Here is a 188,450-nt window from a genome sequence, read left to right as displayed (position 1 = left end):
TTCACTATGTGCGTATCAACTTTGCCAAAAGAATAAGCCTAAAATTCATGTGATTAAATCTTTGGCTTATCCGTAACTGGGGTTAACTTAAATCCAATAAGATTAGTTGCATGAAGCAGAAAAGGAACTCTATTTGAGTTCCTTTTCTATTTTACAACGGAGAAAATTGCGTTTAGATCGTCAAATTTTCTTGAATGTATTGCAAATTAGGCACATGAAAGACCTGCTCACCCATACGGACATATTGGAATACCGCAGGATCAGTCGTGGTTTGCTGGTCATCATCTACCACTTCAGAAATACGCAAGCGCAGGGTTTTAGGCATTTCATTGCACATCAAAGCAAAACGCTGCTCCATTTCATCGCCTTCAATAACCAGTGCCACGCCCATTTTTTTCTCTGGGTCATTGACCGCATAAACAGGCAATTGCGATTCGTGCCATTCCACAGTTTTAACTTGAGTGGCGTTATCCAGCGCTGACAACACAATATTTTGAGGTATCAGCATTGGTTGTTTACCATGACATTCAACAATATAAGCATCAATAAAACCGGTAGATACGGTAATTAAATGTTGCAGCTCTTGCTGACTGATTTGCCCGAGTAAATTTGGACTATTCGTCTGACTCATCGTTTACCCCTGACTAACTGCTAATAATTGTTCAATATTGGCAAGCAATTCTGCCTCTTGGAACGGTTTACCCATGTAGTGCGTCACACCCAAGCTAAACGCTCGTTCGCGGTGTTTTTCACCTGTACGTGACGTAATCATGATGATCGGCAGATTGCTATGCATGTCGTGGTGGCGTACAAGGTTAGTCACCTCAAAACCATCCATACGTGGCATTTCAATATCCAGTAACATCAAGTCAGGTTTGACGTTTTCAAGCTGCTCCATGGCATCGACACCATCTTTGGCAGTCACGATGTCATAACCTTGACGCTCAAGCAGACGTGAAGTTACTTTACGTACGGTGACTGAGTCATCCACAATCATAATTAAGCGGCGTGTATCACGACGTTGGCTATCACGTTGATCGCTGGCTTGTTTAGTACGTTGCGTTGCAAGAATTTGACGGGCAATGTTCTGACCATCCAAAATCAAACAAACTTGACCATCACCCAAAATAGTTGCGCCAGCAATTGCACCAATGCTTGAGAACTGTTGTCCAATTGGTTTCACAACAATTTGACCACGCGAACCAATCAACTGATCGACTAGTAAAGCAATGGTTTGACCTGTGCTGCCTTTAATTAACAGAACAGGTAGTGAATGACCCACATGGCTTAAACGCGGTAATGGCTGATTGCCAACGAACTCAGATAAGTAACGTAACTTGTAGTTCTGGTTGTCAATTTGGAAGAAATCTTCATTGCTGTTGAAGTAAGATTCTAAAGTGGTTGGTGCAATACGTACAATACGGTCAATTTGCGCCAACGGTACAGCAAATTGTTGATCACCAACTTTAACCATTAAGGCATCGGATACAGCAACTGTCGTTGGTACACGAATACTAAAGGTTGTGCCTTGACCTAAAGTTGAATCTACAGAAACGTGACCACCAAGTGCCTTAATTTCACTTTGCACCACATCTAAACCAACACCACGACCTGAAATTTGTGTAACCGATTGTGCTGTTGTAAAGCCTGGGTGGAAAATGTATTGCAGAATTTCGTTTTTATCTAAATTCTGATCGGCTTTGATTAAACCTAAGCTCAATGCTTTTTCTTTAATCTTGGCATCATCAATACCCTTACCATCATCCACAAAAGTCACCACAACATCTGTGCCTTGACGGGTAATGTTCAGTTCAATTTTACCAACTTCAGGTTTATTGGCTGCAGCACGTTGTGCAGGGTCTTCAATCCCATGGTCGACCGCGTTGCGCAGCATGTGTTCAAACGGTGTCACCAAACGCTCTAGAATGGTACGGTCTAATTCACCTTCAGTGTTATAAACCACCAGTTCTGTCGGACGGTTTAAGGTCGATGAAGTCTGACGCACAATACGTTGTAAACGTGGCAATAAACGTGAGAATGGTACAAGGCGTGTGCGCATCAAGCTTTCTTGAATTTCGGCCTGAATACGTGATTGTTGTAATAACAAACCTTCAGCATCACGAATTTTTTCAGCCAAGGTGCTCTTAAAGTCCACCAAGTCCGATGCAGATTCCGCCAGAGATTTAGACAACTGATTCAACGATGAATATTGATCCATCTCTAATGGGTCAAAGTCTGCATAACGTGAGTTTTCAGAACCGTGCTTGGCAATAATTTGCGATTCCAGCTCGCCTTCCATTCGACGTAACTGATCGGCAAGACGTTTAATCGCCAATTCCATCTCATTCAACGTACCGCCTAGTTGCCCAAGCTCCATTTCAATACGTGAACGGTTAATCGAGTTCTCGCCTGACAAGTCAATCATCTTCTCGACTAAATCGGCAGAGATACGAATCATCTCATTGCTATTATCCAGCTGTGTGGTTTCGCCCCACTCACCCGACATTGCAGGTGGCTCTGTACCATCACCCTGAACAAACTCATAACTACGGCTTGGCGATAACAAGTCGGTATGCGTTAAACGCTCGGGCAATTGCGCAGATACATCTACAAACTGCATCGCCGACAAGCTAGATTTTAAGCTGTCATAATTGCTGTAATCTGCTTTGAAAATTGCATCACGCAACCATGCCAACGTGGTTTGCAACAAGGCATCATAAACATTTGAGTTAAATTGATGCACAGCAAACTGTTCAAAGGCACTTTCAAGTTGATAGGCAATTTGCGCAACAGGCTCAATTTCAGCCATACGTGCACCGCCTTTTAAGCTGTGTGCCGCACGTTGTAATTGAAGCAAGATACTACGGTCACTACGCTGTTCAAACCATTGTTTCAAACGCTGATCTGCAGCATCCAAAATTTCTTCCGCTTCTTCTCTGAAAGTCTCAACCACAATTGAATGTAATTGCTCATCTTCAGATTCAGCACTTGCTTCAAGACTTACAGTTTCTGTGATCGGCTCAAATGCCGCAGCAGCGGTGTCTTCAAAATGTGCATCATCAGCAATAACTGCGTCATCTTCAGCTAAATCTGCAGTTGTATCTTGCAACGCTTCTACCGCCAACTCAGGCTGTGCATCAACCTCTTCTACTGCCTCAATAGTCTGTTCAGGCTGCGCTGCGGTTGTCGCACCTGCGACTGACGCATCTGCATCGCCTTGTGCCAAGCTAACAATGTTGCCTAAAATCGCAATTGACTCTGGTGCTGCATAGTCCACACGCTCATCACGAATGGTCTGAATACGGTCTGCAATATCATCTTGCACCAAACGAATAATTTGAATTAACGCAGGTGAAACAACAATTTGGTTGTTAATGATACGCTCGTAAATCGACTCAAGGTTGTGTGCAATTAAACCAATATGCGTCGCAGAAATCATATTTGCGCCACCTTTCAAAGTGTGCAAATAACGCATTAAGTTATTTAATGCCGAAGTGTCACTGGCGTCTTTTGACCAAGTATTGACATCTTCATCCATACCCACCAAAAGCTCTTCTGCTTCTTCCAAGAAGATATCCAGCAAGTCAGGATCGAAGTCTTTATTGGCATCATCGGCATGTATGTTTTGTTGATCTGATGCAATACGTTGTGACAATTGTGCCAAATTCACAGTGCCCGAACTTTCGCCAGTAACTACAACTGGTGTCGCTTCAGGTTCTGCAACAACCGCTGTTTCTACAGCGTTGTCGCTCTCTAATGTTTCAACATCTTCAAGTGCAATTGCCTCAATGTCTTGCTGCACGAATGCAGTTAAGTCATTTAAGGTTTTCTGAATATCTTCAGTAACCGTAACACGCTGTCCCGCAGCCAAGGTATCGAATAAATGAATAAACTCTTGGTGCGCCTGTGCAAATAACTCATAACCATATTCAGAGTTAAGCAAGATTGGCTTGGCTAAAACACTGTCGTAAGCGGCTTTAAGTTCTTCAGTAAATTGATGGATACCCACAGACGCACGGTTATCGGTATGCTCTACCAATAATTGTGCTTGTGCGCTGAGTTCTTCTAAATAGCTTGGGAATTGCGCTTGCGCCAATTTATCAAATTCAAATTCGGCATCAAGTAAACGATCAATATTCAGTTCGATTAGCTTCGATACTAAACCTTGAGGATTAGAGTCTTCCGTATCGCTGGTGCTAAAGCCGTAGCTATCCCAAGCTTTATTAAAAGTTGCATAGATAACATCTAAACTATCACAGTGACCTTGACGAAGTACATGCAGATAATCACGGACAAATTCCGCATATTGCACCAACAGCGCAGTTTCTTTAGATGTAGATTCAATTTCATCTTGTACAAACGTTTTAAACAAATTTTCAACTTTAGAACTAGCTTCAAAAACTTGATCAATTTGCGCCATAGATGAACTGCCGCGCAGTGTATGTAAAGCGCGGATTAAGCCATTATAGTCTTGTGATCGAATCTGATCTTGTGCCAAGAACTGATCAATGGTTGCTAAATGCTCTTCAGCTTCTTCCACAAAAATAGCCAGAGTTTCAGCCAATAAACTCGCATCAGTAGCCGCTTCTTGTGCAACTTCTGTCTGTGGCATTTCTTCAGCAGTCATTACATCTTCTGATGATTCAACTGCAGCATCCGCCAATTCTAGTCCTGTCGGCATATCAGTTGCAGTCAGTTGATCCGCAAGAACTAGCAACTCTTCCAATGCAGGTTCAGGACTTTGGTTTTGCTGTAATTGTTGTCCTAAAAGCACCAATGGGCGTAAATCAAGATCAATTAAACCGACTTGCTTAAAAATTGGATAAAGCTTGTATTGATAAATATTTAAAACAGTTTTTACGTATTTTTGAATATCAGTATTGAGTGTTACCGTACCCGAAAGCACACGGTTTAAAGTATCTTCAACCGTCCATGCCAACTCGCCCGCAGACTTCGCACCCACCATGCGACCCGAGCCTTTTAAAGTGTGAAAGTGACGACGAATAGTTACTAAAGTTTCTTGATCTGTTGGGTTCGCAAACCAAGTTGTAAATAATGGATTTAATTCTTCGAAGATTTCTTCAATTTCTTCGACAAAAATTTCAAGAATTTCCGCATCTTGCTCAAGATAACTATCTTCAGGAAGCGTCATTGTTTCGACTAAATTTTTTAATATTTCTTTCATAGCTAAGGCTTCTTACGTTTTCAGCACCAAAAGGCACTTCAACTTAATTGTAACCATCCTGAATGCCCCTAACCCAAAAGTTAAGTTCATCTTTGCGATGCTTTATCTCTGAATGATGGTGTACCCATAACAGTGTATAGGTACACCTATCCCCAAGCTGGAATCCCGCTTATTCAGGTAGTTTAAAGTCAGTTACAGATTCACGTAATGATTCTGCCATGTTGGCCAACTCAGATACCGAACGTGCAGTATCGAAAGTTGCACTGGTCGTTTGCGAGGTAATTTCCTGTACAACGTTCATCGTGGTTGCAATGTGACCTGCAGAAGCAGACTGAAGTTTTGCAGCGTCCGAAATGTTAGAAATCAATTTCGCAAGGTTGGTTGATACCGTTTGAATTTCATCCAGTGCAACACCCGCATCCTTAGATAAGTTCGCACCACGTACAACTTCCGATGTGGTTTGTTCCATCGAAATTACGGCTTCGTTGGTATCAGTCTGAATGGTTTTAACCAGTGTTTCAATCTGTTTAGTTGCAGATGCTGAACGTTCCGCTAGACGCTGTACCTCGTCGGCTACGACTGCGAAACCACGACCTGCTTCACCCGCCATAGACGCCTGAATTGCTGCGTTTAATGCCAAAATGTTAGTTTGGTCGGCAATATCGTTAATCAAGGCAACGATGTTACCAATCTCTTGTGAAGATTCACCCAAACGCTTAATACGCTTAGAGGTTTCTTGAATCTGCTCACGAATGATATCCATACCTTCAATTGAACGGTTTACAACGTCTGCACCATTCGATGCAATATGTACTGAACGTTCTGCTACCGCTGCTGATTCTTCAGCGTTGGCAGATACTTGGTCAATTGACATTGCCATTTCGTTAATTGCGGCAGATGCACCTGCAATTTCTTGCGCCTGATGCTCAGATGCTTCAGCAAGCTGGTTGGTAATGTTCTGTGTGGTTGCCGTATATTGTGCAACTTCGTGCGATGTTTCGTGAATACGCGATACAAGGTCACGTAATTGGTCAATTGCGAAGTTAATCGAGTCGGCAATGGCACCCGTGAAGTCTTCCGATACTGTTGCGTATGAACGTAAGTCACCATCCGCAAGGTCGGCAATCTCATCAAGTAAACGTAAAATCGCGTTCTGGTTACGGTCATATTCATCTTGTAGACGAACCACGCGAGTTTTATCGGCTTCACCACGTAAGTTCAAGAGTTTGAATACACAGAATAAGAACGCAAGTAATGCTGCAATTAAGCCAATTGCAGGAATTGCAATAGACCAACCTGAACCGCTAGACAATTTATTTAAATTGGTTAAAAGCTTATCTGACTGATCAAAAATAGAAGATGATGCCTGACGTACTTTTACAATTTGTGTTGAGTTATTTAAAACTGTTGCAGCAGCAGATTTCAATACATCTTCATATTCTGCTTGAATACCTTCTAATGAACTACGTAAATCTTCTTGAGTAATACGTTGTACACCAAGTTCCACACTACCATTTAACTGTGCTGCCAAGTAAGCACCAAACGTTTCGGTATCGGCACTAAAGTCATCTGCAGATTCACGTGAACTGTCTGTACCTGTTAATACAGAACTGATTGAACGTAAAATACGTTCTGCAATGAATACTTGGTTCTTTGCAATAACCACCTGGCTACTTGGCATGTCTTGACGTGCCATTTGGTCAACCATCAAGTTATATTCAGCCTGAATACCCGGAATGGTTTCACCAATTGCAATGTTGGTGTCATAGAGTTGGTTAATGATTTTTTGTTGCGAAGCAATCAAATCAATATTTTCAGAAACCGATTTCCACTGTGTTTCCACTTCACGCAGTGTATCTGTGCTGGCATGAATATCCTTCACTGTTTCTAAGTGAGCAGCAAAGGCTTTTTGTGAATCTGTTAAGTTTTTAATAGATTCAGGCGTACCTGATGCAGTCGCTTCGGTTGCTTGACGTGAAATGGTTTGTGACAACAGACGTAAATCACCCAAACTACGGGTAAAATCGTTATTACGCGGCACGCTATAAAAAAGGTATAACAACAGGAAAAGCGATAAGATGATACAAAAAGCTGCGCCTAAAATAAGTGGCTTAGATTTTTCTGTTTCGCCAAATACACTCGCAAACTCTTCTGTTCGCGCCTGTAATTTTGCAAAAAAACCTGGACCACTTGCTTTACGGACGGTTTCTTCGCCTGAATTTTTCTTTTTAAGTTTAAAGCCCATGCAGCTTCTCCCCGATTGACGCCTTCATTTTTTAGGTGCGCGACAGTTAATTTATAAATTTTATAGATGCGTTCATGTATTTTGGGTTTTGCAATAAACGACTAAATAAGAAAACATGCCATTGTTGGTTATGTTGGTGAAAATACCCCTGACAATATTCTTGTAAATTACTATCTAAATCATTGTGTTTAGAAAAGAAACTTTTCTTATTAAAGTGCTGTATACCCAAAACTTGATCTACAACTAAACCGACATAATGGTCATTATGACTAATACACATTACTTTTTGAGTAGGTGAATATTGGCTGCTTTGCCCAGAAACATAATGTGCCAAATCTGAAACTGAAAGTAATCTTCCGCGAATATTCGCTAAACCTACTACCCAAGGTTGGGTATTTGGCACTGGCGTATATTTCGGTGGATAAATAACCTCAGAAACTTCTCCTAATGGAGCAACGAAATATTGCCCCATCATCTCAAAAGCAATGCCTGACCAGCGGTTTACCTCATTTTCGGTACTAACGTAGTTTTTGTTTCCACGTTTAGATAACCGAAGCAATTCAATAAAACCATTTGCAGCCATAGCTTATCCTGCATTAAGGTGTTGATTAATCACATCAATTAATTGTTTTTCGTCAACAGGCTTAGTTAAGTAATCGCTTGCACCTTGGCGTTTTCCCCAAACACGATCAGTTGCCTGATCTTTGGTACTCACAATTACAATTGGAATGTGTTTGGTGGTGTCACCACGCGAAATTTGACGTGTTGCCTGAAAGCCATTTACGCCTGGCATAACCACATCCATTAATACTAAATCTGGTAATTCAGCTTGCGCCATGGTCACGCCATCTGCACCATTCGCTGCTTCAATGACTTCAAAACCATGCTTGGTCAAGATTTCTCTGAAACGGAATGTTTCTGTAGGTGAATCATCTACAATAAGAATACGAGCCATTATTTTCCCCAATAAATCTAACTAACTAATAATTATGCTGTCACGTGGTTACGAATGGCGTTTAATAATTCATCTTTACTAAATGGTTTAGTCAGATACTCATCAGAACCTACTACACGTCCTTTGGCTTGGTCAAATAAACCATCTTTACTTGATAGCATAATGACAGGAATGTTTTGGTAGTTTTGCGAGTTTTTAATTAAGGCACACGTTTGGTAACCATCTAGGCGTGGCATCATAATATCTACGAATACGATATCTGGATTTGATTCGGCAATTTTGGATAAAGCTTCAAATCCATCAACTGCGGTAACCACTTCACAACCTTCACGCTGTAGAAGTGTTTCAGCTGTACGGCGAATGGTTTTTGAATCATCAATCACCATGACTTTTAGATTTTGGAATTTATCGTCCATTCAATGACCCTTCCCATTTTTGTTTGTACAAGCAACTGAGTAGAAAAATTTTACACATTGATCGTATTTTTAACATATCTTTACTTGTAGTTTCAATGAACATATTTAGTGTAAAGCTACACTTTTACACCATTATCACCAAACCGCTCACACTTTCGTGTGACCATTGATATTTTTTTATCGGTTGTATTTTTTTAATTCCTAATTTTGATCTAATATAACACTATTATTACGTGTAATTTAAGTAATTTAGTCAACTTTATTGTGGGGGACAACGTGAGCACTTTTTTTGCAAAATCACTCGCTGTAAAATTAAAACAAAATAAGCAGTCACTCAAATTGGGCATGCTTGCGTTACTGCTATTGCCCTCTGCCCCACTCATGGCTGACAGCCAGAACAAAGCGGTGTGGTATCGCTATTATGATCAACATGGTGTTGCAAATATTAGTAGTAATGTGACACCTAATCATATTCGTCATGGCTATGAAGCATTAGACCGTAACATGCAAGTGATTCAGCGTGCACGTCCATACAACACCGAAACGGATATTAAAAAAGCCCCACAACGTGCTGCTCAAGCGTATCAAATGGAATCTGATCAGCGTTTAAAAAAAGCCTATACCAATAGTCAAACCGCAATCACTAAACGTAATAACGCTTTAGCGCATATTAAAAAGCAAATTATTTTCCAACAAGAACAACTCAAACAGCTGCAAAACGACCGTATTACTTTTAAACGTCAAGAAATGGAATATTTACGCAAGGTCAAACCTGTGCCTGCACAACTAAAAACCAATTTGGACAATAACTTAAAAAACATCGAGCTTAAAAAAGATATGATTCAATCTTTACAAACAAGCTATCGAAATACACAAGCAGAATACGACAGAATTATTACTCGCTTAAAAGCACTTGAATAGTTGATTTGAATTACCTTGTCATTTTGGCAATCAATAAGGACAAATATGCATGCACATTGCACAGCGTATCGCAGTTAGGTTTAATCGGCAGCATTTACCCATTTTTCGTATCGGTGCAATCGGTTTATGTATTTTGCTGAGTGCCTGCCAAAAAACAGAAACTGAAAATAAAACAACAGTATCAGAAAAAATTGAACTCATTCAGCAAGATTTAGTGACACCACAACAAGGCAGCGCAATCAGTAAAACTGCCTTTACAGGCACAGTGCGTGCTGTGAATCAAAGCAGTATTCAAGCACAGGTGACTGCCACAGCAACCTCAGTCTATGTCAAAGTGGGCGATAGCGTACAACGTGGTCAAACCTTGCTACGCTTAAATAATCAGGATAATGCTGCACGTTTAGCACAAGCTCGCGCCAATTTAGCTGCAACGCAAGCGCAAGCCAACCAAGCCCGCAACATGATGCAACGAAAAAAACGTTTGCTCGATCAGGGTTTTATTTCACAAGTGGAATATGAGCAAAGTCAGTTAGATTATCGTGCGCAAATGGAAAATGTACGCGCCCAACAAGCCAATGTCGATATTGCACTAAAAGCCGATCAAGATGGCACGATTACCAGTCCAATTCATGGTGTCATTACCCAACGTCAAGTTGAGCCTGGGCAAACTGTGGCTGCAGGACAAACCTTATTTGAAGTCGTCGATCCGAACCAATTAGAAATTCAAGCGAAATTACCAAGCGACTTACAAGCCGCACTCAAAATTGGTCAAAAAATTGAATATCAACTCCAAGGACAAGCAAACACATTTAATGCACAAATTAGCCGTGTTTCTCCTGTTGCGGATTTAGCCAGTCGTCAAATTGAATTTTTTGCGACCCCGCTTGAGCGTCTTCCCTCTTTAAGTATTGGGGCATTTGTGGATGGTTATATTTTAGCGAACACGACAATTTCAGGGCAAATCATCCCACTCAATACCATTCACGATATCCAAAACAAACCTTATGTTTGGGTGATTCGAGATCAAAAAATTGCCCGCGTGGATATCACAGTTTTAGAACAGCGCTATAGTGACAATACTGCTGTGATTCAAGGCTTACAGAGCAGTGATCTAGTCAGTCGAGTGGTGTTCAACCCCGATCAAATTCAGCAGCAGGTGATCATTCAAAATAACCCTCAATAAATTGAATTTCATCTCAATGCAGTAGTGCAGATGTCCAATAAATAAAAAATCAGGATCGTTGTTATGTGGTTTACCCGAGTTAGCGTCAAGTATCCCGTTTTTACCATCATGATGATGTTTTGTCTAATGGTGCTTGGCTTGGCTTCATGGCAACGTATGGGCGTGGAAGAATTTCCTGACGTCGATTTTCCGTTTGTAGTGGTTTATACCAGTTATCCGGGTGCATCACCTGAAACAGTTGAATCTGAAATCACCAAGAAAATGGAAGATCAGATCAACACCATTTCTGGACTCAAACAACTGGTTTCACAATCCAGTGAAGGGCTATCTACTATTATTGCCGAGTTTAATTTAGATGTTCCTTCGGCAGTGGCGGCACAAGATGTACGCGATAAAATTTCGTCTGTCAGTGCAGGGTTTCGAGATGAAATTCAAGACCCAGTGGTGGAGCGCTACGATCCAACTGCCAATGCAGTGATGTCGATAGTTTTTGAATCCTCACAAATGTCCTTGCGCGATTTAAGTTCCTATTTAGATCAACAAGTTGTACCGCAACTACGCACTGTGTCTGGTGTCGGAACTGTTAATTTATTGGGTGATGCACAGCGACAAATTCGGATTGAGGTAGATCCACAAAAGTTAATGAGTTTTGGACTGGGTGTGGATCAGGTCATCAACACGCTCAAAGCTGAAAATATTGAAGTACCTGGCGGCACACTCAAACAAGCCAATAGTGAATTGGTGGTCGAAATCCAATCCAAAGTCATTCACCCTCTGGCTTTTGGCGATTTAATTATTGCCAATAAAAATGGTGCGCCCATCTTTTTAAAACAAGTTGCCACAATTCAAGACAGTCAGGCAGAGCTGGAAACCAGTGCATTTTTAAATGGGCAAACTGCGGTTGCTGTCGATATCTTGCGTAGTTCAGACTCTAATGTTATTGAAGTGGTTGATAACACCTACAAAACCTTAGAACGTATTCAGACCCAACTACCTGTAGGCATGACTGCAAAGGTCGTGGTGGATTCTTCTAAAGGGATTCGTGGCAGTATCCGTGATGTAGCGCGCACCATTATTGAGGGTGCGATTCTGGCAGTCCTGATTGTACTGTTGTTTCTTGGTTCATTCCGTTCTACCGCCATTACAGGATTGACCCTGCCAATCGCCCTACTCGGCACACTCACCTTTATTTGGGCATTTGGCTTTACCATCAACATGATGACCTTACTGGCGCTCTCGCTCAGTATTGGCTTATTGATTGATGATGCAATTGTGGTACGTGAAAATATCGTGCGTCATGCAGATATGGGTAAAGACCATGTCACGGCTGCTTTGGATGGTACTAAAGAAATTGGCTTAGCAGTTTTAGCAACCACCCTAACCATTGTGGCGGTATTTTTACCTGTGGCATTTATGGGCGGCATTATCGGACGCTTTTTTTATCAATTTGGTGTCACCGTCAGTACTGCCGTGCTGATTTCCATGTTTGTCAGTTTTACGCTGGATCCAATGCTTTCTGCACACTGGGCAGAAAAACCAAATCCCAATAAAAAACCTGGACGAGTAAAACGCTTCTTAAACTGGATTTCCAACAAACTCGACAATTTAAGTCATCATTATGAAAAACTTTTAAAATTAGCACTACGATTTCGCGTTATCACCTTATTGATTGCCGTGGGTTCATTATTTGCAGCACTCGGATTATCCAAACTGATTGGCACAGAGTTTGTACCTGTACCCGACAAAGGTGAAATTCGGATTAAATTTGAAACACCTGTAGATGCCTCGCTTGAATATTCACAAGCAAAATTAAAACAAGTAGATCAAATCATCCGTCAACACCCTGAAGTACGTGCGACTTACGGAGCCATTAACAGCGTGACAGATCGCGGGAAAAATCATGTTAACTTGCGTGTAACTGTCAGCCCGCGTAATGAACGTCAACAAACGCTGACCGAACTCAATAACGAATTTCGCCAGCGTCTACAAAGTATTGCAGGCATCACCATTACCTCTGTCGCATCTGCCGATGAAACGGTTTCTGGTGGGCAAAAACCTGTGATGGTGTCTATTAAAGGCCCTGATTTAGCAGAATTACAAAAAATCTCTGACCGCTTTATGACCGAAATTGCTCAGGTGAATGGTATTGTCGATTTAGAAAGCTCGCTAAAAGCTCCTAAACCTACATTAGGTGTTCATATTAACCGTATCCTTGCCAGCGATTTAGGGCTATCGGTAAATCAAATTGCCAATATTATCCGCCCACTGATTGCGGGGGATGATGTCACCACTTGGCAAGATGAACGTGGCGAAACCTACGATGTCAATGTTCGCCTTACAGAAAACCATCGTAGCTTGCCGAGCGATGTGCAAAATATGTATTTAACTTCACAAAAAACCGATGCCAATGGACAAAATATTTTAGTGCCTCTAGCAAGTGTGGCGAAGTTTGAAGAAAGTTTAGGTGCAGCGCAAATCAACCGTCGTGATTTAGCCCGTGAAGTTTTGGTCGAAGCCAATACTGCTGGACGTCCTGCAGGTGACATTGGTGTCGACATTCAAAAAATTCAGGATAACTTTAAATTACCCGCAGGTTATAGCTTCGACACTCAAGGCGCCAATGCTGACATGGCTGAATCTGCAGGTTATGCGCTGACTGCAATTACCCTATCTATTGTGTTTATTTATATCGTTTTAGGTTCACAATTCAACAGTTTCATTCACCCTGCAGCGATTATGGCTTCTCTGCCTTTATCGCTGATTGGGGTATTCTTGGCACTGTTTATTTTTAACTCGACCATGAACCTGTTTTCTATTATCGGTATTATTATGCTGATGGGGTTGGTCACCAAAAATGCGATTTTACTGATTGATTTTATTAAAAAAGCCATGGATCAGGGCGATTCACGTTATGATGCAATTATAGCTGCAGGGAAAACCCGTTTACGCCCTATTTTAATGACCACCAGTGCAATGGTGATGGGGATGGTGCCACTCGCACTTGGCTTGGGTGAAGGCGGCGAACAAAGTGCGCCTATGGCACATGCAGTCATTGGCGGTGTAATTACATCTACCCTACTCACCTTGGTGGTCGTACCTGTCATTTTCACTTATTTAGACGATTTTAAGAATTTTATGTTACGCCAAACACGTAAACTCATTTCTTAAAATCTCACGTAAAATCACACAATCGCTCGGGCTAAATTTTAACACAAGTTTAGCCCGATTTTTATTGTATAATCTGGCTTTGAAAAAACTCCATTTAACGCTTCACTTTTTAGGACAGTTTCCATGCGCGCGAGTCGCTTTTTATTTGCTACGTTAAGAGAAACCCCAAACGATGCCGAGGTGATTTCTCACCAGCTGATGTTACGTGCGGGTATGATTCGTAAATTGGCTTCAGGTTTATATACTTGGCTGCCAATGGGTGTACGTGTGCTAAATAAAGTTGAAGCCATTGTTCGTGAAGAAATGAATCGCGCAGGTGCTTTAGAAACATTTATGCCTGTCACTCAGCCTGCCTCACTTTGGGAAGAATCAGGTCGTTATGTGCAATACGGTCCTGAATTACTGCGCTTTAAAGACCGCCACGACAATCCTTTTGTACTTGGCCCAACACATGAAGAAGTCATTACCGATTTGGCGCGTAATGAATTAAAAAGCTATAAGCAATTACCAATCAACTTCTATCAAATTCAAACCAAATTCCGTGACGAAATTCGCCCACGTTTTGGGGTAATGCGTTCACGCGAATTTATTATGAAAGATGCTTATTCTTTCCATACCGATCAAGCCTCCCTACAAGAAACCTATGATGTCATGTACGACACCTACTGCCGTATTTTCTCGCGCTTAGGTTTAGACTTCCGCCCAGTACAAGCAGATACAGGTTCTATTGGTGGTTCTGGTTCACATGAATTCCACGTTCTGGCTTCAAGCGGTGAAGATGATATCGCCTTCTCTACCGAATCTGATTATGCAGCCAATATTGAAATGGCTGAAGCTATTTTGGTGGGTGAACGTGCTGCTGCAACGCAAGAACTCAACATTGTAGATACACCAAATCAAAAAACCATTGCGGAAGTTTCTGCATTTTTAGGTACAAATAGCAACCAATCAGTCAAAGCGCTCTTGGTTCAAGGTATTGCAGATGAATCGGGTCAAGTACCTGCGATTGCATTATTCCTACGTGGCGACCATGAACTAAATGTAATTAAAGCAGAAAAGCATCCACAGATTGCAGCACCACTTACTTTTGCAACCGATGCACAAATTGCAGCGTTAGGTTTAACTGCTGGCTTTGTTGGTCCACAAGGTTTGGTTGAAAAAGGCATAACTGTGATTGTAGACCGTGCTGCATCAGTACTGTCTGACTTCGTTGCAGGTGCAAACCAAGTTGATCAACACGCAACAGGTGTGAACTGGGAACGCGATGCACAATATACTGAAGTTTACGATTTACGAAACGTCGTTGAGGGCGATCCATCTCCAGATGGTCAAGGAACTCTACAAATTAAACGCGGTATTGAAGTCGGTCATATCTTCCAACTTGGTACTAAATACTCTGAAGCGCTGGGCTGCAAAGTATTAGGTGAAGATGGCAAACCGTTTACTGTTACCATGGGATGCTATGGAATTGGAGTCACACGTGTCGTTGCCTCTGCCATTGAACAAAATTTTGATGATAAAGGGATTATTTGGCCTGCAGCCATCGCACCATTTGAAATTGCGATTGTACCAATGAACGCACATAAATCACCTCGCACATTAGAAGCAGCAGAAGCACTTTATGCTGAACTTCAAGCTGCGGGTTATGATGTATTACTGGATGATCGTAATGAACGTCCTGGGGTGAAATTCTCTGACCTTGAGCTTACAGGTATTCCGCACCGTATTGTGATTGGTGAGAAAGGTTTAGATGCAGGTACTTTTGAATATAAAGGTCGTCGTGATGCTGAATCTAGCAACCTAACGAAAGAAGAATTACTCATCAAAATTGCCAAATAAGATTGAACACTGAGTATAAAAAATCCCGCACAAGTTGCGGGATTTTTTTCATTTGGGATTAGCAGAATTTCATACCACCATAACAGTTAGGGGTAACATTTTGGTTTTGTAAAACCTGATTATTAAGTGTTAATCTGGCTGGTTGACCCGTGTAATATCCTGTGTAACTACCAACATCGATATTCATTTTACGCTCGATTGGTGTACCAGCCAATGAACCTAATGCTTCTAACAAACTTACATCTACATTATGCTTATCTTGCATTAACTCAGAAGTTAATGCTTTTGCGACCTGTGGTAGTACTGCAGAAACATCTACCAAATCCGCAGTTGCCAAATAACCTAATTGCACTGGTTCCTTAAACGACATCCACCAACCTTGTTGTGCAATATCTTTTTCATCTGCACCCATCCACTGCACTGGCTTGCTTTGTAAAGATAAATATCCACCTGTTCCTGTCAGAGGAATATTGTGAATCATATTTAGGGCTTGGACAAAAGTAATATCCATATTCAAATTTTCTAGTGTAGAACCCTTACTCATTTTAAAGAATGAGTGATCACCAACAGAACCAAACAATAAAGGAGGAAATGTGACATATAACTGGTCTTTTGAAAAGTCAGGTGTTCCATTTACATCACCAGCATATGTCCCAGACTCTGTTGCCGCTAATGGAATAGAAGCTAATGTTGAACGGATACCTGTAACTACAGCGGATTCCATACGCTGACCAGTCACTACTGTTTCAGGCATTGTAAAATTAGCTCGCATCGATGGAACAGTAATCCCAGTATGTCCTGCTGCGCCAGGTTTACTTGTATAGACACGATCCTGCCCCAACGCAGTCAGTATCCCACTAATTTTTTGGTCAGAGGCATTACCAAATTTAGCTTCTTTAGTAAATGAATGCCCTTGCGTTTGTGCCATTTTCATATAACCACTGAAACTTTTAATCCCGTCATTTGGGTTTTGCACGTTATCTGTACCCAAAGTCAGTAGACCTAAAATTTCTTCAGCACCTAAGCGAAAACCAACCACTTCACGTGTTGACGCACTATTTCCACTAATCGCAAATTCAATAAATGGATTGGTAATTTGTGCACTGGTACCCGCACGTTCACCATTAAACTTTGGGTTACCTGTTGAATCATAGGATTCATTCAAACCACTTAACGAAATATTAGAAATATCAATATCACATCCCGCTTTACCACCAATCGCGTTATTTACACCGCCACAACCTAATTGTAGCGTTTTAATGTTGGCATTAAGCTCCATGAGTGCATCAACACTTAGTTTATAAAAATTTAACCCTTGCGATTGATCTGTCGCAGTCATCAGGTTCAAAAGTGCCTGACCTTGTACATGAGATAACTGATCATCATTTAAAGCCTGCATCGCTTGAGCAGAATTGAATGAAAAAGCTGTACTTAAAATAGATGCAACTAAAATTGTTTTTTTCATTTTATTTCTATCCTTTAGCGTGGCGTAATGCCCAATGTGCTGCGCATGGTTCCACCTGTAAGCACGACAGATGCGATTTTCTGCATATTGCCATTGGTAGACATTGCAAAGTCTGTTTTAAAGGGTTGAGCAATATCATTTTTATAATTAAATTTAACTTGATTGTCTAAAGTGACCGTATCTGCACTGACGACGACTTTTCCTTTGACACCTAAATGACCTTCCATACGATTCAAGTTAATAGAAGACGTTTGAACAGTTTCATTATTCACTTGATCTTCATTAATCAAACTAAAATAACTACCTAAATTCTTCGGATCAGCCTGTTCTGTGCTATCTAGACTTCTAAACTTAAAGTTCGCATCAAAAGACAAAAAGTTTGAGTTCGGATTAGTATCGGTTGGATCCACTCCAGGAATTACCAACAATTCACCATTGCCATCTAATTTAAAAGCAATTGTGGTCAACACATCATCTTTCTTAGAGAAATTATCGTAAGGTACAAAGCCACCGCATTTAGTTGATCCTGTGACGCAGTTGTATTTCGAACCTGGTAATTGTCCAATCGCTAACTCTGCTTTTGCTGCAACTAATAAATGATCTGCACGAATATAAATCCCTTCATCTTCATAACCAATCACACCGTCGGACTGAATTAATGCATCAATATTTCTTAAACCAGCATAATAGTTGACAGCTTCACCAGCATGCAGGCTGTCTTGCCCGTCAATTAAGATAATAGAAGTGGTACTTGGTAAGCCTGTTTTTGAATCAATGCCATAACCTTCGGTAGAAACAATAGCGTTATAACCAATTCCAGTTTTGTTCGTTCCATCATAAGGTGACAGATATTGTTTACCCGACAAGGCCACATTGGCATTTAAATTATAAATTGGAATCCCAATACCCCAAGAACCACCATCTCCTGTCAATTCATTTAAAGAGTTGTCAGAAATAATTCTAGCTTTGGCTGCAATAGACTGAAAGTCCATACCACGAACAGCGATCAGTGAGAACTGGTCACCTTCAAGCTTACTCGATAGCAACTGGTTTAAAATAGGACTGGTTGCACCAATGGTATTTTTAATATTTTCATTGACTAAAAAATTGAGGTTTTTCGCTTGTACGGTATTAATATAAATATCGCCAAAATCAATATAAGCATTTTTATTGTGCAAAGTACCTTGTGCATCACGTGTGGTTAGCGGTCTTAAATTCGAAAACTCAACCGCATAACTGCCTTTTCCTGTGTGCCCAATTTCTAAGGTTGTTGGTAATTGCCCTGCAGCCAAGCCTGCCGTATTTTGATTGGTAAAATCAGCAGATAAGCCCAAATGCAAACCACCTTGCCCCACCACAGTATCGTAGCCTGTAACTGCGGTATTTTTAGTTTCAATTACACCATTGACCTTATTCGAAACGTCAAAATTGGCAACATTTTTTTGATGCCCATTAAAAAACAATTTCGCATTGCTTACCGCACCTGATGCACCAAAGCGAATTAAATTTTTATCATCATAACGCAAGTCAATATTGACCCCAGGGTTAGTTGCATTTTGTCGGCTACTAGCAACATCACTCAGGTCTTTCACTCGTCCAAGATTCACAAAATGGTCGGTGGTGCCATTTTTAGTGGTAAAGACCAATCCCTCATCGGCATCAATGTACATATAGCCGTCAGTCGCAAAATTAAAGTTAAAATCATGCATAGATAATTCATGCTTACCTAAACCATGACTAATTTTGGCATTCTGTAACTGGAAGTTTAAATGTGCCGTTTCATTTTGATTGAATAAACCTGCTTTGGTTTCTAATAAAACTTTTAAAGGTGATTTAGTTTCTAAGCCGAACTGACCCAAGCTTTGTGTTTCTTTAGTACAACTATTTCCGACACAGTTTTTTTTGACCAAGTTTAAATCTGCAGTCGATTGAAAAGCATCAATACTCGCATCGATACGCACACCTGCGCCAACATCAGTTTTCCCCACATCTAAAGCAAGCTTACTGATAATAGGCTGGTTATTCTGTCCTTTAATTTCTACATTATGTAAGCCTAAACCCTGTTGAGTTCCAGCCACTAAATCAGGATCATACCAATTGACTTGATTAATCGTGGCTTTAGACATTTCATGGGTGATTACAATACCATCTTGCCCACTTACATCAGACAAATGCTGGTCTGCAATCAGCTCTAAAGCATACACTTGTTGCGCACAAAGTACGCTCAATGTTAATAAATTCAACTGCATTATTTTTTTCATTGTTATTTCCCTATACTGTACTTAATCCTATATTCAACAACGACTTGCTGCTGAACCTGTACAGTTGTAGCTAAATATTTTCACATTGCCAGACATGTGCATATTGCCGTGAATATTTAAGCCCATAAATCCTTTTTCAGCGCCCTGATCAAACAAAGGTACATCTTGCTGAACTAAGTTATAACTACCATCTTGTTGATAATTTCTTCCTTGAAATTTGGTATATACCTCTGAATTTGCATAACCTTCATTTGCTCCCTGCCCTGTACCTGTTTCGATCGCCATGGTTGCAAAACCCAAATTTCTTATTTTTAATGGCTTATCATCATAAAACTTAAGCTGCATTGCCGTTTGTGGGTCATTTTTATGATTAATAATAGTCGTGCCATCTAAAGAAAATTTATCTATTTGTATGGTGCCCTGAATTTGTTTAAATACCAGCCATTTTTTATTGCCGTTATTATCTTCATGGTTATTGGGTGCAATGGCTAAACGACAAAGCACATTATTGTCAGCACAATTTTTACTATAGCGATAATAAACTTCTGTAGGTTTAGTCCCACCATTAAATTTAGAAATATTGCTGAGTTCTAAATTTTCCGCATATTCATGGTTTAATGATAACGTCCAACTGAGGTCTGCTCCACCTTGACCAGTAGCCTGCGTTAATTCATGATTTTCCAGTGCAATTAAATTGGCATGGGTCAAAGGACTACACATCAATGCAATACAAGACAGTTTTTTCAACATGATGATTCTCCTTTTATAGACCTGTTGTTTTAAATTTAAGGTGCTGAATCAGCACACCATCTATTGCAACTGAACCTAGATTCTTAGCAGTACCATCTACACCCTTAAATACAACACCTGTGGCATCCGTATGATCTTTGGCACGCAACATATTATTTGGCAAGCGTTCTACAGTACCAATTGCAATACTACTATGCGTCGCATTACGTCCTTGATACATCGCAGCACTGTCATTGACATTGGCTTTTAGCGGTGTGCCACAACTCACCACATTACAGGTAGAACCTGTAAATGCTGTAGAACCTAAATACCCACCCTTTCCATCTTCATAATTTTGATAAATTTTATTGTAAATTTCAGGAACATTCGGAATACGTGTTACTTCTAGCACAATATTATTGCCCTCAGAACCAACCACAAAAGGCTGATACATATTCCCTAAAACTAAATTGATATTCGGACTGTATAAATACAAACCCTCTGTATCATGAAAAACTGGTGCCAATGAACCATCTATTGCTGGTGTGACCGCCGTTCCATCCAAAGTATCTGATTTCGCTGCTGTACTAATGCGGATCCCTTTACTGTCTAAGTTTGAATCTGTGAAACTTAAATTCGCAGGATTATCATTGGTATTTAAACGCAATACACTTGCCATACCCAAGGTTTGATGATGATTTGGGTTATCCGAGTCTAAAGTCTGAAATATTCGGGTCTGTGAACCATTTAGACTTAAACCATTGGCAACAAACTGAGTGCGTAAACGGTGCTCTTTATCTAAACCCGATTTTGGCGCCCCAGTGCTTGGATCTACCTCTGCGCTTGAGTTCAACTGACGCGAAAAAATATCAGTCCAAAAGCCCAATTTAATATTATTATCACTTTCAGTTGCTGTAGTAGTTGCGAGCGGTGCCTCAAGTGCCAAATAACCGACATCTTTTTCTACATTTTTAAATTGTTTGACTTTTTCTGTACCTGCACGGAATAACCATGGATTGTCTGCAGAACCCCAGTTAAAACCCTGATTGCTATAACGACTGCTTAAAGAGTTATCACTTTTAGATAATGCCAGACCATAAATAAAGACATCTGCTTTGGTTCTTAAAGATTGCACAGGAGAACCTAATGCAGCAATTTCCGCTGCCTGTTCAGCCGATTGTATAATTTGAGCATAAACTTCTGCCACAGCAGACTTGGCTGTATCTTCTGCAAGTTGACTCGCATTATATTTAGCCCGAATATCAGCCGATGCTGTTTCTTTGATTATTTCAGCCTGTATTAATGTGGCTACTTGTGAACCAACTTGGTCTGCTCGAGTGAAGTTGCTAAGCCCTTTATAAAAATCAGAATTCAATAAATCATTATTAGCTTCTGCCGACCGACTCCCATATAAAAGATCAAGCATTTCATAAGTGTTTGTAATAGCATATTCTTTTGCTTTCTTTTCATACTCTAAAACGCCAGTTGGATCCTCGCTAACTGATCGTGTGGTATATGCAGTAGTTCCATCTTTTTTTAAACTCTTTCCAATCCCCGAAGTCCCATCCCTATAGTCTGCAAGACGTTGATTGTAATAATACTTGAGTGTCTCATTATTAAAAAAACCTTCACGAACATCAAATGTAAATGTTTCTGTTTTCGCTTCAACATCTTTTTCAATATTTTTAGTATATTCTTGATACAGAGTTGAATATTGACTTGTATAGGTTTGTTCATAAGTTGAACGGTAAGTTTCGTTATATTTATGTGCTGCCTTACCTTCTAAAACACTTTGATTATAAGTATTGTTATAAACCGTATGGTATGCACTTTCTGCCAACTGCGCATAATTCTCCCCCGTCGGGATAATACGAATAAAGCCCGTATCATATTGACTTGGGTTTTCTAGCCCACGTGTATAGCTCGACCCTGTTGATAGGTCATTCGGTTGCTGAAACACCATTTTGAAATCATCAAGGACTAAAGCAACCCCTTCGCCTGTGGTATTTGACAAAGAGTCATCGGAGAGTGCTTGTAAAGCATAACTCGGGTTCGTCAAAAATAAGCCTATAGCAGTGGCTAAGCAACGCTTACGAAAAGGGAAAGTAATTGCGTGTTCAGTCATCTCGACCTTCCTTTTATCTGATGCTCCGCATCTTTCTTTTATTTATCTATAGCTTGGCTATTTATTTGAGTGTTTTTATCCTTAAAAACGTGATTATGCCAAACCATTCTCATATTTAATTATGCTGAATATTTATGCAAATGCAAAACAAACTGGCTAAACAGCACAGCTTTCCGATGAATGAAAAAAAGCGAGCACATTGGCTCGCTTGTTCAACAGAAAAATTGTGATGGGTTAATCACTTATGCTTTAGGCAAGGTCACGCCTGTCTGCCCTTGATATTTACCACCACGGTCTTTGTACGAGGTTTCACAAACTTCATCTGATTCAAAGAACAACATTTGTGCCACACCTTCGCCTGCATAAATACGTGCAGGTAAGTTCGTGGTATTGGAAAACTCTAAAGTTACATGACCTTCCCACTCTGGTTCCAGTGGCGTCACATTCACAATAATACCGCAACGTGCATAGGTCGATTTACCTAAACACACTGTCAATACATTGCGCGGAATACGGAAATATTCAACGGTACGCGCCAATGCAAACGAGTTTGGCGGAATGATGCACACATCTGATTCAATATCGATAAAACTTTTTTCATCAAAGTTTTTTGGATCGACAATTGCTGAGTGAACATTGGTAAAGACTTTAAATTCACGTGCACAACGTACGTCATAACCATAGCTAGAAACACCATAAGAAATGAGTTTTTCGCCATTTTCGTCAAAGCGAACTTGGTTTTCTGCATACGGTTCAATCATGCCGTGTTTTTCGCTCATTTCGCGAATCCAACGATCAGACTTAATTGCCATTTATTTTCTATCCAAAATATGAATGTTTAACTGTGCTGTACTTTAACTGAAATCTAAGTTAATGAAAACCAGCCGTTTCCCTCGCACCGCTTTTTTAAGTGCAATGATTATTTGTGGTGGACACAACTTTGGCTTTATAGACTCAACAAAGCCGAATAACTTAAAGGAATTGAAAAGCTCAGCAACACAATAGAAGCTGTTTTTTGTAGATTGCACTGATTGAGCCAGCTAATTTTATTTTTAGCGAGCACCGAACCAATAAATGTCCAAAAAAAAGCAATCGGCACGATTAAACATAAAAATGCCAGCATGTGTGCCACATAATAGTCTGCTTTTACCCATGCAATCGTTGGGAAAATTGCAGAGGCAAACAACAAAGCTTTAGGATTCAATAAAGTCGCTAAAAATAGCTCACTCGCACGGATCGTAGGTTGATTAAAGCTTTGCTCGACTTTAGCCGTGCGCCATAATTTAATCGCCAAGAAAATAATATAGCCTGCACTGAATAATTTTAGAATGGTGGGCAATAATGGGAGATGGGTAGACACCGTACCAATTAAGGCACCCCAAAGTGTAATAGAGATCAAATAACCCAATGCTTCTGCTGGAATTAATCGGAAAGATTTGCGGATACCAACCTGAATACCCGATGATGCAAGCAAGGTATTGGTTGGCCCTGGTGTCAATAAAATTGTGATCACCAAACCGATAAAAAACCATGAAATCATGCATTGACCTCACTACTGAATGAGCGCAGATTAAAATAGTTCATTGCAATTGGCAAAAAGTATTTTGTAAGACAAATTCTTAATCAGTCTTACATTTTAGATTTATTATTTTTATTCAACCACTTATTTAAGAAATATTTTTTAATCGAATGGTAACTTATAAGTCATTTTTTCTTAACATTTTTAAGGTATTTGAAAATTAAACACCTTTAAATCATATACTTGTGTGTTTTTTAATCAAAAAAATAGCTCACCGAAGTGAGCCAAATTTTCAAAATATTGTGACTTAGCTTTTAAAGATGAATCACTCAAAATTTGAAGAACAACAACTGAATGACGAAAACCGCGATCATTCCAAGCTGAGATCCCTCACTAGAAAATACGATTCTGATCTTTTTCAGCTTTAGGCAGTTTTTTTGCAATTTGCTTGGCAATCGCAATGTAACTATCGGCAGCATCATCGCCTGCAATCACTGACGGCGTGCCTGCATCCACATTTTCACGAATACTGACATTCAATGGTAAACGTCCAAGCAACGGAATGTCATATTGTTCTGCCAGTTTATCGCCACCACCTTGACCAAAAATTTGTTCTTCGTAGCCGCAGTTTGAGCAGATATGGGTCGACATATTCTCAATTACGCCCATCACAGGAATTTGCACACGATTAAACAGCTCGATGCCTTTCACAGCATCCATTAAGGCAACATTTTGTGGTGTAGTCACAATCACCGCTCCCGTTACAGGAATACGCTGTGCAAGGGTCAGTTGAATATCCCCCGTTCCTGGTGGCATATCAATCATCAACACATCTAAATCTGGCCATAAGGTTTGATTAAAGAGCTGCATTAATGCACCTGTGGCTTTTGGTCCACGCCACGCTACAGGTGTATTGTGGTCACCTGTTAAATGTCCGATGGATAACACAGGCATCCCAAAAGCATCCAACGGTACAAACTGCTCGGCTTCAATCATTGGGGTTCTGCCTGCATTGCCGAGCATGGTCGGAATACTTGGACCATAAATATCGGCATCCAATACGCCAACTTTTAAGCCGAGCTTTTGCAAAGCTAAAGCCAAATTTACTGTAGTGGTAGATTTTCCAACCCCGCCTTTGCCTGAAGATACCAAAATTACGTTTTGAATACGCGGATGTTTCGGCACATCACGTTGGTGTGGCGCAGCTTTTTGAATCGGTGGATTATTCGGATCGGCTTCTTGCATTGAACTTTGGCCCGCAGCATCGACCACCGGTGGTAAATGAGATGTTGCAGTCTGTGTGGTCGATGTTGCGCAGCTTTCATCTTCAGCATGTTGATGCCCACAACTTTCTTTTTTCTGTCCAGATTTCTGCTGAATCACATGCATATTCAGTTCTTTAATGCCGCATTTTTCTAAAGCATCTGCCAGTTCATCATGAATTTGTTGTAAATGTTGTTTTTCTTCAGGATAAGTATTGATGGTGATTTGCAGAATATCACCTTGCACATTCACTTGAGAAATACGATCTTTTAAAGCATGTTCAGATTCAGGCAATATATAACTTTGTAGCACGTGCTGAATAGCTTCCTCATTCACCGTATGCGAAGGTGAAAAAACTGATTTAAGTGAAGAAAGCCAAGACATAGATTTACTCCAAAGTTTGGAAATACCGCGATTTTGATAGTGTAACGATAATTCAGTATAAGGTTAAGTCGTGCTATCACTGAAATACTTAATTCTGAGTATATTGCTTGGTTTTTGACATGATTTATCTTCAAATGCAGACCAAGAGCTTGTTTCGATATTGTATTTAGCCTTCTAAGCGGATTTGAAAAGAATTCCTGGAATCCCTTGTGCATCTATGTGCTATCTAAGGTAAAATTGCCCGAATTGCATCGTCCCTATTTGAGAGAGTTATATCCGTGCGTCAAATTTTAGTCACTAACGCCCTACCATACGCCAATGGTCCGATCCATATGGGTCACTTACTCGGTTATATCCAGGCAGATATCTGGGTTCGCGCCATGCGTGCAATGGGACATGACGTGACTTATGTCTGTGCGGATGATGCGCATGGTACAGCAATCATGCTGCGTGCCGAAGCCAACGGGATTAGCCCTGAACAGCAAATTGCCAATGTGCAACAAGAACACATTCGCGATTTTGACGGTTTTGGCGTGCATTTTGATCATTATGATTCAACGCATAGCGACACCAACCGCGCACGTGCCAGCGAAATTTATGTCAAAAACCGTGATGCAGGCAATATTGCTGTTCGTCCCGTCACGCAATTATTTGACCCTGAAAAAGGCATGTTCTTATCAGATCGTTTTATTAAAGGCACTTGCCCAAAATGTAAAGCGGAAGATCAATATGGCGATTCTTGCGAAGTTTGCGGTACAACCTATAACGCGACTGAGCTGATTAATCCAAAATCGACTTTGAGCGGTGCGACGCCTGTAGAAAAATCATCAGATCATTACTTCTTTAAATTGCCTAATTTTGGTGAATACTTACAAAAATGGACACGCGATGAAGGTCGTTTGCCAGTTTCAATTGCCAACAAATTAGATGAATGGTTTGAAAATGGCTTGAATGACTGGGATATTTCACGTGATGCACCATATTTTGGTTTTGAAATTCCAGATGCACCAAATAAATATTTTTATGTCTGGGTTGATGCGCCAATTGGTTATATGTCGAGTTTTGAAAACTACGTAAAAACCAAACGCCCCGACCTGAATTTTGACGATTATTGGAAAAAAGATTCAGACAAAGAAGTCTATCACTTCATTGGTAAAGACATCGTCTATTTCCACGCTTTATTCTGGCCTGCGATGTTAGATGGTGCGGGTTATCGCACACCTACAGGTTTATTTGTAAATGGCTTCTTGACTGTAAATGGTCAAAAAATGTCGAAATCTCGCGGCACATTTATTAAAGCAGAAACATATTTGCAGCATTTAAACCCTGAATATTTACGCTATTACTTTGCCTCAAAACTGTCTGACAAAGTTGAAGACTCTGACTTAAATCTGGATGATTTTGTGCAGAAAGTAAACTCTGATCTTGTGGGTAAAGTGGTGAATATTGCCAGTCGTTGTGCCAAATTCATCAACACTAAATTTGATAACAAATTAAGTGCAAACTGCGCTGAACCTGAGTTAGTACAAAGCTTTATTGCTGCAGGTGACTCGATTGCCAAAGCATACGAAGAGCGTGAATTCTCTGCGGCAATTCGTGAAATTATGGCGCTTGCTGACCGCGCCAACCAATATATTGATGAGAAAAAGCCTTGGGCTTTAGCCAAAATTGAAGGCGAAGAACAGCAAGTTCATGACGTATGTTCTGTAGGGATTAACCTATTCCGTCAATTGGCGATTTATCTTGCGCCTGTACTGCCAACCTTGGCTGAACAAGTTCAAGCCTTCTTACAGTTAGATAGCTTTAACTTTGAATCACGTAAAACTGTTTTAGTCGGTCATGAAATTGCGTTGTTCCAACCACTCATGCAACGTGTTGATCCGAAAGCGGTAGCTGCAATGGTAGATGCATCTAAAGATTCTTTAGCCGCACCTGCTGAAGCACCAAAAACGGAAAAGAAAAAAGAAAAAGCCAAAGAGAAAAAAGCAGAACCTAAAGTCGGTGAAGCGGAAATTATCACCATTGATGACTTTGTCAAAATTGATTTACGTGTTGCAGAAGTTTTAGAGGCTGCAACCGTTGAAGGTTCAGACAAACTGCTTCAATTAACTTTAAATGTAGGTGAAGCTGAGCCACGTAATGTGTTTAGTGGTATTCGTGAATTTTATCAACCAGAAGATTTAAAAGGCAAATTGGTGGTGATGGTGGCTAACCTTGCACCTCGTAAAATGCGTTTTGGTATTTCTAACGGTATGGTACTTGCTGCGGGTAATGGCGAAGGTGTTTGGGTGATTTCACCTGAATCTGGCGCAAAACCGGGTGATAAAGTGTCTTAATACTTTAGGATATGAAAAGCCTCTAAAAAGTAGAGGCTTTTTTTATTTTATAAGGATATCATTCCTTTCACATTTAGAATAGGCATTAAAACGCCATCGAGCTCATTAGTCATGTCACCTACAAAACAAATTACACTATTGCGAGGTACTTTTTTTAAAGACTTCTTTACTTTAATTTTTAAAGGAGTTTTTCCTAGTTTAACTTCTTGAAATATAATTACATCTTTGCTTGATGATGTAATATTACATAATGCCAATAAAGCCGCCTCACCTACAGGTGTTAAATGAGGCTGTCCATCTATGAACCTACCACCCGACATACAACAGAAAATTGGTTTATCATCTATAAAAGTTTTAAAAACCATATATCTCAATTTCAGTCCCATTGGTAAATCATTTTCTTTTTTAATATTTAAATCGCATTTTAATGACGATTCTATATTATCTATTAGATATGATTTAATCAGCGCCATTACTCATCACCATTACTCAAACTTAGACTATTAACAATAATTTTATAAAAATCTTCTTCTCTAGACTTGATAAAATCGTAGAATTCTTCGAGATCTTTTTCAAACTGAGATGTCACAGCAGGTACTAAAGATTCATCTTCCACCTCAACCATCCCTAATGCAACAAATAAATTTAAAATCGCTAATATTCCACCTTGGTAAAAATCCTCACTGATCTTTTGTTCTTCTAATTTTTTATCGAGCTCGTCTATTAAAGGAATACATATTTCTGGGAATATTTTTTTAAATGCAATTCCATCCTTTATGGATTTATGTAATACAAGTAAAACTAAATGTACTAGAGTACTACCCTCGGAAACTAAACGTGGAAATTTATCGGTTTCACTGTTGCTCGAATAATGAGTAATATTGTTTTCTAAGAAATTATCTAATGTTTCTGATATTTCAGCTACTTTTGAATGTGAACTTAACTGAATACTAATACTTGATTCAATTTTTTCACGAATATTTTCTAAGTTTTTCAACTCATCTGAAAAATCATTTTTCGATTCTTTTACTTTATCAACAATTGAAATTAATTTTTCTATTTGTGTATTTAACGATGCACTTGTATTAACTTGAGAGGCAGATTGGAAATAAGAATAAATAATCGCCAAGAGTGCTAAAACAATCGAAACGATAGTCCCTGAAATTGAAATATAATTCAGAGCTGATCCGCTACCAGCATAAAGAAAAGCAATACATTGCACAATAAATTGTACGATCATAATAAGAAGTATTACTAGAAGCCATTCTCTTTTAGAAAAGTTATTTGAATCCATTTATGAAATGCTGATATTTTACAATGATAGATAAGCTAGCATATTTTCAAAATATTTGTAATTCCCTTAATAAAACCAGATACTTAAGCAAAGGATCACTAATGAAGCATTTATATTCCATCTTAATAGCTCTCACCCTTAACTCAGCAACCATCACCACCCATGCCGCCGAATCAACCATTCCCCAGCAAAAACAAGTTTCAGGCTATTACCAATATCAAGCTGGTGATGTACAAATTACAGCCCTGTTCGATGGTACAAACTTTATGTCACCAAGCTTGTTTAAAGACATTCCACAACAACAAGTTCACGAGATTTTAAAGAAATACTATGCAGATCAAGAGAAAGGCGTACAAACCTCAGTCAATGCCTTCCTCGTTAATACAGGAAAATCTCTAGTATTAGTGGATAGCGGTGCAGCGAGTTGTTTTGGTGCTCATTTAGGTTCAGTTTTAACGAACCTAAAAGCATCAGGCTATCAACCTGAACAAGTCGATACCATTCTACTCACACATCTACATCCCGATCATGTCTGTGGAATCAGTAAAGATGGCGTTGCCAATTTCCCTAATGCGATAGTCTATGTATCTGATGATGAAGCAAAATATTGGCTAGATCCCAAACAAGCGGCAAAATTACCAAAAGATAAACAAGCCAATTACTCAGGCACGGTTGAGAAAATTAAACAAGCGATTGCGCCTTACCAAACCAAGCAAGGTTTTAAAACGTATAAACTCGGAGATGACATTCAGGGCTTTAAAGTCATTAACACGGCGGGACATACACCGGGACATTTTAGTTATGCACTAAAAACCAAAGGTGAAAACGTGGTGTTTATTGGAGATATCGTACATTCACATACTGTGCAATTTGATAAACCTGAAACGGCAATTGAATACGACATAGACCCGAAAAAAGCGGTTCAAACACGTTTAAAGCAATTTGCTAATTTCGCTAAAAATGGACAAACCATTGCCGCTCCACATTTACCGTTCCCAGGGATCGGTCATATTTATTCTCAGGATGGAAAGAGCTATCAATGGATGCCTATTCATTTTAAAGATTAATGATTCCATAAAACCTTCTCCCTTTAGGAGAAGGTTTGAATGAAGGCACTCTACATATATTAGTCACTTCATCCCAAAAATCAGCTTTAACCCAAGCACTGTCATCACTGCCCCTGCTGCACGGTCAAAAATAGCCTTAAACTTAATATAAGCCTGACGCGGTTTTTCTGCAGACAAAGCCACTGCAACCAATGAACACCAACCTGCATCAATAAAAAAACACAGAATTGGCAGTACCACATAAAAATAGTTCGGTATTTCTTTAGGCAACAAAGCCGTAAAAATACTCGCCAAGACAATTGCAATTTTAGGGTTAGATAACTGCGTAATTAAACCTGTGGTAAACGCACGACGAAGCGACATTTGCTGCCCATCAGCAAGATTGGTTTGAATAGGCGCTTTGGCATGCTTCACAATTTTATAAGCCAAAAACAACAAATATAAACCACCACAAATTTTAAGCAGAAAATATGCTGAAGGCACTGCCAATAAAATAGCCTGCAACCCGATTACCGCCAATAAACCAAAAATTGCGGCACCCGTACCCGTGCCTAAAGCCGTAAATAAACCATGCTTACGTGAAATGGCTATGGAATTTTTTGCCACATAAATAAAGGTAGGCCCAGGACTCATTGCACCTAGCATTAATGCTGCCGCAATTGAACCTAATATAAGCAAGGATTCCAAAACCAACACCCGACACAACAAAATCGATTCTATTATTTTACAATTTTTACTGCATGGTTGTACTATTTGATCAAATTATTTATTGCCCTTTTTCCTACTAGATGCTCTAAGAAATTGATAATCAAGTTCATATTATAGGCATGCTCACCATAATGATGCCGCGGGATTCCATTTTTTTAATTTTGCTTTTTTGCACACTTACGGCATCACATCCAGAAAGATCCAAAATCACACCAAACATTACAGAACACCATTGATGAGAAAAGAATGAGATGTTTTTTCTCCTATTCTTAAATATATCGTTCGAGCATAGCATTCATTCAGAATGTAACTTCATTGTGTTTGGTACCGTGCCATTTATAATTATGTGTTTAATCTTATTGCTGATCTGTATGTTCAATAACATCGCCCAAGAAGTTCCTTTACAACGTATTGATTTTTATGGTCGTGAGCTATGGATAAAGCGCCTCGATTTAGTTCATCCCTATATTTCGGGCAATAAGTTTTACAAACTAAAATATAATTTTTTAGCTGCGCAAGCACAGGGTTATCAACACGTTCTGACTTTTGGTGGCGCATATTCAAATCATATTGCTGCAACCGCTTTTGCCGCTCAGCTGTTTGGTTGGAAAAGCACAGCAATCATCCGTGGTGAAGAGTTGGCAGAACGCCCTTATAACTCAACTTTGGCTTTAGCCCATAAAATGGGGATGCAATTTCGATTCGTTTCACGTGAAATGTATCGACAGAAAAACCATCCCGAATTCTTACAGTTTTTACAGCATGAATATCCCGATGCCTATATTTTACCTGAGGGCGGCACTAACGCATTTGCAATTCAGGGGTGTCAGGAAATTTTAAATGCCGATGATTTACATCAGTTTAATCTGATTTGTTGTGCCGTTGGTACAGGTGGCACAATTACAGGCTTGATTGAAGCAAGTCATCCAAATCAACAAATTTTGGGTTTTTCTGCATTAAAGGGAGATTTTTTAACGCAGGAAGTGCAACAACTTACCAGCAAAAAAAATTGGCAAATTACAGAAGAATTTTGCTGTGGTGGCTATGCCAAAACCACGCCTGAATTATTAGCCTTTATTCGAGCGTTTGAAAAAGAACATGCAATTCCACTCGAGCAAATTTATACAGGCAAAATGTTGTTTGGATTAAGTCACATGATACAACGTGGCGAATTTAATACAGGCGAACATATTTTGCTCATTCATAGTGGTGGTTTACAAGGCAGGCATATTGCACCTGCCTAATTCAACAGGCTTTTTTGCACAAAGATTTGAAAGGCAAAGCGCCCCGAATTCAGCCAAATTTAAGACGTAACTTGGGTAAGTGTTCGACCTAATAGCGTAAATCTGTTGAGGACTGCTACAGGTACGAACATTTCATTGACTTGACAATTAAAGCGACTTGCGCTGAGTTTATCTCCTGATCATTTGATGCAATGCATCTTAGTTTCAACCCAACTTCAAGGATTTAATTAGAAAGTATTTGATGGCTGCGTCGAAGTTTGTTTGTTTTCGTCGCTTTTGCCTTTTGATTGTGCAGACTAATGCCTAGTTCTGGATCCAACCAAATGGCAATATTTCCTCGATTGATGCGCTCAGTTATATGAAGACAAATGGGTGGTACGATAAAGTTTAATTGTAGGCTTATTCATTTTAAAATTATATTGTAGGACAAGTCTTAACAGATAGGTTAATGCAACACACACGAACTGAGTGCAACACAACGATGGTCTATTTGATGTTAAATTCCTCATGTTTTATTAAAAAAGATAAACATCTCAACCACAATTCAATTGCAAAAAAGCGGCAACGACAAACGATAGAGTCTATAATAATGCGCTTTCTCATTTCTCTCGGTGCAACATGGCAACTGCAAATCAATATGATGTTTTGGTATTAGGTGCGGGTGCATCGGGGCTGATGACTGCTTACATGGCAGCACAACGTGGTCGTAAAGTATTGGTGCTAGAAAAAGCCAATAAAGTGGGCAAAAAAATTCTGATGTCTGGTGGTGGTAAATGTAATTTCACCAACTTAGAAGTCGAACCAAACCATTATATTTCACATAATCCGCATTTTGTCATATCTGCACTCACCCGTTATACCAACTGGGATTTTATTGGTTTAGTCTGCGAATACGGCATTGAATATGAAGAACGTAAACACGGACAATTATTCACTTTAAACGGCGCTAAAGAAATTTTAGCCATGCTCTTGGCCGAATGTGAAAAAACCAATCTGGTCGATATTCAAACCAATTGTGAAGTCAAAGCTGTGAATGCCCTAGATGATCAAGGTTTCCAAATTGCAACGACTTTGGGTTATTACCTCGCAAGCGCAGTGGTCGTAGCAACAGGTGGTTTATCTATTCCAACTTTAGGTGGCTCTGGAATTGGCTATGAAATTGCCAAACAATTTGGTCATCGTGTTTACCCGACCCGTGCAGGTTTAGTGCCTTTTACCTTCTCAGACAGCTTTAAAGAAGTCACTACACGTTTAAGCGGTAATGCGGTGGATGCGACTTTATCAAATTCATTGACTAGTTTTACCGAAGCATTGCTATTCACCCATCGCGGTTTGAGTGGGCCGAGTGCCTTACAGCTTTCTAATTATTGGGATGTCGGACAAAGTTTTAAAATTAACTTTTTACCTTACTTAGAACTCTATGACTTTTTTAAAAATAAAAAGCAAAGCAGTCCTAAAGTTTTACTGCGCACCTTACTCAGCGAGCATCTGCCAAAAAGTGTAGTGGCTGAATTACAGCAACTGATTTGGCCTGCACTCTCTGAAACGGCAATTGGCAATATCAGTGATGAAAAGCTAGAACAGATTGCAGCACGTTTAAATGCCTTTGAAGTCAAACCATCAGGCACAGAAGGTTATCGTACTGCCGAAGTCACTTTAGGCGGAGTCGATACCCAAGAAGTTTCCTCTAAAACTATGGAAAGTAAAAAACAAAAAGGCTTGTATTTTGTTGGGGAAGTTTTAGATGTAACGGGACATTTGGGCGGCTATAATTTCCAATGGGCGTGGTCATCTGCACATGCAGCATCGGAGTATGTTTAAGTTTGCTTTTAGATGAAACATGCAAACAAATGAATGTGATAAAAATGATTCTAGTCTAAACAGAATAATATTGATCTTGCCGATCAAATTGCAAAATGACAAAAGCCAGTTTTTTCTAAACTGGCTTTTTCTTTAACACCGTCACGTACTATAAAGACTTAGCAATACGTGAATCCTATTATTTTATTCTAAATAATCGGTACGAAATAATACCAATTTTGGCGTATTTGCCAAACGTGACTCAGTTTGCTGCATTTTAAGCACAGCATTTTGTTGATGCATAGGTAACGAATTTGCCACTTGAACTTTTAAACTGATACGTAATTTGTTTAGCATATTGATTTCTCTCATTATTGTCATCCTTGCGCGAATTTTAAGACTCAAATATTTCAGCTTGGTTAAAACCCAAGTTTTTTATTTTTCCCTTAAACCCTCATCAAGCTTTCCAAGCGATTAATCTGATTTATCCAAATCAGTCTTTGGCTCATTCCTGCCAAAGTTGATTAATTTTTAACATAATTTAAGAGCTTGGTCTATCCTCTTTTGGATGATTTTTCTCAACATTTTCAGTTGGTTTTGCGGTGGCTTCTGGCTTGGCAAAAACAAATTTATAGGCTGCAACAAAAAAGCCGATGGTGATGCCAGCAATCACGATTGGGGCAAAAAACTTATCGGGTGCTGATTTGGACATTATCGTTTCCTCTTTTTTAATGAATACCGAAAAGAAATCGACCAATACGGTGATTGGTCGATCATCTTAGCGATTCAAATCAAAATTTGAACAGGTTATTTCGGGTCATTTTTTGGATGTTCATCAACATCTGGTTCAGCCTCACCTGTCGAACCAAATGGGTTGTTGACTGGTGGATGTTCAGGATCAACCTTTAAGGTATCTGGCACTGCATGATCAGTTGCCGCTTCAGGTGTTGTAGTCACATCACTTACAGACGCTTGCGGCTGCTCAGATACAATAGGTGTCATCACACTTGATGCTGACGTTGCCGTTTCTGTCTTGTGCAAAGGATTCGGTTGATTTGCCTCACGTTTAGCTTTATCAATCAAATCAGTTAACACACGCTCTGCAGGTTGACGACCACCTAAACCAAAGGCAAGTGCGAAAGCCACTGCAACAGAACCGAGAGTTAAACCAAAGGCCAAGTTCACAATCGAGTCTGCAATACCCATCGCGCGTAAGCCCATGGCAACCACCAAACCCATAATTAAAATACGGACTAAGTTTGCCAACCAACGTGAGCTGTTATATTCACCGCGCTGTACCACTTTGGCGACCAAATTCGCGAGCCAGAAACCCACCACCAAAATGACAGCACCCAACAGGATATCTGCACCAAACTGGATAAACATGGCAATCAAGCCGCTGACTTGATCAAAGCCCAAACGGTTCGCCGCTTCAGATACCGCAAATAGCATGGTAAAGAATACAATCAGATAACCGACTACACATGAAATTTTAGTCGTACCTAAAAAGCGCTGTAAGTCGAGTTTGGCAGGAATATCATCGACTCCTGTACCTGCAACCACTTCCACCACAATATTGGCTACAAAACGCGACACCACATAAGCCAAAATAAGAATCAGACCTGCCGCAATAATATGCGGGATCGCATTCATAATTTCATACAGCATGGCTGTCGCAGGCTGCGAAATGGCTTCAATTCCAAGTGCCTCAAAACCAATAATCAAGGCGGTGATGATCACCAAGGCGAAAACAAACGAACCGAGTAATTTAGGTAAATTTGAATTTTTAAAAATGCCAACTTTTTCAGCATGCTGTTGAATATTCAGGCTGCCTAATAAACCTTCGACAATGCCACGAACAATTTTTGCCAGAATGTATCCGACAAAAACAATCACGCCTGCAATGAAGATGTTCGGTAAATACAGCACAACTTCATTCACCATGTTTTGCACAGGGAACAACAGACCGTTTAAGCCTAAAATTGACAGCACAATTGGCAAGAACAGCAATAAAATCAGCCAATAAACAATTTCACTGATATTTTGACTTAAGCCACTCACACCCACATCGGCGCTGAGTTTTTCATCCAACTGAGTACGTGCCAACAGTTTTTGCATCCCCACTTTGACCAGATTTGCCAAAATCCACCCAATAAAAGCAACGGCTACAGCAGCCAGTAAAGAAGGAATAAACAGTAAGAACTGCTGAATCATATTACTGAATGGCCCACTGACACTGGTCAGATTCAACACATTCAGCGCACCAATGACCGCAATAATTAAAATCACCCAAAACACGACCCGCGACACAATCACTTCAATATTTGAACGATGCCCCGTTGCATTTGATAATTTTTGATCGGTACCTAATTTTTGTAGAACCTTTTTAATTCCACCCGCAACCAATAATGCAATCACCCACCCGACAAGTAAAATTGCGACTGCAGCTAAAATGGGTTGAAATTGCTCCCAATAATACATGGCATCAAAACCTCTGCCATGTAGGTTCCCATTAAAATAATCATTCATCTTGTTTAATCCTCATGGTGATTAGCTTCATTTTTAGGTTTGCACTACAGCGCAAAACTGCTTTTTATCGATTCAAATTATTGAGTAAAGCTCTACCCACCATAGAATTTGCATATTTTTTATTCAACCTTGGGATGCAGAATCGCAACAATTCTACAAAGGAGGGACAATAAACCTTGTGAAAATCCACAAAAAAGCCCTGCATCTAGGCAAGGCTGAATTTGTAAATACGATTTTTTGACGCTTAGGCTAAACTACCGATCTGTTGCTGTTGCAGTATTGCTGTCCTCTGCACGTGCTTCATCTCCAGCTGTGCCCGTTGTCGTGCTATTTGGCGTTGCTTGTTGTACGGTTGGATTAGGATGTCCAGGAGGTGCTTCGCTCGGACTCGGATTGCGATCCGCCATCATGTAAATCAGCAATGCCAATAAAAAGATTCCCACCAGTAGAAGCATATAGACTGGAATACGTTTTTTTCGCTTAATGTCTTCAGCTGAGTTTACATGAGGTGGTTTATTGAAATCATGCGGCATGTTCCCCTCACTTATGTATTTATCTGATGAATTTTCATACTAACAAGCTCCTCACGCTTATTGTGTGACAATACATAGCAAGATGGTGAAAAGATGTAATATACCTCAAGTACCACCTATGTTGCCCAATATCGACAAAGCTGCCTCTCACGGGGAAATGCGCTATAATCACGTACCGTTTTTTTGTGTACTTTGAACTTTATGGCGTATCGTCAACAAAGTGTATCGCTTGATCTTGACACTGACGTCACTCATCAATGTGCCTTGCACTATACCCGTGATGGGCATCTCATTGGTATTATTGAATTTAGCAAGCCCAGCTATCTGCTCAAATGGGGCGATTTGGAATATTTCCGTCGTCGTACCGAAGAATTTTCGGTCATGCCATTTCCAGATTGTGTAAATGCTATGATCATTGATATTCGCAACATTGCTGCATTTCTGGATAATGAAGTGCCAATTTTACCGTGGCGCTTACTTGAAGAAGAATGTCCTGTGCGTTTGGTGGTTCCACAAGAACGCTTAGAGCATTATGCAGGCTTTTTTGAACCGACTTGGCTAAGTAGCGACGTCGATAGCGCGATTCAGGAAATCCGCGAATATATGGATATGTTTGTGCATTAATCTCTTTAAAAAATCACTTTCAAGCTTTGCTCTCAAAAGCTGTTTTCAAACAGAAATCGTACAAAGTAAAAAGCCTCATCTGCAACGTTTTAGATGAGGTTTTTAAATGCATGATGAAAGTTACATTAAAAAATAAATTTTAGTGAATTGTGAAAATAGATTTATTTTATAACTTGATTTAGGCAGCCAAAAACAGCGTAAAACGCACCTAATATTTACAAAAAATTGTATTTTATTAGACGTATAGCACCCAACGACCTAGCGTTATATTTTTCATATTCAAGCGCCTGCCTTGCAATGGTTGAGCTTTGCTGAACTTTGATTTTCTAAAAAAGAGGTATCTTCCGCACGGATTGAGCCAATTTTTTCTTAATACATCTGCTCCATTCAGCACTTTCAAATTGCATTTTTTTTGCAAACTGCCGCCATGCAAACCAAGCTGACTACGCAAGTTTAAATATTTGACTTTGCCCGCAGCAAACATAATTGACACAAGACAAACACCAACACTTTCCAACTTCTACATTAAGTTGATGATCATAAACTAACAATATGAAACATGAAGCCTATACTGTCCATAAATTTAAACAGTGGTTATTTAAATAGCTGCATCACATCCTCACCAATAATTTTCAACAGCAATATTACCTTCCCCGCGGCGATTCATGCTTAAACCCCGTGCTTTTAAGGCTTCTTTGGTATCATCAACCATGGCAGGGTTACCGCATAACATCACATGGCTGGTTTCAGGGTTGAGTACACTGCCTGCAGCCTGTTCCAATTCGCCATTTGCAATTAATACAGGTAAACGATCATGCAAAGCAGCCTGAGGGTCACGGGTGATAATTGGGATAAATTTAAAGCCCGAATGCCCTTCGCCAAAAGTTTCGGCAATCTCGTGAATTTTATCGACATAAGCCAATTCGGCTTCAGTACGCACGCTATAAACCAAATAAATACGTTGATATTTTGTCCACGTTTCAAAATCTTGCAGCATGGATAAAAATGGTGCAAGACCTGTACCTGTAGCCAATAACCATAAATCATGTGGTGCAGGCAATTGATAACGCGCCAAGGTCAAAAAACCATACGGGATTTTTTCCAAGTACAGCTCATCGCCCACTTGAAGGTGCTGCAAGTTAGAAGTAAACGCACCATCTGGCACGACAATTGAAAAAAACTCTAAAGTTTCATCAAAGGGTGATGACACCACCGAATAAGCACGTACCACCAATTCATCGCCCACTTTTAACCCGATACGTGCAAACTGTCCTGCGGTAAATTTAAAATGCGCAGGTCGGGTCATGGTGAAGCTAAACAAGGTGTTGGTCCAACGATGAACCGAAAGCACTTTTTCTAAAGTAAATTTTTCAATTGACATGATTTGAGCGTGGCATGAAAGACTGTGCTCATGTTAGCATGTTGGGGTAATTTATGAATATTTTTAAATGTTAAGGCTTGATTCATGCGCATGACTTTACGCCAGTTGGCGGTTTTTGTAGCAGTTGCCCAAGAAGGGACAGTAACCAAAGCCAGTGATGCCGTTAAGCTCACCCAAAGTGCTGCAAGCATGGCCTTAGCAGATTTGGAAGATGGCTTGGGTGCTCCACTGTTTGACCGTTTGGGTAAGCGTCTACAACTAAATGATTTGGGTCGTTTTTTATTGCCACAAGCCTTAGAAATTTTGGGTCGTTGTGAAGCATTTGAGCAAGCCGCTAAAGGTGAGCTACAAAGTATTGATTTGCGTTTAGGCGCAACTCTCACCATTAGTGACTATTTGATGCCTGATTTAATGGCAGACTTTTTGCAAATTCAACCACAGGCGCATTTACAATTACAAGTGGGCAATACCCGCCAAATGATTGAAGCTGTGAATCAGTTTCAGCTAGATTTAGCCTTGATAGAAGGCTCTTGTCACTTACCCCAACTCCAATGTATTCATTGGCGTGATGATGAACTTGCAGTGTGCTGTGCGCCAAGTCATCCTCTAGCGCAGTTAAACCGTGCTTTAAGCATTGCAGATTTTGAAGATGCCGAGTGGATTTTACGTGAAGAAGGTTCAGGTACCCGTGAAGTGTTTGACAATGCAATTTTAAAAGACCTGCCTGATGCCAATATTCGTTTAACTTTGGGTCATAACGAAGCGATTTTAAAAATTGTCGCAGGTGGGATTGGTATGTCGTGTATTTCACGATTGGCGATTGAACCTTTACTAGAAAAAGGTCAATTGGTGATTTTAGATACACCTTTCTGGCAACTGACGCGCCCGTTATTCATGTTGGTGCATCGTCAGAAATACCAAGGGCCTGGCTTAAAGGCATTTATGAAGTTTTGCGACGCGAAATAGTTTATAAAAGAGTACCGATGATGGTACTCTTTTTTTAGCGATTAAACTGACTCTCACACGGTATGCCGTCACCATCACCGTCCATTTTAGTATTTGGACAATTTCGTATAAAGAATAATGCTTCTTCGTAAGACGTCATTTGACTACAGTGCTCACGCCCATCACAAGTAAAGTTCTGTTCAACAACAGGAACTTCTACTACTTTTTGTACTGATAAAGCTTCAGGCTGACTATTTTGCCAAGCTTGGTACTTATTAAATACTGCATAAGCCAAGCCGAATATAATCAATATACCAATATAAGTAACAAAATTGGATGGAGTTATTTTCAGACTTCTGCTGTCTTTTATGATTCTGCTTTGTCGTATGAATTGCCCTTGATTGAGGTGTATGCCTTTCGACTGCAACCTTAATATCTAGACGGACAATATTATCTGCTTTGAACTTGCCATTTTCTTCTACTTTACGAAATTTTAGATTTTCTCCCACTTTTAGTGGCAGATTTTTATTGGGAAAATCTTTAATATGAAAAAATAAATCTTTAGGCTCTCCTTCTATTTGAATAAAACCAAAGCCTCGTTCTTCGTTATAAGTTTTTATTTTCCCTTCTAAAAACATAAATTACTCTTTTCACGTTAATTTTTGATTATTGTACAAAAAAAGAGGCGAGAATGCCTCTTTTCTGTGCATGAAAACATTTAAAACTAACGCTTTAAGTTTGATAACAATGCAGACGTAATCGACGTATTCGCAGCAACCGCTTTGGCTTTTTTTGCTTTTTTGGATTTATCTTCTACAGGTTCAATATTAATGGCTTTATAACGATCACCATTTTGAACCACATTAAATTTAACGCGATCATTGCGCTTTGGCTCGCCTTCAGCCGCAGGAAAATCCGAGATATGGAAAAACACTTCACCTTCAGGTGCGGCAATAAATCCATAGCCTTTTTCGGCATTATATTGTTTGATTTTCCCTTGATATTGTTCAGATTTCATGGCTTAACCTTTTACGAGCTGCACTTTATATGAGTATATAAAAAAGAGGCAGTTAATGCCTCTTTTTCACCGACATTCGGCTTAATCTTTTTGCACTGAACCAAAAATTTTATCGCCTGCATCACCCAAGCCAGGCACAATATAACCATCTTGGTTTAAACCTTCATCTACCGATGCAGTAAAGATCACCACATCTGGATGCGCGGCTTCTACACGTTGAATGCCTTCTGGCGCTGCAACCAAAACCATCACACGAATGTCTTTACAACCACTGGCTTTGAGCAAATCAATCGCTGCCACTAAAGATGAACCTGTGGCAAGCATAGGGTCAATAATCATCGCAATACGGTTTTGTACATCTGGTACTAATTTTTTGTAGTACGTACGCGCTTCTAAAGTTTCTTCATCACGTTCCAAGCCAAGTACAGACACTTTGGCACTTGGAATCAAGTTTAAGAAACCATCTAACATGCCAATACCTGCACGTAAAATAGGCACAACCGTAATTTTTTTACCCGCAATACGGTCTACAGTGACTGCACCATTCCAACCCGCAATTTCGTGCTCGACCATAGGCAAATCTTTGGTCGCTTCATAAGTCAGCAACATGGTGACTTCTTGTGCCAATTCACGGAAGTTTTTGGTGCTGATATCAGCACGACGTAATAGCCCTAATTTATGACGAATAAGCGGATGTCGGATTTCATGAATAGCCACGGGAGAACACCTAAAAGGAAAGAAAAGCAAATATCCTTTTATTATATGCTGTTTTTATTGTGTATATAAACCAAAAAGCCCTCAATTTATGAAGGCTTTTTGACTGAAAGTTAAACTTCTTTCAAATTATTGCTGTGACAGCATGAAATGGATTGGTGACAAAATTTCAGCTTCAAGTGCAATTTTGATAATTGGGTCTGGATAAACACCAATCACCAATACCGCTAAAGCTGCAGCCAATACCATAATACCGCCCACTTTTTGACCCCAATGATCGACAGCATCCATTTTTGGTTCGTCTGGCGGTGTCATATACATCACCACCATAACGCGCAAGTAGTAGTACAAACCAATACCTGAACCCACGATGATCATCGCAGCTAAGAACCAGTGCTGAGTCGTTACCGCAGCCATCACCACCAAGAACTTACCAATGAAGCCTGCAGTTAATGGAATACCTGCAAGAGAAAGCATCATCACGGTTAATACAGCAGTCAATACTGGACGACGCCAGAACAAACCACGGTAGTCAGCCAAACTTTCAGCTTCTGCTACGTTGTTGTATGGGCTAGACATTAATGCCACTGCACCAAACGCGCCAATAGTCGTCAAGACATAGGTAATCACATAAACGCTGACATTACCCAAGCTTGCATAAGTCATGCTGATCAAACCAATCAACAAATAACCAAAGTGTGCAATTGATGAGTAAGCCAAAATACGTTTCAAGTTCACTTGACGTACAGCAAGGAAGTTACCCACCAAAATTGAAAGCACGGCAATAATGGTCATGATAGTTACAATCGAGTCGATCAGGATTGCCCCTGAACCCAAAATGTAACGCACGAACAAACCAATGGTTGCTACTTTCGCTGCAGTCGCAAGGAAGGTTGCGATTGGTGCAGGCGCACCGTCATAAACGTCTGGTGTCCATTTGTGGAATGGTGCCAAAGATAGTTTAAATGCCACCGCAAAGATAATTAAGCCTAAACCTAAAATCACCAATGGCTGTTGGATATTTTGCATTAATGCTTGCACAGAGTCATAGAACGACAATGAACCTGTGTATGCATAAATGTACGCCATACCCATAAGCAACATTGCTGAAGCAGTTGCAGACAATACCAAGTACTTCACGCCCGCTTCTAAAGATTTAGAACGCTGGTGGGTATATGCCAATAAGCCATACAAAGGAATTGACATTAATTCAAGGCTAATGAAGAACGATGCATAGTGCGAACTTGACACCATCAACATAGCGCCCGCCACTGAACACAACATTAAGATGTAGAGTTCTTCGCGGTTGTCTTTATACGTTTCAATATACGCATGTGACAAAGTAGAACATGCCAATGCAGCGATCAGAATCACCAGTTGATATAACAAGGTGAACGGATCAATCATAAACATGCCCATCACGCTGGCAGGAGCAAAATTCCCGCCAAACATCATGAGTAAAAGGTAAGCCGCAGCGAGGTTCAAGCCCACCACTGATGCTGTAGCAATTAAGTTATGGTTACGCTTAATTGCAGTAAGGATCATCACGATAATCGCAGTTAAAGCCACGATCATCACAGGAGCTAAAGGCATAAGCTCAGAAAATGACATTGTGAAGTTCATGGCTTATTGGATCTCCACATTTTCGAGTTGAGCTGTTACTTCTTGTGTAACTTCAACTACTTCTTGAACTGGGATGTAGCTATTTGCTAACCACGCCATACTTGAATTTGAAATATCAAGGAAGGTTTGTGGATACAGACCAAGCCATACTAGACCCAGCGCACAAATTGAAAGAATCACAACTTCACGTGCATTTAAATCTTTTAACGGATTTGCATAGTGTTGTTTTTGCTCTTCATTTGGTACACCAAATAAGGCTTTGTGAATCAGGATTAAACCGTAAACACCTGCAAAAACTAAACTGATTGCCGCAATAATTGTGAAGGCTGGGAACTGTTCAAATGAACCCATTAAAATCAGGAATTCACCAATAAAGTTACCTAAACCAGGAATACCAACTAACGCTGCCACAAAGAACATCAGGAAGAATGAAAGGTATTGGAATTGACCACGAATACCGCCCATTAAACGCATGTCACGTGTATGTACGCGCTCGTAAATTTGACCACACATAATGAACAATGCAGCAGATGACAAGCCATGTGCCAACATCATGATCATTAAGCCTTGGTAAGTCAGGATATTACCTGCATAAATTGCAAGTAATACGAAGCCCATGTGCGAAATTGAGGTATAGGCAAGTAAACGCTTCATATCGGTTTGCTGGAAAGCACACCACGCGCCGTAGAACACACCAATTAAACCCAAAATAATGGCGATGTCTGCAAACTGAGCAGAAGCCGCTGGGAAGAATGGAATCACGAAACGTAATAAACCGTATGCCGCAGTTTTAATCAAAATACCTGCAAGGTCGACAGAACCCGCTGTAGGCGCTTGTGCGTGTGCATCTGGTAACCAACCGTGTAATGGGAAAACTGGAAGTTTTACCGCAAAACCGATGAATAAACAGATCATGAAGGCATAAGCGACTGCTGGTAATTGTGCGTCAAGTGTATTCGCTACAGCCAATAAATAGTTGTAGTTGAATGAAATAGTACCTGACATCATGTATCCATAGATCACTAGACCTAAGATACCAATCAACATGATTAAACCAGCAACTTGCGTGTAGATAAAGAATTTGGTTGCAGCGTAAACACGTGAACGACCATTTGAACCTTTATGACCCCATAACGCAATCAGGAAGTAGATTGGTACAAGCATCATCTCCCAGAAGAAGAAGAACAGGAACAAGTCAATCGCAAGGAATACGCCAATTACCCCACCCAAAGACCATAAAAGGTTAAGGTGGAAGAAACCGACGTTCTTTTGAATCTCACCAAATGAACAGCCTACCGCTAAAATACCCAGTAATGCAGTTAAACCCACCATGAGTAAAGATAAGCCATCCACCGCTAAGTGAATGTTGATGCCTAGGGTTTGAATCCAAGGCAGCATAAATTCAGCCGACCAAGTTGGAACTTGAGCGCCTAATTCATAGTTATAGCTAGCACCTTGCCACAATGCGACAGTTAAGCCCAAAGTAACGAGCATGCCCACTAAAGCAATGTAACGCGGTAATTTATCGTCGAGTTTATCGACCAACCAGCAAATAAAACCTGCAATGAACGGAACAAGGATCAGCGCGGGTAGAATTAAATTGTTTGGAGTATCCATCTTATTTCCCCACGACCTGAATCACGATCAAGATCATTAGTAAGACCACCACACCAAGTGCCATACTCGATGCGTACTCACGTAATGAACCAGTTTGACGTGAACTTGTGAAGCTATGACCACCTTTCACCAGTGCAGGCAGTACTAACCACATACCATCCACTGGATCACGACCTAATAGTTTGGCAATCAGCAAGTATGGTTTTACAAATACGATGTCATACAACGCATCGAAACCAAGTGCATTACGGCAAATATTGGCAAGACCCGCACCCAATGAAGTTTGCGCGAAACCTTTTACAGCGTTGTAAGCAAAGGCAAATAACACCACGCCTACAGCTAAACCAGCCAAAGCCACGCCAATTGCAACATACTCTGCACCATGTGCACCTGCTTCTAATGCTTCAGGAATCACAAATGCTGGGATTTTTGCAGCATCAAGAATGCTCATCACTGGCGCTTTTAATACAATCGCTAAACCAGTTGAAAGTGCTGCAAGCACTGCCAATGGGAACCAGTAAGTTGCGCCTTTGATCTCGTGATACGGTGTGTTTTCTTTACCAAAGAATACAACCCAAATTAAGCGGAATGTATAAATTGACGTTAAGAATGCACCTGCTACACCCACCCAATATAAGGTGTTATATAGCGAAATACCTGCGATATGACTTTGCGTCCAAACTGCTGCCAAAATAGCGTCTTTTGAGAAGAAACCAATGGTCAAGAATGGAATCGCTGCCAATGCACCGCCACCAATCGCGAAACATGCAAACAGGAATTTGTTCTTGTAGAACAAGCCACCCATTTTGAAAATGTTTTGTTCGTGATGGTAAGCCAAAATCACCGCACCAGAAGACAAGAATAATAATGCCTTGAAGAATGCGTGAGTTAACATGTGGAATAGACCCGCTTGGTATGCTTCTGCACCAACTGCCATAAACATATAACCCAGCTGACTCATAGTTGAGTAAGCCAAAATACGTTTGATGTCGGTTTGAACCAATGCTGCAAAACCAGCAACTAGCAAGGTCACAGCACCTGTAATTGAAATGAATAACATCACTTCAGGTGCAAGTTCAAATACGCTGAACATACGGCAGCATAAGTAAACACCCGCAGTTACCATGGTTGCAGCGTGGATTAATGCAGATACAGGTGTAGGACCTGCCATAGCATCGGCTAACCAAGTTTGCAACGGAATTTGTGCAGATTTACCCGCAGCACCCAAGAACAACATTAACGCTGTCCAAATGGTGATCGACGAGCTTTGAGTCATTACATTGGCTGCATTTTCTACGATGTATTGTGTGTTCAACGTACCAAATTGTTGATACAACAAGAACAACGCGATCAGTAGGAAAACGTCACCCACACGTGTTACGGTAAATGCTTTGATTGCTGCAAAACCGTTTGCAGGGTTTTGGTAGTAATAACCAATCAGCAAGTAAGAGCACAAACCTACACCTTCCCAACCTAGGAACAATAACGCCAAGTTATCGCCAAGTACCAACAACAACATGCTCGCAACGAACAAGTTGAAGTAAGAGAAGAAACGTGCAAAGTCTTCTTCACCACGCATATACCATGATGCAAAGATGTGAATTAAGAAACCCACGCCTGTAATCATGCCCAGCATGAGCAAAGATAAACCGTCTAAGTGCAAGCTAAACGCAGGTGCAAAACCACCCACATTGAACCAAGTCCATAAATGTTGAGTCGTTGCAACCGAACCGTTGTTCACAAAGTCCATGCCTGCAATTAGCGCAAATAATGCAGACAGACCCACTGAACCTACGCCAATAATCGCAGCAACTTTTTCAGGTAAGTTGTTACGCCCTGCCGCTAAAAGGATAAAACCAATGAGCGGAAACAATACTGTTAGATATAAATAACTCATCCGCGCATCTCACTAGCAGCATCCACATCCAAATGATGGAAGCGATGATAGAACTGAAGGACGATCGCAAGACCGATACACGCCTCTGCCGCAGCAAGTGTCAAGATCAGGATAAACATGATCTGACCATCTGGTTGTACCCATGCACTACCAGCCAAGACAAACGCCAATGCCGCAGCGTTCATCATGATTTCAAGGCCCATTAAAATAAATAGTAGGTTGCGTCGCACCATCACACCGTAAAAACCGAGTGCAAAAAGAATGGTCGCGACAATCAAACCATGTTCTAAAGGGATGTTGCCCATTATTCTTTTTCCTCTTCTGCACTTGGTTCACGTTTACCGATGTGGAAGCCTGCAACCAAAGCTGCAAGTAATAACATTGCGGCAACTTCAACCAACAATAAGTACTGAGTAAAGAGTGCTTGACCCACTGCTTTTGGACCCACCATTTCGGTGCCCATAAGCGCGCTTGGTGCAGTGTAGTCTGAGCTTAATGACCACACTAAAACCAAACCAATTAGGAAGCTCATCAAAGCTGGGTATGCCCAAGTTGATGAAGTCAACCATTTACGCTCTTGCTCAACAGTTTGCTGACCAAGGTTGAGCATCATCACCACGAATACGAACAAGACCATGATCGCACCCGCATAAACAATGATTTCCAAGGCACCAGCAAATGGTGCACCCACGATCATGAACATGCCTGCAACCGCAAGTAATGACACGATCAAGCTTAATAAAGCATGTACTGGGTTCGCGTTAGTCACTACACGAACCGTAGAAACAATGGCCACGAGTGCCATCAAGTAAAACGGCCACATCATGGTAATAGACTCCGTACATCAATAGGTGCGCTTTCACGTTGCGCTTGACCTTTGTCTTTACCTGTAACAGCCATACCCGTTACACGGTAGAAGTTGTAGTCAGGATATTTACCAGGACCTGAAATGAGTAAGTGTTCTTTCTCATACACCAAGTCTTGACGCACATATTCACCTAACTCGAAGTCAGGTGTTAACTGAATTGCAGTCGTTGGGCATGCTTCTTCACACATACCGCAGAAAATACAGCGTGAGAAGTTGATACGGAAAAACTCTGGGTACCAACGACCATCTTCCTGTTCTGCTTTTTGCAGTGAAATACAACCAACTGGACAGGCAACTGCACAGAGGTTACATGCTACACAACGCTCTTCGCCATCTGGATCGCGTGTTAACACAATACGACCACGGAAGCGTGGAGGTACAATTTCTTCGGCTGGCACTTCCGGATACAAAATGGTGTCACGTTTACGTGTCACGTGTGAGAAAACCATCCACAGTGAACGTACAATTGACCCAAACCCAGCTAGAAACTTAAACATATTGTTCTCCCTGCTGTCTTAGGCCGAATGATTCATAAGAATCACAGCACCAGTTACCAAAAGGTTAACAAGCGCCAATGGCAAGCAAATTTTCCAACCAAAGTTCATCACTTGGTCATAACGCGGACGCATTAAAGAACCACGAGCCAAGACAAACATCATCACAAAGAATGCTGTTTTGATAATGAACCAGAAAGCTGCTGGAATGAATGGAATTTCAAGGTTAAACGGCGCTAGCCATCCACCGAAGAATAGAGTCACGATAAGCGCAGAGATCAGTACCACGTTGACATATTCTGCAACGAAGAACATCCCCCACTTCATACCGCCATATTCGACGTGATAACCTTCAGCCAATTCTTGTTCTGCTTCTGGTTGGTCAAATGGGTGACGGTGAGTTACCGCAACACCTGCAACCACGAAAATCAAGAAACCTAAGAATTGTGGAATCACAAACCAAACATCACGTTGCGCTTCAACAATTTCACGCATGTTGAATGAGCCTGCAATTGCAACCACACCCATGAGTGAAATACCCAAGAACACTTCATAAGAAATGGTTTGCGCGGCTGAACGTAAACCACCAAGCAAGGCGTATTTGTTATTTGATGACCAACCACCGAATAACACCGCATACACTGCGATACCTGCCATTGCCATAAAGAACAACAGGCCAATGCTCATGTCTGCCACACCTAAATAAGGTGATACAGGAATAACCATGAACGACAGTACCGCAGTTGCCATTGCAACTGCTGGTGCCATACGGAACGTAAGTTTGTCGGCAAATTTTGGTGTCCAGTCTTCTTTGAACATGATTTTCAGCATGTCGGCAACAATCTGGAACATACCGCCTGGACCTACACGGTTCGGACCATAACGGTCTTGCCATAAGCCCAGTAAACGACGCTCAATAAAAGACATGAGTGCAGCAATCAATACCACAACCAGTAAGATGACAATCGCTTGAATGACTGAATAGGCAATTGGCCAGTTCTCAGCCCACAGCGGCGTCTGACGGATTAATTCTTGTTGCATGAATTACACTCCTACCGCGACTGAAACAGGCTCTGCAAGAGATACCGTTGGTGCAAGACCAATTGGGTAGCCAATATAACCTGTAGGTAAATATTCAATCACTTGTACTGGCAACACGATAGATGTTTCGCCTGCTTGTACAGTAATTGTTTGACCATCTTGTAGATTCAAACGCTGCGCATCCTGCGTACCTACAGCAAATACTGCTTCAGGAATACGTGATTCCATTGCAGGTGTTTTCACCGTAAATTCACCCGATGCAAAAATGTGATGCATTGGAATTAAACGGAAGCTGTCTGGATTAGCAAGTACTGGTGCAGGTGCAACATAGCTACGTGCAGGACGTTTCGCCAAACGGTCGAATAAACGAATACCTGCGTCACCACCTTTTAAGTGACCACCCACGTTGTCTTGGAATTTGTTCCAAGCTTGTGGCGAGTTCCAACCTGCAGACCAAGCAAATGGTACAAGTGCCGCTGGCGTTTGATTACCCACATAACCTTCCATAGAGAATGTTAATGCTGAATCTACATCGACAGGTTGTTTTGGTTCGTGAATGGATAACGGTGCACGCATAGCGGTACGACCTGAGTAACGACGTGGTTCACGCGCAACTTTTAAGCCATGTACACGGAAACCTGCATCTGGTGCAACATCTTGAATTGCTTCAAGTGCTGGAACATTCTTCACTACAGATTCAATCACGTCATCTAAAACAGTCCAAGCAATTGCTTTGCCTTTTAAGCCTGTTTCAAGTGCGTGTAACCAGCGCCAAGATTCTTTAATCGCCAATTCAGGTTTGTAGTAGCTTGGGTCATAAACTTGGAAGAAGCGTTGTGCACGACCTTCCTGACTCACCACCGTACCATCACCTTCCGCGAAGCTTGCTGCAGAAAGTACGATGTTGGCTTTTTGCACAGTTGCAGTTTCAGCATGATCTAACACAATGACATCTTGTGCTTTCGCTAAAGCTGCATCAACTTGTGCTGCAGGTAAACGACGGTATAAGTCATTTTCAACCACAATCACAGCATCGTAATCTTGCGCAAATGCTTGCTCTAAGCTTTGACCACCAAAAATAGCCAAGCCCATTGAGTTCACTTCTGGCACAGTTAAGCTTAAACCTGCGTTTTCACCCAAGTTTTGTGCCACTTGTGCAGCCGCTTCCATAATGGCAGCGTCTAGTAAGCTTGTACCTGAAATCACCAATGGTTTTTTCGCAGCTTTTAACGTGTCAGCAATGGTTTGTGCAAATGCTTTCGCATCGTCATCTAAACCTGTGATCACGTCACCTGCAACCGCAGCAGCAATGGCAAAACCTAAACGTGCGATATCATTTGGAGAAGCAACCACTTCACCTGTTGCGACATCAGCTAAACGAGTTTGCGTTGCAGCCAAAATGTAAATTGGTGATTTTGCATCTTGCGCAATACGTTGCACAGGTTCAGCCAACCAATCTGGCGTACGACGCTCTGCCGCCATTTCTTTGGCTTTGTTTTTCGCCGCTTGACGAACAGACAACGCCATACGTGGTGCAGTTTGGGTTAAATCTTCACCCAAAATTAACACAGCATCGTAGTCTTCAATTTCACGCATACCCGGGTTGTAAATCCCTTCGGTTTGCATGATTGAAGCTGCAAGTTCAACCAAGTTTTGCTCTTTTTGCGATAAACCTGTTGAGTAGTTGTCTTGGCCAACCAACTCACGCAAAGCAAAGTTTGATTCAAGCGATGCACGCGGTGAACCAATACCCAAAACTTTTTTGCCTTGAACTTTGGCAATAATCGTATCAAGTGCAGCATCTACAGAAACGGTTTCTACGCTCGCACCGTTACGGAACTGAGGCTGACGTGGACGATCTTCACGGTTCACATAACCTGTACCGAATCGACCTTTATCGCATAGGAAGTATTGGTTGACTTCACCGTTAAAGCGGTTTTCTACACGACGCAATTCGCCATAACGCTCACCCGGAGAGATGTTACAACCTGAAGAACAGCCTTGGCATACGCTAGGCGCATACTGCATGTCCCACTTACGGTTATAACGCGCAGAGTGAGTTTTGTCGGTGAATACACCTGTTGGACAGACTTCAGTCAAGTTACCCGAGAATTCAGATTCCAAAGTACCTGATTCAGGACGACCAAAGTAAACACGTGATGCGTTGGCATAGACACCAAAGTCTGTACCGCCTGCATAGTCTTTGTAGTAACGCACACAACGATAACACGCGATACAACGGTTCATTTCATGCGCAATGAACGAACCAAGCTCTTGGTTATAGTGAGTACGTTTGGTAAAGCGGTAACGACGACGATCGTGCTGCGTCATTACAGTCATATCTTGTAAATGGCAGTGACCACCTTCTTCACAGACTGGACAGTCGTGTGGGTGGTTGGTCATCAAGAACTCTACAATTGAAGCACGGAACTCAGTTGCTTCCTTGTCTTCAATCGAGATATAGGTATTGTCAGCAGCAGGTGTCATACATGACATCACCAAGCGACCACGAGTATCTTCAGGGTTCGCATATTGGGTCACGGCACATTGACGGCAAGAACCGACAGAACCTAAGGATGGATGCCAACAAAAGTACGGAATGTCGATCCCAAGGCTCAAACATGCTTGCAGCAAGTTTTCCGAGCCATTGACTTCGTACGATTTTCCATCGACATGAATTGTAGCCATAGTCGAATTCCTTAAGCTTGTTCTACGTTGCTAGCTTGAGCAGCAGGACGGCTATTTGCCACTTTTGCTTCAAATTCGCCACGGAAATATTTGAGTGCGCCCATTAATGGCTCCATCGCACCTGGTGCGTGAGCACAGAAGGTCTTACCAATCCACAATTTTTTGGTGAGTTCTTGAAGATGTTGAATGTCTTCTTCTTTCCCTTCGCCATTTTCAATTGCTTTAAGTGCTTTTACAGCCCACGGTAAACCATCACGACATGGGGTACAGAAACCACATGATTCGCGCGCAAAGAATTCTTCTAAGTTACGGGTTGCAGAAACCATACATTGGGTTTCATCGACCACCATAAGCAAACACGTGCCTAAACGTGAACCTGCCTTCATGATGCTTTCTGCATCCATAGGCAAGTCAATGTGTTCTGCTGCCAAGAAGTCGGTAGATGCACCACCCGGTAACCATGCTTTTAGCTTCAAGCCATCACGCATGCCACCCGCATAGTCTTCAATTACTTCACGTGCAGTCGTACCAAATGGAAGCTCCCATAGACCTGGGAATTTCACCTTACCAGAAGCACCGTAAATTTTTGTGCCAGGGTCTTTCGATTTACCTGCAGATAAACCGATATACCACTCTGCACCACGCAACATGATTGCAGGTAAGTTGTTATAGGTTTCTACGTTGTTGACAATCGTTGGACGACCCCATGCCCCTGCAACTTGCGGGAATGGTGGTTTAGTACGTGGGTTAGCACGACGACCTTCAAGCGAGTTAATCAATGCGGTTTCTTCACCACAGATATAACGACCTGCGCCCGTGTGCACGTATAGTTCAAAGCCCCAGTTAGTACCTAAAATGTTTTCGCCCAAATAACCTTTGGCACGAATTTGCTCAATCGCTTCATTTAAGTACTGTGCAGCTTCGATGTATTCGCCACGAATAAAGATATAGCCGTGGGTTGCTTCAAGCGTGTACGCAGCAATCAGCATACCTTCAATCAGTTGGTGTGGAAGTTTTTCCATCAACAAACGGTCTTTGAAAGTACCCGGTTCCATCTCATCGGCATTACAAATCAGGTAACGTGGACCTGAATTGTCGTTTGGTGCCATCAGTGACCATTTGATCCCTGCTGGGAAGCCTGCACCACCACGACCTTTCACTGTCGCAGCTTTAATGACTTCAAGCACATCTTTAGGCGGCATAGAAATCGCTTTCTTAAAGCCTGCATAGCCTTCTAGTGCTTCGTAATCATCTGCATTACGCACGTGCTCTTGCTTGCTTAAACGCCAAGTTAATGGATGCGTTTCTGGGTTACCGTCACCATAAATTGGTCTTGGTTCGGTATTCATACATACTTCTCCAATAACTGTTGCACCGATGTCACCTCAACTAAACCGTGAGTATCTTCATCAATCATCAAGGTTGGACCCTTATCGCAATTTCCTAAACAGCAAATTGGCAATAACGTGAAACGACCATCTGCAGTCGTTTGACCAAACTGAATGCCTAATTCACGCTGGAATGCTTCTGCAAGTGTTTCTGCACCCATCAAAAAGCATGCAATCGAGTCACACAATAAAATCACGTGACGACCTACAGGCTGGCGATAAATACGGTTATAGAATGTTGCGACACCTTCTAAATCAGCAACGCTGATGGTTAGAAGCTGTGCAATCGCATTTAACTGCGCATCATCTACCCAGCCATTACGGCGCTGTACACACTTCAAGGCATCTAAAGATGCTGCACGTGGGTACGGATAATGACCAATGTGATGTTCAATTTCATGGATTTCTTCCGCAGTCAAAATCCCTTCAACATTCACACGTGGCTTTTTATCAGTCAAAATCATCATAATGCGTTTACCCCTTAGCGATCCACGTCTGCCATTACGACGTCAATGGTCGCTAAATAAATGATTAAGTCAGATACCAGACTGCCGTTAATCACAGAAGGCATTTGCTGTAAATGCGTGAAAGTTGGTGTACGAATACGGGTACGGTAACTCATCGTTGACTTATCTGAAGTCAAGTAGTAATTCGATGCACCTTTCACCACTTCTGCCATTACAGATGCTTCACCAGCAGGCATTACAGGACCCCAAGACACGCTTAAGAAGTGCGTAATCAGGGTTTCAATATCTTGTAATGTCTTGTCTTTTGGTGGTGGAACAGCCAATGGATGGTCTGCTTTATATGGACCAGATGGCATGTTATCTAGACATTGTTTGATGATTTTCAATGACTCTTCGATTTCACGGAAGTGAACCAGTACACGTGCGTAAGCATCGCCTTCGTACTCTACAGGTACTTCGAAGTCATAGTTCTCATAACCACTGTATGGACGGTATTTACGCACGTCAAAGTCGATACCTGTTGCACGTAAACCAGTACCTGTCACACCCCAAGCCAAGGCAGATTTCGCATCATACTGCGCTACACCTTGCGTACGACCCATGAATACCGAGTTGCGTAATGCCGCTGTGTAGTATTCATTCATACGTTTTGGCATCCACTCCAAGATTTCACGAATCAGGTGCTGCCAGTTGTTTGGTAAGTCGTGTGCGGTACCACCGATACGGAACCATGCTGGGTGCATACGGTAACCCGTAATGGCTTCAATCGCATCGTAGATTTTTTGACGGTCTGCGAACATATAAAATACAGGGGTCATACCGCCCGCATCCTGAATTGCAGTACCAATGAACAATAAGTGGTTATTGATACGGAATAATTCCGACATCATGACACGAATACATTGTGCGCGGTCTGGCACAGTAATGCCCGCCAGTTGTTCCACACCCATCACATACGGCATGTTTTGGGCACAACCACCCAAGTAGTCCACACGGTCAGTATAAGGAATGAATGAATGCCAAGTTTGACGTTCAGCCATCTTTTCCACACCACGGTGGTGATAGCCGATATCTGGCACACAGTCTTTCACTTCTTCACCATCCAACTGCAAAATTACACGGAACGCACCGTGCGCAGATGGGTGATTAGGACCCAAGTTCAGGAACATGAAGTCTTCGTCTTTATTACCGCGCTTTAAGCCCCAATCTTCAGGCACAAAGCGAAGGTGTTCTTGCTCGAAGTCTTGTTTGGCTTGGTTCTGCATATACGGTGTATATTCCGTTGCACGTGCAGAATACTCTTTGCGTAACGGGTGACCTTCCCAGTATGTTGGCAACAAGATACGACGAAGCATTGGATGCCCTTCGAAGTTGATACCAAACATATCGTAAGCTTCACGCTCGTACCAGTTGGCATTTGGCCAAATGTTGGTTGCTGTTGGAATGTTGAGATCGCTCTCATTCAACGCAACTTTAATACGAATGTCCGTGTTACGCTCAAGCGATAACAAGTGATAGAACACAGTAAAGTCAGACGCAGGTAGACCATCGCGGTGAGTACGCAAACGCTCATCTACCGCAGACAAGTCGAACAACATCACGTATGGACGTGACACTGTACGCAAGAACATTAAAACTTCTTGTACACGTGCGCGCTCAACCCAGACTGTTGGAAAATCTTCAAAAGTCGTTTGCACGTAGAAGTTCTCACCAAATTTGGTTTTGAGCTCTTCTACAATTGCAAATGCTGGGCGTGAATCAACTGCTGTTGATTCTGGCATAGCAATGTCAGTTTCAGCCATTGGCTTGGCTTCCTATTTAATACAAATTCAGTCAACCTAAACGACAACTACACCCGTCGGGTGCATCAATATTTGTACGTTTAAATTATTTAATTTCATCCATAGAGCGTAAGTTTTTCACCGCAATACGCTGCGCATTCTTACGGTCACGTTCTGGCATCATCTTCGGCTTATATACTGGCTTAAGATCATCACCAATCACCGCAGACAACGGACGACGCTCTAATTGAATTTGGTCTTGTAATAACATCAATGCTTGGATTAATGCTTCAGGACGTGGTGGGCAACCCGGAATGTACACATCCACAGGAATGATTTTATCCACACCTTGCACAACTGAATAAATGTCGTACATACCACCTGAGTTTGCACATGCGCCCATTGAGATTACCCACTTAGGCTCAAGCATTTGCTCGTACAAACGTTGAATTACAGGTGCCATTTTCACAAAACACGTACCTGCAACAATCATCAAGTCTGCCTGACGCGGTGAAGCACGAATAACTTCTGCACCAAAACGTGACAAGTCATGCACACCTGTTAAGGTAGTTGCATACTCTACGTAGCAGCACGATGTACCAAAGTTAAACGGCCAAACTGAGTTCTTACGTCCCCAGTTTACTGCTGTATGTGCCAAGTCCTCTAAACGAGTCATGAACACATTTTTATTCACTTCTTCTTCAAGCGGATCGGTTACGATCTGACGCTCTTGAAGTGGATATTGATCAGCATCGGGATTCGCACGGGTTAAGGTATATTTCATCCCGAGTTACTCCTTGTCAGATGAGGTAGTCGCAGATTTTTTTACACGACCAGAGGATTGAGCTGGAATTTGACCGGTAGGGTCCGTTACCAATTCTTCAATTGAGTTAAAGCGTGTGATTTCTGCAAGATCCATATTTGGCGAACCAATTTTAGGTTTAATCCCTGCTGCTTTACGCTTATCAGATGGAGCCCAGTTCAGCGCACCAGTTGATAATTCATAAATTAAGCCAACGAGTAAAACTAAAATAAATACAGCAGCTGTTGCAAAGCCCACCCAACCTACTTCACGAACAGAAGCTGCCCATGCGTATAGATAAAGTGCTTCTAAGTCGAAAACAACGAAGAAAATTGCAACCAAATAGAACTTTGCAGATAAGCGGATACGTGCTCCACCAGCACCTACAACACCCGACTCAAACTGCTCTTGCTTCGCACGCCCCCATGATTTACCCCCAAGGAGTAAAGGAACGGTAAGCATAAAGACGCATAAAAATGTAACGCCGATCACGAAGGCAATAATTGCCCATTCGTATGGAGTAATGGCACTCATGCGGGGATAACTCCTGGCAGGCCTATTTATTAACAAAGAATGTATGTATTGGCCTTCAAATACACCAAACACAAAATTAATCACGCCAATTGTACCTGATTTATGATTTCACTTGCTAGTTCATAAGTCTTAGTCTTTCGGATGATTTTTTATTCAAATACTTGATATTTTAGAATTCCACTACTCCGTAGGGCTCTTAATCGCTTTAACAAATAGATAAGTCAGTTGTGATTATTTTTTCCAAAACACCAATTGAGCGGTTCGTTGCAAAGTTTTTAAATTTATAGAGAGATCATCGCAACTTCAGGTTTCAGCTTAGTTTAAGCCGCACAAAATTTTGTGTAGTTTTTGCAACTTAGACCCTGAGTTTCTTTAATTTTTCACCCAGAGTGTGCTATTCCTAGTAAGCATTAAAAATTTGAATAATAAGGAGTAAACACATGAGCTTAGACTATACCCACAAACCAAATTACTTTATGTTTGCGCAATTATTTATTCGTCATTTGCAAAATTATTTTGAAAAACATCCTGACGCACAAAATGCAATTTTTGACCTGCGTGATATTTACGAGTTATTTCGCCAAGACAAAGCATCTGCCACCATTAATTTAGACGGCATTATGAATATTGCAGATGAATACCGCCTTGAAACCTTACAAGGCGATCAAAAATTAATTAGCCGTTATGCGATTGATCCACAAAACAATTCTTTATTGGTAGATTTTAACCGTGAGGCTTTAGACAGCTTAAAACAAGGCAAAGTAATTTTGCCACCTGATGCAACGCTGCAAGAATAAAGCCGTATAGAATCTGCATTAAAGTGTGTCGCTTAAAACAGCTAACACTTTCATAAAGCACAAAAAAGCGAGCATCTGCTCGCTTTTGAGTATTTATTATCACAAGAACCACATCTAAAATAATTTAGCTTTTACGTGACAATAAAAACTCTGAAATCTGCTGTAACTCTAAGACGGTATCAGTTTTAAAATATGCCAATGCAGCAAAGGCTTGATCGTGCAATTCTTGTGCATAAGCCTGTGCTTTTTCCAAGCCCATGAGTGCAGGATAGGTCGACTTTTCAACTTGTTCATCTTTCCCCGCAGTTTTACCTAACACTTCAGTATCCGAAATAATATCTAAAATATCGTCTTGTACCTGAAAGGCTAAACCAATTGCCTGCGCATATTCACGCAATTGTGGAATCGCTTTATCTCGCCCATCAAACACGGTCACAGCTGCCATCATCACCGCTGCAGAAATTAACGCCCCTGTTTTATTACGGTGGATATTTTCCAAAGTCGCCTGATCCACCTGTTTACCTTCAGACTGCAAGTCTAAAACCTGACCACAGACCATTTTTGAAGAAGCGGTGGCTAAAATTTGCATCTGTTTGAGCACAATGCCTTGATCTACTGCAACAGCCTGATCAAACAAACGACTGCCTAAAATTTCAAATGCCATCGACTGTAAAATGTCGCCTGCCAACAATGCAGTATCTTCACCATACGCCGCATGGCAAGTTGGTTGCCCACGACGCAACAAGTCATTGTCCATACATGGCAAATCATCATGTGCCAATGAGTAGCAGTGAATTAGTTCAATCGCAACCGCAGCGCGGCGTACCGCAGCAAAGTTCTGATTCGGTCTTAACGCTGCGGTGGCATAACACAAGGCAGGACGAACACGCTTACCACCCAACATGACGGCATGATGCACGGCAGACTTTAACGGTTCTGGCAATGCAAAAGCCTCTAAAGCGGTAAGCAAGTCTTGCTGAATACGTTGTTGGGCTGCGGTTAATGCATGCGCCTGTAAATCGTGAAGTGATGACACATTCGCCTCGAGTTGTTGGTTCATGTCTAATAAGCAGTAAGCTGCCTGTGTTGCAGCATTGTACCTGTAATTCAAAGTTTTTTAAGCCTTAACTGAACTGATATAACATTTCAGCCATAAATAAGCCCCTATCGAAATAGAGGCTGCATTTAGTTAATTAGGGTCTGTTCGAAGCAAAACTTATTCTAATGTTTCCGCAGGTACACGCACCCAACCTTCCATTAATACACGTGCACTACGGCTCATCACAGCTTTTTTGACTTGCCATTGTCCATTTTCCTGCACGGCTTGCGCACCCACACGAAGCGTACCTGATGGATGTCCAAAACGTACAGCTTCACGCTCACCCCCGCCCGCAGCCAAGTTGACCAATGTTCCCGGAATAGCTGCGGCTGTACCAATCGCGACTGCTGCTGTGCCCATCATGGCATGGTGTAATTTACCCATCGACAATGCACGTACCAATAAATCGGTGTCCTCAGCCTGAATTTGTTTACCACTTGAAGATACATAACTTTTTGGCGCAGAAACAAAGGCAATTTTTGGCGTATGCTGACGTTTTTCAACTTCAGCAATTTCCTGAATCAGCCCCATTTGTTTAGCACCATAAGCGCGAATGGTTTCAAAACGTGCCAAAGCTTGTGCATCACCATTGATTGCATCTTGCAGTTCTGTGCCTGTATAACCAATTTCTTCTGCATTTAGGAAAATTGTTGGAATACCCGCATTAATAAAGGTCGCTTGGAATGTTCCAATATCTGGCACATGCAAAGTGTCCACCACATTTCCAGTTGGGAACATTGCCCCACCTTCTTCGCCATCATCGGCAGGGTCTAAGAATTCAATTTGTACTTCTGCGGCAGGAAAAGTCACGCCATCCAACTCAAAATCACCCGTTTCCTGCACCTGACCATGCGTCATTGGAACATGCGCAATAATGGTTTTTTCAATATTTTTCTGCCAAATACGTACGGTACAAATGCCATTTTCTGGAATTTTACTGGCATCAACCAAGCCATTGCTGATCGCAAATGCACCGACTGCAGCCGTTAAGTTACCGCAGTTGCCACTCCAATCTACAAATGGCTGATCAATCGAAACTTGCCCAAACAAATAATCGACATCGTGATCGGGTTGAGTGCTTTTGGCTAAAATTACGGTTTTACTGGTACTCGAGCTTGCACCACCCATTCCATCAATTTGTTTGGCATAAGGGTCTGGACTGCCAATCACACGTAATAAAATTTGATCTCTAATTTTGCCTGGCTGCTGTGCCGCTGCAGGTAAATCATCAAGTTTAAAAAATACGCCTTTACTGGTACCGCCGCGCATATAAGTCGCTGGAATTTTAACTTGTGGTGCAAAACGCATGAATTTTATTCCCTTGTTTTTTGATTGTTATGGCCATATAAAAAGACCCTTTTGCATCATAACGGTTTTTATTCAAAAGGTATCGCGGTCTTGACTTAAGTATAAAAAAACAACATTTGGTAAATTTTACCCTAACCAGTCATCTTGATTTATAAGGCAAAAATAAAATTAATATATTGATTCACTTATCTTTTATACAAATAAAAACCATAAAATATTTTAATATTTATCATAAATTTATTTCATTATTGTCTAGCTACTAGGCTAATGAAATTTGATCTATTACAATCTTGTCACTTTTTCCTTGTCGGGCTGAATACTTTGAACAACGAGTCTTCACAACTTCAGCGTGGCTTAAAGAACCGCCATATTCAATTGATTGCCATGGGTGGAGCAATTGGTACAGGCTTATTCTTAGGTTCCGCGCAGGTCATCCAATCTGCTGGCCCTTCTATTATTTTGGGTTACGCCATTGGTGGTCTTATTGCATTTTTAATTATGCGCCAATTGGGGGAAATGATTGTTCATGAGCCCGTTGCAGGATCATTCAGTCACTTTGCCTATAAATATGCAGGTAAATTCCCTGGCTTTTTAGCAGGTTGGAACTACTGGATTTTGTATATTTTGGTGGCAATGGCAGAACTCACCGCAGTTGCCAAATATATTAACTACTGGTGGCCGCATATTCCTGCTTGGACTTCGGCACTGTTCTTTTTCATCGTGATTACCATTATTAACTTGGGCAATGTAAAGTTCTATGGTGAGTCAGAATTCTGGCTAGCAATCATTAAAGTCGCTGCTGTGGTTTCGATGATTGTGTTTGGTTTATATCTCTTACTTTCTGCAGATGCCAATTCAACCGCATCATTCAGCAACCTTTGGGCGCATGGGGGGTTCTTCCCGAATGGCTTTGAAGGTCTGTTCTTCATGCTTGCATTCCTCATGTTTGCCTTTGGCGGCATTGAGTTGATTGGTATGGCTGCCGCAGAAGCGCAAGATCCTGAAAAAACCATTCCTAAAGCCATTAACCAAGTGGTGTTCCGTATTCTAATTTTCTATATCGGTTCACTCACCATTCTATTGTCTTTAGTGCCTTGGAATCAGTTAGATTTAGGTGGTTTAGATAAAAGTCCATTCGTAATGATTTTTAGTCAAATGGGCATTGAATGGGCAGCGCACTTACTGAATTTCGTGATTTTGACTGCGGCACTTTCTGTGTATAACAGTGGGATGTATGCCAACAGCCGTATGCTGTTTGGTTTGGCCAAACAAGGCAACGCACCAAAGATTTTCCTGAAAGTGAATAAACAAGGTGTGCCAATTCCAGCAGTATTATTCTCTGCAGTATTAATTTTCGGCTGTGTATTATTGAACTACTTTATACCTGAAGAAGCTTTAAGCCACCTCATGTATATTGTTGTGGGTGCATTGGTTTTAAACTGGGCGATGATCAGTTTAACTCACCTCAAATTTACCAGCACACTGAAAAAATTAGCGATTCCAACCAAGTTCCCTGCGCTATGGTCACCATTGAGCAACTATTTGGTTTTAGCTTTTATTGCAGTGGTACTTTATATTATGTGGACTCAAGGCTTTAAAGAATCAGTCATTATGATTCCGGTATGGGTGGTCTTGATGTACATTTTATATAAAGTGCTTAATGCGAAAAAATCTTAATTTGTACAGGATATATTTTTAAAAACTAAAAAGTTATTGCTTAGGCAGTAACTTTTTTGCTTTTAAGTGCAACATCCTCTTTCGCCCCCTAAACAAAGCATTGCACTTAAAATAATTCAAATTCAAACCTATTCTGTTCAGTTGATATTTCAACTTTTTTGTAGCAAAAGCTACATCACTTACATTCTAAATGATGAAAAGACTCTACATGAGAAGAATTCTTAGTTATCATTTGAGCACAAAATTTGTCGTGTGAATGAACTATGAATGCGTACGCTGCTCAACCTGCCAATGTCTTAACGATCCAACAGCTCAGTAAAAAGTTTGGCTCGCGTTTTGCAGTGCAACAAGCAACATGGTCAGCGATGAGTGGACAAATTGTGTGTTTATTAGGTCATTCAGGCTGTGGCAAAACCACGATGCTACGTCTGATTGCAGGCTTGGAAACACCAAGCAGTGGTTCAATCCAACTTGAACAGAATACCTTGTGGAGTGAACAAGCACAGATTCCTGCAGAAGCGCGCAATATTGGTTTAGTGTTTCAGGATTACGCACTTTTCCCACATTTAAGTGTGTTAGACAATGTCATGTTTGGCTTAAAGAAATTTCCAAAAGCGCAGCGGGAAACTATTGCCAAACAAGCTTTAGCGCATGTTTCCATGTTGCATCATCAAGACAGCTATCCATATACACTTTCGGGCGGCGAACAACAACGCGTTGCCTTAGCACGTGCCTTAGCACCAGAACCGCAAGTTTTGTTGATGGATGAACCTTTTTCAAATTTGGATCATCGTCTGCGTGATCAAATTCGTCAAAATACCATTCAACTACTCAAGCAAACTGAAACGACTACGGTTATCGTGACACATGACCCAGAAGAAGCGTTGGAAATTGCCGATCAAATTATTTTGATGCATCAAGGTCAAATTATTCAAATTGGTTCACCGAAACAACTTTATTTACAGCCTAAAACCTTGTTTGCTGCACGTTATTTTTCAGCATTGAATGAAATCCCAGTGCAAATCAATCACCAAGAAATTCATACAGTATTTGGCAAAATTGATTTACCAGAACATACCACCGCTCAAGATTCACTGGTTTGCTGCTTCCGTCCGCATCAATTGCGTGTCAGCCAAACACCAAGTGAAAATGCATTGCCAGCAAGCATTGTGTCATCAAGTTTTATGGGTCATGCGCAACAACTGCGTCTAAAACTACGCGATCACGATCTCACTCTTTTGGCACAAGTCAGCCATCTTCAAGATATTCAGCCCGCTGAACAAATCTATGTTTCTGTCGATTTAAACAGCTGTTATTTCTTGGCGTCTGATGAACAATCATCCACTACCTTATCTTCTACTCAAGCTGCTGTTCAGGTTTAAATTTTTAATTAGGAATACTGCATGAAACCACTGTCTAAATTATCATTGCTTGTTACAGGTTTACTTGCATTTGGTGCAAGTGTCGCACAAGCAGCGGAAGTCAATTTATACACCACACGTGAACCTGTGCTGATTCAAACCCTATTAACCGAATTTACCCAAAAAACTGGGGTAAAAGTGAATACGGTTTTTATTAAAGATGGTTTATTAGAACGTGTGAAAGCAGAAGGCCGTCGCTCGCCTGCCGATGTGATGCTGACTGTAGATTTTGGGAACTTGGTTGATTTGGTTGAAAGTGGTCTAACTCAGCGCGTGAGTTCTAAAACCTTAAATAGTGCAATTCCTGCCAATTTACGTGCTGCCAATGGTCATTGGTATGCCTTGTCGATGCGTGCACGTGCCGTCTATGCCTCTAAAGACCGTACACCGCTTAATGCGATTACTTATGAAGATTTAGCCAATCCAAAATGGAAAAATAAAATCTGTATTCGCTCAGGCAACCATCCATATAACACTGCTTTAATTGCGGCTTATATTGCCCATCATGGTGAAAAACAAGCCGAAACTTGGTTGCGTGGTGTGAAAGCCAATTTAGCTCGCCCAGCCAGCGGTGGTGACCGTGATGTGGCACGTGATATTTTAGGTAAAATTTGTGATATTGGCGTTGCCAACACCTATTATGTCGGCACGATGCGTACAGGTGATGCGGAACAAAAGCGCTGGGGCAATGCGATTAATGTTGTGTTACCACGTTTTAAAAATGGTGGAACGCATGTAAACGTATCGGGTGCAGTGGTTTCTAAACATGCACCAAACCGTAAAGAAGCGGTACAGCTGCTCGAGTTTTTAGCCTCGGATCATGCGCAAGCCATCTATGCACAAAACGGCTTTGAATACCCTGTCAAACCTGGGGTAAAAATTGACCCGATTATTGCTAGTTTTGGCAAACTGAATATTGATTCAATTCGTTTAAGCGATATTGCACGTCACCGTAAAGCCGCCAACTTATTGGTCGATAAAGTCCAGTTTAACCGCTAAATTTTTTGCTTTTGTCTTATAGTGCAGCGCTTTGCACTGTAAGATGCTCAGCTGTTCCCTCCCCCTTATTTAGTACCTCTATTGCAATGCTTAAAAATAAATTTAATTTTTTATTTTCGCTCAGTGGGTTATTGACGCTACTCGCCTGTTTACCTGTGCTCGCTTTAATTTGGACAGCATTACAAGGTGATAGCGAAATTTGGGGGCATCTGCTGCGTTATGTAATTCCACACACGTTGGCAGAAACAGGGATTTTATTGTTGGGTGTGGGGATTCTCACCATCCTGATTGGTACAGGCAGCGCATGGATTGTAACAGCGTATCAATTCCGAGGTCGTGCATTTTTAGATTGGGCCTTACTGCTGCCTTTAGCCGTACCAACTTATATTATTGCGTATAGTTATATCGACATTTTGCACCCCATTGGCCCTGTGCAAAGTATCCTGCGGGATGGGTTTAATTTAGAATTACAACAGTTTTGGTTTCCTAATATTCGTACCGTGTGGGGCGGCATCTTCTTGCTTAGCTTTGTGCTGTATCCGTATGTGTATTTAAGCACCCGTGCAATGTTTCTGATGCAATCGGCCAGTTTAATTGAGGTTGCACGTACATTAGGATTAAAACCCGATCAAGTGTTTTTACGTGTTGCAATTCCACTGGCACGTCCTGCGATTGCTGTGGGTACTAGTCTAGTTTTAATGGAAACCATTAATGATATTGGTGCAACAGAATTTTTAGGCATTAAAACCTTAACTTTGTCGATTTATTCAACCTGGACTAATCAATCTGACTTGGCTGGCGCAGCGCAAATTGCCATTTTCATGTTGATGATCATTACCTTATTGGTTTTGGTGGAACGTTTAGGTCGACGTAAACAGCGCTATATGAACTCTGCACAACGCAGCCGTTTAATGCCTGCACAATCGGTCAAAGGTACTAAAGCACTTTTATTATTGGGTTTAGGTTTAATTCCTGTCTGTATTGGCTTTTTAATTCCAACCAGTCATTTATTGGTCGAATCCTATAAACGTATTCAATATGCAGGGTTCTCAGATTATCTGATCCAAGCATCCATCAACACACTGACGCTTGCCAGTATTGCCACCATCGTCACCATTTTGATTGGCTTCTTTATTGTTAGTGCTGCACGTTTTAGCAAACATAACTGGTTTAGCCGCATTTCTAGCTTAGGTTATGCCATTCCAGGAACCGTTTTAGCGATTGGTCTCATGCTGGCTTTGGGTAAAATTGATCATACCATTGCCGACTTTTTAGAATTTAAATTAGGGATACACACAGGTTTATTATTCCTCGGCACCAGTTTTACCCTTATTTATGCTTATGCTGTGCGTTTTTTAGCTATTTCAGTAGGTGGCATTGAGTCAGGCTATAACCGTATTCATGGTGTTTTTGATGATGCTGCACGTAATTTAGGACAAAACAGCTTTGCGATTTTATGGCGTGTGCACTTGCCATTATTGCGTCCTGCCATTATTTCTGCAGCTTTATTAATTTTTGTAGACTGCATGAAAGAGCTGCCAGCAACTTTATTGCTCCGTCCTCTAAATATGGAAACACTCGCTACCCAATTGTATGCAGAAGCTTCTAGAGGAACCTATGAAGATGGTGCTGTGGCTGCCTTGCTAATTGTATTGGTCGGTCTTATTCCTGTTATTTTATTGGCAAAGCTTGGAAAAACCACACGTTGATCTGTCCCATTGTTGCTAAATATGCAGAGCAACAATGGGTTTTAGAATAAAAATAGTATTTTTTTTAACCAATCAAAAACACCCTACCAAATGCGAATTTATTAATTTTATTTCTTATTTATCAAATACTAATAGATAAAAAACACCTCTTTATTAGAACAAATACTCTATTTGGTTTAATTTTTATACTGAATAGTTTTTTCTAGAGCATTTACTCTTATTTTAATTGTGATATTTTTGTCACATGGAGTAACAAATGGTCTCGGTGAATACAAGCCGAAATCATCCTAGATGAAAGCTTAAAGCATCAACAAAAACTGTCATAAAAGACTTTATAGCCCAAGGGAAATGTATAATGAAATTAAAAGCACTAAGCACAGCAATGATTTTAGCAACTGTACCAATGACAGGTGCTTTTGCTGCAGCTCTAGATCGTTCTGGTCAATCTATTGCTGCGTTCTTACAACCGGGTAACTATTTTGAAGCAGGTATTTCTGTATTAGATCCAAATGTTTCTGGTAAAGAAGCAGGCACAAGTGATACTCGTCGTAGTATTGGAGATATGGCAGGCGATTATTATTTCCCTAGCGCAGCCCTAAAACTTCAACCAACAAAAAACTTCTCATTTGGTATTTTATACGATCAACCATATGGTGCTGATGCTGCTTATACTGGTAACAATGTTTTCGTTTCAGATGCGACCAATACAATTCTAGCACCTGAAGCTTTGGCTGGGATTCGTCAAACCACCATTGATACACAAGTTGCAGCAAATCTTCCTGGAGCATTAGCTCAAAATCTACAAGCAGGCATAGATAGTACTGTTTCAGCCCAAGCTGCTGGACTTGTTGCAAGTGGTGCAGCCCCTACCCAAGCAATTGCAGAGTCAGTAATTCGTAGTAATACTGCTGCGATGACAACGATTGAAAATGGCGTTACAGCTGCAATCACTCAAAATGTTCAAAATGCGGTGACTCAAGCAGTTGATGCTGGTTTGGCTAACGTAAATGACCTATTAGGAACAGGAAATACTAGCGTAGAAGTTGATACACAAAACCTTTCTTTTATTGCTGGTTTCCAACCTACTGAAAATTGGAATATTTATGGTGGTGCCGTTTACCAAACCATTAAAGGTAATGTAGCACTTCGTGGTCAAGCATATAGCCTATTCAATGGTTATGATGCATCAATCCCTGAAGATAGTGCAATGGGCTGGTTAGCTGGGGTTTCATACCAAATTCCTGAAATTGCCTTAAAAGCATCTTTGACATATCGTTCAGAAATTGATCACGACGTTAATGTGCGCGAAACATTACCAACTCTTGAAGCATTAGCATTACTGCCGAATGGTGCGGCAGCAGCAGGTGCTATCGCAACTTCAGAAGGTAAAACTACAATTACCACACCACAGTCTGTAAATTTAGATTTCCAAACTGGAATCATGGCAAATACTGTGGCATTTGCAAACTTACGTTGGGTAGAGTGGTCTAAGTTCTCTATCCGTCCACATAAATTTGGTCTTGTAAGTGAGGCTGTAGGTCCTCTAGTTCAACGTCCTAATGGCTTTAATCTAGTTGAATATGAAGATGACCAAATTTCTGCAACTGTAGGTGTTGGTCGCAAATTAAATGACCAATGGGCTGGCAACGTATCTGTAGGTTGGGATTCTGGCGCAGGTAACCCTGTATCAACTCTTGGTCCTACTGAAGGTTATTGGAACGTGGGTCTAGGGGTTCAATACTCACCTGCACCAAACTACTTTATTGCAGGTGGTGTAAAATACTTCATGTTGGGTGATGCTAAAGCCCAAACAGGTGCTCAAGCAGGCGGTTCTGATTATGTTGCAGAGTTTGAAGACAACGATGCATGGGCATACGGCTTAAAAATTGGTTACCGCTTCTAATTAATTATTTCCAAATCTAAAAAAACCCATCCTTCGGGATGGTTTTTTTGCACTTAAAACTACTCGTTTTTATACAAGTGTTAACTAATGTTTAAATTTAAAGCAATTAAACTCATATTTACCCAAACATCACCCTAATAAATTATTTAATAAAATTCATTTACTTAAGACTTTAAAATAGTACTTTTACTCTAATCAACTGCTATTTATAACTTATTCAGTTCATTTATTCTGCGAAATTGAGCATTTACTCTTTTTTCAAATGTGTTACTTTTCCTGCACTTTTTGTTACATAAAGCATCAGGGAACGACCATGAAGCTCAATAGAATTTATTCGGCTATTTTACTTAGCACTCTCCCACTTACACCTGCGCTTGCTGCTGGTTTAGACCGTTCCGGTCAATCTATTGCTGCATTTTTACAACCGGGTAATTATGCAGAAGCAGGTATTTCTATTTTAGATCCAAATGTATCTGGTCAAGACAAAGATAAACACCAAGCAGATGACATGGCAGGTGATTATTACTTCCCACACGCTGCATTAAAAGTTCAAGCAACTAACAAAGTGTCGATTGGTTTAATTTACGATCAACCTTTTGGCGCCGATGCTGAATATTTTGGGAACAATAATTTTGTTGAAAGTAGACCTGTACCATTTCAAGGCAGTACTTCTGTTGTGGTTGATACCCAAAATTTAAACCTGTTAGTGGGTTATCAACCTAATGAAAATTGGAATCTATATGCTGGTGCTGTATATCAGACAGTAGATGGTACTGTTATTTTACGTGGTACTGCATATTCAGCCTTTAATGGTTATGATTTTAAAACAGGTGAAGATGAGTCTGTGGGTTGGTTAGCGGGTGTTGCTTATCAAATCCCTGAAATCGCACTTAAAGCTTCTGTTACTTACCGCTCTGAAATTGAGCATGAAATGACTGCTTATGAAAACTTTGGTGCAATAGGATTTACCCAAATCCCTACACTAGATGCAACTATGACGCAAATTAGTTCTACTACAGGTAAAACACAACTAACAACACCACAATCTGTCAATCTAGATTTCCAAACGGGAATTATGGCGAACACCGTTGCATTTGCAAACCTTCGCTGGGTGGACTGGTCAAATTTTAAAGTACAACCATACAAATTTGGCAAGCTTACTCAAATATTAGGCCAAGCTGGTTATGTACCCACCAAACCCAATGGATTTAACCTTATTGACTATAAAGATGACCAAATTTCTGCAACTGTTGGTGTAGGACGTAAGTTCAATGATCGTTGGGGTGGTAATGTATCTGTAGGCTGGGATTCTGGTGCCGGCAACCCTGTTACGACCTTAGGTCCAACTGAAGGCTACTGGAGTGTGGGTACAGGTGTTCGCTACTCACCTACCGAAAATTATTTCATTGGTGCAGGATTTAAATACTTCTGGTTAGGTGATGCTGATGCCGTCACAGGTGCACACACGGAAGCAGGCAAGTTTGAAAATAATTACGCTGTTGCATATGGATTAAATATTGGCTACCGCTTCTAAATCAATGCACTGTTAATATTGCATAAAAACAAAGGGCATCAAATGATGCCCTTTGTTGTACTCAGCTTCAGATTAAGCTGGAATATCACGTACCGAAGCACCACGAATTGCTTCTTTTAATGCTTCATAACCATGAATTGCAGGGAATTGTGGGAATTCTGCAATCACATTTTCAGGTGCATCAAATAAGAAACCATGATCCGCTTCACCTAGCATCGTGGTGTCGTTATATGAATCACCTGCAGCAATTACACGGAAATTTAAACCGTGTAAGGCTTTAACAGCCTGACGTTTTTGATCAGGTTGACGCAATTTATAAGCGGTAATCATGCCATTTTCATCTGATTCTAACTTGTGGCAGAAAATTGTTGGCCAACCCAATTGCTTCATCAACGGATGTGCAAATTCATAGAACGTATCTGAAAGAATAATCAATTGGAAGTGTGTGCTCACCCACTCGACAAACTCTTTCGCGCCAGGAAATGGCCCCATATCCGCAATCACGGCCTGAATATCATTTAAGCCTAAGCCATGCTGCTTTAAAATATTTAAACGCTGAGTCATCAACACATCGTAGTCTGGAATATCACGTGTAGTTGCTTCTAGTTCTTTAATTCCAGTTTTTTTAGCAAAGTTGATCCAAATTTCTGGAACTAACACACCTTCAAGATCAAGACATACGATTTCCATGGGTTCTCCCAAAATACCTGTAAAAATTTTTCCCTATCATAGCCGAAGATTTGTTATTTGCCTTGTTCTTTTTTAAATCTATTTCATTCATAAGCATTTATTTTTTAGTGATAAGACCTTTTTAGGAATTCCATTAAAATAATCCGCTCAAGAACAAAGATTAGCCCTCAAGCCGACTGCAGGAAGACTTATGCACACCATTCCCACCATAGACATTGTTGATGCACTCGCGACTGAATATGCCGATAAATCACCGAGTGACATTTTAAAACTTGCCTTAAGTCAGCAAGGCGAAGTCGCGATTTCATTTTCAGGTGCGGAGGATGTAGTGCTGATTGATATGGCATCCAATTTAGGTGTGCCATTTCGTGTATTTAGTTTAGATACAGGACGTTTGCATCCTGAAACCTATCAATTTTTAGAAACTGTACGCAAATATTATAATATTGAGATCGAAATTTGCTTTCCTGAAACTGAAGCAGTGCAACAATTGGTTCAAGAAAAAGGTTTATTTAGTTTTTTTGAAGATGGACATCAGGAATGTTGCGGAATTCGTAAAGTTCAGCCTTTACGCAAAAAGCTGGCAACACTAGATGGCTGGATTACAGGACAACGTAAAGACCAAAGTCCGGGTACACGCCAAGATATTCCTGTCGTACAAGCAGATGCAGGATTTTCAGGTCCAGATAAACAATTAATCAAATACAATCCACTGGCAAACTGGTCAAGTAGTGACGTGTGGAATTACATTCGCATGATGGAAATTCCATACAATCGTTTGCATGAAAAAGGTTTTATTTCAATTGGCTGTGAACCTTGCACCCGCCCTGTTCTTCCGAACCAACATGAACGCGAAGGGCGTTGGTGGTGGGAAGAAGCAACGCACAAAGAATGCGGTCTACATGCTGGAAATTTAAAATAACACATCTATTACTACAATAAAAATCACAGTTTTACTGTGATTTTTATTGACTTGCGATGGCGCAAAAATCACTATATTTGTTTGATAAAAAAGATATACTGAATTAAATCTTATATAACTCTAAAAACCTTGTTCAGATAAGAACAAGCGTAGAAATTGCAGTGAGGCAATCCACAATATGCGTCCATTACACCCTATTGATTTTATTTTCCTATCACTCGAAAAACGTCAACAGCCCATGCATGTGGGTGGATTATTCTTATTCCAAATTCCAGAACATGCGCCAGACACTTTTATTCAAGACTTGGTTGCCGATATTCGCAATTCAAAGTCGATGCCTATTGCACCATTTAACAATAAGCTCAATGGTCTATTTTGGGATGAAGATGAAGAGTTCGATCTCGATCATCACTTCCGTCATATTGCCTTGCCAAAACCAGGTCGCATTCGTGAATTATTAACGTATATTTCACAAGAACACAGTTCACTGATTGATCGCGCCAAACCTTTATGGACTTGCCATATTATTGAAGGTATTGAAGATAATCGTTTTGCGATGTTCTTTAAAATTCATCATGCTATGGTAGATGGCATTGCAGGCATGCGTTTGGTGGAAAAATCCCTATCGCATGACGAAAATGCAAAAAGAATTGTACCGCCTTGGTGTGTGGAAGGCCCACGTGCTAAACGTCTGAAAGAACCGAAAGTCAGCCGTTTAAAGAAAATTTTTGGTGGGGTTAAAGGTCATGTTGAAGCAACCCCTCGCGCAGTTTATGAAGTATCACAAACCGTTGCTAAAGATATGGGACGTAACCCCGATTATGTTTCTAGCTTCCAAGCACCAAGCACCATCTTAAACCAACGTGTGAGCGCCTCACGTCGTTTTGCCGCGCAATCTTTTGAGTTTGCACGTTTGCATCGCATTGCTAAAGCTTTGGGCGTAACCATTAATGATGTGGTACTGGCAATTTGCTCAGGCGCATTGCGTGAGTACTTACTCAGCCAATATGCTTTACCGAAAAAACCTTTAATTGCGATGGTGCCTGCCTCTATTCGTGATGACGATTCTGAAGTATCTAATCGAATCACCATGATTTTAGCCAACTTGGGTACGCACAAAGAAGATCCGCTTGAGCGTTTAAAAATTGTGCGCCGCAGTGTACAAAATGCCAAGCAGCGTTTTAAGCGCATGAATGCCAATCAAATTATGAACTATAGTGCTTTTGTTTACGGCGCTGCTGGTTTAAATATTTTGTCAGGCATTATGCCAAAGCGTCAGGCCTTTAACTTGGTGATTTCCAATGTACCTGGCCCACGTGAACCTTTGTATTGGAATGGTGCAAAGCTAGATGCACTATACCCTGCTTCAATCGTGTTAGATGGACAAGCTTTAAACATTACCATGACCAGCTATTTAGACAAATTAGAAGTTGGTTTAACTGCTTGTCGTCATGCCTTACCGAAAATGCAAAACTTATTGCAACACTTGGAAGATGAAATTCAGCGTTTTGAACAGATTATTGATGCGCCTGAAGGGGTCAATAAAATCGTGGATTGATACGTCAATCCATCAGAAAAATAATTCAATAGAATCAATTAAGGGGCAATTGCTGCCCCTTATTTTTGAATAGTACGACACTGTTTTAATAATTGCTGACAAACCGCGCTAACCATTGCGGTGGTAATTTGAGTTTCTTTACCTTGCTCATCCACAATATAACCATTATGTGTCACTTTACGATCTAATACTTTTAAACTCTTTTGAATCACAACTTTACTCATACCCATGGCATACCTCATTTGCTAAACCGAGGGAGATGTTCGGCTTTGGCTACTCTGTATGCTTAGTATTGAGAATTCGCTCAAAAAAGTAAAATTTCAGATGTAACAACTGTTTAGCGATATCCTGTTACAATTTCAACTCAGAATGATATCGTATTGCTCTTGCGTATATAAATTTTCCACCTGAAATTTAATCACACGGCTAACAAAGTGCTCTAAATCCGCCACTGCTGGCGCTTCGGCAGTTAACAATCGGTCAATCACCGATGGGTGCGCAACGACAGTAAAGCCACGTTGTGATTCGAATGCGCGTGCATATCTTAAAATTTCTCGAAAAATTTCGTAACATACTGACTCTGCTGTTTTGACATATCCCCGCCCCTGACAAGTTGGACAGGCTTCACAAAGTAAATGTTCTAATGATTCACGGGTGCGTTTACGGGTCATCTCGACCAAGCCCAATTCAGACACTTGGGTAATTTTGGTCTTGGCATGATCTCGTTCAAGCATTCGCTCAAACTGACTCAAGACTTCATCACGATGCTGTACTTCTTGCATATCAATGAAGTCAATAATGATGATGCCACCCAAATTACGCAAACGTAACTGGCGGGCAATGACCTGTGTCGCTTCCATATTGGTTTTAAATACGGTGTCTTCTAAAGTCCGACCACCGACATAAGAACCCGTATTCACATCAATGGTGGTCATGGCTTCGGTCTGATCAATCATCAGATAACCGCCTGACTTTAATGCCACACGGGTTTGCAACGCTTTTTGAATATCTTCTTCGACATTGTATAAATCGAACAGTGGACGCTCACCTGGGTAATGAATCAGGCGATTGTGCATATTGGGCACAAACTCATCCACAAATTCTTTTAACTTGGCGTGAATTTCACGTGAATCGACATAAATTTTAGCAGTGTTATCATTTGCCAAATCACGAATTACACGTTGCGGTAACGGCAACTCTTCAAAAATCAAAGAAGGCACAGCAATACTTTTTTGTTTACGCTGAATGTATTCCCACAGTTTAGCCAAGTAACACATATCTTGCATTAAGGCCGCTTCATCGACGCCCTCCGCTGCTGTGCGTACAATCACTGAACCTGGCAGTTTATGCTCGGCCTGAATGGTTTCAATGATGCCACGCAGGCGCTCACGCTCTTCACTCGATTCAATACGTTGTGATACGCCAATATGACTACCGTACGGCATTAACACTAAATAACGCGAAGGAATGGAAAGATCAGTACTCAGTCGTGCACCTTTAGTACCGAGCATATCTTTCATAACTTGCACGGTCAGAATTTGCCCAGGCTGCAATAATTCAAAGACATTCGGTGTAGGTTGGCTGCGCGGCCAAATCATGTCATTGATATGTAAAAAAGCAGTACGCGATAAGCCAATATCGACAAAAGCGGCTTGCATGCCTGGCAGCACGCGCACCACTTTGCCTTTATAAATATTGCCCACCAAACCACGCTTGGCTGTACGCTCAACGAATAGTTCATTGACCGTGCCGTTTTGAATTAACGCCACCCGACACTCCATCGGTGTGACGTTAATCAACAACTCGTCAGACATAATAAAACTCAAAACATTATAAAAATTTTTGTGCAGCAGTTAATTTAGTGCCTTAACTGTCTGTAATAACTGTACGGTTTCATAGAGTGGCAGGCCGACAACATTGCTATAACTGCCCTCAATACGCGGAATATAACGTGCTGCGATGCCCTGAATCGCATAAGCACCCGCTTTTCCAATCGGCTCACCTGTTGCCCAGTAGCTTTCCATATCATCTAGGCTAAGCGATTGAAATTCAACCTGTGTACGTACCACTATACTGGATTTTTTCTGTTTTGTACGCACACAAACCCCTGAAAAAACATCGTGTTTTCGACCAGAAAGTTGCGACCAAATGGCAAAGGCATGTGCTTTGGATTCTGGCTTGCCCAAAATCTGCCCATCTACGCCTAGACTGGTATCGGCAGCAATCACAATAGCATCAGGAAATAGCCGTAAAACCGCATCGGCTTTGGCACATGCCAACCGCTCAACATACGCGGCAACATCTTCGCCCGCTAAAATAGATTCATCGATGTCTGGACTGTAAATTTCAAATTCCAGCCCAAGCTGTTGCAGGAGTTCCCGACGGCGCGGTGAACTTGAGGCAAGAATTAAATGCGCCATTTTCGCAAGAAATAATACAGCACAGGCCAGAGCAAAATACTACTCAGCAAAGGTTGCCAATGACGGGCAAATGGGAACTGAATCCCACCCATGACTTGCATCACCCAAATCAGGGCGAGGTGAGCCAAAATTGCGATTACACTAATGACCCATAAATTCGCAAACGTCATAATACGGCGCTCACGAGTCAGGAAACGCGCCACAAAAGTAATCACCACAAAACTCAAGGCATTCATGCCCAAAGGTGCATCGAGGAGCAAGTCTGCAAACAAGCCTGTACCAAAGGCAAACCAAATACCACACCAAGTTGGTTGCCCAAGCACCCAAAACAAGGTCACCATCAACATAAACAATGGTCGCCAACCCGAGCCTGTATAAGACAGCGGATACACCATGACTACAGATGCAGCAATTACAGAAAAAATAATCGGAAATAGTGGATCTTTATTCTTGTTTTGTCCGAGTCGGGTTTGTCCAATTTTAGCGATTGGCATTTGGCTGCTCCTTCGCTAAAGATTCTGAGAACAGCACCACCACATGATGACCACCCGCCAATTGTGCTGCAGGCATCACATCAATTTGTGCAAACTCACCAGAATTATGTCGGCTGATTTTGGCAATGCTTCCAACCAAATATCCTGCAGGGAAATGCTCGCCCAAGCCTGAGCTATAGACTTTCTCTCCAACCTGAATATTGGCACTGGTCGGTACATATTCCATTTTCAAACGCCCTAAATCGCCCGTACCCGACACAATGGCTCGCATGCCTGTATGTTCCAAACGCACTGAAAGTGAGTGTTCTTTGTCAGAAAGCAACATGACACGGCTACTGTGTGGATACACAGCAATGATCTGCCCCATAATGCCTTTATCATCCAAAACGGTTTGCCCGACTTTGAGCTGCTTTTGTGAACCACGGTTAATCACAATAATGTGGCGCAAAGGATCGGCATCGGTACCAATTACTTCAGCAATTTCCATGCGTCCATCAATGATTAGAGGCGTATCGAGTAGACCACGCAGGCGGGTATTTTCTGCAGAGAGTTCAGACAATTTTTGCAAACGGACTTGAGCCTGTAATAGCTCTGCCTGCATCGCGGTATTTTCACGACGCAATTGAGCCTCAGACTTACTTTGTTGACTTAGCCATTCTCGCGACAATACAGGATAGCTTGCAAGGGCATAAATTGGATTATATGCCGCATACAAAACATCACGTGCAGGTTGAATTACATGCGGGACACGCCAGTTAAAGAACAGGATGACCAAGCAAGTAATGACCGCAATTATAAAAGAGCGAAAAGATGGCGGTTGTCTGGAAAACAGATTTGTTTGCACCGCCGAATCCTATGTATTAGCCAACAAATAACATATCGTGGTTTGGATTATCAAAGAATTCCAAGACCTTGCCACCACCACGGGTAACGCAAGTTAATGGTTCTTCTGCGACTACCACAGGCAAGCCAGTTTCTTGTGCCAAAAGCTTGTCTAGGTTACGCAATAACGCACCGCCACCGGTGAGCACAATTCCACGCTCTGCAATATCGGAAGAAAGTTCTGGTGGAGTTTGTTCCAGTGCAGATTTTACTGCCGATACAATGCTTTGTAACGGATCAGAAATGGCTTGGGTAATTTCATCAGAAGTTACAGTAATGGCACGTGGCACACCTTCTGCCAAGTTACGACCACGCACTTCAATTTCCAGTGGTTTAGCACCTTCATCTGGCAATGCCATGCCAACTTCTTTCTTAATGGTTTCTGCTGTGGTTTCACCAATCACACAACCATGTGCCTTACGCACGTAGTTAATGATTTGCTCATCAAATACATCACCACCAATACGCAATGAATCTGAATAAACACAACCTTGTAATGAAATGATCGCGATTTCTGTCGTGCCACCGCCAACATCTACCACCATTGAACCACAGGCTTGCTCGACTGGCATACCTGCGCCAATTGCTGCTGCCATTGGCTCTTCAATTAAACGTACATCACGTGCGCCTGCGTTAAACACGGCTTCACGAATGGCACGGCGCTCTACCAAAGTAGATTTGCATGGTACACACACCACTACACGCGGTGCAGGTGGGAATAAACGTTTTTCATGCACTTTGCCAATAAATTGGTTCAGCATGGTTTCAGTCACTTCAAAATCAGCGATGACACCATCTTTCATTGGGCGAATTGCAGAAATGTTTGCAGGGGTACGACCCAACATTTGTTTGGCATCAAGACCGACTGCGGCAACAATTTTCTGTGAACCGCTGTGACGAATTGCCACAACTGTCGGTTCATTTAATATAATGCCTCGTCCTGGCGCATAAATAAGTGTATTTGCTGTACCTAAATCAATGGCTAGGTCTGGCGAAAACAAGCCAATTAGTCGTTTTAGAATCACGGAGTCGTTCTCGATTAAACTTTATGTGGACGCAAGTTGGCAACTTTAACTAAATGTGGTGCGTTGAACAAGTCAATCGCTTATTATAACGCACGATATTTTGAAATTTTTTATTAATACTGATTTTAGGTGATGTTATGTCTACCTCGGATGCTCAGCATTCTGCAGATTTAAATGCACAAACAGTTTCAGCAATTGCCCATCTTGCTCGTCTTAAACTCAATGATACGCAATCTGCTGAGTATGCTCAAAGTCTAAATAAAATTTTAGGCATGATGGAAAGCTTAAAAGGCATAAATACCGATGACGTTGAGCCTTTAAAAAGCCCATTTGACCACCCTCAACCATTACGTGAAGACGTCGTAACCGAACAGAATCATCGTGAGCAATATCAAGCTGTTGCCCCTGCAGTTCAGGATGGCTTGTACCTTGTTCCACGTGTGATTGAATAATTTATTCGGCTGTTACATTTTTGACTTCATAAAAAGGTAAAAGAATTTTTCTCATGACAGATTTACATCGCTTATCGATTCGTGAAATCTCTGAGGGTTTAGCGGCAGCCAAATTCTCCTCTCGCGAACTAACAGAACATTATTTAAAACGTATTGCCAAAATTGATCCGCAAGTGCGCTCTTATGTCACCGTGACCAATGAAGTAGCACTGGCACAGGCGGATGCAGCCGATGCATTACGTCAGGCGGGTCAAGCGACAGCACTGACAGGTATTCCTGTTGCACATAAGGATATTTTTTGTACCCAAGGCATTAAAACCTCTGCGGGTTCAAAAATGCTGGACAATTTTATCTCGCCTTATGACGCAACTGTGGTGGCACAAGGTAAAAATGCAGGTTTGGTCACTTTAGGTAAAGTGAACATGGACGAATTCGCAATGGGTTCAACCTCTGAAAGTTCGTTCTATGGCGCGACTAAAAACCCATGGGCACTTGACCATGTACCAGGTGGTTCATCAGGTGGTTCGGCTGCGGTCGTAGCGGCTGATCTTGCACCATTTGCTACAGGTACAGATACAGGCGGTTCAATCCGTCAGCCTGCATCTTTCTGTGGTTTGACTGGTCTAAAACCAACTTACGGACGTGTTTCACGTTACGGCATCATTGCTTATGCATCATCTTTAGATCAGGCAGGTCCAATGGCACGCTCTGCAGAAGACTGCGCATATTTAATGAATGTGATGGCAGGTCATGACGCCAAAGACTCAACCTCTATGGATAAAGCGGTTGAAGATTATGTCGCGAACCTGAATGCAACAACGCTCAAAGGCTTACGCATTGGTATTCCGAAACAATATTTCAATGTGGCAGGTTTAGATGCTGCGGTGAAAGCACGTGTTGAAGAATCACTGAAAAAATTAGAAGAATTGGGCGCAGTATTGGTTGAGATTGATCTCAACATGACTGAAAGCTACGTGCCAACTTACTATCTAATTGCCCCTGCAGAAGCATCGTCTAACCTTTCTCGTTACGATGGTGTGCGTTATGGCTACCGCGCAGAAAATCCTCAAGATATTTTAGACCTCTACAAACGCTCGCGTTCTGAAGGTTTTGGTGCAGAAGTGCAACGTCGTATCTTGATTGGTACGTATGCTCTTTCTGCGGGTTATTACGATGCTTACTACGTGAAAGCACAAAAAGTCCGTCGTTTAATTCAGCAAGACTTCTTAAAAGCCTTTGAACAGGTCGATGTGATTGCAGCACCAACTGCACCAACAACTGCCTACAAAATTGGCGCGTCTTTAGACCCTGTTGAAATGTATTTGGGTGATATTTACACCATCGCAGTGAACTTAGCGGGCTTACCAGCAATTAGTGCGCCTGTTGGTTTTGACCAAGATCACTTGCCTGTGGGTTTACAATTGATTGGCAATTACTGGTCTGAATCACAATTGTTATCTGTGGTACATCAGTATCAACAAGCGACAGATTGGCATACTCAACGCGCTGCAATTGCTGAGGAGAACGCATAATGGCGAAGAATACTGCTAAACCCAAATCAAACCTGATTGATGGCTGGGAAGTCGTAATTGGTATTGAGATTCACACTCAGCTTGCAACCAATTCTAAAATTTTCTCGGGCTCATCAACCGAATTTGGTCAAGACCCAAATACGCAAGCCAGCCTTGTTGATTTAGCTATGCCGGGCGTACTGCCTGTTTTAAATAAAGAAGTGGTGGATTTGGCAATCCGTTTTGGTTTAGGTATTGATGCCTACATCGACCAAGCCTCTGTATTTGCACGTAAAAACTACTTCTACCCGGATTCTCCAAAAGGCTACCAGATCAGCCAGATGGATAACCCGATTGTAGGCTTGGGTCATATCGACATCCAACTTGAAGATGGCACAACCAAACGCATTGGCGTAACCCGTGCACACCTTGAGGAAGATGCAGGTAAATCGATTCACGACCAATTTGAAGGCATGTCAGGTATTGACTTAAACCGTGCAGGCACACCTTTATTGGAAATAGTATCTGAGCCAGATATGCGTTCGGTTGAAGAAGCGGTTGCTTACATTAAAGCGATTCACACACTGGTTCGTTGGTTAGGTATTTCTGACGGCAACATGGCTGAAGGTTCGTTCCGTGCGGACTGTAACGTGTCGTTACGTCGTCCGGGTCAACCCTTCGGTACACGTTGTGAACTTAAAAACCTGAACTCATTCCGTTTCATTGAACAAGCGATCAATGTTGAAATTGAACGTCAAATGGAAATCTTGGAATGGGATGGCACCATTGACCAAGAAACACGTTTGTTCGACCCTGTGAAGATGGAAACGCGTTCAATGCGTTCGAAGGAAGAAGCCAACGACTACCGTTACTTCCCTGATCCAGATTTGTTGCCTGTGATCATTGCTGACGAACAAATTGAAACCATTAAAGCAACCATGCCTGAGCTTCCTGCTGCACGTCGTGCGCGTTTCGTGGCGGACTTTGGTGTGACTGAGTACGATGCTCACGTGCTTACACTAACTCGTGAAATGTCAGAATTTTACGAAGCTGTAGTTGCTGCGGCTGGTGGTGCGGCACAAGGTAAGATTGCTGCAAACTGGGTAATGGGTGAATTCTCAGGTGCACTCAATAAAGCAGGTTTAGATTTGGCAGACTCACCTGTATCTGCCGAGAAACTTGGCGGTATGATCGCACGTATTGTAGACAACACCATTAGCGGTAAGATTGCAAAACAAGTGTTCGGCTTTATGTGGGATGAAGGCAAAACTGCAGACGAAATTATTGCGGAAAAAGGCTTGAAACAGGAAACTGATACAGGTGCGATTGAAGCAATTATTAAGGAAGTGCTTGCTGCCAACGAAAAAATGGTTGAAGAATATAAGTCTGGTAAAGACAAAGCCTTCAACGGTTTAGTCGGTCAAGTGATGAAAGCATCTAAGGGTAAAGCCAACCCTGCTCAAGTGAATGAATTAATGAAGAAATTGATTGGATAATTTATTCGATAATTAATTGATTTTATGTTATAAAAACCTCGCTTAATGCGGGGTTTTTATTCCATAAATAGGCTAATTAAATCTCTATATTTATTCTGAAGTCATATAAGATGAGCAAACAATCTAATAATTTAGAAGTTGAAGAATTCAAAGCCATAGAAAGGAAAATTAAAATTTCACTCTTTATAGGTTTCGCTCTTATTTGTATTGTATTAATAACATATTTTTCAAATTTTCATGGCTCCTGGTCAAAAACTGATTCGACTTGGGGAACCTTTGGAGATTTCATTGGGGGGACATTAAACCCAATTCTTGCCGCATTAGGTTTTTACTGGCTTACTGCTTCTATAAGACTACAATTGAAAGAGCTAAGAGATACTAGAGAAGTACTTAAAGAAACTGCTATTCATCAAGAAAAATTAGCAGAATTAGAAAATATTAATGTAGAAACTCAAAAGAAATTATTTGAAATACAGCAATCAACATTAGAAAAACAAATCATAACCTCTAAATCACAACAAGAACAAATTTCTTTGCAAAACTTTGAAAACATTTTTTTTCAGTTGCTGAAAACTAAAAAAGAAAGTATCGATAGCATATATTATGAATCTCCAAGCTTTAAAGAAAAAAAGATTTTTACAGGCCAAAATGCAATCAAACAATTAACACAAAAGTTACAATGTCAATCAGACTCAATATCCACATACTATAACCATGAACTTACTGAATATTTTTCCTCATATTTTAGAATTATTTATGAAACAATAAAAACATGTGATGATTTCATTAATCGAACTGAAAATATAAACAACTTTAAATACATTAATATTTTAGGTGCAACTTTAACTATAAATGAACTTAAAATTTTATTTTTTTATTGCTTGATAGACAACGAAATTAAAAAAATTGCTGAAAAATATAGTTTATTCAAAAGTCTTTCTATCGACAATTTAAACATGAATGAAAATTGGGAATTGAATCATATGTTGACTTCTCATGCGTATGAGTTTTCGCCACAAACTTTTGCTAATAATAAACAATGGCTTAAATATTTCACAGATCTAGAAAAAATTTCTTTAAATTCAGATCCTGAAAATATAACTAAGCGCTTACAGCTAATATATCAATTTAATTTTCATAAACACAAAGAACTTGGACACACAGCTCTATACAAATTCCAGACCTTAAATGAAATGAATAGCGATATTCAAGAAAAAATTAAAGCCATTAAAGCTAAAATTGCAGATTTTTCCCATAGCATCCAAAATAAAAACATTAATGAAGATGATGCTGAAAAAATGACAGACTATTTAGATGACATGCAATTGTTGCAACAATTAAATAGTATAGAATTGGATGAATCTCTATATTACCTATTAATATATCGTATTGATTACAAAAGTTTTATAAATCATCAACATAAAACCAACCTATGACTTTCAAAAAAGTATCCTCCATCGCCAAACTCGAAGACTTAGGACGCATCAAACTCTCCAAGTCCTTTTTTATGCGTGACTTTATGTATAGCGAAATCGCCAATTGGTACGGTGTACCCAACTTCCCCGATCATCCTAAAAAAGCCATCTACACAGGTACACTACTGTGCGAGCAACTGCTCGAACCACTCCAAGAAAAATTTGGACGAATTGCGATTCGCTCGGCGTATCGCTCACCAAGCGTAAACCAACTTGGTAATGAAAAAGGACATAACTGCGCCAGTAACGAGAAAAACTTTGCCAGTCACATTTGGGACTATCCCGATGCAAAAGGTTATGGGGCAACGGCGTGTATTGTCATTCCATCATTTTTAGCACTGTATGAAAAAGATCAAGTCAATTGGCAACAACTCGCCTATTGGATTCATAATAATTTGAATTACAACCATCTACAATTTTTCCCAAAACTTTGTGCATTTAATATTGGCTGGCATGAACAGCCTGCACGAGAAATTTATAGTTATATTCAGCCCAAAGGCTATTTATTACGTGGTGAGGCGATAAATAAAGAATTTGAGCAGTTTTATCCTGATCTTATTTAGTTTTACCTTTTAAATTACCCCTCCCCCTTGCGCAGCAGTACTGCTCATCCAAGTGGGAGAAGGAGCTTCCATTACAAATTAAATGCCATCAAAACTTTAATATTGGAAAGGTCTTTAAAACAAGCACTAGTGATAAACTGCACTGTGGTGCAAGGGAGAGATAAATATTTAAATTTTAAAATGAAGAGCAGATCAGAAATTATGCGCTCCTCATTTCATGCCTCTCAACATATTCTTAGCCCCCGCATGATTATAATTTTTGGCTAAATTCTGCAAAATGCGCTTGGCTTGCACTTCTGCGTTTGGAAAACGACTGCGATAACTCGACACACTGGTTAAACAACGTGCCACCAACATGCCAGATTCTGTATAAATACGTGTACCCTCTGCGCCCTGTAACTTGCCATAGTTATAAGCACGTTGCGCATTATTACAGGCATTAATTTGATTACGCCCACTGTTTAAATCACGACGTGCAGCCACATATAAACGTGTCTGTTGCTGTTGTGGTGTCTCAACCACGCGTGGTGGAGCTGTTTTTACTGGCGCAACTACAGGCTCTTTTTTCTCTTCAGGTTTTTCTTTCATTTCAGCAACTTTGGTTGCATTTGTTGTTTTTGGATTACTTGGAACTGCTTTAGGTACGGCCTTTGTAGGTGCAGAAGCCGCGCGGTAAAAGCGTCGCGCTTCATCTTCAGACATTATTTTAGTAACCAAACTCACCACTCGCGCTTCACCACGCTGTTCCAACTGTCGCTCCGCCACTGGCTCAATCGATACAATCCAACTTTCGCCCTGATTACCTACACAACGGTATGCCCCAATCCCCTGTTTTACATCTCGATAAGTATTGAGTAATTTTTTAGACCATGCATTTTTAACTAAACTCATTGAGCTTTTATAGGCAAGCGTTAAGCGTCCATTTTGTGACTGACAATAGCTGCCCATATATTTACGTGGAATCATAGATTCAGCAGGCTGATCTTTGCGCTGTGGCCCCCAATAATAGACATATTCTTTAGCAGCACCACTGGGCTGATTTAAGTTTTTTTGAACAATCAGTTCTTGTGCAGATGCAAAATGCTTCACCGAATTTGGGCTATATTGATCGACTGTTGCACAACCAAATAATAGGCTGCCCACCCCCCCCATCAAAAGTATTTTTTTGCAGGTCACGTTTCAATTCTCAATTGTTTTTATAGGAATGAAAATATATGAATTAGCGGAAAATAACAAATCTAACACCTTGATTTTATAGTTAAATAATCATCGCTTTATTTGAATCGCGTTTGATATTTTTATAAAACAATACAATTCATCACAGTTTTTTATGATTTTGAATACTAACACTCATATTATTTTTTATACAACTGTTCAGATCTATTTATATTTAGCAATCATGGCTCTGAACATGTGAACGCGACATCCACAACAAATCATGGATGTCGCCACCACAACTAGTGATCCAATGTCGATTCAAATGCTTTTAAACGCTTATAGATAGACAAGAGCTCAATAATGGTTGGCCAAGATGCAATCAGATACTGAAAAGATTCACGGACTTTGCCAAATACGTTGGCAATTTGCATCATCAAACCCAATGTAATAGCCCCTGCGGCAATACTTGGGAACAACACAAATAAACCATAAATATTGTCCAATTGCATGTACCAAATGCGTACCAAGTTAAAATAGGCATAGTGGAAATATAAACGGAAATAGTTCAAACGCACTTTGCTAAACAGTTCTTTTAAACTCAGCGGATCAGCACGTTCAGCGTGATCTTCACCATAAACCAATTCTTTACGATAAGCCGCCTCAACTTTTTGGTTATTAAATTCCAGACCTGGTAACTTCGCACCCACCACAATTAACACCACTGTACCAAATACTGCCCAACCCACTGCAGCCCAAACTAAGGCATACGAAATTTCCCCCACTATAGGCAGGGCTTTGACATGCACAGACAAACTAAACAGCACAGGTAAAAATGCCAACAAAGTCATTAGGGCTTCGACTAAATTTACCCCTAAAGTTTCCATGGTTCTGGCAAAGCGCATGGTATCTTCTTGAATACGCTGTGAAGCCCCTTCAATATGTCTGAGTTTTTCCCAATGTGCGGTGTAATAATTATTCATTGCCGTACGCCAACGAAAAACATAGTGACTAACAAAAAATAAATTCAAAACCATTAAGGTCACTGCCACCATGGCGATGTATAAAAAGGTCAGCACACCTGCATAGAGTTCATTGACATCTCCACCGCCACTACTGAGCATTTTTTGAATCAGGTCATAAAATGGGTTGTACCAGGCATTCACCACAACATTGACTTGTACCCCAAACCAAATATTAAACAGGATGAATGCCGATCCCCATACCGACCAGCGCTGCCATGGGTGATTTGCTTTAAGTTTCCAGAAAATGGCAAACAGCGTCGTTGCCACAAAAAACCACAGATAAAACCATAAAAATGCAGGTGACCAAAAACGGCTGACATCGATGGGTAATGTTGCTTCGGCATAGCCTTGCGGGAAGCCAATCCAACTACCCCATGCGCTACCGCCCGAGTACCATAAAGCCAGATTGATCGCGAACCAAACAAGCAATGAAATAAAAAACCACTTTGGATTTGGAAAAAATGACTTAAACATGCAGACAAAAAGCCTTTATTTTTTAAATTTGAATGTAAAACCCAGTGCCTTCACCACTTAAAAAAGCGTGAATGGATACTTTAACTTTTATACTTTATACGCTGTTTTTTCAGCAATAATTTTATTTTTATACTGAAAACTGTAAATTTCATCAATCGGCTATATTTTACTGCGCTGTTCATTTGCCATTCATCTAAGAAATTACATCAAATTTCAATTTCTTATATTTTTAAAATGTCAAATTATGAAGTATTGGGCAAATTTATTGCGATTTTTTGACCAACAATTCAAGTACAAAATATTTAAACCCGACACAAATTTACGATTTTGTGTAGATTATTCATCAATTTACTATATAATACAGTTGATTAAAAATAACTCATTTAGGGTGCGGTATGGAATCTCCAACAGAAAACATTGCTATTGAGCTACTTGAACCTATTGTTCTACGTAAAGAAAACTGCGCACCAATTGAATTCGAGCAAGGTACAATTTTAAAAGTTTTATTGGTTAATCCTAACTCCTACTTGGTTACCGTAGACGACGAATTTAACTTTACTGTCTCTTTAGAAGATGAAAATAAGGTGTGGCGTAAACTTTAATTACTGAGTCGCCACAAACTTTAATGATTGAATGTACGCAAAGCACATTCAATCATTAGATAAAGCTTGATAAATACGCTACTGCTTTCATGGCTTATAAAAACTAAACTTTCATTACACCTATCAATCACAGCATCCTTTTAATTTTTCAGAAGTCCACTTCGGGTATGGCTCTCTGAAAATGTTGCCTAAGATTCAGTTTTCAATCCTCTGTATATCATTGTAGATTTTGCAACAATCTCATCAAAATCACCTTTATATTGGGCAAAATGAGATAAAAATTAGCTTTAAATTTTCATCTTATTTTCTCTATAAAAATCAATAAAATATACCAATTGATCAAACCAAAACAACAACAGCAATGACTTTAAATTCACTTTTACAACTAAGCAAAACCAAAATTAATCAAAAATTATGATAAGATCATGCTTCTTGTAAAACACATTTTTTTATAAAGATGAGTTGCTTAAGCAATTTTTACTGTCTTTAGTGTGTTTTATTTTTTCTATTTTTTTAATTCACATCCTATTTTGACAAGATCTACTTGATCTCTAAATTTAGGATTGTATTTGCTTATTTTTATAATGCGGATATTTAAAATCCTGAATTGTGTCACTCAAAATTGGAGAAGTAATTAAGAACTCAAAAACTAATGGAGATAGCAATGGATCGAATTGCAATTATTGGCGCTGGCCCAAGCGGCATGGCCCAATTAAGAGCGTTTCAGTCAGCAAAGGCCAAAGGTCTACAAGTTCCTGAAATTGTATGTTTCGAAAAACAAAATGATTGGGGTGGACTCTGGAACTATACTTGGCGCACAGGTATAGATGAACATGGCGAACCTGTCCACGGCAGTATGTACCGTTATTTATGGTCAAATGGCCCTAAAGAAGCGCTAGAATTTGCCGATTATACTTTTGATGAACACTTCAAAAAACCAATCGCGTCTTATCCGCCACGCGCAGTGTTGTGGGATTATATTCAAGGTCGTGCAGAAAAAGCACAGGTGAAAGACTTAGTCCGCTTTAATACCGCCGTTCAGCATATTCATTATGATGATGCGACGCAAAAATTTACGGTTGATGTCGAAGATTACGCACAGCAACGTCATTATTCAGAACAGTTTGATTATGTTGTGGTGGCCTCTGGGCACTTTTCTACCCCGCGTGTCCCTGTTTATGAAGGCTTTGATCAATTCCATGGTCGTATTTTACACGCGCATGATTTCCGTGATGCACTGGAATTTAAAGGTAAATCAGTGCTGTTGGTGGGCAGCAGCTACTCTGCCGAAGACATTGGTTCGCAATGTTATAAATACGGCGCCAAACAAATTTACAGTTGCTATCGCAGTAAAGCCATGGGCTTTAAGTGGCCCAAAAACTGGTCTGAAAAACCACAATTACTGCGTGTAGATGAAAATACTGCTTATTTTGGTGATGGAACATCGGCCAAAATTGATGCCATTATTTTATGTACGGGCTATTTACACCACTTCCCGTTTATTGAAGATGGCTTGCGCCTCAGAACGCATAACTGCCTTTATCCACTAGGTTTATATCAAGGTGTGGTTTGGGAAAAGAATCCACGTTTGTTCTATTTGGGTATGCAAGATCAATGGTACACCTTCAATATGTTCGATGCGCAGGCATGGTTTGTCCGTGATGTGATTTTAGGCAAAATTGCATTGCCAAGTACAGATGAAATGCAAAGCCATACCCAAACCTTGCATGAAAAAGAACAACGCTTAATCAGCGATGAACAATCTGCACGTTTCCAAGGGGATTACATCAAACGCCTGATTGCGCAGACCGACTATCCATCTTTCAATATTGATGCAGTACACGATATTTTCATGCAATGGAAAAAGCATAAAAAAGAAAATATTATGGGCTTTAGAGATAAAGTTTATCGCTCAGTGATGACAGGAAAAATGGCTAAACCGCATCACACACCATGGCTTTATGCACTAGATGATTCTCTGGAAAGTTATCTAGAAGATGAAGCTCAACGTGAGGCGATGTAAGGCGTGATCTCAAAGATTAAAGCAGGCCTGCCGTAACGGAAAAACAACTACAAGCCTCATAAACATTGCTGATGAGGCTTGTGGTTTAAAGATTCATTTCAACTTATCATTGTTTAGAAATAGCGCTAATTATAAATCTGACTTGGCGCGTTTTAAGGCTTGTTGCCAACGCGATAAATGTTCAGCCCGCTCTGCCTCATTCATTTGAGGTTCAAATACCCGATCTAACTGCCAAGATGCTGAAATTTCAGATAAGTCAGAAAATACACCCGCCTTTAAACCTGCCATAGCTGCTGCTCCCCAAGCGGTTGATTCCAACATTTTAGGACGTAACACAGGCACATTTAAAATATCGGCTTGGAATTGCATCAACATATCATTTTGACTAGCACCACCATCGACTCGAAGCTCTTTCAGTGGATGATCTAAATCGGATTGCATCGCAGTGAGTACATCCGACACCTGAAATGCAATGGATTCCAAGGCAGCACGGGCAATATGTGCCTTGTTGGTGCCACGTGACATTCCACATAAAAGGGCTCGCGCTTCACTGTCCCAATGTGGCGCACCAAGCCCTGTAAATGCAGGAACTAGCACTACACCATCGCTAGAAGTTACACTATTGGCAAGTTGTTCCACATCGCTGCTTTTTTGGATAATACCCAAACCATCGCGCAGCCATTGCACCACCGCGCCTGCCATAAAAACACTGCCTTCAAGGGCAAAATGGGTTTGATTTTGACATTGCCACGCCAAAGTGGTAAGTAACTTATTTTGGCTAAATTGCACCTGATTGCCTGTATTAAACAACATAAAACAGCCTGTACCATAGGTGTTTTTTGCTGTTCCAACTTCAAAGCACGATTGCCCAAACAACGCCGCCTGCTGATCGCCTAAAATACCTGTAATTGGGATATTCGCGCCCAATAAACCCGTTGCGGTATCTGCAATATAGCTGTCGGATGCAATAATTTTAGGTAAAACTGATGCGGGAATTTGAAATAATTCCAGCAATTCTTCATCCCAAGTTTGGTGATGTAAATTCATCAACATCGTTCTTGAAGCATTACTCGCTTCAATGACATGCTCTGCGCCTTGGGTCAAATTCCAGATTAACCAACTGTCGATGGTGCCAAAAGCCACATGCCCCTGCTGTGCCAATGCTTTTAATCCATCGACATGCTCAAGCAGCCACACCAGTTTGCCTGCACTAAAATACGGATCTATACGCAGACCTGTTTTTTCCTGAATCAATTGCATCTGGTTATTTTGAATCAACTGATGACACCAATCAGCCGCACGACGATCTTGCCAAATTATGGCAGGTGCCAGTGGTTTGCCTGTGCGTTTATCCCACACTACAGTCGTTTCACGTTGATTGGTCACGCCAATCGCGTGAATGTCTTTAGCCAAAATACCTGCAGTCGCCAGAGCCTGTTGCACCACAGCAATTTGATTTGACCAGATTTCTTGGGCATCTTGTTCCACCCAACCTGAATATGGGGTCTGGATATGGGTTTCTCGTTGTGCCGTTGCCTGAACTTGTCCGTGTTCATTAAAGATGATGGCACGACTAGAAGTTGTGCCTTGGTCGAGTGCTAGTAAATAACTCATATTTTTTATTGTGTTTGACTTGAAAAATAAAATATTAGCGCAATTATGTAACTAAGCGCATCGAAATGTGTAATTGTGCAGAAAATACATCGTAATTTTTGCCAGCTATGCTATGATTGCGCTGTGATATGGGGGTGTTATTGGCTTCGACGCTGATGATGAAGCTCATAGATGCATGCCGAGAGCGCATTTTCTCTCGTAAATCAAATTTGCATTAAAATAGTCGCAAACGACGAATCTTACGCTCTAGCTGCCTAAGGGCCGCTTGTCCGCTTCACTGAATACTTGTGGTCAGTGAACCCGACTGAAGCGCACGCACACAAGTCCGTATAGAGTTGAGCCTCGGGACTTTATACCAAACTTAGAGGATCGCACTTTGAACCCTGTTCGTCGGGTCTTAGAGTGTTAAAACAATAGACGATATCTAAGCATGTAGTATTCTCGAGTGTAGTGTTGGCGGACGCGGGTTCAACTCCCGCCACCTCCACCAAATTCTTAAATTCATATGAAGTTACATAACTAAATATGACTAAAAAAGCCTTAAACATCAGTGTTTAAGGCTTTTTCTATGGGTTTTGCGTCCAATGCTATCCAGAACAAATTGACCCAAATTTGAATAAATTGGGTCAAAATTGCGTCAATTTGACCCACAACTTTTAGATCTATAATGACCTGAAGCGAAGTACATCTCTCAAACAACCCTTGTCATAAATTTGTAATGTTTGTTGCTTATAAATTCTTAGAAATTTCAACTTTATATTTTAAGGTTCAGGAATGTCAGCAAACATCAGCTTAAAGTATCTAAATTCATTGATCAGTGATGCTCAGACTAAAGGCAATAAAATTGAGAAAATATTATTGGGCTATAAGGCTTATTATTTTTTCATGTCAGATAGTGATTTCCATAAGGCAGTGACTAGCTCTGCACTCTCGCCAAGCAAACGTAAATATAAAGACCATAAAATTAAAGTGACCCAAGACGACTATCAAATTGAGGTAAAACTTCACGAAAAATGATCAGGATTGCTCACTTTTGCACAATACAGGTTCAAATCCACTTTTAGGATTTAAGCCTTTTTATTGGACGGTTTATTCATCTCCAAACATTTTTCGCTTTCACTCCCCAAACCGAATAACTCCCCCGCACAACAACAAAATAGATTATATTATCCTTAATTGATAAAAAATTATGCGGAGTACACATGCAGGTATTTCCCTTAGGAAAGCGAACTATTTCCGTGATTGTGGTCATTGTAGCTCTGGTTTTATTGTTAATTTACGTGGTCTTACGCACAGGCCCATTTGCCCCTGTCAACGTCACCCTCACGCAAGTCAAATATCAATCCATTCAACCTAGCCTGTTTGGCGTAGCAACCGTTGAAGCGCGTTATAATTATAAAATTGGCCCAACTGCAGCAGGTCGCTTAAAAAACTTAAAAGTAGATATTGGCGATAACGTACAAGCAGAACAACTGTTAGGCGAAATGGATCCTGTCGATCTAGAAGATCGTTTATTGGCTCAACGTGCGATAATCCAAAAAATTACCGCTCAGCAACAAGACACTCAAATCCGTCAAAATTTTGCGCAGCAACAAGTCAATCGTTATCAACAACTAGCTAAAATCAATGCCACCAGCCAAGAATCTTTAGCCATTAAACAACAAGAGCTCGATTTGGCAACGGCGGCACTCAGCGCGATGCAACAAGAACTCAATAAAGCACGTGCAGACCTGAATACCTTACAAGCACAGCGTGATAATTTAAATTTAGTGGCCACAGCTGCAGGTGTCGTCACTGCACGTTATGCAGAACCGGGTTCAACGGTGGTAGCAGGTCAAACCGTACTAGAAATTGTCGATCCTAACTCCATTTGGATGAATGCCCGTTTCGATCAATCCAGTGCGATTGGTTTAGCTGCTGACTTACCAGCTCAAATTCATTTACGTTCACGGCAAAATAATGCTTTGGCAGGTCATGTGTTATGGGTAGAACCTCGTGCCGATGCCATTACCGAAGAAATTTTAGCTAAAGTGGTTTTTAATCAACCTCCAACGCCTCTTCCGCCTTTGGGTGAGTTAGCAGAAGTCACCATCAGCCTCGCACCATTGGCACGCAGCTTAACCATTCCCAATGCGGCAGTTCACCGTATCAATAACCAAGTAGGCGTGTGGAAAGTTGTGGCCGAAAAGCCGCAATTTGTTGAAGTTCAATTAGGACGTTCAAATTTAGCGGGCGATGTGCAAGTGCTCGCAGGCTTATCCGAAAATGATCAAGTGGTGCTGTATAGTGAAAAACCCCTACATGCCAAAAACCGTTTACGGGTTGTCAAGCAACTTGCAGGAGCAGCTAAATGATTAGTCTGGCAGGTCGTGATATTTTCCATTCATGGGGTAAATTTGTATTTACTGGCTTTGGACTCGGCTTGCTGATTGGTGTGACCTTAATTATGGCTGGCGTGTATCGCGGCATGGTAGATGATGCCAAAGCCCTGCTGAATAACAGTGGTGCTGACCTATGGGTAGTGCAGCAAGATACACTTGGCCCTTATGCAGAACCTTCAAGTGTGCGTGATGATTTATATCGCAGCGTGATGAATATGCCCGGGGTGGCGCATGCTTCAAATATTACTTATTTAACCATGCAAGTGCATCATCAAGATAAAGATATTCGCTCGATGGTGGTCGGGATTCAAACAGGTGAACATGCGTGGAATAACTTGGGGTGGCCGCCACATTTATTGGCAGGACGTCAATTGACCCGCGGGCACTATGAAGCCGTAGCCGACATGAGTACGGGATTAAAGTTGGGTGATCGTATTAAAATCCGTCGTAACACCTTTACCGTGGTGGGTTTAACCCGACGCATGGTGTCTTCGGGTGGTGACCCGATGATTTTTATTCCGCTGAAAGATGCACAACAGGCGCAATTCCAAAAGGGCAATGCTGCCATTTTACAAGACCGTAGACGAATTGCAGTAAACCCAATTTATAACCGCCCTGCTTATCCTGACTTGCTTGAAAGCGTACTCAATGCACAAAGTAGCAACCGTTATGTGAATGCTATTTTAGTCCGTTTAAATGCAGGTGCTTCAGCTGAAGAAACAGCAGCACATATTCAGCGTTGGCAACAACTAACAGTCTATACCCGCCCGCAGATGGAACACATTTTAATCAGCAAAATGATTGCCACATCCGCAAAACAAATTGCCATGTTTTTAGTGATTTTGGCCTTGGTCAGCGCCGCGATTGTGGCATTTATTATTTATACCCTGACTATGGACAAAATTCGTGAAATTGCGGTCTTAAAATTAATCGGCACACGCAATCGCACAATCGCTTGGATGATCTTGCAACAAGCACTCGCGCTGGGATTAATTGGATTTGCTGTCGGTAAAATCAGTTCAACTTTTGCAGCACCATATTTCCCGAAATATGTCTTATTGGTTCCACAAGATTCGATTTTCGGATTTTTTGCGGTGATGCTGATTTGCATGTTAGCCAGTTTGGTTGCAATTCGGATGGCACTGCGTGTTGACCCTGCCGAAGCAATTGGGGGATAACATGACACACGGCATTTTAATTGAAGGTTTAAAAAAGCGTTTTGGACAAGGTGACAATGCCTTTTATGCCTTAAAAGATGTCAATATGCAGGTTGCGCCCGGTGAAGTAGTTGGGCTGATTGGCCCCTCAGGTTCGGGCAAAAGTACCTTACTCAAATGTTTAGGTGCAGTGATTGATCCTACCGAAGGACGCATGACTTTGGGCGATGAGGTGATTTTTGACCAACGTTGGTTAGTCAAAGACTTAAGTGCCTTACGCCGCGATAAAATTGGTTTTATGTTCCAAACCCCGTACTTAATTCCTTTTTTAAATGTTTTGGATAATGTAGCGCTGCTGCCGATGTTAGCAGGCGTAGCCAATGACATTGCCCGCGCCCGCGCATTGGAAATTTTAACGGCGCTCGATGTGCAGCATCGGGTACATGCCATGCCTGGGCAATTGTCTGGTGGTGAACAACAGCGTGTCGCCATTGCACGTGGTTTGATTAATCAACCGCCTGTGATTTTAGCCGATGAACCCACTGCACCATTGGATAGTGTACGCGCGATGACCGTGATTCGCTTATTACACGAAATGGCAGAAAAATTTCAAACTGCAATTATTGTAGTCACACATGACGATAAAATCATCCCTACCTTTAAACGCTTGTACCACATTCGAGATGGTGTGACTTATGAAGAACAAGGCGAAGGACGTCCTTTTAAGTAGGCTCTAAAGTTTTCAGCGCTGGAAACTGATGTTTTAGCTCAATATCAAAAGCAATAAAATATCTGCATTTCAAGTTACATGCGACACAATGCTAAAAAACGGTTGATGTGGTATTCTGATAGCATCAGAAATGCAAAAATATAATACTTACTAGCTTCATACTGTTCTTGGAATTTAATCAAAATACGCATATATTGATTAAATAGAGCAATTTATTCTTAATCCAAGAATTGACGCGCTAACCATGAAACTTAATCACCTAGAGGTTTTAGATATGTCAACTAGAAACCGAACCAATGAAAGTGAAATCGCTACAGCTGCAGCTGACGTTTTGCGTGAACGCTTCATTGCAGTAGCTCACAGTGATCGAGTACTTTATGTGGAAAATGATGCCTTAGTCAGCAAAACCCCGAATGGCAAACCAGTTTTAATCAAACAGTTATCTGGTCGGAACCCTGATCTAGCCCGCCAGTTTAATGGTCGCAGAACCTTTAAAATTAGAAAACGTAACATAGAGGCTACTGCAGAATAATTTATGTTGCCAAAAACACCTCGAATCAGAATGTTTGCGGGTCCAAATGGATCGGGCAAAAGTACGATGATTAATGGTTTAGATAGCCGTTTATCTAAATTGTTTTTGAATGCTGACAACCTTGAGCGCGATCTTAAAGCCACACCCATTCTTGATCTAAGTCAATTTGATATACGCATTAATGCAAACATATTGGTTGATTATCTTACTCAAGCAAGTCGACCACTAAAAAATGCAGATGGTACTCTAAGCAAAAGTCCTCTCCTCTCAGTAGATCCTGTGATTGATGGAAGCTTAATCGACTTAAGCGGGAACACGATTGATTCCTACCTCGCAGCCCGAATTCTTGATGTCATCCGTAAAGAGTTACTTACGCTTAAGGTTGGATTTACATTTGAAACCGTAATGTCTCATGAGAGTAAAATCGAGTTTTTGCGAGATGCTAAAACGCAAGGCTATCGTACCTATTTATACTTTGTGACGACTGAGGACCCTGATATTAATGTGGACCGAGTTAAACAACGTGTGAAAAATGGTGGTCATCCAGTCGAAGAAATTAAAATCCGTGAACGCTATTTCCGCACTATGCACATGTTGATTGATGCGATTGAAGTATCCGACCGAGCGTATTTATTTGATAACTCAAGTAATGCGACCAAGAATATGGCTTCTTATATCTGTGAAGTGACTAACGGAGATACATTGATCATTAATCCAGATTTTAAAGGAGAGTTTCCGATCTGGTTTGAAAAATATGTACTTGTTCATTTGGTTGATGAAGAATAAAAAAACCGCGCTTGAATCATTCAAACGCGGTTTTTTAAATATTCACAGGTCAGTAAACTGAACCCATCGGCATCTTACTCAGCCAACATTTTACTCAGTATTCATAGCCATTGTTGATTGACCATTGCTGCAATTTGCCATAATAGATTTCATCGTTGAACAGTAGGTCTGCTTTAGAGGCAGCATTACTTTCTTCAGTTGGGCAGAAACCATCATCACAATCGGCATCGACAACCCAGCAACCACGAACGAACAATACTTTATTGCCTTCTTGCTCCAGTTGTTTCTGAACGCGATCAATCGCTTCATGTAAGTCATCTGCGCCTAAATATGCGGTCAAATACGCATAAGAGCCTGTTTCATCGGATGCTTTACGGAACTCTACACCCACACAAAATAAATGTTTTTTCATTCTTGGCTCCTTGTCATCTTATACAACTAAGCTAATCTTTAATTTGGTCTAGGTCTAGTGCTTTTTCTTACACTTAACAATACGTTACCTATTCACAATACTGCAGTTCAAAGTAAAAACATAGTATCCAAATATTAGACTTAAGCCATAATCGCTGTATAAATGAGGTAGAACGCAACACCAATAACTGTCGTAGCAAATACCTTTTGTACAGTATTGCTATTCATGCGATGTACCAAAGTACGTCCAAGTAACATCCCGACAATACATGCCAGAACAAAGGTGATGGTGACTGCCATTGGGTACTGAAAGCCATCTAAAACGTGTGCTGAAATACTCACGCCACCAATCAGGAAAATAATCATCAAAGAGGTTGCGACGATACTGCGCATATCCAAATCGGTAAATTTACGCAATAACGGCACAATAATAAAACCACCGCCCACACCCAACAAACCCGTCAATAAGCCTGCAATTACACCCACACCACCAAGCAAAGACGCCGTTTTAACATTCCAAATTAAGCGTCCTGTGTTTTGGTTTACCTTACACGGTGGATTAACTTGGTCGTTGACTTTATTAAAGAAAATACGATACGCCACAATCAACATGACCAGACTGAACGCCAGTGTTAACCAAATGGGCGGGACAATACCTGCCAAATGCACCCCATAACGTGCAGATGGAATACTGATTAAGGCAATCCACAATGCAGCACGATAACGCACAATACGTTTGAACAAGCCTTCAACTGTGCCAACCAAAGCCGCCAAAGTGACTGCCAATAAACCGACAGGTGCAGCCTGCGCCACAGTCCAGCCCTGACTTGCCATAAGTGCAGGAACGGCAAGAATACCGCCCCCTGCCCCAGTTAAACCCAGCAAAGTACCAATCGCCAAGCCTTCTAGGATTAACATCCACATGCGTATTTCCCCCTATTCCATCACTATGTTGTGCTGTGCAAACATCACTTGCCACAAACTTTGTTGGCAGGCAAAGCCACATCAATATGTTTTGGATAAGGCAGGTTTAAATTCTGCATGAGGGTAATAAATTCCGCTTTGGTACGTCCTTGTCCTAAACGCGAGTTATTGCGTTTTTCCTGCCCAACGGTAGAAGATAAACGCCCTTTATAGTCATGCCCTGGATACACCAAAGTGTCATCAGGCAAGCTAAAAATTTGTAGATGAATGCTGTCATATAAAGTCGCTGGGTTGCCTTCCTGAAAGTCAGTACGACCACAACCATCAATTAACAACGCATCGCCAGTGAATACCATGCCATTGACCACATAGCTGGTACAGGCGTTGGTATGACCCGGGGTATAACGTGCTTCAATCAATAATTCACCCACACGAATGGCGCTGCCATCGGTAATGAAAATATCGCCACACACCACACCTGAATTACGATGTAATACAGTTTTACAACCAAAACGTGTTCTGAGTTCGTTGGCAGCAGTAATATGGTCAGCGTGTACGTGCGTATCTAAGCTATACACCAATTGCAAATCATGCTGTTCTAGAAAAGCAGCATATTGCTCAACCTCTGAAATTACAGGGTCAATCAGCACCGCTTCACGGGTTTGTTCAGATGCCAATAAGTAAGTATAGGTCGAGCTGTCAGCTTCAAAAAATTGATGAAAGATCATGAGATAGATACTGAGTTTTATATTTTGTTATTCTTAATTTTGCAAATATAGTGCCAACTTAATCTCTTTTAAATATATTAATAAAATACAATATATTAAGAAATATTGTTTAATTTAGATCATCCTCCATGTTTCACATCTGTTGCATTTTATGTTTCAATTGAATCAATAATGAAACAAAAGATGAAACATCATGAATGCGATACATGACTTTGAACAACAAGCCAGTCTTGAAAGCTTTTTGTTTCATTTACAACAACTTTGTCCAGACAGTTTGCTCTATGTTTATGACGACATTGCTCAAACATGGATTTATGAATATGCACAAGATGCTTCTGTTTCTGCAGCTACGGGTAAAACATTAAAAAATCAATTATTGAAATTAAAACTACAATCACAATCAGCATCACAACCACAGACAGGTCTGCTGCAACTCCCGAATAGTGCTAAGGCATGGCACTACCACAGCTTAAATATTCGTGTCCATACAGCCGATTTCACAGGATGTTTATTCTTTCTGCAGCCTAGCGTTGCAACAGTGTCATCACAAACACTCACCCCATCTGCCCAAGCACAAAATAGTTTGGCGGAGTTTTTCCATAGTGATTCGCCACAAATGCAGCATATGTATTCCATTATTGAACGGGTAGCGATTACTGAGTTTCCTGTTTTGGTGCGTGGTGAATCTGGTAGTGGTAAAGAGTTGGTGGCGCAAGCAGTACATGCACGCAGCCAACGGCATGCACAAGTCTTTATTGCGATTAACTGTGCTGCTTTAAATGCCAATATTTTAGAAAGTGAATTGTTTGGGCATGTGAAAGGTGCATTTACAGGGGCAATTCGTGAGCATAAAGGTGTGTTTGAACGTGCTGCAGGTGGTACTTTATTTTTAGATGAAATTGCAGAAATTCCACTGGAACTGCAAGCCAAATTATTGCGAGTATTAGAAACGGGCGAATTCACCCCTTTGGGCGGTGAAAAAGCGATTAAATCGAATGTCAGAATTATTACCGCAACCCATCGCGCTTTACGTGAAGAAGCGCGTTTAGGCAGATTTCGCCAAGATTTACTTTATCGTTTACGGGTGATTCCAATTTTTGTGCCACCACTACGTGAACGTAAACAAGATATCCCTAAAATTGCAGCATTTATTTTGCAACAACAAGCCCAGTTTCAGGTCACGCCACATTTGACCGAGCAAGTACTGAAGGTATTAATCAATTACGACTGGCCGGGCAACGTGCGTGAATTAAAAAATACCTTGCTGTATGCATTGACCATGTCAGCAGGTAAAACGGAAATTGATCAACACGATTTACCCGATGAAATTGTGCATGCTAGTTTGAAACTCGCCACAGCTCCCCCAACGCCACAACCTATTGAGCTGCCCATCAAAACCAACAATAAAGTAGATAAAGACACACTGCAGGATTTACTGGAAAAATATCAGGGGCAAACTGAATTGGTGGCACAAGCCTTGGGCATTAGCCGAACCACCTTATGGCGTTATCGAAAAAAATATCATTTATGAGGCGGAAGTTTGCTGAATAAAGGACGCTTTGCTTTGATCTGCATATTCATAAATGGTGTCTAAATCTTTTTGAATGGCAGCTGCGACTCGGCTAGGCATCAACTGATTAAGTTTTACAAAGACTTTTTCAGGATAACCGACCTGATAGGATTGACGGTCTGTTTGTAAAAATTGATACAGTTCTTGTGCCACAAATTCAGGTGAATCCACTTTTGTACCCATTTTGATATTCATTTCAATCACATCGGGATTATTCATACTGGTATTGGTCGCGCGTGGGGAGAAATATCTAAAACGAATGGCAGTCTGACAATACTCTCGCGCCAACGCTTCAGTTGCACCACGCAAGGCAAACTTACTGGCGCAATAACTCACATAGCCAGGATAGCCGATGCTGCCAAAAGTCGAGCCAATATTGATGATCTGACTCGGCTGACTGTCCGACATATATGGAATCACATCCTGAATCAGTTGCAGCGGATAAGCCACATTGACCAACATCATTTGCTCAATGGTATCCTGTGATTGCTGCGCAAACAGACGAAAATCATTCATGCCTGCATTGTTAATATAGTAATGAATCGGCTGTTTTAATGCGGCAAGTGCCTGAATAAAATCATGACGACTGCTGGCATCAATTAAATCACAACGCAGACTGTGTAATTGCAACTGAGGATACTGCTGCGCCAGACTTTGCTCTAGTTGTTGCAAGGTGTCTTGCTTACGCCCAACCAAAATTAAGTTTAAGCCTTTTTTAGCAAAATGATGCGCAATCGCATGACCAATCCCGCCTGTTGCCCCGAAAATCACCGCAGTTAAATTTGACATAAAAGATACTCTCAATTTTAAGATATTCGATACAACTCAATTATAAAAATGCAGGATTCAGTCCCAAGCCCATACAAATATAGAGTTTACGATCTTCTAATGGCACCAATATTTCACGTCTGCCATGCATAAAGCGCTTGTTATCAATGAGCACCACATCACCATCTTGCCAGTCAATTTCTGAGGTTTCACGCTCGCATCGCTCTGCCAACTCTTCCAATAATTCCGCTTGGATTTCGCTGCCATCAGCAAAGTAAAAACGCGGCTTTTCGTAATTATAAGAAGGCCCCAACAAGGTGTTGGCAAAGGCAGGCACAGCTTTTAAATTGTCATGGCGAATCATCGGCATGTGCAAGTCATACTGCACACCTTCATCATGCGCAGGACGAATCCGTTGTCCAGGAATCATCTCAATAAAATGAGCGAGTTCCTGCTGCCCGACCTGTACGGCATCGGCAATATTGAGTGCTGTCGCCACATACTTTTGCCACATCGCTTTGGGTAAGTAACGGCTGATGGTCATCGGTTCAGCAAATTTCTGCTTCAGTGTATCAGGCAGTTTTTGCCATACCTCATGTCCATCACATAAAGTAGTCTGCGAACCACGCGAAGCACTTTTTTCACTAAAAAAAGCAATAATATCAGGCGGCATTGGGGTTGAACCATTTTCTATATGCAGTCCCATTGCCTGCGTACCTGCATCTACTTTTTGCGATTGTCGGGTCACATTTTCACGTGCAGGGTCATAGGTCAGCTTTTGGCAAATATTGCTCATCAGCCCACTAAACGCATTCACATCATAATGTTCATTTCTAAGTAAAACCCAACCGTGCTCCACCAAACGATCTTTAATTTGTTGTGGGGAATGTTTGAATTGCTGTTGTGCAATATTCATGTGATTTCTCTCTATCTCTATTGATGACTGACAGGTTGATGTCTATCTGTGAAACATCTCCAAGATCAGCCATTAAATACGTTGTAGGATGTGCCAAAGCTGTCTGATACTGTTGCTGAATGACTGCTCTACGCAATTTTCCGTTATCGGTTAACATCTGATTATTTAAAGAAAAAGGTTGTTCAGCACGGCACCAGTGTTTAATTTGGGCATAATCAGGCATACGGGTATTGGCACGATAAATCGCGGCTGCCAATTGCGCATCTGAACGATGTTCCTCGGCATAAATCACTGCAGATAATGACGGCTGCGCTTCACCAAACACGGCAATCTGTTGAATTTCAGGCTCACTCAAACTGTTCGATTCAACCCATTCTGGTGAAATATTGCGCCCAAAACTGCTGACAATAATTTGCTTGATACGCCCCGTGATATATAAATAGCCATCTTCATCAAAATAACCTGCATCGCCTGTGTGAATATCGGCTGATACCGCATCCTGCTCACGCCCAAGTTCATGCATATATCCCAACATGGCATTGCCCTTGACCACCACTTCTTGATTGGCAGCAATTTCGACTTGAACATGCGGTAATACGCGGCCAACACTGCCAATTCTGCGAGCTTCAGGCAGGTTTAAACTCACGACCGATGCACATTCAGACAGACCATAACCTTCATAAACAGGTAAATTGAATTGCTGACACTGCTTGAGTAAATCTGCAGACACCTTGCCACCACCCACGGCAATAAACTTCAAAGTGCGCAAGCCCAAATCGCCGTATTGATGGATATATTCCACAATCGCTTTGAGCATTTGCGGCAATAAAATCACGCTTTCAATGCAATATTGCTGCACGGCATCGACAAAGCGTGAAACATCAAACTCATGGTTGGACAGCAAACCGAACTGGATGACTTCAGCCACCACCACTGCACGTCCCATGTGAAAAGGCACATACACGCCTGCGATATTTTCAAGCAATGTTGCAAATGGAATTAGACACAAATGCCGCCCAAGCTGGCTACTTTGTAATGCCTGACTTAAAGAGTGTGTAATTGAATTGATGGTGGCTTCTGCCAAACACACACTTTTGGGTGTACCTGTACTGCCCGAGGTATAAGTAATTTTTGTAGGCTGCTCAGCAGAATTTGGGGATAAATGCGGTTGTGCTGTTTCAACGCTTAGACGAAACAACTGCCCTTGATATAAATCTGATGGTGGCAAAACCTGTGCCTGAACTGCATCAATCATCTCCAACAAAGCTTCTGGAATAGCAGTATTTCCAATAGCCGAGTTAACATTGGACGGAGTATCGCTTTGTGCAGTATCCGTCAAAATACACAGCAACTCCGCTTGGCTGTCTTGCAGTAAATGTTGCACTTGTGCAGCAGTAAAAAATAAAGGCACAGGAATGACTGTCATTGCAGCTTTACGTGCGGCTAAATCGACCACAATCCAATCGGCCTGATTCACACCCCACAACGCCAAACGCTGTACTTGATAAGTTGCCAATTCTGCACTGAGCAACTCAACCCGTTGCTGTAATGTGGCATAACTCAGTGTGGTTTGTGCCGTCACAATTGCTTCACGCTCAGGGTCTGTTTGGGCATAGTGATTCAGGTTTTCAAATAACTCATTCATCTTTCAATTTCCGCCTTTCTGCATGACCTTAGGCATAAAAACAATATTGCTGTTGCGTGACCGCCAACGCTGCTGCAACGTCAATCGCCAGTACATAAGGCTTCTGTTGGTAATAACTGCCCCATTGATGCTGTGCATCGCCCAAGGCTTCGGGGTTGGCTTTTTCTAGTACCTGAAAATGCAAACCCATTTGCTGTAACACATAGCGCACTGCTGCTGTTCCTGTGCAAACTGCCCACGACACATTGTTCTGCGATAAGTGAAAGACCAAAAAAGCCACCATCAATTTGGCTTTGCTCATGTCTTGCGCTGCCAAGTTGCCAATTTCAACAATCTGCGCGCGCGTTACAGGCACTTGGCTCAATTGGGTTAAAATGGTTTCAATGGGTGCATCTAAATACTGTTCCAAAAAGGCTTGGTTTGCGCCCAATGGTTGCATGCCAATCACCACTTGCATGTCGTGGTTTACATAGCCTGCAAACAAGGTATCTGAAAAAGTATTTATGGATGCCTGATGGACTTTTTGGTATTTATCTCGAATAAAATGCTCTAATGCCAAGCGTTGTTTGCTAGCATCTTGGGTCACAGTTGTCACATTTAAATGTTGTGCTGTTGTGTGTGCTTGAATCACCGAGGCATAGCTGTGTAATACATCTAAATGTGGCTGTTCTAGGTTCAACTGTTTTGGGTTCGTTTGTGGTTTATACGGCTGCGCTACAGATGCATACCCGTTGAATTGTTTTTTATTTTTTTTCTGATGAAAATTCGCATCCAGAAAATGCGTTTGACTGGATGATTGAGCATCAAAATTAAATTTGATCATGTGCATCACATTGGATAGAAAATAACTCAATGCTCAAGATAGAAATCTAAACTTAAAGAAAACTTAAGTCGCTACAAACTGTCACAATTCAAAAAACTCTTCATGCACACAAAAAAAGGAGATGATCACTCAACTCCTTATATGTTTAAAACAATAAACTAATCAAAAATAAACAGTCATCCAATTATGCAAAACACAATTGTTCGCGCCCTACCTTAGATTTTAATAGGCATAAGATGCAATTGCCGTTGCAATTGGTTTATCTTCATCATTGACCATCGTCATACGCATGGTGCAGCCTTTACGCCCTAAATGCAAAGTTTCCGCACGGGCAATAAAATACTTGCCGCGTCCCGGTGCTAAATAATCCACTCGCATATCTACGGTAGCCAAACGAGTGACTTTTTTAATGGTATCGGGCAAATCGTCAGGTTCTGTCCGTTTATATAACTCCCCCATTGCCACAATACCGCCCACACTGTCCAAAATGGTTGCAGCAACACCACCATGTAAAATTTGGAAAGCCACGTTGCCCACCATATACGGTTGCATCTCAATATAGGCTTCAATTTGACCATCTACCACACGCATGCTCATGCCATTGTGTTGAAAAAATGGCGATCCATTAAATGCATTGACCAATTGTCTTAGCACGACATCAATATCGACTTTCGCGCCTAAATGTATATTCCCAGTCCAATTTTTCTCTGCATTACTCATAACGTGCCCAAAAGTCCAAACAACTCAATTTACCAACAATAAAAACAGCCAATGTATGCCCAAATGAAATTTAAGGGGCTACAATAGTCGTCTAGTTTAATACTGATCAGTGAGATTTTTATGACCTATACGTTCAATCGCCCTGCATTTCCTGCCACTCGTATGCGTCGTATCCGTAAAAATGATCAATTACGCGCCATGGTTCGCGAAACTCACTTAACCACAGATCACTTGATTTATCCTGTATTTGTTTTACCGGGACAAAATCAAACCCAAGATATTCCAAGCATGCCGAATATTCAGCGTTTATCGGCAGACTTATTACTCAAAAAAGCCGAGCGTTTAATGCAGTTGGGCGTGTCTAAACTGGCATTATTTCCAGTCACACCACAAGAAGACAAAAGCCTGACCGCAGAAGCAGCATGGCGTGAAGATGGCTTGGTGCAAAACACACTACGCCTGCTGAAAAAAGAATTGCCAGAGATGGTACTTATTACCGATGGCGCACTCGACCCGTACACCACTCATGGTCAAGATGGCATTATTGATGACACAGGCTATGTCCTGAATGATGAAACGGTTGAATGTCTAATTAAACAGGCTTTAAGTCATGCCGAAGCGGGTGCAGATGTGGTTGCGCCAAGTGACATGATGGATGGCCGTATTGGTGCGATTCGTCAGGCGTTGGAAAGCAACGGGCATATCTATACCTCTATCATGGCTTATTCAGCCAAATATGCCTCTAGCTTTTACGGTCCTTTCCGTGATGCAGTCGGTTCTGCCAGCAACCTAAAAGGCGGCAACAAATACAATTATCAAATGGATATTGGCAACCGTGCCGAAGCCTTGCATGAAATTGCACTGGATATTCAAGAAGGTGCAGACATGGTGATTGTAAAACCAGGCATGCCTTATTTAGACATTGTACGTGAAGTGAAAGATAACTTTGGTGTGCCAACCTTTGTCTATCAAGTGAGTGGTGAATACGCCATGCTTGCTGCCGCGATTCAAAATGGCTGGTTGTCGGACAGTGTGATTATTGAATCGCTAATGAGTTGCCGCCGTGCAGGTGCAGATGGTATTTGGACATATTTTGCCGAAGAAGCAGCACTCAAACTTAAAGATATGGCATAAACAGGCGACTTTCATGCACATCGCAATCATTGGTGCAGGCATCAGCGGTTTGTTGTCTGCACTCGAACTGGTAGAGCAGGGCTGCTCTATCAGTATTTTTGATCAACAACAAGCAGCACAAGCGGCATCATGGGCAGGTGGTGGAATTCTTTCTCCCATGTATCCGTGGCGTTATCCTCAAGCGGTCAATGACTTAGCCCAATTTGCCAAACCGCAGTACCAAGCATGGAATGAAAAACTCAAACCTATTACAGGCATTGATTTTGAAATCCATGAAACAGGCATGTTGATTTTTGATGAAGATGATTTTGAGATTGGTATAAATTATGCCGAACGTCATCATGAACCGATGCAGCAAGCTGAATGTCTGAATCGGGAACAGCTCGAACAAATTAACCCGCATATCCACCCCAAATTTAAACAAGCCCTGTATTTCTCACAACTTGCCAATGTGCGCAATCCGCGTTTATTACAATCGCTCACGCAATATTTGAAACAACATCCGCGCGTGCGATTTTTTGAACACTGCCCAATTCAGCAATTTCAGATCACTGAAGATCGTATTCAAGCCATTCAATCTGCCGATGGTCGCTTGCATCGTGCAGATCATATCGTGCTTGCGACAGGTGCATGGTCACAGCACTGGGCGGCACAACTGGGTTTAGAGATTCCTGTACAGCCTGTACAAGGGCAAATTGTGTTATTTAAAACCCCTGCACAATGGTTGCCAAGCATGTGCATGAACAAGGTGATGTACTTGATTCCACGTCAAGATGGGCATGTGCTATGCGGTTCCAGTATGCGTCACGTTGGTTTTGACACCACACCAAACCCGCAAACCCAACAAGATATTTTAACGGCTTGTTTTGAAATGGTGCCTGAATTGGCACAGTTCCCCATTGTGAAACAATGGGCTGGTTTACGTCCAGGCTCGCCTACAGGTGTGCCGTATATCGGCAAAGTGCCAAGCCTAAATAATGTATGGATGAATTTCGGACACTTCCGTAATGGCTTATGTATGGGCACTGCTTCAGCGCAGTTATTAAGACAGCTCATGCTTGGGCAAGAAACGATTGTTGATCCTGCCGCTTATGATCCAAAGCAGTTACAGCCCACCTCAATCTGTGCATAACACTCAGCAGCATCCTCTGTTTAAGTAGAGGATGATGCACCCAGACAAGCCGCTAGCGCCTGTTCAAGTTTTGGATATTGAAAGCAATAGCCTGCTTGTTCTAACGCTTGTGGTTTAACATATTGCCCATTCAGCACCAATTGCGATTGCTCGCCCAATAACCAACGCAAGACAAAAGCAGGTAACACCAAAAATGGACGACGTTTTAAAAGCCGAGCTGCGGTTTCGGCAAAGTCTTGCTGACTGGTTTTTTCAGGTGCAACCACATTCAAAATTTTGGCGTCTACAGGTTGCGTCATTAACCAGTGAATGGCCTGTAAAACATCTTGTATATGCACCCATGCAACAGGCTGCCGTCCATGCCCAATCCGCCCGACGGCATTTAAACGAATTGGTAATAACATTTGCGGTAAAATGCCACCACCGCGCCCAAACACCACGCCCAAGCGCATAATTTTAGTATTTTGCTGGCTGAAGCTTAACGCAGCCTGTTCCCATTGCTGGCACAACTGCGACATAAAAATATCTTGTGCTGCACTGTGTTCGGTACATACTGCTGACCATTGTTCCTGCGGGTCAATTCCGTAATACCCCACTGCCGAGCCTGAAATAATACACTTGGGGAAAATACGGCGCTTTTCAAGATATTGATATAAGTGCAGTGTGGTCTGAACTCGACTATCAAGCAATTTTTGTTTGCGTGCTGCTGTCCATCTGCCCTGCCCAATACTTTCTCCCGCCAAATTAATCACATAATCAATTTGTTCGGTGTCGAGTTCATCTAACTGCTGAATCCAGCGTAATTGTGGATGTTTGGATACTCGATTGGGCTGTCGGGTTAGCCCCACCACCCGATAATCCTGTTGCAATAAAAACGGCAACAATTGTGAACCAATAAAACCACTTGCCCCTGTTACCAGTACCAAAGGTTTATGCATCTTCCAATCTCAGCATGATGAAAAATATAGTTTTAGCTATACGTGATTTAGACTGAATGTTCAAGTCTAAGCAAATCATCATCACATAACTGATCATGTATATTTGAAGAAAATCAGATATTAACAACTTCTTTTATCAGCCAAACATTTTAACTGCCATACGCTGTGCCTGTTTACCATAAAACCAATAGGTCAGCAGATACAATGGAATTGCGATCAACAAGAACATGATCACCACCACACTCATAAATTGCGGCTGTTGCAAATACTGTAAAAAATCTTGCCAAATGCTTGGGTTTTGGCGAGAAAATATCGCCAAACCTAATAATAAAAACGCCAAGTTATAGCCCCAAAAAATCAGGCTAAATCCTAAAGTAAATGTCTTGCGTTCCTTGTCATTCGGCGCACGGCGTTGTTGTTTTAAAAACTTATACAGCACTAAAATCATGGCAACCAAATAAGGCACCGCAGTTAAAATCCCGCCTACACCCGCAGGTAATAATGCAGCCAATACGCCACAAATACAGGTCATCACAAAGCAATACAAGAAAAACCAGATAAAATAACGGCTTAGCGATACCATAAAGATGACTCAGACAAAAGATTCAGCCTAGTATAAAAAAAATTGATTTTTTTTTCATGAAATTGTCAACCGAATACAAAAGCCTGACGTTATATAGGCTACAAGGTCACAACAACCGTTAATGTGTATGGCATCCACAATATTTTCGGTGACCTGACTAAAGCAATAAATCGCATACAGTCATGCTTTGAACAGCAGCCAAAGCTTTACTGTATCGCAAGTTTTTCTTTGACCGACGATTTCATCATCACTCGAATCGTCGGTCTTTATTTTTTAAGGTCTTTTTTTAGCCTTTCTAACATCAGTATTTTAACTCTCTATATTTTTCTATACAGATCACGACAGATTTTACTTTCCCTTCTCTTTAAAATCTCTGCGACCTAAATTGTCGCTTTAAAAGCAGAAAACTGGTTTTTTGCCGCAGTGTTGCGCTCAGTTATGTTAAGTTATCCCATAATTCAACATCAAGATTGGAACACGCATGGCTGTTCATTTTTTACATACGTCTGATTGGCATTTGGGGCAATTTTTCCATCACCATGAACGTGAATATGAACATACTGAATTTTTAAATTGGCTCTTAACTCAAATTAAAAGCAAACAGCCGAATGCCCTGCTCATAGCAGGCGATATTTTTGATGTGGTCAATCCTGCTTCGAGCGCTCAGAAACAACTCTATCAATTCCTTACCGATGCGCATGTGCTTGCTCCACACATGCAAACCTTAATGATTGCAGGCAATCATGACTCTGGGTATCGCATTGAGCAAGTTGAACCCTTTTTAGACCGCTTCAACGCCAAAGCTGTGGGCGTGATTGGTAAAACAGCCGAGCAAAAATTAGATTTAGATAAACTCCTAGTGCCTATTTATGACGCTGCGCAAAATATTGTGGCATGGTGTCTGACCCTGCCCTATTTACGCAGTGCAGAAATTACAGGTTTAAATGAACATAGCAGTGACAATCAATCTGCGGTTGCTTACTTACATCAACAACTGATTGCAGAAGCCAAAGCCCGTAAACAACCCGATCAAGCCCTGATTTTAATGTCACATGCACACATGCAAGGTGGCGAAACTTCCGACTCAGAACGCCCAATTGTAGTGGGGAATGAAGAAGCCTTATCGACTGCGCTGTTTGATGAGGTGATTGACTATGTCGCACTCGGACACTTACACAAACCGCAACAGGTCGGACAGCCACACATTCGCTATAGCGGCTCACCCATCCCTTTATCATTTAGCGAGCTGAATTATAAACACCAAGTCCTTGAAGTTAGGATTGATCCATTACAGGCAGATGCACAGCGTTTCCAATATGAAAGCTTGCTTATTCCACGTACGGTAGAGCTGCTTCGGATTCGCTGTGAACTTTCTGAATTAATCACCGAACTGAATAAATTGCCAAAAGATGAAATTGCAGAAGTTTGCGCACGGCATTTTTTAGAAATTGAATATATCAGCGATGCCCCGCCACCCATTGATTTACGCCAACAAATTGAACAAGCACTGCCTGCCAACCGCTATCGTTTACTGCGCATTGCACGACGCTTTCAAAACTGTGAAAACTCGAACGTGCAACAATCAAAAATTGATTTAGAGCCGCCTACGCCTGAAAAATTATTTTTAGATTTATGGGAAAAAATGGGCTATCAACCTGACCCAGAAGTGAGCCAAGATTTTTTACAGCTTTTGACCGAAGCCCAACAAGAACTTGATCAGAATAAAGCTTAAGGATTTGCCATGAAAATTTTACGTTTAAGTTTAAATAATTTGGCATCTTTGGCAGGCACGCATGTCATCAATTTTGAAGATGAGCCACTGGCACAGGCAGGTTTAATTGCAATTACGGGCAAAACTGGTGCAGGCAAATCGACTTTGCTGGATGCCATGTGTTTGGCACTTTATGACGAAATTCCACGTTTGAGAGGTGCTACAGGCAGTCTGACCGATACCGCAGGCAAAGAAATTTCCTTAAAAGACTCTAAACATATTTTACGTCGTGGTACGACTTCTGGCTTTGCAGAACTTGAATTTATCGCGCTTGATCAAAAACGCTATTCGGCACGTTGGCAAATTCGCCGTGCACATAACAAAGTGGATGGAAACTTAAAAGTTGAACGTGCCATTACCTGCCTAGATGAGCAACGGGTTTTAAATCAAAAAATTTCTGAAGCTACGCCGATTGTAGAACAACTGATTGGTCTTAGTTTTGAGCAATTCACACGCGCAGTATTATTGGCACAATCGGAAGTTGGGGCATTTTTAAAAGCCAAAGACCATGAACGGGCAGATTTACTTGAATATTTAACCAATTCGCAAATTTTTACCGAAGTCAGTAAACGTGCAGCCGTTAAATTTAGTGAAATTAAACAAAAGCGAACAGATCTTGAAAATGTCATGGGGCATGTGGTGCTCCTCAGCGAGGAAACACTAAAAGACTTAGAAACCCAACAACATGACCTAAGTCAACAATTAGCTTTGCTGACCCAAACCGAAAAACTGTATGAAAATGATGTGAAATGGCACAAAGATTGCCATGAACTCTATGCCAGCACCCAAGCTAAAAAAGAAATATATGATGTTCAAGTCGATGCCGATCTTAAACTCGCCTCTCAAAAACAATTGCTCAAACATTTAGATGAATTTCAAACCATCCGCGAGCAATTTGTCTTGCGTCAGCAAGCAGATACCGAGCTAAAAAATCTGAATCAGCAGCTTTTGAAATTTGAACCAAACTTGCAACAAGCGGAATACGCACAACAGCAAGCGATTAGTCAGCAACAGCAAGCGGAAAAAGACCTTCAGGCATGGCAGCAGCATGTTGAACAATTGAAACCACAACTTGAAATTGCGGCACAGTTACAACATGAAATTTCTAGCAAACTTCAACAATATACCGCTTTGGATGCTGCACAAAAATTATTTGCAGAGCAGCAAATTCAGCCTGTGCAAAATAATTTGAAGCAACTGACGACTCAACTTGCAACCGAGCAACAACAACAGCAACATTTACAACAGCAATTCAAACAGACTGCGGCATGGGCAAATTTTGATGATAATTTAGCCCTTACGTTGCAACGTCTGCAAGATTATTTGCAGCTTGAACAGCAGCTACGTCAGCAAAACCCTACGCTGTTCCAATCTGCATTAGATACTTTAATTGAGCAACAACAACATACACAGCAACAACTGTTGGTTTGGGAAAAACAATATCAACATCCTGAACAACTTGAGCAGCAACTCACGGCAGAGCAACAGCAATTACAACATGCTTTAAAGAGTGTGCATGTTTTAGAGCGCTTGCAACAGGCACTTGAACAATGGCAACAACAGACCACCCTATTTGAGCAGTTACAACAGCGTCAGCAAGAAACTTTAAGTCTGCAACAGCAGACACAGACTCAAATTCAAACCCAACAGCAGCAAGTGCAAATTACTGAACAAGCCTTGCAACAATTACAGCAGATCTTTGAACAGCAGCGTTTATTGCAGCATCAAAGTGTGCAGGATTTACGTGCCCAATTAAAACCGAATGAAGCCTGTATGGTCTGCGGCAGCCATGAACATCCGTTTATTCAGCATGAAAATTTACTCAGTGACGCTTTAAACCAATTGCAGGATCAGCAATTGCAGCAGGCCAAAACTGAATTTGAGCATGCGCAAAAACAGCTACAACAATTGGAGCGTGCTCGCAGTCAATACGATGCAACTTATCATCAACAACAACAACGCAGTCTTGAACTGCAACAGCAACTTGAACAACAACAGACATTGGTGCAACAGCTTGCAACATCCTTATCTTTAGATTTGGATGCAGCGCTGCCTGTTGCAAAGCAAATTGAACACGTACAGCAACATTGGGCAACAACACATCAATCCACTCAACACTTGCAGCAGAGTATTCAACAAGCAAACGATACCCTGAAACAATGGCGCAATGCTGCACAGCAGGCAGAACAACTCAAATATGCTATTCAACAACGCCAAGACCTCGCTCAGCGTTTACAGCCTATTTTGTCGCTTTTAGATGCAGAACAAAGACACGCTTGGCTCAATCAACCGATTGAATACTTTCAAAATGCCTTACAACAGTTAGAGCAACGTCATCACTTGCAGCAGCAGCAAGTTCAACTGAGCAAAACGATTGAACAACTGACTCAACAACAGCAGCAAGTGCAAGAAAAGTTGCTATTTTTACAACAGCAACATGCAGAGAAAACCCTACAACTGCAGCAGATTAAAACTGCAGGAAGTGAGCTGCGTGATCAAATTAAGCAGCTTACAAGAACTCATGCGGGATGTGAATATCAGACCTATCAAGAATGGCAGCAGGCTTTAGATCAGCAACAACAGCAACTCAATCTTGCACTTAGCACACAACGAACTGTGCTTAACCAAGCAGAACAGGTGTTAAAAGACTTACAACTACAAAAACATGGTTTGGACAGTAAAATTCAACAGCGCATGCAGCAACACACTGAATGCCAGCAACACATTGCAAACTGGCAAGTGGCACACACGCACTTTCAAGCCAGCGTCATTGATGAATGTTTACAAATTTCTTATGCCGAACATCAACAAATACGCAAGATGCTACAGCAACAGCAAAACAGTTTGGAAAGTGCCAAAACGGCTTGGCAAACGCTAGAAGAACAATATCAAAAGCACTTAAAACAACAGCCAGAACTGAGTTTTGACGAGGTCACCACGCAACTGGCAGCACTGCAAACAGACAAAGCCAAACAACAGCAAAACTATAATGAGATTGAGGCACAGCTACGCCTGAATAGCACCAATCAAGGGATTTTTGCTACCTATCAAACTCAAATTGAAAGTATCAAAGCTGAAGAATACCGCTGGGGACGTATTTACGATTTAATTGGGCATAAAGAAGGTACGAAATTTAAGAAAATTGCTCAAGAACATCACTTGGATATTTTGGTGGAATACACCAATCAGCAATTGCTGCCACTGAGTTCGCGTTATCAGTTGCATCGTATTCCTGACAGTTTGGGGTTGGCGATTATTGATTTAGATATGAACAGTGAAATTCGCCCTGTTCTGTCTTTATCGGGTGGCGAAACCTTTTTGGTTTCTTTAGCTTTGGCACTAGCAATTGCCAATATGGCATCTGGCTCAATGAAACTGGAATCGCTATTTATTGATGAAGGCTTTGGCACTCTCGACCCGACTTCCTTGCACATGGTGATGAATGCCTTAGACCATCTGCAAAGTCAGGGACGTAAAGTGGTGCTGATTTCGCATATTCAGGAAATGCACGAACGAATTCCTGTGCAAATTCAAGTCAAACCAGTGGGTGCAGGGGCAAGTGAAGTCAATGTGGTGGGTTAAAGCCAATACTGCCTAAAATCTGAAGATTATTTGTCGATTGAAGAATTATTGAGATGACTGTGAGATTTCAGATTTTAGGCTTCCATGAAGTTGTATTGAATTTATTTTAAAATCACCCACACTTTAAGTACTTAATTTTATGGATATAAAAACGATTATTCTCTTTGCTGTATTGCCCAGTTTAAGTATTATTTTTCTCACATGGTTAATACGTTTCCCTAAACCTTGGGTTTTTAAAGCGGTTTTAATTTTTGAAATCATTCTCACCGTCTGCACTTTAGTCATTGAGTTGGATGCAAGAAAAACACCTGGAAATAGCGGTTGGACCATCATTTTCACAGGCTTCTTTCAGTTCTGTTTTCTGCTATTTTTACTGATTGCCCGTATTCGAATCTGGATAGAAAATAAATCTTGAATGTCCACTTCACCTATTTACTGGTCGGAAGTAGCGCTTTCTAAAAATAGTAAAGGTCATTAAAAATAATCTACATAAGCCAAAATTTTGACAGCTTTACGGCACAAAACTAAAAAAGCCTCGACATCCTGTCGAGGCTTTCTAGATTCAGTTTTTGGTATAACTCCTGTCGTACCAAGCACTTCCGTGTTGTTCTATTTCTTATTCTTCTTATTTAGGAAACTCCCTGTTTCCCGATAAGTTCATATTAAGAAAAACCAACCTTCAGCACTAGCCGCAAAATTCCGCATTTCGTGTCAGCCAAAACGTACAAGGTAGCGTTTGCTAAATTTTGTCGTTTTTCTGGTATATTTAAAGATTAAGCCTGGGAATAGTCACGTGCGCCAAACAATGCTGTACCAATCCGTACCATAGTTGAACCTGCTGCAATTGCGGCATTTAAATCGCCCGACATCCCCATACTCAAAGTATCCCAATCTTCAGGTTGTGCATGTTGTGTCTTAACTGCATCAAACAATTGTTTGGCATCTTGAAAAGCTTGAGGATGATTAGGTGCAGGAATCACCATCAAACCGCGTAGTTTTAAATGCGGTAGTTGACTGATCTGTCGGACTAACTCTGCAACTTCGCTCGGCTGACAGCCATCCTTCGTATCTTGTGAATCAATATTTACTTGCAAACAAATGTTCAGTGGCGCTTGCTGAGCATCGCGCTGATTAGATAAACGCTCGGCAATAATCAAACGATCTACCCCATGCACCCATGCAAATTTTTCTGCCAAATGTTTGGTTTTATTGCGCTGCACATGCCCAATAAAGTGCCATTCAATTTCTAAATCACTCAGGGCCTGCATTTTATCCAAAGCTTCTTGCAAATAATTTTCGCCAAAAGCGCGCTGCCCTGTCACATACATTTCACGCAAGGCTTCACTCGGATGAGTCTTAGATACTGCCAACAATTGCACCGTATTTGGCTCGCGCTGTGCCAACTGGCATGCCTGTTGAATTTGTTGCAAAACCTGAGTGCGCATAAGCTGCAGATTATTCATTGATGCATTTCTCATTTCATTCATCTTTTTTTACCTTGTCCAGCAACTAACAGTTGGTTAAGCTGATGGAAAGCCGTATTATTCTATCAAAATAATTAAGATTTAATTGATCTCGGGGACTTTCATGGATATTACAGAATTATTGGCGTTCTCCGCTAAAAACGGCGCTTCGGATTTACACTTATCTGCGGGCATGCCACCACTGATTCGTGTGGATGGTGAAATTCGTCGAATTAACTTACCAGCATTAGAACATAAAGAAGTACACAAATTAGTGTACGACATTATGAATGATAAACAACGTCGTGATTATGAAGAAAATCTAGAAACGGACTTTTCTTTTGAAGTCCCAGGCGTGGCTCGTTTCCGTGTGAACGCATTTAACCAAAACCGTGGTGCAGGTGCAGTATTCCGTACCATTCCTTCTAAAGTTTTGACCCTTGAAGATTTAGGCATGGGACAAATCTTTAAAGATATTTGTGAATATCCACGTGGTTTGGTATTGGTGACAGGCCCAACAGGTTCAGGTAAATCAACCACACTTGCCGCGATGATTGACTTTATTAATGACAATCGCTACGACCATATTCTGACCGTCGAAGACCCAATCGAATTTGTACACCAATCTAAAAAATGTTTGGTTAACCAACGAGAAGTACACCGTGATACGCATGGCTTTAACGAAGCATTACGTTCGGCACTGCGTGAAGACCCTGACATTATTCTAGTTGGTGAGATGCGTGACTTAGAAACCATTCGTTTGGCACTGACTGCTGCTGAAACGGGTCACTTGGTATTTGGTACGCTACACACCACCTCTGCAGCAAAAACCATTGACCGTGTGATTGACGTATTCCCTGCCGAAGAAAAAGACATGGTACGTGCCATGTTGTCTGAATCTTTACAAGCCGTCATTTCACAATCCCTGCTCAAGAAAAATGGTGGTGGTCGTGTAGCTGCGCATGAAATCATGATTGGTATTCCTGCAGTGCGTAACCTGATTCGTGAAAACAAAGTAGCTCAAATGTACTCGGCAATTCAGACTGGTGCCAACTACGGTATGACCACCCTTGACCAGAGTTTGAAAAACTTGGTATCGCGCGGTGTGATTAGCCCACAAACGGCTCGTACGGTTGCAAAACAGCCTGAATCATTCTTATAAGTTTAAAATTCGAGATACGCGATGGACTTTAATGATTTACTGAATTTAATGATTCAGCAAAAAGCGTCTGACTTGTTTATTACAGCCGATGTTGAACCTTCCATGAAAATTCATGGACAAATTGTGCCTGTAGCCAAAAGTAAACTTACAGGTGAAATTGTCGGTCAGCTGCTTAACTCAATTATGAGTGAAAAACAGCGCAAGGAATTTGCCGAAACCCGTGAATGTAACTTTGCGATTACCAACCGTGAAAAAACAGCACGTTTCCGTGTCAGCGCATTCCAACAACGTGATGAGCCGGGCATGGTACTCCGTCGGATTGAAACCAAAATCCCGACCATGGATGACTTGAAACTGCCACCTATTCTCAAAGATTTGGCGATGACCAAACGTGGCATCATCATTTTTGTAGGTGCGACTGGTACAGGTAAATCGACTTCTTTGGCGTCTATTATTGGTTACCGCAACCAAAACTCCAAAGGTCATATCATTACCATTGAAGACCCGATTGAATTTGTGCATGAACATGCAGGCTGTATTATTACCCAGCGTGAAGTCGGAATTGATACTGACTCCTTTGAAATCGCCTTAAAAAATACTTTGCGTCAAGCACCTGACGTGATTCTGATTGGTGAGATTCGTTCCCGCGAAACCATGGATTATGCAATTGCCTTTGCCGAAACAGGTCACTTGGTATTTGCCACCCTGCACGCCAACAACGCTAACCAAGCAATTGACCGTATTATTCACTTCTTTGAAGCAGACCGACATAACCAGTTGTTCATGGATTTGTCGCTAAACCTGAAAGCGATTGTGGCACAGCAATTAATTCCAACCATAGATGGCAACTCACGTCGTGCTGCGATTGAAATTTTAATTAACTCACCATTAATTGCAGATTTAATCCGTAAAGGTGATGTGCACGAAATTAAAGACCTAATGAAGCGTTCTCGCGAATTGGGCATGCAAACCTTTGACCAAGCTTTATACGACCTCTATAAAGCCAAGCAAATTAGCTACAAAGACGCACTTAAACACGCCGACTCGCCAAACGATTTGCGTCTACAAATCAAATTATCAGAAGAAGGTGGCGAGCGTTTGTTACATGCAACCTCGAATATTACCTTCGATGGGCAATAACTTCGCAACAATGCTTAAACACAAACAAAATAGGCTTCCATACGGAAGCCTATTTTTTATGCTTACAGCAAATTATTTCTTGCGTAAGGCTTCACGACATTCTGGCGCATCACAATAACCATATAAATTCAGCGAGTGCCCTGTGAGCTCAAAACCAAATTTTTCAGCTACATCATGCTGTTCTTTTTCAATGGTATCGTTAATAAATTCAACCACTTTGCTACAGTTCAAGCAAACCAAGTGGTCGTGGTGATCTTCCTGCATAATTTCAAACACAGAATGATTGTTCTCAAAATTATGACGCTCAATAATGCCTGCAGCTTCAAACTGTGTTAACACACGATACACAGTTGCTAAACCCACATCTTCACCCTGATCGAGTAAAGTTTTGTAGATATCTTCTGCACTTAAATGATGTTGTTTTGAATTTTCTAATAATTCTAAGATTTTAATTCGTGGAAGGGTAACTTTAAGTCCAGCTTTGCGTAATTCTTGATTTGAAATAGGCATGAAAAAAGGTCTCTCAACAAAATTAAAGTTGGAATATGCAACAAAGTTAAGATGCAGTATGATCTAACACTGGATCAAGATCAAATGCATCATAATTAATTTGGGATAGTGTAGCAAAATGCAAAAAATCATGTTGACGTTATTGGTCACTTCACTGCTCGCAGGCTGTTCGACCTTGGGCGTTTATAAAGTCGATATTCCACAGGGTACACCTTTAACCCAAGCTCAAGCGTCTAAAGTCCAAGTCGGTATGAGTCATCAACAAGTCCGCTTTTTGCTGGGCAGTCCTACCATCGCCGACCCGATGAATCCATTACGTTGGGACTACATTTACAACTATATCCCAGGAACTTATGCTAAAAAAGCCAAGATCCCTGCCGCGCATGGTCAGCATTTGAAAATCTTTTTCAATCAAAATGGTATTGTAGAAAAAGTTGAAGGATTGGAAACGATTCCAGAATCTCAACCAGGCCTACCAGGATCGAAAGAAGCGATTCTCAACGCGCCACCACTATAGCCGCTTTAGAATAAAAAGAAACCCCTCACTGAAATTCATCTGAGGGGTTTTTTAAATCATTGCAATTGTCTCAAGCGATTGCTTTTGGCATAACGCCCTACTGGGTTCTTTGCGGCACGTTTACGACGAATATCTTTCGGGTTAATGGTCAAAGCACGATAAATCTCAACCCTATCACCTGCTTGTAATACATGCTGCGGCTCAACCCGTACACCAAAAATACCCAGCATCAACGGTTCAGGTAAAGTCGTTGCTGTCACAAGTCCACTCTGCTGAATTGCATCCAGTACAGTCATGCCCTGCTGAAATGCGACAGCCACATGCCATTGTTGTTCGGGTGTGGCATACGCCACCCAAACCTGCGCCATTTGACTCATGCGATCCACTGTCCAATTAACGCCACCATCGCCACTACGATAGATACAGGTAACACCACACGTACCGCAATACGCCAAATGTTATAAAAGGCTTCACTGCTAAAGTTCATGGCTTTACGCAAATGGCTGATTTTCATAATCCAGCCTGCAAAAATAGCGTAAATCAAACAAATAACTAAGCCCCAAAGCAATAAGGCAAAATTAAATACAGGACTAATGGCAGGAATTGCCCAAGCCAAAGTTGCTGCAATCAATACAACCCACTGAATCGCAACCACCATTTGACGTTGTGCCAATTGTTCACGTGCCAATTGTAATAAAACCGCTGCTGCTGCAACAGTTGCCACCACCAAAGCCAATGCTGGAATTTGTGCTTGCACGGCAAAGAATGCAAAAGCAACGACTGCCAATAGCTGAGCAATCCAAATTGGCAATACCGTTGAAGTTGCTGCAGATTGTTGCTGTACTTGCGGCAAACTAGTTTGCCAGTACAAGCCCATGCCTAAACCACTGGCCACCAAAGCCAAAACGGTTGCACTGCCCCATTCGCTAAACTCAATTGAGGTGACTTGCCATGCAGGGAGTTCTGAACCCATCACCATCGATAAAACCAAAGCCGCCACAACAGCAACAGCGGTACATAGCAATAAAATTTGACGCGGCACTAATGACAATGCCAGTGCGAAAATAGCCACAATCACAAACAAGACATGACTAGCCAAGTCTGCAGCGGCATATTGATTTAAAATTTGCGCAGCATTAGACAACAAACCGCCTGCTAAAAATGGAATGAACACCACTGCAAGCCAGCCCACCAAACGCCATTTTTGAGAAGCATCGGCATCACGGGTTAAACTTAAAAGTGCTTGTAATGCTGTCGTTTTTGAGCGTTTGGCTAAGGCAATTTCCAAATAAGTAATCGGTAATGCCAAAATCAGCATGGTTGCTAACCACAACAACCAAAAGTCGAGCTGACGCTCAACCTGAATACCTGTCATTGGTGCGAGTGTGGCAATAATAATGAATGATAAACCAAATGCCATCAGCGGCGATAACCATCGTGACATAGCATTGTCCTGCATGACGCTGTCCTAATAAAAATCTACGGCTATTTTGCCTTTGTCATCAAGGAAAAGCAAAACCTCAAAAAAGAAAAAGCAAACTATCGTTAGATAGCTTGCTGCGCAAATTTATAATTTTTATTCTTTCATTTTTATGGCTTCAGACTTATGAGAAGAAACGAGCGAACCAGCCTTTACCTTTCTTCTTCTCATTTTCCTTAATAATACCCATCATATTCTCTTTCACTGCACCGACATAATCGGCGTCATCGTGTTGAATATGATTAATTAACCATTTTGATAAAACTTCATGCAATTCGCCTTCAATGGATTGTCCCATTTCATAACGATCGCGATAAGACTCAATTTTTTTAATGAATAAATCATGCACACGTTTATGTGGTACGCGGTATTTATAACCCGCTTCTTCTTGTAATGATTCTTCAAACGTAAAATGCGACTGGGTGTAATCAATAATATTATCTAAAATCTGCTTTACACGTGCTCGATCTGTACCATCGCTAATTTCAACAATTTCATTAATATAATCGAGGATACGTTTATGCTGATCGTCAATCACATCGATACCAGTATTGTATTCTGGAACCCATTTCATCTTCATACGACCACCTTACAGAAATAAATGATTAATCACATTGCGGAATGGTAGCCGTATTTCCCATAAATAAAAATGAAGCGAATTGGTAGGGATTGGTTTAAATCGCACAAAAACAACACAAGACATTGATTTAAATAAATTTTAACAAAAATACCCGACTAAAAGAATCAATTATTAATTAACCAATTTATACATTTTCATTCTTGATTTAATTGAATTATACAATAATAAAATGAATATTTTTCAACCACACATACCCGTATAAATTAGTATTGATCCGCTTTGGTGATCCGTCTTAATTCAGGATTTAAACGCTCACGTTCCAAACGCGCAATATGTGTCATTTGGGTTTTAATTGGGCGTCCATGTTGAAATAAAATCATTTCACCTGGCTGAAATGCTGTCCATGTTTCATTTTGAGTCAAGGGTTCAGTGGTAATCACTGCCACACAATCCTCTGCTGTGGTGACTTGGCTAAAATCAACCTCAACATCTAAATCAATTAATTGTGCAGGCTGAAATGGATAAGCACGCACCAACCAATGTAATTTGGTCACCGCATAACTAAATAATGCCTGACCATTGGACAAACAAAAATTAAAAGTGCCATGTTCTGCAATTTTAGGAGAAATTTCGGCTAACAAGTCAAAAATTTGCGTCAGGCTCGGTTCATCATAACCAAAATGATTTACCAATTGATCTAACAAATAACAAAATGCACGTTCACTGTCGGTATTGCCCACAGGGGTAAAACGACCTGATAAACGTGGATGAAAGTCATGTAAATCACCATTATGGGCAAAAATCCACTGGCGTCCCCACAACTCACGACTAAACGGATGTGAATTTTCTAAATTAATTTTGCCTTGTGTCGCTTTACGAATATGGGCAATCACATTACGCGATTTGATGGGATAGTTACGGATCAATTCTGCAATGGGTGACTCCACTGCAGACTGGTTATCGACAAATAAACGGCAAGCTTTATCTTCAAAAAAAGCAATGCCAAAGCCATCAGAATGATCTGAGGTGATTCCTGCGCGCTGCGAAAATCCCCGAAATGAAAAGGTAATATCGGTAGGTGTCGCACAATTCATTCCAAGCAACTGACACATAAGGCCTTATCTTTATACAAATAATGAAATTATCTGATTATTGTGCATCAGCCATGTGGATAATTCAAATCTGAAAAATATAAATAGATTTCTACAGTACCACTTCATAGATATGCAGTGCTGTAGAAATCTCTGCTTAATTATTCTAGTTAAGATGCTTTCACTTTCTTTTGGCGAATAAAATGTTTCGCCATTTGTTTCACATCTAACAAAACAAAATAATCTAGACAGTTAAACTCACGGTCATAAAATGCTTGCTCAGACAGCTTAGCATTCATTTTCAGATAAACATCAAACAGTTTAGGTATTCGTTCATCTTGGCTAAAGCTATGACTTGGACAACTTGGCTCAAACGGCTGCTGTGACTGAATATCGCAGCGTTGATTTTCTGCCAATTGTTGAATCGCTTGATGGGTATGATACGCGCGTGCTTCATTACCTTCCAAACGAATACTGACACAGCCAATCATGTGTTTGGCACGCATTTCCCATAACACTTTAGGCACTAAATTCAGCCATAAAATAGAGAGTGTTTTGCCTGAACGATAACGTGGATGCACACAAGTACGCCCCATTTCGACAATATTCGAGAGATGCCCTAACTCATCTATAATTTTAAACTCGTGCGCACTATAACTGTTGGCTAGCTCATGCCCTTGCCAAAGTTTTAAACGAGTATAAGCAACAATTTCACCCGTAGATTTATCTCTGAGTACGGCGTGTTCACAGCCAAAATCGTACAAGTCCTGATCTAAACCCGATTCAAATTCAATGCCAAATTGCTTGGAAAATTGCTGTGCACGAAAGCGCTGTACTTCTTGTAGTTGCTTTAAATTTTCAACCCATTCAAACGCATATTGCGTAGCTTTGCTGTTTTTTTTCTGTGCTTTACCCACTTTAACCATAGGAAAGCTAAACTGCTGACGATACTGATTTAATTTTTGTAGCATCATAGATACCTCATGTTTTCTCCTACACTAGGACAGCAGCATGACACTATGATGACCGCGATTTTAGCGACTACAATTTTAAGATTGCAGGATAGGTGCAAAGCAATTTCAAGGATGCTGAATCAACAAAATTTCAGTTTCTTGCCGTAAATTTGACATAAAAAAGAGCTTCAATTGTGAAGCTCTTTTAGGGATCATCTTATAGAGTTTTATTTACGCGTTTGGACACGGTTGGTAATTAATGTTCCCACACCATGATCAGTAAAGATTTCCAATAAAGTAGCATGTGGCACACGACCATCTACAATATGTGCACTGATTACACCGCCTTTAACTGCATCCAATGCACAACCCACTTTTGGAATCATGCCACCGTAAATCACGCCTGTATCAATTAAACGATCTACTTCCTGCGTAGTCAAACCAGTTAACAGGTTTTTATTTTCGTCTAATACACCCGTAATATTGGTCAGCAAAATTAACTTTTCCGCACCCAATGCTTCGGCAACTTTACCTGCGACTAAATCGGCATTAATGTTATAGGTATTGCCTGCATCATCGACACCTAAAGGTGCAATCACTGGAATAAAGTCGCTGCTGGTAAACATTTCCAACACGTCGGTTTTGACACCCACCACTTCACCCACCAAACCAAGGTCAATTTGTTGTACTTCGCCTGTTTCAGTAGTTTTTTGCATCAATAATTTTTGTGCGCGAATCAAGTTACCATCTTTACCCGTCAAACCAATGGCACGACCGCCATGTTGGTTAATCAGATTGACGATAGATTTGTTGACGCTACCACCCAAGACCATTTCTACGACTTCCATAGTCGTAGGATCGGTGACACGCATGCCATCAATACGGTCAGACTCACGTCCCAATTGCTTGAGCATAGAATCCACTTGTGGACCACCGCCATGCACCACAATCGGGTTTAAGCCTACAGTCTTTAACAACACGATATCACGAGCAAAAGAACTTTCCAGCTCAGGATCGGTCATGGCATTGCCGCCATATTTCACAACAAGGGTCTTGCCCGCAAAACGTTGAATATACGGCAAAGCTTCAGTCAAAATTTGCGCTTTGTCGATACCAGTCTGTTGATGTGGCATTCGCCTCTCCTTATTGAGCATCTAAAATGTCTTGGGCGATTTCAGGGTATCGCTCACTTAACATGGAAACAAATGTATCGCGAATATCATTCAGTCGTGATGGATTATCGGCATCAAAACGCACCGTAAAATATTCGCCTGTATTGGATGCTCGAATAATGCCAAATCCATCTTCAAAATCAAGTCTTACACCATCTATTTTACTTAATTCTGCACCACTGCGATGGCTAGAACTTTCAACATCATTTAAAACCGCACTCGGTTCAATATTCCGTGTGCTGATATACGTGTCTTCAGTGCAGCAACGCTCAGGGTATTTCTGCATCAATGCCGAAAGGCTGCTGTAATTACTGTGGCTTAAATATTCCAACACGCGCAGCGCTGCGTAAATACCATCGTCATAGCCAAAACCACGTCCATCATTGAATACATAATGTCCTGCGTATTCGCCACCGAACACAGCCTTGCCTTGCGACTGCGCCAAATAACGCCGCAAGAAGGTACTGCCCGTGCGAATCATCACCGCTTCGCCACCCAAATCACGCACGGTATTGCGCACCATAGTGGAGCATTTTACATCAAACACCACTTGATGCTGAGGATGAGTTTTTAAACACATTTCTGCAAATAAAGACAGCAAACGATCTGCTGAAAGCACATTGGCATGTTCATCCAAGAGGACGACACGATCACCATCGCCATCTAAAGCAATGCCAATGTCCGCCTGATGTTCACGCACCGCAGCTTTTAAATGTTGTAAGTGTTTTTCTTGTGATGGATCGGGTGCATGTTCTGGAAAATGACCATTGGCTTCGCAGCGTAAAGCAATCACCTCACAGCCCATTTTTTGCAAAACCAAAGCAGCGCAATGACCTGCCGAACCATACATCCCATCTAAAACCACTTTAAAAGTGCCCGCCAGTTGAATATCGTTCAACATTGCCTGCTGATATTGCTGACACGCATCTTCAATAAATTCATGTGAAATATTGGTGGCGTGTTGTGAGGCGATGGATGGTGCTGCATCGGTATTTAAATAATATGGCGCTGCATCGTGTGCCACGTGTTGAATCATTTCAGGGGTTGGCGGTTCGCCCTGCACAATCCATTTAATGCCGTTGTCTGATTTTGGATTATGACTGGCCGTAAGCATAATGCCATTGCCTGCCGTGTGTCGTGCCATAAAATACAACATCGGGCTAGAACAACAACCCACCATCGTCACTTGAAATTGATGGGCAAGAAAGACTTGGCGCATAATTTCAGCATAAGCGGGGCTATTTAAACGCGCATCATAACCAATACTAATTTGAGTTTGCTTTTCTTGTTGATATTGTTGCACCAATCCTTGTGCAATGGCGTGTACCAATTTCGCGGTCAGCACAGTTTCTTTGCCACGAATGTCGTAAGCGCGAAAAATATGCTGAGGAAAAAGTGTTTGTGGATTGTTCATAGGCTTACAACTACAAAGATGAGCCAACATAAAGTGAATAAATCTTGGCTCGAGATATTTTGAAAATTCTAATTAGATTTTTTAATAGATGTGCAATGGTCTCATCAGAGCTAGTGATTTACTTGTCATTATTAGTACATCTTTCGTTACTTTTCAAGAATTGTTGGTAAAGTTTCAGATAAAACTTTACCAAACGATATAGGCTGAAACCTAAGTAACTTAGTTTTTGCCCGTATGCCCAAAACCACCTGCACCACGTTCGGTGGCAACAAATTCATCTACTTGTTCAAACTTGGCCTGTACCACAGGAACCAAAACGTATTGCGCTAAACGCTCACCAGGTTCTAAGCTAAATGCTGTTTGGCTACGGTTCCACACCGAAACCATCAATTCACCCTGATAATCTGAATCAATCAAACCCACCAAGTTCCCCAACACGATGCCATGTTTGTGACCCAAGCCTGAACGCGGCAAAATCATGCCTGCAAAACCTGTATCTTGAATATAAATCGCTAAACCTGTTTTGACCAAGACTGTTTGACCCGGCTCAATCACGGTGCTGCTGTCTACACAAGCACGTAAGTCCAAACCTGCCGAACCTGCGGTTGCATAAGTTGGCATTGGCCATTCTGTGCCTAAACGTGAATCTAAGACTTTAACTTGAACTTTCATGAAGTTTATCCTGTTTTTAAATTTTCAATTTTCTTTCGATTTTCGATGTGCCATTTGATGCTGTACTTGCATCAATGCCCTAAGTATTTTCAAAAAATTAGCGCTTGATTAAGGCACGTAAATTTTCCAAATAATGCTGTGCCTGTAATTTCGGATCGACATCACCGGCTAACTTTTTCTTACGTCCGAGCCATTCCAATTCATCTTGTGGTAATTCATCCAAAAAACGACTTGGGGTCATTTGTTTCATTTGCCCGCCCGCTTTGCGCTGCTCTGCCAAAGTAATGGTTAAGCCCTGACGTGCACGAGTAATCCCCACGTACATCAAACGGCGTTCTTCCTCGACAGTATCTGCCACAATTGAGTTTTTATGCGGTAAAAGCTCTTCTTCCAAACCAATCAAATACACGTACGGAAATTCCAAGCCTTTGGACGCATGCAGGGTGAGTAAATTGACTTTATCAGTGTCTTCTTCTTCCTGTTGCTGTTCGAGCATATCGAGCAGCACCATTTTACGAATCACGCTTTCAATATTCTTTTCATCGACATCTTCAGCACGGTTAATCAAACTTTGGATGCTGCTATATAGAACTTCGATATTATCTAGCTTGGTTTTTTCCTGCGCAGGGGTAGCTGCTTGCTCTTTAATGTAGTCGATATAACCTGCTTCGAGCATCATTTGACGGATGATTGGCACAGGTTCATCATCTTCCAATAAGTTACGCGTAAAATTGCTAATAAAATCTGAAAACTCTGCCAACTGCGTCGTGGCTTTTTTCGGAATTGCCATGGTTAGGCGCTGATCACCTGCAGCAGCCAATAATGACAAATGGTTTTCCTGTGCAAACAGCCCTAGTTTTTCCAAAGTCACAGGACCAATCGCGCGTTTAGGCGTGTTAATAATGCGTAAGAATGCGCTGTCATCTTCAGGGTTAATAATCAGACGCAAATAACTCATGATGTCTTTGATTTCAGCACGTGCGAAGAATGACTGCCCCCCCGAAAGCTTGTAAGGAATTTGCATTTGACGTAATTGGGTTTCCAGAATACGTGCCTGAAAGTTCCCTCGGTACAAAATTGCATAATCTTTCCAGCTTTTACCATTCATCAGTTTATGCGTGAGTAAGTCTTTAACCACGCGTTCTGATTCATCATCATCATTGCGGCATGTAATTACCCGAATCACTTCACCATGACCTTTATCTGACCACAGTTTTTTGTCAAAAATATGTGGATTATTGCCAATGACGGTGTTGGCCGCTTTTAAAATGCGACTGGTCGAGCGATAGTTTTGCTCAAGTTTAATCACTTTTAAATTCGGGAAATCATCTTTCAGCAAGGCCATATTTTCAGGCTTCGCACCGCGCCAAGCGTAAATCGATTGGTCGTCGTCACCTACCGCAGTGAACTGCCCCATTACGCCCACAAGTAATTTCACCAAGATATATTGTGCGGTGTTGGTGTCCTGATACTCATCGACCAATAAATAACGAACACGGTTTTGCCACTTGTCACGCACTTCGGCATTTTCTTGCAAAAGTCGTGTCGGCATTACAATTAAATCATCAAAATCTACCGCGTTATAGGCACGTAAATTACGTTCATAAAGTTGATATAAATGTGCAAACTGGATGTCTTCTGGCGTTTCGCAGGTGGTATGCGCCTGCTCTGGTGCAATCAGATCATTTTTCCAGTCCGAAATCATCTTCATGGCTTTGGCAATCAATTCTTTGCTTTCTGCACCCGACAAATTATCGCGGTGCATTAAATCCATCAGAATACGTTTACAGTCATCGGCATCCAAAATAGAGAAGTTGGCTTTTAACGGCGTGTGTTTTAATTCAAAACGTAATAAATTCAGACCAAAGGTGTGGAAAGTCGAAACCGATAATCCTTTAGCTTCTTCACGTGACAACAATTTGGTCACACGCTCTTTCATTTCTCGTGCTGCTTTGTTGGTAAAAGTCATCGCTGTAATACGATGCGCAGGAATCCCGCAATGCTTAACCAAATAGGCAATTTTTCGGGTAATCACCGAAGTTTTGCCTGAACCTGCACCTGCAAGCACTAACAAGGGTCCTTGAGTGTATTTCATCGCTTCAAGTTGCTTGTCGTTTAACTGACTTGCCAGTGTCATAGTATTTCCTCTATTTCGGTTCGAGCTCGATTATAGTCATCTCCGCCAAAGATGACTAATCTAAAATGCTACTTTAGACGTCATTGTCTATTTGCTGAGTAGACCCTAGAAATTGCTTGCATAAAAAAACCGCCCGAAGGCGGTTCTTTACAATCTATACAATGCCAGATTATTGGATTGCATAAATGCTGATTTCTACACGACGGTTTTGCTCACGACCTTCTGCAGTAGCATTCGATGCGATTGGGTTTGCAGCACCGTGACCTTGTGCATTAATACGTGAAGTTGATACACCACGGCTAGCCAAGTAGTTTGCAACCGATTGTGCACGTGCTTGTGACAATGGAATGTTGATTGCGTCGTTACCAGTGCTGTCAGTAAAACCTGTTACCAAAATACCGCTCTTGTTATCTTGGGTTAGCGTTTGCGCTACTTTGTCCAAGGTAGAATAGAAGTTTGGTTTGATGTTTGATTTGTTAGTATCAAACGTGATGTTACCCGGCATGATCAAGCCAACAGAACCATCGGCATTACGGTTTACTTCTACGCCTGTACCAGCCATTTGTTGACGAAGTTGTTTTTCTTTATTGTCAAGATAAACACCCGCAGCAGCACCCACTACAGCACCAATTGCTGCAGCACGGTTGTTTTGTGCACTTGTATTTGCGTTACTTTTAGAGACCCCATAACCTGCAGCAGCACCAATTACTGTGCCTAACGCAGTTTTGTCATATTCCATACCACCAAGGTTGTTACCAGTCGTTTGACAACCAGTTAAAACCATTGCCCCTACGACTGCTGCCGAAATTGCTAATGCACGCATGGCATGCCTCCTTACTTGTGTTTTGTTGTATATGCTGAATATTGAATGAAAAAATATACTTAGACCATTGATTTTTTGTTAATAAAAAAACTTTTACTTACAAATATACATGATCATGTACAAATCTTGGTATAACTTCATCACAATTTCTACACACTTTCACTTCAACACTTTTTTATTTTAAAAACAACATTTATATTGGAGTCATCTACAAACACGTGACGCATTGGACGATTTATCTTCAGGATTGATTTATATGTCATCGCAAGCAAAGAAACACCCTTTATTAAAAAAAATCACAAAAGGTCTCACCGTGGGTACAGTCATCACTGGCAGTACATTTTTTCACGGCCCTCCTGTGTTGGCTTTGGGCTTAACCAAACTGTTAAAGCAGTCACGTAAGGTCGATGAAACCAATATTCAAATTACCAACAGTTGGCTCAGTGTAAACAACTGGCTGATTGATCATGTATTACCCAATACCCAATGGGATATCAGCATTGATGAAGATTTGCAACTGAGCATGCAAGGTCGTTATCTCATGACCTGTAACCATCAAAGTTGGGTCGATACCACAGTAAATCAGTATTTTGGCTTAACCCGTATGCCATTGACCCGCTTTTTTACCAAGTGGGAACTGATCTTTATTCCCTTTGTAGGACAAGCCTTTAAAATTTTAGGCTTCCCAATGATGAAGCGTCACAGCAAAGCACAAATTGCCAAAAAACCTGAGCTGAAAGACCGCGATATGGAAGAAGCGCGTAAAGCCTGCCAACAGTTATTAAGTCAGCCCTTTACCCTGCTGAATTATTTAGAAGGCACACGCTTTACCCAAGAAAAACATGATCAACAACAATCGCCTTATCAACATTTATTAAAGCCAAAAGCTGGTGGTTTAGCTTTGGCATTGAATATTTTGGGTGATCAAATTGATGCCTTGGTAGATATGACCATTGTGTACCCAGATGGCGTGCCGGGCTATAGCGAGTTTTGGTTAGGTGAGGTGCCGCGCATTGCGGTGAATTTACGCAAAATTAATATTCCAGCTTGGGTGTTGGGCGGCAATTACGAAGATGATACTGAATATCGTGAGCGTTTTCAGCAATGGGTGCATGAACTGTGGCTGGAAAAAGATCAATTGATTGAAAGCATGCAACAAAAACTTGCAGCTCCGACTGCATAACCATTCAGGTACGCCATGAAAAAGTCTGAAGAACCTGTCATCAAATCCTCTTTTCATCCCCTGCGTAAAGATTCATGGGGATGGAAAATTGCCTTGGCTTATGACTTGTTTTTGATGGGTTTAATCATCTTTAACTTGTTCTGTTTAAGTGCCAATGCCATTTTAATGAGTGATTTTGGCGAATGGTTGTTCGATTTTATTCGTCTACCTGAAATTTTACAGTTTTATCGAACAGAATTGCGCCCTTGGGTGGTGATTACCGAAGGCTGGTTTACCACGTTTTTAATTGTAGAGTTGGGCGTGCGTTGGGGTATTGCAATTATTTTCAAACATCATCAGCGTTGGTGGTTTTTCCCGTTTATTCACTGGTATGAAATTCTTGCAATTATTCCGCAATTGCGTTTTTTACGTTTATTACGTGCCATCGCGATTGGTTACAACCTGCATAGCCATGGCTATAAAGTCATTCCAGACAGTTGGTATAAACGCGGCAACTTTTACTACAACTTGCTAATGGAAGAACTGAGTAGCCGTGTGGTGCTCACAGTACTTAATGGTGTGCAACGTGAATTGACCACCAGTACCACTCACAAACAATTTATTGATGATTTGGTCGAGCATCATCGTCAATTACTCGCGATTGCCCTAGCCGATATTTTGCAGGAATCCTTAGGCAAAGAATTACAAATGCAGCGTCACATGATTGCGAAAAATGTCGGGTTGGTGGTGAATCAAGCCATTGAAGATACGCCTGAACTGACGCAATTGCTGCGCCTGATTCCATTGGTCGGTGGACGTATTGAACAGCAAATTCAAAGTATCGGACAACGATTGGGCGAAAATATCACCCAAGGTTTAATTGAACCTTTTGCACAGCAGCATCAACAAGTACAAAATCCAACTTATCAAATGATTGCTGAAAAAATTAGTCAGATTGAGATTGAACATAATCAGCATATTGATAAATTAGTGGAATCAGCGATATTTGAAAGTTTAGAAGCAATTCGCAAACAAGTAAAAGTTAAACAATGGCAACAAATTTTAAATGAAGGACAACAACACGATATTTCATAAAGGTCTTTCGATAATTTTAGCTAAAACAATGTGAAATATTTTTAGTAACTGAACTAGAGAATTCACCCAATTTGTTCTAGGATTTGCTCTATTTATAAGATGACTTCAACAACCAGCAAAGTTAGAAGTGTTAAGGAATTATTATGGCTGACATACGGATAAAAGGCAGATTGGTCAATGCGATTCGCATTAGCTTAGACACCAATGATCATGATGCGATCCGCCAGCAACTAAGCCCAATGTTGCAAAAATCATTTCCACCAGGGGTTTTGGTGGTCATTGAAAGTTCAGTCGAACAAGAATTGATTGCGCTAATTCAATTGCTAATTAGCCTAGAAGCACAGCCAATTGCTGTGACTGAAGGCATTATGGCAGATCAGGCACGTGCTATTCAGTTCCCTGTCATCCCGCAAGACCGTCCATTGCAGGAAGTGAAAGCCACCAAAGAACAAGTGGTTGAAGTAAAACCTGAACCTGCGGCAGAACAGCAACAGACGGAAAATCAAGTTGCTGAAACTACACCTGCTGTAGCGCATATTACGTCTTATCACGATGAAATTTTGCGTACAGGTCAATGCTTGGTACAACATCAGGGCGACATTATTTTAACCGCAGGCATCAACAGCGGTTCTGAAGTGATTGCTTCAGGAAATATACATATTTATGGTAGTGTACGTGGTAGAGTCATTGCCGGCGCGGGCGGGAATATTGCGGCACGAATTTTCTGTCATTCCCTAGAAGCAGAATTGGTATCTATTGCAGGCACGTATTGCGTGGCGGACGATATTCCTCAGCATGTGACTAAAAAACCTGTGCATATTTACTTAAATGATAACCAAGAGCTTGTATTTGAAGCTCTACAATTTTAATGTATAAATAATCACCAAAAATCCCCAAAAAATATAGGGGAATTTAAACCATAACAGGAGTGGATTCGGTGGCGAAAATTGTTGTCGTAACATCAGGCAAAGGTGGCGTAGGTAAAACCACTACAAGTGCATCTTTTGCAACAGGTTTAGCCCTACGTGGTCACAAAACTGTTGTTATCGATTTTGACGTGGGTTTACGTAACCTTGACTTAATTATGGGTTGTGAACGTCGCGTTGTTTATGATTTTGTGAATGTTTTAAATAATGAAGCGCGTTTACAACAAGCATTAATTCGCGATAAAGATATTGAAAACCTTTATATTCTTCCAGCCTCTCAAACCCGTGATAAAGATGCCCTGACCGATGAAGGCGTGGCACGTATTATGGATGAGCTTGCACAAGAGTTTGATTACATTATTTGTGACTCACCTGCTGGGATTGAGCGCGGCGCTATTTTAGCGATGTATCATGCCGATGAAGCGATTATTGTGACTAACCCTGAAATTTCTTCAGTACGTGACTCTGACCGTATTATTGGTATGCTAGACAGCAAAACTAAAAAAGTAGAACAAAACGAAGGTCGTATCCGTAAGCACCTGTGTATTACACGTTACAACCCAGAACGTGCCGATAAACAAGAAATGCTGACGATTGATGACATTTCTAAAGATATTTTACGTGTACCTACTTTAGGCGTAATTCCTGAATGTAAGAGCGTACTTCAAGCATCAAACGAAGGTAAACCTGTCATTCTGTATAGCGATGCTGCTGCAGGTCAGGCTTATGATGACTTGGTTGCACGATTCTTAGGTGAAGAACGTCCGTTTCGCCATATTGAAGCGAAACCTAAGGGCTGGTTAGCACGATTATTTGGAGCGTAGACATGGCAGGATTTTGGAGCAAATTATTTAGCGGTGAAGATAAGCCATCTAGCGCACAAACAGCAAAAGATCGCTTAAAAGTGATTGTTGCTTCTGAACAAGGTCTTGGTAAACGCTTAAGCCAAGAAAAAATTGATCAGATGAAAAAAGAAATCATGCAAGTGGTAAATCGCTACGTGCGTGGTGTCGATGAACAACATATTCAAATGTCTGTGCGTTCAGAAGCCAATATTGAAATGTTGGAAATGAATATCAATTTGCCTGAAGAGCGATAATCTGAATACTGATTAGTCAAGCAAATTGAATCAGGGCAAAATAACACTAGTTATTTTGCCCTATTTTTTTCAAAAGAATATAAAGGAGATTGCCATGGCATTATCTCAACCTGCGACCTTTAACGAAGCATGGTCGGATGAACGTGTATTTGCCTATTTGAATCAACTTCCACCTGCAGGTGTGAATGCAGATTTTCACGTACTCTATCACGCATTTAAACACATGCGTCCAAGCGACTATGAACGTCTATTGACACAATTTGTTGCCGATGGTCGCGATGTCAATGCCACTAATCCTGAAGGTCAGCGTATTCACGATGTGATTGCTGAATTTCCACGTCAAAAAGATGGTTTTTTAGCAGTTTTAGCCAAGTTTGCTTAAACTGTTTAAACACAATCTCTGGCTAAATTCAGCCAAAAAGATTGAGTGTAAAAAGAAAAAATCCCGCAATTGAATTGCGGGATTTTTTTATAGCACTACTTGATTCAAAATCAAACAGAAAGTGAAAGCTTTACACTAAAATTTCACGTTTCCCATTTGCTCCTTGCTCGCTCACAATGCCTTGCTCTTGCATCTGATCGACAATACGTGCCGCACGGTTATAGCCCAAGCTAAATTTGCGCTGTAAAGATGAGGTCGACACTTTACGTGTTTCCAAAACAAATGCTACACACTGATCATACAACACATCACGGTCTGGACTGCCTTCACCATCTTCAAAACCACGTGAAGATGGTTCTTCATCAAATGGCGTCAAGATTTCATCGACATAGTCAGGATCGCCACGCTCACGCCACGCATCACAAATACGGTTGACTTCATCATCCGAAATAAATGCGCCATGCACACGTTCTGGCTCAATTTTACCCGGCCCTAAAAATAGCATATCACCATGACCAAGCAGGTCTTCTGCACCGCCCGCATCCAAGATAGTACGTGAGTCAATTTTCGAGTTCACACGCAAAGCTACACGGGTTGGAATGTTGGCTTTAATTAGACCTGTGATCACATCCACCGATGGACGCTGAGTTGCTAAGAGTAAGTGAATCCCTGCTGCACGTGATTTTTGTGCCAAACGGGTAATCATTTCTTCCGCTTTCTTGCCCACTTGCATGATCATGTCGGCAAACTCATCTGCCACAATCACAATAGATGGCAATGGTGTTAAACGCGGTGCACGTTCTTGCGTTGCTGAATCTCCCGGCTTCCAAGTTGGATCAATTAAATCTTCACCATTGGCAATAGATTCTTCAACCTTACGGTTATAGTCGCTTAATTTACGAATTTTCAGGAAAGACATTAGCTTATAACGACGTTCCATTTCATTGACACACCAATTTAAAGCGCTGACGGCATCTTTCATATCAGTCACTACAGGCGTCAATAAGTGTGGAATATCGTTATAGTTGGCGAGTTCCAATTGTTTCGGGTCAATCAAAATTAAGCGTAATTGATCAGGCTTGTATTTCAGCAACATCGACAAAATCATCGAGTTCACTGCCACTGATTTACCTGAACCCGTTGTCCCTGCTACGAGCATGTGTGGTGCTTTGCCCAATTCAGTAATCACAGGATTGCCTGAAATGTCTTTCCCCATCGCCATAGATAAAATGCCGTTTGGATCTTCAAAAGCAGGCGTTTGTAATAACTCAATCAAACGTACCATTTCACGTGAACTATTCGGTACTTCAATGCCAATATACGGTTTGCCCGGAATCACTTCGACCACACGTACCGATGCCATCGACATTGAACGCGCCAAGTCACGAGAAATATTGGTTACTTTTGAAGCTTTGACCCCAGGTGCCAAATCCAGCTCAAAACGGGTCACGACAGGACCAGGCTGTGCTTCAACCACTTTGGCTTTGACATTAAATTCCTGTAATTTAATTTCCAGCAATTCCGACAAGCGCGATAATTGTTCTGCGGTGAAGTTCACTTTTTTGTTTGGATCGACTTTATCGAGCAAGTCCAAACCCGGTAATGGCGATAAATCACGACGTTTTTCTGCAACCTGCATGGCGCGTGACATCGGACGACCATGTGCATCGGTCAGCGGCGCATCAAAATCAAAGTCATCTTCGTCTAGTGGTTTGCCTGCGGTTTCCTGCCAAGCTTCGATAAATGCTTCTTTGGATAACGCCACTTTTTCTGCTTGTTCAGCCTGTGTAGCAGTCGCTGCGTTTGCCATCACTGCGGCAGTGGCTGCCGTCTGAATAGGTGCCTGAACAAAAGCAGAACTTTGTGCATAGCTACTGGTACTACGCGCTACAGGCGCTTGATCTTGAAATGCATCTTGCTGTAACTCATCACCCAAAAGATCATCCACCAACAAGTCATCTAAACTGTCTAAATCATGCTGCAAATGGCGCTCTTGGCGTACAGCATGATTTTGCGTATTCGAAGCACTTGACGATGGCGGGTTAAAATCTGACTCAAATCTGCTGAGATCATTGTTAAAATTGTGAGCCGTAGGATTCGAGTGCGGATGCACTGTTTCTTGCTGGGTCACAGACTCATCTAAAGTATCCATTGCCCCGCTGTTTTGGAATGGGCTGTGTAAATCACTTGCAGCTTTGCCTTGCGGAACTGCTGCGAGCAATTCATCAAAAATTTGATCATCATCCCAATCTAACGAAGATTTTGCAGTGGCTTGAGATGCCGTAGATGCAGGACGCACTTCATCAAAAGGATTCGATTGTAGATGTGGCTCTGGTTCTTCAGAAGCACGTAATAATGCATGAATGTCTTGGTTATGCTGACTGTCGGTATTTTCTTGTAAAGCACGCCACACTTCGCCTGTCGCAACAATACGCTGGCTGTCTTGTTCTAAGCGATGCGCCTTTTCGATGGTTTTTTCTAACTCAACATCATCAATTTCATCTTGCACCAATAGCTGTTGCTGCGCCTGTTGCTCTTCTTCTTCACGTTGCTGCATGTGATTAAACATACGCTCTGCCGCAGGATGTGGTGCAGTTGTTTCAGCTTCTTTCGCCTGTGCAACCACGGGTTCACTTGCTGCTTCTAAATCAGTTGATGCCACTTCAACAGCAACCACAGGTGCAGCAGCGACAACGGTCTTTTTCACCTGTGGTGTAGAACGGTCAAAGTCAGATTCTGCTTCAGGTACATTGCGATAGAACAAATCTTGCAGATAAGCAGGTGTAGCTTTTAAAGTTGCCCACGTTCTGTTCCACTTCACCCCAAATGCGAGGGTAAATAAGAAAATCCAAAAGACGACTAAAAAAAGTGTTGCTCCATAAATGGTTAAAATTTGCGATAAACTTTTCCCAAGTTCAAAACCAATGATGCCGCCTGAGGCATTGTCTAACGTATCGGCAGGTACTTGCCAAAATAAATACAGCAAACTTGCTGTTGCCAATAAAATGAAGAATTGTGCAGCATAACGAAATGGACGGTTTAAAAAACTACGTGGCCACCAGACTTGTAAGGCTTCAATAAAAAAATAAGCAGGAAGAAGCAGACTCGCCCAACCTAAAAAGCCAAACAGTAAATCGGCAATCCACGCACCTGCGATTCCACTCGCATTTGAAACCTGTTGGGTGTCACTGGAAATGTGCATCCAACCTGGGTCAAATGGAGTATAGGTCACCGTTGCAAGGAACAGATATATTCCAAAAGAGACCAAAAATAATGTCGCTATTAAGCGATGTGCATAAGCACCCGACACCGCAGTCATATATTGTCCTGTCGCCAATTCTTCATCAATGTTTTTTGTTTGTTCGATGGTCTTAAAAAGCCACCTGATTCGGAGCGTCTGTATTTCATTTAGCTGTGTCATTTAAGTTGCATTTCACGATGCAAGCTTCACCACACAGCAAGCTATAAATTATAACAGACCTTCTATTATGCATGTGTTGCCTAGAAAAAGATGCAAGATTATTGAAGTGTGTTGTTAACTTTTTCTATATAGCTCAAATCGATTTACATGATCAGTAATATCAACTTTAATCACACAGCAAACTCATCCTGTTTCACGTATAATTCCATAAATTTCTAAATAAAAAAAGGATGCTGTGCATGAGCGCTCGTCACTCACGTTTAATTATTTTAGGTTCAGGCCCTGCAGGTTATAGTGCTGCAGTATATGCTGCACGTGCCAACTTAAAACCGACTTTAATTGCAGGCTTACAATTGGGTGGTCAACTCACCACAACTACGGAAGTTGATAACTGGCCAGGTGATCCTGAAGGTTTAACAGGCCCAGCGTTAATGGAACGTATGCAAGCTCATGCGGAACGCTTTGGCACAGAAATCGTGTATGACCATATCAATGAAGTAAACCTGAATGTGCGCCCATTTGTACTGAAAGGTGATATGGAAGAATTTACCTGTGATGCTTTAATCATTTGCACAGGTGCGACTGCACAATATTTAGGTTTAGAATCTGAAGCAGCATTTATGGGTCAAGGCGTAAGTGCCTGTGCCACCTGTGATGGTTTCTTCTATAAAAACCAAAAAGTGATGGTCGTTGGCGGTGGTAACACGGCTGTTGAAGAAGCATTATACCTGTCTAACATTGCATCACACGTGACATTGGTGCATCGTCGTGATTCACTTCGCTCTGAAAAAATCTTGCAAGATCATTTATTTGCCAAAGAGAAAGAAGGCAAAATCAGCATTCTTTGGAACAACCAAGTTGACGAAGTCTTGGGCGACAACACAGGCGTAACTTCAGTACGTTTAAAATCAACTACCGATGGTTCTACTCAAATTGTTGATGTGTCTGGCTTATTCATTGCGATTGGTCACAAACCGAATACAGGCATGTTCGAAGGTCAATTGAACTTGCGTGATGGTTATATCCAAGTACAAAGTGGCACTTCAGGCAATGCGACTCAAACTTCTGTGGCTGGCGTATTTGCTGCAGGTGATGTGGCCGATTCAATTTATCGCCAAGCGATTACTTCTGCAGGTTCAGGTTGTATGGCAGCTTTGGATGCAGAAAAATATTTAGATGCACTTGGTGAATAATTTAGTGACCAAGTTTAAAGACCGCTCTCCTTGAGCGGTTTTTTTATCACGGCATTTTTAGGTATGATGAAATCAAGTTCATCGTAAAACTTCATACGGCAATTGATATGCACACGCTCCCGGCTTCACAATTCATTTTCCCCGATCCCATTGAAGTTGATCCTGAGGGTGAAGGCTTGATTTGTGTAGGTGCAGACCTTTCCCCTTCAACCTTATATGAAGCCTATACACATGGCTTATTTCCATGGTTTTCAGAAGGTGATCCTATTTGTTGGTGGAGTCCTGAGCCACGTTGCGTGATTATTCCGCAACATTATCAGCCGAGTAAGTCTTTAATCCGCAACATGAAAAAAATGGATTATCGCATTACTGTCAATCATGCCTTTGAACAGGTAATTCGCAATTGTGCCTTGCCCCGTAGCTATGCCAATGAAACTTGGATTTCTGAAGAGATCATTCAAGGTTACAGTCAGCTTTTTGCAGCAGGTTATGGCTATAGTTTAGAAGTTTGGGAGCAAGATAGTTTGGTCGGTGGTTTATATGGAGTCAGTATTGGCAAAGGCTGTTTTGGCGAGTCCATGTTTAGCCATCGTACCGATGTCTCCAAAATGGCATTTTATAGTTTGATGCTGCTCGGACAAGAACAACAATTGCCTTGGATTGACTGCCAATTGGTCAATGACCATTTAATCAGTCTCGGAGCATGTACACTTTCTCGCCAAGACTATCTTAAATCGTTACAAGATGTTGTAAAACAACCTGCAATCAATTGGAAAAAATATCAGGACAGTGTATTTTCAAGTAAAACAATAGCGCAGTATGCGCGCCTACTTGAATGACAATAACAGAGAGGGATCTTGACAATGAATTCATATCACCCAAAATCCCTGCTAAATGATTTGCAGTATTACATTACTCCGCCGCATGATTGCAGCTATTTACCTGAAAAATCTGCGCGGATGGTTTTTTTAGATCCTGCACATAAAATTGATGTGCTGACTTTGTCTGAACTCTCTCGGGTCGGTTTTCGTCGCAGTGGCGATTTTGTCTATCGTCCTGAATGCCATTTGTGCCGCCAATGCCTTTCTTCACGTATTCCTGTCGCTGAATTTAAAATGAACAGCACGCAAAAGAAAGCTTGGAAACGCAATCACGATTTACAGATCAAAATCACCAAGCCACAAGATGCAGGTGATTTGCATTATGCGCTGTATGAACGCTATATCAATGAACGACATGCCGATGGCGATATGTTCCCTGCCAGCCGTGACCAATTTGAAAAATTCCTAATCCACAGTTGTACCAGCAGCTTCTTTTTAGAGGTTTGGCAAGATGATCGCTTAATTGCAGTATCGACCTGTGATTATTTAGATGATGGTATTTCTGCGGTCTATACCTTTTTTGACCCAGACGAAAGTCGTCGCTCACTCGGAACATTTGCGGTATTAAAACAAATTGAACAGGTACAGCATTTGGGACTGCAATATGTTTACTTAGGTTATTGGGTACCACATTCCAATAAAATGAACTATAAATCGCAATATGTGCCCCTTGAGCTACTGCTTGATGGTCAATGGCGACGCATTAACCGCAGCCTAAATACCGATGAGGTGCAGCAATTGGGAAACTCCTTAATGACCACGCTGCCCTTAGGCTGGAATAACTCCATCATCAAATAAAAATGTAATGATGCAATACTGATTTTTGCATCGATCAGATTCACTTAAACAAACTGGCAAAATCATCGCTACAAGATTTCACCATAATAATAGCATGCTCCCGTGTGCCATCCGTTTTAGGATAATAATTTTTACGTAAATCAATTTGATGAAAACCTGACTTTTCATACAGGGCTATCGCAGCTAAATTACTTTCACGTACTTCTAAAAAAATCTGCACAGGTTGGTTTTTCAAACCTGCAATAGAATGTTCTAGCAGTTGATAACCTAAACCTTTGCCTTGCTGACTTGGATGCACCGCCATCAACAACAAATTTGCTTCATCCAACACAGGTTGCAAAATACAAAAACCCACCACTCTCCCTGCATGTTCAATCACGGTACTGTGATAACTCTCTACCGCTTCGGCAAATTGTTTGGCACTCCACGGATGACTTTGTACCAAATTTTCAATCGCAACCACATCGGCGACATCATGGGCTTGCATTAAACGAATCATAAGAAATGATCTTGTGCTGTTCTAAGATGTAGGCATTATAGATTTCACGACAAAAAAATCGAGCAAAAAAAAAGGCAACTTACGTTGCCTGACCAAAAGGAAAAGTTTAAAAGCCTAATTTAGCTTTCCAAGTATTTAATAATGTTGTGGTATCAAAATCGTTAGGATGAAAATTCGGTTTGAAATAGAACAACATTTCTTTGCCCATGCCTGTAATAATCCCTTTAGATGGACTATAGGCATAACGATAAATCATGCGTAAATTTTCCAAATTCAACTGCTTGTCTTGTTTTAGTAAACGCCACAAAAAATAGTTTTGTACAAAAAATAAAGTCAGCATCGAAATAACCAAAGAACTTGTACGTAGTGCATAGGCTTTCAGACCTTTGCCAAACACACCTTCAAATACATCATACGCAACAGCTTTATGTTCGTTTTCTTCAATCGCATGCCACAACCACATAGTTTTCATGGTGTCATCGGTCATCAATTCTTGAATATGTGAATTGGTCAATAATTGTGAGGCAATCGTAGCTGTGAAATGTTCTAGCGCAGTGGTCGCAGTTAAATCTACCATTTTCTGTGTAATGCCAATCGGTTTAGCCAACTTTGCCATAAATTTGCGTGTAGTTTGAATCACAGTATCTGTATAACAATCCAAAGTATCAACATCATGCCCAAATTTCTGTGCAGAGGCATTAAAACCGACATGCTCATGCGTGTGCATGGCTTCTTGTCCAATAAATGCACTGATTTCTTTCTGTAAATCTGCATTGTCTTTCAGCATTGGGTGATAACGCACAGCACGCACACTGTCTATAAAGAACTTCTCACCTGCGGGAAATAACGCAGATAATGCAGTCATAAAATGCGTTAGACCTGCATTACCATTCATCCAATATTCAGGTACAGCATCAAAGTTGAAATTCATTCGACGGACAGGAAAACTCGCCCCTGCACGTTCACTAATACTCACTTTAGCATTCATGTTGCTCACTCCTGAGGTTACAACAATGAAGTCATTCATTTCCTGTAACCCGCTATATTTTTTATTTTTCGGTATGAGTTCATATTACGGTTTTCTGTGCGGTATTTAAGTGCAGTTAAGGACAGTGAGTTGTCAGTTCAGGACATGAGGAATAAAAAATAATGATAAGTGAAATTATTTTTTGTGACGCAAGAGTAAAAAATAGACAATAAAATTATTTTTACGACGCAAGAGTAAAAAAATAGACGATGATTTTTTATGACGTAAGAGCAAGAATAATTAGACAGCAAAATTATTTTTATGATGTAAGAGAAAAAAAGGCAACTAAACCGCAGCAAAAGAATGTTCATAAAATGGTTTTAGATTGATTCAAGGTTTAAAGAACAGCTATTTCATCCATCAATACAGTAGGACAAGCTTTCATCCACCTGGAAACTAGCACACAAAATACAGCCATAAAAAAAGCGCCCCAAATGGAGCGCTTTTTCACACTATAAAGTGATTATGCTGTTACTTTAGCAACAACACCAGCACCTACAGTACGACCACCTTCACGGATCGCAAAACGTAGACCTGGGTCCATTGCGATTGGGTGGATTAATTCTACTGACATTTCAACGTTGTCACCTGGCATTACCATTTCAACGCCTTCTTTCAACTGGATTGCACCAGTTACGTCAGTTGTACGGAAATAGAATTGTGGACGGTAACCGTTAAGGAATGGAGTGTGACGACCACCCTCTTCTTTAGAAAGTACGTATACTTCCGCATCGAATTTAGTGTGTGGCTTGATTGTACCTGGCTTAGCAAGTACTTGACCACGTTGTACGTCTTCACGCTTAGTACCACGTAAAAGAACACCACAGTTCTCGCCCGCACGACCTTCGTCAAGAAGTTTACGGAACATTTCTACGCCAGTTACAGTTGTTTTAACTGTGTCTTTGATACCAACGATTTCAACTTCTTCGCCTACTTTCACGATACCAGTTTCTACACGGCCAGTTACTACTGTACCACGACCAGAAATAGAGAATACGTCTTCGATTGGCATTAAGAATGCTTGGTCGATTGCACGTACTGGCTCTGGGATGTAAGTATCAAGCGCTTCAACAAGAGCAACTACAGCATCTTCACCATATTGACCTGATTCACCGTTAAGTGCAGCAAGTGCTGAACCACGGATTACTGGAGTGTCGTCGCCTGGGAAGTCGTAAGTAGAAAGAAGTTCACGAACTTCCATTTCAACTAATTCAATTAACTCTTCGTCGTCTACGATATCGCATTTGTTTAAGAATACGATGATATAAGGTACACCTACCTGACGAGAAAGAAGGATGTGTTCACGAGTTTGTGGCATTGGACCATCAGTCGCTGAACAAACAAGGATCGCACCGTCCATCTGAGCAGCACCAGTGATCATGTTTTTAACATAGTCGGCGTGGCCTGGGCAGTCTACGTGCGCGTAGTGACGAGTTGGAGAATCGTATTCTACGTGAGAAGTATTAATTGTAATACCACGTGCTTTTTCTTCTGGTGCAGAGTCGATAGCAGCGTAATCTTTCGCTTCACCACCAAACTTACGTGCACATACTGTAGCAATCGCAGCTGTTAAAGTTGTTTTACCATGGTCAACGTGACCGATTGTGCCCACGTTAACGTGTGGCTTATTACGTTCGAACTTAGCCTTAGCCATGAGATCTTCCTTTTTAAAACAACTCATGGAGGATCACTCCATGAGCATTAGGTTTTTTAACTATGAATTAGTTTGCGCTTATAGTAATCGAAAGATTACTCGTCGTCACCTTTTTTACCACCAGACTGGAATTTAGCAATGATGCCATCTGCCACGTTACGTGGAGTTTCAGCATATTTAGCAAATTCCATAGAGTAAGTCGCACGACCTTGAGACATAGAACGCATGTGTGTTGCGTAACCAAACATCTCTGCAAGTGGAACTTCTGCACGAATTGCTTTAGTACCACCAGGTAAGTCGTCCATACCTTGAACCATACCACGACGACGGTTTAAGTCACCCATGATATCGCCCATGTAGTCTTCTGGAGTTTCTACTTCAACTTTCATGATTGGCTCAAGAAGAACAGGATCTGCTTTCATGAAACCGTCACGGAATGCGTAAGAACCCGCCATTTTGAACGATAATTCGTCAGAGTCGACATCGTGGTAAGAACCGTCGAATAATGTCGCTTTAATGCCTACAACTGGGTAACCAGCCAAGACACCATTCTTCATACGTTCTTGGATACCTTTGTCTACTGCACCGAAGAATTCTTTAGGTACTACACCACCTACAACTTCTTCAGCGAATTCGTAGTCTTTACCAGCTTCAGGATCAAGCGGCTCTAAACGTACGAATACGTGACCGAATTTACCTTTACCACCAGTTTGACGTACGAATTTACCTTCTTGCTCAATCGTCTTTTTGATCGTTTCGCGGTATGCAACCATTGGTTTACCAATGTTCGCTTCTACGTTGAATTCACGCTTCATACGGTCAACGATGATGTCAAGGTGAAGCTCGCCCATACCCGCAATGATCGTTTGACCAGATTCTTCGTCTGTACGAACGCGGAATGATGGATCTTCTTTCGCCAAGCGACCTAAAGCAACTGACATTTTTTCTTGGTCAGCTTTAGTTTTAGGTTCAACAGCCAATGCAATTACTGGCTCTGGGAATTCCATACGCTCTAGTGTAATTACGTGGTTTTCGTCACATAATGTATCACCAGTGGTTGTATCTTTAAGACCTACACACGCTGCGATGTCACCTGCACGAATTTCTTCGATGTCGTGACGGTCATTTGCGTGCATCTGTACGATACGACCAATACGCTCACGCTTCATTTTCACTGGGTTATAAACCGGGCTACCCGCTTTAAGAACACCAGAGTAAACACGTACGAACGTTAAGTTACCAACGAATTTGTCGTTCATGATTTTGAACGCTAACGCTGCGAAAGGAGCTTCGTCAGACGCTTCACGAGAACCTTCAGTTTCGTCTTTGTCGTCTAAGATACCTTTGATTGCTTCAACGTCAGTTGGTGCAGGTAAGAATTCAATTACTGCGTCCAACATACGTTGAACACCTTTGTTTTTGAACGCCGAACCACACATTGCAGGTTGAATTTCACCCGCTAATGTACGTTGACGTAAACCAGCAACGATTTCTTCTTTAGAAAGTTCGCCATTTTCTAGGTACTTGTCCATGAGTTCTTCTGATGCTTCTGCAGCAGCTTCAACCATGTTAGTACGCCATTCTTCAGCAGTTGCTTGAAGGTCAGCTGGAATCTCACCGTATTCAAACTTCATACCTTGTGAAGCTTCATCCCAGATGATTGACTTCATTTCGATTAAGTCAACAACACCTGTGAATGTGTCTTCTGCGCCCACTGGAACAACGATAGGCACTGGGTTTGCACCCAAGCGAGTTTTCATTTGTTCAACAACGCGGAAGAAGTTTGCACCTGTACGGTCCATTTTGTTCACGAACGCTAAACGAGGTACTTTATATTTGTTTGCTTGACGCCATACAGTTTCAGACTGAGGTTGTACACCACCTACAGCACAGTAAACCATACATGCACCGTCAAGAACACGCATAGAACGCTCAACTTCAATTGTGAAGTCAACGTGTCCTGGGGTGTCAATTACGTTAATACGGTGTTGGTCAAATTGGTTACCCATACCTTTCCAGAAGCATGTTACAGCTGCTGAGGTAATAGTAATACCACGTTCTTGCTCTTGTTCCATCCAGTCAGTTGTTGCTGAACCTTCGTGAGTTTCACCAAGTTTGTGACTTTCACCTGTATAGAACAAAATACGTTCTGAAGTTGTTGTTTTACCCGCATCGATGTGCGCAGAGATACCAATGTTACGGTAACGAGAAATTGGGGTTTGACGTGCCATGATTTCTAGCATTCCTAAATTTTGTTGTTTAAAACAGGACGCTTTAAGCTGCCTAGCAACTTAAAGCGATTTGATGACAATTCAGTGACAACCGATTCATCACCCTCCTGATTAGGGCCTGTTTTATCCGCTTAGAAACGGTAGTGAGAGAAGGCTTTGTTGGCTTCAGCCATACGGTGCACATCTTCACGTTTTTTGATCGCCGCGCCTTTACCTTCAGATGCATCAAGCAACTCGCCAGCAAGACGTAACGCCATAGTTTTTTCAGAACGCTTAGCAGCAGCATCTACCAACCAACGCATCGCTAAAGCAGTACGACGGGATGGGCGTACTTCCATAGGAACTTGATAAGTAGCACCACCAACACGGCGTGCTTTTACTTCGACCATTGGACGAACTTTTTCAAGCGTAGCTTCAAAAAATTCAACTGGGTCTACTTTAGATTTTTCTTGAACGCGGTCTAAAGCACCGTAAACGATACTTTCAGCAATAGATTTTTTACCATCTTGCATTACGTGGTTCATGAATTTAGCGATTGTTTGGCTGCTGAATTTAGGATCCGGAAGGATTTCACGAGCAGCGACTACGCGACGTCTTGGCATTTTAAACTACCTATAAATATGACACTTCAGGGTGATCCAGCCGTAGCACAAAGTGTCGTGTGCATTTCGCTGGCCTTACTACACGTCGCTTGAATTTCACAAAATTAAATGCAGAAATCAGACAAGCGAGACGATAAAGGATTGCAGTTCTACGAACTAAGGGCTTAATCTTTAAAAGATTATTTCTTAGGACGTTTAGCACCGTATTTAGAACGTGACTGGTTACGATCTTTCACACCAGCACAGTCTAAAGAACCACGAACGGTATGGTAACGTACACCTGGTAAGTCTTTAACACGACCACCACGGATAAGAACAACACTGTGCTCTTGTAGGTTGTGACCTTCACCACCGATGTAGCTAGAAACTTCAAAACCTGAAGTTAAGCGAACACGGCAAACTTTACGCATTGCTGAGTTAGGTTTTTTAGGTGTAGTTGTGTAAACACGTGTACAAACACCACGACGTTGTGGACAAGCCTTCAACGCAGGAACTTTTGATTTTTCAACCAAAGTCGTACGACCCTTACGGATCAACTGATTTGTTGTTGCCATGTGGCAATTCTCCCGTTAATAAAAAGCCCCAAAAACATACTACTTTTTGAGGGCATGCAATTGTAAGCGAAGATAGAAAAATGGTCAATATTTCATAGGCAGTTAAAATACCAACCAAATTTCTACTTATCACTTGTTTTTATTCAGCTTTTGGCTTGCGAGTACTTGTACGAGTTCTCGGCTTTTTTGTAACCTGCTTTGCAGTTTCTGTACTTGATGTTACTGGATTTTCCGAAACAGTTTCAGCCACTTGGGTTGAATCTTCCACAGGCTCTAAAGCATCTTCCAGCATATATTCATCAATTTCTTCTGCAGGTACAGCAGGTTTTTGCGGTGCAACTTCAGCATGTGGCTCTAGCATTTGATCTGCCAATTCTTCTAGACCTTGCTGAATATTTTCATCGAGCTGTGCTGCAGTTGTTTCCACTTTGTCCGATTTTTTCTGCACTTTTACCGTTCTGATACTTTCATGGTCTGATACGGTTTGCAGCAAAGCATCTGACGGCGCAGATTCTGCTCTCTCTTGCCCCTCTACTAATTCATCTTGCTCCGCATGTTTAGCTTCATTGCCCTTCAACTGCTCTAAGAGTTTAGGCGCAGCCTGTGCCAGCAATTCCAACGATTTTTCATACGCATGAATGGCAGATAAATTGCTGTCTTTATGCTGAATTAAATAGCTACGGGCATTGGAAAATACTTGCTGTGCCTTGTGATGCACATCTTCCACTAATTTCCAGCTATATACCGCACTCACCGATGCGGTTGCTACAGGCGTGAGTTTATTCAACATGGAAAACTTAGGTACATGATTCAACCACGGCCATTTGACTTGACCTTGCTCATTTAAGAAGTATTTCTTTAATACCTCATAATCATTGCTTGAACCGAGCATATTTTGTAATTGATGCACATCATGAGTTTGCAGCATATTAGATAAGGTTTTTAGCCCCATCAACACTGCTTGCTTTTCTGCAATGACGCCTAAATCAATTTGTTTAAAAATAAACTGAACAATTTCTTGCTCGGTGTCTTTATTCAGTTCAAAACCGTAGGCACGCCCAACCTGATAAATGGTACGTAAAGACATCACAATAGATGCAGGCACATCAATGGTTGAACCGATTACTCCTGTTGCACCTGTCAATGCGCCTTGCAGTGATGCAATCCATTTATTTTGTTCTGCAAGTGCCTGACTAATTCGTTTAGAACGATCTACATCTTGAGTCAATTCTTCTAAATCGCGCACACCTGCTTGATCAAGCACATCATCAACAGAGCTAATATTGGAGGTAAAACTATTCAGCTGATCAAATAAATAATCTGAAATTTTGTCGGAAAAATCGGGCGACACAAAACTCGCTACCTGATTGACGCGATTATAGTGACGTCCTAAAAGCTGACGTGAAACTTGTGGCACATGCTGTCTGAGCATGTGTTGAGGATTGTCATACTGACGCGCTTGAAAAGCACTAAAACTACGTGCCTGACCTTCAATAATTTGCCCTGATTTTGCACTGTGCTCATCCTTCGCTACAGTACCCGGTGCAACTTGCTGCAATACATGGATGCCTGTACTGCTGAGCTTTTTAGCCACCCCAATCGCATTCGAGAAGAATCCGCTTGATTGTTTATTCTTGGAATCTGACATTCTTACTCCTCAATTTTAATTTCTATGATTTATGGGTAGATACTAGGTGTAGTCTAAGTTTATCTCAATATGATTGTGTATCTTTTGGTTGGCTTCCTGCATCTCATTTACCGCTTCGCTGCGGTTTGATCTTCCCTGCAAAGTGGCATCATATTTGCCATAAGAATTCAAAATTCTTTCTGCTATTATGAACGCAATTGTAAGACATGAGTCATACCGTATCAGCGATTGCTTGGCAGTCACGGTGTTCGGCTCAACATTATCACCATAAAAGGGATCTGTAGATGAAACGTGTTGTAATCACCGGCATGGGCATTAACTCGTGCATTGGTAATACTTTAGAAGCTGTGACTCATTCTTTACAAAACGGTATTTCTGGGACACGTTCCAACCCAACTTATGCTGAACTTAATTTCAAAAGCCACGTAAGTGCAGCAGCAGAACAAAACTTTAACCACATTGACCGTAAATTAAAACGCTTTATGGGCGTGTGTGCGATGTACGCTTACAACGCTGCAGTAGATGCCATTGAACATGCGGGCTTAAAGCAAGAAGATTTAGCAGGCAACCCACGTTACGGTATCGCGGGTGGTTCAGGCGGTAACTCAACTGCATCTGTTGCAGAAATGATTGAGCTACTTGAAGAAAAAGGCGCACGTAAAATTGGCCCGTTCTTCGTACCACGTAACATGTCGAACACCATTACGGCAAACTTGGGTGTTGCGTTCAAATTACAAGGTATCGCGCACTCAATTACCAGTGCATGCGCAACTTCTGCCGATGCAATTGGTTATGCCTACAACCTAATTCAATTGGGTAAACAAGATTTAATGCTTGCAGGTGGCGGTGAAGAAGATCACTGGTCACAAAGCTTATTGTTTGATGCGATGGGTGCTTTGTGTTCTAAATACAACGACACACCAGAAACAGCATCTCGTCCGTACTCTGCAGACCGTGATGGTTTCGTCATTGCAGGTGGTGGTGGTTTCGTGGTTCTTGAATCACTTGAACACGCACAAGCACGTGGTGCAAATATTTTAGCTGAAGTGGTTGCGTATGCTGCAAACTCTGACGGTGCAGACATGGTTGCACCAAGCGGTGAAGGTGCAACACGTTGTATCTTGATGGCTTTAGACGAAGCGAAACAACACGGTGTAGACGCAATTGACTATGTGAACACACATGGTACTTCTACTCCAGCAGGCGACGTGACTGAATTGAAAGCCATGGAACGTGCGTTTGGTGAAGGTAAAGTGCCTGCTCTTAGCTCAACGAAGTCAATGACTGGTCACAGCTTGGGTGCTGCAGGCGTTCAAGAAGCAATTTATTCTGTCTTGATGATGCAAAACGACTTCATTGCACCAAACATCAACGTCACTGAACTTGATGAAGGCGCGAAAGCATTTGATATCGTACTTGAAAAACGCGACACAAAATTGAATACTGTGATGAGTAACAGTTTTGGTTTTGGCGGTGTAAATGCCTGCCTTATTTTCAAGAAGTGGGATGAATAATCTCCTATAGGATAGTCGATGGATGCACCTTCTGATGCTTTTTTATGGGTAAAAGCATTACATATTATTGCCGTGGTTTGCTGGTTCGCTGCATTGTTCTACTTACCACGTTTATATGTTTACCATGCCATGAGTGAAGATACACTGAGCCATCAGCGTTTTGAAATCATGGAGCGCAAGTTGTACCGAGGGATTATGTGGCCGTCTATGATTGCCACCCTCATCACGGCACACTTTTTGGTAGATTGGGGCGATGCGACCCGCAATTACCACGATGCGTTATGGTTTTACCTGAAAGTAGCATTGGTCGGTTTATTGGTGATTTACCATTTGGTTTGTGGCTATTACCGCCAAAAACTGATTGGCAATGCGCATTATAAATCACACAAGTTCTGGCGATTCTTCAATGAAATGCCGACTGTGCTGCTATTAGCGATTGTAATTTTAGTCGTGGTAAAACCACAGTTCTAAAATTTGAAACGCCAAGTATCCTGACATCTCAACCTGATTCGGTTGTAAAAAAACCTCAGTGCAAAGAACTGAGGTTTTTTTATGGGTGACAACTAAAAACAGCACTTATGCTTTAATTCAACGTATTTGTGAGTAAGGCTGAAAGCCCAATGCCGCTGCTTGTTTCTGCTGAGATTGAGGAATCGTGACAATAGCAATTTTTCCATCTGCACCACCACAGACCTGTGCATACATCCGCCCATCTGAACCTACACTGGCCCGCTTCACCTGAATCTGTGCTTGCTGTAAACGCTGAACAATTTCCGTAAGGGTTAAACCTGAATCTGGCTCACACTGTCGATGTTGCAATGATGTGTACATTTCGACCTGCGCAGTAGGTGTTGTGGATGTAGCAGCATGATTGGCACATGCAGTCATCAGTATTGAAACCGCTACTACTGCAATAGATTGACTAAATATCTTCATCACATACCCTCTTTCAATATTAAAATTAAATATTCAAATTAAATATTGAAGCACGATCTTTGCAATAACACTGCGCTAGAAATGCAAACAGATGTAAGCATCTCGCTCATCCAGATAACTGTTCAAGCACCGACAAAATTTGCACAAAACACTGAATTCTATGTTTTGGTGCAGCCAAGTCTAACTCCTGAGCCGAACCATAGCCGTATTCGACTGCAACACAATCGACTCCATTGGCTCGTGCACCTAAAATATCGTGTTCACGATCTCCAATCATTAAACATTGTTCAGGTTGCAATTGTTCTTGCTGCAAAATATAGGCAATTAAATCCGCTTTATTGGTACGCTCACCATTTAGTTCGCTACCGTAGGGATATTCAAAATATTGCAATAAATCGAAGTAATCTAAAATTTGGCGTGCATAAATTTCAGGTTTGGCTGTTGCTAAAAACAGTCGATAGCCTTGCTGTTTTAAATCTGCCAATGTTGCAGCAACATCTTCAAAGACATGATTTTCAAATAAGCCTGTTGCAGCAAAACGCTCTCGATAGCCTGCTAAGGCTTGCTCTGCCAATACGTCATGCACATCTACATGAAGTAATTTTGCCAAAGAGGCTTTTAAGGGCGGCCCGATAATCCAATCAATATTTTCCGTATCTGCAATAGGATGTCCAACCTTAGCCAAACCATAACGCGCAGAAGCGGTAATGCCCTCTTTCGGGTCGGTCAGCGTGCCATCTAAATCAATTAAAAGGTTCTTTATCACAATGTCAGCCTATGTGCCTAAATGACTATCGAGTGTTACTCCAAAGTTGCCTATACTAACGTAAATAGAAGCAATTAAGGATATGTGTGTGCGACCAACAGTACTATGTTTTTCTGGTTTAGACCCTTCGGGTGGCGCTGGTTTACAGGCTGATATTGAAGCCGTTGGCAATAGCGGTGCACATGCAGCGATTGCCTGCACAGCACTGACCATTCAAAACTCTCAGCAAGTATTTGGCTTTGAAGCAACGTCTAAAGAATTGTTATTGGCGCAAGCCAATGCGGTGGTGAATGATTTGCCCATTAAAGTTGTAAAGTCGGGCATGTTGGGCACCACTGACAATATTGCAGCGCTGGCAGATTTTTTACGTGCACATCCTGATTATTTATATGTGCTTGACCCTGTTTTGGTTGCCAATAGTGGTGGTTCTTTAGGTGATCAAGCGACTTTGGTTCAGGCATTTGTCGAGTTGATTCCACTGGCGACTTTAATCACGCCAAATACTGTGGAATTACGTGCCTTAACGGGTGAAGATGATTTAGAACGCGCAACAGCTAAATTATTTGCAATGGGCGCGCAGGCCGTTTTGGTCAAAGGTGGGCATGAAGATACCCCTGATCATATTCGTAATGCACTGTATATTAACAATGAAATGGTTTCAGAAACCCGCTGTCCACGGCTTAAAGGTGAATATCACGGTTCAGGCTGTTCATTGGCGAGCTTTATTGCAGGGCGCTTGGCAATGGGAGATCAACTGAAACAAGCGGTACAACTTGCTGAAACTTGGTTGTTTGGTGTGCTTAAATATGCGGAAACGCCTGTACCGAACGGACAGAAAATTCCGAAAAGGTTTTAGTGCTTATCGTTCAACTCCTTCAAACCCTGATCACCTTGTATCAGGGTTTTTCATTGCAACTTTTTAACGTTCGTGCCGTTGTTTCAAATTTTCGACATGTTGACGATTGGTTTTCCAAGACTTATCAAGTAGTTCTTTTTCAATTCTCAGCTGAATACGTTTCAGTTTCATCGGTGAAATGACTTCATGCCGAAAACCTTTGACATACTCAACCCATGCACTGCCTTTAAAAACATTGTTGGGCAAAGAGGTCTTAAACTCACAGTCTGGCATAAATACAATCACAGAATGCAGATATTCAGGCTCGACAATATCGCTCAATACTGATTCCAAAACTTTTATATGCTTATAGTTCTGATAGACAGGATTTTGAAACTTGTAGGTCTTTTTATAAATTTTTTGTGTCCATACTTTTTGGCGTTCTCCACCAAAAATCCAGCCTTTATAGTTTTTTGTTTCAATCACAAAAACCCCAAAAGGACTCAATAAAATATGATCTATTTGAGTTGTTCCTGCGAACTCATCAGGCAAAGTTACATCATTCAACAAGATATAACGTTCATCTAAATACAACTTCACATGCGTACTTACTGCGAGTTCCCCCACCTTTCCCTTTAGAAAAGGTTTGAAAATTTTGATCAGCCCTACACCTGCAACAAGCAGAATAAGCCACCAAAACTGCAACAATAATGTTTTTAACATTTCCCCTGCTCTATTTTATTTTGATCAAAATTGTTGTTGAATCTCAGTCATTTAAACTTTTGAAGTTGAAGATTCTAACTTTAACAAAATCGCTTTATTATCCAACCCGCCTGCAAAGCCCACCAATTTTCCACTTGCACCCACCACCCGATGACACGGTGCAATAATCGAAATTGGATTTTTGCCATTTGCCGCCCCTACGGCACGCATCGCATTCTCACTACCAACTTGTTCGGCAATTTGCTTATAACTACGAGTTTCCCCAAAAGGAATGCTTAATAACGCCTGCCAGACTTTCTTCTGAAATTCAGTGCCTTCAAAATCAAGAGGCACATCAAATTGCTGACGCTGACCTGCAAAATACTCTTGGAGTTGCTGCTGAGTTTTGAGCAAAATTGGATGATCATCTTGTCGAACTAAACTGGCTAAACGTACCCGTTTATGATCTTCGTTATCCCACATTACCGCAACCAATGCGTGATCGTGAGCCACCAATTTAAGCACGCCTACAGGAGTGTCCATTTCAGTAAATGCCAATTGCATTATTTTTCTCCTCAAGCAGGTTGGGTATCAGGTCATCCTGTTTTTAACTCAAACCGATCTGTTATTGAGCACACACTAAAAGACTGCATTCCAAGTTAGCTGGATGAAATTTTCATAAGCACCAAACCTGAAATAATCAGAACTGCAGCCAACATACGCATAGCACTGGCAGGTTCGCCTAAAACAAAAATACCGACTAAAAATGAACCGACTGCGCCTATACCTGTCCAAATCGTATAAGCCGTGCCTAATGGCAAAGTACGCATGGCATAGGCCAAAAGCGCAAAACTTAAAATCATAAAAAAGATAGTCACGATACTGGGCGTTAATTTACTAAAGCCGTCAGACAACTTCATGGAGTATGCCCAAACCACTTCAAAAATACCCGCCAATATCAACATCATCCAGGCCATAACGCCCTCCTTCAATAGCATGAAATCAGGCCGTCCTGAAGATTTTTCTTGTCGAGTGTTCAGTCACTTTGACTATTTCTAAAAACCCAAACAAGGGAGGTCGTTCCTCCTGTTGCAATTTAAGCCACCGCGCAGCGATGATCCGTCTATTTTAAACTTAAAATTTTGCGCGCACCATTCAATACAAACATGGCCACAACTAAGCCAATAATCAGGTCTGGATAATTCGACCCTGTCAGCATCACCAAACCGCCCGCGATAATCACACCTAAATTCACAATCACATCATTGGCGGAAAAAATATAACTGGCTTGCATGTGGGTTCCACCATCTTTATGCCCTGAAATTAGCCATAAACAGGTGACGTTTGCCAGCAATGCCACAGCACCAATGACCATCATCAACATGGATTCAGGCTCACTGCCTAAGAAGAAACGGCGCAGGACATCAAAGATAACCAGTGCAGCCAAACCCAGTTGTACCCAACCAGACAAATGTGCAGCTTTGAGCTGTTTCTTGGCGGATTGACCCACGACAAATAAAGCCAAACCATACACGGCGGCATCGGCAAACATATCTAAGGAGTCAGCAATTAACCCAGTCGAAGATGCAATTAAACCTGCAATTAATTCCACCAAAAACATAGCGGCATTAATACCAAGCAAGGCATATAGCACTTTTTGTTGTGCAGCGCTGTTAGATACAGGCAGTTCAGTTTGTGTATTGGCTTCAGTCTGTTGCAACACAGCACCCAAACCCAATGCTTCTAATTTATGGGTAATTTCTGTGGCAGATTGGTTGCTGTGATAAACCTTTAAAAGTCGTGCAGGTGAATCAAAAGACAAGGCTGCAATATCATTATGATCTGCCAAAGCAATCCGCACCATTTGTTCTTCTGCGCCACAATCCATTTTAGGAATATGGTATGCACTCACCCACGGACTCAAAAGTTCCGAATCCAAAATTGTTGCTTTATCTGCCTTGGCAGTCGTTGCAGATGTACAGCTATTTTGATCAGCACAGCTTTTTTCTGTATCGCAAGACGAACCACAGCCTGTATCGCCACATGACTTGGAGTGTGTAGGCGCAGTTGCACAAGGCTGGTTTACATTTTTTTGCGTATCACAACCACAGCCAGTATTGTTTAGATTTTGGTTTTCTAAGTTTTTATCTTGATTCGATTGAGGATCTTGAGTTGATGAAGACATACGCCACACCCAAAAATACAATAGGCTCAGTATAAACCAAGCCTATGTATTTAGGGACAATCTATTCTATTTAGAAGCAGCAACGATCCATTGACTTAATCATTGATAAATACCCCTAATCATTAAAACCTGAAACGCAAGCCTATCGCATATAAGCCGCTCTGCTCGGAATCGGTTGCAGACTGCCAATCAGTGTGTTGATCACCTTTCGTATACTCATAACCTGCACTGATATACGGCATGATGTTCTTGCTGATTTCATAACGCATTTCCACACCCACAGCTGCGCGGTTGAGTCCTGTTTTTTTCGCATATTTGGCATCATCCTGCAGAATAACATCTACATCTAAATAAGGCTGTGCGATCAATTTCTGAGTCAATAACAGATCCCGTGTGGTTTCCAAACTCAAAGCCGCATATTGATCCTCACCCAAATAAAAATAAGCATCGGTTTCAAAAAAATATGGAGCTAAACCATGTAAGCCAAACACAGCGTCAAACTTATCTTCTCGGTCTGTTTGATGCTCTTGCTGATTCACTTCGTGTCGATAACGCACACCTGCTTGCACATCCCAAAAATTTGAAATCATACGACTGTATAACAACTTGGCATCATATTCAGTCGCTTGTGACTCTTGCTTATCGCTATGAATTTTCACAAACAACTTGTTTTCATCAGTTCCGATACGAGTTTGTAATTTAGATTTGAGCACTCCCTCGGCATGATCATTCACTTGCCATTGCGTATCTAAAGTGCTCACCGCGTACACCTGCGCACCATGTTCTTTACGATGATCGTGTGACTGCGACTCTTGCACGGACGAATCGGATTGATGCGATTGATGCGATTGATGCGATTGATGCGATTGATGCGATTGATGCGATTGAGTATCAGCCTGAGCTGCAATTGTTGCAATCTCTGCTGAACTGGCATGTGCACTATGCACCTCTGTCGCTGCTAGCCCAACTGTACTGATGCAGCAGACAGAAATACTTAAAACTGTTTTCGCAAAAAGATTAATGTTGTGCATGTGCTGCTCCTTTTTGCGCTGTCGCTGAAGGGGTTTGAGTGGCTTGAATTGCTGTGGTTGAAAGCGGTTCATTTTCACTCACCTGCGCTACAATCAATTTATTCATCATTCCCGCGCTCATGTGATAGAGCAAATGACAATGTATTGCCCATTCACCTAATTCATCTGCAGTAAGCAGTGCAGTTACAGTTTGACCTGGCGGCACAATTAAGGTGTGTTTATTCGGCATTTCTGCTGCCGTTTGACCATTTTCCAACTGCATAAACATGCCATGTAAATGCATTGGATGTGCCATCATGCTGTCATTGATAAATTTAATCCGAATACGCTCACCATATTTCACCTTGAGTGGTGTGGCATCACTAAATTTCTTACCGTTGATTGTCCAGATATAACGCTCCATCGTACCGCCTAAACGCACGACCAATTCACTGCTTGGTTCACGTGTATCTGCTTGTGGCTGCAGCGATTTCAAATCTTCATAGTGCAAGGCTTTATGCCCCGCGGGTGTAGAAGCATTTGCCCATCCATATACCACCGCATTTTTGTGTTCTGTTGAAGGCATGCCATGTTGTGTATGCGTATTTTCAGACATTGTTGCATGGTTCATCTTGGAATGATCCATTTCCGACATTACCGCATGATTCATCTTGGAATGATCCATTTCTGACATCGCTACATGGTTCATCTTGGAATGATCCATTTCCGACATCGCTGCATGATTCATCTTGGAATGATCCATCTCCGACATTGCTGCATGGTTCATCTTGGAATGATCCATTTCCGACATCGCTGCATGGTTCATCTTGGAATGATCCATATCCGACATCGCTGCATGGTTCATTTTGGAATGATCCATTTCAGACATCGCTGCATGATTCATTTTTGAGTGATCCATTTCAGACATCGTTGCATGGTTCATCTTGGAATGATCATCGCCTGAATGCTCTGTAGCATGCCCCATATCTTGCATGGTGAGTAAAGCACGCGGGCGCGCTGCAGGGAGCTGTAGATTTGATGTTGCAGAATGAAGTTCACTCTGCAAGCTACCCACAGCAAAACCTGAGCGGTCTATTGATTCCGCTTCAATTTGATAATGCGCTGCTTGAGGTTCAACAATCACATCGTAGGTTTCTGCAGTGCCGATACGAAATTCATCCACAGTAACAGGTTTGACTGGCTGACCATCGGCACTGACCACTGTCATTTTTAAGTTTGGAATCCGCACATCATAAAACGACATGGCAGAGGCATTGATAAAACGTAAACGCACTTTTTCATTTGGCTTAAATACACCTGTCCAGTTCTGTTCAGGTGTCTTGCCATTCATTAAAAAAGTATAGCCTGTGACATCGGAAAGGTCGGTTTTCAGCATGCGCATCTGATTCCACATTTTGCGGTCTGACCATGTGGCTTTTAGCCCATCACGCTGTACTTGACGCCAAACATCACCTAAGGTTTCACGCTGATTTTGATAAAACTCGGCTGAAATTTTTAAATCTTTCTGAATTTGATTGCTAGATTTTTCATGAAAATCTGACAGCATCACCACATAATCACGATCTGTGTATTCATGTGCGTTTACGGCTGGCTTGGCTTTAGGATGAATCACCAAAGAGCCGTATAGACCATCTTGTTCCTGACCTTTGGAATGTGCGTGATACCAATAGGTACCACTTTGACGTACTTTAAATTGATAAACAAAATGTCCTTGTGGCTTAATCCCTTGAAAACCATTAAATCCAGGCACACCATCCATCAAACCGGGCAACAATAAACCATGCCAGTGAATAGATGAGTCCTGATTTTTTAATTGATTATTAACGTGAATTACCGCCTCATCGCCTTCTTCAAATTCGAGTGCAGGCGCGGGAAATTGTCCATTGACTGTAATACGTTGAACAGGTTTTCCCGTGATATTGACCGTTTGTTCTGCAATGGTCAGGTGATATTCCTTGACCGCAGCAAATGCAGAACTCGAACACAATGCACAGACTGTTAAAAACAGCGCAGGCTGATAAAATTTAGACATGACTTAATCCTTAAAATAAAACGTAAAAGTGTTTTGAATTCAGGATTAAGCTTTGGGTGGACGTAAAATTTGCTGCCAATGCCCAAGTAAATGTTGAGCTTGATAAGCAGGCAACAGAATATTGACAGATGAAAGTGCTACAGGTTGAATCAGTTCAGGGACTTGCACATTCAACACACTGTTTAAGCTTTGACAATGCAACTGCGCACAGTCCTGACAATTCATCTTTGCAGTAGAAAAATCAGCCGAGCCATAACAATCTGCCGCATTTAAATCGGTATCCGTTGCGGATGTGTGCTGACTGAGATGATGGTTGGCCTTGGCATCATGCCCAGATATATGCTGCTTGGTTTCAGGATGCGTTTGTAAAGCTGTGGTATGACAATCTGGTAAAGATGTCATTTCACTCGCTGCGGTTGCAGAATGTCGAATCTCAGACCCTGCTGCCTGATTTGACATCATCCAATCATGTGCAGGTTTTACCGCAGCACTAACAATACCACTCCACCCTATGACAAATGCCATCAGGACAACAAACCACATTTGTTTGTAGGGTTGAGTCAGCACTAAATAAATTCCTGAGTATGAAAGATGCAGACCTGAACTTGCACAAGAATTGAACATTTTTGCCAAGTACAATCCACAATCTACAATGCACTCAATATAATTCAAGCCCCACTTATACACAATATCTTCTGCATTGAAAAACAGAGTGAATCCGTGCGATTTAAAAGCCAACTAAAACAATCAAGTTATATATTAAGCAACTTATTTTTATAATTAACTGAGTAAATACTCAATAAATTCAGTGTATTTAAAATAAACAAAAAGGATTCGATTGAATCCTTTTTATACTTATTTTGTATAAGTCATAAACAATTGATGTACAAATGTTTATAAATTAATCGGCTTATCCATAGTGTTATCAACATAGATATCCATACGGTTATCTACAAAGTTATCCACAGCATAAGCACTTGTGATTGTAGAAATTTATACTTCGACTGCGCCAACTTTTGCCAATTCAGCACGCATTTCATCAATCACCGTTTTATAGTCTGGCTTGCCAAAAATTGCTGAGCCTGCAACAAACATATCTGCGCCCGCTTCTGCAATTTCACGAATATTGGCAGGTCCCACACCACCATCGACTTCTAAACGGATATCACGACCTGAAGCATCAATGATTTGACGTGCCTGACGTAATTTCTCTAAAGTCATTGGAATGAATTTTTGCCCACCAAAACCAGGGTTCACACTCATGAGTAAAATCTGATCAACTTTATCAAGTACATAATCTAAATAATGCAGCGGTGTAGCAGGGTTAAAGACCAAACCCGCTTTTGCCCCACCCGATTTAATCAGTTGCAATGAACGGTCAATATGCTCTGAAGCTTCAGGATGGAACGTGATAATGTCTGCGCCCGCTTCTAGAAAATCACCAATCATGCGGTCTACAGGTTTTACCATTAAGTGCACATCAATTGGTGCAGTAATACCATAGTTTTTCAATGCCTTACATACACCTGCACCGAAAGTTAAATTCGGTACATAGTGATTATCCATCACATCAAAATGCACCACATCGGCACCTGCCTGAAGTACATTTTCCACTTCTTCGCCTAGACGAGCAAAATCTGCAGATAAAATAGACGGCGCAATTAAATAAGGCTTGGACATGGGAGAACCTAGCTGAATATTGGGATTGTGGCGCATTATAGCAAAGACTGCTTGATGTGGTGGATTCTGTTACGATTGGATCATTCAGTTCGATGATTCAGTTGGATCATCCAATTTAATAATTCTATATCCGCAACGCTCTGTTGCAGCATTCCACTGTTCTTTCAGTCTAGCTTTGTTATGGTGAACACCATTACTCATTTGAACAACATGCTGGTTTCAACAGATAATAAACAGTTCTGCCCATATTCAAACAACGCAAGCAAGCCGTATTGCCAAGCGTCTACTCAACCACTGGAAACATAAATTTGACGTTGCAGAAAGCGCAACCCAATACCAAATTATGATGCCAAGTGCCACAATTCTACTTATACCCCAAACACATGAGCTTGTAGTTGAAATTCAGGTAAAAAATACTGAAACAGATTTAAGTTACCTCGAACAAGTCGTGCTTGATCATTTAAGTCGTATGGGACAAACAGAATTGAGCGCGGTTTGGCAACGCTACTAACTGTTTCATGTTAAGGCGCTAAACGCTGCGTTTGTTCAAAATCCTTAACCGCTTGAATACGTTTTTGTGTTGCAGGATGGCTTTGTAAAAAATCCAAAGGGCTTTTGGCGGTGTCTTCACCTGCATCTTCTGCCAAACGCTCCAGAAAATGGGCAAAATGAATGGTTGGAATGCCCTGAGCATGCATCGTATTTAAAGCATAATAATCTGCTTCAGATTCAAAATTACGTGAATAATTTGCCCCTACGAGCGCCACAGGCAAGGTCGAAACTAAATCTGTACCATCTCCTGTAATCGCGAGCAAAATAATACTAAACCCTAAGCTCGATAAAGCCTGTTGCAAGCTGTGTCGTTCTACCAAATGTCCTTGCTCATGTGCCAACACGCCAATGATTTCCTGATCATTCTGTGCCAATTCCACCAATTCATCGGTCAAAATAATGGTGTTATTCGGAATTGCCAAAGCATTGGCGCCTAAGCCATGACCTTGTCGAAACAACACTTTGGCAGGTGTCTCTCCTGCAATGAGCTGTCGATAATCTGTCAAAATTTTCTGCTGACGCGCTGCAGGCAATTGGCTTGGCGCTGTCATGTCTAAGATATAACGCTCTGCTTCATCACCAATTTGCTTTAAGGTATTCGCAGGCAATTGAAAGGCAACATATTTGGATGCACTTGGGATGCCCCATTGCACTGTGGCAAATACCAGCAACAACACAAAAACCAGACTAAATACAATCAGACTTGGCGTACGTTCCAATTTCCAAATAGAATGCTGCACCTGTTTATTTCGCAGTTGAAACCATTCAGGCAAGGCTTGGGAAAATTCAATACGTGCATCGTCTTTAAGTTCAATGACAGGTTGAATTTTACCCAGTGCGCCCACCAACATCATGTCTTGATAATGATAGTGTCGTTGTTGCTGTAAATTTTCACCGTAGCGGATGAGTACCGACTGAGCATCTACAGGAGAGATTTTGGCAGCCCATGGTTTAGACACTACACCATCATAAAACACTACATCCACGACCTGTGCCGCCATATTCCTCTCCTAGTTTACAGCGATACATCAATATCAAAAATATCACTGATTTCTTCTGCAAGTGCGCTATATTCAGCCTGCAGTTTATTGATCATCAAATCTGGATCATTTTTTAAATGTAGACTCAAAGACTCAACCTGATAACGATATAAACGAATGGCTGCCCATGGGGTCATTAAACCCAAACTCAGAACTTTCACAATCCAATTGGTCACCACAATCCAAGTATAGTGCCACTGTCCGCAATCGGTCTGAAATTCACTACGACTGATACTGGTATTGTTCCATGTGGTGATAAAAATTCGCACCGACATTAGTGGCCAAATTAAAAATATCCCCAACAGATAAACCGCTAAAAATAACCAAACCAACTGCGCAGGATTACGACTCAACTGTCCTGCCAAAGCCAACATTATCCCGACAGCAAGCAAAATGCCAAAGAACAAAAAAATAGGCATATACATTGCGCGCATATATGCTGGCCAGTCTGCTTTTAGTTTAAATTTAAGCTGTCCTGCATATAAATGGTCTAGGCAATAACGCTTATACATCCACACCAACACAGGAAAAAATAAGCCCAAAGTAAACAAATTAATTACGATACATTTTAGAAATACCCAATAGGCTTCTTTGTTACTGCCTGAAAAATAAAAACGGGCATTGCCAAATTTACTATTTCGCGCCTTAAAACGAATGGTTGCTCGAATCAACCACGGCACAGCCAAATATAAAGCCACCACGCCAATGACCATTGCTTTGACTGAATAATTGGAAATCACCGAGATCGCAACATAAATTCCAATAGCAATTAAACGTCCCAATAAAATTTTATGTGGGATGCCCGTGAAATCAAAACGACGTTTGATTAATTCGGTATTGCCATAAAAGTAGCGCAAACGACGTACTTTTGCCCACGGTGCATACAGCCCAAAGGTCACGATCATCAACAAAATATTGACAATCCAAATACCAAAATACTCTGAGGCGCTACCATGAAACTGAAAATGATGAATCCGTCCAAGTAATGGATTCCGTGCGGGTGGCGTTGTCGGTTCCACTGGAAAAAACGGGGAAGATGGCGTTGCTTGTTGTGGTGAATCCCATTCTGAATTGTGCATGTGATGCCTTATTTATTTTATTGTGCGGTCGTTATTTTACCCAGACACTCAAACCCAAATGAGCAATGTTTCCAAATGGTAAAAAAGCAAGTCTTCAACATTCTAATAAAAAGTGAACAACTTGCCTAGAAAAGTTTAAAAATCAATGCGTAAAATTGAGTACTTGGCTTAGTCCGCTTGCAATTGTACCGCATGAAATTGCAAATGCTGATCTATAAAGCTTTGAATGAAATAATAGCCATGATCATAGCCTGCATGTTCCCGCAAACTCAATTTTTGCCCAACCGCATCGCAAGCTTGCTGAAATAATGCAGGATTGAGCTGACTGTAGAATTGATCTTTCAATCCCTGATCAATCAAAATTTCACTGAACAATGCACCTTTGGCCTGCACCAAAGCAGTCGCATCGTGCTGTAACCATACTTGCTGATCTGTACCTAAATAATTCGAAAACGCTTTTTCACCCCACGGGCATTGGCTTGGCGCACAAATCGGAGCAAAAGCAGACACTGACTTAAATTTTTCAGGATATTTAAACGCGAGGGTCAATGCACCATGACCGCCCATACTGTGCCCCATGATGCCAACGTGCTGTGCCTGAATTGGGAACTGTTGCAGCACCAATTGATAAAGCTCATCGGTGACAAAAGTTTCCATTTGATAATGTGCCGCCCACGGTGATTGTGTCGCATTGATATAGAAACCTGCACCCTGTCCAATATCCCAATGGTCGCCTTTCGCAACAGCTTCACCACGTGGTGAAGTATCTGGACTAATCAAGATTAATCCCAATTGTGCTGCCATGTGCTGCGCATGTGCTTTAATCGCAAAGGTTTCTTCGTTACACGTTAAACCCGCCAAATAAAATACCGCAGGACACGCCTGCCCCGCCAAAGCTTGTTCTGGTAAAAAAATGCCAAACTGAGTTTCAGTCTGTAAAGCATTTGAATGAAAACGATAAATCCGTTGCTCACCCTCAAAACAGCGGTTGTTCTGAATTAACTCCATCACCCTCTCCTCTTTGGCTTATTGAACAGATTGCGCACTCAATTGAATTTCAGCCGATGTTGCAACACTTTTTTGAGGAAACAAACGCTGCTCTAATTGTGGCAACATCAATTCCATATTTTTACCAATTGCCCATTGTGGCTCTGAAGGTTCAAAACCTTGCGCTTGCTCCCATTTTGCCACGGTCACTTTGGCTTCATTAAAAGCATTGGCAAAAGAGTTTTGCTCACGCATAGCCTGATCAAAAAAGGCACGACCAAAATAAGTATAGTCAGCTTCGTTTGAACAGCCAAATGACTCACGGTCTGCCGCCGAAGCAGTAATCACTAAGGTATTATCATCTTGCAAAGCAGATACAAAGCTACCTGAATAACAGGCCGAAATGACGATCACACGCCAACGAATACCCGATTTATCCAAAGTATCGCGTAACCATTTCGGATCGACCTGATTTAAGTCAAGTGGTGCATTTTCAATTTCAAAATGATCTTTTAAACCGTGTGAGGTCATATATAAAAACAGCACATCACTTTCACGGTTCATGCGTTGTCCAATACGGCGCAGCACTAATTCAATACTAGTTTGTGAAGCAATTGGAATTACATTGCGGGTCATTGGGTTATTAATTAACACCATCGAACGCCCAAAAGTACCAAAACGAGTATCAAACTGTTCACGAATCCGTTCAATTTCAGACATAAATACGTCTTGATAACTCGCCCCTGCAACCCCTAAAAAGTACCAATGCGATTGAGCAAATTCCCCATATTGAATACTGTCTAAAGCTTTATTTAGCACACGGCTTTGTGCATAAAAAGCTGCTTCGCTTAGACTTGGTGGAACTTCTTCTACCTTCCAAATGGGCTGACTTTTCACTGACATTTGCCAAACCACCAAAGTGAATAAGGTCGCTAAAACAATCAGCGCACGTTCCCACCACGGCCAATGCAGCTCACGTGAAAACACCCACACTACTGCCAAACTTTGCCAAACAAACAGCACCATAAAAATGGTAGGTAAATAGTCATATAACACATACGGCAAGACATCCATCATGCCCATGTATTGAATCAAGCTTTGCAATAAAGCAACGTGAGTATCTAATACCAACCACAACAAAGCAGGTACTAACAATAAACGCGGGTTATTGACACGCTGAGAAAGAATGATTCCGACAATTAAAGCAATAAAAGGCCATAAGGCATAACTGACCAAACCCTGTGGGTTAAATTCCCCCACTTCTCCTGCGACCAACCAACTGAATAAGGTATTGGCAAGACCGCCTAAAATCCCCCAAAAAATCAGTTGTAAGATAGAAGGTCGAATAATTTGTAAAGAGCGTCGCGAACCCAAAAATAACCAAACGCCCGCGGCTTGGTTGCTTTTAAAATCGTGCCAAAAATTAATGGAGGGTTTGAAGTCAATCATAGGATTCTGTTAATCGCAGCTCGCGTTTCCACACTCCAAGTTTATGCTTGTCGTCGTAATTATCAATTGTCAATTTTAACTATATAACAAATCTTTGCGCATTATAGAAGCATTGAACGCCTTGCCACTGCTTTAGTGGTAGAAATCTACCCGTTGTTCAAATTTGCTTGGAAATAAGCATCAAATCGGCAAGCATCACCCTGCCATTGATGTGTGGTTTCCTGCCCCGCCAAAAACACTGCTAAACGTGGACGCTTCACCACAACACGTTTGGCAATTTGCTGTGCCAAACCCAGTAAATGATCACCCAAATCCATTTCACCATCTTCAGGTAACAACAAATGTAATAACTGCATTTGTTTTTTGACTTGCGCCTGCTTTTTCTGCGCCTGTTGATGTTGATCTCGCTGCGGAAACATTGGATCTAAATACACCACATCAACCACTTTGCCCTGCGTCGCACAGTTGCGTAAATAATCTGCTGAATCTGTAAAAACCAACTGGATACGGGCAACAACACTTGCTAAAAAAGGATCATCTGCGGCTTGGCGTTTAGCATCCTCCAACAAAGTAAAAAGAATAGGATGACGCTCCAACAACGTGACCTGAGCACCCAAGTGTGCCATGAGTAAGCTGTCGTGTCCTAATCCTGCCGTAGCATCAATTAGGCTTGGTTTTTCCGACAAATTACAGGCACGAGCAATCATTTCCGATTTTAAAGAGGCACGTTTCAATCGCCCAACTTCAGCTTTCCAATCGGGTTGCATTTTCATGCCATTGGCACACAACCACAACCCTTCAGCATCTACACACAATGCCAATTCAGGGTTCAAACGCAAAAAACGCGCATTGAGTTTTTCTACTGTTTCAATGCGCGTTTGCACACCTCTAGACAAAAGCACAGCAGAATAATGCTGTGCTTGAGTGAGCCACTCGGCTTCGGTGTATAAGCGAAGTTCGCTTACCATAGTTTCCAGCCTGTGAATGCGAACAATAAAATGATTAAACCTGAAGCAATACGATACCAAGCAAAAATCATAAAATCACGTTTCGCCACATAAGCCACCAATGCACGGATCAGCAAAAGTGCGGAAACAAAAGAGACGATGATCCCGAAGCTGAGTACGGTCCAATCTTCAGTAGTTTGGAATACATCATAGCTTTGATATAAGTCGAGCAAGCCTGCGCCAATAATGACAGGAATTCCCAAAAAGAAGGAAAACTCAGTTGCTGCTTTTCGCGATACACCCAAGAACATCGCACCAATGATGGTTGCACCTGAACGCGAAGTCCCCGGAATCAGCGACAATACCTGAATTAGACCAATCCAAATAGCATCTCGATAAGTTAGGTCTTCAACCTCATGGGCACGTACTTGCGGTGGATGTTTTTCAATCCACATAATGATAAAGCCACCAATAATCAAACCTATCGCCACGGCAACATCATTAAAGAGTAATTCTTTTACAGTCTGCCCAAAGGCCAATCCAATCAAAATAATTGGAATAGATGCCATGATCAGACCAAAGCCCAAGCGTCGACCTTTTTCTTCGCCAGTAAACATACCTGTGGCTGCGCCCCATAGACGTGTCCAGTATTCATAAATGACCGCTGCAATTGCTCCCATTTGAATGGCAATCACAAATACATCACTTTTTTCTTTGGTCCAAAAGTCCATCAGCTCTGCAGCGAGAATCAAATGTCCTGTGCTAGAAATGGGTAGAAATTCGGTAATCCCTTCTACAATACCCATAATTGCCGCTTTGAGCAGCAGTAAAAGATCCATAAATAACCCTAATTATGCCTTGCCTTGTTCTGGAATTTTTTTCCAAGCATTGTCACGTAAATAGACAGGCAATGCTTGTTCTGCGCTGACCCATTGCTGTTGCTGTGCACAGACGCGTGCAATAGTAGCAATATCTTGTGCGGTTGCACTTAAGCCTTTGTATTGTATTTGTTCTTGATCAATTAGACCTGCACCAGAACCGACCAATTGAAAGCGTACCGTCTGTATAGCATCGCTATAATTCAATAATTGTTCCTGATCAACCGCCTGCATAATCCCTTGTGCATCTAGCTCAAAACTGGCGATATACACCTCATTCATGCGTGCATCCAACACAGCCGTAACCGCAGTTAATCCTTCAAGACGATAAGCCGCCTGCGCCAATGCCTGCAAAGTCGATACAGGAATTACAGGCACATCATGCGCCCACGCCAAAGCTTGCGTGACTGCCGCATTAATTCGCACACCGCTAAAAGAACCCGGGCCACGGCTAAAGGCAATTGCAGTCAGATCAGCCGTACTAATTTGAGTTTCAGCAAAGCCTTGCTCAATCATCGGTAAGATGGTTTGCGTTTGTGCTTTTGCTCGCGCATCTAATTGAAAAAAGAGTTCCTGTGTTTCATCTACAATCGAAACGGAACACTGCTCATTGGCAGTTTCCAATGCCAGCAATTTCATGCACAACCTTCAAGGAGTAAATATCAAAAATTGGCGTTATGATACTCCACTCCTGAAATTCACGCGAGGATTTACATCCCTTAGATTGCAATTCCTGAGTATAAATTTCTATGTAATTACAGCTAAAAAATGCGTTTGACTAAACGATGCAAATTCTATTTTAGAGTGTTGCAGGCTCTAGGTTTACAAAATGCTGAAAATGTTCAGCATAGTGCAGCGCACTCATTTTTAAACGTGCTTCTGCAGACTCATCCAAAATCTTAACCACTTTACCGGGAGAACCCATCACCACAGAATTATCGGGAATCACTTTCCCTTCAGGAATTAAAGCATTCGCGCCAATAATACAGTTTTTACCAATCACCGCATGATTCAGTACCACTGCATTAATGCCAATCAGACTGTTATCGCCCACGGTACAACCATGTAACATCGCCTGATGTCCAATAGTCACATAATCACCAATCTGCATTTCAATGCCTGCATCGGTGTGCAATACAGCATTTTCCTGAACATTGCTAAAATTACCCAATTTGATTTTACTGTTATCGGCACGTATCACAGCCCCAAACCAAATACTGACTTTCTGCCCCAACTCAACCTGACCAATGACCGTGGCATTATCCGCCACCCAACCATCCCACGGTTGCTGCATGGCTTTAGGCGCATATCCTTTAAATTTATACAACATGGTTCCTTCCTATCCTCACATCAAAATTTTTCTATTTCTTAAATGTTGGTGAATTTAACAAAAACGGCCATTCTTTACGATAATCCAAACCATATTCAAATAAAGACACCAACATCCGCGCTGTTAAACCCCAAACCACTTCATCTTCAACCTGCATACTCGGAAAATATAATTTTTGTTGTGCAAAGCTCACTTCATACGGCGTTGGTGGCGCTTCCATTAAATGCTGTAAAGAGGCAAAAAAGATCCGATCAATTTCTGAAGGTTGTGGAATTAATTCTACTTTTGGAGGAATCAGCCCCACCACAGGCTTAACCAACATTCCATTACGGGCTTTTTGCATTGGCAAGTCACCAATCAACTGCACTTCAAATGGATTTAATGCGGTTTCTTCCTGCGCTTCACGCAATGCCACCACAATATTACTGGTATCTTGCGGATCGCGTTTGCCACCAGGGAAAGACACCTCACCCGCGTGATTATTGAGTAAGGTAGAACGGCGGGTTAGCAATACCTTTGGATCAGACTCGTCGGTAATGGCAATCAATACCGCTGCATGCGCTTCCATGAACGTTTTAGAAAAGCGCAAACGTTGCTGTAATAGATGCGTGAGCGAATGATCAATCATGCCTTATAATTCTCCTTGTCTAAGTTTTCATCATAGCTGAAATAGGTGGGCAATAGATAGAGAGGATGCCAAAGTTGAAATTTTCAGTTATTCTGAGAACTCCCTTCAACAATGACGATCACTATGAACTTTTGTGGAAATTGTGGACAAAAAACAACAACGAAAATTCCGCTTGGCGATCAGCAATTACGTCAAGTGTGTAGCGCATGTGGCAATATTCACTATGTCAATCCAAAAGTCATTTGTGGTGCATTGGTCGTTTGGGAAAATAAAGTATTGTTGTGTCGTCGTGCAATTGAACCACGCTATGGTTTGTGGACTTTACCCGCAGGCTATATGGAAATGTTTGAAACCATGGAGCAAGGTTCTGCCCGTGAAACCCGCGAAGAAGCCGAAGCGGAAATTGAAATCGAACAACTTTATTGCATGTATAACATTCCACGGATTGGGCAAATTTATGTGCTGTTCAAAGCTCAATTGTTGAATGGTCAATTTGGTGCAGGTGAAGAAACCATCGAATCACGCTTGTTTAGTGAAGATGAAATTCCGTGGTCTGAATTGGCTTTCCCAAGTGTAGAACGTACTTTACAACACTACTTTGCAGATCGAAAAAACAATCATTTTACGACCCACTTAGAAACCTTAGGTTCACGTACAGATCATACGGGTTAAAAACCCCACATGATGTTCATTTGAATCAAGCTAAAATTCGAATAATAAATAGCCCACTCTAAAGTGGGCTATTTTCATCACTATGTCACCTAAAATTAATGCTAAATACGCACTTTATTTGGGTTATAACACTCAGCAACATCTAGACTTACAGCTCCACCTTGGGCTTTCACCAAAGCTTTATCTGCATCAGTTGCTAAAGCAGGGTTTTGAGCCACGTAAGTTGCAAGTTGCGCATGATAAATATTGCTCCACTTCACTGTTGAGCCATTGAAATCAGACAATGTAATACGTGTAGAGTTGGCTGCAACTAAATTGCCAATATTGGCACGTGCACCGCCCACCACTTGACCATTTCCACCTTCAACCGCTTCAATTTTGGTATTCAAACCAATGACTGCGCCATCAAGTTTATGAAATTTTGGATTGGCTAAAATCATACGTAAAGTGACTGCTTTATTGTCGATATCGGTTGCACCTAACACACCTATACGGTATTGCTGCACACCATTTGTATCAACATATTCAGCACCAGACTGACGAATTGCTGCACACTGACCAGACATATCGGTTTCTGTGGCATTTGGTGCTATATCTGTACGAATATTGCCATCCTCATCTAAAACAACACCTAATTTGATGCTATCTGTAGTCGTTCCGCCATCAAAATTAAAGGTCAAGGTTGCATAAATTGGGAAAATATAGCGACTGCCTAAAGGTACATTTTTCTGGGTTTTAAAAACGCGATTATCCAAAAAGTTCACAGAAAAGAATTTATAGGCATCAAAAGAACCTTTGAACTGATCGGTACCTATGGTTTGTTGCCATTGACCATAATCTGCAGGATTCGCTGTTGTAGATTTGGTCAATAATTTATAAAAACCTTCCGTGCCTGCAATTAAATAATCATTAAACACCTTACCTTGGGTAATTTTAAAATCATCAGCCGTATTGTCATTCACACTAAAATGAAATGGCCCCTGAATACGTTTATTCAATGGGTTGACCCATGTAGTTTGTGCTGCTGCCACCATACGATCAGGACGAACTTTCCGAATCAATTCACCGCTCACAGTTAAAATTGGGTTAGTGGTGTTTGCAGACACTGCACCTTTCCACTGCATACCATATCCAAAGGTATATCCTGAACGGTCTGTGATCAGTTGATACTGCCCAATGAGGTGTTTCAAATCTGCGACCGTAGATTTACAGTCTGCCAAATTACAGCCATATAAACCTTGTGGCAATTGTGAATCTTCTTTGGCTAAAATTGGATAGTTGGCTTGATAAGATGCCGAGTTATTCATATAAACCAAGGTGTTTAATGCTTGATAAGCATCATCTTGAGACACCTGTGACACATCTACCCATGGGCGTAAAATACTGGCATAAGCCCCTGAACGATAGTCACCAACCTCAACGGACTCAGCAATATTTGCCAATTGTTCTTTTTTGAGTGTCGTAATCGTTAAAGGCTGAATATCACCTGCAATGGTTCCTCCACCTTCAACAGAAAGTGCTTGTAGCAAGCGTACAATTGCAGTCGCGACCTGTATCGTTTCGTCACTACTACTTAAACTCGTTGCTTGGCGTCCTGTTAATCCACGTGCCATATCTAACACACTTAAACGTGGATAACCCGCACCTGCAGTACTGACCATTCCAATATCAGACAATGATACTGTCCCTAAATCAATATATTGATTGGTCTTTTCCTGAATAAAGAAGTGGACTTTATCTCCTTCACTACATTTACCTGTTGCCGCATTACTTTTCGGCTCAATCATGGTGATGTAGGTTTTACTGGTATCACTGCTACAGGTAAAATTCAAACCATCCACAGGATAATCCAATGCAAATTCCACGCAGTTTTTTGCTGTACTGGCACAACTTCCATTGATATACGCCACAGCATTAGGCTCTGGATTAATATTGGCACTTTCTCCACCACAACCACTCAAGGCCGCCATCAATGCTGTCGTTGCAAAAGGTAAAATATGTCTTGTTTTCATACTGAATTCTCTTATTGTTGTTAGCGTATCGCAATGAGTTTTAATTGCCCTTGGTTACTGAGCGCGCGATGTTCCATATCCACTGCAGAAGCCAATGGCGTTAATAATACATAGTGGCTATTTTTTGGAAGTTGCAGCATGCCCTCTATCACCTCATGTTGTAAGACATTGCCTGCAGTATCCTGATTTCTAAAACCACCAGCACCTTCAATCACACAGCCTTTTTGATCCAGAAAAACCACAAAAGGCCAATAAAAGGTAGGTTGATTTTGCTTCGTAGCATAAGAGTTGATTTGAATATTTTGAATATTGCCTTCTAACTTCACCAATTCATAATCAAATTTTTCGGTTAAGGGAGCTCTAGGCCACAAATTTAAATCTTGTTGTGCTTTTAAAGTTTTGACTTTATTTTTTTTGCTTTCAGCAAAACATTGCTGCCCCAACCCTTCAATTGCTTCAGCTTGATTAACACGATAATAGTCTGCAGCCAAAACAATGGCTTGAGGTTCAGCAACCGATTGCTTTTTAAATAATTTATTGAGAATGGAACGGCTTACACCACGTTCACGTTCGACCACTTGCATACGAGCACCACCGCCATTTTTTGTGTCAATTATGCCTTCTGGCATACTATAAAAGCGTTTTTTTCCTTCTAAATTAAACTCCTGATCTTCCAAATACTCACTTTTAACATACTGTTCTCCCGCCATCTCCATAAAACCCGTTTGTTGGGCAGATGCATGCGATGCTTGATCTGGTGTTTTTTTAGAAACAGACACTGTGGATGGATCAATCGCAAATTGCTGAGGAAGCTGTTGTAAACCCTCTAGCACAGATTGTTTGACCGCGACTTTGTTGATCGCTGCTTCTTTTGCCAATCCTGTTTGATGAACAGATTCCGCACTGGAAATATCTTGCTGCACTGCATTTGGCTCAGTGTGTGATGCACGCAATGATGAGTTCTCTTTGCTTTGACTAGCCTGATTTTGTGACATAGCGGATTGTTCTGAGATATTCGGCTTAGACAAATTCAGTTGCTTGCTCGCCTGGACAGAAATATTTTTAGATACCTGAACGGATGTTTGAGCAGTTATCTGCTGTACTTGATGCACCTTGTCTTGCTTAAACTGGTCTTGTTGTTGGTTTTCTTGTAGTTGCTTTTGTTGGACTTGCTTTTGCTGTTGTGCGGTTTCCAACGCCTGTATCGTTTGCTTTTTTTCTGCAGCATTACGCTGCACCACAATTGGACGACCATCTGGTCCAATAATGGTGTAAAACTGATTCGCGTAACACACCGATCCCATACTGAAAATCAGTGTGAGTATCGACTTTGAAAATAAAGTCCGTTTTATTTTCCGTACTGAACTTACCATCGTGTTCTATAACTCAATCCAAGAATTGTAATTTTTGTATCCGTTTTCACATTCAAACCCGCATAAGGGTTTAACAGCAGGTTATTCACACCTTCCTTATTGGCTAAGCTACTGGTATTGGCTGGAATTTTATCCTTACTTTGTAAAAAGCCGATGGATAAATCAAGGTCTGTATCTGCATCAAAACGATATCCCACACCCAGACCGAATAAACGTGCATTATTAATTGGTACCATAGTGTTACGTTTATTGTCAGGAATCGCACTACCACGTGGTTCATAACCCGCACGCAGTTTTAAACGGTCTGTGGCTGAATATTCGATGCCAACACCCCAGTTCCACGGTGACTTAAACTCTAATGGCAAAGCTAAACTGTCATCAGACACATGCTCCGAAAGCAATTTTGCAATTTTTAATGCCGAGATTTGACGGTCAAACTCGAATTTGAATTTATCCCATGCTTTATAGTCAGTCCAGCCCACATCAAAATTGACTTGTAAATCAGGCATGACTTTATATTTTATCCCCGCTTGAAAGTGCGCAGGATATTCAAAATCCATAGAAACCAAACCAGACTCACTGGCTGGAATATAACTTGGGAAACCTAAAATTGCCGCCAAAATCTGACCTGTTGGTGAAGACATCAAACCATTAATTAACTCACGCGGTGCTTTCGAGTTATCAATATGATATTTGCCCTTTAAGCGCATTTTAGCTGCACTCTGATACACCATACCAAAGCTAAAATCTTCTGTCGGTTCCCACAAAATACCCAAGTTATAACTCGGGCTTAAACTTTGCTCAACCGCCAGTTGCATTTGCCCAAAACGGGAAAATGGATTCATGCCTTCTTCGGCATTACAAATCCCGAGCAACAAAATATCGGTAATGATGTCTGAATTTTCTTTAAATGGGGTACAGACGACCTCATCCACCATACGCAACATCCCGATTAGTTCATTCGGGAAGCGCAAATCGGTATTCATGGCGATAGCTTGGTAAGACATCCCAATTGACGCACCGACTGACAATTCATCATTGACTTGATAGGCAATAGATGGAGAAAGATAGGTGATACGTTCTAAGGCAACCTGTTGTCCCATAAAGTTACCAGGGTTACCATTTTCGGCACCAAAGCCTGCAATCAGCGGTGCATATAATGCGGTGGCAAAGGTTACTTTGGAACCAGGTGGATTATAGGCAATACCGTTGGTTGGCGCTGCCAGTGGCATACCCTTACCTAAATCGACAAATTTTTTCAGAATCGGGACATACAACGTTGGATATTCGACATCGGCTTGTACTGTACCTTTAAAATCGGTACAAAAATCGGCCAAAATTTCTGGCCCATCGTTACACACCACAGGGTCATCAGAATAACCAAATACGTCATAACCTGCTGGAACAGAAAGCTCACGCTGTACATCAAAATGTGCCAACACCCCTTGCACATCTGTTTGCAAACCTTCAATCTTGGTCAGTGCAGCAGGGTTAAAGTGAATCGCACTAATACCAGGAGGATCTGCAGTGACCGCATTCCCCATAGTCAAAGAACGAATATCGACAGATAAGTTTTGTCCAAGCTGCGCAAAAGCAGCCCCTGAACAGCCCGACAGTATAATTGCAGTCACTAACGGGCGAAGTCGTATCATTTTCATGCGACTAGCCTCTTAGCGAATTTTTTTACCGAAACCGAGAATATCCAGTGGGAATGACAAACCAAGTGATACGTCTGGCGCGTCTTCGGTCAGACCGATTCCTACCGTACCATTCACAATGGTTTCAGGTGAAACGCGAACGCCTAATGAAATAGCCAAAGTCGAACTGGTCTGGTCTGCAGGTGAATAGCTTTCACCCGTATGATAAGTAAACTCCGAACCTGTATTAAAGCTTTGCTGATAGGACATGGTCATCGACACATCGTAGTTAAACGAATAAGCAAAACCAAAAGCAAAACCACCACTAATACCTGGCTCAAACTCTTCAATAATACGGCTACCGCGAATTTGATTGAGACCGCTTTCTTTAAAACCATAGTTGGCTGAAGCAGAAGCAAACAATACAACTGGGTCAATATACTTACGCGTACTTGCACCGATGCCTGCAGAGTAGTAACCCTTACCTGTTGATAAATCTTTAACAGGATTAATCTCGTAAGGACTATCCCCCGTTTTGGTCGATAAATTTGCGAATAAAATTAAAGGTAAACGCCCCGCTTTTAATGGGAATGGCTCCCAACGTGCACCTAAAGAAATATCCCCCAAGCCTGCTGCCGTGGCATCTTTTAACAAGTCTGACTTTGCAACCAATGGTACAGAAGCAGATAAAGTTAAATTGTCACGCAAACCATATTGTGCGGTGAAGGTGTTAGTTAATGCGTGGGACGCATTTTCTTGCACACGAAGCTGATACAACTGACCTTGAGCCATTTCAAGGTCGAGCTGCGTATCACGATGATAGGTATAATCAATATCATAATAAGATGAAATTTCACCTTGTCTCATAAGGGAATATTGACGCTCATTCGAGGTAAACACTTCCTCTAAATTCGCCTCTTTGGTTGCGTCGCCCTCTTGCTGTTGCAAAGCAGATGATGCTGCTTGTGCACCATTTGCAGCGACAACCGCACTATTTGTTTCAGCACTTGTATCTGCAGTGGATGCTGCTGTATCTGATACTTCTGCCTGTTCAGTTGTGGTTTCATATTCCCCTAATTGCGGCTCCTCTGCGGCATAAGCCACCCCAAATACCATTTGAATACTGAGTGCCAATAAGGTTTTATTCATCCATTTACGATCCATGATTTACCCCTTCCATTTTTATTTTTGTATTTCGTGAACAACTAATTACTTGTTTTTATAGTAGAGTCTTAAAAAACGATGCTCGTACTGTCCATAATTATCAGAATCTTTATTTACATTACGTTCTAGTCGTATCGTCGATGCTTTATCAGCTATTTTTTCCATCGCAAATTGTGGATATTGAATATCAACAAAGGCATAACGATTCACTGTTGCATCTTCCACATGACGTAAATCTTTTTCATGTAATGCCAACATATTTTGTCGATGCTGAGGTGCTACATTAATTAAGAACAGGGTGTTATTTTCCCAAACGTCCTTAAATCGTTCTTCATCAAAACTAATATTGCCCAAAGCTGGGTCAGCCACATAAACCCGCCCATTTTTATAGGCTTTATACACCACAAAATGTTTAAAACCTGCATAGGAAATCGGCACAATTGCAGGCTGTCCTTGTTTAACTAAATCCGAAAACTCCCCGCGATATCCACCACTTTCCATGCCCAAAGCTGCGACAAAGCGCTTCATATCCAATAGCGAAAAACTACGACGTTCAATAATTCGGTCGTATTCTCCATAACGCAGCAAGCCACTCATGGTTTGTTGCTCGTTTAATTGTGTTCCTACATAACCATTCAGCAAGGTTGTTAAAGCTGCAGAACCACAACTGTAGTCATAGGCTTGGCGCACAATTCCGCGAAATTGATCTTCTAAAGCAGGTTTAATTTGCACAGGCTCTCTGTGCATACGGGTAAAGGAATTATTTCTAGAATCCAAAGTTTCTGTGTAACGCACAGTTTCAGGATGCTGTTCTTTTAAATCAAAGGCTTGTGTGGCAGCGTAATAGATCAATGCCGAGCCTAAAGCGATCTCTAACATATATTTTTACTTTTTAGTTCTCGGCAATACCTGCCTAATATTTTTATTTTTAGAGCTTTCACTCTACTTCCTTGTATTTAGAAAGATACTCGTTTTAAAGAAAAAAAAAAGGTCTTTCTATATTTTTTTGCGAACTCATGAGTTTATTTGTAAAAAAAAGCGCGTGAATTCACGCGCTTTTTCAGTTTTTAAATTAGTGACCTGAAATGGTGATAACAGCACCCTTAGTGTAGCTACCCTGAGAAGTACTGTAGTAAGTTTGAAGTCCTTGAACTTCCATATCACCAATAGAAGCAGCAGTACGACTACCTAAATGAATACCTTTAATATATTGGTCTTTGGCACCAGTGTCATTGCTTACAATGCGAATATGCGCCGCCTTACCAAGAGTAGTACCACCGCCAACATAAGCATCATTAAATACTTGGATATCTTGATTTAGGGTCAAATCTTTACTATCTGCATCTGCAATTTTAATGCTTTCAATAAAGATTTCACCCGCCTCTTTTGTTGTAATCGCTGTAGTACCTACAGCACCAACAGCTTTCTCTTTGGTTGAATTGTCTAAAATGCCCAAGTTCTTAATTTCTAAACCGCCGACCATCGTCGTATTCAACTTAACCATTGCGCCTTGTGGGGCAGCACCCAATTGGATATTGGCATCCATTTTACCTGTTTTGATTTCTAAACCAGATAAAATTGCGTTGTAGTTGGAATCACTATGGCCACGACGAATATTGGTTGCATTAGGGTCAATTGTATTTGATGCAGATACGCCAATTTCACCAATCTTGATATCTAAGCCAGATACTTGAGCTGCAACGTTAATAAATGCTCCACCTGCAGCAGTAGAACCTGCATCTGTATCAATGACCAAGTCTGCTAAGTTACGCGAAGTTAATAAGTAAGCACCATTATCATCATAGTTTGCACCAATCACGATACCATGTGTTTTGTTAGCGTTACCATCAACACCATTGCCTTTGATAACAATTGCACCAGCATTACCAGTCCCACCAAAACCAGCATCACCAGCAGCACCTTTTGCAGCCAAACCATCATTATCATGGATTAAAAGTTTTTCGATTTCGATTTTAGAAATACCAATCCCGATGCTTAAACCATCTTGACCAGTAGTTGCGCTTAATGCAGTATCGTCCATTGCCTGCATTGCCATTGCATTTGTCGTTAACGCAATTGATGATACCAAAGCAAGTTTAGTAAATTTTTTCATCTTGTTACTCTCCCGAGAGTATTATTTTTTTGGTTTTACCACTCAGTGCTAGTAATTGTTTTTTTATTTGATGAGGACAACACTAACACACATTCCTTGAGTAGCCGGTTTGCACATACAAAGGTATATCTGAGTTATTTTTTGTTCAACTGCTGTTGGTCGCAATCCACATCTTACCGACAAACGGTTATTTGCTTTTTATCTGCTGCAATCATGTAAAATAGCCTTTTAAAATCTCTCAGCTGTTTACGCTTTATGTCCTATCCTACTCATTTTAAAAAATTATTCTGTGAACCTGAATATGAGGCTGCAAGAATTTTGCAAGCTTTGGCAGCACTTTCACATTGTATTTATTTGCAAAATAATGGAAAGGCACGTATTGCTTTTTTGGCTGAACGCTATTGTGTGCAGCAAAACCATCAACATTTTTACTTTCAAAAAACGGCATTGGATCAATATGAATTAAGTCCAACTCAATTAGATTTAACAGCTCATCTCGGTGCTTTAGAAGATGCTGACACCGCCCCATTTTGCAGTGTAATGGGGTTTGTTTCGTATGATGCAGCAGCACAGCAACACATCAATATGCAGTCTCGTCCCCAGCCAAGTATTTTTTTAGGTCAATTTAAAAGCTATTTACAGCAAGAAACTGATGGCTGGTATTTTTATAGTTCAGACGATGCTGCTACTCAAATCTTTGATTTTATTTTAAATTTATATACTCAATCAACCATAATTGAACAGTTCCAATTAAGCCAAAAGTGTCAAGCCCGCTGGAATTTCACAGATTACCAACGCGCCTTTCAACATGTTCAAGACTATATAGTGGCAGGAGATTGTTATCAAATTAATCTTACGCAAGAGTTTAGCGCTGAGGCTCAAGGTCAACTTTTAGAGACTGCAGCTCAGTTTTGGCAACTGACCAATGCACCTTATGCAGGTTATTTACGTATTGGTGATTTTGAAATTTTAAGTTGTTCGCCCGAACTCTTTATCGATTTTGAGGAAAATCGAAAAATTACCACAAAACCCATTAAGGGCACGATGCCACGTTATGGCGATCCTGAATTAGACCGACAATCGAAACAACAATTAAGTGAATCTAAAAAAGATCAGGCTGAAAATGTGATGATTGTGGATTTATTACGTAATGATTTAAGTGTTTATGCCGAAACTGGCAGCGTCAAAACGCCAAAGTTATTCAATATTGAGTCTTTTAACCAAGTGCATCACATGGTCAGTGAAGTGACCGCAACACTAAAAGCCGAGATGAATCCTTTTGATGTGTTGATGTCTGCCTTGCCAGGTGGGTCAATTACAGGCGCACCGAAAATTCGTGCCATGCAAATTATAGATGAACTCGAAGGTGCAGCACGTGGCGCCTATTGCGGCTCTATGGGTTATTTTGATGCCGATGGAACGGGTTCTTGGAATATCCTGATCCGTTCTATTCAGAAATATCAGCAAGATGTTTCATTATGGGCTGGTGGTGGCGTCACGATTGCATCTGTTTGTGAAGCAGAATATCAAGAATGTTTTGACAAGGTTTCAGCGATGTTGGACTTATTGAACCGCTGGTACAAACCTGCGCAATAGCATGTCGCAAAAACAAAAAAAGCGAGTGAATTCAATGCTTCACCCGCCTCTACGATATTTTAACAATTAAGCCAAAATATCGTATTTTAAAGTATCTACTAAGCGTTGATTTTGATCATCTGTACCAATAGTAATGCGCAAATATTGATTGATGCGTGGTTTATTAAAATAACGCACAATAATACCGCGTTCACGTAATGCTGCAGCTAATTCACCCGCATCCTGTTGAGGATGTGATGCAAAAATAAAGTTGGCGTGTGATGGCAATATCTTAAAGCCCAAGCTCGTTAAATCCGTCACCAATTTCTCACGGCTTGCAATAACTTTTTGGCATTGTGCTTCAAAATACGCCTGATCTTGAAAAGATGCCACCGCTGCTGCAATCGCAAAACGATCCATTGGATAGGAGTTAAAACTATTTTTCACGGCTTCCAGTGCGGCAATTAAATGCGGTTGCGCAATCGCAAAACCAACACGTAAACCTGCCAAAGAACGTGATTTAGATGTGGTTTGACACACCACAAGATTATCGTACTTTTCTACCAATTTTACTGCAGACTCTGCACCAAAATCGACATAAGCCTCATCAATCACCACCACTGAATTTGGATTGGCCTGTAAAATTTCTTCAATCGCACTTAAACCCAAAGCAATACTGGTCGGTGCATTCGGATTGGCGATGATGATGCCGCCATTGGCTTGCTTATAATCATCAACCACAATTTCAAAATCATCATTTAAAGGCAAAATTTTAGTTTTTACCCCAAAAAATTGACTATATACAGGGTAAAAACTATAGGTGATATCCGGATACAGTAATGGCTGTTCCTGAACAAAAAAAGCCTTAAAAATATGTGCAAGGACTTCATCTGAACCATTGCCAACAAAGACATTTCCAACAGCTACATTTTGCTGTTTCGCAATGGCTTGCTTAAGCTCAGACGCATCTGGATCTGGATATAAACGCAGTGCATCTGCCGAGTTTTCTAAAACCTTTTGCACCGCTTCCACCACTTTAGGCGAAGGTGGATACGGGTTTTCATTGGTATTCAATTTTAATAAATTTTGAATTTTTGGCTGCTCACCCGGTACATAAGGCTCTAGCTCACGTACCTCAGGGCTCCAAAAACGCATTTGTTCTGCTGTGATATTCATTTTGTATTCTCTTTAAACCCTCTCCTAACCTCTCCCAAAGGGAGAGGAATTTTCATTACTAAAGACACAAAATTTGTGTGGTTTAAATTCCCCTCTCTTTTTAGGAGAGGGTCAGGGAGAGGTTGTAATGCTATTTATGATTGATAACGATAACGTGCTGATCGTGCATGCGCATCCAGATTTTCCTGCTGCGCTAAAATATCAGCGGTTTTCGCCAAACTTTTCACGCCCTCAGCTGAACACATAATCAGACTTGAGCGTTTTTGGAAATCGTAAACACCCAATGGCGATGAAAAACGTGCTGTACCCGACGTTGGTAATACGTGGTTTGGCCCTGCACAATAATCACCAATAGCTTCTGGTGTATAGCGCCCCATAAAGATCGCACCCGCATGACGAATTTCTTCTGCCATCACTTGTGGATCATCCATACACAACTCCAAGTGTTCGGGCGCAACTTGGTTGATCAATTCAATCGCCTCTTGACGATCTTTGACTAAGATCAATGCACCACGATTTGCAATAGAAGTGCGGGCAATTTCAGCTTTAGGCAAATTCGCCAAGTGCTGTTCAATCGCTTGTTCAACCTGATTCAGCAATTGCGCATCTGGTGTAATAAAAATAGATTGTGCAACCGTGTCGTGCTCGGCTTGGGAAAGTAAATCCATCGCCAACCATTCAGGATTATTTTCACCTTCGGCATAAACCAAAATTTCGGATGGCCCAGCAATCATATCAATGCCAACCTGACCAAATACAGCACGTTTTGCAGCCGCCACAAAGCGGTTACCTGGCCCCGTAATTTTATCTACCGATGGGATGGTTTCTGTACCATAAGCCAATGCAGCAACAGCTTGCGCTCCGCCAATGGTAAATACACGAGTCACCCCTGCTAAATATGCAGCCGCCAAAACCAATGGATTGAGTTCACCATTCGGTGCAGGTACCACCATAATAATTTCAGGTACACCAGCAACATGCGCAGGCACAGCATTCATGAGCACAGAAGATGGATAAGATGCCAAACCACCTGGTACATAAATACCAACACGGTCTAATGGCGTAACTTTTTGCCCAAGCGTGTTGCCCAAAGCATCAACATAAGTCCAGCCATCCTGCTTTTGCGCTTGGTGAAATTCACGAATACGTACAGCAGCCAATTCCAAAGCTTCACGAACTTCGTTATCTAAAGCATCAAATGCGGCTTTCAGTTGTTCCTGACTTAACTCAAGTTCTGAAAATTGATGCGCTGGATGTCGATCGAACTGTTGAGTGAGTTTAAGAACCTGAGCATCACCGTGCTGACGCACATCAGCAATAATTTGATCTACAGTTTTTAAAAGTTCAGGATCACTGACAGTTTCAAAAGCCAACAAGTCTGCAAAGGCTTGTTTAAAGCTTTGATCTTGAGTCGATAAACGTCGCATCAATTTACCCACAAGGTTTGATAGAAAAGTTTAGTTTACCTTGTTTCTAGGGCTTTGTGGGAATCTATACATGGCGAAAGCAGTATGTTTTGATGGAAATTCACGTTCGAAATCATTCAAGAACAGAATCATGCACGAACATAAAAAACCGCCATTGAATGACGGTTTTTTGAGAAGGCAGGATGATGGATACAAAGTTAAGCAGATTGTTTTGCCAACTCTCGTTCTGCCACAGCTTTTTCAAGTTGTGCCAAAATTGGATTGAGCAAATCTTGCTTGCGCTTAAAACTGGCTTTATTGACAATTAAACGTGAAGATACTTTACAGATTTCTTCTAGCGGCTCTAAACCGTTGGCACGTAAAGTATTACCTGTATCAACCACATCGACAATGTAATCACCCAAACCGACCAATGGTGCTAATTCCATTGAGCCATAGAGTTTAATGACATCAACCTGCTCACCTAAGCTGGCATAATATTGACGGGTCAAATTCACATATTTAGTGGCAATTTTTAAACGACCTTTTGGACGCTGCATACCAACTTTGCCCGCAGTCATTAATTTACAATTGGCAATTTTCAGATCCAGCGGCTCATATACATTTTGAGCGCCATGCTCCATCAGCACGTCTTTACCCGCAACCCCAATATCTGCCGCACCATTTTCAACATAAGTTGGTACATCAGAGGCACGTAAAATTAAAATACGCACTTGTTTATGTGTGGTTGGGAAAATCAACTTACGTGATTTATCTGGATCTTCCAGTAAATTAATTCCCGCAGTTTCTAATAAAGGCAAAGTTTCTTTTAAAATTCGCCCCTTACTTAATGCCAAAGTTAAACCATGATCAAAATTGCCCATGACGTCAAAATTTGGATCATCGTTTCTCATGTCATTCATCAATTTACTCGCTTAATTTGGGCGCCTAAACCTTGTAACTTTTGTTCTACATTTTCATAACCGCGATCAATATGATAAATACGGTCAATCAATGTTTCGCCTTCTGCCGCCAATGCTGCTAACACCAACGAGAATGAGGCACGTAAATCAGTTGCCATAACAGGTGCAGCAGAAAGTTTTTCTACGCCTGTCACCACCGCATCATTGCCTTCTACCTGAATATTGGCACCCATACGTGACAACTCAGGGACATGCATAAAACGGTTTTCAAAAATAGTTTCCGAAATGGTAGCAAAACCGCGTCCAATCGCATTCACCGCCATTAACTGTGCTTGCATGTCTGTTGGAAATTCAGGATGTGGTAAAGTTCTGAAACTCACGGCTTTAGGGCGCTTGCCCATCATGTCCAGTTCAATCCAGTCATCGCCACGTGTGACTTCCGCACCCATTTCTTCAAACTTATCTAACACAGATTCTAGCAAGGCAGGATCGGTATGTGTGGTTCTGATTTTACCGCCCGTAATTGCAGCTGCAGCCAAATAAGAACCTGTTTCGATACGGTCAGCAACTACTGAATACTCACAACCATGCAAGTGTTCAACACCTGTAACCACTAAAGTATCGGTGTCTAAACCTTCAATTTTAGCGCCCATTTTGATGAGCATTTGCGCAAGGTCGGTAATTTCAGGTTCACGTGCAGCATTACGAATAGTGGTAACACCATCTGCCAATACCGCAGCCATGAGAATGTTTTCTGTTCCGCCAACAGTGACCATATCAAAGACCACTTCGCCACCTTTAAGGCGACCATTAACTTTGGCATTCACATAGCCATTTTCAACTTCAATTTCTGCGCCTAAAGCTTCAAGTGCTTTAAGATGCTGATCGACAGGACGTGAACCAATTGCACAACCACCTGGCAAAGATACTTTTGCACTACCATAGCGCGCAACCAATGGGCCAAGCACCAAAATAGAGGCACGCATGGTTTTTACCAATTCATAAGGTGCAAATTGGTTGTCCAACGTTGAGGTATCTGCAATGACTGTATCGCCTTCATAAGACATTTTAATGCCCAAGCCTGCGATCAACTTCACCAAGGTATTTACATCTTTTAAATTTGGAACATTTTTCAATGTAATTGGCGTTTCTGCAAGAATCATTGCAGCAAGAAGTGGCAAGGCTGCATTTTTTGCACCAGAAATACGCACTTCACCTTCGAGCTTATTACCGCCCTGAATTAAAAATTTATCCATTAAATTATTAAGCTCCAAATAAGCTTGCTTTACGCCATTCTTCTTGTGTCATTGCACGAATTGTAACCGCATGAACTTCACCGCTGGCAATATAGCTATTCAATGGTGCATACACTGCTTGTTGACGAGCAACAGGACGCTTACCTTCAAACTGATTATCTACAATACGAAGATCAAACTTGCCGCCTTGCCCACTTACAGCAACTTCAGCCTCTGGAAAAGCAGCTTTTAAAATTTCAGTGAGCTGTTCACTATTCATCACAAAGACCTCTTATAGGACCAACGGTGTAAAAACCTGTCATTTTACTATAAATAGAAAAAATAATTCATTAATCCTATACATTATCGCAATAAAAAAAGAGGTTTATCCAAAACCTCTTTTTAAATCACATTTTAACTAGATGGCTAAAGGCTGATAATCCAACTGCATCTTCCGATGTTTCTCTAACTGACGTTTTAATTTTTCTGTCATCATCTTAATTGAAGTATACATATCATCTGCACTAGCCTGCGCAAAAAGCTCCGTTCCAGGTAAACGAATAATCGCTTCTGCAATATGATTGGCGCTACCTTTTTTAGAATGTTTATCGATTTGATGATCTTTACTTAATTTCACCTGCATACTATTGACCTGATCCAGATGTTTGGTCATTTGTGCAAATTTAAGTCGAATATTTTCTTCAATTGCAGGGGTGATAGCTAAGTGATGTCCACGAATTGTTATTTGCATAATTCTATCCCTCACCTTCATTAGGATTAGGAAGGCATAGTTCACATGATTGATTGCCAAATAACAGATCACTGTAGCGGTCACTTTAAATCATGTCTAACTATTCCTTCAAAAAAGATTCATTATTTGGTCATAATGAATCCTTAGAATAGACCGATTTTAAAAATTAGATCAAGACTTTTCGTTCAGAAGATGACGGAATATTTAATGACTCACGATATTTCGCAACTGTTCGGCGTGCTACATCAATTCCTTCTTCCTTAAGAAGGTTTGCAATTGTGTTGTCTGACAAAGGTTTACGTGGATTTTCATCTGCAATTAACTTTTTAATCTTCGCGCGAATCGCAGTTGAGGATGCTTCTCCACCTGAACTTGTTCCAACATGACTTGAAAAGAAATATTTCAATTCAAATAAACCACGTGGAGTTAACATATATTTATTGGTCGTTACCCGTGAAACGGTCGATTCATGTAATTCAACTTCATCAGCTACGTCACGTAAAATTAAAGGCTTCATGCCTTCTGCGCCGATTTCAAAAAACTCACGTTGATGCTGCACAATACAAGTCGCTACCTTTAATAAGGTTTTATGACGTTCATCAACACTTTTAATAAAGTTTTTCGCATCTAGCATTTGATTACGCAAATATTGATTATCTTCACTTTGATCTGCGCGTTTAATCATATTGGCATAAAACGAATTAATTCTAAGCTTAGGCACAACATCAGGATTGAGTTGCACATGCCAATGATCCTGTTTTTTACTAACCACCACATCTGGAATTTGGTAGTCTGAATCCTGATCTTCAAATGCAGTACCAGGATGCGCTTGTAATGTTTTCAACAATGCCACGGCATGTTGTAACTGCGTAGCGTTCAAACCTGTTTGCTTCAATAGTTTTGGCAAATCATTAGAGATTAAAAGCTCATAATGTTGCATTAACTGTAGCGCTTCCTGACGGTAAGGCACATCTATAGCCAAACTTTCGAGTTGAATAGATAAACACTCAGCCAAATTCCGTGAACCAATCCCAATTGGATCTAAACGCTGGATATGTTTCAGCACCACTAAAACTTCGTCATCTTCCACTTCATCTTCGTAATCCATGGAAGCCAATAGATGCTGCACAGATGTGGTAATTTCCGATACTTCACAATCTAAAAATCCATTGTCATCCAAAGCATCAACAATACAATATGCAATTAGCTGTTCAACTTGCGAAAAATGCAACAAATTGATTTGCGTATGCATGTGTTCTTTTAGCCCCAAGTGGCCTTGACGATTATCCTCTCGCTCTTCATATTCTGCCGCCCCTAAACTGGTCGGTAAGTGGGTATACACATCATCCCAGTCTGTATCGACAGGTAAATCATTTGGCAAATGATCTGCATTTAATTCTTTTGTTAAATCTTTCTGATCTCGCTCTTGGTCTTCGAGTGTTGATAAGCTTTCAATACTGCTTTGCTCTTCTACTTTTTCTAATAAAGGATTACTATCCAATTGAATTTGAACTTCTTGTTCTAACTCCAAGCTTGAAAGTTGAAGCAAACGAATGGCTTGTTGTAACTGCGGTGTCAGTGACAAGGAGTTTGCAACTTTAAGTCCAACCGATAACTTCATATCTTACCACTCTTTTAAAATAATTGATTTTTCAATAACTTAATCCAATAAGTTATAATAAGCAATTTCTATGCCGTTTTATTAGGTATAGCACAGATTTATCAAAAGACATAAAGATTTTAATCAGAAGTTCTATTCAATTTATTATTGTTTTTCTAACTTTATTTTCTCTCTTGCATAAAAAAACACCCCCAACGCTAGTTGAGGGTGTTTAGAATAATGAGCTGGCGATGACTTACTCTCACATGGGTAACCCCACACTACCATCAGCGCGAAGAGGTTTCACTTCTGAGTTCGGTAAGGGATCAGGTGGTTCACTCTTGCTATGGTCGCCAGCACAACTGTTTACGGAGACTTGCATTGGTCTTATTCACGATGGTGATGCACTGCGTTTTCCGAATCTGTAACAGATTGGGCTGTATTGGGTCTGAATTTTATTGTTTAGCGTTAACTAAATCAAGATCAGTCTGAATTGACTGATTGGATTTGAATCGATTGAGCATACAACCCCAACTGTTTGGGTGTTGTATAGTCAAGCCTCACGAGCAATTAGTATTGGTCAGCTTCACATATCGCTATGCTTCCACATCCAACCTATCAACGTCGTAGTCTTCAACGGCTCTTTAGGAGGCATAAAGCCTCGGGGAAATCTTATCTTGAGGTAGGCTTCCCGCTTAGATGCTTTCAGCGGTTATCCCTTCCGAACATAGCTACCCGGCGATGCGACTGGCGTCACAACCGGTACACCAGAGGTTCGTCCACTCTGGTCCTCTCGTACTAGGAGCAGATCCTCTCAAATTTCCAGCGCCCACGGTAGATAGGGACCGAACTGTCTCACGACGTTCTAAACCCAGCTCGCGTACCTCTTTAAATGGCGAACAGCCATACCCTTGGGACCTGCTTCAGCCCCAGGATGAGATGAGCCGACATCGAGGTGCCAAACACCGCCGTCGATATGAACTCTTGGGCGGTATCAGCCTGTTATCCCCAGAGTACCTTTTATCCGTTGAGCGATGGCCCTTCCATACAGAACCACCGGATCACTAAGACCTACTTTCGTACCTGCTCGACTTGTGGGTCTCGCAGTTAAGCGCGCTTTTGCCTTTATACTCTACGCGTGATTTCCGACCACGCTGAGCGCACCTTCGTACTCCTCCGTTACTCTTTAGGAGGAGACCGCCCCAGTCAAACTACCCACCAGACATGGTCCTCGTCCCGGATTACGGGGCAGAGTTAGAACCTCAACATTACCAGGGTGGTATTTCAAGGATGGCTCCACTGGGACTAGCGTCCAATTTTCAAAGCCTCCCACCTATCCTACACAAGTAAGGTCAAAGTTCAATGTCAAGCTGCAGTAAAGGTTCACGGGGTCTTTCCGTCTAGCCGCGGGTACACCGCATCTTCACGGCGAATTCGATTTCACTGAGCCTCTGCTGGAGACAGCGCCGCCATCATTATGCCATTCGTGCAGGTCGGAACTTACCCGACAAGGAATTTCGCTACCTTAGGACCGTTATAGTTACGGCCGCCGTTTACTGGGGCTTCGATCAAGAGCTTCGCTTACGCTAACCCCATCAATTAACCTTCCAGCACCGGGCAGGCATCACACCCTATACGTCCACTTTCGTGTTTGCAGAGTGCTATGTTTTTAATAAACAGTTGCAGCGGCCTGGTTTCTGAGGCTGTCGACAGCTCAAGGAGCGAGTCCTATCACCATCAACAGCGTACCTTCTCCCGAAGTTACGGTACCATTTTGCCTAGTTCCTTCAGCAGAGTTCTCTCAAGCGCTTTGGTCTACTCGACCTGACCACCTGTGTCGGTTTCGGGTACGATTCCAGTGTAACTGAAGCTTAGAGACTTTTCCTGGAAGCAGGGTATCAGCCACTTCACTGTACAAGTACAGCTTGCTATCAGATCTCAGCATAGAGCACCCCGGATTTGCCTAAGATGCATGCCTACTTCCTTTCACCTGGACTACCAACGCCAGGCTGACTTAACCTTCTCCGTCCTCTCATCGCATTACACTGAAGTATTGGAATATTAACCAATTTCCCATCGACTACGCCTCTCGGCCTCGCCTTAGGGGTCGACTCACCCAGCCCCGATTAACGTTGGACTGGAACCCTTGGTCTTTCAGCGAACGGGTTTTTCACCCGTTTTGTCGTTACTCACGTCAGCATTCGCACTTCTGATACCTCCAGCAGACTTCTCAATCCACCTTCTTCGGCTTACAGAACGCTCCCCTACCACGTATACAATGTATACATCCGCAGCTTCGGCACATAGTTTTAGCCCCGTTACATCTTCCGCGCAGGCCGACTCGACTAGTGAGCTATTACGCTTTCTTTAAAGGGTGGCTGCTTCTAAGCCAACCTCCTAGCTGTCTATGCCTTCCCACATCGTTTCCCACTTAACTATGATTTTGGGGCCTTAGCTGGCGGTCTGGATTGTTTTCCTCTTGACTACGGACGTTAGCACCCGCAGTCTGTCTCCCGGATAGTACTCATTGGTATTCGGAGTTTGCATCGGTTTGGTAAGTCGGGATGACCCCCTAGCCGAAACAGTGCTCTACCCCCAATGGTATTCGTCCGAGGCGCTACCTAAATAGCTTTCGGGGAGAACCAGCTATCACCGAGTTTGATTAGCCTTTCACCCCTATCCACAAGTCATCCCCTGGCTTTTCAACGACAGTGGGTTCGGTCCTCCAGTTAGTGTTACCCAACCTTCAACCTGCTCATGGATAGATCACCCGGTTTCGGGTCTATACCCAGCAACTATACGCCCTATTAAGACTCGATTTCTCTACGGCTCCCCTATTCGGTTAA

The 188,450-nt window shown here is 41.4% G+C and carries 167 protein-coding genes, 2 rRNA genes, 1 other RNA gene and 1 pseudogene (1 of these 171 running past the window's edge); 57 read left to right on the top strand and 114 right to left on the bottom strand.

The genetic code is table 11. From position 1 onward, the window contains the following. Positions 1-172: 172 nt before the first annotated feature. From F947_RS10925 to pilG, 6 genes are all read right to left on the bottom strand, one after another. Positions 173-631 (bottom strand): hypothetical protein, encoded by a 459-nt coding sequence (locus tag F947_RS10925; protein WP_004975530.1) that lies wholly within the window; start codon positions 629-631, stop codon positions 173-175. Positions 632-634: 3 nt separating this feature from the next. Continuing rightward, positions 635-5,185, bottom strand: a complete 4,551-nt coding sequence (locus tag F947_RS10920) for a hybrid sensor histidine kinase/response regulator (protein ID WP_004975529.1) — start codon at positions 5,183-5,185, stop codon at positions 635-637. Positions 5,186-5,354: 169 nt separating this feature from the next. Beyond that, complete coding sequence (locus tag F947_RS10915) at positions 5,355-7,430, bottom strand: methyl-accepting chemotaxis protein (protein WP_004975528.1); 2,076 nt, start codon at positions 7,428-7,430, stop codon at positions 5,355-5,357. Positions 7,431-7,476: 46 nt separating this feature from the next. Next, entirely contained in the window at positions 7,477-8,013 is a 537-nt protein-coding gene (locus tag F947_RS10910) for a chemotaxis protein CheW (RefSeq protein ID WP_004975527.1), read from the bottom strand. Positions 8,014-8,016: 3 nt separating this feature from the next. Next, complete coding sequence (locus tag F947_RS10905) at positions 8,017-8,385, bottom strand: response regulator (RefSeq protein WP_004975526.1); 369 nt, start codon at positions 8,383-8,385, stop codon at positions 8,017-8,019. A 32-nt stretch (positions 8,386-8,417) separates the two neighbouring features. Further along, positions 8,418-8,801, bottom strand: coding sequence for a twitching motility response regulator PilG (gene pilG / locus F947_RS10900; RefSeq protein ID WP_004975524.1), 384 nt, complete (start codon positions 8,799-8,801; stop codon positions 8,418-8,420). A gap of 276 nt (positions 8,802-9,077) precedes the next feature. On the opposite strand from pilG, the gene F947_RS10895 reads away from it, so the two are divergent. From F947_RS10895 to F947_RS10880, 4 genes are all read left to right on the top strand, one after another. Next, positions 9,078-9,722, top strand: a complete 645-nt coding sequence (locus F947_RS10895) for a hypothetical protein (protein ID WP_004975522.1) — start codon at positions 9,078-9,080, stop codon at positions 9,720-9,722. 49 nt (positions 9,723-9,771) lie between these two features. Then, entirely contained in the window at positions 9,772-10,905 is a 1,134-nt protein-coding gene (locus tag F947_RS10890) for an efflux RND transporter periplasmic adaptor subunit (protein ID WP_004975519.1), read from the top strand. Positions 10,906-10,968: 63 nt separating this feature from the next. After that, positions 10,969-14,073 carry an efflux RND transporter permease subunit gene (locus tag F947_RS10885; RefSeq protein ID WP_004975517.1) on the top strand — a complete coding sequence of 1,035 codons (3,105 nt, stop codon included), beginning with the start codon at positions 10,969-10,971 and terminating at the stop codon, positions 14,071-14,073. A 123-nt stretch (positions 14,074-14,196) separates the two neighbouring features. Beyond that, positions 14,197-15,912 carry a proline--tRNA ligase gene (locus tag F947_RS10880; RefSeq protein WP_004975515.1) on the top strand — a complete coding sequence of 572 codons (1,716 nt, stop codon included), beginning with the start codon at positions 14,197-14,199 and terminating at the stop codon, positions 15,910-15,912. A gap of 58 nt (positions 15,913-15,970) precedes the next feature. On the opposite strand, the gene F947_RS10875 is transcribed toward F947_RS10880, so the two are convergent. From F947_RS10875 to apbC, 7 genes are all read right to left on the bottom strand, one after another. Beyond that, on the bottom strand, positions 15,971-17,377 hold the full coding sequence (locus F947_RS10875; protein ID WP_004975513.1) for a hypothetical protein: 1,407 nt from the start codon (positions 17,375-17,377) through the stop codon (positions 15,971-15,973). 14 nt (positions 17,378-17,391) lie between these two features. After that, positions 17,392-19,638 (bottom strand): DUF6160 family protein, encoded by a 2,247-nt coding sequence (locus F947_RS10870; RefSeq protein ID WP_004975511.1) that lies wholly within the window; start codon positions 19,636-19,638, stop codon positions 17,392-17,394. A 33-nt stretch (positions 19,639-19,671) separates the two neighbouring features. Continuing rightward, complete coding sequence (locus F947_RS10865; RefSeq protein ID WP_004975509.1) at positions 19,672-20,388, bottom strand: hypothetical protein; 717 nt, start codon at positions 20,386-20,388, stop codon at positions 19,672-19,674. A gap of 13 nt (positions 20,389-20,401) precedes the next feature. Beyond that, a complete protein-coding gene (locus tag F947_RS10860; RefSeq protein ID WP_004975508.1) occupies positions 20,402-22,492 on the bottom strand; it encodes a hypothetical protein in 2,091 nt (696 codons plus the stop codon). 242 nt (positions 22,493-22,734) lie between these two features. Continuing rightward, positions 22,735-23,304 carry a dCTP deaminase gene (gene dcd, locus F947_RS10855; RefSeq protein WP_004975507.1) on the bottom strand — a complete coding sequence of 190 codons (570 nt, stop codon included), beginning with the start codon at positions 23,302-23,304 and terminating at the stop codon, positions 22,735-22,737. 134 nt (positions 23,305-23,438) lie between these two features. Then, positions 23,439-24,032 carry a LysE family translocator gene (locus F947_RS10850; RefSeq protein WP_004975506.1) on the bottom strand — a complete coding sequence of 198 codons (594 nt, stop codon included), beginning with the start codon at positions 24,030-24,032 and terminating at the stop codon, positions 23,439-23,441. 372 nt (positions 24,033-24,404) lie between these two features. Next, complete coding sequence (apbC, locus tag F947_RS10845; protein WP_004975505.1) at positions 24,405-25,658, bottom strand: iron-sulfur cluster carrier protein ApbC; 1,254 nt, start codon at positions 25,656-25,658, stop codon at positions 24,405-24,407. 278 nt (positions 25,659-25,936) lie between these two features. Between apbC and metG the strand changes: the two genes are divergently transcribed. Then, positions 25,937-27,994, top strand: a complete 2,058-nt coding sequence (metG, locus tag F947_RS10840) for a methionine--tRNA ligase (RefSeq protein ID WP_004975504.1) — start codon at positions 25,937-25,939, stop codon at positions 27,992-27,994. Positions 27,995-28,041: 47 nt separating this feature from the next. Here metG and F947_RS10835 read toward each other — a convergent pair whose 3' ends face one another. Next, the gene (locus F947_RS10835; protein WP_004975502.1) at positions 28,042-28,467 is read right to left on the bottom strand and encodes a hypothetical protein; all 426 of its coding nucleotides are present in this window, start codon (positions 28,465-28,467) and stop codon (positions 28,042-28,044) included. Further along, a complete protein-coding gene (locus tag F947_RS10830) occupies positions 28,467-29,288 on the bottom strand; it encodes a hypothetical protein (RefSeq protein ID WP_225555704.1) in 822 nt (273 codons plus the stop codon). Before F947_RS10830 ends, F947_RS10835 begins: the two co-directional genes overlap by 1 nt. Positions 29,289-29,389: 101 nt before the next feature. Here F947_RS10830 and F947_RS10825 point away from each other — a divergent pair, with 101 nt between their 5' ends. Next, the gene (locus F947_RS10825) at positions 29,390-30,355 is read left to right on the top strand and encodes an MBL fold metallo-hydrolase (RefSeq protein ID WP_004975500.1); all 966 of its coding nucleotides are present in this window, start codon (positions 29,390-29,392) and stop codon (positions 30,353-30,355) included. Between the two features lie 63 nt (positions 30,356-30,418). Here the strand turns inward: F947_RS10825 and F947_RS10820 are convergent, their stop codons facing one another. Further along, the gene (locus F947_RS10820) at positions 30,419-31,042 is read right to left on the bottom strand and encodes a LysE family translocator (protein WP_026438341.1); all 624 of its coding nucleotides are present in this window, start codon (positions 31,040-31,042) and stop codon (positions 30,419-30,421) included. 392 nt (positions 31,043-31,434) lie between these two features. On the opposite strand from F947_RS10820, the gene F947_RS10815 reads away from it, so the two are divergent. After that, the gene (locus tag F947_RS10815; RefSeq protein ID WP_026438340.1) at positions 31,435-32,307 is read left to right on the top strand and encodes a 1-aminocyclopropane-1-carboxylate deaminase/D-cysteine desulfhydrase; all 873 of its coding nucleotides are present in this window, start codon (positions 31,435-31,437) and stop codon (positions 32,305-32,307) included. A 618-nt stretch (positions 32,308-32,925) separates the two neighbouring features. After that, entirely contained in the window at positions 32,926-34,128 is a 1,203-nt protein-coding gene (locus F947_RS10810; protein ID WP_004975494.1) for a BaiN/RdsA family NAD(P)/FAD-dependent oxidoreductase, read from the top strand. 183 nt (positions 34,129-34,311) lie between these two features. Here the strand turns inward: F947_RS10810 and F947_RS14645 are convergent, their stop codons facing one another. From F947_RS14645 to F947_RS10800, 4 genes are all read right to left on the bottom strand, one after another. Next, positions 34,312-34,479, bottom strand: coding sequence for a hypothetical protein (locus F947_RS14645; RefSeq protein ID WP_004975492.1), 168 nt, complete (start codon positions 34,477-34,479; stop codon positions 34,312-34,314). Positions 34,480-34,648: 169 nt separating this feature from the next. Further along, on the bottom strand, positions 34,649-34,819 hold the full coding sequence (locus tag F947_RS14750; protein ID WP_004975491.1) for a hypothetical protein: 171 nt from the start codon (positions 34,817-34,819) through the stop codon (positions 34,649-34,651). A gap of 95 nt (positions 34,820-34,914) precedes the next feature. Beyond that, on the bottom strand, positions 34,915-36,636 hold the full coding sequence (locus F947_RS10805; protein WP_004975489.1) for a mechanosensitive ion channel: 1,722 nt from the start codon (positions 36,634-36,636) through the stop codon (positions 34,915-34,917). A gap of 254 nt (positions 36,637-36,890) precedes the next feature. Continuing rightward, complete coding sequence (locus F947_RS10800) at positions 36,891-37,169, bottom strand: hypothetical protein (RefSeq protein WP_004975487.1); 279 nt, start codon at positions 37,167-37,169, stop codon at positions 36,891-36,893. Between the two features lie 201 nt (positions 37,170-37,370). Here F947_RS10800 and F947_RS10795 point away from each other — a divergent pair, with 201 nt between their 5' ends. Next, complete coding sequence (locus tag F947_RS10795) at positions 37,371-37,793, top strand: hypothetical protein (protein ID WP_004975486.1); 423 nt, start codon at positions 37,371-37,373, stop codon at positions 37,791-37,793. 235 nt (positions 37,794-38,028) lie between these two features. On the opposite strand, the gene F947_RS10790 is transcribed toward F947_RS10795, so the two are convergent. Further along, positions 38,029-38,286 (bottom strand): hypothetical protein, encoded by a 258-nt coding sequence (locus tag F947_RS10790; protein WP_154648284.1) that lies wholly within the window; start codon positions 38,284-38,286, stop codon positions 38,029-38,031. 126 nt (positions 38,287-38,412) lie between these two features. Then, on the bottom strand, positions 38,413-39,174 hold the full coding sequence (locus F947_RS10785; RefSeq protein ID WP_004975484.1) for a ferredoxin--NADP reductase: 762 nt from the start codon (positions 39,172-39,174) through the stop codon (positions 38,413-38,415). A gap of 84 nt (positions 39,175-39,258) precedes the next feature. Between F947_RS10785 and gigC the strand changes: the two genes are divergently transcribed. Continuing rightward, positions 39,259-40,140 carry a LysR family transcriptional regulator GigC gene (gigC, locus tag F947_RS10780; RefSeq protein ID WP_004975482.1) on the top strand — a complete coding sequence of 294 codons (882 nt, stop codon included), beginning with the start codon at positions 39,259-39,261 and terminating at the stop codon, positions 40,138-40,140. A gap of 34 nt (positions 40,141-40,174) precedes the next feature. Here the strand turns inward: gigC and F947_RS14385 are convergent. The 16 genes and pseudogenes from F947_RS14385 to ndhC form a co-directional block, all read right to left on the bottom strand. Continuing rightward, a pseudogene (locus F947_RS14385) lies at positions 40,175-40,757 on the bottom strand (cold shock domain-containing protein). Between the two features lie 86 nt (positions 40,758-40,843). Further along, positions 40,844-41,137 (bottom strand): cold-shock protein, encoded by a 294-nt coding sequence (locus F947_RS10765; RefSeq protein WP_004975478.1) that lies wholly within the window; start codon positions 41,135-41,137, stop codon positions 40,844-40,846. A gap of 81 nt (positions 41,138-41,218) precedes the next feature. Then, positions 41,219-41,854: a uracil phosphoribosyltransferase gene (upp, locus tag F947_RS10760; protein ID WP_004975475.1), complete on the bottom strand. Its 636-nt coding sequence runs from the start codon at positions 41,852-41,854 to the stop codon at positions 41,219-41,221. Between the two features lie 126 nt (positions 41,855-41,980). Continuing rightward, complete coding sequence (gene nuoN, locus F947_RS10755) at positions 41,981-43,474, bottom strand: NADH-quinone oxidoreductase subunit NuoN (RefSeq protein WP_004975473.1); 1,494 nt, start codon at positions 43,472-43,474, stop codon at positions 41,981-41,983. 3 nt (positions 43,475-43,477) lie between these two features. Next, a complete protein-coding gene (gene nuoM / locus F947_RS10750) occupies positions 43,478-45,091 on the bottom strand; it encodes an NADH-quinone oxidoreductase subunit M (RefSeq protein ID WP_004975471.1) in 1,614 nt (537 codons plus the stop codon). Between the two features lies 1 nt (position 45,092). Continuing rightward, positions 45,093-46,988: an NADH-quinone oxidoreductase subunit L gene (nuoL, locus tag F947_RS10745; protein ID WP_004975467.1), complete on the bottom strand. Its 1,896-nt coding sequence runs from the start codon at positions 46,986-46,988 to the stop codon at positions 45,093-45,095. Continuing rightward, on the bottom strand, positions 46,985-47,293 hold the full coding sequence (gene nuoK / locus F947_RS10740) for an NADH-quinone oxidoreductase subunit NuoK (RefSeq protein ID WP_004975463.1): 309 nt from the start codon (positions 47,291-47,293) through the stop codon (positions 46,985-46,987). The genes nuoL and nuoK overlap by 4 nt, the downstream gene beginning before the upstream one ends. After that, positions 47,293-47,811 carry an NADH-quinone oxidoreductase subunit J gene (gene nuoJ, locus F947_RS10735; RefSeq protein WP_171062597.1) on the bottom strand — a complete coding sequence of 173 codons (519 nt, stop codon included), beginning with the start codon at positions 47,809-47,811 and terminating at the stop codon, positions 47,293-47,295. The genes nuoK and nuoJ overlap by 1 nt, the downstream gene beginning before the upstream one ends. Continuing rightward, the gene (gene nuoI, locus F947_RS10730; RefSeq protein WP_004975460.1) at positions 47,811-48,353 is read right to left on the bottom strand and encodes an NADH-quinone oxidoreductase subunit NuoI; all 543 of its coding nucleotides are present in this window, start codon (positions 48,351-48,353) and stop codon (positions 47,811-47,813) included. The genes nuoJ and nuoI overlap by 1 nt, the downstream gene beginning before the upstream one ends. A gap of 18 nt (positions 48,354-48,371) precedes the next feature. Continuing rightward, positions 48,372-49,391, bottom strand: coding sequence for an NADH-quinone oxidoreductase subunit NuoH (gene nuoH / locus F947_RS10725; RefSeq protein ID WP_004975457.1), 1,020 nt, complete (start codon positions 49,389-49,391; stop codon positions 48,372-48,374). A 3-nt stretch (positions 49,392-49,394) separates the two neighbouring features. After that, entirely contained in the window at positions 49,395-52,079 is a 2,685-nt protein-coding gene (gene nuoG, locus F947_RS10720; protein WP_004975455.1) for an NADH-quinone oxidoreductase subunit NuoG, read from the bottom strand. 11 nt (positions 52,080-52,090) lie between these two features. Next, positions 52,091-53,428: an NADH-quinone oxidoreductase subunit NuoF gene (gene nuoF / locus F947_RS10715; RefSeq protein WP_004975453.1), complete on the bottom strand. Its 1,338-nt coding sequence runs from the start codon at positions 53,426-53,428 to the stop codon at positions 52,091-52,093. Then, positions 53,425-53,934: an NADH-quinone oxidoreductase subunit NuoE gene (gene nuoE / locus F947_RS10710; RefSeq protein WP_004975451.1), complete on the bottom strand. Its 510-nt coding sequence runs from the start codon at positions 53,932-53,934 to the stop codon at positions 53,425-53,427. Before nuoE ends, nuoF begins: the two co-directional genes overlap by 4 nt. Positions 53,935-53,948: 14 nt before the next feature. Beyond that, positions 53,949-55,736, bottom strand: coding sequence for an NADH-quinone oxidoreductase subunit C/D (gene nuoC, locus F947_RS10705; protein WP_004975450.1), 1,788 nt, complete (start codon positions 55,734-55,736; stop codon positions 53,949-53,951). 85 nt (positions 55,737-55,821) lie between these two features. Next, on the bottom strand, positions 55,822-56,499 hold the full coding sequence (locus F947_RS10700; RefSeq protein WP_004975447.1) for a NuoB/complex I 20 kDa subunit family protein: 678 nt from the start codon (positions 56,497-56,499) through the stop codon (positions 55,822-55,824). 6 nt (positions 56,500-56,505) lie between these two features. Then, entirely contained in the window at positions 56,506-57,051 is a 546-nt protein-coding gene (gene ndhC / locus F947_RS10695; protein ID WP_004975445.1) for an NADH-quinone oxidoreductase subunit A, read from the bottom strand. Between the two features lie 440 nt (positions 57,052-57,491). On the opposite strand from ndhC, the gene F947_RS10690 reads away from it, so the two are divergent. Then, positions 57,492-57,848, top strand: coding sequence for a hypothetical protein (locus tag F947_RS10690; protein ID WP_004975444.1), 357 nt, complete (start codon positions 57,492-57,494; stop codon positions 57,846-57,848). Between the two features lie 124 nt (positions 57,849-57,972). On the opposite strand, the gene F947_RS10685 is transcribed toward F947_RS10690, so the two are convergent. Together F947_RS10685 and prpF are read right to left on the bottom strand one after the other, a co-directional pair. Further along, positions 57,973-58,908, bottom strand: coding sequence for a polyprenyl synthetase family protein (locus F947_RS10685; RefSeq protein WP_004975441.1), 936 nt, complete (start codon positions 58,906-58,908; stop codon positions 57,973-57,975). A gap of 156 nt (positions 58,909-59,064) precedes the next feature. Beyond that, positions 59,065-60,255, bottom strand: coding sequence for a 2-methylaconitate cis-trans isomerase PrpF (prpF, locus tag F947_RS10680; RefSeq protein WP_004975439.1), 1,191 nt, complete (start codon positions 60,253-60,255; stop codon positions 59,065-59,067). Positions 60,256-60,576: 321 nt separating this feature from the next. Between prpF and F947_RS10675 the strand changes: the two genes are divergently transcribed. From F947_RS10675 to F947_RS10650, 6 genes are all read left to right on the top strand, one after another. Then, positions 60,577-61,932, top strand: a complete 1,356-nt coding sequence (locus tag F947_RS10675; protein ID WP_026438337.1) for an amino acid permease — start codon at positions 60,577-60,579, stop codon at positions 61,930-61,932. 263 nt (positions 61,933-62,195) lie between these two features. Then, complete coding sequence (locus F947_RS10670; RefSeq protein WP_004975436.1) at positions 62,196-63,314, top strand: ABC transporter ATP-binding protein; 1,119 nt, start codon at positions 62,196-62,198, stop codon at positions 63,312-63,314. A 21-nt stretch (positions 63,315-63,335) separates the two neighbouring features. Then, positions 63,336-64,352, top strand: coding sequence for an extracellular solute-binding protein (locus tag F947_RS10665; protein ID WP_004975434.1), 1,017 nt, complete (start codon positions 63,336-63,338; stop codon positions 64,350-64,352). 86 nt (positions 64,353-64,438) lie between these two features. Then, positions 64,439-66,061, top strand: a complete 1,623-nt coding sequence (locus tag F947_RS10660; RefSeq protein WP_004975432.1) for an ABC transporter permease — start codon at positions 64,439-64,441, stop codon at positions 66,059-66,061. Between the two features lie 355 nt (positions 66,062-66,416). Then, positions 66,417-67,964, top strand: a complete 1,548-nt coding sequence (locus F947_RS10655; protein ID WP_004975430.1) for an outer membrane protein transport protein — start codon at positions 66,417-66,419, stop codon at positions 67,962-67,964. Positions 67,965-68,277: 313 nt separating this feature from the next. Beyond that, positions 68,278-69,498, top strand: coding sequence for an OmpP1/FadL family transporter (locus tag F947_RS10650; RefSeq protein ID WP_004975428.1), 1,221 nt, complete (start codon positions 68,278-68,280; stop codon positions 69,496-69,498). 72 nt (positions 69,499-69,570) lie between these two features. On the opposite strand, the gene thrH is transcribed toward F947_RS10650, so the two are convergent. Further along, positions 69,571-70,188 carry a bifunctional phosphoserine phosphatase/homoserine phosphotransferase ThrH gene (gene thrH, locus F947_RS10645; RefSeq protein WP_004975426.1) on the bottom strand — a complete coding sequence of 206 codons (618 nt, stop codon included), beginning with the start codon at positions 70,186-70,188 and terminating at the stop codon, positions 69,571-69,573. Between the two features lie 190 nt (positions 70,189-70,378). Here thrH and F947_RS10640 point away from each other — a divergent pair, with 190 nt between their 5' ends. Together F947_RS10640 and F947_RS10635 are read left to right on the top strand one after the other, a co-directional pair. Then, positions 70,379-71,110: a phosphoadenylyl-sulfate reductase gene (locus F947_RS10640; RefSeq protein WP_004975422.1), complete on the top strand. Its 732-nt coding sequence runs from the start codon at positions 70,379-70,381 to the stop codon at positions 71,108-71,110. A 178-nt stretch (positions 71,111-71,288) separates the two neighbouring features. After that, entirely contained in the window at positions 71,289-72,668 is a 1,380-nt protein-coding gene (locus tag F947_RS10635; RefSeq protein ID WP_004975420.1) for a WS/DGAT/MGAT family O-acyltransferase, read from the top strand. A gap of 59 nt (positions 72,669-72,727) precedes the next feature. On the opposite strand, the gene F947_RS14745 is transcribed toward F947_RS10635, so the two are convergent. The 6 genes from F947_RS14745 to F947_RS10610 all read right to left on the bottom strand — a co-directional run bounded on the left by F947_RS14745 (position 72,728) and on the right by F947_RS10610 (position 77,489). Beyond that, entirely contained in the window at positions 72,728-72,898 is a 171-nt protein-coding gene (locus F947_RS14745; RefSeq protein WP_004975418.1) for a PA1571 family protein, read from the bottom strand. Positions 72,899-73,027: 129 nt separating this feature from the next. Further along, positions 73,028-74,482 (bottom strand): ribonuclease G, encoded by a 1,455-nt coding sequence (gene rng / locus F947_RS10630; protein WP_004975416.1) that lies wholly within the window; start codon positions 74,480-74,482, stop codon positions 73,028-73,030. A gap of 39 nt (positions 74,483-74,521) precedes the next feature. Then, on the bottom strand, positions 74,522-75,088 hold the full coding sequence (locus F947_RS10625; RefSeq protein WP_004975413.1) for a Maf-like protein: 567 nt from the start codon (positions 75,086-75,088) through the stop codon (positions 74,522-74,524). Further along, a complete protein-coding gene (mreD, locus tag F947_RS10620) occupies positions 75,076-75,582 on the bottom strand; it encodes a rod shape-determining protein MreD (RefSeq protein WP_004975411.1) in 507 nt (168 codons plus the stop codon). The genes F947_RS10625 and mreD overlap by 13 nt, the downstream gene beginning before the upstream one ends. Continuing rightward, a complete protein-coding gene (gene mreC, locus F947_RS10615; RefSeq protein ID WP_004975409.1) occupies positions 75,569-76,426 on the bottom strand; it encodes a rod shape-determining protein MreC in 858 nt (285 codons plus the stop codon). Before mreC ends, mreD begins: the two co-directional genes overlap by 14 nt. Before the next feature lie 16 nt (positions 76,427-76,442). Continuing rightward, positions 76,443-77,489: a rod shape-determining protein gene (locus F947_RS10610; RefSeq protein WP_004975408.1), complete on the bottom strand. Its 1,047-nt coding sequence runs from the start codon at positions 77,487-77,489 to the stop codon at positions 76,443-76,445. Positions 77,490-77,626: 137 nt separating this feature from the next. Between F947_RS10610 and gatC the strand changes: the two genes are divergently transcribed. The 5 genes from gatC to F947_RS10585 all read left to right on the top strand — a co-directional run bounded on the left by gatC (position 77,627) and on the right by F947_RS10585 (position 82,986). Next, positions 77,627-77,941, top strand: coding sequence for an Asp-tRNA(Asn)/Glu-tRNA(Gln) amidotransferase subunit GatC (gene gatC, locus F947_RS10605; RefSeq protein WP_004975405.1), 315 nt, complete (start codon positions 77,627-77,629; stop codon positions 77,939-77,941). A gap of 53 nt (positions 77,942-77,994) precedes the next feature. Continuing rightward, on the top strand, positions 77,995-79,473 hold the full coding sequence (gene gatA / locus F947_RS10600) for an Asp-tRNA(Asn)/Glu-tRNA(Gln) amidotransferase subunit GatA (protein WP_004975402.1): 1,479 nt from the start codon (positions 77,995-77,997) through the stop codon (positions 79,471-79,473). Beyond that, positions 79,473-80,948 (top strand): Asp-tRNA(Asn)/Glu-tRNA(Gln) amidotransferase subunit GatB, encoded by a 1,476-nt coding sequence (gene gatB, locus F947_RS10595; protein ID WP_004975401.1) that lies wholly within the window; start codon positions 79,473-79,475, stop codon positions 80,946-80,948. Before gatA ends, gatB begins: the two co-directional genes overlap by 1 nt. Before the next feature lie 110 nt (positions 80,949-81,058). After that, entirely contained in the window at positions 81,059-82,384 is a 1,326-nt protein-coding gene (locus F947_RS14060) for a putative phage abortive infection protein (RefSeq protein ID WP_004975398.1), read from the top strand. After that, a complete protein-coding gene (locus F947_RS10585; protein WP_004975396.1) occupies positions 82,381-82,986 on the top strand; it encodes a hypothetical protein in 606 nt (201 codons plus the stop codon). The genes F947_RS14060 and F947_RS10585 overlap by 4 nt, the downstream gene beginning before the upstream one ends. A gap of 210 nt (positions 82,987-83,196) precedes the next feature. Here the strand turns inward: F947_RS10585 and F947_RS10580 are convergent, their stop codons facing one another. Together F947_RS10580 and sbmA are read right to left on the bottom strand one after the other, a co-directional pair. Continuing rightward, the gene (locus tag F947_RS10580) at positions 83,197-84,138 is read right to left on the bottom strand and encodes a hypothetical protein (RefSeq protein WP_035310827.1); all 942 of its coding nucleotides are present in this window, start codon (positions 84,136-84,138) and stop codon (positions 83,197-83,199) included. A 305-nt stretch (positions 84,139-84,443) separates the two neighbouring features. Then, entirely contained in the window at positions 84,444-85,640 is a 1,197-nt protein-coding gene (gene sbmA, locus F947_RS10575; protein ID WP_004975393.1) for a peptide antibiotic transporter SbmA, read from the bottom strand. A 395-nt stretch (positions 85,641-86,035) separates the two neighbouring features. Between sbmA and F947_RS10570 the strand changes: the two genes are divergently transcribed. Together F947_RS10570 and F947_RS10565 are read left to right on the top strand one after the other, a co-directional pair. Then, positions 86,036-86,242, top strand: coding sequence for a hypothetical protein (locus tag F947_RS10570; RefSeq protein WP_004975391.1), 207 nt, complete (start codon positions 86,036-86,038; stop codon positions 86,240-86,242). Between the two features lie 664 nt (positions 86,243-86,906). Further along, positions 86,907-88,265 carry an NAD(P)-binding domain-containing protein gene (locus tag F947_RS10565; RefSeq protein WP_004975389.1) on the top strand — a complete coding sequence of 453 codons (1,359 nt, stop codon included), beginning with the start codon at positions 86,907-86,909 and terminating at the stop codon, positions 88,263-88,265. Between the two features lie 129 nt (positions 88,266-88,394). Here the strand turns inward: F947_RS10565 and glpK are convergent, their stop codons facing one another. Beyond that, a complete protein-coding gene (gene glpK / locus F947_RS10560) occupies positions 88,395-89,879 on the bottom strand; it encodes a glycerol kinase GlpK (RefSeq protein WP_004975387.1) in 1,485 nt (494 codons plus the stop codon). 130 nt (positions 89,880-90,009) lie between these two features. Between glpK and ssrA the strand changes: the two genes are divergently transcribed. The 7 genes from ssrA (at position 90,010) to F947_RS10530 (ending at position 95,465) form a co-directional block, all read left to right on the top strand. Further along, positions 90,010-90,369: a transfer-messenger RNA gene (ssrA, locus tag F947_RS14380) on the top strand. Positions 90,370-90,653: 284 nt separating this feature from the next. Further along, positions 90,654-90,896, top strand: coding sequence for a hypothetical protein (locus F947_RS10555; protein WP_004975383.1), 243 nt, complete (start codon positions 90,654-90,656; stop codon positions 90,894-90,896). A 185-nt stretch (positions 90,897-91,081) separates the two neighbouring features. Beyond that, positions 91,082-92,233, top strand: coding sequence for an efflux RND transporter periplasmic adaptor subunit (locus tag F947_RS10550; protein ID WP_004975381.1), 1,152 nt, complete (start codon positions 91,082-91,084; stop codon positions 92,231-92,233). Beyond that, entirely contained in the window at positions 92,230-93,438 is a 1,209-nt protein-coding gene (locus F947_RS10545; RefSeq protein ID WP_004975378.1) for an ABC transporter permease, read from the top strand. The genes F947_RS10550 and F947_RS10545 overlap by 4 nt, the downstream gene beginning before the upstream one ends. Before the next feature lies 1 nt (position 93,439). Continuing rightward, complete coding sequence (locus tag F947_RS10540) at positions 93,440-94,147, top strand: ABC transporter ATP-binding protein (RefSeq protein ID WP_026438336.1); 708 nt, start codon at positions 93,440-93,442, stop codon at positions 94,145-94,147. Positions 94,148-94,421: 274 nt separating this feature from the next. After that, positions 94,422-94,679: a hypothetical protein gene (locus F947_RS10535; protein WP_004975373.1), complete on the top strand. Its 258-nt coding sequence runs from the start codon at positions 94,422-94,424 to the stop codon at positions 94,677-94,679. Between the two features lie 3 nt (positions 94,680-94,682). Next, positions 94,683-95,465 carry an ATPase gene (locus F947_RS10530; protein ID WP_225543583.1) on the top strand — a complete coding sequence of 261 codons (783 nt, stop codon included), beginning with the start codon at positions 94,683-94,685 and terminating at the stop codon, positions 95,463-95,465. A 94-nt stretch (positions 95,466-95,559) separates the two neighbouring features. On the opposite strand, the gene F947_RS10525 is transcribed toward F947_RS10530, so the two are convergent. From F947_RS10525 to F947_RS10515, 3 genes are all read right to left on the bottom strand, one after another. Next, on the bottom strand, positions 95,560-95,877 hold the full coding sequence (locus F947_RS10525) for a hypothetical protein (RefSeq protein ID WP_004975369.1): 318 nt from the start codon (positions 95,875-95,877) through the stop codon (positions 95,560-95,562). Positions 95,878-96,017: 140 nt separating this feature from the next. Beyond that, on the bottom strand, positions 96,018-96,800 hold the full coding sequence (locus F947_RS10520; protein WP_004975367.1) for a sulfite exporter TauE/SafE family protein: 783 nt from the start codon (positions 96,798-96,800) through the stop codon (positions 96,018-96,020). 44 nt (positions 96,801-96,844) lie between these two features. Further along, on the bottom strand, positions 96,845-97,528 hold the full coding sequence (locus F947_RS10515) for an MBL fold metallo-hydrolase (protein ID WP_004975362.1): 684 nt from the start codon (positions 97,526-97,528) through the stop codon (positions 96,845-96,847). Positions 97,529-97,721: 193 nt separating this feature from the next. On the opposite strand from F947_RS10515, the gene F947_RS10510 reads away from it, so the two are divergent. Continuing rightward, positions 97,722-99,059 (top strand): sigma-54 interaction domain-containing protein, encoded by a 1,338-nt coding sequence (locus tag F947_RS10510; RefSeq protein ID WP_004975355.1) that lies wholly within the window; start codon positions 97,722-97,724, stop codon positions 99,057-99,059. Here the strand turns inward: F947_RS10510 and F947_RS10505 are convergent. The 5 genes from F947_RS10505 to F947_RS10485 all read right to left on the bottom strand — a co-directional run bounded on the left by F947_RS10505 (position 99,054) and on the right by F947_RS10485 (position 103,970). After that, complete coding sequence (locus F947_RS10505; protein WP_004975352.1) at positions 99,054-99,887, bottom strand: SDR family oxidoreductase; 834 nt, start codon at positions 99,885-99,887, stop codon at positions 99,054-99,056. The genes F947_RS10510 and F947_RS10505 overlap by 6 nt on opposite strands. A gap of 40 nt (positions 99,888-99,927) precedes the next feature. Next, positions 99,928-100,782: a TauD/TfdA family dioxygenase gene (locus tag F947_RS10500; RefSeq protein WP_004975350.1), complete on the bottom strand. Its 855-nt coding sequence runs from the start codon at positions 100,780-100,782 to the stop codon at positions 99,928-99,930. After that, positions 100,736-102,427 carry an AMP-binding protein gene (locus F947_RS10495; RefSeq protein WP_004975349.1) on the bottom strand — a complete coding sequence of 564 codons (1,692 nt, stop codon included), beginning with the start codon at positions 102,425-102,427 and terminating at the stop codon, positions 100,736-100,738. Before F947_RS10495 ends, F947_RS10500 begins: the two co-directional genes overlap by 47 nt. A gap of 28 nt (positions 102,428-102,455) precedes the next feature. Beyond that, positions 102,456-103,250, bottom strand: coding sequence for a thermostable hemolysin (locus F947_RS14375; protein WP_004975348.1), 795 nt, complete (start codon positions 103,248-103,250; stop codon positions 102,456-102,458). Between the two features lie 222 nt (positions 103,251-103,472). Continuing rightward, the gene (locus F947_RS10485) at positions 103,473-103,970 is read right to left on the bottom strand and encodes a thioesterase family protein (RefSeq protein ID WP_004975345.1); all 498 of its coding nucleotides are present in this window, start codon (positions 103,968-103,970) and stop codon (positions 103,473-103,475) included. A gap of 120 nt (positions 103,971-104,090) precedes the next feature. Between F947_RS10485 and hemB the strand changes: the two genes are divergently transcribed. Next, complete coding sequence (gene hemB / locus F947_RS10480; RefSeq protein ID WP_004975342.1) at positions 104,091-105,104, top strand: porphobilinogen synthase; 1,014 nt, start codon at positions 104,091-104,093, stop codon at positions 105,102-105,104. 13 nt (positions 105,105-105,117) lie between these two features. Further along, the gene (gene thiO / locus F947_RS10475; protein WP_004975341.1) at positions 105,118-106,236 is read left to right on the top strand and encodes a glycine oxidase ThiO; all 1,119 of its coding nucleotides are present in this window, start codon (positions 105,118-105,120) and stop codon (positions 106,234-106,236) included. Between the two features lie 20 nt (positions 106,237-106,256). Here thiO and F947_RS10470 read toward each other — a convergent pair whose 3' ends face one another. Together F947_RS10470 and F947_RS10465 are read right to left on the bottom strand one after the other, a co-directional pair. Continuing rightward, positions 106,257-107,174: a TIGR01777 family oxidoreductase gene (locus F947_RS10470; RefSeq protein ID WP_004975339.1), complete on the bottom strand. Its 918-nt coding sequence runs from the start codon at positions 107,172-107,174 to the stop codon at positions 106,257-106,259. A gap of 136 nt (positions 107,175-107,310) precedes the next feature. Next, positions 107,311-107,757 carry an ABZJ_00895 family protein gene (locus F947_RS10465; protein WP_004975337.1) on the bottom strand — a complete coding sequence of 149 codons (447 nt, stop codon included), beginning with the start codon at positions 107,755-107,757 and terminating at the stop codon, positions 107,311-107,313. A gap of 481 nt (positions 107,758-108,238) precedes the next feature. On the opposite strand from F947_RS10465, the gene F947_RS10460 reads away from it, so the two are divergent. From F947_RS10460 to F947_RS14370, 3 genes are all read left to right on the top strand, one after another. Beyond that, positions 108,239-109,489 carry an exonuclease SbcCD subunit D gene (locus F947_RS10460; RefSeq protein ID WP_004975334.1) on the top strand — a complete coding sequence of 417 codons (1,251 nt, stop codon included), beginning with the start codon at positions 108,239-108,241 and terminating at the stop codon, positions 109,487-109,489. 9 nt (positions 109,490-109,498) lie between these two features. Next, positions 109,499-113,110 carry an AAA family ATPase gene (locus tag F947_RS10455; protein WP_004975332.1) on the top strand — a complete coding sequence of 1,204 codons (3,612 nt, stop codon included), beginning with the start codon at positions 109,499-109,501 and terminating at the stop codon, positions 113,108-113,110. Between the two features lie 139 nt (positions 113,111-113,249). Then, on the top strand, positions 113,250-113,525 hold the full coding sequence (locus F947_RS14370; RefSeq protein WP_004975329.1) for a hypothetical protein: 276 nt from the start codon (positions 113,250-113,252) through the stop codon (positions 113,523-113,525). 358 nt (positions 113,526-113,883) lie between these two features. On the opposite strand, the gene F947_RS10445 is transcribed toward F947_RS14370, so the two are convergent. Then, the gene (locus F947_RS10445; protein WP_004975328.1) at positions 113,884-114,573 is read right to left on the bottom strand and encodes a YggS family pyridoxal phosphate-dependent enzyme; all 690 of its coding nucleotides are present in this window, start codon (positions 114,571-114,573) and stop codon (positions 113,884-113,886) included. A gap of 124 nt (positions 114,574-114,697) precedes the next feature. Between F947_RS10445 and F947_RS10440 the strand changes: the two genes are divergently transcribed. Further along, entirely contained in the window at positions 114,698-115,735 is a 1,038-nt protein-coding gene (locus F947_RS10440; RefSeq protein ID WP_004975327.1) for a type IV pilus twitching motility protein PilT, read from the top strand. A gap of 21 nt (positions 115,736-115,756) precedes the next feature. Further along, complete coding sequence (locus F947_RS10435) at positions 115,757-116,875, top strand: PilT/PilU family type 4a pilus ATPase (protein ID WP_004975326.1); 1,119 nt, start codon at positions 115,757-115,759, stop codon at positions 116,873-116,875. A gap of 72 nt (positions 116,876-116,947) precedes the next feature. On the opposite strand, the gene fur is transcribed toward F947_RS10435, so the two are convergent. Beyond that, complete coding sequence (gene fur / locus F947_RS10430; RefSeq protein ID WP_004975325.1) at positions 116,948-117,385, bottom strand: ferric iron uptake transcriptional regulator; 438 nt, start codon at positions 117,383-117,385, stop codon at positions 116,948-116,950. A gap of 118 nt (positions 117,386-117,503) precedes the next feature. Here fur and F947_RS10425 point away from each other — a divergent pair, with 118 nt between their 5' ends. Continuing rightward, positions 117,504-117,902 carry an outer membrane protein assembly factor BamE gene (locus F947_RS10425; protein WP_004975323.1) on the top strand — a complete coding sequence of 133 codons (399 nt, stop codon included), beginning with the start codon at positions 117,504-117,506 and terminating at the stop codon, positions 117,900-117,902. A gap of 56 nt (positions 117,903-117,958) precedes the next feature. Here F947_RS10425 and F947_RS10420 read toward each other — a convergent pair whose 3' ends face one another. The 10 genes from F947_RS10420 to F947_RS10375 all read right to left on the bottom strand — a co-directional run bounded on the left by F947_RS10420 (position 117,959) and on the right by F947_RS10375 (position 128,224). Beyond that, complete coding sequence (locus tag F947_RS10420; protein WP_004975319.1) at positions 117,959-118,279, bottom strand: RnfH family protein; 321 nt, start codon at positions 118,277-118,279, stop codon at positions 117,959-117,961. Next, positions 118,276-119,361: an SLC5/6 family protein gene (locus F947_RS10415; RefSeq protein ID WP_004975316.1), complete on the bottom strand. Its 1,086-nt coding sequence runs from the start codon at positions 119,359-119,361 to the stop codon at positions 118,276-118,278. Before F947_RS10415 ends, F947_RS10420 begins: the two co-directional genes overlap by 4 nt. A gap of 145 nt (positions 119,362-119,506) precedes the next feature. Beyond that, positions 119,507-119,962: a bacteriohemerythrin gene (locus F947_RS10410; protein ID WP_004975314.1), complete on the bottom strand. Its 456-nt coding sequence runs from the start codon at positions 119,960-119,962 to the stop codon at positions 119,507-119,509. Between the two features lie 263 nt (positions 119,963-120,225). Next, positions 120,226-121,074 (bottom strand): class II glutamine amidotransferase, encoded by an 849-nt coding sequence (locus F947_RS10405; protein WP_004975313.1) that lies wholly within the window; start codon positions 121,072-121,074, stop codon positions 120,226-120,228. A 149-nt stretch (positions 121,075-121,223) separates the two neighbouring features. Next, a complete protein-coding gene (locus F947_RS10400; protein WP_026438333.1) occupies positions 121,224-122,024 on the bottom strand; it encodes a GNAT family N-acetyltransferase in 801 nt (266 codons plus the stop codon). Positions 122,025-122,233: 209 nt separating this feature from the next. Beyond that, positions 122,234-123,139, bottom strand: a complete 906-nt coding sequence (argB, locus tag F947_RS10395) for an acetylglutamate kinase (protein WP_004975310.1) — start codon at positions 123,137-123,139, stop codon at positions 122,234-122,236. A gap of 10 nt (positions 123,140-123,149) precedes the next feature. Next, entirely contained in the window at positions 123,150-124,592 is a 1,443-nt protein-coding gene (locus tag F947_RS10390) for a phosphomannomutase/phosphoglucomutase (protein ID WP_004975308.1), read from the bottom strand. A 219-nt stretch (positions 124,593-124,811) separates the two neighbouring features. Continuing rightward, a complete protein-coding gene (gene dut, locus F947_RS10385; protein WP_004975307.1) occupies positions 124,812-125,264 on the bottom strand; it encodes a dUTP diphosphatase in 453 nt (150 codons plus the stop codon). A gap of 97 nt (positions 125,265-125,361) precedes the next feature. Continuing rightward, positions 125,362-127,401: a UvrD-helicase domain-containing protein gene (locus tag F947_RS10380; protein ID WP_004975304.1), complete on the bottom strand. Its 2,040-nt coding sequence runs from the start codon at positions 127,399-127,401 to the stop codon at positions 125,362-125,364. A 169-nt stretch (positions 127,402-127,570) separates the two neighbouring features. Continuing rightward, positions 127,571-128,224: a YiaD family glycine zipper/OmpA-like lipoprotein gene (locus F947_RS10375; RefSeq protein ID WP_004975301.1), complete on the bottom strand. Its 654-nt coding sequence runs from the start codon at positions 128,222-128,224 to the stop codon at positions 127,571-127,573. 256 nt (positions 128,225-128,480) lie between these two features. Between F947_RS10375 and F947_RS10370 the strand changes: the two genes are divergently transcribed. The 6 genes from F947_RS10370 to F947_RS10345 all read left to right on the top strand — a co-directional run bounded on the left by F947_RS10370 (position 128,481) and on the right by F947_RS10345 (position 132,888). After that, positions 128,481-129,407, top strand: a complete 927-nt coding sequence (locus F947_RS10370) for an acyltransferase (RefSeq protein WP_004975299.1) — start codon at positions 128,481-128,483, stop codon at positions 129,405-129,407. Positions 129,408-129,422: 15 nt separating this feature from the next. Next, entirely contained in the window at positions 129,423-130,481 is a 1,059-nt protein-coding gene (locus tag F947_RS10365) for a hypothetical protein (RefSeq protein ID WP_004975298.1), read from the top strand. Positions 130,482-130,624: 143 nt separating this feature from the next. Then, positions 130,625-131,350 carry a septum site-determining protein MinC gene (gene minC / locus F947_RS10360; RefSeq protein ID WP_004975296.1) on the top strand — a complete coding sequence of 242 codons (726 nt, stop codon included), beginning with the start codon at positions 130,625-130,627 and terminating at the stop codon, positions 131,348-131,350. Between the two features lie 68 nt (positions 131,351-131,418). After that, positions 131,419-132,231 carry a septum site-determining protein MinD gene (gene minD / locus F947_RS10355; RefSeq protein ID WP_004975294.1) on the top strand — a complete coding sequence of 271 codons (813 nt, stop codon included), beginning with the start codon at positions 131,419-131,421 and terminating at the stop codon, positions 132,229-132,231. Positions 132,232-132,233: 2 nt separating this feature from the next. Next, positions 132,234-132,506: a cell division topological specificity factor MinE gene (gene minE / locus F947_RS10350; protein ID WP_004975292.1), complete on the top strand. Its 273-nt coding sequence runs from the start codon at positions 132,234-132,236 to the stop codon at positions 132,504-132,506. 94 nt (positions 132,507-132,600) lie between these two features. Further along, positions 132,601-132,888 (top strand): PA4642 family protein, encoded by a 288-nt coding sequence (locus tag F947_RS10345; RefSeq protein WP_004975291.1) that lies wholly within the window; start codon positions 132,601-132,603, stop codon positions 132,886-132,888. A gap of 130 nt (positions 132,889-133,018) precedes the next feature. Here F947_RS10345 and F947_RS10340 read toward each other — a convergent pair whose 3' ends face one another. Further along, entirely contained in the window at positions 133,019-136,207 is a 3,189-nt protein-coding gene (locus F947_RS10340) for a DNA translocase FtsK (protein WP_004975289.1), read from the bottom strand. Positions 136,208-136,548: 341 nt separating this feature from the next. Between F947_RS10340 and trxB the strand changes: the two genes are divergently transcribed. The 3 genes from trxB (at position 136,549) to F947_RS10325 (ending at position 139,181) form a co-directional block, all read left to right on the top strand. Then, entirely contained in the window at positions 136,549-137,502 is a 954-nt protein-coding gene (gene trxB, locus F947_RS10335) for a thioredoxin-disulfide reductase (RefSeq protein ID WP_004975288.1), read from the top strand. 107 nt (positions 137,503-137,609) lie between these two features. Further along, positions 137,610-138,341: a leucyl/phenylalanyl-tRNA--protein transferase gene (gene aat / locus F947_RS10330; protein ID WP_004975287.1), complete on the top strand. Its 732-nt coding sequence runs from the start codon at positions 137,610-137,612 to the stop codon at positions 138,339-138,341. A gap of 24 nt (positions 138,342-138,365) precedes the next feature. Further along, complete coding sequence (locus F947_RS10325) at positions 138,366-139,181, top strand: arginyltransferase (RefSeq protein WP_004975285.1); 816 nt, start codon at positions 138,366-138,368, stop codon at positions 139,179-139,181. A 40-nt stretch (positions 139,182-139,221) separates the two neighbouring features. On the opposite strand, the gene rimI is transcribed toward F947_RS10325, so the two are convergent. The 7 genes from rimI to F947_RS10290 all read right to left on the bottom strand — a co-directional run bounded on the left by rimI (position 139,222) and on the right by F947_RS10290 (position 147,396). Next, the gene (gene rimI, locus F947_RS10320; RefSeq protein WP_004975283.1) at positions 139,222-139,680 is read right to left on the bottom strand and encodes a ribosomal protein S18-alanine N-acetyltransferase; all 459 of its coding nucleotides are present in this window, start codon (positions 139,678-139,680) and stop codon (positions 139,222-139,224) included. A gap of 106 nt (positions 139,681-139,786) precedes the next feature. Further along, the gene (locus F947_RS10315) at positions 139,787-140,668 is read right to left on the bottom strand and encodes a metal-dependent hydrolase (protein WP_004975282.1); all 882 of its coding nucleotides are present in this window, start codon (positions 140,666-140,668) and stop codon (positions 139,787-139,789) included. Positions 140,669-141,170: 502 nt separating this feature from the next. Further along, positions 141,171-142,361, bottom strand: a complete 1,191-nt coding sequence (tuf, locus tag F947_RS10310; RefSeq protein ID WP_004975768.1) for an elongation factor Tu — start codon at positions 142,359-142,361, stop codon at positions 141,171-141,173. Positions 142,362-142,456: 95 nt separating this feature from the next. Next, positions 142,457-144,592 carry an elongation factor G gene (gene fusA / locus F947_RS10305; protein ID WP_004975278.1) on the bottom strand — a complete coding sequence of 712 codons (2,136 nt, stop codon included), beginning with the start codon at positions 144,590-144,592 and terminating at the stop codon, positions 142,457-142,459. A gap of 131 nt (positions 144,593-144,723) precedes the next feature. Next, on the bottom strand, positions 144,724-145,194 hold the full coding sequence (gene rpsG / locus F947_RS10300; protein ID WP_004975277.1) for a 30S ribosomal protein S7: 471 nt from the start codon (positions 145,192-145,194) through the stop codon (positions 144,724-144,726). Positions 145,195-145,373: 179 nt separating this feature from the next. Beyond that, positions 145,374-145,748: a 30S ribosomal protein S12 gene (gene rpsL, locus F947_RS10295; RefSeq protein WP_000246374.1), complete on the bottom strand. Its 375-nt coding sequence runs from the start codon at positions 145,746-145,748 to the stop codon at positions 145,374-145,376. Positions 145,749-145,887: 139 nt separating this feature from the next. Continuing rightward, entirely contained in the window at positions 145,888-147,396 is a 1,509-nt protein-coding gene (locus F947_RS10290) for an EcsC family protein (RefSeq protein ID WP_004975271.1), read from the bottom strand. A 284-nt stretch (positions 147,397-147,680) separates the two neighbouring features. On the opposite strand from F947_RS10290, the gene F947_RS10285 reads away from it, so the two are divergent. Further along, positions 147,681-148,910 (top strand): beta-ketoacyl synthase N-terminal-like domain-containing protein, encoded by a 1,230-nt coding sequence (locus F947_RS10285; RefSeq protein WP_004975268.1) that lies wholly within the window; start codon positions 147,681-147,683, stop codon positions 148,908-148,910. An 18-nt stretch (positions 148,911-148,928) separates the two neighbouring features. Continuing rightward, positions 148,929-149,381, top strand: a complete 453-nt coding sequence (gene hemJ / locus F947_RS10280; RefSeq protein ID WP_004975266.1) for a protoporphyrinogen oxidase HemJ — start codon at positions 148,929-148,931, stop codon at positions 149,379-149,381. A 117-nt stretch (positions 149,382-149,498) separates the two neighbouring features. Here the strand turns inward: hemJ and F947_RS10275 are convergent, their stop codons facing one another. Together F947_RS10275 and F947_RS10270 are read right to left on the bottom strand one after the other, a co-directional pair. Continuing rightward, the gene (locus F947_RS10275; RefSeq protein ID WP_004975264.1) at positions 149,499-149,846 is read right to left on the bottom strand and encodes a hypothetical protein; all 348 of its coding nucleotides are present in this window, start codon (positions 149,844-149,846) and stop codon (positions 149,499-149,501) included. A gap of 106 nt (positions 149,847-149,952) precedes the next feature. Beyond that, positions 149,953-150,612 carry an HAD-IA family hydrolase gene (locus F947_RS10270; protein WP_004975262.1) on the bottom strand — a complete coding sequence of 220 codons (660 nt, stop codon included), beginning with the start codon at positions 150,610-150,612 and terminating at the stop codon, positions 149,953-149,955. An 88-nt stretch (positions 150,613-150,700) separates the two neighbouring features. Here F947_RS10270 and F947_RS10265 point away from each other — a divergent pair, with 88 nt between their 5' ends. Then, on the top strand, positions 150,701-151,468 hold the full coding sequence (locus F947_RS10265) for a hydroxymethylpyrimidine/phosphomethylpyrimidine kinase (RefSeq protein WP_004975261.1): 768 nt from the start codon (positions 150,701-150,703) through the stop codon (positions 151,466-151,468). Between the two features lie 63 nt (positions 151,469-151,531). On the opposite strand, the gene F947_RS10260 is transcribed toward F947_RS10265, so the two are convergent. The 8 genes from F947_RS10260 to rpe form a co-directional block, all read right to left on the bottom strand. Then, positions 151,532-152,170, bottom strand: coding sequence for a nuclease-related domain-containing protein (locus F947_RS10260; RefSeq protein WP_004975258.1), 639 nt, complete (start codon positions 152,168-152,170; stop codon positions 151,532-151,534). Positions 152,171-152,221: 51 nt separating this feature from the next. Further along, positions 152,222-152,713, bottom strand: coding sequence for a methylated-DNA--[protein]-cysteine S-methyltransferase (locus F947_RS10255; RefSeq protein WP_004975257.1), 492 nt, complete (start codon positions 152,711-152,713; stop codon positions 152,222-152,224). 95 nt (positions 152,714-152,808) lie between these two features. Further along, on the bottom strand, positions 152,809-153,126 hold the full coding sequence (gene sugE / locus F947_RS10250; RefSeq protein WP_004975255.1) for a quaternary ammonium compound efflux SMR transporter SugE: 318 nt from the start codon (positions 153,124-153,126) through the stop codon (positions 152,809-152,811). Positions 153,127-153,272: 146 nt separating this feature from the next. Beyond that, entirely contained in the window at positions 153,273-154,334 is a 1,062-nt protein-coding gene (locus F947_RS10245) for a cation efflux transmembrane domain-containing protein (protein WP_004975253.1), read from the bottom strand. A gap of 122 nt (positions 154,335-154,456) precedes the next feature. Then, positions 154,457-155,365 (bottom strand): copper resistance protein B, encoded by a 909-nt coding sequence (locus F947_RS10240; protein ID WP_004975249.1) that lies wholly within the window; start codon positions 155,363-155,365, stop codon positions 154,457-154,459. Then, positions 155,352-157,397, bottom strand: a complete 2,046-nt coding sequence (locus tag F947_RS10235; protein WP_004975248.1) for a multicopper oxidase domain-containing protein — start codon at positions 157,395-157,397, stop codon at positions 155,352-155,354. Before F947_RS10235 ends, F947_RS10240 begins: the two co-directional genes overlap by 14 nt. A 45-nt stretch (positions 157,398-157,442) precedes the next feature. Beyond that, entirely contained in the window at positions 157,443-157,964 is a 522-nt protein-coding gene (locus F947_RS10230; protein WP_004975247.1) for a hypothetical protein, read from the bottom strand. Between the two features lie 426 nt (positions 157,965-158,390). Next, entirely contained in the window at positions 158,391-159,077 is a 687-nt protein-coding gene (rpe, locus tag F947_RS10225) for a ribulose-phosphate 3-epimerase (RefSeq protein WP_004975246.1), read from the bottom strand. A gap of 229 nt (positions 159,078-159,306) precedes the next feature. Between rpe and F947_RS10220 the strand changes: the two genes are divergently transcribed. Beyond that, positions 159,307-159,588: a DUF2218 domain-containing protein gene (locus tag F947_RS10220; protein ID WP_026438437.1), complete on the top strand. Its 282-nt coding sequence runs from the start codon at positions 159,307-159,309 to the stop codon at positions 159,586-159,588. Between the two features lie 10 nt (positions 159,589-159,598). On the opposite strand, the gene F947_RS10215 is transcribed toward F947_RS10220, so the two are convergent. The 9 genes from F947_RS10215 to F947_RS10175 all read right to left on the bottom strand — a co-directional run bounded on the left by F947_RS10215 (position 159,599) and on the right by F947_RS10175 (position 167,967). Next, on the bottom strand, positions 159,599-160,630 hold the full coding sequence (locus F947_RS10215) for a M48 family metallopeptidase (RefSeq protein WP_004975244.1): 1,032 nt from the start codon (positions 160,628-160,630) through the stop codon (positions 159,599-159,601). Positions 160,631-160,644: 14 nt separating this feature from the next. Then, positions 160,645-161,748 (bottom strand): YjgN family protein, encoded by a 1,104-nt coding sequence (locus F947_RS10210; protein ID WP_004975243.1) that lies wholly within the window; start codon positions 161,746-161,748, stop codon positions 160,645-160,647. 168 nt (positions 161,749-161,916) lie between these two features. Continuing rightward, positions 161,917-162,756, bottom strand: coding sequence for an S-formylglutathione hydrolase (gene fghA, locus F947_RS10205; protein WP_004975242.1), 840 nt, complete (start codon positions 162,754-162,756; stop codon positions 161,917-161,919). Positions 162,757-162,774: 18 nt separating this feature from the next. Beyond that, entirely contained in the window at positions 162,775-164,184 is a 1,410-nt protein-coding gene (locus tag F947_RS10200) for a C13 family peptidase (protein WP_004975241.1), read from the bottom strand. 146 nt (positions 164,185-164,330) lie between these two features. Then, positions 164,331-165,152, bottom strand: a complete 822-nt coding sequence (locus tag F947_RS10195; protein ID WP_004975238.1) for a class I SAM-dependent methyltransferase — start codon at positions 165,150-165,152, stop codon at positions 164,331-164,333. Beyond that, positions 165,146-165,970 carry an undecaprenyl-diphosphate phosphatase gene (locus F947_RS10190; RefSeq protein ID WP_004975233.1) on the bottom strand — a complete coding sequence of 275 codons (825 nt, stop codon included), beginning with the start codon at positions 165,968-165,970 and terminating at the stop codon, positions 165,146-165,148. Before F947_RS10190 ends, F947_RS10195 begins: the two co-directional genes overlap by 7 nt. Positions 165,971-165,982: 12 nt before the next feature. Further along, positions 165,983-166,648, bottom strand: a complete 666-nt coding sequence (tsaB, locus tag F947_RS10185) for a tRNA (adenosine(37)-N6)-threonylcarbamoyltransferase complex dimerization subunit type 1 TsaB (protein ID WP_004975231.1) — start codon at positions 166,646-166,648, stop codon at positions 165,983-165,985. A 160-nt stretch (positions 166,649-166,808) separates the two neighbouring features. Next, a complete protein-coding gene (locus F947_RS10180; RefSeq protein WP_004975229.1) occupies positions 166,809-167,339 on the bottom strand; it encodes a gamma carbonic anhydrase family protein in 531 nt (176 codons plus the stop codon). A 31-nt stretch (positions 167,340-167,370) separates the two neighbouring features. Continuing rightward, entirely contained in the window at positions 167,371-167,967 is a 597-nt protein-coding gene (locus tag F947_RS10175; RefSeq protein ID WP_004975226.1) for a CoA pyrophosphatase, read from the bottom strand. Between the two features lie 123 nt (positions 167,968-168,090). On the opposite strand from F947_RS10175, the gene F947_RS10170 reads away from it, so the two are divergent. Continuing rightward, entirely contained in the window at positions 168,091-168,639 is a 549-nt protein-coding gene (locus F947_RS10170) for an NUDIX hydrolase (RefSeq protein ID WP_026438436.1), read from the top strand. A 101-nt stretch (positions 168,640-168,740) separates the two neighbouring features. Here F947_RS10170 and filF read toward each other — a convergent pair whose 3' ends face one another. From filF to filA, 6 genes are all read right to left on the bottom strand, one after another. Beyond that, positions 168,741-170,651, bottom strand: coding sequence for a putative pilus system protein FilF (gene filF, locus F947_RS10165; protein ID WP_004975222.1), 1,911 nt, complete (start codon positions 170,649-170,651; stop codon positions 168,741-168,743). Between the two features lie 20 nt (positions 170,652-170,671). Continuing rightward, positions 170,672-172,024 (bottom strand): putative pilus assembly protein FilE, encoded by a 1,353-nt coding sequence (gene filE / locus F947_RS10160; RefSeq protein ID WP_004975220.1) that lies wholly within the window; start codon positions 172,022-172,024, stop codon positions 170,672-170,674. Beyond that, positions 172,018-173,682, bottom strand: a complete 1,665-nt coding sequence (gene filD, locus F947_RS10155) for a putative pilus system OmpP1/FadL family transporter FilD (protein ID WP_004975217.1) — start codon at positions 173,680-173,682, stop codon at positions 172,018-172,020. The genes filE and filD overlap by 7 nt, the downstream gene beginning before the upstream one ends. 12 nt (positions 173,683-173,694) lie before the next feature. Continuing rightward, entirely contained in the window at positions 173,695-174,825 is a 1,131-nt protein-coding gene (gene filC, locus F947_RS10150; RefSeq protein WP_004975214.1) for a putative pilus system protein FilC, read from the bottom strand. 45 nt (positions 174,826-174,870) lie between these two features. Beyond that, positions 174,871-175,704 carry a putative pilus system C39 family peptidase FilB gene (gene filB, locus F947_RS10145; protein ID WP_004975213.1) on the bottom strand — a complete coding sequence of 278 codons (834 nt, stop codon included), beginning with the start codon at positions 175,702-175,704 and terminating at the stop codon, positions 174,871-174,873. Positions 175,705-175,897: 193 nt separating this feature from the next. Further along, positions 175,898-176,938 carry a putative pilus system protein FilA gene (filA, locus tag F947_RS10140; RefSeq protein WP_004975211.1) on the bottom strand — a complete coding sequence of 347 codons (1,041 nt, stop codon included), beginning with the start codon at positions 176,936-176,938 and terminating at the stop codon, positions 175,898-175,900. Between the two features lie 255 nt (positions 176,939-177,193). Between filA and pabB the strand changes: the two genes are divergently transcribed. Then, the gene (pabB, locus tag F947_RS10135; protein WP_004975209.1) at positions 177,194-178,534 is read left to right on the top strand and encodes an aminodeoxychorismate synthase component I; all 1,341 of its coding nucleotides are present in this window, start codon (positions 177,194-177,196) and stop codon (positions 178,532-178,534) included. Positions 178,535-178,600: 66 nt separating this feature from the next. Here pabB and hisC read toward each other — a convergent pair whose 3' ends face one another. The 9 genes from hisC to F947_RS10090 all read right to left on the bottom strand — a co-directional run. Beyond that, positions 178,601-179,689: a histidinol-phosphate transaminase gene (gene hisC / locus F947_RS10130; RefSeq protein WP_004975206.1), complete on the bottom strand. Its 1,089-nt coding sequence runs from the start codon at positions 179,687-179,689 to the stop codon at positions 178,601-178,603. A 134-nt stretch (positions 179,690-179,823) separates the two neighbouring features. Continuing rightward, a complete protein-coding gene (hisD, locus tag F947_RS10125; protein ID WP_026438434.1) occupies positions 179,824-181,128 on the bottom strand; it encodes a histidinol dehydrogenase in 1,305 nt (434 codons plus the stop codon). Positions 181,129-181,313: 185 nt separating this feature from the next. Beyond that, positions 181,314-182,018 (bottom strand): ATP phosphoribosyltransferase, encoded by a 705-nt coding sequence (gene hisG, locus F947_RS10120; protein WP_004975201.1) that lies wholly within the window; start codon positions 182,016-182,018, stop codon positions 181,314-181,316. Further along, positions 182,018-183,274, bottom strand: a complete 1,257-nt coding sequence (murA, locus tag F947_RS10115; protein WP_004975199.1) for a UDP-N-acetylglucosamine 1-carboxyvinyltransferase — start codon at positions 183,272-183,274, stop codon at positions 182,018-182,020. The genes hisG and murA overlap by 1 nt, the downstream gene beginning before the upstream one ends. A gap of 7 nt (positions 183,275-183,281) precedes the next feature. Next, positions 183,282-183,533 carry a BolA family iron metabolism protein IbaG gene (gene ibaG / locus F947_RS10110; protein ID WP_004975198.1) on the bottom strand — a complete coding sequence of 84 codons (252 nt, stop codon included), beginning with the start codon at positions 183,531-183,533 and terminating at the stop codon, positions 183,282-183,284. 138 nt (positions 183,534-183,671) lie between these two features. Next, a complete protein-coding gene (hpf, locus tag F947_RS10105) occupies positions 183,672-184,004 on the bottom strand; it encodes a ribosome hibernation-promoting factor, HPF/YfiA family (RefSeq protein ID WP_004975196.1) in 333 nt (110 codons plus the stop codon). Positions 184,005-184,170: 166 nt separating this feature from the next. Beyond that, the gene (locus tag F947_RS10100; protein ID WP_004975193.1) at positions 184,171-185,625 is read right to left on the bottom strand and encodes an RNA polymerase factor sigma-54; all 1,455 of its coding nucleotides are present in this window, start codon (positions 185,623-185,625) and stop codon (positions 184,171-184,173) included. 222 nt (positions 185,626-185,847) lie between these two features. Next, a 5S ribosomal RNA gene (rrf, locus tag F947_RS10095) occupies positions 185,848-185,962 on the bottom strand. 191 nt (positions 185,963-186,153) lie between these two features. After that, a 23S ribosomal RNA gene (locus tag F947_RS10090) occupies positions 186,154-188,450 on the bottom strand (it continues 613 nt past the right edge of the window).

The organism is Acinetobacter towneri DSM 14962 = CIP 107472 (assembly GCF_000368785.1).
In the GTDB taxonomy this organism is placed as follows: domain Bacteria; phylum Pseudomonadota; class Gammaproteobacteria; order Pseudomonadales; family Moraxellaceae; genus Acinetobacter; species Acinetobacter towneri.
Note: the sequence above shows the minus strand (reverse complement) of the source record. Positions and strands in the feature narration are given on the sequence as shown.

Coding starts and splice junctions, on each gene's coding strand:
- prpF (WP_004975439.1), bottom strand. CDS start 60,255: ATGCGTTTTGCACCACAAGTTAAAATTCCAGCGACTTATATGCGCGGC.
- F947_RS10495 (WP_004975349.1), bottom strand. CDS start 102,427: ATGAATGAGTTATTTGAAAACCTGAATCACTATGCCCAAACAGACCCT.
- minC (WP_004975296.1), top strand. CDS start 130,625: ATGGCTGACATACGGATAAAAGGCAGATTGGTCAATGCGATTCGCATT.
- F947_RS10555 (WP_004975383.1), top strand. CDS start 90,654: ATGTCAGCAAACATCAGCTTAAAGTATCTAAATTCATTGATCAGTGAT.
- F947_RS10420 (WP_004975319.1), bottom strand. CDS start 118,279: ATGAGTCAAATGGCGCAGGTTTGGGTGGCGTATGCCACACCCGAACAA.
- nuoI (WP_004975460.1), bottom strand. CDS start 48,353: ATGTTTAAGTTTCTAGCTGGGTTTGGGTCAATTGTACGTTCACTGTGG.
- F947_RS10660 (WP_004975432.1), top strand. CDS start 64,439: ATGCTTAAAAATAAATTTAATTTTTTATTTTCGCTCAGTGGGTTATTG.
- F947_RS10440 (WP_004975327.1), top strand. CDS start 114,698: ATGGATATTACAGAATTATTGGCGTTCTCCGCTAAAAACGGCGCTTCG.
- F947_RS10525 (WP_004975369.1), bottom strand. CDS start 95,877: ATGAAAAAACATTTATTTTGTGTGGGTGTAGAGTTCCGTAAAGCATCC.
- F947_RS10180 (WP_004975229.1), bottom strand. CDS start 167,339: ATGTTGTATAAATTTAAAGGATATGCGCCTAAAGCCATGCAGCAACCG.
- F947_RS10500 (WP_004975350.1), bottom strand. CDS start 100,782: ATGAATATTGCACAACAGCAATTCAAACATTCCCCACAACAAATTAAA.
- F947_RS14060 (WP_004975398.1), top strand. CDS start 81,059: ATGAGCAAACAATCTAATAATTTAGAAGTTGAAGAATTCAAAGCCATA.
- fur (WP_004975325.1), bottom strand. CDS start 117,385: ATGCCTATTTCAAATCAAGAATTACGCAAAGCTGGACTTAAAGTTACC.
- sbmA (WP_004975393.1), bottom strand. CDS start 85,640: ATGTTTAAGTCATTTTTTCCAAATCCAAAGTGGTTTTTTATTTCATTG.
- F947_RS10825 (WP_004975500.1), top strand. CDS start 29,390: ATGAAGCATTTATATTCCATCTTAATAGCTCTCACCCTTAACTCAGCA.
- thiO (WP_004975341.1), top strand. CDS start 105,118: ATGCACATCGCAATCATTGGTGCAGGCATCAGCGGTTTGTTGTCTGCA.
- F947_RS10210 (WP_004975243.1), bottom strand. CDS start 161,748: ATGCACAATTCAGAATGGGATTCACCACAACAAGCAACGCCATCTTCC.
- fghA (WP_004975242.1), bottom strand. CDS start 162,756: ATGGAGTTAATTCAGAACAACCGCTGTTTTGAGGGTGAGCAACGGATT.
- F947_RS10415 (WP_004975316.1), bottom strand. CDS start 119,361: ATGCAGGACAATGCTATGTCACGATGGTTATCGCCGCTGATGGCATTT.
- F947_RS10100 (WP_004975193.1), bottom strand. CDS start 185,625: ATGAAGTTATCGGTTGGACTTAAAGTTGCAAACTCCTTGTCACTGACA.
- pilG (WP_004975524.1), bottom strand. CDS start 8,801: ATGGACGATAAATTCCAAAATCTAAAAGTCATGGTGATTGATGATTCA.
- F947_RS10570 (WP_004975391.1), top strand. CDS start 86,036: ATGGAATCTCCAACAGAAAACATTGCTATTGAGCTACTTGAACCTATT.
- argB (WP_004975310.1), bottom strand. CDS start 123,139: ATGCCACATCAACAGACTGGTATCGACAAAGCGCAAATTTTGACTGAA.
- F947_RS10540 (WP_026438336.1), top strand. CDS start 93,440: ATGACACACGGCATTTTAATTGAAGGTTTAAAAAAGCGTTTTGGACAA.
- nuoH (WP_004975457.1), bottom strand. CDS start 49,391: ATGCAACAAGAATTAATCCGTCAGACGCCGCTGTGGGCTGAGAACTGG.
- F947_RS10865 (WP_004975509.1), bottom strand. CDS start 20,388: ATGTTGAAAAAACTGTCTTGTATTGCATTGATGTGTAGTCCTTTGACC.
- F947_RS10535 (WP_004975373.1), top strand. CDS start 94,422: ATGTCAACTAGAAACCGAACCAATGAAAGTGAAATCGCTACAGCTGCA.
- F947_RS10175 (WP_004975226.1), bottom strand. CDS start 167,967: ATGATTGATCATTCGCTCACGCATCTATTACAGCAACGTTTGCGCTTT.
- F947_RS10235 (WP_004975248.1), bottom strand. CDS start 157,397: ATGTCTAAATTTTATCAGCCTGCGCTGTTTTTAACAGTCTGTGCATTG.
- rpsG (WP_004975277.1), bottom strand. CDS start 145,194: ATGCCAAGACGTCGCGTAGTCGCTGCTCGTGAAATCCTTCCGGATCCT.
- F947_RS10390 (WP_004975308.1), bottom strand. CDS start 124,592: ATGAACAATCCACAAACACTTTTTCCTCAGCATATTTTTCGCGCTTAC.
- dut (WP_004975307.1), bottom strand. CDS start 125,264: ATGAAAGTTCAAGTTAAAGTCTTAGATTCACGTTTAGGCACAGAATGG.
- filC (WP_004975214.1), bottom strand. CDS start 174,825: ATGGATCGTAAATGGATGAATAAAACCTTATTGGCACTCAGTATTCAA.
- F947_RS10315 (WP_004975282.1), bottom strand. CDS start 140,668: ATGAATGCTAAAGTGAGTATTAGTGAACGTGCAGGGGCGAGTTTTCCT.
- F947_RS10700 (WP_004975447.1), bottom strand. CDS start 56,499: ATGAAATATACCTTAACCCGTGCGAATCCCGATGCTGATCAATATCCA.
- F947_RS10860 (WP_004975508.1), bottom strand. CDS start 22,492: ATGACTGAACACGCAATTACTTTCCCTTTTCGTAAGCGTTGCTTAGCC.
- hemJ (WP_004975266.1), top strand. CDS start 148,929: ATGGATGCACCTTCTGATGCTTTTTTATGGGTAAAAGCATTACATATT.
- F947_RS14745 (WP_004975418.1), bottom strand. CDS start 72,898: ATGGGTATGAGTAAAGTTGTGATTCAAAAGAGTTTAAAAGTATTAGAT.
- hpf (WP_004975196.1), bottom strand. CDS start 184,004: ATGCAAATAACAATTCGTGGACATCACTTAGCTATCACCCCTGCAATT.
- dcd (WP_004975507.1), bottom strand. CDS start 23,304: ATGGCAATTAAGTCTGATCGTTGGATTCGCGAAATGAGCGAAAAACAC.
- F947_RS10455 (WP_004975332.1), top strand. CDS start 109,499: ATGAAAATTTTACGTTTAAGTTTAAATAATTTGGCATCTTTGGCAGGC.
- F947_RS10580 (WP_035310827.1), bottom strand. CDS start 84,138: ATGGGGGGGGTGGGCAGCCTATTATTTGGTTGTGCAACAGTCGATCAA.
- F947_RS10290 (WP_004975271.1), bottom strand. CDS start 147,396: ATGTCAGATTCCAAGAATAAACAATCAAGCGGATTCTTCTCGAATGCG.
- F947_RS10195 (WP_004975238.1), bottom strand. CDS start 165,152: ATGGTAAGCGAACTTCGCTTATACACCGAAGCCGAGTGGCTCACTCAA.
- F947_RS14750 (WP_004975491.1), bottom strand. CDS start 34,819: ATGTCCAAATCAGCACCCGATAAGTTTTTTGCCCCAATCGTGATTGCT.
- F947_RS10445 (WP_004975328.1), bottom strand. CDS start 114,573: ATGAATAATCTGCAGCTTATGCGCACTCAGGTTTTGCAACAAATTCAA.
- filD (WP_004975217.1), bottom strand. CDS start 173,682: ATGAAAATGATACGACTTCGCCCGTTAGTGACTGCAATTATACTGTCG.
- filB (WP_004975213.1), bottom strand. CDS start 175,704: ATGTTAGAGATCGCTTTAGGCTCGGCATTGATCTATTACGCTGCCACA.
- F947_RS10815 (WP_026438340.1), top strand. CDS start 31,435: ATGTTCAATAACATCGCCCAAGAAGTTCCTTTACAACGTATTGATTTT.
- F947_RS10830 (WP_225555704.1), bottom strand. CDS start 29,288: ATGGATTCAAATAACTTTTCTAAAAGAGAATGGCTTCTAGTAATACTT.
- gatA (WP_004975402.1), top strand. CDS start 77,995: ATGACAGATTTACATCGCTTATCGATTCGTGAAATCTCTGAGGGTTTA.
- rpe (WP_004975246.1), bottom strand. CDS start 159,077: ATGTCCAAGCCTTATTTAATTGCGCCGTCTATTTTATCTGCAGATTTT.
- F947_RS10245 (WP_004975253.1), bottom strand. CDS start 154,334: ATGTCTTCATCAACTCAAGATCCTCAATCGAATCAAGATAAAAACTTA.
- nuoC (WP_004975450.1), bottom strand. CDS start 55,736: ATGGCTGAAACTGACATTGCTATGCCAGAATCAACAGCAGTTGATTCA.
- hemB (WP_004975342.1), top strand. CDS start 104,091: ATGACCTATACGTTCAATCGCCCTGCATTTCCTGCCACTCGTATGCGT.
- F947_RS10470 (WP_004975339.1), bottom strand. CDS start 107,174: ATGCATAAACCTTTGGTACTGGTAACAGGGGCAAGTGGTTTTATTGGT.
- hisG (WP_004975201.1), bottom strand. CDS start 182,018: ATGAATGACATGAGAAACGATGATCCAAATTTTGACGTCATGGGCAAT.
- rpsL (WP_000246374.1), bottom strand. CDS start 145,748: ATGGCAACAACAAATCAGTTGATCCGTAAGGGTCGTACGACTTTGGTT.
- F947_RS10375 (WP_004975301.1), bottom strand. CDS start 128,224: ATGCGTGCATTAGCAATTTCGGCAGCAGTCGTAGGGGCAATGGTTTTA.
- trxB (WP_004975288.1), top strand. CDS start 136,549: ATGAGCGCTCGTCACTCACGTTTAATTATTTTAGGTTCAGGCCCTGCA.
- F947_RS14370 (WP_004975329.1), top strand. CDS start 113,250: ATGGATATAAAAACGATTATTCTCTTTGCTGTATTGCCCAGTTTAAGT.
- F947_RS10880 (WP_004975515.1), top strand. CDS start 14,197: ATGCGCGCGAGTCGCTTTTTATTTGCTACGTTAAGAGAAACCCCAAAC.
- pabB (WP_004975209.1), top strand. CDS start 177,194: ATGTCCTATCCTACTCATTTTAAAAAATTATTCTGTGAACCTGAATAT.
- tuf (WP_004975768.1), bottom strand. CDS start 142,361: ATGGCTAAGGCTAAGTTCGAACGTAATAAGCCACACGTTAACGTGGGC.
- nuoN (WP_004975473.1), bottom strand. CDS start 43,474: ATGAACTTCACAATGTCATTTTCTGAGCTTATGCCTTTAGCTCCTGTG.
- apbC (WP_004975505.1), bottom strand. CDS start 25,658: ATGTCTTGGCTTTCTTCACTTAAATCAGTTTTTTCACCTTCGCATACG.
- fusA (WP_004975278.1), bottom strand. CDS start 144,592: ATGGCACGTCAAACCCCAATTTCTCGTTACCGTAACATTGGTATCTCT.
- aat (WP_004975287.1), top strand. CDS start 137,610: ATGCACACGCTCCCGGCTTCACAATTCATTTTCCCCGATCCCATTGAA.
- F947_RS10890 (WP_004975519.1), top strand. CDS start 9,772: ATGCACATTGCACAGCGTATCGCAGTTAGGTTTAATCGGCAGCATTTA.
- rimI (WP_004975283.1), bottom strand. CDS start 139,680: ATGATTCGTTTAATGCAAGCCCATGATGTCGCCGATGTGGTTGCGATT.
- nuoG (WP_004975455.1), bottom strand. CDS start 52,079: ATGGCTACAATTCATGTCGATGGAAAATCGTACGAAGTCAATGGCTCG.
- minE (WP_004975292.1), top strand. CDS start 132,234: ATGGCAGGATTTTGGAGCAAATTATTTAGCGGTGAAGATAAGCCATCT.
- F947_RS10805 (WP_004975489.1), bottom strand. CDS start 36,636: ATGAATGATTATTTTAATGGGAACCTACATGGCAGAGGTTTTGATGCC.
- F947_RS10465 (WP_004975337.1), bottom strand. CDS start 107,757: ATGGTATCGCTAAGCCGTTATTTTATCTGGTTTTTCTTGTATTGCTTT.
- F947_RS10685 (WP_004975441.1), bottom strand. CDS start 58,908: ATGAACCAACAACTCGAGGCGAATGTGTCATCACTTCACGATTTACAG.
- F947_RS10550 (WP_004975381.1), top strand. CDS start 91,082: ATGCAGGTATTTCCCTTAGGAAAGCGAACTATTTCCGTGATTGTGGTC.
- F947_RS10380 (WP_004975304.1), bottom strand. CDS start 127,401: ATGACACTGGCAAGTCAGTTAAACGACAAGCAACTTGAAGCGATGAAA.
- rng (WP_004975416.1), bottom strand. CDS start 74,482: ATGTCTGACGAGTTGTTGATTAACGTCACACCGATGGAGTGTCGGGTG.
- F947_RS10435 (WP_004975326.1), top strand. CDS start 115,757: ATGGACTTTAATGATTTACTGAATTTAATGATTCAGCAAAAAGCGTCT.
- F947_RS10910 (WP_004975527.1), bottom strand. CDS start 8,013: ATGGCTGCAAATGGTTTTATTGAATTGCTTCGGTTATCTAAACGTGGA.
- F947_RS10915 (WP_004975528.1), bottom strand. CDS start 7,430: ATGGGCTTTAAACTTAAAAAGAAAAATTCAGGCGAAGAAACCGTCCGT.
- F947_RS10545 (WP_004975378.1), top strand. CDS start 92,230: ATGATTAGTCTGGCAGGTCGTGATATTTTCCATTCATGGGGTAAATTT.
- F947_RS10370 (WP_004975299.1), top strand. CDS start 128,481: ATGTCATCGCAAGCAAAGAAACACCCTTTATTAAAAAAAATCACAAAA.
- F947_RS10170 (WP_026438436.1), top strand. CDS start 168,091: ATGAACTTTTGTGGAAATTGTGGACAAAAAACAACAACGAAAATTCCG.
- F947_RS10460 (WP_004975334.1), top strand. CDS start 108,239: ATGGCTGTTCATTTTTTACATACGTCTGATTGGCATTTGGGGCAATTT.
- mreD (WP_004975411.1), bottom strand. CDS start 75,582: ATGCCAATCGCTAAAATTGGACAAACCCGACTCGGACAAAACAAGAAT.
- F947_RS10510 (WP_004975355.1), top strand. CDS start 97,722: ATGAATGCGATACATGACTTTGAACAACAAGCCAGTCTTGAAAGCTTT.
- filF (WP_004975222.1), bottom strand. CDS start 170,651: ATGAAAACAAGACATATTTTACCTTTTGCAACGACAGCATTGATGGCG.
- F947_RS10875 (WP_004975513.1), bottom strand. CDS start 17,377: ATGAAAAAAACAATTTTAGTTGCATCTATTTTAAGTACAGCTTTTTCA.
- F947_RS10690 (WP_004975444.1), top strand. CDS start 57,492: ATGAGCTTAGACTATACCCACAAACCAAATTACTTTATGTTTGCGCAA.
- sugE (WP_004975255.1), bottom strand. CDS start 153,126: ATGGCCTGGATGATGTTGATATTGGCGGGTATTTTTGAAGTGGTTTGG.
- F947_RS10670 (WP_004975436.1), top strand. CDS start 62,196: ATGAATGCGTACGCTGCTCAACCTGCCAATGTCTTAACGATCCAACAG.
- F947_RS10260 (WP_004975258.1), bottom strand. CDS start 152,170: ATGTTAAAAACATTATTGTTGCAGTTTTGGTGGCTTATTCTGCTTGTT.
- nuoE (WP_004975451.1), bottom strand. CDS start 53,934: ATGATGATTTTGACTGATAAAAAGCCACGTGTGAATGTTGAAGGGATT.
- F947_RS10505 (WP_004975352.1), bottom strand. CDS start 99,887: ATGTCAAATTTAACTGCGGTGATTTTCGGGGCAACAGGCGGGATTGGT.
- nuoJ (WP_171062597.1), bottom strand. CDS start 47,811: ATGTGGCCGTTTTACTTGATGGCACTCGTGGCCATTGTTTCTACGGTT.
- F947_RS10410 (WP_004975314.1), bottom strand. CDS start 119,962: ATGAAGATGAAATGGGTTCCAGAATACAATACTGGTATCGATGTGATT.
- F947_RS10565 (WP_004975389.1), top strand. CDS start 86,907: ATGGATCGAATTGCAATTATTGGCGCTGGCCCAAGCGGCATGGCCCAA.
- F947_RS10365 (WP_004975298.1), top strand. CDS start 129,423: ATGAAAAAGTCTGAAGAACCTGTCATCAAATCCTCTTTTCATCCCCTG.
- F947_RS10190 (WP_004975233.1), bottom strand. CDS start 165,970: ATGGATCTTTTACTGCTGCTCAAAGCGGCAATTATGGGTATTGTAGAA.
- F947_RS10800 (WP_004975487.1), bottom strand. CDS start 37,169: ATGCCGCATGATTTCAATAAACCACCTCATGTAAACTCAGCTGAAGAC.
- murA (WP_004975199.1), bottom strand. CDS start 183,274: ATGGATAAATTTTTAATTCAGGGCGGTAATAAGCTCGAAGGTGAAGTG.
- F947_RS10515 (WP_004975362.1), bottom strand. CDS start 97,528: ATGATCTTTCATCAATTTTTTGAAGCTGACAGCTCGACCTATACTTAC.
- tsaB (WP_004975231.1), bottom strand. CDS start 166,648: ATGAAATTGCTGGCATTGGAAACTGCCAATGAGCAGTGTTCCGTTTCG.
- F947_RS10285 (WP_004975268.1), top strand. CDS start 147,681: ATGAAACGTGTTGTAATCACCGGCATGGGCATTAACTCGTGCATTGGT.
- F947_RS10530 (WP_225543583.1), top strand. CDS start 94,683: ATGTTGCCAAAAACACCTCGAATCAGAATGTTTGCGGGTCCAAATGGA.
- F947_RS10400 (WP_026438333.1), bottom strand. CDS start 122,024: ATGCTACAAAAATTAAATCAGTATCGTCAGCAGTTTAGCTTTCCTATG.
- nuoK (WP_004975463.1), bottom strand. CDS start 47,293: ATGGGCAACATCCCTTTAGAACATGGTTTGATTGTCGCGACCATTCTT.
- F947_RS10255 (WP_004975257.1), bottom strand. CDS start 152,713: ATGCAATTGGCATTTACTGAAATGGACACTCCTGTAGGCGTGCTTAAA.
- F947_RS10655 (WP_004975430.1), top strand. CDS start 66,417: ATGAAATTAAAAGCACTAAGCACAGCAATGATTTTAGCAACTGTACCA.
- glpK (WP_004975387.1), bottom strand. CDS start 89,879: ATGAGTTATTTACTAGCACTCGACCAAGGCACAACTTCTAGTCGTGCC.
- F947_RS10885 (WP_004975517.1), top strand. CDS start 10,969: ATGTGGTTTACCCGAGTTAGCGTCAAGTATCCCGTTTTTACCATCATG.
- nuoL (WP_004975467.1), bottom strand. CDS start 46,988: ATGAGTTATTTATATCTAACAGTATTGTTTCCGCTCATTGGTTTTATC.
- F947_RS10850 (WP_004975506.1), bottom strand. CDS start 24,032: ATGATTTCATGGTTTTTTATCGGTTTGGTGATCACAATTTTATTGACA.
- F947_RS10585 (WP_004975396.1), top strand. CDS start 82,381: ATGACTTTCAAAAAAGTATCCTCCATCGCCAAACTCGAAGACTTAGGA.
- F947_RS10870 (WP_004975511.1), bottom strand. CDS start 19,638: ATGAAAAAAATAATGCAGTTGAATTTATTAACATTGAGCGTACTTTGT.
- F947_RS10325 (WP_004975285.1), top strand. CDS start 138,366: ATGAATTCATATCACCCAAAATCCCTGCTAAATGATTTGCAGTATTAC.
- thrH (WP_004975426.1), bottom strand. CDS start 70,188: ATGGAAATCGTATGTCTTGATCTTGAAGGTGTGTTAGTTCCAGAAATT.
- F947_RS10425 (WP_004975323.1), top strand. CDS start 117,504: ATGCAAAAAATCATGTTGACGTTATTGGTCACTTCACTGCTCGCAGGC.
- F947_RS14375 (WP_004975348.1), bottom strand. CDS start 103,250: ATGATCAAATTTAATTTTGATGCTCAATCATCCAGTCAAACGCATTTT.
- F947_RS10835 (WP_004975502.1), bottom strand. CDS start 28,467: ATGGCGCTGATTAAATCATATCTAATAGATAATATAGAATCGTCATTA.
- filE (WP_004975220.1), bottom strand. CDS start 172,024: ATGGTAAGTTCAGTACGGAAAATAAAACGGACTTTATTTTCAAAGTCG.
- F947_RS10810 (WP_004975494.1), top strand. CDS start 32,926: ATGGCAACTGCAAATCAATATGATGTTTTGGTATTAGGTGCGGGTGCA.
- F947_RS10240 (WP_004975249.1), bottom strand. CDS start 155,365: ATGCACAACATTAATCTTTTTGCGAAAACAGTTTTAAGTATTTCTGTC.
- F947_RS10905 (WP_004975526.1), bottom strand. CDS start 8,385: ATGGCTCGTATTCTTATTGTAGATGATTCACCTACAGAAACATTCCGT.
- gatC (WP_004975405.1), top strand. CDS start 77,627: ATGTCTACCTCGGATGCTCAGCATTCTGCAGATTTAAATGCACAAACA.
- F947_RS10920 (WP_004975529.1), bottom strand. CDS start 5,185: ATGAAAGAAATATTAAAAAATTTAGTCGAAACAATGACGCTTCCTGAA.
- F947_RS10275 (WP_004975264.1), bottom strand. CDS start 149,846: ATGAAGATATTTAGTCAATCTATTGCAGTAGTAGCGGTTTCAATACTG.
- nuoF (WP_004975453.1), bottom strand. CDS start 53,428: ATGAATACCGAACCAAGACCAATTTATGGTGACGGTAACCCAGAAACG.
- F947_RS10785 (WP_004975484.1), bottom strand. CDS start 39,174: ATGTCAATTGAAAAATTTACTTTAGAAAAAGTGCTTTCGGTTCATCGT.
- F947_RS10625 (WP_004975413.1), bottom strand. CDS start 75,088: ATGGCGCATTTAATTCTTGCCTCAAGTTCACCGCGCCGTCGGGAACTC.
- hisC (WP_004975206.1), bottom strand. CDS start 179,689: ATGAATATCACAGCAGAACAAATGCGTTTTTGGAGCCCTGAGGTACGT.
- nuoM (WP_004975471.1), bottom strand. CDS start 45,091: ATGGATACTCCAAACAATTTAATTCTACCCGCGCTGATCCTTGTTCCG.
- gatB (WP_004975401.1), top strand. CDS start 79,473: ATGGCGAAGAATACTGCTAAACCCAAATCAAACCTGATTGATGGCTGG.
- F947_RS10520 (WP_004975367.1), bottom strand. CDS start 96,800: ATGTGGATGTTAATCCTAGAAGGCTTGGCGATTGGTACTTTGCTGGGT.
- ndhC (WP_004975445.1), bottom strand. CDS start 57,051: ATGAGTGCCATTACTCCATACGAATGGGCAATTATTGCCTTCGTGATC.
- F947_RS10345 (WP_004975291.1), top strand. CDS start 132,601: ATGGCATTATCTCAACCTGCGACCTTTAACGAAGCATGGTCGGATGAA.
- ibaG (WP_004975198.1), bottom strand. CDS start 183,533: ATGAATAGTGAACAGCTCACTGAAATTTTAAAAGCTGCTTTTCCAGAG.
- F947_RS10340 (WP_004975289.1), bottom strand. CDS start 136,207: ATGACTGCGGTGTCGGGTGCTTATGCACATCGCTTAATAGCGACATTA.
- F947_RS10485 (WP_004975345.1), bottom strand. CDS start 103,970: ATGAGTAATGCAGAGAAAAATTGGACTGGGAATATACATTTAGGCGCG.
- F947_RS14645 (WP_004975492.1), bottom strand. CDS start 34,479: ATGAGAGAAATCAATATGCTAAACAAATTACGTATCAGTTTAAAAGTT.
- filA (WP_004975211.1), bottom strand. CDS start 176,938: ATGAAAAAATTTACTAAACTTGCTTTGGTATCATCAATTGCGTTAACG.
- F947_RS10215 (WP_004975244.1), bottom strand. CDS start 160,630: ATGGCGGCACAGGTCGTGGATGTAGTGTTTTATGATGGTGTAGTGTCT.
- F947_RS10765 (WP_004975478.1), bottom strand. CDS start 41,137: ATGAAATCTGAACAATATCAAGGGAAAATCAAACAATATAATGCCGAA.
- gigC (WP_004975482.1), top strand. CDS start 39,259: ATGCGCATGACTTTACGCCAGTTGGCGGTTTTTGTAGCAGTTGCCCAA.
- F947_RS10650 (WP_004975428.1), top strand. CDS start 68,278: ATGAAGCTCAATAGAATTTATTCGGCTATTTTACTTAGCACTCTCCCA.
- F947_RS10635 (WP_004975420.1), top strand. CDS start 71,289: ATGCGTCCATTACACCCTATTGATTTTATTTTCCTATCACTCGAAAAA.
- F947_RS10925 (WP_004975530.1), bottom strand. CDS start 631: ATGAGTCAGACGAATAGTCCAAATTTACTCGGGCAAATCAGTCAGCAA.
- F947_RS10665 (WP_004975434.1), top strand. CDS start 63,336: ATGAAACCACTGTCTAAATTATCATTGCTTGTTACAGGTTTACTTGCA.
- F947_RS10795 (WP_004975486.1), top strand. CDS start 37,371: ATGGCGTATCGTCAACAAAGTGTATCGCTTGATCTTGACACTGACGTC.
- F947_RS10405 (WP_004975313.1), bottom strand. CDS start 121,074: ATGTGTCAGTTGCTTGGAATGAATTGTGCGACACCTACCGATATTACC.
- F947_RS10640 (WP_004975422.1), top strand. CDS start 70,379: ATGCACACCATTCCCACCATAGACATTGTTGATGCACTCGCGACTGAA.
- F947_RS10200 (WP_004975241.1), bottom strand. CDS start 164,184: ATGATTGACTTCAAACCCTCCATTAATTTTTGGCACGATTTTAAAAGC.